This window comes from Pseudomonas sp. GW822-FHT06B12 (genome assembly GCF_058799675.1).
Genome location: NZ_JBXALR010000008.1, coordinates 1 through 230686 on the forward strand (window position 1 = coordinate 1; position 230686 = coordinate 230686).

201 protein-coding genes, 1 tRNA gene and 5 pseudogenes (1 of these 207 cut by a window edge) are annotated in these 230686 nt (G+C 58.2%); 96 read left to right on the forward strand and 111 right to left on the reverse strand.

Annotation, left to right across the window (positions count from 1 at the left end; all coding sequences use genetic code 11):
* Nucleotides 1-102: 102 nt before the first annotated feature.
* From AC1RKH_RS18380 to AC1RKH_RS18395, 4 genes are all read right to left on the reverse strand, one after another.
* Entirely contained in the window at nucleotides 103-444 is a 342-nt protein-coding gene (locus tag AC1RKH_RS18380) for a nuclear transport factor 2 family protein (RefSeq protein WP_145016865.1), read from the reverse strand.
* A gap of 51 nt (nucleotides 445-495) precedes the next feature.
* A complete protein-coding gene (locus AC1RKH_RS18385; RefSeq protein ID WP_123424910.1) occupies nucleotides 496-1212 on the reverse strand; it encodes a helix-turn-helix transcriptional regulator in 717 nt (238 codons plus the stop codon).
* A gap of 169 nt (nucleotides 1213-1381) precedes the next feature.
* Nucleotides 1382-2341 (reverse strand): agmatinase, encoded by a 960-nt coding sequence (gene speB, locus AC1RKH_RS18390; protein WP_493064542.1) that lies wholly within the window; start codon nucleotides 2339-2341, stop codon nucleotides 1382-1384.
* A 13-nt stretch (nucleotides 2342-2354) separates the two neighbouring features.
* Entirely contained in the window at nucleotides 2355-3446 is a 1092-nt protein-coding gene (locus AC1RKH_RS18395; RefSeq protein WP_493064543.1) for a polyamine ABC transporter substrate-binding protein, read from the reverse strand.
* A gap of 101 nt (nucleotides 3447-3547) precedes the next feature.
* Here AC1RKH_RS18395 and AC1RKH_RS18400 point away from each other — a divergent pair, with 101 nt between their 5' ends.
* From AC1RKH_RS18400 to AC1RKH_RS18410, 3 genes are all read left to right on the forward strand, one after another.
* Nucleotides 3548-4456, forward strand: coding sequence for a LysR family transcriptional regulator (locus AC1RKH_RS18400; RefSeq protein ID WP_493064544.1), 909 nt, complete (start codon nucleotides 3548-3550; stop codon nucleotides 4454-4456).
* A gap of 332 nt (nucleotides 4457-4788) precedes the next feature.
* Nucleotides 4789-5154, forward strand: coding sequence for a DUF6124 family protein (locus AC1RKH_RS18405; RefSeq protein ID WP_401120431.1), 366 nt, complete (start codon nucleotides 4789-4791; stop codon nucleotides 5152-5154).
* A gap of 455 nt (nucleotides 5155-5609) precedes the next feature.
* On the forward strand, nucleotides 5610-7328 hold the full coding sequence (locus AC1RKH_RS18410; protein WP_493061774.1) for a hydrogenase maturation protein: 1719 nt from the start codon (nucleotides 5610-5612) through the stop codon (nucleotides 7326-7328).
* A gap of 17 nt (nucleotides 7329-7345) precedes the next feature.
* Here the strand turns inward: AC1RKH_RS18410 and AC1RKH_RS18415 are convergent, their stop codons facing one another.
* On the reverse strand, nucleotides 7346-9970 hold the full coding sequence (locus AC1RKH_RS18415) for an MGH1-like glycoside hydrolase domain-containing protein (protein ID WP_493061773.1): 2625 nt from the start codon (nucleotides 9968-9970) through the stop codon (nucleotides 7346-7348).
* A 140-nt stretch (nucleotides 9971-10110) separates the two neighbouring features.
* Here AC1RKH_RS18415 and AC1RKH_RS18420 point away from each other — a divergent pair, with 140 nt between their 5' ends.
* Both AC1RKH_RS18420 and AC1RKH_RS18425 read left to right on the forward strand, forming a co-directional pair.
* On the forward strand, nucleotides 10111-10974 hold the full coding sequence (locus AC1RKH_RS18420) for a LysR family transcriptional regulator (protein ID WP_493061772.1): 864 nt from the start codon (nucleotides 10111-10113) through the stop codon (nucleotides 10972-10974).
* Nucleotides 10975-11086: 112 nt separating this feature from the next.
* Nucleotides 11087-12241, forward strand: a complete 1155-nt coding sequence (locus tag AC1RKH_RS18425) for a sterol desaturase/SRPBCC family protein (RefSeq protein ID WP_493061771.1) — start codon at nucleotides 11087-11089, stop codon at nucleotides 12239-12241.
* A 64-nt stretch (nucleotides 12242-12305) separates the two neighbouring features.
* Here AC1RKH_RS18425 and AC1RKH_RS18430 read toward each other — a convergent pair whose 3' ends face one another.
* The 8 genes and pseudogenes from AC1RKH_RS18430 to AC1RKH_RS18465 form a co-directional block, all read right to left on the reverse strand.
* Nucleotides 12306-12545 carry an HP1242/YdcH family protein gene (locus AC1RKH_RS18430; RefSeq protein WP_123425937.1) on the reverse strand — a complete coding sequence of 80 codons (240 nt, stop codon included), beginning with the start codon at nucleotides 12543-12545 and terminating at the stop codon, nucleotides 12306-12308.
* Nucleotides 12546-12703: 158 nt separating this feature from the next.
* Nucleotides 12704-14422, reverse strand: a complete 1719-nt coding sequence (locus tag AC1RKH_RS18435; protein ID WP_493061770.1) for an ATP-binding protein — start codon at nucleotides 14420-14422, stop codon at nucleotides 12704-12706.
* Between the two features lie 250 nt (nucleotides 14423-14672).
* Nucleotides 14673-14830 (reverse strand): annotated as a pseudogene (locus AC1RKH_RS18440) (CsgG/HfaB family protein); the annotation flags it as partial.
* A 203-nt stretch (nucleotides 14831-15033) separates the two neighbouring features.
* A complete protein-coding gene (locus tag AC1RKH_RS18445; RefSeq protein ID WP_493061769.1) occupies nucleotides 15034-18132 on the reverse strand; it encodes an error-prone DNA polymerase in 3099 nt (1032 codons plus the stop codon).
* On the reverse strand, nucleotides 18108-19523 hold the full coding sequence (locus AC1RKH_RS18450) for a Y-family DNA polymerase (RefSeq protein ID WP_493061768.1): 1416 nt from the start codon (nucleotides 19521-19523) through the stop codon (nucleotides 18108-18110). Before AC1RKH_RS18450 ends, AC1RKH_RS18445 begins: the two co-directional genes overlap by 25 nt.
* 7 nt (nucleotides 19524-19530) lie before the next feature.
* Nucleotides 19531-20148: a translesion DNA synthesis-associated protein ImuA gene (gene imuA, locus AC1RKH_RS18455; RefSeq protein ID WP_493061767.1), complete on the reverse strand. Its 618-nt coding sequence runs from the start codon at nucleotides 20146-20148 to the stop codon at nucleotides 19531-19533.
* Entirely contained in the window at nucleotides 20148-20765 is a 618-nt protein-coding gene (gene lexA / locus AC1RKH_RS18460; protein WP_493061766.1) for a transcriptional repressor LexA, read from the reverse strand. Before lexA (AC1RKH_RS18460) ends, imuA begins: the two co-directional genes overlap by 1 nt.
* A gap of 47 nt (nucleotides 20766-20812) precedes the next feature.
* Nucleotides 20813-21730: a LysR family transcriptional regulator gene (locus AC1RKH_RS18465; protein ID WP_493061765.1), complete on the reverse strand. Its 918-nt coding sequence runs from the start codon at nucleotides 21728-21730 to the stop codon at nucleotides 20813-20815.
* Between the two features lie 104 nt (nucleotides 21731-21834).
* On the opposite strand from AC1RKH_RS18465, the gene AC1RKH_RS18470 reads away from it, so the two are divergent.
* The gene (locus AC1RKH_RS18470) at nucleotides 21835-23580 is read left to right on the forward strand and encodes an amidohydrolase (RefSeq protein ID WP_493061764.1); all 1746 of its coding nucleotides are present in this window, start codon (nucleotides 21835-21837) and stop codon (nucleotides 23578-23580) included.
* 101 nt (nucleotides 23581-23681) lie between these two features.
* On the forward strand, nucleotides 23682-24419 hold the full coding sequence (locus AC1RKH_RS18475; protein WP_493061763.1) for a TorF family putative porin: 738 nt from the start codon (nucleotides 23682-23684) through the stop codon (nucleotides 24417-24419).
* An 81-nt stretch (nucleotides 24420-24500) separates the two neighbouring features.
* Here the strand turns inward: AC1RKH_RS18475 and AC1RKH_RS18480 are convergent, their stop codons facing one another.
* The 11 genes from AC1RKH_RS18480 to AC1RKH_RS18530 all read right to left on the reverse strand — a co-directional run bounded on the left by AC1RKH_RS18480 (nucleotide 24501) and on the right by AC1RKH_RS18530 (nucleotide 41276).
* Nucleotides 24501-25388 carry a Dyp-type peroxidase gene (locus AC1RKH_RS18480; RefSeq protein ID WP_493061762.1) on the reverse strand — a complete coding sequence of 296 codons (888 nt, stop codon included), beginning with the start codon at nucleotides 25386-25388 and terminating at the stop codon, nucleotides 24501-24503.
* A 168-nt stretch (nucleotides 25389-25556) separates the two neighbouring features.
* A complete protein-coding gene (locus AC1RKH_RS18485) occupies nucleotides 25557-31511 on the reverse strand; it encodes an SPM autocatalytic domain-containing protein (protein ID WP_493061761.1) in 5955 nt (1984 codons plus the stop codon).
* A gap of 632 nt (nucleotides 31512-32143) precedes the next feature.
* Complete coding sequence (locus AC1RKH_RS18490) at nucleotides 32144-32713, reverse strand: hypothetical protein (protein WP_493061760.1); 570 nt, start codon at nucleotides 32711-32713, stop codon at nucleotides 32144-32146.
* Between the two features lie 162 nt (nucleotides 32714-32875).
* Nucleotides 32876-33472 carry a hypothetical protein gene (locus AC1RKH_RS18495; RefSeq protein WP_493061759.1) on the reverse strand — a complete coding sequence of 199 codons (597 nt, stop codon included), beginning with the start codon at nucleotides 33470-33472 and terminating at the stop codon, nucleotides 32876-32878.
* Nucleotides 33473-33569: 97 nt separating this feature from the next.
* On the reverse strand, nucleotides 33570-34205 hold the full coding sequence (locus AC1RKH_RS18500; RefSeq protein WP_493061758.1) for a hypothetical protein: 636 nt from the start codon (nucleotides 34203-34205) through the stop codon (nucleotides 33570-33572).
* A 166-nt stretch (nucleotides 34206-34371) separates the two neighbouring features.
* Nucleotides 34372-34983 carry a hypothetical protein gene (locus AC1RKH_RS18505; protein ID WP_493061757.1) on the reverse strand — a complete coding sequence of 204 codons (612 nt, stop codon included), beginning with the start codon at nucleotides 34981-34983 and terminating at the stop codon, nucleotides 34372-34374.
* Nucleotides 34984-35063: 80 nt separating this feature from the next.
* Nucleotides 35064-35540, reverse strand: a complete 477-nt coding sequence (locus tag AC1RKH_RS18510; protein WP_493061756.1) for a hypothetical protein — start codon at nucleotides 35538-35540, stop codon at nucleotides 35064-35066.
* Nucleotides 35541-35548: 8 nt separating this feature from the next.
* A complete protein-coding gene (locus AC1RKH_RS18515) occupies nucleotides 35549-35998 on the reverse strand; it encodes a hypothetical protein (protein ID WP_493061755.1) in 450 nt (149 codons plus the stop codon).
* A gap of 82 nt (nucleotides 35999-36080) precedes the next feature.
* Nucleotides 36081-37496 carry an HlyD family type I secretion periplasmic adaptor subunit gene (locus AC1RKH_RS18520; protein ID WP_493061754.1) on the reverse strand — a complete coding sequence of 472 codons (1416 nt, stop codon included), beginning with the start codon at nucleotides 37494-37496 and terminating at the stop codon, nucleotides 36081-36083.
* Nucleotides 37497-37591: 95 nt separating this feature from the next.
* Entirely contained in the window at nucleotides 37592-39730 is a 2139-nt protein-coding gene (locus AC1RKH_RS18525; protein WP_493061753.1) for a type I secretion system permease/ATPase, read from the reverse strand.
* A gap of 133 nt (nucleotides 39731-39863) precedes the next feature.
* The gene (locus tag AC1RKH_RS18530; protein WP_493061752.1) at nucleotides 39864-41276 is read right to left on the reverse strand and encodes a TolC family outer membrane protein; all 1413 of its coding nucleotides are present in this window, start codon (nucleotides 41274-41276) and stop codon (nucleotides 39864-39866) included.
* A gap of 206 nt (nucleotides 41277-41482) precedes the next feature.
* Here AC1RKH_RS18530 and AC1RKH_RS18535 point away from each other — a divergent pair, with 206 nt between their 5' ends.
* Nucleotides 41483-43108 carry an NADP-dependent glyceraldehyde-3-phosphate dehydrogenase gene (locus tag AC1RKH_RS18535; protein WP_493061751.1) on the forward strand — a complete coding sequence of 542 codons (1626 nt, stop codon included), beginning with the start codon at nucleotides 41483-41485 and terminating at the stop codon, nucleotides 43106-43108.
* A gap of 30 nt (nucleotides 43109-43138) precedes the next feature.
* Nucleotides 43139-44218, forward strand: a complete 1080-nt coding sequence (locus tag AC1RKH_RS18540) for an FUSC family protein (RefSeq protein ID WP_493061750.1) — start codon at nucleotides 43139-43141, stop codon at nucleotides 44216-44218.
* Between the two features lie 7 nt (nucleotides 44219-44225).
* Here AC1RKH_RS18540 and AC1RKH_RS18545 read toward each other — a convergent pair whose 3' ends face one another.
* Entirely contained in the window at nucleotides 44226-45119 is an 894-nt protein-coding gene (locus AC1RKH_RS18545) for a DMT family transporter (protein WP_493061749.1), read from the reverse strand.
* Nucleotides 45120-45252: 133 nt separating this feature from the next.
* On the opposite strand from AC1RKH_RS18545, the gene AC1RKH_RS18550 reads away from it, so the two are divergent.
* Nucleotides 45253-45690, forward strand: a complete 438-nt coding sequence (locus tag AC1RKH_RS18550) for an Lrp/AsnC family transcriptional regulator (protein ID WP_019690796.1) — start codon at nucleotides 45253-45255, stop codon at nucleotides 45688-45690.
* Nucleotides 45691-45747: 57 nt separating this feature from the next.
* Nucleotides 45748-46077: a YceK/YidQ family lipoprotein gene (locus AC1RKH_RS18555; protein WP_493061748.1), complete on the forward strand. Its 330-nt coding sequence runs from the start codon at nucleotides 45748-45750 to the stop codon at nucleotides 46075-46077.
* 64 nt (nucleotides 46078-46141) lie between these two features.
* Here the strand turns inward: AC1RKH_RS18555 and AC1RKH_RS18560 are convergent, their stop codons facing one another.
* Nucleotides 46142-46813 (reverse strand): Bax inhibitor-1/YccA family protein, encoded by a 672-nt coding sequence (locus AC1RKH_RS18560; protein WP_123425923.1) that lies wholly within the window; start codon nucleotides 46811-46813, stop codon nucleotides 46142-46144.
* Nucleotides 46814-46937: 124 nt separating this feature from the next.
* Here AC1RKH_RS18560 and AC1RKH_RS18565 point away from each other — a divergent pair.
* A tRNA-Ser gene (locus AC1RKH_RS18565) sits at nucleotides 46938-47025 on the forward strand.
* Between the two features lie 236 nt (nucleotides 47026-47261).
* On the opposite strand, the gene AC1RKH_RS18570 is transcribed toward AC1RKH_RS18565, so the two are convergent.
* On the reverse strand, nucleotides 47262-47834 hold the full coding sequence (locus AC1RKH_RS18570) for a TetR/AcrR family transcriptional regulator (protein WP_185015398.1): 573 nt from the start codon (nucleotides 47832-47834) through the stop codon (nucleotides 47262-47264).
* 149 nt (nucleotides 47835-47983) lie between these two features.
* Between AC1RKH_RS18570 and AC1RKH_RS18575 the strand changes: the two genes are divergently transcribed.
* The 4 genes from AC1RKH_RS18575 (at nucleotide 47984) to AC1RKH_RS18590 (ending at nucleotide 51909) form a co-directional block, all read left to right on the forward strand.
* Nucleotides 47984-49084, forward strand: coding sequence for an alkene reductase (locus AC1RKH_RS18575; RefSeq protein WP_493061747.1), 1101 nt, complete (start codon nucleotides 47984-47986; stop codon nucleotides 49082-49084).
* 39 nt (nucleotides 49085-49123) lie between these two features.
* On the forward strand, nucleotides 49124-49912 hold the full coding sequence (locus AC1RKH_RS18580) for an SDR family NAD(P)-dependent oxidoreductase (protein ID WP_493061746.1): 789 nt from the start codon (nucleotides 49124-49126) through the stop codon (nucleotides 49910-49912).
* An 82-nt stretch (nucleotides 49913-49994) separates the two neighbouring features.
* Entirely contained in the window at nucleotides 49995-50864 is an 870-nt protein-coding gene (locus tag AC1RKH_RS18585; RefSeq protein WP_493061745.1) for an alpha/beta fold hydrolase, read from the forward strand.
* A gap of 46 nt (nucleotides 50865-50910) precedes the next feature.
* Nucleotides 50911-51909, forward strand: coding sequence for an NADP-dependent oxidoreductase (locus AC1RKH_RS18590; protein ID WP_493061871.1), 999 nt, complete (start codon nucleotides 50911-50913; stop codon nucleotides 51907-51909).
* Between the two features lie 579 nt (nucleotides 51910-52488).
* Here the strand turns inward: AC1RKH_RS18590 and AC1RKH_RS18595 are convergent.
* Nucleotides 52489-53376: a LysR family transcriptional regulator gene (locus AC1RKH_RS18595; RefSeq protein ID WP_493061744.1), complete on the reverse strand. Its 888-nt coding sequence runs from the start codon at nucleotides 53374-53376 to the stop codon at nucleotides 52489-52491.
* A gap of 134 nt (nucleotides 53377-53510) precedes the next feature.
* On the opposite strand from AC1RKH_RS18595, the gene AC1RKH_RS18600 reads away from it, so the two are divergent.
* The 7 genes from AC1RKH_RS18600 (at nucleotide 53511) to AC1RKH_RS18630 (ending at nucleotide 58857) form a co-directional block, all read left to right on the forward strand.
* Nucleotides 53511-54257, forward strand: a complete 747-nt coding sequence (locus tag AC1RKH_RS18600) for an SDR family oxidoreductase (RefSeq protein ID WP_493061743.1) — start codon at nucleotides 53511-53513, stop codon at nucleotides 54255-54257.
* 69 nt (nucleotides 54258-54326) lie between these two features.
* Nucleotides 54327-55013 carry a glutathione S-transferase family protein gene (locus AC1RKH_RS18605; RefSeq protein WP_493061742.1) on the forward strand — a complete coding sequence of 229 codons (687 nt, stop codon included), beginning with the start codon at nucleotides 54327-54329 and terminating at the stop codon, nucleotides 55011-55013.
* A gap of 808 nt (nucleotides 55014-55821) precedes the next feature.
* The gene (locus AC1RKH_RS18610) at nucleotides 55822-56508 is read left to right on the forward strand and encodes a hypothetical protein (protein ID WP_493061741.1); all 687 of its coding nucleotides are present in this window, start codon (nucleotides 55822-55824) and stop codon (nucleotides 56506-56508) included.
* A 21-nt stretch (nucleotides 56509-56529) separates the two neighbouring features.
* Nucleotides 56530-57027, forward strand: a complete 498-nt coding sequence (locus tag AC1RKH_RS18615; RefSeq protein ID WP_493061740.1) for a PAAR domain-containing protein — start codon at nucleotides 56530-56532, stop codon at nucleotides 57025-57027.
* A 133-nt stretch (nucleotides 57028-57160) separates the two neighbouring features.
* Nucleotides 57161-57784, forward strand: coding sequence for a lysozyme family protein (locus AC1RKH_RS18620; RefSeq protein WP_493061739.1), 624 nt, complete (start codon nucleotides 57161-57163; stop codon nucleotides 57782-57784).
* Nucleotides 57781-58125: a hypothetical protein gene (locus AC1RKH_RS18625; protein WP_493061738.1), complete on the forward strand. Its 345-nt coding sequence runs from the start codon at nucleotides 57781-57783 to the stop codon at nucleotides 58123-58125. Before AC1RKH_RS18620 ends, AC1RKH_RS18625 begins: the two co-directional genes overlap by 4 nt.
* Nucleotides 58126-58443: 318 nt before the next feature.
* Nucleotides 58444-58857, forward strand: a complete 414-nt coding sequence (locus AC1RKH_RS18630; RefSeq protein ID WP_493061737.1) for a hypothetical protein — start codon at nucleotides 58444-58446, stop codon at nucleotides 58855-58857.
* A gap of 74 nt (nucleotides 58858-58931) precedes the next feature.
* Here AC1RKH_RS18630 and AC1RKH_RS18635 read toward each other — a convergent pair.
* Together AC1RKH_RS18635 and AC1RKH_RS18640 are read right to left on the reverse strand one after the other, a co-directional pair.
* Nucleotides 58932-59239: pseudogene (locus AC1RKH_RS18635) on the reverse strand (lysis system spanin subunit); the annotation flags it as partial.
* The gene (locus AC1RKH_RS18640; RefSeq protein ID WP_493061880.1) at nucleotides 59191-59478 is read right to left on the reverse strand and encodes a hypothetical protein; all 288 of its coding nucleotides are present in this window, start codon (nucleotides 59476-59478) and stop codon (nucleotides 59191-59193) included. The pseudogene AC1RKH_RS18635 and the gene AC1RKH_RS18640, both read right to left, overlap by 49 nt.
* Nucleotides 59479-59617: 139 nt before the next feature.
* Here AC1RKH_RS18640 and AC1RKH_RS18645 point away from each other — a divergent pair, with 139 nt between their 5' ends.
* From AC1RKH_RS18645 to AC1RKH_RS18670, 6 genes are all read left to right on the forward strand, one after another.
* Nucleotides 59618-59899 carry a DUF3761 domain-containing protein gene (locus AC1RKH_RS18645; RefSeq protein ID WP_493061736.1) on the forward strand — a complete coding sequence of 94 codons (282 nt, stop codon included), beginning with the start codon at nucleotides 59618-59620 and terminating at the stop codon, nucleotides 59897-59899.
* A 61-nt stretch (nucleotides 59900-59960) separates the two neighbouring features.
* Complete coding sequence (locus AC1RKH_RS18650; protein WP_493061735.1) at nucleotides 59961-60389, forward strand: hypothetical protein; 429 nt, start codon at nucleotides 59961-59963, stop codon at nucleotides 60387-60389.
* Between the two features lie 593 nt (nucleotides 60390-60982).
* Complete coding sequence (locus AC1RKH_RS18655) at nucleotides 60983-61669, forward strand: phytanoyl-CoA dioxygenase family protein (RefSeq protein ID WP_493061734.1); 687 nt, start codon at nucleotides 60983-60985, stop codon at nucleotides 61667-61669.
* A 571-nt stretch (nucleotides 61670-62240) separates the two neighbouring features.
* The gene (locus tag AC1RKH_RS18660) at nucleotides 62241-62915 is read left to right on the forward strand and encodes a DUF3313 domain-containing protein (protein ID WP_493061733.1); all 675 of its coding nucleotides are present in this window, start codon (nucleotides 62241-62243) and stop codon (nucleotides 62913-62915) included.
* Between the two features lie 182 nt (nucleotides 62916-63097).
* Nucleotides 63098-63811 carry an SOS response-associated peptidase family protein gene (locus AC1RKH_RS18665; RefSeq protein WP_493061732.1) on the forward strand — a complete coding sequence of 238 codons (714 nt, stop codon included), beginning with the start codon at nucleotides 63098-63100 and terminating at the stop codon, nucleotides 63809-63811.
* A gap of 93 nt (nucleotides 63812-63904) precedes the next feature.
* Nucleotides 63905-64105, forward strand: coding sequence for a hypothetical protein (locus AC1RKH_RS18670; RefSeq protein WP_123426096.1), 201 nt, complete (start codon nucleotides 63905-63907; stop codon nucleotides 64103-64105).
* Between the two features lie 81 nt (nucleotides 64106-64186).
* On the opposite strand, the gene AC1RKH_RS18675 is transcribed toward AC1RKH_RS18670, so the two are convergent.
* The 3 genes from AC1RKH_RS18675 to AC1RKH_RS18685 form a co-directional block, all read right to left on the reverse strand.
* Nucleotides 64187-64378, reverse strand: coding sequence for an SPOR domain-containing protein (locus tag AC1RKH_RS18675; protein WP_123425912.1), 192 nt, complete (start codon nucleotides 64376-64378; stop codon nucleotides 64187-64189).
* Between the two features lie 215 nt (nucleotides 64379-64593).
* On the reverse strand, nucleotides 64594-65187 hold the full coding sequence (locus tag AC1RKH_RS18680) for an NUDIX domain-containing protein (RefSeq protein WP_493061731.1): 594 nt from the start codon (nucleotides 65185-65187) through the stop codon (nucleotides 64594-64596).
* 145 nt (nucleotides 65188-65332) lie between these two features.
* Nucleotides 65333-65968, reverse strand: a complete 636-nt coding sequence (locus AC1RKH_RS18685; protein WP_493061730.1) for a lytic polysaccharide monooxygenase auxiliary activity family 9 protein — start codon at nucleotides 65966-65968, stop codon at nucleotides 65333-65335.
* Between the two features lie 312 nt (nucleotides 65969-66280).
* Between AC1RKH_RS18685 and AC1RKH_RS18690 the strand changes: the two genes are divergently transcribed.
* Nucleotides 66281-66724, forward strand: a complete 444-nt coding sequence (locus AC1RKH_RS18690; protein WP_493061729.1) for a GNAT family N-acetyltransferase — start codon at nucleotides 66281-66283, stop codon at nucleotides 66722-66724.
* Nucleotides 66725-66736: 12 nt separating this feature from the next.
* Here the strand turns inward: AC1RKH_RS18690 and AC1RKH_RS18695 are convergent, their stop codons facing one another.
* Nucleotides 66737-67075 (reverse strand): hypothetical protein, encoded by a 339-nt coding sequence (locus AC1RKH_RS18695; RefSeq protein WP_493061728.1) that lies wholly within the window; start codon nucleotides 67073-67075, stop codon nucleotides 66737-66739.
* A gap of 211 nt (nucleotides 67076-67286) precedes the next feature.
* Between AC1RKH_RS18695 and AC1RKH_RS18700 the strand changes: the two genes are divergently transcribed.
* The 9 genes from AC1RKH_RS18700 to AC1RKH_RS18740 all read left to right on the forward strand — a co-directional run bounded on the left by AC1RKH_RS18700 (nucleotide 67287) and on the right by AC1RKH_RS18740 (nucleotide 72175).
* Entirely contained in the window at nucleotides 67287-67535 is a 249-nt protein-coding gene (locus AC1RKH_RS18700; protein ID WP_123425907.1) for a hypothetical protein, read from the forward strand.
* 59 nt (nucleotides 67536-67594) lie between these two features.
* A complete protein-coding gene (locus tag AC1RKH_RS18705) occupies nucleotides 67595-67924 on the forward strand; it encodes a DUF6388 family protein (protein ID WP_493061727.1) in 330 nt (109 codons plus the stop codon).
* A 3-nt stretch (nucleotides 67925-67927) separates the two neighbouring features.
* Nucleotides 67928-68632, forward strand: a complete 705-nt coding sequence (locus AC1RKH_RS18710; RefSeq protein WP_493061726.1) for a YoaK family protein — start codon at nucleotides 67928-67930, stop codon at nucleotides 68630-68632.
* A 65-nt stretch (nucleotides 68633-68697) separates the two neighbouring features.
* Nucleotides 68698-69090, forward strand: a complete 393-nt coding sequence (gene tusD, locus AC1RKH_RS18715) for a sulfurtransferase complex subunit TusD (protein WP_493061725.1) — start codon at nucleotides 68698-68700, stop codon at nucleotides 69088-69090.
* A gap of 3 nt (nucleotides 69091-69093) precedes the next feature.
* Nucleotides 69094-69456, forward strand: coding sequence for a sulfurtransferase complex subunit TusC (tusC, locus tag AC1RKH_RS18720; protein ID WP_493061724.1), 363 nt, complete (start codon nucleotides 69094-69096; stop codon nucleotides 69454-69456).
* Entirely contained in the window at nucleotides 69456-69755 is a 300-nt protein-coding gene (gene tusB, locus AC1RKH_RS18725; protein WP_493061723.1) for a sulfurtransferase complex subunit TusB, read from the forward strand. Before tusC ends, tusB begins: the two co-directional genes overlap by 1 nt.
* Nucleotides 69752-70087, forward strand: coding sequence for a TusE/DsrC/DsvC family sulfur relay protein (locus tag AC1RKH_RS18730; protein WP_493061722.1), 336 nt, complete (start codon nucleotides 69752-69754; stop codon nucleotides 70085-70087). Before tusB ends, AC1RKH_RS18730 begins: the two co-directional genes overlap by 4 nt.
* Entirely contained in the window at nucleotides 70084-71085 is a 1002-nt protein-coding gene (locus AC1RKH_RS18735; protein WP_493061721.1) for a glycosyl transferase family protein, read from the forward strand. The genes AC1RKH_RS18730 and AC1RKH_RS18735 overlap by 4 nt, the downstream gene beginning before the upstream one ends.
* 88 nt (nucleotides 71086-71173) lie before the next feature.
* On the forward strand, nucleotides 71174-72175 hold the full coding sequence (locus AC1RKH_RS18740) for a glutathione S-transferase family protein (RefSeq protein WP_493061720.1): 1002 nt from the start codon (nucleotides 71174-71176) through the stop codon (nucleotides 72173-72175).
* A gap of 134 nt (nucleotides 72176-72309) precedes the next feature.
* On the opposite strand, the gene cysG is transcribed toward AC1RKH_RS18740, so the two are convergent.
* The 6 genes from cysG to ftsK form a co-directional block, all read right to left on the reverse strand.
* Nucleotides 72310-73704: a siroheme synthase CysG gene (gene cysG / locus AC1RKH_RS18745; RefSeq protein ID WP_123425899.1), complete on the reverse strand. Its 1395-nt coding sequence runs from the start codon at nucleotides 73702-73704 to the stop codon at nucleotides 72310-72312.
* On the reverse strand, nucleotides 73705-74985 hold the full coding sequence (gene serS / locus AC1RKH_RS18750; RefSeq protein ID WP_493061719.1) for a serine--tRNA ligase: 1281 nt from the start codon (nucleotides 74983-74985) through the stop codon (nucleotides 73705-73707).
* A gap of 16 nt (nucleotides 74986-75001) precedes the next feature.
* Nucleotides 75002-75376: a fluoride efflux transporter CrcB gene (gene crcB / locus AC1RKH_RS18755; RefSeq protein ID WP_123425897.1), complete on the reverse strand. Its 375-nt coding sequence runs from the start codon at nucleotides 75374-75376 to the stop codon at nucleotides 75002-75004.
* Nucleotides 75376-76698 carry a replication-associated recombination protein A gene (locus AC1RKH_RS18760; RefSeq protein ID WP_123425896.1) on the reverse strand — a complete coding sequence of 441 codons (1323 nt, stop codon included), beginning with the start codon at nucleotides 76696-76698 and terminating at the stop codon, nucleotides 75376-75378. The genes crcB and AC1RKH_RS18760 overlap by 1 nt, the downstream gene beginning before the upstream one ends.
* 174 nt (nucleotides 76699-76872) lie before the next feature.
* Complete coding sequence (lolA, locus tag AC1RKH_RS18765; protein ID WP_123425895.1) at nucleotides 76873-77496, reverse strand: outer membrane lipoprotein periplasmic chaperone LolA; 624 nt, start codon at nucleotides 77494-77496, stop codon at nucleotides 76873-76875.
* Between the two features lie 58 nt (nucleotides 77497-77554).
* Complete coding sequence (ftsK, locus tag AC1RKH_RS18770) at nucleotides 77555-79960, reverse strand: DNA translocase FtsK (protein ID WP_493061718.1); 2406 nt, start codon at nucleotides 79958-79960, stop codon at nucleotides 77555-77557.
* Between the two features lie 319 nt (nucleotides 79961-80279).
* On the opposite strand from ftsK, the gene trxB reads away from it, so the two are divergent.
* The 4 genes from trxB to infA all read left to right on the forward strand — a co-directional run bounded on the left by trxB (nucleotide 80280) and on the right by infA (nucleotide 83060).
* On the forward strand, nucleotides 80280-81230 hold the full coding sequence (gene trxB / locus AC1RKH_RS18775) for a thioredoxin-disulfide reductase (RefSeq protein WP_493061717.1): 951 nt from the start codon (nucleotides 80280-80282) through the stop codon (nucleotides 81228-81230).
* Between the two features lie 64 nt (nucleotides 81231-81294).
* Complete coding sequence (gene aat / locus AC1RKH_RS18780; protein WP_123425892.1) at nucleotides 81295-81975, forward strand: leucyl/phenylalanyl-tRNA--protein transferase; 681 nt, start codon at nucleotides 81295-81297, stop codon at nucleotides 81973-81975.
* Nucleotides 81976-82033: 58 nt separating this feature from the next.
* Nucleotides 82034-82741, forward strand: a complete 708-nt coding sequence (locus AC1RKH_RS18785; RefSeq protein WP_123425891.1) for an arginyltransferase — start codon at nucleotides 82034-82036, stop codon at nucleotides 82739-82741.
* Nucleotides 82742-82841: 100 nt separating this feature from the next.
* Nucleotides 82842-83060: a translation initiation factor IF-1 gene (gene infA, locus AC1RKH_RS18790; protein ID WP_002553999.1), complete on the forward strand. Its 219-nt coding sequence runs from the start codon at nucleotides 82842-82844 to the stop codon at nucleotides 83058-83060.
* A 365-nt stretch (nucleotides 83061-83425) separates the two neighbouring features.
* Here infA and AC1RKH_RS18795 read toward each other — a convergent pair whose 3' ends face one another.
* The 3 genes from AC1RKH_RS18795 to clpS all read right to left on the reverse strand — a co-directional run bounded on the left by AC1RKH_RS18795 (nucleotide 83426) and on the right by clpS (nucleotide 86701).
* Nucleotides 83426-83548 (reverse strand): hypothetical protein, encoded by a 123-nt coding sequence (locus AC1RKH_RS18795; RefSeq protein ID WP_493061716.1) that lies wholly within the window; start codon nucleotides 83546-83548, stop codon nucleotides 83426-83428.
* 490 nt (nucleotides 83549-84038) lie between these two features.
* Complete coding sequence (gene clpA, locus AC1RKH_RS18800; RefSeq protein ID WP_054597844.1) at nucleotides 84039-86309, reverse strand: ATP-dependent Clp protease ATP-binding subunit ClpA; 2271 nt, start codon at nucleotides 86307-86309, stop codon at nucleotides 84039-84041.
* 29 nt (nucleotides 86310-86338) lie between these two features.
* Complete coding sequence (clpS, locus tag AC1RKH_RS18805; protein WP_015094394.1) at nucleotides 86339-86701, reverse strand: ATP-dependent Clp protease adapter ClpS; 363 nt, start codon at nucleotides 86699-86701, stop codon at nucleotides 86339-86341.
* Between the two features lie 223 nt (nucleotides 86702-86924).
* Between clpS and cspD the strand changes: the two genes are divergently transcribed.
* Nucleotides 86925-87188: a cold shock domain-containing protein CspD gene (cspD, locus tag AC1RKH_RS18810; RefSeq protein ID WP_123426095.1), complete on the forward strand. Its 264-nt coding sequence runs from the start codon at nucleotides 86925-86927 to the stop codon at nucleotides 87186-87188.
* Nucleotides 87189-87288: 100 nt separating this feature from the next.
* On the opposite strand, the gene icd is transcribed toward cspD, so the two are convergent.
* Entirely contained in the window at nucleotides 87289-88545 is a 1257-nt protein-coding gene (icd, locus tag AC1RKH_RS18815) for an NADP-dependent isocitrate dehydrogenase (protein ID WP_071550691.1), read from the reverse strand.
* Between the two features lie 492 nt (nucleotides 88546-89037).
* Between icd and AC1RKH_RS18820 the strand changes: the two genes are divergently transcribed.
* From AC1RKH_RS18820 to nuoN, 22 genes are all read left to right on the forward strand, one after another.
* On the forward strand, nucleotides 89038-91263 hold the full coding sequence (locus tag AC1RKH_RS18820) for an NADP-dependent isocitrate dehydrogenase (protein WP_493061715.1): 2226 nt from the start codon (nucleotides 89038-89040) through the stop codon (nucleotides 91261-91263).
* A gap of 214 nt (nucleotides 91264-91477) precedes the next feature.
* The gene (locus tag AC1RKH_RS18825) at nucleotides 91478-91924 is read left to right on the forward strand and encodes an NUDIX hydrolase (RefSeq protein ID WP_493061714.1); all 447 of its coding nucleotides are present in this window, start codon (nucleotides 91478-91480) and stop codon (nucleotides 91922-91924) included.
* A 59-nt stretch (nucleotides 91925-91983) separates the two neighbouring features.
* Entirely contained in the window at nucleotides 91984-93117 is a 1134-nt protein-coding gene (gene mnmA / locus AC1RKH_RS18830) for a tRNA 2-thiouridine(34) synthase MnmA (RefSeq protein WP_493061713.1), read from the forward strand.
* Complete coding sequence (gene hflD, locus AC1RKH_RS18835; RefSeq protein ID WP_123425887.1) at nucleotides 93114-93737, forward strand: high frequency lysogenization protein HflD; 624 nt, start codon at nucleotides 93114-93116, stop codon at nucleotides 93735-93737. The genes mnmA and hflD overlap by 4 nt, the downstream gene beginning before the upstream one ends.
* 127 nt (nucleotides 93738-93864) lie before the next feature.
* Complete coding sequence (purB, locus tag AC1RKH_RS18840; protein WP_493061712.1) at nucleotides 93865-95235, forward strand: adenylosuccinate lyase; 1371 nt, start codon at nucleotides 93865-93867, stop codon at nucleotides 95233-95235.
* Nucleotides 95236-95320: 85 nt separating this feature from the next.
* Nucleotides 95321-96487 carry a ribosomal protein uL16 3-hydroxylase gene (locus AC1RKH_RS18845; protein ID WP_071550697.1) on the forward strand — a complete coding sequence of 389 codons (1167 nt, stop codon included), beginning with the start codon at nucleotides 95321-95323 and terminating at the stop codon, nucleotides 96485-96487.
* Nucleotides 96480-96905: a GNAT family N-acetyltransferase gene (locus AC1RKH_RS18850; protein WP_123425885.1), complete on the forward strand. Its 426-nt coding sequence runs from the start codon at nucleotides 96480-96482 to the stop codon at nucleotides 96903-96905. The genes AC1RKH_RS18845 and AC1RKH_RS18850 overlap by 8 nt, the downstream gene beginning before the upstream one ends.
* Before the next feature lie 244 nt (nucleotides 96906-97149).
* A complete protein-coding gene (locus tag AC1RKH_RS18855) occupies nucleotides 97150-97947 on the forward strand; it encodes a secretin N-terminal domain-containing protein (RefSeq protein ID WP_493061711.1) in 798 nt (265 codons plus the stop codon).
* Between the two features lie 512 nt (nucleotides 97948-98459).
* The gene (gene aceA / locus AC1RKH_RS18860) at nucleotides 98460-99785 is read left to right on the forward strand and encodes an isocitrate lyase (RefSeq protein WP_019689825.1); all 1326 of its coding nucleotides are present in this window, start codon (nucleotides 98460-98462) and stop codon (nucleotides 99783-99785) included.
* Nucleotides 99786-100424: 639 nt separating this feature from the next.
* Nucleotides 100425-100838, forward strand: a complete 414-nt coding sequence (locus AC1RKH_RS18865) for an NADH-quinone oxidoreductase subunit A (protein WP_095079282.1) — start codon at nucleotides 100425-100427, stop codon at nucleotides 100836-100838.
* 10 nt (nucleotides 100839-100848) lie between these two features.
* The gene (locus tag AC1RKH_RS18870; RefSeq protein WP_008014893.1) at nucleotides 100849-101523 is read left to right on the forward strand and encodes a NuoB/complex I 20 kDa subunit family protein; all 675 of its coding nucleotides are present in this window, start codon (nucleotides 100849-100851) and stop codon (nucleotides 101521-101523) included.
* Nucleotides 101524-101596: 73 nt separating this feature from the next.
* Complete coding sequence (nuoC, locus tag AC1RKH_RS18875; protein ID WP_123426094.1) at nucleotides 101597-103381, forward strand: NADH-quinone oxidoreductase subunit C/D; 1785 nt, start codon at nucleotides 101597-101599, stop codon at nucleotides 103379-103381.
* A 2-nt stretch (nucleotides 103382-103383) separates the two neighbouring features.
* Nucleotides 103384-103881: an NADH-quinone oxidoreductase subunit NuoE gene (gene nuoE, locus AC1RKH_RS18880; protein WP_007970445.1), complete on the forward strand. Its 498-nt coding sequence runs from the start codon at nucleotides 103384-103386 to the stop codon at nucleotides 103879-103881.
* Entirely contained in the window at nucleotides 103878-105236 is a 1359-nt protein-coding gene (gene nuoF / locus AC1RKH_RS18885; RefSeq protein WP_123425882.1) for an NADH-quinone oxidoreductase subunit NuoF, read from the forward strand. Before nuoE ends, nuoF begins: the two co-directional genes overlap by 4 nt.
* A 136-nt stretch (nucleotides 105237-105372) precedes the next feature.
* Nucleotides 105373-108087 carry an NADH-quinone oxidoreductase subunit NuoG gene (gene nuoG, locus AC1RKH_RS18890; protein ID WP_493061710.1) on the forward strand — a complete coding sequence of 905 codons (2715 nt, stop codon included), beginning with the start codon at nucleotides 105373-105375 and terminating at the stop codon, nucleotides 108085-108087.
* A complete protein-coding gene (gene nuoH / locus AC1RKH_RS18895; RefSeq protein WP_123425880.1) occupies nucleotides 108084-109091 on the forward strand; it encodes an NADH-quinone oxidoreductase subunit NuoH in 1008 nt (335 codons plus the stop codon). Before nuoG ends, nuoH begins: the two co-directional genes overlap by 4 nt.
* Before the next feature lie 12 nt (nucleotides 109092-109103).
* Entirely contained in the window at nucleotides 109104-109649 is a 546-nt protein-coding gene (gene nuoI, locus AC1RKH_RS18900; RefSeq protein WP_218192018.1) for an NADH-quinone oxidoreductase subunit NuoI, read from the forward strand.
* Between the two features lie 9 nt (nucleotides 109650-109658).
* Nucleotides 109659-110159, forward strand: coding sequence for an NADH-quinone oxidoreductase subunit J (nuoJ, locus tag AC1RKH_RS18905; protein WP_123425879.1), 501 nt, complete (start codon nucleotides 109659-109661; stop codon nucleotides 110157-110159).
* 4 nt (nucleotides 110160-110163) lie between these two features.
* Nucleotides 110164-110472: an NADH-quinone oxidoreductase subunit NuoK gene (nuoK, locus tag AC1RKH_RS18910; RefSeq protein ID WP_007905077.1), complete on the forward strand. Its 309-nt coding sequence runs from the start codon at nucleotides 110164-110166 to the stop codon at nucleotides 110470-110472.
* A complete protein-coding gene (gene nuoL, locus AC1RKH_RS18915) occupies nucleotides 110469-112322 on the forward strand; it encodes an NADH-quinone oxidoreductase subunit L (RefSeq protein WP_493061709.1) in 1854 nt (617 codons plus the stop codon). Before nuoK ends, nuoL begins: the two co-directional genes overlap by 4 nt.
* 39 nt (nucleotides 112323-112361) lie before the next feature.
* Nucleotides 112362-113894 carry an NADH-quinone oxidoreductase subunit M gene (nuoM, locus tag AC1RKH_RS18920; RefSeq protein WP_123425877.1) on the forward strand — a complete coding sequence of 511 codons (1533 nt, stop codon included), beginning with the start codon at nucleotides 112362-112364 and terminating at the stop codon, nucleotides 113892-113894.
* 7 nt (nucleotides 113895-113901) lie between these two features.
* Nucleotides 113902-115365, forward strand: a complete 1464-nt coding sequence (gene nuoN, locus AC1RKH_RS18925; RefSeq protein ID WP_493061708.1) for an NADH-quinone oxidoreductase subunit NuoN — start codon at nucleotides 113902-113904, stop codon at nucleotides 115363-115365.
* A 275-nt stretch (nucleotides 115366-115640) separates the two neighbouring features.
* Here the strand turns inward: nuoN and cysS are convergent, their stop codons facing one another.
* Complete coding sequence (cysS, locus tag AC1RKH_RS18930; RefSeq protein ID WP_123425875.1) at nucleotides 115641-117023, reverse strand: cysteine--tRNA ligase; 1383 nt, start codon at nucleotides 117021-117023, stop codon at nucleotides 115641-115643.
* Nucleotides 117024-117043: 20 nt separating this feature from the next.
* Nucleotides 117044-118741: a glutamine--tRNA ligase/YqeY domain fusion protein gene (locus AC1RKH_RS18935; RefSeq protein WP_493061707.1), complete on the reverse strand. Its 1698-nt coding sequence runs from the start codon at nucleotides 118739-118741 to the stop codon at nucleotides 117044-117046.
* A 262-nt stretch (nucleotides 118742-119003) separates the two neighbouring features.
* On the opposite strand from AC1RKH_RS18935, the gene AC1RKH_RS18940 reads away from it, so the two are divergent.
* Together AC1RKH_RS18940 and lpxH are read left to right on the forward strand one after the other, a co-directional pair.
* Nucleotides 119004-119507 (forward strand): peptidylprolyl isomerase, encoded by a 504-nt coding sequence (locus tag AC1RKH_RS18940; protein ID WP_123425873.1) that lies wholly within the window; start codon nucleotides 119004-119006, stop codon nucleotides 119505-119507.
* Nucleotides 119504-120256 carry a UDP-2,3-diacylglucosamine diphosphatase gene (lpxH, locus tag AC1RKH_RS18945; protein ID WP_493061706.1) on the forward strand — a complete coding sequence of 251 codons (753 nt, stop codon included), beginning with the start codon at nucleotides 119504-119506 and terminating at the stop codon, nucleotides 120254-120256. Before AC1RKH_RS18940 ends, lpxH begins: the two co-directional genes overlap by 4 nt.
* 127 nt (nucleotides 120257-120383) lie before the next feature.
* Here lpxH and AC1RKH_RS18950 read toward each other — a convergent pair whose 3' ends face one another.
* The 7 genes from AC1RKH_RS18950 to AC1RKH_RS18980 form a co-directional block, all read right to left on the reverse strand.
* Nucleotides 120384-121913 (reverse strand): DHA2 family efflux MFS transporter permease subunit, encoded by a 1530-nt coding sequence (locus tag AC1RKH_RS18950; RefSeq protein WP_123425871.1) that lies wholly within the window; start codon nucleotides 121911-121913, stop codon nucleotides 120384-120386.
* 64 nt (nucleotides 121914-121977) lie between these two features.
* Entirely contained in the window at nucleotides 121978-123180 is a 1203-nt protein-coding gene (locus tag AC1RKH_RS18955) for an HlyD family secretion protein (RefSeq protein WP_493061705.1), read from the reverse strand.
* 15 nt (nucleotides 123181-123195) lie between these two features.
* Nucleotides 123196-124671 carry an efflux transporter outer membrane subunit gene (locus AC1RKH_RS18960; protein WP_493061704.1) on the reverse strand — a complete coding sequence of 492 codons (1476 nt, stop codon included), beginning with the start codon at nucleotides 124669-124671 and terminating at the stop codon, nucleotides 123196-123198.
* Complete coding sequence (locus AC1RKH_RS18965; RefSeq protein ID WP_123425868.1) at nucleotides 124668-125141, reverse strand: MarR family winged helix-turn-helix transcriptional regulator; 474 nt, start codon at nucleotides 125139-125141, stop codon at nucleotides 124668-124670. Before AC1RKH_RS18965 ends, AC1RKH_RS18960 begins: the two co-directional genes overlap by 4 nt.
* A gap of 249 nt (nucleotides 125142-125390) precedes the next feature.
* Nucleotides 125391-129062 carry a translocation/assembly module TamB domain-containing protein gene (locus AC1RKH_RS18970; protein WP_493061703.1) on the reverse strand — a complete coding sequence of 1224 codons (3672 nt, stop codon included), beginning with the start codon at nucleotides 129060-129062 and terminating at the stop codon, nucleotides 125391-125393.
* Nucleotides 129059-130786: an autotransporter assembly complex protein TamA gene (locus AC1RKH_RS18975; RefSeq protein ID WP_493061702.1), complete on the reverse strand. Its 1728-nt coding sequence runs from the start codon at nucleotides 130784-130786 to the stop codon at nucleotides 129059-129061. Before AC1RKH_RS18975 ends, AC1RKH_RS18970 begins: the two co-directional genes overlap by 4 nt.
* 65 nt (nucleotides 130787-130851) lie before the next feature.
* The gene (locus AC1RKH_RS18980; protein WP_493061701.1) at nucleotides 130852-131502 is read right to left on the reverse strand and encodes a GNAT family N-acetyltransferase; all 651 of its coding nucleotides are present in this window, start codon (nucleotides 131500-131502) and stop codon (nucleotides 130852-130854) included.
* A 175-nt stretch (nucleotides 131503-131677) separates the two neighbouring features.
* Between AC1RKH_RS18980 and xthA the strand changes: the two genes are divergently transcribed.
* The gene (gene xthA, locus AC1RKH_RS18985) at nucleotides 131678-132490 is read left to right on the forward strand and encodes an exodeoxyribonuclease III (protein ID WP_493061700.1); all 813 of its coding nucleotides are present in this window, start codon (nucleotides 131678-131680) and stop codon (nucleotides 132488-132490) included.
* Between the two features lie 62 nt (nucleotides 132491-132552).
* On the opposite strand, the gene AC1RKH_RS18990 is transcribed toward xthA, so the two are convergent.
* The 3 genes from AC1RKH_RS18990 to AC1RKH_RS19000 form a co-directional block, all read right to left on the reverse strand.
* Nucleotides 132553-133797 carry a lipoprotein-releasing ABC transporter permease subunit gene (locus AC1RKH_RS18990; RefSeq protein ID WP_493061699.1) on the reverse strand — a complete coding sequence of 415 codons (1245 nt, stop codon included), beginning with the start codon at nucleotides 133795-133797 and terminating at the stop codon, nucleotides 132553-132555.
* A 66-nt stretch (nucleotides 133798-133863) separates the two neighbouring features.
* Nucleotides 133864-134547: a lipoprotein-releasing ABC transporter ATP-binding protein LolD gene (lolD, locus tag AC1RKH_RS18995; protein ID WP_167368529.1), complete on the reverse strand. Its 684-nt coding sequence runs from the start codon at nucleotides 134545-134547 to the stop codon at nucleotides 133864-133866.
* 7 nt (nucleotides 134548-134554) lie between these two features.
* The gene (locus AC1RKH_RS19000) at nucleotides 134555-135805 is read right to left on the reverse strand and encodes a lipoprotein-releasing ABC transporter permease subunit (RefSeq protein WP_493061698.1); all 1251 of its coding nucleotides are present in this window, start codon (nucleotides 135803-135805) and stop codon (nucleotides 134555-134557) included.
* Between the two features lie 94 nt (nucleotides 135806-135899).
* Between AC1RKH_RS19000 and AC1RKH_RS19005 the strand changes: the two genes are divergently transcribed.
* Nucleotides 135900-136484: a PilZ domain-containing protein gene (locus AC1RKH_RS19005; protein ID WP_123425861.1), complete on the forward strand. Its 585-nt coding sequence runs from the start codon at nucleotides 135900-135902 to the stop codon at nucleotides 136482-136484.
* A 13-nt stretch (nucleotides 136485-136497) separates the two neighbouring features.
* Nucleotides 136498-137220, forward strand: a complete 723-nt coding sequence (locus tag AC1RKH_RS19010; protein ID WP_123425860.1) for a glycerophosphodiester phosphodiesterase — start codon at nucleotides 136498-136500, stop codon at nucleotides 137218-137220.
* A 42-nt stretch (nucleotides 137221-137262) separates the two neighbouring features.
* Here AC1RKH_RS19010 and sthA read toward each other — a convergent pair whose 3' ends face one another.
* Together sthA and AC1RKH_RS19020 are read right to left on the reverse strand one after the other, a co-directional pair.
* A complete protein-coding gene (gene sthA / locus AC1RKH_RS19015; protein WP_123425859.1) occupies nucleotides 137263-138657 on the reverse strand; it encodes a Si-specific NAD(P)(+) transhydrogenase in 1395 nt (464 codons plus the stop codon).
* A gap of 210 nt (nucleotides 138658-138867) precedes the next feature.
* A complete protein-coding gene (locus AC1RKH_RS19020; protein ID WP_493061870.1) occupies nucleotides 138868-139848 on the reverse strand; it encodes an FAD:protein FMN transferase in 981 nt (326 codons plus the stop codon).
* A 408-nt stretch (nucleotides 139849-140256) separates the two neighbouring features.
* Between AC1RKH_RS19020 and AC1RKH_RS19025 the strand changes: the two genes are divergently transcribed.
* Nucleotides 140257-141558 carry an MFS transporter gene (locus AC1RKH_RS19025; RefSeq protein ID WP_493061697.1) on the forward strand — a complete coding sequence of 434 codons (1302 nt, stop codon included), beginning with the start codon at nucleotides 140257-140259 and terminating at the stop codon, nucleotides 141556-141558.
* Nucleotides 141559-141679: 121 nt separating this feature from the next.
* Here AC1RKH_RS19025 and AC1RKH_RS19030 read toward each other — a convergent pair whose 3' ends face one another.
* The 6 genes from AC1RKH_RS19030 to AC1RKH_RS19055 all read right to left on the reverse strand — a co-directional run bounded on the left by AC1RKH_RS19030 (nucleotide 141680) and on the right by AC1RKH_RS19055 (nucleotide 151326).
* Nucleotides 141680-143119 carry an efflux transporter outer membrane subunit gene (locus AC1RKH_RS19030; RefSeq protein ID WP_493061696.1) on the reverse strand — a complete coding sequence of 480 codons (1440 nt, stop codon included), beginning with the start codon at nucleotides 143117-143119 and terminating at the stop codon, nucleotides 141680-141682.
* Nucleotides 143120-143128: 9 nt separating this feature from the next.
* The gene (locus tag AC1RKH_RS19035) at nucleotides 143129-145279 is read right to left on the reverse strand and encodes a glycosyltransferase family 2 protein (protein ID WP_493061695.1); all 2151 of its coding nucleotides are present in this window, start codon (nucleotides 145277-145279) and stop codon (nucleotides 143129-143131) included.
* Nucleotide 145280: 1 nt separating this feature from the next.
* Nucleotides 145281-146546: a hypothetical protein gene (locus AC1RKH_RS19040; protein WP_493061694.1), complete on the reverse strand. Its 1266-nt coding sequence runs from the start codon at nucleotides 146544-146546 to the stop codon at nucleotides 145281-145283.
* Complete coding sequence (locus AC1RKH_RS19045; protein WP_123425854.1) at nucleotides 146543-147754, reverse strand: HlyD family secretion protein; 1212 nt, start codon at nucleotides 147752-147754, stop codon at nucleotides 146543-146545. The genes AC1RKH_RS19040 and AC1RKH_RS19045 overlap by 4 nt, the downstream gene beginning before the upstream one ends.
* A gap of 772 nt (nucleotides 147755-148526) precedes the next feature.
* Nucleotides 148527-149693 carry a class C beta-lactamase gene (gene ampC, locus AC1RKH_RS19050; RefSeq protein WP_493061693.1) on the reverse strand — a complete coding sequence of 389 codons (1167 nt, stop codon included), beginning with the start codon at nucleotides 149691-149693 and terminating at the stop codon, nucleotides 148527-148529.
* 169 nt (nucleotides 149694-149862) lie between these two features.
* On the reverse strand, nucleotides 149863-151326 hold the full coding sequence (locus AC1RKH_RS19055; RefSeq protein WP_493061692.1) for a glyceraldehyde-3-phosphate dehydrogenase: 1464 nt from the start codon (nucleotides 151324-151326) through the stop codon (nucleotides 149863-149865).
* A gap of 168 nt (nucleotides 151327-151494) precedes the next feature.
* On the opposite strand from AC1RKH_RS19055, the gene mfd reads away from it, so the two are divergent.
* From mfd to AC1RKH_RS19070, 3 genes are read left to right on the forward strand one after another with little or no spacing between them, the layout of a single operon-like run.
* Nucleotides 151495-154944, forward strand: coding sequence for a transcription-repair coupling factor (mfd, locus tag AC1RKH_RS19060; protein ID WP_123426093.1), 3450 nt, complete (start codon nucleotides 151495-151497; stop codon nucleotides 154942-154944).
* A gap of 10 nt (nucleotides 154945-154954) precedes the next feature.
* Nucleotides 154955-155521 (forward strand): CsiV family protein, encoded by a 567-nt coding sequence (locus tag AC1RKH_RS19065; RefSeq protein ID WP_493061691.1) that lies wholly within the window; start codon nucleotides 154955-154957, stop codon nucleotides 155519-155521.
* Nucleotides 155522-155532: 11 nt separating this feature from the next.
* A complete protein-coding gene (locus AC1RKH_RS19070; protein WP_493061690.1) occupies nucleotides 155533-158223 on the forward strand; it encodes a DEAD/DEAH box helicase in 2691 nt (896 codons plus the stop codon).
* 137 nt (nucleotides 158224-158360) lie between these two features.
* Here AC1RKH_RS19070 and AC1RKH_RS19075 read toward each other — a convergent pair whose 3' ends face one another.
* The 3 genes from AC1RKH_RS19075 to AC1RKH_RS19085 all read right to left on the reverse strand — a co-directional run bounded on the left by AC1RKH_RS19075 (nucleotide 158361) and on the right by AC1RKH_RS19085 (nucleotide 161026).
* Nucleotides 158361-159098, reverse strand: a complete 738-nt coding sequence (locus AC1RKH_RS19075) for an S-methyl-5'-thioinosine phosphorylase (protein ID WP_493061689.1) — start codon at nucleotides 159096-159098, stop codon at nucleotides 158361-158363.
* A 12-nt stretch (nucleotides 159099-159110) separates the two neighbouring features.
* A complete protein-coding gene (nagZ, locus tag AC1RKH_RS19080; RefSeq protein ID WP_493061688.1) occupies nucleotides 159111-160121 on the reverse strand; it encodes a beta-N-acetylhexosaminidase in 1011 nt (336 codons plus the stop codon).
* Nucleotides 160122-160318: 197 nt separating this feature from the next.
* The gene (locus AC1RKH_RS19085) at nucleotides 160319-161026 is read right to left on the reverse strand and encodes a TetR/AcrR family transcriptional regulator (RefSeq protein ID WP_493061687.1); all 708 of its coding nucleotides are present in this window, start codon (nucleotides 161024-161026) and stop codon (nucleotides 160319-160321) included.
* A 252-nt stretch (nucleotides 161027-161278) separates the two neighbouring features.
* On the opposite strand from AC1RKH_RS19085, the gene lexA (AC1RKH_RS19090) reads away from it, so the two are divergent.
* The gene (lexA, locus tag AC1RKH_RS19090; RefSeq protein ID WP_019692743.1) at nucleotides 161279-161887 is read left to right on the forward strand and encodes a transcriptional repressor LexA; all 609 of its coding nucleotides are present in this window, start codon (nucleotides 161279-161281) and stop codon (nucleotides 161885-161887) included.
* Nucleotides 161888-161897: 10 nt separating this feature from the next.
* Complete coding sequence (gene sulA / locus AC1RKH_RS19095) at nucleotides 161898-162371, forward strand: SOS-induced cell division inhibitor SulA (RefSeq protein ID WP_493061686.1); 474 nt, start codon at nucleotides 161898-161900, stop codon at nucleotides 162369-162371.
* Between the two features lie 106 nt (nucleotides 162372-162477).
* On the opposite strand, the gene AC1RKH_RS19100 is transcribed toward sulA, so the two are convergent.
* From AC1RKH_RS19100 to AC1RKH_RS19130, 7 genes are all read right to left on the reverse strand, one after another.
* Nucleotides 162478-162711 (reverse strand): hypothetical protein, encoded by a 234-nt coding sequence (locus AC1RKH_RS19100; protein ID WP_123426092.1) that lies wholly within the window; start codon nucleotides 162709-162711, stop codon nucleotides 162478-162480.
* Between the two features lie 151 nt (nucleotides 162712-162862).
* Entirely contained in the window at nucleotides 162863-163384 is a 522-nt protein-coding gene (locus AC1RKH_RS19105) for a DUF6586 family protein (protein ID WP_493061685.1), read from the reverse strand.
* A gap of 142 nt (nucleotides 163385-163526) precedes the next feature.
* The gene (gene topA / locus AC1RKH_RS19110; RefSeq protein ID WP_493061684.1) at nucleotides 163527-166148 is read right to left on the reverse strand and encodes a type I DNA topoisomerase; all 2622 of its coding nucleotides are present in this window, start codon (nucleotides 166146-166148) and stop codon (nucleotides 163527-163529) included.
* A gap of 114 nt (nucleotides 166149-166262) precedes the next feature.
* Nucleotides 166263-166499 carry a DUF1653 domain-containing protein gene (locus AC1RKH_RS19115; RefSeq protein ID WP_019692748.1) on the reverse strand — a complete coding sequence of 79 codons (237 nt, stop codon included), beginning with the start codon at nucleotides 166497-166499 and terminating at the stop codon, nucleotides 166263-166265.
* A 99-nt stretch (nucleotides 166500-166598) separates the two neighbouring features.
* On the reverse strand, nucleotides 166599-167774 hold the full coding sequence (gene fadA, locus AC1RKH_RS19120) for an acetyl-CoA C-acyltransferase FadA (protein ID WP_493061683.1): 1176 nt from the start codon (nucleotides 167772-167774) through the stop codon (nucleotides 166599-166601).
* 30 nt (nucleotides 167775-167804) lie between these two features.
* Nucleotides 167805-169952 carry a fatty acid oxidation complex subunit alpha FadB gene (gene fadB / locus AC1RKH_RS19125; RefSeq protein ID WP_493061682.1) on the reverse strand — a complete coding sequence of 716 codons (2148 nt, stop codon included), beginning with the start codon at nucleotides 169950-169952 and terminating at the stop codon, nucleotides 167805-167807.
* Nucleotides 169953-170580: 628 nt separating this feature from the next.
* Nucleotides 170581-171018 (reverse strand): hypothetical protein, encoded by a 438-nt coding sequence (locus AC1RKH_RS19130; protein WP_493061681.1) that lies wholly within the window; start codon nucleotides 171016-171018, stop codon nucleotides 170581-170583.
* Between the two features lie 104 nt (nucleotides 171019-171122).
* Between AC1RKH_RS19130 and AC1RKH_RS19135 the strand changes: the two genes are divergently transcribed.
* Nucleotides 171123-171560, forward strand: a complete 438-nt coding sequence (locus tag AC1RKH_RS19135) for a universal stress protein (RefSeq protein ID WP_262117248.1) — start codon at nucleotides 171123-171125, stop codon at nucleotides 171558-171560.
* Between the two features lie 195 nt (nucleotides 171561-171755).
* Here AC1RKH_RS19135 and AC1RKH_RS19140 read toward each other — a convergent pair whose 3' ends face one another.
* Nucleotides 171756-173672, reverse strand: coding sequence for an ATP-binding cassette domain-containing protein (locus AC1RKH_RS19140; RefSeq protein ID WP_493061680.1), 1917 nt, complete (start codon nucleotides 173670-173672; stop codon nucleotides 171756-171758).
* A gap of 480 nt (nucleotides 173673-174152) precedes the next feature.
* Here AC1RKH_RS19140 and AC1RKH_RS19145 point away from each other — a divergent pair, with 480 nt between their 5' ends.
* The gene (locus AC1RKH_RS19145; RefSeq protein WP_123425837.1) at nucleotides 174153-176081 is read left to right on the forward strand and encodes a transglycosylase SLT domain-containing protein; all 1929 of its coding nucleotides are present in this window, start codon (nucleotides 174153-174155) and stop codon (nucleotides 176079-176081) included.
* Between the two features lie 103 nt (nucleotides 176082-176184).
* Here the strand turns inward: AC1RKH_RS19145 and AC1RKH_RS19150 are convergent, their stop codons facing one another.
* On the reverse strand, nucleotides 176185-177978 hold the full coding sequence (locus tag AC1RKH_RS19150) for an ABC transporter transmembrane domain-containing protein (RefSeq protein ID WP_493061679.1): 1794 nt from the start codon (nucleotides 177976-177978) through the stop codon (nucleotides 176185-176187).
* 259 nt (nucleotides 177979-178237) lie between these two features.
* On the opposite strand from AC1RKH_RS19150, the gene AC1RKH_RS19155 reads away from it, so the two are divergent.
* The gene (locus AC1RKH_RS19155) at nucleotides 178238-178417 is read left to right on the forward strand and encodes a PA1571 family protein (RefSeq protein ID WP_123425836.1); all 180 of its coding nucleotides are present in this window, start codon (nucleotides 178238-178240) and stop codon (nucleotides 178415-178417) included.
* A gap of 73 nt (nucleotides 178418-178490) precedes the next feature.
* Here the strand turns inward: AC1RKH_RS19155 and AC1RKH_RS19160 are convergent, their stop codons facing one another.
* A complete protein-coding gene (locus AC1RKH_RS19160) occupies nucleotides 178491-179621 on the reverse strand; it encodes a 2,5-dihydroxypyridine 5,6-dioxygenase NicX family protein (RefSeq protein ID WP_493061678.1) in 1131 nt (376 codons plus the stop codon).
* Nucleotides 179622-180756: 1135 nt separating this feature from the next.
* Here AC1RKH_RS19160 and AC1RKH_RS19165 point away from each other — a divergent pair.
* From AC1RKH_RS19165 to AC1RKH_RS19190, 6 genes are all read left to right on the forward strand, one after another.
* Nucleotides 180757-181485, forward strand: a complete 729-nt coding sequence (locus AC1RKH_RS19165) for a winged helix-turn-helix domain-containing protein (RefSeq protein ID WP_493061677.1) — start codon at nucleotides 180757-180759, stop codon at nucleotides 181483-181485.
* Between the two features lie 12 nt (nucleotides 181486-181497).
* Nucleotides 181498-182253: an EAL domain-containing protein gene (locus AC1RKH_RS19170; protein WP_493061676.1), complete on the forward strand. Its 756-nt coding sequence runs from the start codon at nucleotides 181498-181500 to the stop codon at nucleotides 182251-182253.
* Between the two features lie 39 nt (nucleotides 182254-182292).
* The gene (locus tag AC1RKH_RS19175) at nucleotides 182293-182961 is read left to right on the forward strand and encodes a winged helix-turn-helix domain-containing protein (RefSeq protein WP_493061675.1); all 669 of its coding nucleotides are present in this window, start codon (nucleotides 182293-182295) and stop codon (nucleotides 182959-182961) included.
* Nucleotides 182962-183477: 516 nt separating this feature from the next.
* Nucleotides 183478-184872: an undecaprenyl-phosphate glucose phosphotransferase gene (locus tag AC1RKH_RS19180; protein WP_493061674.1), complete on the forward strand. Its 1395-nt coding sequence runs from the start codon at nucleotides 183478-183480 to the stop codon at nucleotides 184870-184872.
* 138 nt (nucleotides 184873-185010) lie between these two features.
* On the forward strand, nucleotides 185011-185217 hold the full coding sequence (locus AC1RKH_RS19185; RefSeq protein WP_123425831.1) for a twin-arginine translocation signal domain-containing protein: 207 nt from the start codon (nucleotides 185011-185013) through the stop codon (nucleotides 185215-185217).
* Nucleotides 185218-185246: 29 nt separating this feature from the next.
* Nucleotides 185247-186989, forward strand: coding sequence for a hypothetical protein (locus tag AC1RKH_RS19190; RefSeq protein ID WP_493061673.1), 1743 nt, complete (start codon nucleotides 185247-185249; stop codon nucleotides 186987-186989).
* Between the two features lie 60 nt (nucleotides 186990-187049).
* Here AC1RKH_RS19190 and AC1RKH_RS19195 read toward each other — a convergent pair whose 3' ends face one another.
* The 18 genes from AC1RKH_RS19195 to AC1RKH_RS19280 all read right to left on the reverse strand — a co-directional run bounded on the left by AC1RKH_RS19195 (nucleotide 187050) and on the right by AC1RKH_RS19280 (nucleotide 206173).
* Nucleotides 187050-187409, reverse strand: coding sequence for a VanZ family protein (locus tag AC1RKH_RS19195; protein ID WP_123425830.1), 360 nt, complete (start codon nucleotides 187407-187409; stop codon nucleotides 187050-187052).
* Complete coding sequence (locus tag AC1RKH_RS19200) at nucleotides 187406-189496, reverse strand: YjbH domain-containing protein (protein ID WP_493061672.1); 2091 nt, start codon at nucleotides 189494-189496, stop codon at nucleotides 187406-187408. Before AC1RKH_RS19200 ends, AC1RKH_RS19195 begins: the two co-directional genes overlap by 4 nt.
* On the reverse strand, nucleotides 189493-190260 hold the full coding sequence (locus AC1RKH_RS19205; RefSeq protein WP_493061671.1) for a capsule biosynthesis GfcC family protein: 768 nt from the start codon (nucleotides 190258-190260) through the stop codon (nucleotides 189493-189495). Before AC1RKH_RS19205 ends, AC1RKH_RS19200 begins: the two co-directional genes overlap by 4 nt.
* Complete coding sequence (locus AC1RKH_RS19210; protein WP_493061670.1) at nucleotides 190257-190916, reverse strand: YjbF family lipoprotein; 660 nt, start codon at nucleotides 190914-190916, stop codon at nucleotides 190257-190259. Before AC1RKH_RS19210 ends, AC1RKH_RS19205 begins: the two co-directional genes overlap by 4 nt.
* Nucleotides 190917-190930: 14 nt before the next feature.
* A complete protein-coding gene (locus AC1RKH_RS19215; RefSeq protein ID WP_493061669.1) occupies nucleotides 190931-192043 on the reverse strand; it encodes a polysaccharide biosynthesis/export family protein in 1113 nt (370 codons plus the stop codon).
* A gap of 87 nt (nucleotides 192044-192130) precedes the next feature.
* Nucleotides 192131-192436 (reverse strand): hypothetical protein, encoded by a 306-nt coding sequence (locus tag AC1RKH_RS19220; RefSeq protein ID WP_493061668.1) that lies wholly within the window; start codon nucleotides 192434-192436, stop codon nucleotides 192131-192133.
* 456 nt (nucleotides 192437-192892) lie between these two features.
* Nucleotides 192893-193786, reverse strand: a complete 894-nt coding sequence (rfbD, locus tag AC1RKH_RS19225; protein WP_493061667.1) for a dTDP-4-dehydrorhamnose reductase — start codon at nucleotides 193784-193786, stop codon at nucleotides 192893-192895.
* Nucleotides 193787-193788: 2 nt separating this feature from the next.
* Nucleotides 193789-194328 (reverse strand): dTDP-4-dehydrorhamnose 3,5-epimerase, encoded by a 540-nt coding sequence (gene rfbC, locus AC1RKH_RS19230; RefSeq protein ID WP_493061666.1) that lies wholly within the window; start codon nucleotides 194326-194328, stop codon nucleotides 193789-193791.
* Nucleotides 194325-195203 carry a glucose-1-phosphate thymidylyltransferase RfbA gene (rfbA, locus tag AC1RKH_RS19235; RefSeq protein ID WP_493061665.1) on the reverse strand — a complete coding sequence of 293 codons (879 nt, stop codon included), beginning with the start codon at nucleotides 195201-195203 and terminating at the stop codon, nucleotides 194325-194327. The genes rfbC and rfbA overlap by 4 nt, the downstream gene beginning before the upstream one ends.
* 52 nt (nucleotides 195204-195255) lie before the next feature.
* On the reverse strand, nucleotides 195256-196326 hold the full coding sequence (gene rfbB / locus AC1RKH_RS19240; RefSeq protein WP_123425822.1) for a dTDP-glucose 4,6-dehydratase: 1071 nt from the start codon (nucleotides 196324-196326) through the stop codon (nucleotides 195256-195258).
* 10 nt (nucleotides 196327-196336) lie between these two features.
* Entirely contained in the window at nucleotides 196337-197452 is a 1116-nt protein-coding gene (locus AC1RKH_RS19245) for a DUF1972 domain-containing protein (RefSeq protein WP_493061664.1), read from the reverse strand.
* The gene (locus AC1RKH_RS19250) at nucleotides 197442-198536 is read right to left on the reverse strand and encodes a glycosyltransferase family 4 protein (protein ID WP_493061663.1); all 1095 of its coding nucleotides are present in this window, start codon (nucleotides 198534-198536) and stop codon (nucleotides 197442-197444) included. Before AC1RKH_RS19250 ends, AC1RKH_RS19245 begins: the two co-directional genes overlap by 11 nt.
* 2 nt (nucleotides 198537-198538) lie before the next feature.
* Complete coding sequence (locus AC1RKH_RS19255) at nucleotides 198539-199822, reverse strand: O-antigen ligase family protein (protein ID WP_259740265.1); 1284 nt, start codon at nucleotides 199820-199822, stop codon at nucleotides 198539-198541.
* Nucleotides 199822-200955, reverse strand: a complete 1134-nt coding sequence (locus tag AC1RKH_RS19260) for a polysaccharide pyruvyl transferase family protein (protein WP_493061662.1) — start codon at nucleotides 200953-200955, stop codon at nucleotides 199822-199824. Before AC1RKH_RS19260 ends, AC1RKH_RS19255 begins: the two co-directional genes overlap by 1 nt.
* Before the next feature lie 33 nt (nucleotides 200956-200988).
* Nucleotides 200989-201972, reverse strand: a complete 984-nt coding sequence (locus AC1RKH_RS19265) for a nitroreductase family protein (protein WP_123426086.1) — start codon at nucleotides 201970-201972, stop codon at nucleotides 200989-200991.
* Between the two features lie 60 nt (nucleotides 201973-202032).
* Entirely contained in the window at nucleotides 202033-203322 is a 1290-nt protein-coding gene (locus AC1RKH_RS19270; protein WP_493061661.1) for an oligosaccharide flippase family protein, read from the reverse strand.
* 202 nt (nucleotides 203323-203524) lie between these two features.
* Nucleotides 203525-205753 carry a polysaccharide biosynthesis tyrosine autokinase gene (locus tag AC1RKH_RS19275; RefSeq protein WP_493061660.1) on the reverse strand — a complete coding sequence of 743 codons (2229 nt, stop codon included), beginning with the start codon at nucleotides 205751-205753 and terminating at the stop codon, nucleotides 203525-203527.
* A 45-nt stretch (nucleotides 205754-205798) separates the two neighbouring features.
* Nucleotides 205799-206173 (reverse strand): arsenate reductase/protein-tyrosine-phosphatase family protein, encoded by a 375-nt coding sequence (locus tag AC1RKH_RS19280; protein WP_475847826.1) that lies wholly within the window; start codon nucleotides 206171-206173, stop codon nucleotides 205799-205801.
* Between the two features lie 632 nt (nucleotides 206174-206805).
* On the opposite strand from AC1RKH_RS19280, the gene AC1RKH_RS19285 reads away from it, so the two are divergent.
* From AC1RKH_RS19285 to AC1RKH_RS19305, 5 genes are all read left to right on the forward strand, one after another.
* Nucleotides 206806-207237 carry a phosphomannomutase gene (locus AC1RKH_RS19285; RefSeq protein WP_493061659.1) on the forward strand — a complete coding sequence of 144 codons (432 nt, stop codon included), beginning with the start codon at nucleotides 206806-206808 and terminating at the stop codon, nucleotides 207235-207237.
* On the forward strand, nucleotides 207234-207740 hold the full coding sequence (gene rfaH, locus AC1RKH_RS19290) for a transcription/translation regulatory transformer protein RfaH (protein WP_493061658.1): 507 nt from the start codon (nucleotides 207234-207236) through the stop codon (nucleotides 207738-207740). Before AC1RKH_RS19285 ends, rfaH begins: the two co-directional genes overlap by 4 nt.
* Nucleotides 207741-207868: 128 nt before the next feature.
* Nucleotides 207869-209089, forward strand: a complete 1221-nt coding sequence (locus tag AC1RKH_RS19295; RefSeq protein WP_493061657.1) for a helix-turn-helix domain-containing protein — start codon at nucleotides 207869-207871, stop codon at nucleotides 209087-209089.
* A 35-nt stretch (nucleotides 209090-209124) separates the two neighbouring features.
* Complete coding sequence (locus AC1RKH_RS19300) at nucleotides 209125-209754, forward strand: Vgb family protein (protein ID WP_123425812.1); 630 nt, start codon at nucleotides 209125-209127, stop codon at nucleotides 209752-209754.
* A gap of 117 nt (nucleotides 209755-209871) precedes the next feature.
* Entirely contained in the window at nucleotides 209872-210204 is a 333-nt protein-coding gene (locus AC1RKH_RS19305; protein WP_493061656.1) for a DUF2388 domain-containing protein, read from the forward strand.
* Between the two features lie 30 nt (nucleotides 210205-210234).
* Here AC1RKH_RS19305 and AC1RKH_RS19310 read toward each other — a convergent pair whose 3' ends face one another.
* The 8 genes from AC1RKH_RS19310 to AC1RKH_RS19345 all read right to left on the reverse strand — a co-directional run bounded on the left by AC1RKH_RS19310 (nucleotide 210235) and on the right by AC1RKH_RS19345 (nucleotide 216341).
* Nucleotides 210235-210855, reverse strand: coding sequence for a LysE family translocator (locus AC1RKH_RS19310; protein WP_054596689.1), 621 nt, complete (start codon nucleotides 210853-210855; stop codon nucleotides 210235-210237).
* Nucleotides 210856-210898: 43 nt separating this feature from the next.
* On the reverse strand, nucleotides 210899-211852 hold the full coding sequence (locus AC1RKH_RS19315) for an ornithine cyclodeaminase family protein (protein ID WP_493061655.1): 954 nt from the start codon (nucleotides 211850-211852) through the stop codon (nucleotides 210899-210901).
* A 3-nt stretch (nucleotides 211853-211855) separates the two neighbouring features.
* The gene (locus AC1RKH_RS19320) at nucleotides 211856-212425 is read right to left on the reverse strand and encodes a carboxymuconolactone decarboxylase family protein (protein ID WP_493061654.1); all 570 of its coding nucleotides are present in this window, start codon (nucleotides 212423-212425) and stop codon (nucleotides 211856-211858) included.
* Nucleotides 212426-212499: 74 nt separating this feature from the next.
* Nucleotides 212500-213120, reverse strand: coding sequence for a bacilysin biosynthesis protein BacA (locus tag AC1RKH_RS19325; RefSeq protein ID WP_123425808.1), 621 nt, complete (start codon nucleotides 213118-213120; stop codon nucleotides 212500-212502).
* 21 nt (nucleotides 213121-213141) lie between these two features.
* Nucleotides 213142-214107, reverse strand: a complete 966-nt coding sequence (locus AC1RKH_RS19330) for a branched-chain amino acid transaminase (protein WP_493061653.1) — start codon at nucleotides 214105-214107, stop codon at nucleotides 213142-213144.
* Between the two features lie 2 nt (nucleotides 214108-214109).
* Complete coding sequence (locus tag AC1RKH_RS19335; protein ID WP_493061652.1) at nucleotides 214110-215510, reverse strand: phenylacetate--CoA ligase family protein; 1401 nt, start codon at nucleotides 215508-215510, stop codon at nucleotides 214110-214112.
* 13 nt (nucleotides 215511-215523) lie between these two features.
* Nucleotides 215524-215946 carry a DUF2000 domain-containing protein gene (locus AC1RKH_RS19340; RefSeq protein WP_123425805.1) on the reverse strand — a complete coding sequence of 141 codons (423 nt, stop codon included), beginning with the start codon at nucleotides 215944-215946 and terminating at the stop codon, nucleotides 215524-215526.
* A 17-nt stretch (nucleotides 215947-215963) separates the two neighbouring features.
* Complete coding sequence (locus AC1RKH_RS19345) at nucleotides 215964-216341, reverse strand: Dabb family protein (protein WP_493061651.1); 378 nt, start codon at nucleotides 216339-216341, stop codon at nucleotides 215964-215966.
* A gap of 229 nt (nucleotides 216342-216570) precedes the next feature.
* On the opposite strand from AC1RKH_RS19345, the gene AC1RKH_RS19350 reads away from it, so the two are divergent.
* Both AC1RKH_RS19350 and AC1RKH_RS19355 read left to right on the forward strand, forming a co-directional pair.
* Complete coding sequence (locus tag AC1RKH_RS19350) at nucleotides 216571-217056, forward strand: Lrp/AsnC family transcriptional regulator (protein ID WP_019691061.1); 486 nt, start codon at nucleotides 216571-216573, stop codon at nucleotides 217054-217056.
* 166 nt (nucleotides 217057-217222) lie between these two features.
* Nucleotides 217223-217572 (forward strand): annotated as a pseudogene (locus AC1RKH_RS19355) (site-specific integrase); the annotation flags it as partial.
* Nucleotides 217573-217689: 117 nt separating this feature from the next.
* Here AC1RKH_RS19355 and AC1RKH_RS19360 read toward each other — a convergent pair.
* From AC1RKH_RS19360 to AC1RKH_RS19375, 4 genes are all read right to left on the reverse strand, one after another.
* The gene (locus tag AC1RKH_RS19360) at nucleotides 217690-218541 is read right to left on the reverse strand and encodes an SDR family oxidoreductase (RefSeq protein ID WP_493061650.1); all 852 of its coding nucleotides are present in this window, start codon (nucleotides 218539-218541) and stop codon (nucleotides 217690-217692) included.
* Nucleotides 218542-218696: 155 nt separating this feature from the next.
* The gene (gene fabF / locus AC1RKH_RS19365) at nucleotides 218697-219995 is read right to left on the reverse strand and encodes a beta-ketoacyl-ACP synthase II (RefSeq protein ID WP_493061649.1); all 1299 of its coding nucleotides are present in this window, start codon (nucleotides 219993-219995) and stop codon (nucleotides 218697-218699) included.
* 46 nt (nucleotides 219996-220041) lie between these two features.
* Entirely contained in the window at nucleotides 220042-223191 is a 3150-nt protein-coding gene (locus tag AC1RKH_RS19370) for an efflux RND transporter permease subunit (protein WP_493061648.1), read from the reverse strand.
* Nucleotides 223188-224297 carry an efflux RND transporter periplasmic adaptor subunit gene (locus tag AC1RKH_RS19375; protein WP_493061647.1) on the reverse strand — a complete coding sequence of 370 codons (1110 nt, stop codon included), beginning with the start codon at nucleotides 224295-224297 and terminating at the stop codon, nucleotides 223188-223190. The genes AC1RKH_RS19370 and AC1RKH_RS19375 overlap by 4 nt, the downstream gene beginning before the upstream one ends.
* Before the next feature lie 218 nt (nucleotides 224298-224515).
* Here AC1RKH_RS19375 and AC1RKH_RS19380 point away from each other — a divergent pair.
* Both AC1RKH_RS19380 and AC1RKH_RS19385 read left to right on the forward strand, forming a co-directional pair.
* Nucleotides 224516-225963, forward strand: a pseudogene (locus AC1RKH_RS19380) (efflux transporter outer membrane subunit).
* A 167-nt stretch (nucleotides 225964-226130) separates the two neighbouring features.
* Complete coding sequence (locus AC1RKH_RS19385; protein WP_493061646.1) at nucleotides 226131-226916, forward strand: SDR family NAD(P)-dependent oxidoreductase; 786 nt, start codon at nucleotides 226131-226133, stop codon at nucleotides 226914-226916.
* Nucleotides 226917-227026: 110 nt separating this feature from the next.
* On the opposite strand, the gene AC1RKH_RS19390 is transcribed toward AC1RKH_RS19385, so the two are convergent.
* Both AC1RKH_RS19390 and AC1RKH_RS19395 read right to left on the reverse strand, forming a co-directional pair.
* Nucleotides 227027-228298 (reverse strand): OmpP1/FadL family transporter, encoded by a 1272-nt coding sequence (locus tag AC1RKH_RS19390; RefSeq protein WP_493061645.1) that lies wholly within the window; start codon nucleotides 228296-228298, stop codon nucleotides 227027-227029.
* Between the two features lie 196 nt (nucleotides 228299-228494).
* Nucleotides 228495-229115, reverse strand: a complete 621-nt coding sequence (locus tag AC1RKH_RS19395; RefSeq protein WP_493061644.1) for a TetR/AcrR family transcriptional regulator — start codon at nucleotides 229113-229115, stop codon at nucleotides 228495-228497.
* A 264-nt stretch (nucleotides 229116-229379) separates the two neighbouring features.
* On the opposite strand from AC1RKH_RS19395, the pseudogene AC1RKH_RS19400 reads away from it, so the two are divergent.
* Nucleotides 229380-229887: pseudogene (locus tag AC1RKH_RS19400) on the forward strand (Arm DNA-binding domain-containing protein); the annotation flags it as partial.
* Here the strand turns inward: AC1RKH_RS19400 and AC1RKH_RS19405 are convergent.
* Together AC1RKH_RS19405 and AC1RKH_RS19410 are read right to left on the reverse strand one after the other, a co-directional pair.
* Nucleotides 229774-230109, reverse strand: a complete 336-nt coding sequence (locus tag AC1RKH_RS19405) for a nuclear transport factor 2 family protein (RefSeq protein WP_493061879.1) — start codon at nucleotides 230107-230109, stop codon at nucleotides 229774-229776. The pseudogene AC1RKH_RS19400 and the gene AC1RKH_RS19405 sit on opposite strands and share 114 nt — an antisense overlap.
* 62 nt (nucleotides 230110-230171) lie before the next feature.
* Nucleotides 230172-230686, reverse strand: partial view of an NADPH-dependent F420 reductase gene (locus AC1RKH_RS19410; RefSeq protein WP_493061643.1) — the 3' portion only. Its footprint extends 106 nt past the window's final position; only the last 515 of its 621 coding nucleotides appear in the window; the start codon falls outside the window, past its right edge; its stop codon occupies nucleotides 230172-230174.

Here is a 230686-nt window from a genome sequence, read left to right on the forward strand (position 1 = left end):
TCCCGCGTGGGAATGCAGCCCGTGACGCTCTGCGTCACTGGACGCGGAGCGTCCCCAGAGGCATTCCCACGCAGAGCGTGGGAACGATCAGCGGAGGTGTGGTTAGAGGGAGATATCCAACCGGGCGATTTTGCCTTGCTCGTTCAGGCGAAACACATAGCGCAACTCCAGCGGGCTGCCGGGGAACGTGCCGGAAATCAGGTTGCTGACCAGCACTTTGCCGGTGCGCTGCTGCACGTCCAGTACTTCGACCCGAGGCTGGTAACGTCGAGCGGTGTCTTCCATCCATTGCGCGATGGCGTGCGTGCCGACTTGATGGGCGCCCTCATCGAAAACGTTGGCATCCTCGGCGAAAAAACTGGCGACCGCCGAACTGTCACGGGCATTGGCGGCAGCGATATAGGCGGCAATGGCAGGTGCGAGTGAAACGGCTGGGTTCGACATGGTGCGGCTCCTTGTTGGTTGATTCTGGAGCCATTTTAAAGCAGTGCTGTGTCAATTCTTGTCAGGAGTGAAACGCCCCGCTTCATCCAGTTGCATCGCCTTGCGCCAGGCCCGCAACAGGTCACTGCGACGCCCCGGATAGCGTTCACCCAGCTCTCGGGCGGCGGCAATCCGGTCGGTACGAAAGGTTCGAAAAGCCTCGCGCAACTCGCACCAGGCAACAATCACGCGCGCCTCATTCATAAAACCCAGCGCCAACGGCCAGATCAGCCGCTGGCTAGGGGTTTTGTTCACGTCTGCGTAATCGATATGCAACTTGGCTTGCGCACGAATCGCCTGGCGGAACACGTTCAATTCCACAGCATTTTGCGGATAGCCATAGCCCGGCGGCCCCGGCAAGACCGTCGGGTTGCGCAAGGCCTCCTGGGCGTCCGGCGCCAACACGGCGGCAATCTTCGCCAACGCATCGGCGGCGGCTTTGCTCAACACCTCATCGCCACGCTGATCGACATAACGCAAACCCAGCACCACCGCCTCGGTCTCGTCGGCATTGAGCATCAGCGGTGGCAGAAACAAGCCGCTGCGCAGCACATAACCGATGCCCGCTTCGCCAAAGATCGGCGCGCCGAGAGCCGTCAGTTCGGCGATATCGCGGTACAGCGTGCGCTCGGAGATTTCCAGTTCGCTGGCCAATGTCGCCGCCGTCACCGGACGACTTTTACCGCGCAGCACTTGCAACAGGGTCAACAAACGACTGGTACGCGACACGATCAGCATGCTCTGAGGAATGAAGGTCGACGAAGCTTAGCAGAGGCCACTGTCAGAAACTGTCAGCAGTACCCCCTGTGGGAGCGAGCCTGCTCGCGATAGCGGTGTGACAGTAAACATTGATGCCGAATGTAAAACCGTCATCGCGAGCAGGCTCGCTCCCACAGGGTTATTGATCGACCTTATGTTTAGCCGCGTACAAACACAGCATCTCCATCCCCAACGTCGCGGCCGCCAGTGAGGTAATGTCCGCGCTGTCATATGCCGGCGCGACTTCCACCACATCCATGCCCACCACGTTGATCCCGCGCAGCCCGCCGAGAATTTCCAGCGCTTGCACCGTGCTCAAGCCTCCGCACACCGGTGTGCCGGTGCCCGGCGCGAAGGCTGGGTCGAGGCAGTCGATGTCAAAGGTCAGGTACACCGGGTTATCGCCGACCCGAGCCCGAATCGCCTCAATGATCGCGTCGCAGCCGCGCCGATGCACTTGCCGGGCGTCCAGCACTTCAAAGCCCTGATGATCGTTGTTGGTGGTGCGCAAGCCGATCTGCACCGAGCGCGATGGATCGACCAGACCTTCCTTGGCCGCGTGCCAGAACATCGTGCCGTGGTCGATGCGCTTGCCGTCTTCGTCCGGCCAGGTGTCGCTGTGGGCATCAAAATGAATCAGCGACAAGGCGCCGTGTTTGCGGGCGTGAGCCTTGAGCAACGGATAACTGATGAAATGGTCGCCGCCGAAGGTCAGCATCGCGCAGCCAGCCGTGAGGATTTTCTCGGCGTGGGCTTCGATGCTGTCCGGTACCGACTGCGGCGTACCGGAGTCGAAGGCGCAATCGCCATAGTCAATCACCGCCAGATGATCGAACGGGTCAAACGTCCAGGGCCAGTGACGCTCCCAGGCAATACCGGTCGACGCGGCGCGAATCCCGCGTGGCCCGAAGCGTGCACCGGGACGGTTGCTGGTGGCGGTGTCGAACGGCACGCCACTGACCACCACATCCACACCGCGCAGGTCTCGGCTGTAACGGCGCCGCATGAAGCTGGTGATACCGGCGTAGGTGCTTTCGGCGGCAGTCCCGTAAAGACTGTCGCGGGTCATGGCCTGGTCGTTTTGATCGGCGATTTCCATGAGGTATTCCTTGTTATTGACGGGTACGGAAAGTGGTCCAGAGATGGGTGCGCTGACGCATGTCCTTGAGGCTCATGCTGCGGTCGGCATACAACCGGCCACGCACATCGGCGGGCGGATAGATGTCCGGATCGTTGCGTACGGCAGCATCGACCAAGGGCGTGGCAGCCTGGTTGGCGGTAGCGAAAAACAGCGTGTTGGTCAGCGCCGCGACGGATTCGGGGCGCAGCATGAATTCGATAAAGGCCCGCGCGGCTTCCGGGTGTGGCGCGTCCTTGGGAATCGCCAGGTTGTCCTGCCAGACCAGCGTGCCTTGTGTAGGAATCCGATAGGCGACTTCGAAGGTTTTGTTGGCCTTGCGAGCCTGATCGGCAGCCATGCTGGCGTCACCGTTGTAGGTCAGCGCGAGGCAAACGCTGCCGTTGGCCAAATCGTTGATCTGCCGGCCGGTTGCGACGTACAGCACTGAAGGCTGCAACTGATGCAACAAGGCTTCGGCAGCGGCCAGATCATTCTTGTCAGTGCTGTAGGGATCTTTACCGAGGTAATGCAGCGCCAGACCGATCACCTCCTGCGGCGAATCGAGAATTGCGATGCCGCAATCCTTCAGCTTGCTGGCGTATTCGGGTTTGAACAACAGATCGAGGCTGTTAAGCGGCACACCCGGCAAGCGTTTCTCCACCGCCTCGACGTTCATTCCGAGCCCTAGAGTGCCCCAGGTATACGGCACGCCGTAGCGGTTACCGGGGTCGACCGCCGCAAGTTTGCCCAACAGGTCCGGATCAAGGTTGGCGTAACCCTTGAGCTGGTCGTGGGGAATTTCCTTCAACGCCCCGGCCGCCAGCCCACGAGCCAACACGCTGGAAGATGGCACCACCACGTCATAACCACTGCCGCCGGTGAGCAACTTGGTTTCCAGGACTTCCGGTGTGTCAAAGGTGTCGTAGCGCACATGGATGCCGGTTTCCTGCTCGAAGCGTTGCAGGGTTTCAGGCGCCACGTAATCGGCCCAACTGTAAAGATTGATGACCTTTTCTTCGGCCTGCGCCGACATGGCCGCAGCCAACACCAACGCGGGAAACGCAAACCTGAGAGCCGTAACCATGACAAGCACCTGAGCGATTGAAGTGCTTGCAGCTTGCAGTGGAAGATACATTGGAAAAATATTAAGTTTATTATCCTGACTTTAACCGTGAGTAATGTTTGATGCTCGGTCAACTGCATGATCTGGACCTGCACCTGCTGCGCCTGTTCGTCAGCGTCGTTGAATGCGGCGGCTTCAGCGCGGCCCAAGGCGAGCTTGGCCTGAGCCAGTCAAGCATCAGCCAGCAAATGGCCAAGCTGGAAACCCGCCTCGGCTATCGGCTGTGCAGTCGCGGCAAAGGTGGATTCAAGCTGACACCCAAGGGCGAGCAGCTTTTGCTGGCGACTCGCGGGCTGTTCGAGTCCATCGAAGCGTTCCGCCATCAATCCAACGGCGTGGCCGGGCGATTGATCGGCGAGGTGCGCCTGGGACTGTCCGAAGCCCTCGATCAGTCCGTGTTGCAACAGGTGGCCGAGGCGATTCGACGCTTTCGTGAACGCGATGAATCGGTGCGTATCGAGCTGATCAGCGCGATGCCAGCGGAAATGGAACGGCTGTTACTGCAACAACGGCTGGACCTGGCGGTCGGCTACTTCTCCCAGGTGCAAAGCGCCTTCGACTACCGCCCGATGTTCAGCGAAACCCAGCATTTATATTGCGCAGCCGGGCATCCGTTGTTCAGCAACGACGCCCCGGATGAAGAGGCATTGCGTAACACGGACCGGGTCGATCACCCCTATCGTTTCCTGCGCAGTGACGAGCCGCTGCACAGCACACTCAGCTCGGCGCGCTCGGAACAGGTCGAAGGCACCCTCGCCTTCATTCTTTCCGGTAAGCATGTTGGCTACCTGCCCGACCATTTCGCCCGCTCGTGGGAAGACAAAGGCTTGCTTAAAGCGGTTGGCCAGCCGGCGTTGAGTTTCGACGTGACCTTCCATCTGGCCCGGCACCGTGCACAGGTGCCGGGGGATGCGCAGCTGGCGTTTGAAGAGGATTTGCTGGCGGCGTTTAATGTGTCGGCCAACGGATAAACCACAGGCTACAACACCTTGCGTCACGGCCTACACCTGCGCCAGAATCCGCCGGCTTGTGCGCTTTGGTCCTCGCCTCTATCGTTTCCGTGTCGCTGATTATCAGCGATCGGGTTTGGTAGCCCGAGTTCGGCTAAGGCGCACAGCGCCGACATTTCCACTCAGTGGGCGGTTTCATTTTGCCTGTTGTTTGTTATGGCGGCTGTGCGCAGGGTGCCTTCGGGCACGCCGGTTGCCTTAGTCCCGGTCTACCAACCTGTGTTCAGTCGCCACCCTATTTGTTTGGTAGCAATGGGTGCGACTCCCCTCGACTTAGACTTAGGAGTTTCACCATGTTCAAAGCCACACCGAATCCCCCTGAAACCGATCCGGTTTCCCCCTACGCCTCCCTCGACTCAAAAGAACTCCACGCCGCCGCGCACCGTGCGCTCGATCATTACCTGGTGTTGCCAGAGACCAAGGCATTGCTAGCCGACCGACGTCCAGGCTGCATTTTCGTCATCGCCCCCGACGTCGACTCTGAAACCCTATTGGCCCACGCCTGCGAAACCCTCGCCTCGGCCAATGTCATGGCCAGCGATCTGGCGTTCGACCTCGAAGGCCCCAAACGCAATACCGCACTGGCGATTCAGCAGATGATTTCCCTGGCCGAGTTGGCCGTGAATCGCGCACTGGATCACCTCGATCCACCGGAGTAGCGGCCAACGCCGTGGGGCTCTTGTGGGAGCGAGCTTGCTCCGGGCGGCGATCCGACGATGACGGTTTTACATTCGGCATCAATGGTTACTGTCACACCGCTATCGCGAGCAAGCTCGCTCCCACATTTGATCTTTGCTGTTTCGAACTTTGTGTTCACTTAACTGACTGGCATTAGGGCAGGCCACCTCGCCAGCCCTTGAGCTGTGCGCGCAAAACACACAAAACCCGCCACCTTTTCACAAGGCTGGCGGGTTTGTCGTTTCAGGTCAGACAAAGTCGAAGCGGTTTACCAACAGCAATAAACAACTCGTCGACTGATGAGCGATTTGCAGACACAAGATTGATCTCGATCAGGTAACCCTCGTAACACAGCCTCTACCCTTGCGCTTCCATCAAAGGCCAGGGACGGCTCAATGGGAGCCTCCGGCCGCGCATCCTCAGGGAAGAGTTATTCATGCGGTCATTGAAGATCATTTTGTTGTCATCGGCGTTCAACGGTTTGACCCAACGCGCCTGGCTGGATTTGCGCCAGTCGGGTCATGAGCCCAGTGTGGTGCTGTTCACCGACGAAGCCTCGGTGTGTCGGCAGATCGAGGAGTCGTCGGCCGATCTGGTGATCTGCCCGTTTCTCAAGGATCGGGTTCCGCAACGGCTCTGGAGCAACCCGGAACGCCCGGTGGTGATCATTCACCCGGGCATCGTCGGCGACCGTGGCGCCAGTGCGCTGGATTGGGCCATCACCCAGCAGGTCAGCCGCTGGGGTGTTACCGCCTTGCAGGCGGTCGAAGAAATGGATGCAGGGCCGATCTGGTCGACCTATGAATTCAACATGCCCGCCGATGTGCGCAAATCCGAGCTGTACAACGGCCCGGTGAGTGACGCGGCAATCCATTGCATTCGCGATGTGGTGGAAAAATTCGCCAGCGATTTCGTCCCGATACCACTCGATTACACGCAGCCCAACGTCATCGGACGCCTGAAGCCCAACATGAAACAGGCCGACCGAACCTTCAGCTGGCACGATTGTGCGCGGTTCATCAAACGCAGCATTGACGCCGCCGACGGCCAGCCCGGTGTGTTGGCAAGTCTGGCCGGCGGGCAGTATTACCTGTACGACGCCCATCTGGATGCACGCAGCGGCACGCCGGGGGAAATCCTTGCCGTGCAAGACGATGCTGTACTGGTCGCGACCGGCGATCACAGCCTGTGGGTCGGCTCGCTCAAGCGCAAGGCTCAGCCCGGGGAGGAAACGTTCAAGTTGCCAGCGCGGCATGTGCTGGCCGGGCAACTCGATGAAGTTCCGGTACTGGACGGCTCGATCGCCAACCAGCCGTTCAACGAGGCCACCTATCAACCGATTCGTTATCGGGAGTCGGGCCACGTCGGTGAACTGACCTTCGAGTTCTACAACGGCGCCATGAGCACTGAACAGTGTCAGCGATTGGTCGAGGCGCTGCGCTGGGCCAAGGCCCGTGACACTCGAGTGCTGCTGATCAAGGGCGGTCGCGGGAGCTTTTCCAATGGCGTGCACCTCAATGTCATTCAGGCAGCCAAGGTGCCGGGGCTGGAAGCCTGGGCCAATATTCAGGCGATCGACGATGTCTGCCAGGAACTGCTGACCGCCCGGCAACTGGTGGTCAGCGGTCTGACCGGCGGCGCCGGAGCCGGCGGCGTGATGCTGGCGCTGGCCGCCGATATAGTGTTCGCCCGAGCCGGTGTGGTGCTCAATCCGCATTACAAAACCATGGGCCTGTATGGCTCCGAGTACTGGACCTACAGCCTGCCCCGCGCAGTGGGCAGCGAAGTTGCGCATAAGCTCACCGAAGAATGCTTGCCGATCAGCGCGTTTCAGGCCTGGCAATTGGGGATGATTCAGGACATCGGCCCGCGCTGCCCGCGCGAGTTCAGCCAATGGCTACTGCAACAGGCCAACAGCGCGTTGACCGATGAAAAGTACGCGGCGTTACGAGCGCGCAAAGCCAGCATGGACCTTCAGCAGATCGAACACTGTCGTGAGGTCGAGCTGGCACAGATGCAACTGGACATGGTGCACAACCGCCAACAGTTCGCCGAGAAGTGCCGTAACTTCGTGTTCAAGCGCAAAACCTGCCAGACCCCGCAGCGCTTGATTGCGCCGTGGGCATTGGAGCGTGAGGCGACGCTGATCGCTTGATTACCCCCCTACAATAATTACAACAACAATGCCACCAGCGCGCTCCAACCGGTTTGATGGGACGCGCCAAGGCCACGGCCGGTTTCGCCGTGGAAGTACTCATGAAACAGCACCAGGTCACGGCTCAACGGGTCGGCCTGGAGCTGCGCGAAGCCGGCCATCGACGGTCGGCTACCGTTTTCATCCCGCAGAAACAGCCGAGTCAGGCGCTGACTCAAGCTGTCGGCCACCTCGGCAAGCGACGCCAGATAACCTGAACCACTGGGGTATTCGACCGAAAAGTTTTCGTCGTAGTACCGATGAAACTCACGCAACGACTCAATCAGCATGTAGTTGATCGGCATCCACAACGGCCCGCGCCAGTTGGAATTACCACCGTACAGCCGCGAACCGGATTCCGCCGGCTCATAGTGGGCACACAGTTTATTACCGTTGATCTGCATGCCAAAGGGATGTTCGGCAAAGGCTTTGGACAAGGAGCGAACGCCGAATTCGGAGAGAAACTCAGCCTCATCGAGCATGCGTTTGAGCAGGTCCTTGGTGCGCTCGCCACGCAACAGCGCAAGCAGCATACGATTGCCTTCTCCGGGTTCGGTCCAGCGTGAAACCAGACTCGCCAGATCCGGCCGGTGGTGCATGAACCCCAATAATCGTTCACGCAAACCCGGCAACCCTTCGTGCTCGTGCTGTTCCAGCACCTGCACCGCAAACAGCGGCATCAAGCCGACGATGGAGCGCAGTCGCAGCGGTTCGTTGACCCCGTCGGGACGGTGCAGAACGTCGTAGAAAAACTGATCCTGCTCATCCCACAAACCTTCATCGGCATAGTCCACCCGGTTGATGGCGCCAGCGATGTAGAGGAAGTGCTCGAAGAACTTCACTGCGATGTCGACGTACACCGGATTGCGCTTGGCCAGTTCCAGGGCGATGCGCATCAAGTCCAGCGCATACGCCGCAACCCACGCCGTGCCGTCGGCCTGATCCAGTTGAAAACCGGGCGGTAACACGGCCGAACGATCGAACAGCGCAATGTTGTCCAGCCCCAGAAACCCGCCCTGGAACAGGTTGCGACCTTCGGCATCCTTGCGGTTGACCCACCAGGAAAAATTCAGCAGCAGCTTGTGGAAGATCCGCTCGAGAAAATCCATATCGCCGACACCGGTCAAGGCCTTGTCACGCTGATACACCCGCCAACTGGCCCAGGCATGCACCGGCGGGTTGGCATCGTCGAAACGCCACTCGTAGGCCGGCAACTGGCCGTTGGGGTGCATGAAGCGGTCTTTGACCAACAGCAGCAGTTGATGCTTGGCAAAACCTGGATCGATCAGCGCATAAGCAACGGCCTGAAAACCCAGGTCCCACGAGGCGTACCAAGGATATTCCCAGGTGTCGGGCATGGAAACGATGTCGGCGTTCGACAAATGCCGCCAATGAGTGTTGCGGATATGCAGCCGCCCGGGCGGTGGCGACGGTTGACCGGGGTCGCCGTCGAGCCATCGATTGACGTCAAAGTAATACAGCTGCTTGGACCAGAGCAGCCCGGCCAGCGCCTGACGCTGAACGTTACGCGCGTCTGGATCGGGCATCCGGGCTTGCAGCACGGCGTAATAGTCATCGGCTTCAGAGCGGCGACGCTCGAACAGGGCCTTGGCGTTGACCTTGGGCGCGCGAACCGGAGCGAAACGCAGGTAGACGCTTTTGCTCGCCAGCCCGTCCAGTTCCAGAACGAAATGCGCGGCCACCCGAGTGCCCGAATCACGACGGATAGCAGCAGCGGCGCCGTCCACCAGATAATCGTTGATGCCATCCTTGAACGGGCCGTTGGCTGGCGTACCATCGAGTTTCGGATGATTGGTCTGGTTGTCGCAGAACAGCCACTCGCACCCCGCCTCGCCCCAGGCGCTGAGTTGCCGGTCCGCCAACATCGGGTGCTGCGCCATGACCGAGTCGCCGGTCAGCGTCAGGCTGGGCATGTGCCTGTCACCGCCCCAACTCCAGGTGTTGCGCGCCCACACCTGCGGCAGTACTCGCAGACGCGCCGGCTGATCCGAACGGTTGTGCACGGTGACCCGCATCAACAGGTCGTCCGGGCTGCACTTGGCGTATTCCACCGTCACATCAAAGTAGCGATCGTCGTCAAACACGCCGGTATCAAGGATTTCATACTCGCCATCGTCCAGCCCGCGACGAGCGTTCTCGGCCACCAGGTCGGCATAGGGAAACGCCCGCTGCGGGTACTTGTAGAGCATGCGCATGTAGGCATGGCTCGGTACCCCGTCGACGTAGAAATACAGCTCTTTGACGTCCTCGCCGTGATTGCCTTCGGCATTGTTCAGGCCAAACAGACGTTCCTTGAGAATCGGATCGCGTTCGTTCCACAGCCCCAACCCGATGCACCAGTGCTGGGCTCGGTCGCAGAACCCCGCCAACCCGTCCTCGCCCCAACGATAAGCCCGGCTGCGGGCATGCTCATGCGGAAAATACCTCCAGGCGTCGCCATCGGCGCTGTAATCCTCGCGCACCGTGCCCCACTGCCGCTCACTCAAGTACGGCCCCCACTCGCGCCAGCGCTCAGCCTCATCACCCGCCAAACGTTGGCCTTCGACGGTGTCGAGCATGTTCGCGGCCGACTTTGCTGTCATGGGAACGTCCGTTGTTATTGGGGTCTTTTGCAGTGTAGAGCGAGGACTCGCGCCGATGCACGCCGCATCCGTAGCATTCAGCTCGAGTTCAGGCTGACGCTTGCTCTACACTGCTGGGCTCTTTACGTCAGCGACTGCTTATGGACATCGATCTCGCCCGTACCTTTCTGGAAATCGTTCGCTGCGGCAGTCTTGCGGCCGCCGCCGAAAAGCTCCACGTCACCCAGACCGCGATCACCGCGCGGGTGCAGAAGCTCGAAAGCCAACTCGCCAGCACCCTGTTCGTGCGCAACCGCGCCGGTGCTCGCCTGACTGCGGACGGCGAAGCCTTCGTGGTCTACGCCAATCAGTTGGTGCAAACCTGGGAAGCGGCGCGTCGGGATCTACCGTTACCGGAAGGCTACCGCAATGTGCTGCACATCGGCGGCGAGGTCAGTTTGTGCAACCCGTTGATGCTCAGTTGGGCCCGTGAATTGCGCGAGAAGATCCCCAGCCATGCGTTGCGCACGGAAATCCGCGACGGCGAAAACCTGCTGCGTCAGCTGGAAATGGGCGTGCTGGATGCCGCGCTGGTATTTCAACCCGAGTACTGGCCACGGCTGCAAGTGGAGCAACTGCTGGAGGAAAAACTCATCCAGGTGCGCCTGCCGTCCAGGCCCGAGCCCTATGTCTATATCGACTGGGGCAAGGAGTTTCGCCGCCAGCACGACGCGGCGCTGCCGGACAAGGCCAAAGCCGCGTTGAGCTTCAACCTCGGCCCTCTCGCGCTGCAATACATCCTGCAAAACGGTGGCGCCGGTTATTTCCGCACTCGGGTGGTCCAGACCTACCTCGACAGCGGTGTGCTGGAACGGGTACCCAAAGCCCCGGAATTCAGCTACCCGACGTATCTGGTGTACTCGCGGGATCGCGACTCGACGGTGCTGCAACAGGCGTTCGAGTTGTTACGAGAACTGGTCAAGACCGACAGCGACTGGTCGCAACGCTGGAACCCCTTGATCTAAACAACATTCACGGCCGTTCGGCGTGAATACCCACCCATTCCCAACATCCATTGGCCAGATAATTTCGCCGCGACTAGTCTTGCTTTTATAACAACGACAACAGGTGATCGCGGTGAGGCAAACCACGCAGGCGTTTCGTGCACGCTATCGAGCTGACATTCATCGGCTCTACAACCCGTGGCTGCACGGTGGTTTTGTACTGGCCTTCGGGGTGCTGGGTATCACGCTGTTCTGGAGCACCGTGCATCAGGTGCAACCGCTGGAATGGCTGGCGGTGCCGCTGACGTTGCTGTTTTTCAATTTCGCGGTCTACCTCGTGCACCGGCATCTGGGCCATCACAAAAGGACCTTTGCGCGGCTGTTCTACGCCCGGCACGCCGGCGATCACCACAGTTTTTTCACCCCCAACCACATGACCTACGACACGGTGCGCGACTGGCGGGTGATTCTGTTTCCGGCCTGGCTGATCGTGCTGCACAGCCTGGTAATCACCCTGCCCGCCTGGTGGCTGCTCCAACACCTCAATGGCAACGTCGCCGGGCTGTTCGCAGGCTGCATGATCCTCGGCTACCTGACCTACGAGGTGTTTCACGCCTGCGAACATCTGCCGCCGAGCAATCCCTTCACCCGACTGCCGTGGATTCGCCAGATGCGCCGTCTGCACGAACTGCATCATCGTCGCGAGCTGATGCAGGAGCGCAATTTCAATATCGTTTTGCCGCTGATGGACTACCTTTTCGGCACGCTGTACTGGGAAGACGAACCCGATCATTCGCACCTTCAAACGAGGCGAGCGCCGATGACCCGCATGCAGCACCAGATCGACATCGCGCGCGACCCAATCGCCGTGCTCGCCTACGCCAGCACCGCGATGCATTGGCCCGAGTGGCACCCTTCATCGCTGAAAGTCGACGGCCAACAAGGGCCGCTGCACGCGGGGTCACGTTTTGTAGAGGAGATTCATGCTGGCGGGCGTGCCGGGCATTTGAGCTGGGAGGTCAACGAATACCTGCCGGGCCGCCGCTGGAGCGCTCGGGCTCAGGGTGATCATGGCCTGGAACTGCTGGTGACGTATGAATGCGCCAGCGAGGGTGATGGCACACGCTTCGTTCGCACCCTGGAATATCGCTTCAGCGGATGGCGGATGCGCCTGGCCAATCAACTGTTGCTCAAGCGGCGTATCGAACACGAATCGGCGGCCTCGATGCTGGCGCTGCGCGATATGGCGCAACGGACGATCCCGGCCCAGACGGGGGTAGTCGCCTGATTAGCGTTACAACCATTAGATCAGGCTGCCGAACAGGGGGCGACACTGCGCCCCCATACGTTGGTCACGTTCTGGCAGTACCGTTCAAACTCCGGGATATTTCGTCTTTGATCGAAAGGCGCTTTTCCTTGAGCTTCCTCACTTCGTCATCTGCCAGAGCCTGGGCTTCTGCCTTCAGGACCAGCTTGTCGATATCCGAATATTTATCCAGCAGCGCGTTCAGGTGGGGATCATTGGCACGCTTTTGCTGAATGACTTCCTTTGAGCAGCTCAGGTCCTGATACAGGTCATGGTTCACCGGCATGGAACACCTCCGTTTGTTGATCGGTGGCGAACGCCTTTGCACGCGCTCGCCAGTTATCAGAATGGCCTCGCTCGGCGGTTGCTGTCGACTATCAATCAGACCAGCGGTGCCCGCTGGTCGGACGTGCCTTTATCGCTACCGACAGCAAACTGTAACCGTCAGCCGCCAAGGACGTTTCGAATCATCGCCATGAGCGTATCCGGGCTATAAGGCTTGCTCAGCAAATGGGTATCGGGGCTGAGCTGATGGTTGTGCGAAATGATGTCGCGGGTGTGGCCCGAAGTGAAGAGCACCGCCACCGGCGGCGTCTGGACCTTGGCCCAGGACGCCAGGTCCGAGCTTTTGATCAGCCCGGGCATGACCACGTCGGTGAAGATCAGGTCCACCGCCACCCCCTCCAGCAACATTTGCATGGCGCAGTCGCCATTGGCCGCGATCAACACCTGGTAGCCCGATTGCTGCAGAAACTCGACCGCCGCGCTGCGCACTTCTTCGTTGTCCTCAACCACTAGAATAGTCTCGTGCCCGCCGCTGTGTTGAGCGCCGCGTGTCGGCAACTCGCGGGTTGCCGGCCGCTCAGTGCGAGGGAAATACATCTGAACCCGCGTGCCCTGCCCCCTGCGGCTGGCAATGTCGATATGGCCGCCGCTCTGCTTGACGAAACCAAACACCATGCTCAATCCCAGGCCCGTGCCATGCCCGTCAGCCTTGGTGGTAAAAAACGGTTCGAAGGCCTGTTTGAGCGTCGCAACATCCATGCCCTCGCCTGTGTCGACCACCGACAGGCGCACGTAATCACCGGTGCTGATGCCCTTGCCCACGCAAAATGCGCGATCCAGCACAACGTTTGCGCCACTGATAATGATCGTCCCTTCACCCTGCAGGGCGTCTCGCGCATTGATCGCCAGGTTCAGCAACGCGTTTTCCAGTTGATTGCGATCGACGTGAATGCACCAGGGATCGTTCGGCAATTGCACGTCGATGTGAATGGTTTCGCCCAACGCCCGTTGTAGCAGCTCCCCCAGACCTTCAAAGATGTGCCGGGGGTTATAGACTGCCGGGGACAACGGCTGGCGGCGGGCAAAAGCGAGCAATTGCGCCGACAGCGTGGCGCCGCGCTCGACCGCAGCAATCGCCGCACTGACCCGGCGCTGCACGTTCGGGTTATCGCGTTCATGGCGCGCCAGCAGGTGCAGGTTGCCGGCGATCACTTGCAACAGGTTGTTGAAGTCATGGGCAACGCCACCGGTCAGCCCGCCAATCGCTTCAAGCTTCTGCGACTGACGCAATTGCTCTTCGGCGGCCAGTCGCGCCTCGACTTCATCCGCGACCCGTTGCTCCAGGTTCTCGTTATCGGCGCGGTAGGCCGCTTCGGCTTGTTGGCGCAGGCGCTCGGACGTTACGTGAGCGGTGGTTTCGACAACAACCGCCATAACCCCGGCAGGCACCCCGTCGTCACCGGCCACCGGACTGTAATAGAGGTCCATGAACACGGCTTCGGGTTTACCGTTGCGCAACAGATCCAGCTCTTTGTTGCGATAAGACAAAGTGCCACCGGCCAGGCACGTATCAAGCACACCGCGGTTGAATTCGGCGACTTCCGGCCAGCCGAGTTCAACCGGCGAACCCAGCAGATAGGGATGGCGGCCGCCAGCAAACACCGAGTAAGCGTCGTTGTAAATCATGTAACCGGGTCGACCCCAGAGGATCACCAACGGCACGGGTGAAGCCAGCAGCAACTGCACCGTGCTGCGCAGACTCTTTGACCAGGTATCGATGCGGCCAAGCTCGGTGAGGGTCCAGTCGAACGCGCGGATACGCCCGGCCATTTCACCGCTCCAGCCGCGACACCCATGGCTTTCAGATAGAAACTGCATCGGCTGACTCGGTGCGCAAAACGCAAAAGTGGAACAACGGGTCGACGCAGGAGGGCCAACGCTCAAAGGTTGAGAGCGCGACCGACGCTGATGGTTTCATTGTTGTATAACTCATTCAGATTGCCAGCACCTGGCAACCTGAATGCGCTACACCTCCACGGTTGTTGCAAGCGTGGACAGATTTTATATAGCCGGCGTAGCAGGTCTACAAGATCAGTCGGTGCCGTACTTCGGCGAACGCGGTCCGTACGAACTTGCCGACCGCCATTGGCACTCGAACACCGGAATAGGCATGACTGGCGTTTCCAACTTTTCTACCGGCAATGCCCGAGAGCTTTCGGTCGCACACCCGGCGATTGCACCCAATACGGCAATCGCTGCCCCTGACACCGCCATTCGAGAGATCATTCTCACTGTGCATTCCTTCTGAAAAACGGTTTATCCCGGCATGGCCGTGCCCAGCCACTGCTGGGCGCGGTGGCGAAAAGCGGTGGGGATTCGAATCGACAATCGACGTGCGGGACGTCGGCGGGCGGCATTACGCCAAAGTGCCATCACTGAAGACAGTGTTTAAATTTTTTGGGCGTCAGTTTCTTGAATGATCATGGCGACTAGTGAAAATCCCGGCTATGCACGCTGATGCCGTTGAGCAACGGACTCAGGTCACTCAAGCGTCCGGCGATCAGGTGCCGGACTTCGCCGACTTTTTCCCAGCGCCCGTCGACCTTGAGCAGTTGCGAGCCAATCAGTGCTTTGCGTTGACGCTCGGCGAGGTCGCGCCAGACCACGACATTGATGTTGCCGAACTCGTCTTCAAGGGTCACGAAAGTCACACCACTGGCCGTGCCCGGGCGTTGGCGGCCGGTGACCAGGCCGGCGATGCTGACGTTGCGCCCATGTTCGACTTCAAGCAGTTCCCGTGAGCTTCGGCAACGTCGGGCACGTAACTCATCGCGCAACAATGCCAGCGGATGCGGGCCGAGTGTGGTGCCAACACAGCTGTAGTCGGCTTGCAGGTCTTCGCTCACGGTCGGCTTGGGCAACACCACGCAAGGCTCTTCCTGGCTCGGTAACCCGGCGAACAATCCAAGTTGTTTCTGTACCCCCGCCACCTCCCAGCGTGCGCGATGGCGATCACCGGCCAGCCTGCGCAAGGCTCCGGCATCGGCCAGTTGCTCTTGCGCACGAGCATCGAGTCGGGCGCGCTCGCCAAGGTCGGCGATGTCGATGAATTCGCCTCGCAAACGCGCCGTTTCGATACGCCGGGCGTCGTCTTCACGAAAGCCCTTGATCATGCGCAACCCCAAGCGAATCGCCGGTTGCTCGCCGTCAGTCGGCTCCAGGCTGCAATCCCAGTCGCTGGCGGCCACGTCCACCGGGCGGATCTGCAAATGATGCCGGCGAGCGTCCTGGAGAATCTGGTCCGGACTGTAGAAACCCATCGGCCAGCTGTTGATCAGCGCACAGGCGAACGCCGCCGGTTCATGGCATTTCAACCAGCAACTGGCGTAGGTCAGCAAGGCGAAACTGGCGGCGTGGGATTCGGGAAAACCGTAGCTGCCAAAGCCCTTGATCTGCTCGAAGATCTGCGCGGCGAATTCCTCCGTGTAACCGTTTTTCAGCATGCCTTCACGAAGGCGTTTCTGGTGCGGTTCAAGGCCGCCATGGCGCTTCCAGGCCGCCATGGAACGGCGCAACTGATCAGCCTCGCCGGGGCTGTAGTCGGCGGCCACAATCGCAATCTGCATGACCTGCTCCTGAAACAACGGCACACCGAGGGTGCGCTTGAGCACGGCCTCCAGCTTCACCGAGGGGTAGGTTTCAGGTTCTTCCTTGTTACGTCGCCGCAGGTACGGGTGCACCATCCCGCCCTGGATCGGGCCGGGACGGACGATGGCTACCTCGATCACCAGGTCATAAAAGTTTTGGGGTTTGAGCCGGGGCAACATCGACATCTGCGCCCGGGACTCGATCTGGAACACCCCGATGGTGTCGGCGCGGCTGATCATCTCGTAGGTTTGCCGGTCCTCGGACGGTATGTTGGCCAGGCTCAGGTCCCGCCCGCGATGGTCGCGCAGCAAGTCGAAGCAGCGACGAATGGCGCTGAGCATGCCGAGGGCGAGAATGTCGACCTTGAGCAGGCCGACCATGTCCAGGTCGTCCTTGTCCCACTGGATGATCGTGCGCTCGGCCATGGCCGCATTTTCCACCGGCACCAGGCTGTCCAGCGGCTGCTCGGAAATCACGAAACCGCCCGGATGCTGGGACAGATGTCGGGGGAAGCCGATCAACTGCCGGGTCAGGCTCAGCACCTGGCGCAGCACCGGGCTGTCCGGGTCGAAGCCACCTTCACGCAAACGCTCCAGCGGCGGTACATCGTCGCTCCAATGGCCGCAACAATCGGCCAGCGCGTTGACCTGATCCGGCGGCAAACCAAGGGCCTTGGCCACGTCGCGAATCGCGCCGGCACCGTGGTAAGTGCTGACCACCGCCGTCAACGCGGCCCGGGTCCGGCCGTAACGCTGGAACACGTACTGCAAGACTTCTTCGCGGCGCTCATGCTCGAAGTCGACGTCGATATCCGGCGGCTCGTTGCGCTCTTTGGAGAGGAAGCGCTCGAACAGCATGCTCGTCCGGCTCGGGTCGATTTCGGTGATGCCCAAGGCGTAACACACCGCCGAGTTGGCGGCCGAACCACGCCCCTGACACAGAATGCGCTGGCTGCGGGCGAAGCTGACGATGTCTTCGACGGTGAGGAAGTAACTCTCGTAACCGAGCTCGGCGATCAGCTTCAGTTCCTTTTCGATCAGCGCCATGACCGTGCTGTCCGGCCCCTCAGGCCAACGTCTGCTCAGGCCCTGTTCGGTCAACCGGCGTAGCCAGGAAGTCGGGGTCTGCCCTTCGGGCACCAGTTCACGCGGGTATTGGTAGCGCAACTGACCGAGATCGAAGGTGCAGCGTCGGGCAATGCTCAGCGTTTCTTCAAGCAACGACTCTGGATACAGCTCGCGCAACGCCTCAAGGCTGCGCAAGTGTCGCTCGCCATTGGGATGCAAACGCTGCCCGGCGTCGGCGACCCGCACATGCAGACGAATCGCCGTCATGGTGTCCTGCAACGCGCGGCGGCCACGGGCGTGCATGTGCACATCACCGCTGGCCACCGCCGGAATCTGCAAGCGGGCAGCCAGGGCCTGCAAATCGGCCAGACGCCGGACGTCGTTCTGCCCGCAGTGCAACTCAATCGCCAACCACAGCCGCTCGCCGAAAATACCTTTAAGCCAGGCGCCGTGTTCCAGCGCATCGACCGTATCCGGCACCCACAACGCCAGCAGCCCGGGCAATGGCTCGCTGAAGTCTTCACGCAGCACCCGGTACTGACCCTTTTCCGTGCGCCGCCGGGCGTGGGTGATCAGCCGACACAGGGCCTGATAACCCTCAAGGTTTTCCACCAACAGCACCAGCTTCGGGCCATTCTCGATGCGCATTTCACTGCCGATGATCAGCGGCAACTCCAGCGCCTTGGCCGCTTGCCAGGCACGGACGATACCGGCCAGGGTGCACTCGTCGGTGATCGCCAAGGCCTGGTAACCCTGGCGTTTGGCCCGTTCGAACAGCTCGCGGGCACTCGATGCACCCCGTTGGAAACTGAAGTTCGACAGGCAGTGCAGCTCGGCATAGTCGGCGCTCATGCGAACCAGCCTTGCAGCCACAGCGGCCCGGCCTCGCCCACCGCACGATAAGCCCAGGCCTTCGAGCCTGCGCGGGTTTCGATCAGGTAGTAATCGCGGCGCACATCAGCGCCATCCCACCAACCGGACTCGATGCGCTCCGGCCCCATGAGGATGCGCGCCGTGCCTTCATGCACGGGCAGCGGTTCGGGCAGCAACCAGCCGGGACGTTGCACATCAGCCAGCACCGGACAGACCTGACTCTGCGCACTCGGCTGCCATGCACGCTCCGGTCGATGGTCGGCCTGAAAACCCAGCCCCTGCACCGCCTCGTCCCCCAGCCGTGCACGCAGGCGTTCGCGCAGTTGCTCCCAGGGCAAGGATTGCTGCGGTCGCTCGTCGAACAGCTCCCGGCGCTGCGGGACGAAGCTCGGCAAGTCCTGCGCCGACAGACGAAAACCGCGCACCGGCGCCTCGACCTGCACCTGTTCCAGCCGACCCCGAGCCAGTTCGAAGAGCATCGCCGGATCGCGCTCGGCGCTCAGCAGGCCGACCTTGATCAGCGTATCCGGCAACCCGGCGTGTTCCAGGTGCAGGTCAAAGCGCTGCACGCCGCTGTCCCGGCCACACAAAAACGCCGAAAGATCGCCGGTCAGCCGGCGTAAGGGGAACAGCAATGCCTGATGGGATTGCACATCGAAATTCAGCTCGATCCGCACGTCGAAACGATCCGGCGGCAGATAAAACCCCAAGGCCAGCGGCCGTTCGCCCAATAAGGTATCGAGGTGCTTGAGCACTTGCGCTTCGAAGCGTCGGGCCAGGGTTTGACGCGGCAGCGCCTGAACCTGGCTCAAGGTGCGCAAGCCCATGCGCGACAGTGCAGTGGCGACCGTTTGCTCAAGTCCGATCCGCTCGATGGGCATCTGCCCGAGCAATTGCCGCAGTGTTTCATTGTCCGGCACCGCCAGACCGTCGTAGGCATTGGCCAGGATCCGGGCGGCCAGCGGATTGGGTGCCGCGACCAGTCGATGGCGAAAACCCAGCGCCGTGAGTTCTGCGCGTAACCGCGCCTCGAACTGCGGCCAGGGCCCGAACAACCCCAGGCTCGACTCGATTTCAAACAGCACGGCACGCGGGTAATGCACGCTGACCTGGGAGCTGAAGCGATAGGCCCAGGCGGCGAGAAACTGTTGCCAATGCTCGATTTCGGCCACGTCATAGTCGGTGCTGGCAAAGGCTTTGCTCAAGGCCTGGGCGGCAGCCATCGACTGGCCCGGGCGCAACCCCAGTGCCCGCGCCGGCTCATTGACCGCCTGCAACACCCGCCGCTGCGCCGGCCCGCTCAGCAGCGCCAGCGGTTCATCAGGATCGCTGCGCTGACGCAACACCGCGTCCAGCGCCAGCTGCGGGAAAAGGATACAGACCCAGCGCATGCCAACCTCACTGCCCCGTGGCGAAGGCAATCGGCGCCGAACGGGCCAGTCCGCCACGGCACTTGAGCACTCTTAACTGCGCAGGCCTCGAATCGATGGCGATGCGCAGGGCCGCCGGCGAAGGGTTGAGGGCGTCCTTGATCGAGCGATAGGCAAACGCCAGGGTCTGCCCGGTTTCCGCCGCCACCTGCAAACGGCGCAAGGCGCGGTCATCCGCCTGTTGCGGCCAGCACAGCACCGCCCCGCAACTGCCCGAACGCAGGCATTGTTCCGCCGCCCACAGCGCCTCACGGTCACTGGCCTGGATGATCGACAACTGGCGCAGATCCACTCCGGCGTTCTGCCAGGCCTGGGGATACGGCACATGCGGCGGCGCCACCAGCACCACTCGCTCACCGGCGGTCGTCAGCCGGGCCAGGGCCGGCCATACCAATTGCAACTCGCCCACGCCCTGCCCGGCGATAAGGATTTCCGTCAGCGCCGCTTCCGGCCAGCCGCCAGTGGGCAAGGCCGCGTCCAGTGCTGCATGCCCGGTCGGTTGTGGGCTGACGCTGGGTGGCGCAGGCCGGCCTTTCCAGACCTGGCCGCCATTGAACAGCGTATCCAGCGCAACGACGGCGCCCATCACCCTTGCCTCACCAGACCACAGAACACCCCTTCAATCGCCAGATCCTGATCGGCGGTGACCACAATGGGGCTGTAAGCCGGGTTGCGCGGCAGCAACCGCACGCTGTCCCCTGCCCGCTCAAAGCGTTTGATGGTGACCTCACCCTCAAGCCGCGCGACGACGATCTGGCCGTTCTGCACCTCGGTACTGCGGCGCACGCCCACCAGATCACCGTCGAGGATGCCGTCGCCGATCATCGAGTCGCCCTGAACCCGCAGCAGGTAGTCGGGCGTACGCGAGAACATTGCCGGATCCAGCCACAAGCGGCTGTGAACCTCGGCATCGACGCCCATCGGCGCACCGGCAGCCACCCGCCCGAGTACCGGGATGTCCAGCAACTCGGGGTGACGCGGCTGATTGAGCAAGCGAATACCACGGGCCTGATGCGGATTGACCTCGATGAAGCCGGCCTCGGTCAGCGCCACTACGTGCTTGCGCGCCACGCTGCGCGAGGCAAAACCGAACGCCTCGCTGATTTCAGCGAGGCTCGGTGGCTGACCTTGCTGCGCGATGCGCTCGCGAATAAAGGTCAGGATGGCGGTACGGCGGGGAGTCAAAGTCGTCATGGAGTACATTTGTACTCCTCTCGACTTTTCCTGACAAGAACCGCCAGTCGTAACGCTTAGCCCAGGCCGCGCTGCCGCAGAAAAGCCGAAATGAAATCGATGAACGCGACCACCTTGGCGGTGGCCCGGCGATGACTGGGATACACCGCCAGGATGTACGAACCGAATGCGTCCGGATCAATCTCGTAGTCAGCCATCAACCGCACCAGCCGACCCTCCGCCAGATACGGCGCAGCACTCCATAGCGGTGTGTGCAGCAATCCGCGTCCTGCCAGCGCACCGGCCAACAGCAAGTCGTAATTGTCACTTTTCAGGCGCGGCCGCGACGGCTGGGGCAAGCTGAGCCGTTGACCGTCGCGCTTGACCCACCAGAATTCACGGCTCAGGTCCGCATGTCGATAGAGCAGCCAGTGATGCTGATCGAGGGTCTGCGGCGTCACCGGGACCGGGTTGCGCGCCAGATATTCCGGGCTGGCACAAAGGGCCAGGCGATTGTCGCCAACGACTCGGGCGATCTGTCCGGGCAGGTCGTCATGACCTTCACGCAATGCCAGGTCGTAGCCGCTTTCGAGCAGATCGACGAACTCGTCGCACAGGTCGATGTGCAAGCTGATTTGCGGGTACTCATCGAGAAAGCCTGAGCATGCTTCGTCGAGAAACGCCCGACCGAAGGCCAGCGGCGCGGTGATTTTCAGCGTGCCCTGCAAACCATGCTGCAGCTGCAGGATCTCTTCGCTGACCTCTTGCAGACGTTGCAACACCTGGCGCGCGGTCTCCAGATAAAGCCGCCCGCTCTCGGTCAACAACGTGCGACGGGTGCTGCGCTCGAACAAGCGCGCACCCAGTTCATCCTCCAGATGGCTGACCGCTTTGGTCAGCGCTGACGGGGTTTTGCCCAGTTGCTGCGCGGCACGGCTGAAACTGCCGTGTTCCGCCGTCGCGACAAACATTTTCAAGGCACTGAGCTTGTCCATGGTTTTTCCATTCAGGCAAAAGGGTTTTGCTGGTTTCAGGCGTTCTACCCAGCGCGCCAAGCCACTAGTCTCGCTTCCAGACGAATAAAAACAAGGCACCCCGCATGAATAGATTGATCCCGACACTCCTGAGCTGCGCCGTGGCTTTTGCCTCGATGGAAGCGATGGCCGCCGCCGACCTGGTATTGATCAACGGCAAGATCTTCACCGCCAACCACGCCCATCCCAAAGTCCAGGCCCTGGCGGTGCAAGACGGCAAAGTGCTGCAGGTTGGCAGCGACGCGCAGATCAAGGCGTTGATCGAGCCCTCGACCCGCGTCATTGACCTGGCGGGCAAAACCCTGATGCCCGGCCTGATCGACAGCCACTCACACGCGATCTTCGGCGGCCTCGAACTGGCCTCGGCCAATATGGAAGATGAGCAAGTCAGCCTCGACGAACTGGAACAACGCCTGCGCGGCTGGCGTGACGACGGTAAGGCCAGGCACGGTGATGTGCTGAGTGTGGCCGGTATGAGTTCAACCTATTGGGCCCAGGCCGAGGCCTTTGCCCAGCGCTTCAATCAGGGTGAATGGGCGCAGGTACCCGTCGTGTTCATCGGCAGCGATCACCACACGGCCTGGGCCAATAACGTGATGCTCATGCGTGCCGGGATCGATGTCGCACTGATCAACAACCTGCCCGCTGCCGAGCGCGACACCATCGGCCGCCTGGCAAATGGCGCGCCCAACGGATTTCTGGTGGATGCGGGTTGGGACCGGGTCGCTTCGGTCATGCCCAAAGCGAGTCCGGCGGACCTGTTGCGCGCCGCCCAGGCTGCGCTGCGGTTCAACAACAGCCTGGGTATCACCGCCTGGATGGACCCGGCTGCCAACGCCGCGCCGGGGGAACCGGTGTTCGCCCTCAAGCCCACGGAAAAAACCGTTGGCGTCTTGCCGGTGTACAAGGCGTTGTCTGAAACCGGGGCAATGAGCGCGCACGTCGCCGCGCTGTTGGTGGCCAATCCGCGGAGCCGCCCGGCTGACCTCGACACGCTGGACATTGTGCGCAAGCAGTTCCAGGGCATCCCGAACCTGAGCCTGCCCGGCATCAAGATCTTCGCCGATGGCGTACTGGAATTCCCGGCACAGAGCGCGGCGCTGATCGATCCCTACAACAACTCGCACAAACAGGGCGAACTGCTGATCGATCCGGCGCATTTCGGTGAGCTGGTCAGTGCCGCCGACCAGCGTGGCTGGCTGGTGCACATTCACGCCATTGGCGACCGCGCGGTACGTGAGTCGTTGAACGGCATCGAACAGGCACGCAAGGACCGACAAAGCGGCGTGACCCACTCCATCACCCACCTGCAACTGGTCAATCCCAAGGAGTTCACCCGTTTCAAGCCACTGAACGTGATCGCTTCGATGCAACTGCTCTGGGCCTCCGCCGACGAGTACACCCTGGACATGATCAAGCCGTACGTCAGCGCGCTCGCCTTCCGCTATCAGTACCCGGCGCACTCGTTGCTCAAGCAAGGCGCAACGATTGCCGGTGCGAGTGACTGGCCGGTGTCATCACCGAACCCGTTCAACGCGATGGCCCAGGCCATCACCCGCGTGGGGCCAAAAGGTGTGTTGAACGCCGCCGAGGGCATCGACCGCGAGACCATGTTCTACGCCTACACCCTCAACGCCGCCCGGACCATTGGCCTGGAACAACAGATCGGTTCGCTCCAGCCCGGCAAGCAGGCGGACTTCATCATCGTCGACCGTGATGTGTTCAAGGTCGATGAAAAAGCCCTGCACGACACTCGAGTCCTGAGCACCTGGTTCGCCGGCCGCGAAGTCTACGCCCCCGCCGCACAGTAAAAAAAGACCGTCCGCACTGCCCGGCCCCGCGCTTGCCGCGAGGGTTCGGGCGGCGCTTTGCCTGCACCTGCCCATAACAACCACAATAACGGGACCGTCACATGAACCGCTTCGCCCTCCTCGCCCTTGGCTGTTTTTCCCTTGCACCGCTGACCAGCCACGCGGTGGCGATCAACGATGAGTTGGCCGTGCAACTGGACCTGACCCTGGCCAGCGATTACCGCAGCCGCGGTATTTCGCAAACCAAGAATGACCCCGCCGCGCAGTTCGGTGCGACCTTGCAGCACATCAGCGGCCTGTACCTGGGGGCCTGGACCTCGAACGTCGATTTCGGCTTTGGTCTCAAGACACGTCAGGAGGTCGAGTACTACGCCGGCTGGCTCTGGCAGATCACTGAACCGGTGAGCCTGGACCTGGGTTACATCAAGTACGCCTACCCCAACGAAAGCCAGTTCAACCAGAGCGAGGTCTACGCCATTCTCAACGCCTACGGTTTCATACTCGGCAATTACTACTCCGCCGACGCCCCCGGTGAAGACAGCAAGCAAAGTACGCTCTACAACTACCTGGGATACGAAACGACCTTGCCACTGGAAACGGGCCTGAAGCTGCGCTACGGAAGGATGGACTTCAAGGATGGTGTTTTCTGGTCGCAGGACGGCAACAGCAGCGAGGCCTACCATGAATGGGAAGCCAAACTGACCCATAAATTTTTCGGCCTGACCTGGGGCCTGAGCTACATCGACACCGACCTGTCGGACAGCCAGTGTGCAAGCAACTACGGATTTACCGACACCTGCAGCGCCACCTGGGTGGCGAGTGTCAGTACCTCGTTCTGAAGTCTTTTATGAGCAGTGCCTGACCTGATTTATCTCAGGTCAGTTGCCGCCAGCAACCTGCGGGGCGGCCAATGTCCGGCTTCAGCCGATATTCAGCGCACGCAAATCCAGCCGATCATTCTTGAGCGGCGGGCACCAGTAGTAGCCGCCGGTGATCGGCCGGCTCATGCGGTACAGACCGTCAACGATGCCGTCTTCCAGGCCACTCATGCGGCGCAGTTGGGCTTCGAAGGCGTTGAAGGAATGTCCGAAGGCCAGGAACATCAGGCCGGCACGATCACCTTCGATCCACGGCATCAAGCGACGCACGATGAAGGCTTCGGGGGTGAAGCTTTCCTGGGCGGTGCGTTTGACGTGAGCGGAAATCGGCGCGTCGTCGAGTTCTTCGTTGTCGCTCTTGCGACGGCCAATGATGTTGTCCTGCTCATGGGACGGCAGCGCATTAAAACCGTTGAGATCATGCTGCCACTGCTGGATCGCGGCGAAACTGCCACCCACCGGACTGTCCTCACCCTCAGCCACCAGCGCTGCGGCAACGGCGGCTTCGTCGTGGGGGTTTTCGGTGCCGTCTTCATAGCCCGTCAGGTCGTGGCCACTCATGTGACGGAAGGCTTCGTTCATCTGCACCAGGCGCAACGCTGGAGCCAGCGCGACTTCCAGGGCACGGCTGCGGTTGAGCAACTCGCCGCGATCCTCACCGTGCAGCCAGCACCACAGCGCGTGCTGGGTCGAAGGGTTATCGACGCCAACGCCGATCATCGCCGGGAACGGTCGAAGCCCCGCTACTTTCACGCCCAGTGCATTGACCAGCGACTTGCCAAAACCGACCACCGCCGACTTGCCGTCCACCAGTTGCATCAGGTTGTCGAGCGCAGCCGGCAGAGCCTCGGCGGATTCGAGAGCGAAAAACAAATGACGCGCCTGAGGCGGAACGGGGGTGGCAAGGATGCCCGGCTGGTAGTAACTCATGAGAACTCCTCTGGAAAGGAGCGAAGTTTAACCGGCACACAGCGATTTGTGTGCGTTGAAAAAGCGCGTCCGTAGGAGCTGCTATAGGTGTTCGGGCTCAAACGGCCTAACGGCCGAAGGCCCGCGATGAGTATCGCGGGCCGTGTTACCGAGTTAACGCGGGGTTATTTACATCCAGTTGGCCGCCAGCACAGGCTGCAACACCTGCTGCTCGGCGGCACCGAAGGTCATGCTCGCCGGTGCCGCCGGCGCGAACGCCGCCATGGCCTGGACCAGGTGCTCGACATCATTGTCCATCAACCGATGGCGGTCCCCGGCCATGATGTCGCGTGGACGCTCAGGAGTACTGGCATACCAGTTATGCAGCGTGACCTCCTGCTTGCTGCCGATGACAGAGATCTGCAGGTCCTGGCCTTTGTGCTGGAACCACAGATGATCGGGGTTGATGTCCTTGCCGAACACCAGATCGCCACTCGCGCCGCTGAACTCGATGTCATTGACCCCGTGCCCGACTTCAACCGTCGGCATGTTGCCGCTGACCACCACCTTATTATTGCCATCCCCCAGTTTTACCGTGGAGAAAGACCCGGAGTCGGTAATGATGTTGTTGCCGTGGCCAACCGTGAGTTTGTCGACATTGCCGGTCACCACGTTATTGCCGTTGCCCAGGGTGATATTGCCCCGACGGCCCGTCACATTGACCTTGTTGTCGCCGTTGCCAGCAAGCACTTTGGCATTGGAGGCCTCGACGTTGATGGTCTTGCTCTCGTCGCCAAGCGTGACATCGGCGAAGAAGCCCTGGACCGTCATGACGTTGGGGTCGCTAGCCACAGGTGCCGGGGCATCTGTCGAAGAGGTTGCCCCGCTGATTCTGTCCCGGATCGCCGCAAGCGCAGCGTTCGAGTCGTCGGTTATCTTGCGAGCGTTATCGACAGTCAGCCGGGGATCTTGCACACCCACAACGTCTGGAACGGTAATCGGTCGATGAGAGAAATCGATCGCCGGAATGTCCGGAATGACAATCGGCCGCGGGCTCGGAATATCAATCGGGGTACGCCCGCCCACCTCACGCCCGACCGGACCGATGTCCGGCAACTTCGACGGTTCCAGCGAACCGACACCGCGCTCGGCGAGAATCTGCTCAATGGTTTTGCGTTCAGGGACCGTCGTCGCACCGCGATTCGCATCACGCTCGGCAAGGATCTGCTCGACGGTTTTATGCTCCGGCACTTTCGGGTTCAGATCAACGCCGCGCTCGGCAAGGATCTGATCGATGGTCTTGGTCTCCGGCAACTTGAAGTCTGGAATCGTGACTGAAGGTCGCAGGACCGGGTCGGGAACGACAATGGTCGGATGCAGATCAATCGGCGGCAGCGGCCCGACCACCACAGGTTTGTCGACACCAGGGCGATCGATAATCGGCGTCAATGTACCCGGCACGGTGACGGTTGGCGGCACGACCACGGGCGGCACCGGTCCGACTGGCTGCACCACAACCGGAGCATGATCGGCAAAAAGGAAGTCCGAGGCACTGACCTGTGCCACATCCAATGCATCCAGATACAACAGCGTGGTGTTCGAATCGCTGCGCGTCACGTACACACCATGAATCTGCGTCAGGCCATTGAAGGTGGCGCGGTTCTGGTGTTCGACGGTCAACTGGCTGAAATCGGTGACGCCGGTCTGACGCAGGTCGATCTTGTCGACGCCATGCCGGAACCCGCGCAAGGCGTTGCTGTAATCCTTGGCGCCGGGTTGAGCCGCCACCACAAACACATCCGACGTCGCGCTGTCATGGCTGTAGATCGTGCCGTTCAGCGAGGCCACGGTTTTGCCCTGAGCGTCGCTGCTGTACATCACGCCTTTACCGCCACCGTTGAGCACCACGGTGCCCAGGCCTTCTTGCGGCTTGACCGCTTGAGCATCGCTGTTGACGTAAGCCGTCGGGGCGACAAAGGTGTCCTGGAATTTGAAGTTCGCTGCGGTGATGCCAGCGAGTGCCTGATTTTTCAGGACGATGCTCTGGCCCTTGCCCAGGTCGACCTTGACGTCCGTGCCCTGCTGCGTCAGCACCAGATCCGCGAACTTCTTTCCGGCGAAGCCCACCAGATCAACGATTTCGCCACGAGCGGCCTCGAAGTTGCTGATGGTATCGCTGCCCGCATCGCGTCGATGGACCACAAAGAAGTCCTTGCCCGCACCGCCCGTCAACGTGTTGTTGCCACGCCCGCCGTCGAGCAAGGCATCGGCCGCACCGGCGACCAGTGTGTCGTTGCCATCGCCGGTGACGATGTTCTGAATGGCCGACGGATTTTTCACCGTCAACGCCGCGCCGCCGATGCTGGCAACACCGGTCAGCAGGTTGACCGAGGTGTCCCCCGAGACGGCTGCCGCATTGAGGGTATTGCGCCCACCCACCACGCCATTGACGGCATCATCGAGCACCGAACGATTGGCGTTCGCGGCCACCGACTTGATGTATTCATCGGTATAGAAATAGGTGTCGTCCGGGCTGGTCTTGCTGCCATACAAACGCAGCGACCAGCTGTTGAGCGTAACCGGCAGACCGGAGGCCGAATCAGTTACCTGCAACGTCCAGTTGCCAGCCGAGCGTTCGCCGAAGTCATGGGTCGTCATGAAGGTGTACTTGAACGCCCCGGACTGCGTGCTGCCAACGTCGGTTGCACTGGCCCCCGGCATGCCGTCCGGGACTTTGCCCTGACGGTTGAGCAACACGCTTTGTGTGCCATCCGGGGAAATCAGTTTGAGGGTCAAATCGCCGAGGCGGCCGACCTGAGCATCAAAGTCGATTTCGACGTGCTCAACATTCAAACCGGCATTCATCGCGATGGACGATGTCAGTGTCGCGCCCGCCGCCAAAGGTTTGCCGAGCGCACCGCTCGATGCACTGTAGACGTGCTCGTTGGCGCCGGTACTCTGGGTCATCCAGGCCTCGGACAAGCGTACGGCGGCGCGAGCATCGACTTCACCAAAACCGTAATCGTTGCTGGTGTGCATGCCTCCGCCGTTCCAGCCGTGGGCAGCGTTATCGCTCCATTGGGTGGACGGGTCATTGATCTTGCGCGCCGACAACGCCAGGATCTGCTGCACATCCCGATAACCCAGGTTCGGGTTGGCCTGGAGCATCAGCGCAACGATGCCGGAGACAATCGGTGCGGCAAAACTGGTGCCTTGCATGCTGGTGTAATCGTTGCCGAAGGTGGAACCGCGTTCGGTTTCCAGCATGTGGCTGGTGGACACGACATTGCTGCCCGGTGCCGACACCAGCAGGCTGGCGCCCGGATTGGAAAACGGCGACGAACCAATCTGCAAGGTCGACAGATCACCCTGTGCGTTGATCGCGCCGACTTCGACCGAGAAGCGATTGTTGTTGGTCAGCGAACCCTGGGCATTGCCGCCAGTCGCTCGGCTGTTGCCGCCCGCCGCCACAATGATCGTACCCAAACCGCCGCGACCGTTACTCGCCGCGTACTGCGCATTCATGCTCAGCGCCGTGGCCGTCGTGAAGTTGCCGTCCTGATAGCTGCTGAGGGCGAAGTCAGAGGTGAAACCCCAGCTGTTGTTGGCAATGTCAAAACTGACCATATACCCCAACCCGGCCAGATCGGCGCCGCTGTTGGCCAGGTAATAACCGCCTAACGTTGCGTCGTAGGCCACGCCCACGCCACCTGCGCCATTCTTGGCCGCGACCATGACGCCCGCGACCATCGTCGCGTGGTTGGACACCAGCCCCGGCAAAGTGCCGCTCGCCTGTTGAGTCTGCAACCAGGTTTTGTCGACGTTCGGCGCCAGATCCGGGTGGGCGATATCAAAGATCTCAGGCGCCGTGGCGAACTGGCCACCCGGCTCGAACTGACCGATGCGCACGCCCTTGCCGGTATAGTCCTTCCACACCGGCAGCACGTTGGTGTCGCTCAAGTACCACTCCTGAGCCGCCAGTGGATCGAGCGGCACTTCAGGGGTCAGCAAAGTGACACCGGCACGCATTGGCGCGGTCTGCCCACTACCGAGGTCCACCACCGACGCCGACAGATTGCCGGCCGCATCAGCGACGCCGTATTTGAAACTGATCAGGCCGGTGTAATGCGCGTCCGGGTTGAACAGCACATCACCCTGGGCCGTGAGGCTGACCGTGCCGCCCACCGCGTCACCGACATTGGCGATACGCAGCGCGCCCTGGCTGTTGAGGTGTTGATCGTTGGCCAACAGGCTCTCTGCAGAAATCAGGTGGGTCTGCGTACGATCGAAGACCTTGCCGTCCTTGTCATGGGTCAGCACATCCGCCACCGGCATGGCGTTGGGGGTTTGCAGGTCGACGGCGGAAATGTCCGAGAAGTTGAGCTTCTGGATGTTTTTCAGGGTCACCGTGCCGTCACGACCGGCGACCTTGTCGGCCACTTCATAGCCGCTGTCGGTGCGGGTGATCCGGTAGTCGCCATGGTTGCCGTGCAGCGTCACCAGGTTGATCCCGCCGTCGCCATCGATCGTCGCATTGCCGTGGCCGACTTCGATCACATCGTTACCGGCGCCGCCGTAGATTTTATCGGCACCGCCACCGGCGTGAATGATGCTGCCGGCTTCGGAGGCGTAAATGGTGTCGCCCTGTGGCCCGGCGTAGATCACCGCTTTGCCACTGCCGCCGATGATAGTGTTGTGGCCGGTGCCGCCAACCAGAACGTCGTTGCCCGCGCCGCCGACCAGGGTCGAATTGCCGGAGCCGCCCTTGATGAAGGCGCTGCCAGTGCCACCGCTCATGATGACGTCGTTACCGCCGCCACCTTCGGCGATGGTCAAACCGGCGTGGGCCATGTTCAACACCACGCCTTTGTCACCGACGATGATCGCCGTGTCGTGACCGCCATTGCCGTGAATATTGACCGGATTGTCAGAAGCACTGATGACAAAGACGTCATCGCCTGCTCCGCCGACATAGGTGTTGCTGCCGGCACCGCCCACCAGCCAACCGCCAGCAGGTGCGGCGATCAAGGTGTCATCGCCGCTGCCGCCGTACAGATTGCTCACGCCCAGTTGCGTCGCGTCCAGGGTTTCACTCGTGGTGCTCTGGCTGGCATACGCAGTGGTGGTGATGCCTTTGGTGGTAGAGGTCACCCGTGTGCCGGTGCCCTGCGTACTCACAGTGTTGCTGACCGGATCGCCAAGGAAATCGACCGCCAGCGCTTCCTGATTCTTGCCATTGATGGTGAACGAACCGGTGGCGAGCACCTTGTTGCCGTCACGAATTTCAGCACTGGTAGAAGCAGCACGCACGTTGATCTGGGTAATGCCCAGCTCGGCCAGCGTCTTCAGTTCACCGGCATCGACTTTTGCATCGTGGGTGCCATCGACCCAGACCCGCAGCTTGCTCCAGATCGGGTCTTTCTGATCGATCACGCCGTCCTTGTTCGCGTCCTCGCTGGCCAACGCCGCGAAACCGTCCTTGAACTTCGTCTCGCCCGCCGCGCCGTTGACGCCGGCCCTGCCGCCGTAATACTCGGAGAACATCTGGCTGACGTCCTTGATCTGGCCGCTGCCATCGTCGATCACCAGCATCCCGGTACTGCGATCCGCCCAACCGCTGCGCTTGAGCGTGCCACTGTGGTCGGTATCGAACAGCACACCGTCGCGGATATCAGTCATGTGCACGCCATTACCGGTCAAATCCAGCAACAGCGGGTCAACGTAAGTGTTGAACGTGGACATGGCCGACAAACCGTTCAGGGTCACGGCATTGCGCAAGCTGAAATCCGGTTTGCTGCTGTTTGGGGCCTGGTAGAAGCTCGACAGATAGGTGTTAGGCCGAGCGTTGGGGTCAAGCTGCATTTCACCGGGACGAATGCCTCCCGAGGCGAGGCTGGCCATTTGGGTGGAGGTGAAATCGGTTTTGTTGAGAATGCCGCCGACGGCGAAAACGTTGTGAGTCGCGGCGTTTTGAATGAAGCCATTGGCAACGTCTTGCTGGGCTTTGCTTTCGCCCTGGATGTGTTGTTGGGGTTGAGGGGAAGGATTGATGTTGATATTAACCAAGTCCTTGCCAGGTGTTGCTTCTACCACCTTATCTTTCTCATACAGCTTATAACGATTATCCGCTATAAAGCTGCTCATTTCCCGCCACAACTTCCACGTAGGACTAACGTCCAGCGCAGAGTCTCTATTTATGACTCGCTCAATCCCTGCCATGTTTGAAATCATGGAACTTATTACGTTTTGCGTAAACTCTGTTGTTGTCTTACCCGCAATCTGAATAAAATCACGCCCCATACCTAAGGGAGGTGGAAGTATATCAGCCAGCGCACCGGGCCATTGCCATGCCTTCAGCTTCAGCGCGTCCTCCATACCGTTCGATTCTAAATCGGTGATAATATCAGCTGACTTTACACCACCCCCCTTCAGCACGTTATTTATTGTTTCGGAAGCCAACTTATCAGAGGCGACCTGAAACGCCTCATTACTCAATGGGCGACCTGTTTTGGCTACAGAGTACTGTATCGACCCACGAACAATATCGTCCAAAAAGTTGCTTCGATCATTCGAGTTGATTGCCTTTGCCGTCACCAACCAATTAGCAACCGCCACCAAGTCACCAAGGTCACTTTCCCTGCCAGCGCTTGCTACCTCGCCAGCAACGATGCCGTGCATATATTCATATGCAGCGGGGTAGTCTTTATTATCCGACAGCCGCTGCAACTCTTTTAGCTGAGCATCATTAAATTTTACCAGTGCCACACACAATCTCCTTATTCTGCTATTACCTTACCAAGGACACTCAGGACAAAATCATCCACAGCCCTGACATCCGTAAGTTCCTTTGGGTATTGATAGAAAACCCACAGTCCGGATTTGTATATTCGATTTGCCCGAACCGTATACGTAAAGTCCGAGACATACACCGACACACCATCTCCCCCTGTAAATTTTCTTTCTTGAAAACCACCAACCTCATAAGTTTCAACCCCATCAACCACCAAAATAGGTCTTTTCCCACTAAGGTGCCTATTGGCGTCAAACCCCTCCATGGATATGTTTTCCATATAAAAAAACACTGGAAACTTTCTTTCCTGCCCATCAGCATCTACAACTTCCATCCCTGGATACTCGACTGTAAATCGAATACTGCTTCTACCCTTATAGATGACGCGCCGACACTCCTCCTGAGTCATGTTAAATCGGTAGAGTCCCCCATATATCTTGCCACTTACAAACTCACACCCCGTGAAACCACCACCATCTTGCAATGAGAAAATTCTCATATAAGGGTTATCTTTCGGCTCTGGAATCAAGCAATACAGAAACAACAATAAAGCCACTACACTACCGAGCCAATACAAGCACCGCCTTGATATTTTACCCACGCCTATCCCTCTCAAAAAAACAACACCTCCACCTCGGTCTTCCCACACACAAAGCAATAAAGTTGGCAGATTTATTTTCCGAAATAAGATCCATTCCTGAAAACAAATCTGTCCCCTCTAGCTGTGCTTAAGAAAGCTCACCACAAATTTATCCATCAACTTTACATCTTCATACATACGCGCATACTGATAAGACACCCTTAGATCTTTAAACAAACGCTTAGCCAGCCAATAATGTTCATGATCAGTAGCAAATACAGTCTCGCCCTCACCTCCGTCAAATGCTCGAGTAGCAAGCCCGCCATAGTCGTAATATTTAACACCTTCAATTGTCTTCGAAGGTTCCACCCCTTCTAAAAATGCGCCCTCCCAAAAAGAGGAACGTAAAATCGGGAACATTCGAATCGTGATGACGGACTTGTCTATTCTCGGCTTTACGACTTTCATACTGGGATAATCAATGGAAACAGTGAGAACATCACCGCCACCGTAATCAACCAACCGACATTCTTCAGGAGGCATATGAAACCGAAATACCGCCCCTGACTGTTTGCCATCTGAAAACTCACAACCAGAAAAAACATCGCCATTCGACAATGAATAAATTTTCATGTATGGATTATCTTTTTTCTCTGGGATCAAGCAATATAAAAATAGCAAGACAGCCACTCCAGCGCTCACCCAATACAAACACCGTCGCGCCAGTTTACTCACGCCGCACTCCCTGAACAAAGAAAGCAATTTCCAACAAAGGGGACACCCATTAGCTTTTTTGAGATCAAATCTCTAATTCACTTATGCGCCAAGAAACTCACGGACACCGCACCGGTTGCATCATGAGTCCGCAACGCCACTTGCCGACTGAATAACGCCGCCCCCCGAATTGAAAACTCAATATGCACCCACGATTGGAAGACCAGACAATATCGGGAGAACTCCGATGATCCGAGAAAGTATCGAAAGGACTTGAAAACACCCGATACCGTTTATCTTTTTGAGCTTGCGCAACGCTCACGGCATTATTGAACACCACGATCTCATCCACGCAGGAAGAGTCCACGACGCCCCCACTTATATAATAAAAATGCGCTGCCTTATATTGACCATCAGGAGAAACATAGACATTGACACCTGGCTCATCTGCCTCACTGCCGGCAGCGCCCATCAACGTAATCAGTGCATAACGGGCAATGGCTAAAAAACCTACGAATGCCAATAGCGATCTAATGACCACCCATAAATTTTTCGCGCTAAAAATCTTCATCATCTGCCCAAGCCCTCCTGAAATAAAATCGTCTATCACTGACAAACTGATAAATACCGCATCCAGCATCCCGTAAAAAACCCAAACAGCGCAAAATTCGTCAATACGTACAATCGGGCAAAATAAACGAGAAACCTTTTCTTCCTTTCCGACAGATAGAGCCCAACGAAAATATTCAAACAAATTAACGTTTTAAGATCTGGATAGATCTCCGTAAAAAACGTATCCGGCGTTCTCATAGCGAACTTCATCATCAAAAAAATGCAACCCCCAAAGACGACCGCAATTAAAGAATATTTATTATAAAAGGACCGCTGTTCCGCATTTAATAACTCCACAGACGGCCTCCTTACTCAGCCATTACCTTATCGAGAACATCCAAGACAAATTCATCCACTGCCCTCACATCCGTAAGCTCTCTTGGGTACTGATAGAAAACCCACAACCCTGCCTTATATATTCGGTTCGCTCGAGACGTATTCACAAAATCCGAAACATACACAGGCACACCATCCACGCCTGTAAATTTCCGCTCCAAAAAACCACCAACCTTATAACTTTCAATCCCGTCAACCACCAAAACAGGCTCTTTCCCAGCAACATGCCTATTGGCGTAAAATCCGTCCATGGAGATGTGCTCCATATAAAAAAATACGGGCGCTTTGTTCCCCTTCCAACCGTCACGCACAACCTTCATGCGCGGATAATCGACAGCAAATTGAATACTGCCTGTATCGTAGGTCACAAGCCGACACTCTTCCGGTGTCATATTGAACCTGAAGAAGCTCCCATTTTTCCCGTCACCTGAAAACTCACACCTCGTAAAACCACCACCATCCTGCGGCGAGTAAATTTTCATATACGGGTTATCTTTCGGCTCTGGAATCAGGCAATACAGGAACAGCAAAATAGCCGCTCCTGTACCGAGCCAATACAAACACCGTCGTGCCAGTTTATTCACGCCAAACGCCCTCAATAAAGAGAGCGATTTCACTCTCCCTTGTAACCGCCACAACCAATCCCATAGCTCCCAACCAACGTCTAGCGATAGGCCGAAAACTTGATCTGTATATTCCCCGACGCATCCAAACCCCGCAGATCCACGTTGCGACTGAATACCCGTGCCCCCCCGATCGCAAAACCGACCTGAAGATCATTATCGGAATCCCAGTGTATTTTTGGGGAACTTTCATGACCTATGAAAGTATCACACTCGGCCGAATAGACTTGATAGTTATCATTTTTAACGACATCACTTACATCCAGCAGACTATTAAAAACAACAACATAATCCAGACAAAATGAGTCTATCGCCCCCCTTCCCGAGCGGACGACGTGTGCAGTACTGTATCTTCCATTCGGAGACGGATACACCGTGACATTTACCTCATCATCGGCATCAGGAATCTGCTCTATCAACGCAATAACGGTATACTTTAAAATAGCCAGAAAGCCGACAACCGCCAATATAAATTTTAGCCAACGAACAATTCTCAACTCCTCCTCCTTGCCATTCATAACGCTCCTTATTGATGCGCATAAAACTCAACACGCACCCCACCTGTTTCATCCATGCCTTTCATCACAACTTTGCGAACGTCGAACTCCGACTCTCCCAAGGCAAACTCCACACGAACTTTACTATCGAGCACCCACTCTAATTTCGGGGAATTACCTCCATCAGAAAACGAAGCACAGAGAGCAGAGTAAACCTGATATTTTTTTTCTTTTATCGCAGTGCGCATATCCAGAACACTGTTAAATATAACGATCTCGTCATAGCAATAAGGCGCAAGTCCGCCTCCACCTGAATAACTAACCAACACCGCTACGACCCCTCCACTTGGAGAGGGATACAATTTTATATAAGGTTCATCTGACGAAGCCGGAATCAGAAAAATCAGAAAAAGTACTAAATGCCAGGCGACCCATCCAACCCCAAGGCAAAAAAAACTAAATTTTATTAACTTGCCCATGTCTACGCCTCTCAAAAAAACCACAAAGCAACCAGCCAACTTCCCAGAGTTAGGTCCACCCTCAAAAACAAACTTACTCCCCCTACCGCTCTCTCAAACTCTCATCCACATGCTGTTGCAACGGACTCAGGAAGTACTCAATCACCCGCCGCTGATCAGTCTTCACTTCTGCCGTTATCGACATCCCCGGTGACAGTGCCACTCGTTGTCCGTTGACCATCAGGTGATCGGTGTTGAGACGAATACGGCTGCTGTAGATCAACCCGCGTTTTTCATCTTCGATGGCGTCGTTCGAGACGCTGAGCACTTCGCCGTCGACGGTGCCGTATTTGGTGAAGGTGAAGGTTTCGACCTTGACCGTGACCGGTTGGCCGGCGCGGACGAAACCGACGTCCTTGTTTTCCAGCATTGCTTCCACTTCGACTGGCTGATCCGCCGGGACAATGACCATCAACGGCTGGGCCGGTGTGACCACGCCACCGACGGTGTGAATGGCCAATTGTTGAACGGTGCCGTCCACCGGGGCTTTGAGGCTGGTCAGGGTTTCCTGATAGCGGGCCTTGGCCAGTTCCTGAACCAGGCTCGCGGCTTTTTGGTTGGCCTCTTGTTGCAGGTCGAGCATGGCGCGACGATTCTGCGCAACGACGCCCTCGCGTCGACGCCGTGCCTCGCCCTGGGCGGCGGTGGATTGCAGGACGCTGGCTTGCTGCACGCTCAACTGACGTTGCAAGTCGAGTCGGGCCTGCTCCTTTTCCAGGTATTCATGACGCGCCACGTACTGTTGCGCCAACAGCCGCTGGTAGTCCTCGGCCAATTGCGTGGCGATCGGCACGGTTTGTCGAAGGCTCGCCACTTGCGCCTGGGCAGACTGGATTTCAGCGCTGCGTTGAAGGATCTCGGCGTCTACCAATTCCAGATTGCTGCGGTATTCCTGATACTGACCTTGTAACCAGCGCTGGGCGCTGAGCACTTGTTCCGGGTTGGCATTGGCAATCGCCCCGATCAGCGATGCCGGTGGCTTTTGCTGGTTGATCGCATCGAGCATCGCGGCACTGCGGGCGCTGTCGATTCGTGCGCCCAGCAGATCACTTTGAATGCGTCTGACGTCAGCATCCGCTGCGGTCGGATCGAGCTCGACCAGTAACTCGCCGACTTTCACCGCCTGACCGTCGTTGACGTGGATCGCCCTGACCACTGCCGTTTCGCTGGATTGAATCAGCTTGGTCTTGCCGTTCGGCACGATCTTGCCCGGCGCCACCGCGACCACTTCGATCTTGCCGATGCAGGCCCAGAGCAGCGCCAACACGGCAAAACCCATAATGCTCCAGAGAAAAATTCTCGGCGCCGGATGCACCGGCGTGTCCTGCAACTCCAGCGCCGCTGGCAGAAACTGCGCCTCATGGGTTAGTCGACGCGGGCTGTCCATGCTTTTGCGCTGGCGCCAGGAGTGTCGCCAGGCATGACGATAGCGCTGCAATAACGAAGGGTGTGCGCTCATGGGAAATCTATCCTTGAATCCGGAATACAGTGAATGCCGCCGCGCCTGATGCAGGGCGCGGTCGACAAACCAGTGACAGGCGATCGAGGGGCTATTCAGCCCTGCTGCATGCGGTGCAGACGCGAGTAGTGGCCGGCCTGATGAGCCAGCAATTCGGCGTGGCTGCCCTGTTCGACGATTTGCCCGCGATCGACCACCAGAATGCGATTGGCGTCGCGCACTGCGGACAGTCGGTGGGCAATGATGATGACCGTGCGACCGGCGCAGATGCTTTGCATGTTCTGCTGGATGATCCGCTCGGACTCGTAGTCCAGCGCACTGGTGGCCTCATCGAAGATCAGAATCCGCGGATTGCCGATCAACGCACGAGCAATGGCGACCCGTTGTCGCTGACCGCCGGAAAGCGAAGTGCCGTGTTCACCCACCATGGTGTCGTAACCTTCGGGCAATTCCAGAATGAACTCGTGGGCTCCGGCCATGCTGGCGGCATGCATGACCGCTTCGAGAGGAGCACCCGGATCGGTCAAGGCGATGTTTTCGCGGATACTGCGGTTGAACAGCATGTTGTCCTGCAACACCACACCGATTTGCCGCCGCAGCGATGAAACGTCGGCCAGCGCCAGGTCCATGCCATCGACCAGCACCCGGCCTCGCTCCGGCACATACAAGCGCTGGAGCAGACGCGTCAGGGTACTTTTGCCGGAGCCGGAACGCCCCACCACGCCAATCACCTCACCGGCCGCGATCTGCAGGCTGATCCCGCGCAGGACTTCGGAGCCATCGGCGCGATAGCGAAAATGCACCTGGTCGAACTCGATCTGCCCCTTGAGTGGCGGCAACGCGCTGCGGGTGGCCTGGGACAGTTCGGTACGGGTGTTGAGGATATCGCCCAGACGCTGCACCGAAACACCGGTTTGTTGGAAGCTGGTCCACAACTGCGCCAGGCGCATGATCGGGCCGCTGACACGTCCGGCAAGCATGTTGAACGCGATCAGTTCACCCACTGAAAGCTGGCCGTCGATCACCAATCGAGCCCCCAGCCAGAGAGTCGCCACGGTGACCAGTTTGCCGATCAGCGACACACTTTCATTGGCGAGGGTGGACAAGGTCTGGGTCTTGAAACCGGCAGCGACATAAGCCGCCATCTGGTTGTCCCACTTGCGAATCGCCTGAGGCTCGACGGCCATGGATTTCACGGTGTCGATGCCGTTCACGGTTTCCACCAGGAACGCCTGGTTTTCCGCGCCACGGGTAAAACTGTCCTGCAACCTGGCGCGCAGCAGTGGCGTGACAAACACCGAGACCAGCACATACAAGGGCAACGACAGCAGCACGATCAGGGTCAGCCAACCGCTGTAGTAAAACATCACCAGAATGAACACCAGGGAGAACAGCACATCCAGCAGCAAGGTAATCGCATTGCCGGTCAGGAAGCTGCGGATGTTCTCCAGCTCACGCACTCGGGCCACCGAATCACCGACCCGTCGCGCCTGAAAATACGCCAGCGGCAGGTTGATCAAATGCCGGAACAACCGCGAACCCAGCTCCACGTCGATACGACTCGCGGTATGTGCGAACACATAGCTGCGCAGGCCGCTCAACGCCGACTCGAACAGCATGATGCCCAACAAACCGGCGGCGATGACATCGAGTGTGGTCAACCCGTGATGCACCAGCACTTTGTCCATGACCACCTGGAAAAACAAAGGCGTCACCAACGCAAAAAGCTGCAGGGCGAATGACACCAGCAACACTTCGCCCAACAATTTTCGGTACTTGACGATGGCGGGAATAAACCAGGTGAAATCGAAACGCGAGGTTTCGCCAGGCAGACCGGCCTCGGAACGCACCAGCACCAGCTCGCCGGTCCAGCGCGCCGCCAACGCCTCGAAGGTGATGACTTCGGGGCGATCCGAACGCGGGTCCTGGATCAGGGCTTTGCCTTGATCCAGCTTGGCAATGATGAAAAACGTCCCGTCGCCATTGGCCGCAATCGCCGGCAAAGGCGTACGGTCCAGCCGCGCGATGGTGGTGTTGACCGATTTGGCTTTGAGTCCCAGTTTGCGGGCAGCGAGCAGCAGTTCGCGTTGGGTGAACAGCTGGTTCGCCGGGGCGAATTCGTGGGTCAGTTGTTCGGCGGACGCTGCCACCGTATGAAAACGGGCCAGCATGACCAGACACACGAGACCGGTATCTGGCGTGGGCGACTCGGCGCCCCTTCCTTGATCACTCATAAGCTTCCATGCGCGCCGCAGTGCGGCAATAAATTCGTAAACCTTTCAACAGGTTGTAACAATTTTGAAACATTAGACATCAATACGCCATCATTTCCTGAGATTTATTTCACTCAGCTGTATGAAATGATGGTCAGAGCGCCTTGCGCTCCTGCATCGGCAGGAAATCCCGATCCGCGTCGTAGTCCTTGGTCAGGTACATCGCCAGGTCGCTCAGGTCGGTTGGACTTAACGTCCCCGCCGCCTGCTTGAGCTTGAGCGTATCGATGATGTAGTCGTAACGGGCGTTGTTGTATTCACGCACGGCGCTGTACAACTGGCGCTGGGCATTGAGCACGTCAGCGGTATTACGCGAGCCCAGATCGCGGCCGACCTGATTGGCCTGGACCGAGGCCTGGCTGGAGCGAATCGTCTGACGCCGGGCAATCACCTGCTCGATATCGGAATGGACGGCGCGATAGAAATTGCGGGTGTTCTGCACCACTTCACGCCGCCGGTCTTCACGCTCATCCTCGCTCTGGGCCAGGCGCTCTGTCGCTTCGCGCACTTGCGAGCGGGTCATGCCGCCGGCGAACAACGGAACGTTCAGCTCCAGTCCGATGCTGCCTTGGGTGACATCGCCCCGGTAGCCATTACGCCCGAAGTCGGTCGGGTTGCTATAGCCGAAGCTGTCGTTGTCGCCCTTGCGCCAGGACGCCACCGCATCGACGGTCGGTGCATAGCCGGCCTTGCGTTGGCGATTGGTTTGCTCGGCAGCAATCACGGCGTAACTACTGGCCTGTAACGCAAGATTCTGACGTACCGCCTGACTCACCCACGTATTGGCATCGCTGGGTGTCGGCAGCTCCACGGGCAGCTGATGTTGAATCCCTTCGATCGCCGAATACTCCTGGCGAGTCAAACGCGCCAGACCTTCAAAAGCATCATCGACCTTGCGCTCGGCCAGTTTTCGATTGGCCCCTGCGTTGTCGTAAGCAGCCTGGGCATCGAGCACGTCGGTGATGCTCGATGCACCATTCTCCAGGCGAGCTTGAGCCTGTTGCTGTTGACGCTTGAGCGCCGCTTCCTCGGCTTTGGAGGCGGCCAACAGATCCAGTGCGCGCAAGGTTTCGAAGTAAGTCTGTGCCGTCGTCAGAACCAGTCCCTGCTCTTTCGCACCCAGCTCAAGTTCAGCCTGTGCTGTACTGGCGTGGGCGGCCTCGAGCTGAAACCAGCGATCGGCACGAAACAGCGGCTGATTCAGATTGGCCTGAAACACCGATGTGCTGCGGGTACGTGTCAGGCCCGGCTCATCTCGTTGCAGCCGGACAGACTCCACCGTGCTCCCCGCATTGAGCGTGGGCAGTAATCCGGCGCGGGCTTGCGGGACACTTTCGCGTCGAGCCTGGTAATCATGTCGCGCCGCTGACAGCTGAGCATCGTGCTCAACGGCCTGTCGATAAACACTCAGTAAATCGGCACGTTGCGGACTTGCGTCGGCCATCAGCGGGGTCGTCGCTACCGCAAGAATCAAAAGCGGCGTAAAAAAACGCGTGGAATGAGTCATAACAATCCATGTTGCAATCTGATAAAACGATTCAGCTATGCTGATGAGGGCGCGCATCCTACGCCGAGCCCAAGGCAGCAACAAGGATGATTTGTAGCCACTGGCCATCATTCTTGGAAAAGACACTGCTGACAGGTCTTGACCTCATGGCAGTGTCTGGCGATAAAAACCTTATCCGCATCACCCAATCCAGACGGGGTAGCGACATGACCACAGCAAACATCCTCGGCAACTTGTTCCCGACCGCCGCCGACATCCCGGAAAAATACCGACTGGGCGATCCGGTCGAGCAACGCGAATATCTCGTCGATGGCGTCCTGAAGATCTGGAACGGCCCCTTGGCGGTGGTTCGCAGCCCGGTCTACCTGGCCAGTGATAACGCTGATGAACAAGTCATTCTCGGCAGCACACCGCTGCTCGACGCCGACACCGCGCTGACGGCCCTCGACGCTGCCGTCCGCGCCTATGACCGTGGTCAGGGCAACTGGCCAACGATGCGGGTGGCCGAACGGATTCAGCATGTCGAAGCGTTCCTTACCCGCATGCGCGAGCAACGCGAGGCGGTGGTCAAGCTGCTGATGTGGGAGATCGGCAAGAACCTCAAGGATTCGGAAAAAGAGTTCGACCGCACCTGCGATTACATCGTCGACACCATCAACGCCCTCAAGGAACTCGACCGTCGCTCCAGCCGTTTTGAACTGGAGCAGGACACGCTCGGCCAGATCCGCCGCGTACCGCTGGGCGTCGCCTTGTGCATGGGGCCTTACAACTACCCGTTGAACGAGACCTTCACCACGCTGATTCCGGCGCTGATCATGGGCAACACGGTGGTGTTCAAACCGGCCAAACTCGGCGTCCTGTTGATTCGCCCGTTGCTGGAAGCCTTCCGCGACAGCTTCCCGGCCGGGGTGATCAACGTGATCTATGGCAGCGGCCGCGAGACCGTCAGCGCGCTGATGGCCAGCGGCAAGATCGATATTTTTGCCTTCATCGGCACCAACAAGGCCGCCAGCGACCTGAAAAAACTTCACCCGAAACCGCACCGTTTGCGCGCCGCTTTAGGGCTGGATGCGAAGAACCCCGGCATCGTGCTGCCCGAGGTTGATCTGGACAATGCGGTCAACGAAGCCGTCACCGGTTCGCTGTCGTTCAATGGCCAGCGCTGCACCGCGCTGAAGATCCTCTTCGTCCACGAACAGGTGGTCGACCGTTTTATCGAGAAATTCAACCATAAGCTGGCCTCTCTCAAACCGGGCATGCCGTGGGAAAGCGGTGTGTCGCTAACCCCGCTGCCAGAGTCAGGCAAGGTCGATTACCTGCACGGGCTGGTGGACGATGCCGTGAGCAAAGGCGCCAAAGTGGTGAACGAGAATGGCGGCCAGGCACGTGGTTCGTTCTTCTATCCGGCGGTGCTGTACCCGGTGACCACCGACATGCGCGTCTATCGTGAAGAGCAGTTCGGCCCGGTGGTGCCTATCGTGCCTTATCGTGACCTGGACACGGTGATCGACTACGTCCTCGAGTCAGACTTCGGTCAGCAATTGAGCCTGTTCGGCACCAATCCCGCCGAGGTTGGGCGGCTGGTGGATATCTTTGCCAATCAGGTCGGGCGGATCAACATCAACGCCCAGTGCCAGCGCGGCCCGGATACCTTCCCGTTCAACGGGCGCAAGAATTCGGCCGAAGGCACGCTGTCGGTGCACGATGCGCTGCGGACATTTTCGATCCGTACGCTGGTCGCCACCAAGTTTCAGGAGAGCAACAAGGAACTGATCAGCGACATCATCCGCGGACGGGAGTCGAGTTTCCTGACCACCGACTATATTTTCTAGAGCGCACACCGAGGATACCCCGCGAACCCGATGACAGCCCTTCGATCATCCCGACTGCCACCGTTGCTGCGCCGGCTGCTACGTCCGCTACTGGACCCGTACCGGCGTTATCGCAACGCGAAACTGATCCACGCCGTGCGGGTGTCGCTGGGGCTGTTGGCGACGATTCTGCTGACCACCGGGATTAACCTGCCCCATGGTGAATGGGCGTCGGTGACCATGTTGGTAGTGATCGGCGGATTGCAGCACCACGGCAACATCGGCAAGAAAGCCGCCGAGCGTGCGTATGGCACGCTGATCGGCGCTGGCGTGGGCTTGCTGCTGGTGGCGCAGCAGGCCTGGCTCGGCCTGCCATGGCTGACCTACTTCGGCATGTCGGTGGTCTGCGGGTTCTTCTCTTACCACGCAATTGGCAAGGGCGGTTACACCGCGCTGTTGTCGGCGATCACCGTATTCATCGTCGCGGGTCATGGTGATAATCCGGTAACCGACGGGCTCTGGCGCACGGTCGATATCCTCATCGGGATCGTCCTGGCCCTGGCCTTTTCCTTCGCGCTGCCGCTGTACGCGGTCTACTCCTGGCGCTACAAACTCGCCAGTGCGTTACGCGATTGCGCGAGCATTTACAGCCGGATCATCAGTGGCCAATCGGTCACCGACGACCACTACCTGAAGATGCTGGGACGCCTCAGCGGCATGATGGTGCAACTGCGCTCGCTGATGCCTTCAGTGTCCAAGGAAGTGCGAATCTCCATGACCGAGCTCGACGCCCTCCAGCGCAATTTGCGGATGTGCATCAGCACTTTGGAAATCCTCGCCAACACCCGCCCCGAAGCAAGCGACGAACAGGCCATGGCACAAATGCAACTGGCACTGAAAGCCGAGCACCGGCAGGTTCGCGTTTTACTGATTGGCATGGCCCGGGCGCTGCAATCCGGTACTACACAACGCCTGGAGCGCACGACCGATGAAACCGCACCGCAGACCGCCATGGGCACCCCGGTCTACAGCGCGCTCGACGGTTACCGATTACTGACCCGACAACTGACCGCCAACCTGAATGACATGCGCCAGCGCTTGGTGAAGACCGCGCCGCGCTGGAAAATCTGAACGTCGGTCACTGCGTCGCGACTTTACGAACGCCATTGCCCCAACCTTGTTGCATACCGGCGGCGGCCAGCAGAATCGCGATCACACCGACCCATTGCAACAGTTCGAGGCGATGGCCGAAGGCGAACCAGTCAACGAAAATCGCCGCAATTGGGTAAATGAACGACAGTGCGCCGGTCAGTGCCGTCGGCAGTTTCTGAATCGCACCGTAAAGCAGCACATACATCACACCGGTGTGCACGATGCCCAGGGTCAGCAAACTGGCCCAGGCACTGGGTTGTTGCGGCAACGCAGAAAAATTCGCCCAGGGCGCAAGCAACAGCACGCCGGTGCAGACCTGAACCAGCGCGATCAAGTGCGGTGGCGTGCCTGTCAGGCGTTTGATGATCAGCGCGGCAAAGGCATAAAGCAGTGCGGCGCCCAAGGCCAGTGCAATCCCCAGCAGGTATTCACCGCCCCCCGCGCCCTGCTCGCCATGCGCACTGACGATTGCCAGCATCCCGAGAAACGAGACACCCAGCCAAAAGAGCTTTTGTGCGGTGATTTTCTCACCCAGAAACAACGCCGCCAGCCCAACCAGCATGAACGGTTGCACGTTGTAGACCGCCGTGCCAATGGCAATCGAAGCTCGGGAATAGGAGGCAAACAACAGCACCCAGTTACCGACAATCGCAACCCCGCTGAGCACCGCCAGCAAGAATGTGCTGCGGCTCAAAATGCCCGGGCGCAGGAAGCCGAACACTGCGCAAATCAGCAGCAAGGTCGCAGCGCCGAACACACAGCGCCAGAACACTACGTCCAGCACGGGCTGGCCGGAGACCAGCACGAACCATCCGATGGTCCCGGAAATAAGCATGGCGGCAGTCATTTCCAACGTACCACGGCGCAGTGTTGTATCCATGATCAGGCTCCTCGATATGAGCCCAAAGTATGCCAATCCACCGCCGCGCTACTCCAGAGTCAAATGCAGGCTAAACTGCCAGTTCACCTTTTTTATCAAGGCAGATTCAAGCATTTGCCTAATGGGGGTTTGCATGACTGACGACATTGACCAACTGCTGATCGCAGCCCTCATGGAAGACTCCCGACGCTCGCTCAAGGCCCTGGCACAAATCAGCGGCCTGTCATCGCCCAGCGTCGCCGAGCGCCTGCGCCGGCTTGAAGAGCGTGGTGTGCTCAAGGGCTACACCGTCGACATCGATCCCAAATGCTTCGGTTATCAACTGCAGGCCATCGTCCGTATCCGCCCGCTGCCCGGTCAGTTGCAGAATGTCGAACGGCAGATACAGGCCATTCCCGAGTTCACCGAATGCGACAAGGTCACCGGCGATGACTGCTTCATCGCGCGCCTGCACGTGCGGTCGATGGAACAACTGGACACCCTGCTCGACCGCCTCAACAGCTATGCCGAGACCAACACCGCAATCGTCAAGAAGACCCCGGTGAAACGGCGGTTGCCGCCGATGGCGTGAGTGCTGTTTTGTTCCGAACCACGTAGATTGAGGGTTTTCCGGCGAAGGATTGGCGGTATGAAAACTCAGGCACTATTGTTGGCGGCGCTGATGCTCGCCGGGTGCGGCACCATTCAAACGGTTGCGCGCCCTGACGCTGTGGCCATAAAGAGCCTCAAGAAACAGAAAAGCTACTGCGGCGCCGTCCCCCGAATCTACAGCGGCGTGGCCTACGATTTCTGCACACTGAATGCTCCACTGCATTCAGGCATCGATGAACAGGACCACAAAAACGCTACGCCCGTCGTCCTGATCGACGCACTCATTTCCGGCGCACTCGACACCCTGCTGTTGCCCTACACCGTTTACCGACAACAGGCCGACGGCAGCATCATCGTCACCGAGTGAGCCCTGCCCGAATGCCAGACAACAAAAAACCCGCCGTAGCGGGTTTTTTGCTCAAGGCTGGCGATCAGTCATCGCGGCTCATGATGCCAAACAGCTGCAACAAGCTGATGAACAGGTTGTAGATCGATACATACAGGCTGATGGTCGCCATGATGTAGTTACGCTCGCCGCCATGAATGATGGCGCTGGTCTGGAACAGAATGCAGACCGAAGAAAACAGCACGAAGCCCGCGCTGATCGCCAGTTGCAGACCGCTGATCTTGAAGAACATGCCCGCCAGCGTCGCGCCCAGCAGGACGAAGAAACCAGCGGTGATGAAACCACCGAGAAAGCTCATGTCCTTGCGGGTGATCAGCACATAGGCCGACAGACCGCCGAATACCAGCGCAGTCATCGCAAAGGCCGAGCTGACCACTTCAGCGCCGCCTTGCATGCCCAGGTAACGGTTGAGAATCGGGCCCAGCAGGAACCCCATGAAACCGGTCAGCGCAAACGCCGACACCAGGCCCCACGCCGAGTCACGGAGCTTGTTGGTCAGGAAAAACAGACCGTAGAAGCCGATCAGCACCACAAACACGTTCGGGTAGCCGACACGCATCTGCTGAGCGACGAACGCCATCACACCGCTGAATGCGAGCGTAAGGGCGAGTAAGCCATAAGTGTTGCGCAGGACGCGGCTAACCTCTAGCTGCTCAGCCTGCACGCTGTTATTAACTGCGTAATCCTGTTCGCGCATGGCGACACTCCTGTAGGTTTGAAACGTTCAGTCGCAAAGATCATAACAGACGCTCTGTAACAAGCTATGCAGAGAGTTTGACAGTGTGTTTCATTCAGGTATTATGGCGCCCGCAACGCAATACGGAGGTGTGGCCGAGTGGTTTAAGGCAACGGTCTTGAAAACCGTCGACTGTAACAGGTCCATGAGTTCGAATCCCATCGCCTCCGCCATATTTGTACGTTAGAGCCCTGATTATTCAGGGCTTTTTCGTTTCTGGGGTTTGAGATTTCTGCGTCGACCTTTCCGGATCGTTTCCGCATCTTTTTGGTCATTTCCGCAACCCTCTCATTTCGCAACACAACCCATCCCGCTCGAAACAAACGAGTCAAAAAGTTTGTAGCGTGTTTTTATTGCACAGATAGCCAGCTCGCGCTTTGCATTAATCTCCGCTCAACATAGGTTCAACTTAATCGACCGGCAACGAAGCCAACATTTCCGCGCGGCACACCTCAAGAATTTCGTCCGCCAGGGCGGAATCATCCGGGCAGGCACGCGACAGGATAATCGCGCCGACGGCCCGCGACAGCAGGTCGATCATCTTCTTTCGCCCCTCACCCGCCTCGGCATCAGGCCCTGTAGGGTATTTCTCGCCCAGAGTTTGCAGGGTGTGTTCAATGCCCTCGGCAAACGTTGCTTTCACCTCATCCGACTGGCGCGCCGCGTCGCCGCCCAACGCGGCCATGGTGCAACCGTCGCCACGCCCGTCGCGATGCTCTCTGTTCACATAGACGTTGATGAAGCCCGCAACATCCAGCGCTTGGGCGCCTGTCAGCGATTTGGCCAGACTGCACGCCGAAGCTTCGGCCATCAGATCGGCCTTAGACCCGAAGTGCTTGTAGAAGCCGCCATGGGTGAAACCGGCAGCCGCCATGAGGTCCGCCACACCGACGCCGTCAAAGCCGCGCTCACGGAACAGCTCTGAGGCTGTTTCAACAATGTGCTCTCGATTGGCCTGCGCCTGGGCCTTGGTCACTCTCACGTGCAATACCTCGTGTTCAGCGGGAAATCCTGCGTCCAATGATACATAGATGTTACCCATAATCAAAACCGTTGACAGTTTAGATTTCGATCATCATCCTAATTGCAGGCACCACCGATCACCATCAACGGGCACGGAAGATTCATCAGATGACCAAGCAGACTCTGTTCACCCCTTACATGCTAGGCAGCCTCACGCTGTCGAACCGCGTCGCTCTCGCGCCGCTGACACGCAACCGCGCCGGCCAAGGTTTCGTCCCCAGCGAATTGGCGGCGACCTACTACAGCCAACGCGCCAGCGCCGGTCTGCTGATCAGCGAAGCCACGCAGATTTCCCGACAGGGCCAGGGTTATCAGAACACTCCCGGGATCTATACCCAGGCGCAGATCGACGGCTGGCGTGCAGTCACCGATGCTGTGCATGCCAAGGGCGGAAAAATCTTCCTGCAACTGTGGCATGTCGGCCGCGTCTCCCACGTTGATCTGCAAGAAAACGGCGCAGCACCGGTGGCACCTTCCGCACTGCGCGCCGCCACCAAAGTGTTCGTCAACAACCGCTTTGAAGACGTCTCCGAGCCGCGCGCACTGGACATCAGCGAACTGCCGGGGATCGTTGCCGACTTCCGCCAGGCGGCGGCTAACGCTATCGCCGCCGGGTTCGATGGCGTCGAAATTCACGGTGCCAACGGCTATTTGCTCGATCAATTCCTCAAGGACAACGCCAATCTGCGCACCGATGTTTACGGCGGATCGATTGAAAATCGTGCACGTCTGTTGCTCGAAGTGACGGCAGCGGTGATAGATGAAATCGGTGCGGACCGCACCGGCGTGCGTCTGTCGCCGGTGTCACCAGCCAATGGCGTATCCAGCAGCGATCCGCAGGCGCAATTCGACTACGTCGCCGAGCAACTCGACGCCCTCGGCGTGGTTTATCTGCATGTCGTCGAAGGCGCGACCGGTGGCCCGCGTGACGTGGCGGCCTTCGATTTCGCTGCCCTGCGCCAGCGCTTCAAAAACACCTATATCGCCAATAACGGCTATGACCTGGACCTGGCGACTTCGAAGCTCGCTGAAGACCAGGCCGACTTGATCGCCTTCGGTCGCCCGTTCATTGGCAACCCGGATCTGGTGGAACGCCTGAAACGTGGCGCGCCGTTGTCCGCGTTCAATCCCGCCACCCTCTATGGCGGCGGTGCGGCAGGCTACATCGACTACCCGACACTGGCTGACTCGAGCGTCAGCGCAAGCTGAGCGCGTTCTGTTTCTCACATTCTGAAAGAGAGATAACCCATGAGCACTCGCCCTACTGTTCTGATCACTGGCGCCTCCACCGGCATTGGCGCGGTCTACGCCGAGCGCTTCGCGCAACGCGGTCACGATCTGGTCCTGGTCGCCCGCGATCAGGCGCGCCTCGACGCACTGGCTGTGCGCTTGCGCAACGAACACGACGTCGCCGTCGATGTGATCCCGGCGGACCTGACCCAACCCGGCGATTTAACCACCGTTGAAAACCGCCTGCGCGACGACGCCCGCATCGGCATCCTCGTCAATAACGCCGGCGCCGCGTTGTCCGGCAACTTCGTCGATCAAAGTACCGACAAAGTGGCGCAACTGGTCGCCCTCAACACCACCGCGCTGGTGCGCCTCGCCAGCGCCATCGCTCCACGCCTGGCCAAGGCCGGCAACGGTGCGATTATCAACATCGGTTCGGTGGTGGGCCTGGCGCCGGAGTTCGGCATGACGGTCTACGGTGCGACCAAGGCCTTTGTCCTGTTCCTGTCCCAGGGCCTGAGCCTGGAACTGTCGCCTCAGGGCGTCTACGTGCAAGCGGTGCTGCCCGCCGCCACCCGCACGGAAATCTGGGATCGCTCCGGCGTCGACATCAACACCTTGAGCGAAATCATGGAGGTAGGCGATCTGGTGGATGCCGCCCTCGTCGGTTTCGATCGTCGTGAACCGGTGACCATCCCGCCGTTGCACGAGGCGCAGCGCTGGCATGACCTGCAGGGCGCACGTCAGGGCCTGCTGGGGCAAATCCGTCAGTCTGCGGTTGCCCAGCGCTACCAGACCCCACAGTGATCTTTAGGTAGCGAGCACTCGCGGCAGATTCGATGCAGGCCCAAGTCACTGCATCGAATCCGACCCGCTGTCCGGAGCAGCAATGAATTCAATTCAGACAAATCCCCTTTCCGCTTCGCCAACGTTGTTCATCAATGCGGCGAACCAGTCGATCACGGTCAACGGCACTCCCTTCGCCTATCGCGACATCGGCCCGCGCGTCGGCGCGCCCCTCGTACTGTTCAACCACTGGGGCGCGGTGTTGGACAACTTTGACCCAGCGATCATCGATGGTCTGGCGCAAACCCGTCGCGTCATTACCACCGACTATCGCGGCATCGGCGGCTCGGGTGGAACCGCGCCACTGACCGTCGGCGAGATGGCTGACGACGCCATCCAGCTGATCCAGGCGCTGGGGCTGGAAACCGTTGATGTGCTGGGTTTCTCCCTCGGCGGCTTCGTCGCTCAGGACCTCGCCCTGAAGGCGCCTGATCGGGTGCGGCGGCTGATTCTGACCGGCACCGGACCGGCCGGTGGCGAGGGTATCGACAAGGTCGGCGCAGTGTCGTGGCCATTGATCCTCAAAGGTTTGCTGACCCTGCGCGATCCCAAGTTCTACCTGTTCTTCACCTCGACAGCCAATGGCCGTCGATCCGCCTCGCAGTATTTGCAGCGCCTGCGAGCACGCAAACACAATCGCGATAAGGGCCCGACGCCCCGCGCTTTCCTGCGGCAGTTGAAAGCCATCACCGCGTGGGGCCAACAGGCGCTGCAAGACCTCGAACGCTTGCGCATGCCGACGCTGATCGTCAACGGCGACACCGACATCATGGTGCCCAGCGTCAACTCGCTTGAGCTGGCCAAGCGAATCCCCAGCGCAGAACTGGTGATGTATGAGGATGCCGGTCACGGCGGCATTTTCCAGCACCACGCTGATTTTGTGGCCAAAGCTCAGGCGTTCCTCGATGCCTGACCACGCGCCGACTACCCTCCTGATAACCGACAAGAGCCGCACCCCGATGAAAGCCTTTCTGATTGACCGCTATGGCAAGCAACCCGGACGCCTCGGCGAAGTGCCCGCGCCCGCAGTGGGTGCTCACGATGTGTTGATCGAGGTCCATGCCAGCAGCGTCAACGTGCTGGACTCGAAGATCAGCAGCGGCGAATTCAAGCTGATCCTGCCCTACGCGTTTCCGCTGGTATTGGGCAATGACCTGGCGGGCGTGGTGAGAGAAGTCGGTTCGAAGGTGACACGCTTCCAACCAGGTGACGAGGTGTACGCCCGCCCGCCGGAAACGCGGATCGGCACCTTCGCTGAGTTGATCGCGGTGAACGAAAACGCGATCGCCCTGAAACCGGCCACTACCAGCATGGCGCAAGCCGCGTCCCTGCCCTTGGTAGCACTCACCGCCTGGCAGGTTCTGGTGAAAACCGCTCGCCTGCAAAAGGGCCAGAAGGTGCTGATTCACGCCGGCTCCGGTGGCGTCGGCACGGTGGCCATCCAGCTCGCCAAACACCTAGGTGCCTTTGTCGCGACCACCACCAGCACCGCAAATGTCGAATGGGTCAAGGCGCTGGGGGCTGACGTGGTCATCGACTACAAAAAGCAGAACTTCGAGAGTGTCCTGCACGGCTACGACGTGGTGTTGAACAGCCTCGGCGCCGATGTTCTGGAGAAATCACTCAAGGTGCTCAAGCCCGGTGGTCAACTGATTTCCATCTCTGGGCCACCCACCGCGCAATTCGCAAAGGAGCAAGGTTTGTCCTGGCCGTTGCAGCAGGTCATGCGCCTTTTGAGCCTGGGTATTCGGCGCAAGGCACGCAAGCAGGACGTCAGCTACACGTTTGTGTTCATGCGTGCCAACGGCGCGCAGTTGCAGCACATCACCGCGCTGGTCGAGGCCGGCATTATCAAACCGGTGCTTGACCGTGTCTTCACCTTTGATTCAACGGCAGAGGCACTGAAATACGTCGAACAGGGACGCGCCAAGGGCAAAGTCGTTATTTCGATCAAATGACTACGCTGCCTTTCGATGAGTCGATTGACGAGCCTGAGCAACGTTCAGCGAACACGCATTCTTCATCCGTGCTGCCCGAAGTGAATGCATCAGCGTTTCAGAAACAGGAAGCGCAGCAAACAGACGCGCTGCCTGTTACGCCACCAGTGATCCTCTGGCGTCGTTTGATGCTTGAGCAGTAGAGACTGGTTGCATAAAAGTAGCCCAAGCGTGGATAGCTTCGAATATCGCTAACGCCACTTAGTTGTTTGTGATGGGAAGGAGTGGAGTGAATGATTCTAGCCGGAAGGGGAAAGTCGGAAACTGCTGCTTTCGGCCAGAAGCGGTCGGTGATCCAAATAAATAAATCTGCCCCCGTTTTCTTAACCGCATGAGATGAGCGTTGCACCTTTGATTTAGAGATGTATCGAATCGGCGTTGGCAATAAATCAGGACACTTTTGAGAGGCAAGCCCTGCAGTCCGGTGTGACTACTTAAAGCCCCGTTGACGAGCAAGAATGGTGAGTGTGCAGCGATTTTCGCCCAAGGGGCCGCCATGCTGATGGTTCTCCGTTCGCACCCTGGCCGTGGGCTAGGAGGCTATTTAGGGCGCTCATGGAATGCAGCAAAAACATCCGCCATAAAATCCATGAAAACGATGGCTCGCTGGGGCAGCAGCCGATTCGCTAAGTATACGACTTGGATCGGGACGGGTGGCGCCACGTATTCGTTAAGCAGCAATTGAAGATTGCCACTTCTCAGCCCTTCCTCATAAAGCCATTGAGGCCCCTGCGCGATTCCCAATCCTGCATTGACGTACTCACGTATCGCCTCAGGCGAGTTGACACGCAGTCGTCCGGAGATCGGGACATCAGTATCCTTAAACCGCCAGTTGGTTCCAGTGGATAGGAGGGTATAAATGAGGCAGTCGTGTTCCTTCAGGTCATCAGGCGAAGAGGGAGAGCCACGTTTCTCTAGGTACGCACGGCTGGCAACGCACACACGCTCGAACCACGCTAGTGGCCGGGCTCGCATTGCACTGTCCTCCAGGTGCCCAATACGAATCGCGAGTTCTGCCCCCTCGTCGACTAAATTGACGTAGCGATCATTGATTTGAAGATCGAGCGACAGTTCGGGATAGCGCCCTAGAAAGCTCGCGACGTGCGGTACGATGAAGGTGTGAGCCAATGCGGTCGGGCAAGCGACGCGCAGTAACCCAGACGGCGCTACGTTCCCTCTCAGTGAGGACTCTGACTGTTCCACTGAGTCCAGAATACGCCGCGCATCTGCGTAGTACCGTTCACCCTCGGGCGTGAGCATCAGCTTTCGTGTGGATCGGTGAAGCAGCCTGGTTTGCAAATGGTCTTCAAGAGCAGCGACGTAACGACTGACGTTCGGTTGCCCTAGTCCTAGATCACGTCCCGCAGCAGAAAAACTACCTGTCTCGACAGCGCGTACAAAACAGCTCATCAGTAACAACCGGTCCATCACGCCCCTTTTCATGCAGATTTTGCATGAGATCTATTCTATTTTCCCATCTTATCAGCGCGCTGGCATGAATACATAGTTGCTCTCAGAAGGTCAGTCGTCCGGCTGGCCGCCCCAAAAGAGAGGAAATTTACATGTCCCGTTTACAAGGCAAGCGTACGCTCATCACTGGCGGCACAAGTGGCATTGGTCTGGAGACCGCCAAGCAATTCCTCGCAGAAGGCGCTCGGGTGATCGTCACTGGTGTTAATCCTGAGTCCATGGCAAACGCCCAAGCTGTCTTAGGCAGCGAGGTTCTGGTGTTACGAGCCGACTCCGCCAGTGTCACAGCCCAGAAGGAGCTGGCGCAGGCTGTTCAGTCTCATTACGGGCAGCTCGACGTTGCCTTCCTCAATGCTGGCGTATCCGTCTGGATGCCAATCGAAGACTGGAACGAGGAGATGTTTGACCGCTCCTTTGACATCAATGTCAAAGGCCCTTACTTCCTCCTGCAAGCACTGCTGCCGGTCTTCTCCAACCCTGCATCGGTGGTTCTTAACACCTCGGTCAGTGCGCACCTGGGCGCCGCGCGTTCATCCATTTACGCCGCAACAAAGGCTGCCTTTCTGAACATGTCGAAAACGCTCTCTAGCGAGCTTCTACCGCGTGGTGTTCGAGTAAATGCGGTCAGCCCTGGTCCGATCGACACGCCGCTGTACGACAAGGCGGGTATCCCCGATGCCTACCGCGAGCAGGTCAACAAAGATATTGCTGCGACTATCCCATTTGGCCGTTTCGGTACGCCTGAAGAAGTAGCTAAGGCGGTTCTGTATCTGGCGTCGGACGAGTCTCGTTGGACGGTCGGAACGGAAATTATTGTTGATGGTGGGCGCTCGCTTTAATGGGCTAGTCACAACTTCGCTTCTATACAGCCCGCTTCCCGCTCGGAAGCGGGTGTTGTCGAAATAACAGTGGGTATTCAAATGTCGCAATCACGGCTCACGCTTGTTAGCCACGGGCTTTGTCCGTTTGTTCAGCGAGTAGCAATTTTACTCTTCGAAAAAGAGGCTCCATTTCAACGGGTTGATGTGGATTTGAAGGACAGGCCCAACTGGTTTCTGGTCATGTCGCCAACGGGCAGAGTCCCGCTTCTAATGGTGCAAAAAGGCGATGAGGAAGCGACTGTACTTTTCGAGAGCGTGGCTATCTGTGAATACATCGAACAGGTGTATCCGGAGCCCGCTTTGCACCCGAAAGATGCAATTTCCCGTGCTCAACACCGTGCTTGGATCGAATTTGCCACTGGTATGCTTGCTGATGCATGGGGATATTTGAACGCAACGGATCAGCAGACAGCGCTTGGTAAGTCTTCAGCGCTGAGGGGAAAGCTGGAGAGACTTGGCGGTGAAAAGATGGAGGGGCCGTACTTCGCTGGCGAGACGTTCAGTATGGTGGATATTGCTGTAGCCACAGTTTTTCGCTACTTCGACATACTGGGATTCGAACCAAGTCATTCATTGTTTGATGGACTTGGTCGCATTGCCGAGTGGCGTCATGCACTGGCCAATCGCGCTAGCGTTCAGGCTGCTGTCGCCGAGGATTATGCAGACCGGTTACGCAAACATCTGCTGGAGGTGAAGGCCATTTTAGTCAGATGAGTCATAAATATCAGTCCAGTGTCTCGTATGGCGGGACTTAGCCTGGTGCGACCGTGGAGCTGGGTCTCCTTTGCGAATTTGCAGGAGGCCCGCTTTCCTATTCTTCAGGAAAGCATATGCGTTTGGGCAGTTTCATTTTACTAGCCTGACTTGGGCGGTTGATCAGATGAAAGTCGCTTTTCATCAAGCGCAGTCTCTCGGTTGCAGATATGAAATTTAGGGCGATCATGAGCCCACCCAGAACACCAAATACCGGCCAAATTCGTTTCCGCAAATAATTACCTCCCCCTTGATTTCAGAGGCCTCCAGAGCATTAACGAACACTGCCTAGCGGAAACGAATACAGCCTAAGGCATTGAAATATATGGATTAATCTTCGGACTTGAAAACCGTCGACTGTAACAGGTCCATGAGTTCGAATCCCATCGCCTCCGCCATATTTGTACGTTAGAGCCCTGATTATTCAGGGCTTTTTCGTTTCTGGGGTTTGGGCTCAAAAGCACTTCTGACGATGTGTTCCATAACTATTCTGGAAGCGTTCCAGAACTAACGCTGTTTTTACCCCTCCTCCGGCGTCCTGCCGACCGAACACAATCACACCTCCCCCGCACCACCGCGGATGAACCTGCGTCACGAATGGGTCAACCACACCAGACGCTCCGCGCCAGACTCGAACGCCAAGGCGATACGGCCCACGCAATCGGCGGTCATTGACTGGCCGTCAACCTAAATATTGTAAATATTGTTGAGCGCGACTTCTGCCTGGGGCATTCTTCGCGACGCACATTTACATGGACGGTAATATTTGATGCGCCCTGCACCTATGGATGTGCCCATCCCGTGCGCCTGCACACTCGATACCTCGCTTCATCCCAGCGGCCTAAAAACCTCATTACGCCTTTATGGGCTAGTTCGCATCGTCGGTTTCGGCGACATACCTGCGAGCACGCCGGTTGAAATTCTTTGCGCGGCGTCCGGCGAAGGCAAGGCGATTCGGGCCTTTGTTTCAAGGCTGGACGCTGAGTTGGTTGCCAGGTCAATGCCTGACTCAGGCTATCGTGTCGTACCGCTGGCACAATTTGACCCCACTGGATTTATCCAGCAACACCAGGGTTGGCTGACCGTCCACATCACCTGTGGTTTTTCCTCGCAGCGCGACACGTTACGACTTGCAGATGGTGACTTGCCAAGCTTGGGCTGGTTTATTTATGCCCAGACAGGCCCCTGGAGTCCGGGGCGCTTTATCCATTGGGGCGAAGAAGTCGCCGAGATATTGCTCAGTGCCTACCGCAGCGTTGGTATGCCCAATTACAACGCCTGGCTCAACCAGCTTGATAGCTATTCCACACAGGCCATGGACAACTGCGTCGAAATCGCCTGGCAGGCGTTGCTGGCCTGCCGTCCCATGCGCGAAAACCACCGAGCACTGTTCAACCCTATGGATGAGTGCTGGCGCTTTTCCGACTCGCCCATCGACCGCTATTACCCCATTTGAAACCTTGAAAAGGAACTTCCCATGAGTGGCAAACCTGCTGCCCGAGTGACAGACCTCACCAATTGCCCGCTTCCGGGGCATGGCACAAATCCTATTGTCAGCGGCTCCCCCAATGTGAACTTCGATGGCCTTGCCGCCGCTCGAATGACCGATAAGTCCGCATGTGGTAGCCCGATCACGGGTGGCGTCAGCGCTACGGTTTTCATCAATGGGCTGAATGCCGCTACTCAAGGCAGTACCGGTGGCCACGGCAACGTAGTTATGGGTGGATCCGGCACGGTCATTATTGGCGACACCTTCGTACCAGCCCCTTTCAGCGGCCTGCTGCCGATGCCAGTGCACTTCAGCGACAAGTTCAGACTGGTTGACCAAAACTCGGGCGAGCCTCTACCCAATCTTGATTACGCCATCCAACGCGCTGACGGCAGCATGGAACATGGTGTAAGTGATCCGATGGGATATACGCATATAGTGAGTTCGCACCTGCCCGAAACAATCAAACTGTTTCTTGAGGACTAAGGCATGACAGCAGATGCCCTTGATACAGCCGATTGCACACACTCCTCCCCAGACCAAAGAAAAAGTTTCATTATTTCTGTTTTCCCAGAGGGGCAGACAGAGAGCGTCAAAATCTATATTGGCGACTTTCATCATGGCTGAAGTGCTTAGCAAGAATGGCAGAAAAATGTCTCCCGTCGCCACAAGAGCGGTGACGCCCGTCAAAGACTCCACCCCAAAAACTGTATCGCTGGACGCCAAGCAACAGGTAAGACGGGCCGAGAATGAGGAGTATTTGAAGAATAAGAACGTGAAGGCATTTTTGGATACCATTGCCGAATCCGAAGGCGGTAACTACCACGCGAAATTTGGTTATGGCTGGGCACCGGGTTTTAAAACTGGAAAATGGACTTTTAGTGATGAGTCCACCCATCCGGGGGCAGGTTACGGCGGATCAACTACGGCATCAGGCAGGTATCAAATTACGATAAATACATGGAAGTTACAGTCTGTTTCAGCAATGGGCTTATCTGACTTCACACCGCATACACAGGACTTGACTGCAGTCGAAATTCTCCGTTCTGTGCGTGCGATCGATTCACTCGTAAATGGCGACATTAAAGATGCAATACGCAAAGCATCTGGACAATGGGAATCTTTACCGATGGGCCCCGGCATGGCTAATCGCCCGCTGAAGGGACATCCATCCGGTCAACCGTATATGCCGTATGACGATGTCTTAACCACTTACGAGAGATTTGGCGGAGCGACAAAATGAAACTACACCCTATTGCTTGCATTCTGCTTTGTTGCGTTAGCATTCTTGCGAACGCAACAGATGTGCCTATTAAAAAAGGAATGTCATTCTTAAATGCACGAAAAGCATTGATTAAACATGGCTGGAAGCCAAGTTTACCGAATGAGATGCAGCCGGTTGGCACTGCAGTAATACTTAAAAACATGGGTATTAGCGAAGTCGAAAGATGCACCCAAGGGGTGCAATATTGCGAGTTCAATTACAAGAAAAACAAGGAGTGCCTAGGCATTACTACCACTGGCGAAGAAGTAAAAGATCTGATAATTGATGCTTGGGATTTCAAGTGCCCTGAGAAGTATTAGGGAGGGGATAGTTACACCAACATCAGCCAGCTATTCTTCGGACCTTGCTAGGGGGGAAGTTGGTCTGTAATTCAGCCTGAAAAAATAAGCTGTTGGCTCGCTCACACCAGAGAACTGTCATCATCGAGCGCGGTGGTAAATCTGAAGGTGTGTGCGAGCGGCGGTGCTTGTATCAGTAGGCCGTTTCTGTCGGGGACTACCGGGTTGTGCAATCTGACAGGCGAGCCAGCGGTTAAAGGCGAACCATTATCCGCCGCAGCCTTATGCCGAGTATTCAGAGTTTTTGGCGAGCTACAAATCGGCTGGAGGGACTGTCAAATGAAGTTTTCAACCCTCGCGCTCGTCGCACTTTATTGCATCGGCACTAGCGCAGCGTTTGCGGATGGCTCGCAGGCGACAAACGACAGGCGCGGGCCGGCAGGCATCGCCGTCGGTGAGCCCTTGGTCGCCGCCAGGGTCAAGCTCATCAAACAAGGATGGAAGCCGACGCGGATGCATACCACCGACGGCTATGAATATAGTGGCGTGGAGCGTGAGCTGGCTGCACACAAGTACTACGAGGTCGATGTCTGCTCTTTTGATAGCTCGCGTTGCATCTTGTTCTACACAAAGAACGGTGTTTGCCTGCGTGTAGACACTATCGGGGAGCAATTCAATGACATGACGGTTACGCGATGGGCCGATGAGTGTCCTGACTCGCCTCCGAAACCAAGCGGGGGCGGCACGGAATAGCGACCGACCATCTTGAATGGGGGGTGACATTTGCCAGAACCTCGCCCCACGCCGAAAATTGCGGTCATTCAGCCTCAGCGCAAGACTTCCCTCACATACGCTTGGCACGCCGCCAGCGCAATCAGTCCCCGATCACCGGAATCGGTGATTCCGATAATTCGTTGAGCATGCGCCGGGGCAAGTCTGGCGCGCGCTCCTCCATGAACCACGGCGCCGGTAACGGCTGGCACTGCGCAACCACTGGCTGAATCCGCTGCGTGATGAGGACTGACAGCCGTAGATCGGAAGTAGCAAGGTGATCGCGCAGGCGAGCCTGGTCTTTTTGAGCGTGGGTCAATCCAGGGGGAAAACTTTCTCGAATGACGCGTAATTGAAGCGCCAGCCAGCCATATGCCCAGCGGAGCCGGGGTTTCTGGCGCATCGAACAAACGCAGCGAGCCGACGCCTTAAATTATCTGACTCGCCAATGGTCAGTACTCCGTTCTCATCAATACCCACTGCCCGGTGGATGACCCTATCAGTGCAGATGATGTAGGCCCCAGGTGACGCGGGGGCGTTATTGTAATGCTCGGTGAGCTTTAGCCACTCGGGCTCCCAGCCCTGCCAGTTCTTGACGCTCATCGATTGCCCCCATTTCTGATAGCATAACAACATCATGACCGGTGCGAGTCCCCAGCAACGCCTCTGTCTTTCAACCAGAAACGACAAAGCCTAGCGCTAGGCTAGACTCTTCCTACACACACCAAGGATTGGTCACCAGATGAAACTAGCCTTCCTGGCTCTTACCGCTTGCTTGATCTTTCAGCCTGCTTTCGCAAGGTCTGATACAGATCCTCGAACAGTAACTCCTGACGAATCGCAACTGGTCGAGCATGGCTCGTACAAAAATAGTGACGGAAAAACCGTACACAGCCCTGCCCATACGAAATCAAATCGTGCCCCTGGGGGCGCAACCGCCAAGTGTCGCGACAATTCCTACAGTTTTAGCCAGCACCGACGCGGTACGTGCTCGCGTCATGGTGGCGTGATGGCTTGGTTGTAGAAACAAAAAAGCCCAGCGGCCTTTCCGCACCTTTCACTCTCTTTTACAAAGGTCGCAAGGAATGGGATCAGCAGAAAAAAGTACTCCACAGCCCAGTCGTATCTCGATATCAGTAATAGGCATTGCGCTGGGCCTGGCCATTGCTGTCTGGATAACCCGAAAAGATGAATACTTCTGGGGTAATTTCGCGGCCTATTGGTTACCGCAAGCTGCAGTTCTTGGTGTGGCTCTGCTATTCAAGGCATCGCGAGAAACGCTAGGTGGAATGGCAATAGCCATGGCTTTGTATTTGTACCTTTTCGACATCTGGGCCACAGAGGCCATGGCTTGGCTTTTTTACCTCTTTAGCTTCCCAGGCGCGCTCATCGGAGCATTACTCGCCATCGTTACCCCATCACGGAAGCCGTTTGAGACGTTGATCGCCTTTGGCTGGGTGGCCCTTGGCATAGTGCTGAATCTAGCAATTTTTTTCGCAAGCATGGTCCCTTAAAGCGTCGCGTGCAGACAGAAACGAAAAAGCCCAGGACGAGAGTTAGGCTTATCACACTCGTTTGAGTCGGTAAATTAACTGTCGCGCCTCACGCCAATTGTCAGGAACCGAAGCCCCTCATCACTCATTGCTTTCATACGGTGAATGCCAATGTCAGTTTGGTCCGGTATACCATGCTGCGATTCTTGCCACTCTTCTTTGACTCATGCATCGCTTCATCGGCTTCGTTCAAGGCCAGATCAACGCCGTCGCATGAGATGCTAATGCCGACGCTGGCTCCGATACCCTGCCCAATGAGGTATTGAGGCGATCGTGACCAAATTTGTCATTGACCTCCGTGAACCCGCCCAGGTCAATGAACAGGGTTGCGAACCCAGTTCGACCTGCCAGTTCATTGTCACTTACCACCTGTCACAGCGGACCGGCATAGCCAAAAACGGCCAGTCACCCAAAGTAAATACTCAACACCGTTCGCTCTGCTTACTAGACTCGCAAAAGCTACGCTTAACCATTGGCCGATTATTGCCCAATGTTGTTGTCTAGCTCCGGGGCGTTCTGCAAGACGCGTTGGTGGTAAGGGAATTGAGGACGCTATGACTGACCGCGAGCAACTCCATCGAGATGGCTATGCGCTGCTCCGTCGAGCGATCCCGGCCGAGTGGCTGGGCGACCTTCGTGCCGTATTCGATGCGGGCGTGAAGCCGGCGGACCAATGGCCAGTGCCGCGTGGCATGGATTGGCGCCATTCGCTGTTGGACTCTGATTCGAAGGTTCAGGCTGTGTGTCGTCTGCCGGAGGTGCTGGCGGTGGTGGGTGAGTTGATCGCAGAACGGTTCTTCCTCTCGCAGGTGGAGGGTCGCGAGCCCCTTGCCGGTGGCGGTCATCAGCAGCTGCACCGCGACCTGTCGGCCCAACGGCCAGGCGACATAGTGAATGCCCTGGCTTATTTCGACGATTATGGCTCCGAGAACGGCGCGACACGTATCGTCCCCGGCAGCCATCGCCCTGAGCAGGGAGAGCCGCCATTCGACTTCAATGACGAGTCCCGGTCTGTGCAGCTTTCTGGCTCCGCTGGTGACATCCTGGTGTTTGATGTCGATTTAGTGCATGCGGGCAGTCTGAACTCAATCGGCGCACGCCGTCGCTCTATCCTGATTAGTTACTTTTCGGAGCCTCTATACGCATCACACCTGGAAACAGTGAGCCTGCGAAGTATTCGGATGGACACGACCGATCGGTTCGATCCCTCGGATTTTGCCTTCGAGGGCTATATAGCCTAACCAGGCTGATATTGCAGTGGTCAACTAATACCAAACACCTCGATAGTTGGGGAATGAATCTATCGAGGTGTCCGGGGAAATCGGACCACTGCAGTAGAGACCGAGCATCCGACCTTCTTGGCATACGCTGCTGGTTTGTCGACTGTTGGATACCCGCTCACCCAAAGAGTCTCCAATGGGAACATCTTTTCGAAGGAAGCGAAGCTGAAACGCCAGCCAGACATATATTTCAATTGGGTAACATTTCTACTGCATAGAAATAAGCTGGACATACTCCAGCAAAGGACGCAGGGCACTCTATGCAGGCCACCTCATAAGGAATCCAGTGTGCAGGTATTAGCCCTATGCCCCGTCACTGCCGTCAACTCGATGCGGTTGCGCCGTGCTCGCCTGTATTTAATTGATTGCAGCCCCCCTTCCAGACTCATTACCGGTCAGTAGCGACAGGCAGAAAACGGCCATATCCGGGCAGTTCGATAGCGCCTGGATTCAAGCTGTGACCGGCAATATGACCTGGCGTTTCTGGCGCCCTGCAACCGAATAGAAAGTCTTAACCCATGGAGTAAACAATATGAGTCTGTCCAAAAAATTGCTTGTCGGCATTGCCTTGACCAGCCTGCTGCTCGGCGGTTGCACCTCAAGAATCACGGAGAAGGAACAGTACTCAGGGTTTCTTCCCAACTACAACAACCTGCAGGAAGTCACCACACCCAGCGGCGAGAAAGCCATGCGTTGGGTGACCTCGTCCTGGAACCCGAACGCCTATGACACGGTGGCCTTCAAACGACTGGAACTGTACCCGGTGCCCAAGCCCAATGAGCGAGTCAACCGCCAGACTCTGGATCAGTTGCAAGCCTACGTGACCGATAACGCCAAGAGCGTACTGAGCCAGAAGTACCGTGTGGTACCGAACGTTCAGTCGGCCCCTGCCGGTTCGCGAGTGCTGGTAGTGCGCGCCGCGATCACTGGCGTCACCGCGTCCAACGAAGGCATGAAATGGTATGAAGTACTGCCGGTCACGGCCGCGATAGGCGCGACTCAGGCGGCCACCGGTCACCGCGACCAGGACACCGAGCTGTACATCGAAGCCGAGATGATCGATGCGAGCAACGGCCAGACCGTGGCCAAAGTCGTGCGCAAGGTCATGGGTGAGCAGGTGAAAAATGCAAGCCAACCGGTAACCGCCAACGACTTCAAAGCGGCGATCAAAAAGCTGAACAGCGATATGCAGGCATTCATCAAATAGCAATGAAGTGTCAGCCAGCTTCCCCGGAAATCCGGAGTCTGATAATGACTCCGGATTTTTATGCCCGTCATACAGGATTTGAGCGCTGTTCCAGAGTTCGCCGAAACATCCAGTTTCCGGCATAGATCCACCTTCCCGGACACGACTCGACTAAGCTGAAATCTCCACCGGAGGATTTTCCAATGTGTGGACGACTTTCACAGTACCGAGGCATCCACGACTTCGTCGCGGCGCTGAGCATGCCCAATGCTCTGCTCAACACTGTGGGCGACCAGCCTTTGGGTCTGTACAACGTAGCCCCCTCGACGCAGGTCGCTCTGTTTCACCTCGAAGGCGAAACCTTGCACGCTGACCGGGTGCGCTGGGGCTGGCGACCGCACGGTTCGAAAGATCACTCCGTCCCCATCAATACCCGGGTTGAGAAAGTCGCACACGGCTCCTTCTTCCGGGCAATCTGGCCACACCGCGCCATTGTGCCTATCGACAACTGGTTCGAGTGGGTCTATGAAGGCGGCCCGAATAAACAGCCCTACCTTATCCGGCGCCGGGATCAGGCCCCCATTCTGTGTGCTGCCATTGGCCAGTACCCCGCGGGGGGACGAGAGCCGAAGGAGGACGATGGTTTTGTGATTTTCACCGCAGACAGTTCCGGTGGCCTGGTTGATCTACATGATCGGCGACCGGTGGTTCTGTCGCCGGAGTTGGCCCGAGAGTGGCTCAACCTCGCAATGCCAAAGGAAAGCGCCGAGCAGATGGTGTTGCATCAGGGTGAGCCGAGCGAAACCTTCGAGTGGTTCAAAGTCGACATGGCCGTGGGTAATGTGAGGAACCAGAGACCTGAACTCATCACGCCGATCGGTAAAATCATTAGCGGCGATCACAAGGGCAACAAGTGATAGCGACTGGCAACACCCAGGTTTCTCGACTAGGATTTTCGCGACATGGAAACACGCCGCGCTGTTAGCGAGCACTTGGTCTGGGAGACGAAAATGAACCCGATTCGAATTGCCGAGCGGACCTATCGCACTTGGTCCAGCCCTATCCTGCTTGAGCTCAAAGAAAGAGAAGATCAGCTTGAACCTTCAGCCCGCCAGGCACTTGAAAATGTAATGGTGGAGAGAAGGCTTTTGAACACCGGCAACCCTGCCGGCAAGGATCGACGCAAACCTGAGTCGACCGATAACTCCTGACGAAAGAGCCCGCAACAAGCGGGCTCCTTTTTGTTTGCGGCTGCTGGAGAAAAGGTAGACAGACATCTCCAGATAATCACCTCACTGTGTGTGGGAAACGGGTTTCACTCTGGTTTTACGGGCGGGCAACGACGCCGCGTAGGCCAGCGCTTCTTCTCGGGTGCCAAAGGACCCGAGCCGGTCATTACGAGTACAGACCTTCCAGAGACCACTGTTGACGCTGACCACTTGATAACCGTTCATGTGCATTTTGCTAAGCAGCGGAACGCTCATAGTCACCTCCATTCACGAGAGATAATCCCGGACCTAACTTACACCCGGTTTAGAGTTCTGTGGGCTTAACAGGTCGAGCGGTCGAGCGGATAAAGCATGAAACATCTTTCACGGTGATTTCAGCCCTTAGCGCTTATATTCCCCGCCGCTCATTCAAGAAACATTCGGCCCGCACCCTCCCGCGGGCTTTTTTTTGCCTTTCAGAAGAGCCTGGTCTAAACCGCCGCAAAAATGTCCTTCATCGCCGCGTACTGCAGCAGCATGATGGTTTTCCCGTCGACGATCTGCCCACTGTAAAACGCCTCAAGTGCCTCATCGAACTTCAGTTCCAGCACCTCAAGGTCTTCAGCTTCCGCCTCCAGCCCACCCCCCGATCCGACGCGTGAAGCAGCATCATATTCAGCTATAAAGAAATGCAGTTTCTCGGTCACCGACCCCGGGCTCATGTAAGCCTCGAATACTTTCTGCACATCATGAACGCGATAGCCCGTTTCCTCCTCCGCTTCGGCGCGAATGCGCTCCTGCGGTGAGGCGCCTTCCAGCAGGCCCGCAGCCACTTCAACCAGCAAGCCGTCATGACCGTTGACGAAGACCGGCAACCTGAACTGGCGTGTCAGCACGATGGTTTTTTGCGCGCGGTTGAACAGCAGAATAGCTGCACCATTGCCACGGTCGTAGACCTCACGGGTTTGTCGCTGCCAAACGCCATTGTTGCGCAGGTAATCGAAGGTGATTTTCTTCAGCAGGTACCAGTCGTCGGACAACACCTGGGACTCGATGATGTTGACGCGCTCGGCCGTGTTCGACATGACAATCCATCCTGTTTGTTGTCAGAAGGCGCCATGTTATTCCACCAGTCGAGGGCTGTGACGGCACGCAAGAAAAAAAGCCCGGCAGCGCTACCGGGCTTTCGGCTCCAATCCTTTAGAGCCTGTTCACGCTACGAACGAAGCCTTACTTGAAGTCCACGTCGAAGGCTTGATAGAACGCATTGCCGGTGTTGGCGACAATCCATAGCAGCACAATGACGTGATGACCTTTCTTGCCCGCGGGCAGCTTCACTTCATGTTCGACTTTGGCTTTGAGTTCGCTGCTGTGTGAGTAGTAAGGCACCTGCGTGTAGAAGTCTTCAGCAAACGGTTTGGCCTCGAGTTGCGCACGGCTGATACGCTGTTTCGGGTCCCAGCCATCCTTGGTGATAAACCAGCTGTAACCGCGAGTGGTGTGAGGTGCCGTGTACTGCCAGGTGACATGGAAGGTCTGACCCGGGTTCACGTTGAGCAGTGGCCAGGTGAAAGGACGATTGAGCTTATTGCTCATTTCCTCGTTGGTGTAGTTGATGCAATCACGAGCATCAGCCTTGCCACCACTGAGAATGAAACCATCAGCCGGTGGTGCAACGCTGGCGCTGTCCGTCTCGTACGGTGCGGGGAATGGCCCGGCGGTCAATGAAGGGAAGTTCTTTCCGCCTTCCATTTCGTTGACCTGCCAACCCTCCAGGAGGCCGACTTCAATAGCGACAGAGCCGCGGCTGGCCGGGGTAGTCACACGACCGTGTTTGAGTTGCGGTTGAGTTTGTGGCTTGTTCATATTTTTCACTCCGTTGATTTAAGAACGTTCCTTCCTGAGGAACGCTTTCAACCTAACCGAATGACGGATGAAGTCCACGGCCGGTTTTTCCGTATTTCAGGAGTGTTGCCAAGCGGGACCCAACAAATACTGGCTATCCATACAGTTAAATATATAAACCCCTACGTCTGGACTGGCAAAAGGACTACAACACGAACCCGCAATCAGAACGATTCGCCTCAGGACCGTTACACGCCACAGGCATTCACTTGGAGAACAGCACGCGGTAATCTCGGCATCGATTGCCCCCAAACCGTTACAAGGACGTCACGAATGAAACTGCGCATCGAGCTATCGCAAAACCCTCTACCCGAAGAACGCCAGGCGATTATCAACCCCTTGCGTGCCTATAACATCGCCCATGCCGGCGAAGGTCATTACCAGGAAATCGCCCTGCTGGTTCGTGATGAACAGAGCAACGAGATCCTCGGCGGGCTCTACGCAAAACTGTTTTACCAATGGATGTTCATCGACCTGCTGTCAGTGCCCGAGCAGGCACGCGGTCAGGGCACCGGCTCACGGCTGATGCAAATGGCCGAGGAGCTGGCGCGGGAGAAGAACTGCATCGGGATCTACCTCGACACCTTCGAATTCCAGGCACCGGAGTTTTACAAGAAGTTGGGGTTTACCGAAGTTGGGCAGATAGCCGACTATCCGCTGGGCAGTAAGCGCTTCTTTTTTCAGAAACGCCTCACGGCCACCGAGCAAAATAGCTAAGCCATCACTGACTCACAAACAGGTGGCCAGTGCTGCCAGTCGGCGCTTGGCAACCCAGTTGTCCTGAGTGGCGTAGTACTTCAATGCGCCGCCTTGCACATCGATGAAGGATTCGGCCGAGCGGGTGTAAACGGTGAAGCCGCCGATTTCGCCGGGTTGCAGGTAGCCACTGGCGTCGACACCGAACACCGCCTCGTCCTGCCAGGCAAACTGCACGCACTGGGCGACGACCAGATCAGGCTTGTTCGAGGCGAGCGTCTTGTAGGGGTTCTGGGAGCGCGCTTCTTTCATCGTCGATCCCGCACACCCTGCCAGCAACACGCCAGCCAGTGCCACCATCAAAATACGCATTGAGTTTCCTTATTTGCAAAACGCTGACTGTATCACCGCAAGCGGCTGTCCCGAAGTGCCAGACTGAGCTGTTCCACATGCCCCGTCCTCGGCGCCGCTCTGCTTTACTTCATGCTTTACTTTATATTGATCGCGACAGGCCGCGCCGATTCGCGCACCCTGTCGCGCCATAATTGGCGCCTCGCGCCTCGCAACTTCTTCTGGAAAGCCCATGACCCCCAATGCCGAGTTCTACAAACCTTCCACCGACTACGCCGACAAACTGATCAGCCAGATCGGCCAGACCCCGTCGTGGATCGCCAAACGCATCGGCGTGACCGACAAGCGCATTCGTTACATCCTCGATGGCGAAAGAACCGTCAAAGGCGAAACCACGCCGATCCAGATGACCTACACCGAGCAGTTTGCTCTGGAGTGCCTGGCGGCGGAGGCCAAAGCCAACAAGAAAAAGATCTCCTGATCCGCGTCAAGGCAAACGCCATCAAGAAGCTCATACTTTCTCTTTGACAAGGATGGTCCATGGCCCCCATCGAATCGCAACACGAACTGGCGCTGCAACGGTTTCTCAATGCGCGACCGGTGTTACGCGAAGAACTCGATCACCTGAACCCTCTGGCCGCCCAAGCCAAAGGCGAAACCATGGAGCAGTATCGCAACGAGCGATTGCATGAAGCCTACGAAGCAGAGGCCGAGCGTCTGGGCCTGTTTGCCTGGGAGCTGACGTTGCAATTGACCGCCGCCACTGTTGAGGACTATGAAGCCCAACGGCTGGAGGTACACAAGGAAGTGGCGCAAATGGCCGGCATGGACTGGGAGGAATATCGCAAACTGCATGGTCTTGAGAACTGACGAATGCTGCCATCTTCACCTAATCGCGCCCATACACCCGGCCTGTTGCACGTGCAGAAATGGCGCGGGCGGATCGGTATGTTGCTGGTCGCAAGCCTCTCGGTGCTGGCCGGCATGACCGACGCCATCGGCTTCATGGCCACCGGCGACTTTGTCTCATTCATGAGCGGCAACACCACTCGCCTGGCGGTGGCGATCAGCGACGGTGATCTGCTCCTGACCGTGCGCTTGCTGGTGCTGGTCGCCATGTTCATCGTCGGCAACGCATTGGGCATTGTGGTCAGTCGCATGGGCGGTCGACGCGCCCTGCCATTGATGCTGAGCATCGCCACCCTGCTGTGCGCCGCGGCTGCGTGGCCATTCGAGGCTAAATACCCGGCGTTGCTGGCGGCGATCATCGCCATGGGGATGCTCAATGCCGCTGTCGAACAGGTCAATGGCTTTCCGGTCGGGCTGACCTATGTCACCGGCGCCCTGTCGCGCTTCGGTCGTGGTCTGGGACGCTGGTTGCTCGGCGAACGCCGGAATGGCTGGCGGGTGCAGTTGATCCCCTGGACCGGCATGTTTGCCGGGGCCGTTCTGGGTGCGGTGCTCGAACACCATCTCGGCCTGCAAGCCTTGTACGCCAGTGGCCTGCTGGCCGGCGTACTCGGGGTTGTTTCGCTGAAGATTCCACGGCGCTGGCAGCTGGGCTACATGCCTCGCTGAATCGCCCTTCGCCGCACCGCCGATAAAGCTTTATCATGGCCGCAGATTTGTTGTCAGAGTTCGCCATGAAGTTCGCCATTGCGCTGTTTTCCGCCGCACACGCGCCCTCCTCGCGCCGCGCCCTGCTGTTTGCTCAGGCAGCGCTGGCTGGAGGGCACGAGATCGTGCGGCTGTTTTTCTATCAGGACGGCGTTTACAACGCGTCGAGCAACGTCGTCACGCCACAGGATGAGCAGGACCTGGCGCTGCAATGGCGCAACTTCGTCAGCGAGCACCAACTCGACGGCGTGGTGTGCATTGCCGCAGCCTTGCGCCGTGGCGTGCTGGATGAAGCAGAAGCCCAGCGTTATCAGCGGACGGCGATCAATGTCAGCGCACCGTGGGAATTGTCCGGGCTCGGGCAGTTGCATGATGCGGTGCAAGACGCCGATCGCCTGATCTGTTTTGGAGGGCCATGAACCATGCCTAAATCCTTGCTGATTATCAGCCGGCAGGCGCCCTGGTCTGGCCCAAGCGCCCGTGAAGCGCTGGATATCGTACTCGCCGGCGGTGCCTTCGATTTGCCGATCGGCCTGCTGTTTCTCGATGACGGCGTGTTCCAGCTGGCCACCCGGCAGAACGCCAAAGCCGTGCAACAAAAAGACCTCAGCGCCAACCTGCAGGCGCTTGGGTTGTTTGGTATAGAAGACGTGTATGTGTGTGGCGACAGCGCAACGGCTCGCGGCCTGGTGCCGACGGCCTTAAGCCTCGACCCGTTGCACGTGCTGGCTGCTGAGCAAATCTCGGCTGTTATTGACCGTTATGACCAAGTGATCACCCTCTGATGTCGACTTTGCATGTGTTGTCTCACTCGCCGTTTACCGATAACCGGCTGACCAGTTGCCTGCGCCTGCTCGGCGCGAGCGATGCGGTTCTGCTCAGCGGCGATGCGGTTTACGCCTTGCAACCCGGCACTGCGCCATTCAGCGCGTTGGAAACACGGCGCGATGCCTTGCGTCTGTTCGTCCTCGACGAAGACGTTCAGGCCCGCGGATTGCAAGTGCCTGACTGGGTCAAAAGCGTCGACTATCCGGCCTTCGTCGAACTGTCGATTCACTACGATAAGGTCAACAGCTGGTTATGAACTCGCTCACCGTAGGTGCACGTCGCATCGACCTGGACAAGGATGGTTACCTGGTTGATCTAGGTGACTGGTCCGCCGAAGTCGCCGCCGCCCTGGCCGCCACCGAAGAACTTGAGCTGAGCCCCGAACACTGGGAAATCCTTGAGCTGCTGCGTGGCTTCTATCAAGAGTTCCAGCTGTCGCCGGCAACCCGCCCGCTGATCAAATACACCGCGCTGAAGCTGGGCCCGGACAAGGGCAACAGCCTGCACCTGAACCGCTTGTTCAAAGGCACTCCCGCCAAACTTGCCGCCAAGCTGGCGGGCCTGCCCAAACCGACGAATTGTCTATGACCGATTTCGCCCCACTGATCACTGAAACACCTGCCGAACACCCTTTCGCGCAGTTCGTGCGGATTCTCGGCAAAGGCAAACGCGGTGCCCGCAGCCTGACCCGCGAAGAGGCCCGTGAGGCCATGGGCATGCTGCTTGACGACAAGGTCGAGGACACTCAACTCGGTGCCTTCCTGATGCTGTTGCGGCACAAGGAAGAAAGCCCTGAAGAACTGGCAGGCTTCACCGAAGCCTTGCGCGAACGGCTGAACGCGCCAGCGTTGGGCGTCGATCTGGACTGGCCGACCTACGCCGGCAAGAAACGTCACTTGCCGTGGTACCTGCTGGCCGCCAAGTGCCTGGCGCAAAACGGTGTGCGGATCCTGATGCACGGCGGTGGTGCGCATACCGCCGGGCGTCTGTACAGCGAGCAACTGCTCGAGCAATTGCAGATCCCGTTGTGCCGTAACTGGCAACAAGTGGGCTCCGCGCTTGAGCAAGGCAATCTGGCGTTCATCCCGCTGGGCGACTGGGCGCCACAACTGCAACGGATGATCGACCTGCGCAACACCCTCGGCCTGCGTTCGCCGATCCACTCGCTGGCACGGATTCTCAATCCGTTGGGCGCGCGCTGTGGCCTGCAAAGCATCTTCCACCCTGGCTACCAGGGCGTGCACCGCGACGCCAGCGGCTTGCTCGGCGATAACACGATCGTGATCAAGGGTGACGGTGGTGAAATCGAGATCAACCCGGACGCCGACAGTCACCTGTACGGCACCACCGGCGGTGAGAGCTGGGACGAGGAATGGCCGCAGCTGTCGGCGCAACGCCACGTCAAACCAGCAACCCTCGATCCTGAACACTTGAAAGCCGTTTGGCGCGGCGATGTGGTCGACAGCTATCCGCAAATGGCGCTGATTTCGACCATGGCCCTGGCCTTGCGCGGTCTCGGTACGCCGCGTGATGAAGCCTTCGTCAAAGCTCAGCAGTTCTGGGACGCTCGCGATAAATCGATTTAACCGATCATTAACGCCCAACCTTTGCGCTTTTTGTTCGAACTCATCCGAATAGACTGAACTCCAACGTTTAACGACTTTGGAGTTCGAGATGGGTTTGCTGATTGAAGGGCACTGGCGTGATCAGTGGTACGAAAGCAGCAAGGACGGCACGTTCCAGCGCGAACAAGCGCAGCGCCGCAACTGGCTGACCGCCGACGGCAAACCCGGCCCCAGCGGCGAAGGCGGCTTCCCCGCACAAGCCGGTCGCTATCACCTCTACGTCTCGCTCGCCTGCCCTTGGGCGCATCGCACGCTGATCCTGCGCAAGCTCAAAGGCCTGGAAAGCCTGATCGATGTGTCGGTGGTCAGCTGGCTGATGCTGGAGAACGGCTGGACCTTCGACAAGGCCTTCGGCTCCACTGGCGACAAACTCGATCACTTAGACTTCATGCACCAGCGCTACACCGCGGATGCCGCCAACTACACCGGCCGCGTAACGGTGCCAGTGCTGTGGGATAACCTGCAAAAACGCATCGTCAGCAACGAATCGGCGGAAATCATCCGCATGTTCAACAGCGCCTTCGACGGTCTGACCGGCAACGGCCTGGACTTCTACCCGCAACCCTTGCGCGCTGAAATCGATGAGCTGAATGCGCGGATTTATCCGGCGGTGAACAACGGCGTGTATCGCGCAGGGTTTGCCACGTCGCAAACGGCCTATGAAGAAGCGTTTGATGAGCTGTTCTGCGAACTCGACTGGCTGGAACACCGACTGGGCGAGAAGCGCTATCTGGCCGGTGAGTACCTGACTGAGGCGGACATTCGCCTGTTCACCACGCTGATTCGCTTCGACGCGGTGTATTACAGCCACTTCAAATGCAACCTGCGGCGGATCGCCGATTACCCGAACCTGTCGAACTGGCTACGCGAGGTGTATCAGTGGCCGAGGATCAGCGAAACCGTGGATTTTGCCCACATCAAAGGGCATTACTACGCCAGCCATCGCACGATCAATCCGACTGGCATTGTGCCGAAGGGGCCGGCGCAAGACTTCACCACCGCGCATGATCGGGGACGGTTGAGCGGGAAAGGGGTTTGGCACAAGGCCTGAGGTTTATGCAGGTTTTGAGGGCCTCATCGCGAGCAAGCTCGCTCCCACATTTGATCTGTGTTTGGCCATGAATCTGTGGCTAAACACGGCCCAGTGTGGGAGCGAGCTTGCTCGCGATGGAGGCGACGCGGTTCTCAGACTTGAGACTGGGCGCCTTCAAACCACGCGAGTTTCTCGCGAAGCTGCACCACTTCTCCCACGATTACCAATGTCGGTGCATGAACCTCATGCTCTGCCACCAGCTGTGGAAGGTCGGCCAGCGTGCCTGTGAAGACGCGCTGATTAGGCGTCGTGCCCTGCTGAATCAACGCCGCCGGCGTATCCGCCGAGCGACCATGCTTGATCAGTTGCTCGCAGATGATCGGCAACCCCACCAGCCCCATGTAAAACACCAGGGTTTGCGCTGGCGCGACCAGATCGCTCCACGGCAGATCCGAGGTACCGTCCTTCAGGTGGCCGGTGATAAAGCGCACCGACTGCGCGTAATCACGGTGGGTCAGCGGAATCCCGGCGTAGGCCGCGCAACCGCTGGCAGCGGTAATGCCCGGCACGACCTGGAACGGGATGCCGTGGGCCGCCAGCTCTTCGATCTCTTCGCCACCACGGCCGAAGATGAACGGATCACCGCCCTTCAACCGCACCACACGCTTGCCCTGCTTGGCCAGGTCGACCAATTGCTGGTTGATCTGGTCCTGAGGCACCGCGTGATCAGCACGTCGCTTGCCGACATAAATCCGCTCGGCATCACGACGGCACAGCTCAAGAATCGCCGGCGCCACCAGACGGTCATATAGCACCACATCGGCTTGCTGCATCAGTCGCAAGGCGCGGAAGGTCAGCAAATCGGGGTCACCCGGCCCTGCGCCTACCAGATACACCTCACCCGGAGCATTGGGGGATTCGCCGTTGATTTTCGCCAGCAACAAGCGCTCGGCTTCAGCGCCCTGCCCGGCCAGTTGACGATCAGCGATCGGCCCCTGGAAAACCTCTTCCCAGAATGCCCGGCGCTGCTGCACGTCCGGGAACAGACCTTTGACCTGATGGCGAAAACGCGCCGCCAACCCGGCCAGTTGGCCGTAGGTCGAGGGAATCCAGGTTTCCAGTTTGGCGCGGATCAACCGCGCCAGCACCGGCGCATCGCCGCCGCTGGAAACCGCAATCACCAACGGCGAACGGTCGACGATCGCTGGGAAAATCACGCTGCACAAGGCCGGCGCGTCCACCACGTTGACCGGCACGCAGCGCCGATGAGCATCCTGGGAGACTTGCGCATTCAGCGGTTCATCGTCGGTGGCGGCAATGATCAACCCGCAACCGTCGAGGTCCGACTCACGATAGCCGCGCAACACCAGCTCGCCGCCACTGTTCTGCACCAGTTCGCGTAGCTGGGTTTCGATCTCGGGTGCAACGACCCGCAGCAGCGCACCGGCATCGGCCAGCAGACGGGATTTGCGCAAGGCAATCTCCCCTCCACCGACGACCAACACACGACTGCCGCGCAGGTTGTGAAACAGCGGCAGAAATTCCATTTAGCCGATGACCTCGAGGCCGCCCATGTACGGCTTGAGCACGGCCGGCACGCGGATCGAACCGTCGGCCTGCTGATAGTTCTCCAGCACCGCCACCAGGGTACGACCGACCGCCAGGCCGGAACCGTTCAGGGTGTGAACCAGCTCAGGCTTGCCGGTTTCCGGGTTACGGAAACGCGCTTGCATGCGACGGGCCTGGAAATCGCCGCAGTTGGAGCACGACGAAATTTCACGGTATTTGTCCTGGCTCGGAATCCACACTTCCAGGTCGTAGGTCTTGACCGCGCTGAAGCCCATGTCGCCGGTGCACAGTGCGATGGTGCGGTAAGGCAGTTCCAGCAGTTGCAAGACTTTCTCGGCGTTGGCGGTCAGGCCTTCCAGCGCTTCCATCGAAGTCGATGGTTCAACGATCTGGACCATTTCGACCTTGTCGAACTGGTGCTGACGAATCATCCCGCGCGTGTCACGACCCGATGCACCGGCTTCACTGCGGAAGCACGGCGTGTGAGCCACGAACTTGATCGGCAGCAGTTTCGGGTCAATGATTTCGCCAGCCACGATGTTGGTCAGCGACACTTCAGCGGTCGGAATCAGGTACAGATCGGCTTCGCCTTCGCGGCTGATCTTGAACAGGTCTTCCTCGAACTTCGGCAGTTGACCGGTGCCCTGCAAGGCCGGCGCCTGAACCAGATAAGGCGTGTAGGCCTCTTCGTAGCCGTGCTCGCTGGTGTGCAGGTTGATCATGAACTGCGCGAGGGCGCGGTGCAGACGAGCGATCGGCCCGCGCAGCAAGGCGAAACGGGCGCCAGACAGCTTGGCGGCGGTTTCAAAGTCCAGCCAGCCGAACTTCTCGCCCAGCGCAACGTGGTCCTTGATTTCGAAATCGAAGGCGGTCGGCGTGCCCCAGCGGCGCACTTCGACGTTGCCGTCTTCGTCGGAACCAATCGGCACCGACTCGTGTGGCAGGTTAGGAATGCCCAGCACAATTGAGTCCAGCTCGGTCTGGATCGCGTCCAGCTCGAACTTGCCAACACCGAGCTCGTTCGCCATGCGCTCGACATCCGCCATCAACGGCGCGATGTCTTCACCGCGCTGTTTGGCCTGACCGATGGATTTGGAGCGCGCATTACGTTCGGCCTGCAGTGCTTCGGTGCGGGTCTGGACGGTCTTGCGCTGTTCTTCCAGCGCTTCGATGCGCGCAACATCCAAGGCATAGCCACGGGATGCCAGGCGGTCCGCTACGTCCTGAAGGTTGCTACGTAACAGTTTGGAATCGAGCATGTCGGTCTCTCGTTTATCAAAGTTTGGTCAAGGATAGGCCAGCCCAGGTTGCGAGCAGCCCGCCGAATACACTGATGGCCAGATAACCGAAGGCTATCGGTGCCTGCCCGCTTTCCAGCAAGCGCAGCGTATCCAGTGAAAAGGATGAAAAGGTCGTCAGACCGCCTACAAAACCGACGATCAGGCCAGCGCGAATTTCAATCGGCACTTCGGGGCGCATCAGAAACAGCCCGTAAAGCAAACCGATGATCAGACAGCCCACCAGATTGACGGCCAGGGTCGCCGCATAAAAATGCCGCGGCCAATTGGCGTTGACCCAATTGCCGGCTGCGAAACGCAGTAATGTACCAGCGATGCCGGCCACGGACACCGCAAGAATAGTTCGAATCACTACTTTCTCCGCTGTTTCGGGCTAAGACGGTCGAGTTGTGCAAGGTGATTGAGCTTCTCGCCAATCTTCAACTCCAGACCACGCGGAACCGGTCGGTAGAACGACTGCGGTTCCAGCTCTTCCGGGAAATAGTCTTCACCGGCGGCGTAAGCGTCCGGCTCATCGTGGGCATAACGGTATTCGTCGCCATAACCGAGCTGCTTCATCAACTTGGTCGGGGCGTTGCGCAAATGCAGCGGGACTTCCAGCGAGCCGTGCTCGGCAGCGCTGCGCATGGCAGCTTTGAAGCCCATGTAAACGGCGTTGCTTTTCGGCGCACAGGCCAGATAGGTAATCGCCTGCGCGACCGCCAACTCGCCCTCGGGACTGCCGAGCCGCTCCTGCACATCCCACGCGGCCAGGCACAGGCTCAAGGCGCGCGGGTCGGCATTGCCGATGTCTTCGCTGGCCATGCGCACCACGCGCCGGGCCAGGTACAACGGATCGCAGCCACCGTCGAGCATGCGCGCGAACCAGTACAGCGCACCGTCCGGGTTGGAACCGCGCACCGATTTGTGCAACGCGGATATCTGGTCGTAAAACGCTTCGCCGCCCTTGTCGAACCGTCGCCGGGTGTCGCCAAGCAGGCTTTGCAGCAGCTCGACGCCGATTTCCGTGCCGTCTTCGGCCAGGTCGGAAGCGTTTTCCAACAGGTTCAACAAACGTCGGCCGTCACCGTCAGCAGCGCTGAGCAGCATCTTGAAACCGTCATCGCCAAGGCTCAGCTGACGCTTGCCCAGGCCGCGCTCTTCGGTCAACGCTCGCTGTACCAGTTTGTGCAGTGCGGTTTCGTCGAGGCTCTTGAGCACGTAAACACGCGCACGGGACAACAGTGCGTTGTTCAGTTCAAAGGACGGGTTTTCGGTGGTCGCACCGATGAAAATCAGCGTGCCGTCTTCGACGTACGGCAGAAAGGCATCTTGTTGAGACTTGTTGAAACGATGGACTTCGTCGACGAACAGAATGGTTCGACGGCCATATTGTCCGGCCTGCTGCTTGGCGACTTCCACCGCCTGACGGATTTCCTTGACCCCGGCCAGCACCGCCGAGACGGTTTCGAAGTGCGCATCCGAGACTTCCGCCAGCAGCCGCGCCAGGGTGGTTTTACCCACGCCCGGTGGCCCCCAGAAAATCATCGAGTGCAAGGCACCCTGCTCCAGCGCCTCGCGCAGCGGCTTGCCGCGAGCCAACAGGTGTTCCTGACCGACATACTCGTCCAGATTGGCGGCCCGTAAACGGGCGGCCAAGGGCTGAGCTATCGGAGCACTGCGAAACAGGTCCATCACTACTTATGAAACCTCTACTGGGTCCTGATGCCGATCAGTTAAGAATCTGGGCGACGCAGTCCTTGTGGGAGCGAGCTTGCTCGCGATGGCGGTATGACATTCAACATCCATATTGACTGATACGACGCCATCGCGAGCAAGCTCGCTCCCACAGGTTTTGCGTCCTGCAGTTTATTCCTGGATCACATCGGCACCCTTGGGGATGACGAACTTGAACTTGGAGGCCGGAATCGGCTCGTTGGCCTTGACCCCGGTGAACAGGATATTCGTGCGCTGGCCGACGCTGTCGATCATCTGCATGTCATTGACCATGCCGTTGCGGAACGACAGACGCAGGCTGTCGAACAGCGTGTCTTTGGTCTTGGGCTTGAGCGTGAAGTCGATCACGCCGCCGGCTTCCTTGGATGTGATGGCGAAGCTCTGGCTGATTTTCGACACATCACCGGACAGCAGCAGGGCCGGAGTCTGGGTCAGGCGCTGATCGAGGTTCTTGATGGTGACTTGTTGCAGATCAGGGTCCCACAGGGAGACCTTCTTGCCATCCGAAACCATAAGCTGCTCTTGTGGCGCATCGGTGTGCCAGTAGAACAGGCCCGGACGCTGCAACGACATCTCGCCAGCGGTTTCCTGCAACTGAGTGCCGCTGCCGTCGAGGGTCAGCTGAGAGAAACGTGCGGTCAGTGTCTGCGACTTTTCGAGCAGTTGGGTAAGACGCGCCACGTCCTTGTCATCGGCGTGGGCCGAGAGCGTGGTTAAAGCCAGTACCGGCAGCAGCAACATGCGGATAAGACGCATGGGAGTCCTCTTTGATATTCGTTTGAATGGCGTGCCGCGTGTTATCACGCGGCACCGGTCAGTCACGCATTGGGCCTGGTGCAAGCACTTCGCGCGAGCCGTTGGTATTCATGGAGGTCACGACCCCGGCCATTTCCATGGCCTCGATCATGCGCGCAGCGCGGTTATAGCCAATCTTCAGCTTGCGCTGAACCGCAGAGATCGAGGCGCGGCGGCTTTCCAGCACGAACTGCACCGCTTCGTCGTAAAGCGCGTCGGTTTCGCTGTCATCGTCGCCACCGCCGCTGCCGCCTTCGAAGCCGCTGCCCGCCTCTTCGACACCGTTGAGGATGTCATCGTTGTACTCCGGTGCGCCGCGCAGTTTCCAGGCTTCAACTACCCGGTGAACTTCATCGTCGGAAACAAACGCGCCGTGAACCCGAATCGGCAAACTGGTGCCCGGCGGCATGTAGAGCATGTCACCGTGACCCAGCAATTGCTCGGCGCCACCCTGGTCAATGATGGTTCGCGAGTCGATCTTGCTCGATACCTGGAACGCCATACGGGTCGGAATGTTGGCCTTGATCAGACCGGTGATCACATCCACCGACGGACGCTGGGTTGCAAGGATCAAGTGAATACCGGCCGCACGGGCTTTCTGGGCGATCCGGGCGATCAGTTCTTCAACCTTCTTGCCGACGATCATCATCATGTCGGCGAATTCGTCGACCACCACCACGATGGTCGGCAACTTGGTCAACAGCGGCGCTTCGTCGTGGATGCTTTCGCGGTTGTACAACGGATCTGTCAGCGGTGTACCCGCCTCCTGCGCCTCTCTGACCTTCTGGTTGAAGCCCGACAGGTTACGCACGCCCATCTTCGCCATCAGCTTGTAGCGACGCTCCATCTCGGCCACGCTCCAGCGCAGCGCGTTGGCGGCGTCCTTCATGTCGGTGACCACCGGGCACAGCAGGTGCGGAATGCCTTCGTAGATCGACAACTCAAGCATTTTCGGGTCGATCATGATCAGCTTGGCGTCTTCCGGGCCCGACTTGAACAGAATCGACAGAATCATTGCGTTCACGCCCACCGACTTACCGGAACCGGTGGTACCGGCCACCAACAGGTGAGGCATTTTTGCCAGGTCGACGATGATCGGCTTACCGCCGATGTCGTGGCCCAGGGCCAAGGTGACCGGGGACTTGGCGTCATCGTATTCCGGCGTCGACAACACTTCGGAGAAGCGCACGATCTGCCGGTCTTCGTTGGGAATCTCGATGCCGACCGTGGTCTTGCCGGGAATCACTTCCACCACCCGCACACTGGTCACTGCCAGCGAACGCGCAAGGTCTTTGGCCAGGTTGGAAATACGACTGACTTTTACCCCGGCCGCCGGTTGAATCTCGTAACGGGTAATCACCGGGCCCGGGTGTATCGAATCCACCGAGACTTCAACGCCGAATTCCTTGAGTTTGATTTCCAGCAAGTGGCCGACCGCTGCCAGCGATTCAGGCGAATAGTTGAGCTGTTTCTTTTCTGCCGGGTCGAGAATCGAGATCGGCGGCAAGGTGCCCTCCACCGCACTGTCAACGAACAGCGGCGCCTGTTTCTCTTTCTCGACACGCTTGCTTGGAGGCGGCGCTTTGGCAGGCGCCGGGGCAATCACCGGCGGGACCTGCTTCTCGCGCTCGGACATGTGCTTGCTCAGGGCCTGCTCGCGCTCGATCAGGCGCTCCTTGACCTTGGCTTGCTCGCGTTTATCGGTCACGGTCGGCGCCACGACGTCGTGCACCCGATCGTCGACTTCACGCAGTTGAGCGACCAATTGCTTGCGCTCGGTGCGCGCCGCCCACCAGCGATTGGCGGCGCCCTGAAACAGCTCGAACAGGTCGAGGGTGATCTTGCCGGTGACGTCCATCACCTTGAACCACGAAAGGTCGGTGAACACGGTCAGGCCAAACAGGAACAGTGCGATGAACATCAGGGTGCTGCCCTGGATATTCAGCGCGTTCTTCGCCAGATCGCCGAGGCTTTCGCCCAGCGCACCACCGGCGCCGGCCGGCAAACCGGTTGGCGCATGGAAATGGATATGCGCCAGGGCCGCGCCCGACAGCACCAGAAACACCAGGCCGATCAGGCGCCAGGAAAACAGCCAGCCACTCCACTGCCACGGCTCGTGGCGTTGACGGAATATCTGGTAGGTCTTGATCGCCAGCAACAGCGGGAAGATGTAAGCGAAATAACCCAGCACCATGAACAGAATATCAGCGCTGTACGAGCCGGCCGGCCCGCCGAAGTTCTGTACATCGTCGATTTTGCTGTTATGGCTCCAGCCCGGATCGTCCTTGCCATAGGTCAGCAAGGCCATCATCAGGAACAGGCACAAGGCACCGATGGCGATCAGTGCACCTTCCTTGAGCCGGTAGTGCAAATGCTGACGCCAGAGTGGAACTACTGTTTTAGGTGCTGCGGTGGATTTCTTCAAAACGCGTCTTTTCCTGCGCCTGTAGCGCGTCCAACTGTTGATTGACTACAAAAACTGCCCAATCCGGGCAGGTAACAAAGTTAACGAACGCAACAGAGACTACTTTTAACACTCCGACATCGAAATCTAAATCCGTAGGAGCTGCCGAAGGCTGCGATCTTTTATTTCGGAACATCCCGATACAGATCGGCATTGTACGGGTTTGCCCGCACGATGCCACGCTAGAGCAGCTAAGGTGTAGCATAGCCAAAAGTATGTTGCGCGCGCTTCAATTTGAGCATGCATTCTCTTTTGTGACAAAGGCTTATGAGGTGTTTTTATGAGCGAAGCCAAGCATTCACGCCTGATCATTCTGGGTTCCGGCCCTGCCGGTTACAGCGCTGCCGTTTATGCCGCTCGTGCCAACCTCAAGCCGACCGTTATCACGGGCCTGCAAGCCGGCGGTCAGTTGACCACCACCGTTGAAGTCGACAACTGGCCAGGCGATGTCGAAGGACTGACCGGCCCGGTGTTGATGGAGCGCATGCAAAAACACGCAGAGCGTTTCGACACAGAGATCGTCTACGACCACATTCACACCGCAGAGTTGCAGCAACGGCCGTTCAGACTCACTGGCGACAGCGGCACTTACACCTGCGACGCACTGATTATCGCGACCGGCGCCTCGGCGCAATACCTGGGATTGCCCTCTGAAGAAACCTTCGCCGGCAAAGGCGTGTCTGCCTGCGCCACCTGCGATGGTTTTTTCTACCGCAATCAGGTGGTCGCGGTGATTGGCGGCGGCAACACCGCCGTTGAAGAAGCGCTGTACCTGGGCAACATCGCCAAGGAGGTCCACCTGATCCATCGCCGCGACAAGCTGCGCTCAGAGAAGATTCTTCAGGACAAACTGTTCGAACGCGCCAAAAACGGCAATATCCGTCTGCACTGGAACCAGAACCTTGACGAGGTTCTCGGCGATGCCAGCGGCGTGATCGGCGCACGCCTGCGCGACAGCCTGACCGGCGAGATGAAAGATCTGGAGCTGACTGGCGTGTTCATTGCCATTGGCCACAAGCCCAACACCGACCTGTTCCAGGGCCAGCTGGAGATGCATAACGGCTACCTACGCGTCCGGGGCGGCAGCGAAGGCAATGCCACCGCCACCGAGATCACAGGTGTGTTTGCCGCCGGCGACGTAGCCGACCATGTCTACCGCCAGGCGGTGACTTCCGCCGGTGCCGGTTGCATGGCAGCACTGGACGCTGAAAAATACCTCGACGACAACTGACAAGACATTCATTGCGGCGGGCCCCAACCTGCCGCTGCCCTCCCCTTCTGCAAGCCCGGATGCCATGCTGACCTGGTTACAACGCGACTCCCTGAACTTCCCGCCGCTGGAAAAAGCCATGCGTGACCCTAACGGCTTGCTTGCCGCTGGCGGCGACCTTAGTGCTGATCGGCTGATCCGGGCTTATCGCCACGGCTGCTTCCCGTGGTTCTCGGAGGGTCAGCCGATCCTCTGGTGGTCACCCGATCCACGCACCGTATTGTTTCCCGACGAACTGCATATTTCTCGCAGCCTTGGCAAACTGCTGCGGCAAAAACGCTACGAGGTGACCTTCGACCAGGACTTCGCCGCCGTCATCAACGCCTGCGCCGCGCCACGGGAGTACGCCGACGGCACCTGGATCACCGACGCTATGCAAGCCGCCTATACGGAGCTGCATGCTCGTGGGTACGCCCATTCGGTTGAAGTCTGGGATCAAGGGGTGCTGGTGGGCGGGCTCTATGGCTTGGCAATGGGTCAGCTGTTTTTTGGTGAGTCGATGTTCAGCCGCGCCGACAATGCCTCCAAGTTCGGCTTCGCCACACTGGTCAATCACCTGAAGGACGCCGGTTTTGTGCTGATCGACTGCCAGATGCCGACCGATCATCTGCACAGCCTGGGTGCCCGGGCGATCCCTCGTCGCGAGTTTGCTGGTTATCTTCAGCAACATCTTGACCAACCCAGCCGTGCCACATGGGTTTGCTGAGCGACTTTTGCAGCCGTGGCTTACACTTAATTGAACAGCTATTCCCGAGGGTTGATTCATGACCGAGTTGGCGCGCCTCAAGTTTTATGCCACTCAACCCCACTCTTGCAGCTATCTGCCCGATGAACAGGCCACTACGCTGTTCCTCGACCCTAGCCAGCCCATGGATGTGCATGTCTATGCAGACCTGTCGGAAATGGGTTTTCGTCGCAGTGGCGATCACCTGTACCGGCCGCATTGCCAAAATTGCAATGCGTGTGTGCCTGCGCGCATTCCCGTTGCGCAATTTTCGCCTAACCGTCAGCAGAAACGTATTTTCAAACGCAATGCCGACCTGCAGGTTCGCCCCGCCAAACCGGGTTACAGCGAAGAATATTTCGACCTTTACCAGCGCTATATCGAACAGCGTCACGCCGATGGCGACATGTACCCCCCCAGCCGCGATCAATTTTCGACCTTTCTGGTCCGCGATCTGCCGTTTTCGCGATTCTATGAGTTCCGCCTCGAAGGTCGCCTGCTGGCGATCGCCGTGACCGACCTGCTGCCCAACGGTTTGTCGGCGGTTTACACCTTCTATGAGCCCGAAGAAGATCGTCGCAGCCTGGGGCGTTACGCGATTCTCTGGCAAATCAACGAAGCCCGGCGCCTGGGGCTGGATGCGGTCTACCTCGGATACTGGATCAAAAACTGCAAAAAAATGAACTACAAGACCCAGTATCGCCCCATCGAGCTGCTGATTAATCAACGCTGGGTGGTTCTAAACTAGAAGCCCTTGGCTTAAACCCCATTTTTCGGGCACAATGCACGCCGCTTTTGCCTGGCGCAGTTGCACCGGGCCATTCATTGGATACCGAGGGCTTTACTGCATGTCGAAAGAAGACAGCTTCGAAATGGAAGGCACTGTCGTCGACACCCTGCCCAACACCATGTTTCGTGTGGAGTTGGAAAATGGGCACGTCGTAACCGCGCATATTTCCGGCAAGATGCGCAAGAATTACATTCGTATTCTTACCGGTGACAAAGTGCGCGTCGAGCTGACGCCCTATGACTTGAGCAAAGGGCGGATCACTTACCGCGCTCGTTAATCAAGTCAATACAAAACGCCCGGCTCTGCCGGGCGTTTTTGTTTGTCTGCGATTTGATGGCGTCTTTTTGTTTTGGGTGTATATCCGTTGCTGCGGTAACGGCGGCTTAGGGTTTCGCTCTTACAGCGACTCACTTTTCCAGACGCCGAAAAGTAAGCAAAAGGCTTCGCCCCGGCGTACGGCCCCTCGCCAGGGCTCGGTGTTCCCTCGCTACGGTGCCCATCAGGGGGCATCGCCTACGGTCTGCTTCGCTACGACCTCCTCTCGATGTGTTCGACTTCGTCGAACGGCGCTACGCGCCTACCCCCTGATGAACACCTACACTCGGCCTGCCGAAGGGGCGAGAGATCAGAAGCAGATCAACATCAAAAGCCAAAGCCAAAGCCAAAGCCAAAGCCAAAGCCAAAGCCAAAGCCAAAACCAAAACCAAAACCAAAGCGTTCCGTAGCCCCAATATAATTCGAGTACACCCACCAGAAACCGGTCAACAGTCAGGCCGCCATCGCGGGCAAGCCTTGCTCCTACAGTTATTTGATCACCCCCAACGCTCTGCGTAACATCCAAAGCCAAACACGCCCCAACCACTCAGGCCGACCGGTAGGTCGCTGTGTTATTGCTGTTGATCTTGATCCACCCGCCCCCTCGGGAGGCCGAGTGGAGGTGTTCATCAGGAGGTTGGCGCGTAGCGCCGTACGGCGCAGCCGGACACATCGAGAGGAGGTCGTCGCGAAGCAGACCGTAGGCGATGCCTCCTGATGAATGCCGGAGCGAGGGAACGCCGAGCTTTAGCGAGGTGCCGTACGCTCGGGGCGAGCGTTTTTTTGCTTACTTTTTTTAGGCGCTTGTAAAAAAAGTGAGTCGCCGTAAGGGCGAAACCGCCAGCAGCCCTAACCGCAGCAACGGATATACACCCCCAAACCGCAGACAGCAAAAAGGCGCCAACAGGCGCCTTTCGCTTTAAAGCAACAGCAACAACCGTCAGGCCATTTCCGCAGTGGTCTCGAAGTCAAAGGTCAACTCGCCATCCTTGATGTCGATGTGTACCACACCGCCATGCTCGGCCAGTTCGCCAAAGAGAATCTCCTCCGCCAGCGGACGCTTGATCTTGTCCTGGATCAAACGCGCCATTGGCCGCGCCCCCATGGTCGCATCGTAACCACCCGCCGCCAGCCAACTGCGCGCAGCGTCGGTGACCTCGAGCAGAACACGCTTGTCTTCCAGTTGCGCCTGCAGTTCGGTAAGGAACTTGTCCACCACGCTTTTGATGACCTCATGGCTGAGGCGACCAAACTGGATAATGGTGTCCAGACGGTTACGGAATTCCGGCGTGAAGCTCTTCTTGATCACTTCCATCGCGTCGGACGAGTGATCCTGATGCGTGAAGCCGATAGAAGCCCGAGCTGCGGTTTCGGCACCGGCGTTGGTCGTCATGATGACGATCACATTACGGAAATCCGCCTTGCGCCCGTTGTTATCGGTGAGCGTACCGTGGTCCATGACCTGCAACAGCAGGTTGAAGACTTCCGGATGCGCCTTCTCGATTTCATCGAGCAACAGCACGCAGTGAGGCTGCTTGGTGATCGCTTCAGTCAGCAGGCCGCCCTGGTCGAATCCGACGTAGCCTGGAGGTGCACCGATCAAACGCGAAACGGTGTGGCGCTCCATGTATTCGGACATGTCGAAGCGAACCAGCTCGATTCCCAGCGCCTTGGCCAGTTGCCGAGCCGCTTCGGTTTTACCGACACCGGTAGGGCCGGCAAACAGGAACGAACCGACAGGCTTGTCAGGCGACTTCAGGCCGGCACGGGAGAGCTTGATCGCGGTCGACAAGGAATCGATCGCCGCATCCTGGCCAAACACCGTCAACTTCAGATCGCGTTCAAGGTTACGCAGCAGCTCTTTGTCGGAGCTGGTGACGTGTTTTGGCGGAATCCGCGCGATCTTCGCCACGATGTCCTCGACCTGAGGCACCTCGATGCGTTTCACACGCTTCTCGATTGGCTGCAGACGTTGATAGGCGCCCGCCTCGTCGATGACGTCGATGGCCTTGTCCGGCATGTGCCGATCATTGATGTAGCGTGATGCCAGTTCGGCAGCGGCACGCAGGGCTTCATCACTGTATTCGATGTTGTGATGGAGTTCGAAACGCCCCTTGAGACCGCGCAGAATACCAATGGTGTCTTCGACCGAAGGCTCCGACACGTCGACCTTCTGGAAGCGCCGAGCCAGGGCACGGTCTTTCTCGAAGATTCCACGGAATTCCTGGAACGTGGTCGAACCGATGCAACGGATATCACCCGACGACAGCAGCGGCTTGAGCAGGTTCGAAGCATCCATGACACCACCGGACGCAGCGCCCGCACCAATAATGGTGTGGATCTCGTCGATGAACAGGATCGCCTGTGGACGTTTTTTCAGCTCATTGAGCAACGCCTTGAAGCGTTTCTCGAAATCGCCGCGGTACTTGGTCCCAGCGAGCAACGCGCCCAGATCGAGCGAATAAACCACACTGTTGGCCAACAGATCAGGCACCTGATTGTCGACAATGCGCTTGGCCAGACCTTCGGCAATCGCGGTTTTACCCACGCCTGCCTCGCCAACCAGCAACGGATTGTTTTTACGCCGGCGCGCCAGAATCTGCGCGACACGCTCAACTTCCATTTCACGCCCTACCAACGGGTCGATACGGCCCTGGCGTGCAAGTTCGTTGAGGTTGCTGGCATAAGCATCCAGAGGATTGCCAGAAGAAGAAGACTCACCGCCCTCGTCGTCCTGCATATCTTGCTCACCTTCAGAGTGTTCGCCATGCCCTGGCACTTTCGAAATGCCATGAGCGATGTAATTGACGACATCTATGCGTGCAACGCTCTGCTGTTTCAGCAGGAACACTGCTTGACTCTCTTGCTCACTGAAGATTGCGACCAGCACGTTGGCGCCAGTCACTTCGCGTTTGCCCGAGCTCTGTACATGAAAGACAGCACGTTGCAGTACACGCTGGAAGCCCAGGGTTGGCTGGGTTTCGCGATCCTCGTCATGAAGGGGGATCAAAGGCGTGGTGGAGTCGATGAACTCCTGCAGGTCATGCTTGAGTTTGTCGAGGTTTGCGCCGCAGGCACGCAAAACGGTGGCGGCAGCCTCATTATCCAATAGAGCCAACAGGAGGTGTTCGACGGTCATGAACTCATGACGTTTCGAACGCGCCTCCTTGAAGGCGAGATTGAGGGTGACTTCGAGCTCGCGGTTTAACATAGCTTCACCTCATACCCAAGTGGTCGGCGTTAACCGTCCTTCTCGATTTCACAGAGTAGCGGATGCTGGCTTTCCCTGGCGTACTGGTTGACCTGCATGGCCTTGGTCTCGGCGATGTCGCGGGTAAACACTCCACATACTGCCCGTCCTTCTGTGTGAACGGCCAGCATGACCTTGGTCGCCAGCTCGCGATTCAGGTTAAAAAACACCTCGAGCACTTCGACGACGAAATCCATCGGTGTGTAGTCATCATTGAACAAAACCACCTTGTACATCGGCGGCGCCTGTAACGCAGGCTTAGCCTCCTGTACAGCAATGCCTGCTGAATCGTCGTCGTGTAAATCAGGGCGATCCTGATTGAATGTTAGTCGAATCTGGCTGATTGCATGCATGGAAAGAAAGGTTCGTTAGTTGAGCTGAATACAGTGGTGGGGGCGGCCCCAGAGCTTTTCAACTCCGACTGCTTGGTCACCTTGACTATCGGCAAATCAGTGTTACAACCAATAGAGCCCACAGTGGGTAAAAAAGGTCCGCGGCGTCAACCCCATTTCAGGGTTGATGCGGATTAACTGGATGATACTCCAGTGATGGAGTCTGTTGCAGAGGGATATGAGCATGGCTAGCGGTAAGGTCAAATGGTTCAACAATGCCAAGGGATATGGCTTCATCAACGAGGATGGCAAGGAAGAAGATCTCTTTGCCCACTACTCGGCCATTAAAATGGACGGTTACAAGACCTTGAAAGCAGGCCAACCCGTGAGCTTCGAGATCATCCAGGGTCCCAAAGGTCTGCACGCGATCAACATCGACTCAGCTACAGTAAAGGCCAATGCGCCCGCGCCGGCAATGACCGTCCAGCACGAGCCTGCGTTGAGCTGACACCACCAAACTTCCAGACATAAAAAAACCGGCCGACTCAATCATTTGAGTCGGCCGGTTTTTTATTTAACGCATAGTGGCCTGTGTGGCCACTGGTCGCTTACATGTGCGAGATCAGCGCATCGCCGAACGCGGAAGAAGACAGCAATTTGGCGCCTTCCATCAGACGTTCGAAGTCGTAGGTCACGGTCTTGGCCGAGATGGCGCCGTTGGTGCCTTTGATGATCAGGTCGGCCGCTTCGGTCCAGCCCATGTGGCGCAGCATCATTTCAGCCGACAGAATCAGCGAACCCGGGTTTACCTGGTCCTTGCCGGCGTACTTCGGTGCAGTACCGTGGGTGGCTTCGAACATCGCCACGGTGTCGGACAGGTTGGCACCTGGCGCTATACCGATACCACCCACTTCAGCCGCCAGGGCGTCGGACAGGTAGTCGCCGTTGAGGTTCAGGGTCGCGATCACATCGTATTCAGCCGGGCGCAACAGGATCTGCTGGAGCATGGCGTCGGCGATGGCATCCTTGACGATAACGTTCTTGCCGGTTTTCGGGTTCTTGAACTGCATCCACGGGCCGCCGTCGAGCAGGGTTGCGCCGAATTCTTCGGCCGCCACTTCGTAGGCCCACTCCTTGAAGGCACCTTCGGTGAACTTCATGATGTTGCCTTTGTGGACGATGGTCAGCGAATCGCGATCATTGTCGACAACGTATTGCAGAGCCTTGCGGGCCAGACGCTTGGTGCCTTCCAGGGAAACCGGCTTGACGCCGATACCGCAGTTCTGGTCGAAACGGATCTTGGTGACGCCCATTTCTTCTTTAAGGAACTTGATGACCTTGGTCGCTTCCGGCGAACCGGCCTTCCACTCGATACCGGCGTAGATGTCTTCCGAGTTCTCGCGGAAGATCGTCATGTCGACGTCGCCAGGTTTTTTGACCGGGCTAGGCACGCCTTCGAACCAGCGCACAGGACGCAGGCACACATAAAGGTCGAGTTGCTGACGCAGAGCAACGTTGAGGGAACGGATACCGCCACCGACCGGCGTGGTCAGCGGGCCCTTGATGGAAACCACGTAATCCTTGACTGCATCCAGAGTTTCCTGAGGCAGCCAGGTGTCCTGATCGTAAACCTGAGTCGCTTTTTCCCCGGCGTAGACTTCCATCCAGGAAATTTTGCGCTCGCCGCCGTAAGCCTTCTTAACAGCAGCATCGACAACCTTGATCATGACCGGGCTGATATCAACGCCAATACCATCACCTTCAATGAAAGGGATGATCGGGTTGTTAGGAACATTGAGAGAATGGTCTGCATTGACGGTGATTTTGTCGCCGACTGCTGGAACCTGAATCTTCTTGTATCCCATGCTGAACTCCATTGTTTGGATTGAACATCTGGCTTCGTCCGAGCGTACCCCAGTTAAATCGGCACGCAAACCCTATGTTCCATCCATCTGCCGCAAAGCTGCGCAGTTCGCGACGTACAAGTCTGAAAGCAAAGGGAAAAGCGCCAAACTCAAGCACGGTGCAAGACTCTACGCCCCACACCCCCCTGCGACCTTTAGACCAATGGACGACATAGGTTGCATATGAACCATCGGCAGATTGCCAGCTACCTATGTATAATGCCGCCGCTGACCACAGGGTCACGACGGCTGAGCGCTCTATTGCGAGACTTTCCGCCCGATAAGCCGAGCTGTTATCGCAGCCCGACCGCTTGACGCTCTACTGATGCACCCAACATCACCGCGAAGAAACCTCGACATTCGGCTCATGGATGACTTTGAACGAACGCGCTTACCCGGCGCCCCTCGAGTTTCTGCGCACGCTTTAGCAAAGAAGAGAGAGTTAATCCGAATATGCCCACCCGCTCGAAGATCATCTATACCTTCACCGACGAAGCCCCAGCCCTCGCCACCTATTCACTGTTGCCTATCGTAGAGGCCTTCACCGCCTCCGCTGATATCGCCGTGGAAACTCGCGATATCTCTCTTGCAGGGCGCATTCTGGCCAGCTTCCCCGAGCAATTGGGTGACAAAGCCGTAGCCGACCACCTCGCCGAACTGGGCGCCCTGGCCGTCACGCCGGAAGCGAACATTATCAAGCTGCCGAACATCAGCGCTTCGGTTCCGCAACTGCAGGCCGCGATCAAAGAACTGCAAGCCCAGGGCTATGCACTGCCGGACTACCCGGAAACCGTGACCAGCGACGCTGACAAGGACGCCAAGTCCCGTTACGACAAGATCAAGGGCAGCGCGGTAAACCCGGTTCTGCGTGAAGGCAACTCGGATCGTCGCGCACCGCTGTCGGTCAAGAACTACGCTCGCAAGCACCCGCACAAAATGGGCGCCTGGGCAAAAGACTCCAAGTCTCACGTCGCTCACATGAGCACCGGCGATTTCTACGGCAGCGAAAAAGCCGCCCTGATCGACGCCGCTGACGCCGTCAAAATCGAACTGATCGCTCGGGATGGCAGCACCACTGTCCTGAAAGAAAAAACCACCGTACAAGCCGGTGAGATCCTCGATTGCGCCGTACTGAGCAAAAATGCCCTGCGCAGCTTCATCTCCGCCGAAATCGAAGACGCCAAGCAAAAAGGCGTGCTGCTGTCGGTTCACCTGAAAGCCACCATGATGAAGGTCTCCGACCCGATCATGTTCGGCCAGATCGTTGCCGAGTTCTATAAAGACGCCCTGGCCAAGCACGCTGACGTGCTGGCACAGATCGGCTTCAACCTGAACAACGGCATCGGCGACCTGTACGCCCGCATCAAGGCTTTGCCTGCCGAGCAGCAAGCCCAGATCGAAGCCGATATCCAGGCGGTCTACGCCGCTCGTCCGTCGCTGGCAATGGTCAACTCCGACAAAGGCATCACCAACCTGCACGTGCCGAGCGACGTCATCGTCGACGCCTCGATGCCGGCCATGATCCGTGACTCCGGCAAGATGTGGGGCACCGATGGCCAGTTGCACGACACCAAGGCGGTGATCCCGGATCGCTGCTACGCGACCATCTACCAGGCGGTGATCGAAGACTGCAAGCTGCACGGCGCTTTCGATCCAACCACCATGGGCAGCGTGCCAAACGTTGGCCTGATGGCGAAAAAAGCCGAAGAGTACGGCTCCCACGACAAGACCTTCCAGATCAAGGCTGACGGCGTGGTTCGCGTTTCCGACAGCGCTGGTCGCACCCTGCTGGAGCAGTCGGTTGAAGCCGGCGACATCTTCCGCATGTGCCAGACCAAAGACGCGCCGATCCAGGACTGGGTCAAACTGGCCGTCAACCGTGCTCGCGCAAGTGCAACGCCAGCGATCTTCTGGCTCGACCCAATGCGCGCTCACGACGGCGTAGTGATCGAGAAAGTTCAGGCTTACCTGAAGGATCACGACACGTCCGGCCTAGATATCCGCATCATGTCGCCTGTCGACGCGATGGCCTTCACCCTGGCCCGTACTCGCGAAGGCCTCGACACCATCTCGGTGACCGGTAACGTACTGCGCGACTACCTGACCGACCTGTTCCCGATCATGGAACTGGGCACCAGCGCCAAGATGCTGTCGATCGTTCCGCTGATGAACGGCGGTGGTCTGTTCGAAACCGGCGCCGGCGGTTCGGCGCCGAAGCACGTTCAGCAGTTGCTGGAAGAAAACTTCCTGCGCTGGGATTCCCTCGGCGAGTTCCTGGCCCTGGCCGCCTCCCTTGAGCATCTGGGTGTTACTTACAACAACCCTAAAGCGCTAGTGCTGGCCAAGACCCTGGATCAGGCCACCGGCCAGTTCCTGGACAACAACAAGTCGCCATCGCGCAAAGTCGGCAACATCGACAACCGCGGCAGCCACTTCTACCTGGCGCTGTACTGGGCTCAGGCCCTGGCTGCCCAGACTGAAGACGCAGCGCTGCAAGCGCAGTTCAGCCAACTGGCGAAAACCCTGACCGAGAACGAGGCGACCATCGTTGCCGAGCTCAACGCCGTTCAGGGCAAGCCAGTGGACATCGGCGGTTACTACCACGCAGACGCCGAGCTGATCAGCAAGGCCATGCGCCCAAGCAATACCTTCAACGCGGCGATTGCTGCGCTGGTTTAAGGTTGTAAGGGAACATCACAAGCCCCGGCCTCGTGCCGGGGTTTGTGTTTGTGGCCTTTGTACATTTTTATCTGCGGAACCCGGACCAATGTGGGAGCGAGCTTGCTCGCGATTGCGGTTTATCATTCAACATTGATATTGACTGACTTACAGCTATCGCGAGCAAGCTCGCTCCCACACTGACTTCCATCAACCCATACACCGAGAATCACCCATGGATTGGCTACCCCACATCACCGTCGCCACCATCGTCGAAGACAATGGCCGCTTCCTGATGGTCGAAGAACTCAAGGGCGGACGCGCGGTACTCAATCAACCGGCAGGCCACCTGGACCCAAATGAAACCCTGACCGAAGCCGCCATTCGTGAAACCCTAGAAGAAACCGGCTGGGACGTCGAAGCCACTGGCGTGGTGGGGATCTACCTCTATACTGCCCCGAGCAACGGCGTGACTTACCAGCGCGTGTGTTTTGCCGCCAAAGCCTTGAAACACCACCCCGACTATCAACTCGACGACGGCATCGTCGGCGCAAAATGGCTGACCCGCGACGAACTCCTGGCGCAACGCGATCACTGGCGCAGCGAGCTGATTATTCGCTGTATCGACGATTATCTGAGCGGTAAACTCTTTAGTCTCGAACTGATCCGCCCTTCTCTTTAGCCTTGCAGGCTCGGGCCTGATAGAATCGCGTCCTTTTTCAAGACACTCATTAAATCCCTATGCGTGATCCAGCCCCTTCTGACACACAAAAGAAGCGCGTCATTGTCGGCATGTCCGGCGGCGTGGACTCTTCCGTTTCCGCCCTACTGCTGATCGAGCAGGGTTATCAGGTGGAAGGCCTGTTCATGAAGAACTGGGAAGAGGACGACGGAACGGAATACTGCACCGCCATGGACGACCTGGCCGACGCCCAGGCCGTGTGCGACAAGATTGGTATCAAGCTGCACACCGCCAACTTCGCCGCCGAGTACTGGGACAACGTGTTCGAGCACTTCCTGGCCGAATACAAGGCCGGCCGCACGCCGAACCCGGACATCCTGTGCAACCGTGAAATCAAGTTCAAGGCGTTCCTCGACTACGCCATGATGCTCGGCGCCGACCTGATCGCCACCGGCCATTACGTGCGCCGCCGCGACATCGACGGCCGTACCGAATTGCTCAAAGGCCTGGACCCGAACAAGGACCAGAGCTATTTCCTGCACGCCGTAGGTGGCGAACAGATCGCCAAGACCCTGTTCCCGGTCGGCGAACTGGAAAAACCCGAAGTTCGCGCGATTGCCGAGAAACACGACCTGGCCACTGCGAAGAAGAAAGACTCCACCGGTATCTGCTTTATCGGCGAACGACGCTTCAGCGACTTCCTCAAGCAATACCTGCCGGCGCAGCCAGGCGAAATCAAAACCACCGAAGGTGAAGTGATCGGCCGCCACCATGGCCTGATGTACCACACCATCGGTCAGCGTCAGGGCCTGGGCATCGGCGGTTTGAAAGACGCCGGCGACGAGCCGTGGTACGTGCTGATCAAAGACCTGGAACACAACGAGCTGATCGTTGGCCAGGGCAATGACCACCCCTACCTGTTCTCGCGCGCGCTGCTCGCCTCGGACATCTATTGGGTCAACCCGGTCGACCTGAGTTCGCCACGCAGACTCACGGCGAAAGTCCGCTATCGCCAGAGCGACCAGCCTTGCACCCTGGAAAAAACCGCCAACGGCTACCGCGCCACCTTCGATGACCCGCAGCGCGCGGTCACCCCAGGTCAATCGGTGGTGTTTTACGACGGTGAAATCTGCCTCGGTGGCGGCGTCATCGAAGTCGCCGAACCCTGGAGCAGCAAGGATTCGCGCGCATGAGCCCGACTCAGGAACAACTGACGGCGCTCGGCGGCGTGTTTCTCGCTGCCGTTCTGGTCGACAAGATCGCCAAGACTGGCCAGGTCACTGAAGCCGGCCTGACCTGCATGCTCGGCAGCTTGTTGATCATCGACCCCAAGGACACGCTGGAAGTCTATGGCGGTGACGATATCAATCTGCGCGAAGGCTATCGCGCATTGATCGGCGCCCTCGAACGCGACCCGAGCACCTTGCAGCGCGAGCCACTGCGCTATGCACTGTCGATGCTCGGCCTTGAGCGACAACTGGCCAAACGCGGCGACATGCTCGAAGTGATCGGCAAGCGCTTGCCGCAGATTCAGTCCCAGGTCGAGCATTTCGGCCCGGCCCACGAAAACGTGATCGCCGCCTGTGGCGCGCTGTATCAGGACACCTTGAGCAACCTGCGCCAACGTATTCAGGTGCACGGCGACATGCGCAACCTGCAACAGCCGAGCAACGCCTCGAAGATCCGCGCCCTGTTGCTGGCCGGCATCCGTTCGGCACGCCTGTGGCGGCAGTTGGGCGGTCATCGCTGGCAGTTGGTGATCAGCCGCCGCAAACTGCTCAAAGAGCTTTATCCGCTGATGCGCAGCAGCTGAACTGCGCCCGTAATACTGTTTTTTAGCCTGTAACGCGTAAGACGCTGGTCAGTTGGCAACGGACCTGCGGATTTTTTCATGTATGATACGCGCCCCATTTCGTTGCCCGACTGTCCGAGAACACCCCATGCAGCTCTCTTCGCTCACTGCGGTTTCCCCTGTTGACGGCCGCTACGCCGGCAAAACCCAGGCCCTGCGCCCAATTTTCAGCGAATACGGTCTGATCCGTGCTCGCGTCCTGGTTGAGGTCCGCTGGCTCCAGCGCCTGGCCGCTCACCCTGCCATCAGCGAAGTGCCGGCGTTCTCCGCCGAAGCCAATGCGGTGCTGAACACCCTGGCGGAAAACTTCTCTCTGGAGCACGCCGAGCGTGTCAAAGAGATCGAGCGCACCACCAACCACGACGTTAAAGCCATTGAGTACCTGCTCAAGGAACAGGCTGCCAAGCTGCCTGAACTGGCCAACGTCAGTGAGTTCATCCACTTTGCCTGCACCAGCGAGGACATCAACAACCTGTCCCACGCGCTGATGCTGCGTGAAGGCCGTGATGACGTGATGCTGCCGCTGATGCGCCAGACCGCCGAGGCTATCCGTGAGCTGGCAATCCGCTTCGCCGACGTGCCGATGCTATCGCGCACCCACGGTCAGCCGGCGTCGCCGACTACCTTGGGTAAAGAACTGGCGAACGTGGTTTACCGTCTGGAGCGTCAGATCGCTCAAGTCGCTGCCGTACCGCTGCTGGGCAAGATCAACGGCGCCGTCGGCAACTACAACGCACACATTTCGGCCTACCCGGAAATCGACTGGGAAGCCAACGCCCGCGCCTTCATCGAAGACGAACTGGGCCTGGGCTTCAACCCGTACACCACGCAGATCGAACCGCACGACTATATCGCCGAGCTGTTCGACGCAATCGCGCGCTTCAACACCATCCTGATCGACTTCGATCGCGATATCTGGGGCTACATCTCCCTGGGCTACTTCAAGCAGCGCACCATTGCCGGCGAAATCGGTTCCTCGACCATGCCGCACAAGGTCAACCCGATCGACTTCGAAAACTCCGAAGGCAACCTGGGTATCGCCAACGCACTGTTCCAGCACCTGGCGAGCAAACTGCCGATTTCCCGCTGGCAGCGCGACCTGACCGACTCCACCGTACTGCGCAACCTCGGTGTCGGCTTCGCCCACAGCGTGATCGCGTACGAAGCAAGTCTCAAGGGAATCAGCAAGTTAGAGCTCAATGCTCAGAAGATTGCTGCAGACCTGGACGCGTGCTGGGAAGTCCTGGCCGAGCCGATTCAGACCGTGATGCGTCGCTACAACATTGAAAACCCGTACGAAAAGCTGAAAGAACTGACTCGCGGCAAGGGTATCAGCCCTGAAGCGCTGCAGACTTTCATCGATGCGCTGGACATGCCTGCCGAAGCAAAGGCCGAGTTGAAAAAGCTCACCCCGGCCAACTACATCGGCAACGCCGTGGCGCAAGCCAAACGCATCTGATCGACCGCTTGACCCTTTGAGACGCCCGGCAGCGCCGGGCGTTTTTATTCCCGTCTGAAAAGTGCTTTTTTTCAATAGGTTACACATGAATCCTGATATTCCTCTTCAACTTCTGGGCGGCATCACGGCACGGGAATTCCTGCGCGACTACTGGCAGAAAAAACCGTTGCTGATCCGCCAGGCGATCCCTGATTTCGAAAGCCCGATCGACGCCGACGAACTGGCCGGTCTGGCGCTGGAAGAAGAAGTCGAATCGCGCCTGGTCATCGAGCACGGCGAGCGTCCTTGGGAACTGCGCCGCGGCCCGTTCGCCGAAGACGAATTCAGCAAGCTGCCAGAGCGTGAGTGGACCCTGCTGGTGCAGGCTGTCGACCAGTTCGTGCCGGAAGTCAGCGAACTGCTGGAGCACTTCCGCTTCCTGCCGAGCTGGCGCATCGACGACGTGATGATCAGCTTCGCCGCCCCCGGTGGCAGCGTCGGTCCGCACTTCGATAACTACGACGTGTTCCTGCTGCAAGGCCACGGCAAGCGCAACTGGAAAATCGGCCAGATGTGCGATTCCGACAGCCCGCTGCTGCAACATGCCGACCTGCGCATCCTCGCCGACTTCGAAGCCACCGACGAGTGGACCCTTGAACCGGGCGACATGCTTTACCTGCCGCCGCGCCTGGCCCACTGCGGCGTGGCCGTCGACGACTGCATGACCTACTCGGTCGGCTTCCGCGCGCCAAGCGCCGCCGAAGTGCTGACCCACTTCACCGACTTCCTCAGCCAGTTCCTGCCTGATGAAGAGCGCTACACCGATGCCGACGCACAGCCAGCGATCGACCCACACCAGATCCAGCATGACGCACTCGACCGCCTGAAAAGCCTGCTGGCCGAGCACATGAGCGACGAGCGCCTGCTGCTGACCTGGTTTGGCCAGTTCATGACCGAGCCGCGCTACCCGGAACTGGTGGTGGGTCCGGAGCTGGAAGAAGACGACCTGCTGAGCAGCCTTGAGCAAGGCGCCGTACTGATTCGTAACCCAAGCGCACGCCTGGCCTGGTCCGAAGTCGACGACGATCTGCTGCTGTTCGCCAGCGGCCAGAGCCGCTACCTGCCGGGCAAGCTGCGCGAACTGCTGAAAATGATTTGCGCCGCCGATGCGCTGCACGTCGACAACCTTGGCCAATGGCTGAGCGATGAAGATGGCCGCAACCTCCTGTGCGAACTGGTCAAGCAAGGTAGCCTGGGATTTGCCGATGAATAAAATTCGCGTACGTGTCGCAGACTGGCAAAAGGATATCGCCGAGATCCGGCGCATTCGTGAAGCGGTGTTCATCGCCGAGCAATCCGTTCCGCCTGAACTGGAATGGGATGCCGACGACGCGAGCGCCGTGCATTTCCTCGCCTTCGAAGGCGACTTTCCGATTGGCACCGCCCGCCTGCTGCCCGATGGTCACATCGGCCGGGTGTCGGTGCTCAAGGACTGGCGCGGCCTGAAAGTCGGCGACAAGCTGATGCAAGCAGTGATCGGTGAAGCCGAGAAGCGCGGGCTCAAGCAGCAAATGCTGAGTGCTCAGGTTCAGGCGACAGCGTTCTATGAGCGTTTGGGCTTCAGCATTGTCAGTGAGGAGTTTCTGGAAGCAGGGATTCCGCATGTGGACATGGTGCGTCATTCGGCTTGAGACCTAGGCGCGACCATCGCGAGCAGGCTCGCTCCCACATTAGATTTGTGAGCTGCCACAGACTGCAGCAACACCATCAATCCACTGTGGGAGCGAGCTTGCTCGCGATGGCAATTTTAGGAACACCACAAAAACGCCTCGCTATCCTCAGATAGCGGGGCGTTTTGCTGTCTAGAATTCAACTTGCCCCACCGCAGGCCGACAAACTGGCAATATCAAGCCTTTGATCGCGGAGATAACGGACATGTCCCTACGCACCCTGCTCACCACGCTGCTGCTGACCTGCAGTTTTTCGGTCATCGCCGCTACCGAGGTGGTGCAGCTCAACAATCGCACCAGCGCCGACCTGCTGCCGGTTGCGCAGAATTTTATCGGCAGGGATGGCAAGGTCAGCGCCTATGGCAACCAACTGATCGTCAACGCCGAACCCGACAAGATCGACGAACTCAAGGCCCTGATCGCACAGCTCGACACCGTGCCAAAACGCCTGCTGATCACCGTCGACACCAACGAAAACAACCAGCAAAACAACGCCGATCAGCAGACACAGATCATCACCTACAGCACCGACAGCCGCGAAGGCGGCATCCAGCAGGTCCAGACCAGCGAAGGCACACCGGCTCTGATCCAGGTCGGCCAGAGCGTGCCGCTGACCACCACCCAGACCGATGCCTACGCTGCACTGCCAAACCAGAGCAACACCTCCGGCCAGCCGCAAAACCTGCCCAACAACTACGCCCACCTGCAAAACCAGACCCAATACCGCAATGTCACCCAGGGCTTCTACGTCACCGCCAGCGTCACCGGCGACATCGTTCACCTGGCAATCAGTACCAACCGTGACCGCATGAGCCAGGAACGTCCCGATGTAGTGAACGTGCAAAGTACCGACACAACCGTCAGCGGTCGCCTGGGCGAGTGGATCACTCTGGCCGGCGTCAACCGCCAGACGCAAGCCGACAAACAGCGCCTGAGCCGCAGCTACTCGACTCAGGGCCGGGATGACATGACCTTGCGAGTGAAAGTCGACGCCCTGGACTAACACACCGAAAACTGACTGATTAGTCGTATTAGACCAAAGATGTAGTGCTTGAAAAAAAGCACTACAAAATGTTTGACGAGCCAAAAAAGCAAAGGCATGATGGCCTCGCTCCCGCTAATCAGAGGCCCCGGCAAGGGCCTTCGAATCGCGCTCTAACCTTACCGACCTGAGCCGATTCGTGTCTGTACCGCCCACAAGGTGTGTTTGACGAGGTTGCGACTGGAACGAAGTTGTCCCGAGGGACGGAAGCGTAATAGGTAGCCCGGCAACACACTGATGATCGTATAAAGGCCCACGACGCCCGAATGCGCCCGCCAGTTCGCCCTTACCTGCTCAGCTTTCATCCTCGAGCCCATCGTTCATCCCGTCGCCTTCCCCGCCAGACCCGACTTGACCGCCTAAGCTTCTGGTCAGCGAGCAGCCATCTACGCCCCATTTGAATGTGCGTATTGGCAACTGGAATTTTCCACCAAGAACCACTTTCCACAAAAGACGCGACGAGGTTTATCTCCATGGCACTGACACGCGAACAGCAAATTGCAGCCCTTGAAAAAGACTGGGCTGAAAACCCGCGCTGGAAAGGCGTGACACGCACTTACTCCGCTGCTGACGTCGTCCGTCTGCGTGGCTCGGTTCAACCTGAGCACACCTTTGCAAAAATGGGCGCCGAGAAGCTCTGGAACCTGGTAACCCAGGGTGCCAAGCCTGCCTTCCGCCCCGAGAAAGATTTCGTCAACTGCATGGGCGCCCTGACCGGCGGCCAGGCTGTGCAACAAGTCAAAGCCGGTATCCAGGCGATCTACCTGTCGGGCTGGCAGGTCGCTGCAGACAACAACTCTGCAGAATCGATGTACCCGGACCAGTCGCTGTACCCGGTCGACTCCGTACCGACCGTGGTCAAGCGCATCAACAACTCGTTCCGTCGTGCTGACCAGATCCAGTGGAAAGCCGGCAAGAACCCGGGCGACGAAGGTTACATCGACTACTTCGCACCGATCGTTGCCGACGCTGAAGCCGGTTTCGGTGGCGTTCTGAACGCCTACGAACTGATGAAGAGCATGATCGAAGCAGGCGCTGCCGGCGTTCACTTCGAAGACCAACTGGCGTCCGTGAAAAAATGCGGCCACATGGGCGGCAAGGTACTGGTTCCTACCCAGGAAGCCGTACAGAAGCTGACCGCTGCCCGTCTGGCGGCTGACGTTGCCGGTACTCCGACCATCATCCTGGCTCGTACCGACGCTAACGCGGCTGACCTGCTGACTTCCGACTGCGACCCGTACGACCAGCCATTCGTGACTGGCGAGCGCACCCAGGAAGGCTTCTACAAAGTTCGCGCCGGCCTCGACCAGGCTATCGCTCGCGGCCTGGCCTACGCGCCGTATGCCGACCTGATATGGTGCGAAACCGCCAAGCCGGATCTGGACGAAGCCCGTCGCTTCGCTGAAGCGATCAAAAAGGAATACCCGGACCAACTGCTGTCGTACAACTGCTCGCCTTCCTTCAACTGGAAGAAAAACCTGGACGACGCGACCATCGCCAAGTTCCAGCGCGAACTGTCCGCCATGGGTTACAAGCACCAGTTCATCACCCTGGCCGGCATTCACAACATGTGGCACAGCATGTTCAACCTGGCGCACGACTACGCCCGCAACGACATGACTGCCTACGTGAAGCTGCAAGAGCAGGAATTCGCTGACGCCGCCAAGGGTTACACCTTCGTGGCTCACCAGCAGGAAGTGGGCACCGGCTACTTCGACGACATGACCACCGTGATTCAGGGCGGCTCGTCTTCGGTTACCGCGCTGACCGGCTCCACCGAAGAAGAACAGTTCCACTGATCTGATTCGAACGAGCAAACGGCCCTTCCGGACCGAATAGAAAGCTAACCGGAATGCCGCACATCTAACGCCCCGACTGGTTCGGGGCGTTTTTTTGCGCGCGATTTGAAAGGAACCACCGAACCCTGTGGGAGCGAGCTTGCTCGCGATAGCGGAATGTCAGGTAGCACAGTATCGAATGGAAGGCCGCCATCGCGAGCAAGCTCGCTCCCACAATGGACGAAGGCGGGCAAAAGAAAACATTGATCCAGAGCGGTATTTCGATCGGCAAAACAGGGTAAAACGACCCCGCGCGTTACTTGCAGTAGCAGGGATGTAAGCGCAACTTTCCAGCCACTACCCCGAATAACGGTTTAAAAACCACTGCAAATAATATTGATTATCATTTAGCGACAAACATGTTCGTTGCAACACACACAAAACATTATTGACAAAACCCCGGCTAATGCCCGCAACGCATGGGCTGCGGGGTTTTGGAGGTGCGCTATGTCCTTATTCTTATAAATAATTTCGCCACAGAAAATTTACTTGCTCGGTGTTTAGCCATAAAATCACCGCGATTGATTGCTGCGACATATCGTCACTGCTTTGTTTCTTTTCAAGCTCAGAGACCTTTGCTCTCTGTTAAGGATTACCAGCATGCCCGAAGCGACAGGACTCATGGCCCACAACTGGGGCTTTGCCATTTTCCTTCTGGGTGTCGGCGGCCTTTGCGCCTTCATGCTCGGCGTCTCCAGCCTCCTCGGGTCAAAAGCCTGGGGCCGCAGCAAAAACGAACCGTTCGAGTCCGGCATGCTACCTACCGGTGGCGCCCGCTTGCGGCTCTCAGCCAAATTCTATCTGGTCGCGATGCTTTTCGTGATCTTCGATATCGAAGCCCTATTTCTCTTTGCCTGGTCTGTGTCCGTCCGCGAAAGCGGCTGGACCGGATTCGTCGAAGCTCTCGTTTTCATAGCAATTCTGTTGGCAGGTCTTGTCTACCTATTTCGAGTGGGCGCCCTTGATTGGGCTCCGGCAGCTCGTCGTAAGCGGCAGGCGAAGCTGAAACAATGAGGCTTTGGCAATGCAATACAATCTCACCAGGATCGACCCGGATGCTCCTAACGAGCAGTACCCGATCGGCAAGCGGGAAACCGTTTCCGATCCGTTAGAAGATCAAGTCCACAAAAACATTTTCATGGGCAAGCTCGAAGACGTGCTTAACGGCACGATCAACTGGGGGCGCAAGAACTCCCTGTGGCCGTATAACTTCGGTCTTTCGTGCTGCTACGTGGAAATGACCACCGCCTTCACGGCGCCCCACGACATCGCGCGCTTTGGTGCCGAGGTTATCCGGGCATCGCCGCGCCAGGCGGATTTCATGGTTATTGCCGGAACCTGCTTCATCAAGATGGCGCCGATCATTCAGCGTCTCTACGAGCAGATGCTCGAGCCGAAGTGGGTTATCTCCATGGGTTCGTGCGCCAACTCCGGTGGCATGTACGACATCTACTCCGTCGTTCAAGGGGTGGACAAGTTCCTGCCCGTGGACGTCTACGTGCCTGGCTGCCCGCCCCGCCCTGAAGCTTTTCTGCAAGGCTTGATGCTGTTGCAGGAGTCGATTGGCCAGGAGCGTCGCCCACTTTCCTGGGTCGTTGGTGATCAAGGCGTTTATCGCGCCGAGATGCCATCGCAAAAGGAACAGCGCCGCGAACAGCGTATTCAGGTAACCAACCTGCGCAGCCCCGACGAAGTCTGATCCAGATCTGTTCCTGCAAAGAAACGAGAAACTGGCTTCATTCTTTACGTTGACCGAAAGCGATAAAAAAACCATGACTACAGGCAGTGCTCTGTACATCCCGCCTTACAAGGCAGACGACCAGGATGTGGTCGTCGAATTGAACAACCGTTTTGGCCCTGAGGCGTTCAGCGCCCAGGCCACCCGCACCGGCATGCCGGTGCTTTGGGTTGCCCGTGCCAAACTCGTCGAAGTCCTGACCTTCCTGCGCAACCTGCCCAAGCCGTACGTCATGCTCTATGACCTGCATGGCGTGGACGAGCGTCTGCGCACCAAGCGCCAGGGTTTGCCGAGCGGTGCCGATTTCACTGTGTTCTATCACTTGATGTCGATCGAACGTAATAGTGACGTAATGATCAAGGTCGCGTTGTCCGAAAGCGACCTCAGCTTGCCGACCGTGACCGGTATCTGGCCAAACGCCAACTGGTACGAGCGTGAAGTGTGGGACATGTACGGCATCAACTTTGCCGGCCACCCGCACCTGACCCGCATCATGATGCCACCGACCTGGGAAGGTCACCCGCTGCGCAAGGACTTCCCGGCCCGTGCCACCGAGTTCGACCCGTTCAGCCTGACCCTGGCCAAGCAACAGCTTGAGGAAGAAGCCGCGCGCTTCAAACCTGAAGACTGGGGCATGAAGCGTTCCGGTCCGAACGAGGACTACATGTTCCTCAACCTGGGTCCCAACCACCCTTCGGCTCACGGTGCGTTCCGCATCATCCTGCAACTGGACGGCGAAGAGATCGTCGACTGCGTGCCGGACGTCGGTTACCACCACCGTGGTGCCGAGAAGATGGCCGAGCGTCAATCCTGGCACAGCTTCATCCCGTACACCGACCGTATCGACTACCTCGGCGGCGTGATGAACAACCTGCCGTACGTGCTCTCGGTCGAGAAGCTGGCCGGCATCAAGGTGCCAGAGAAGGTCGACGTCATCCGCATCATGATGGCCGAGTTCTTCCGGATCACCAGCCACCTGCTGTTCCTGGGGACGTACATCCAGGACGTCGGCGCCATGACTCCGGTGTTCTTCACCTTCACCGACCGCCAGAAGGCGTACACGGTGATCGAAGCCATCACCGGTTTCCGTCTGCACCCGGCCTGGTACCGCATCGGTGGTGTCGCTCACGACCTGCCACGCGGCTGGCAAAAACTGGTCAAAGACTTCGTCGAGTGGATGCCAAAGCGTCTGGACGAATACCAGAAAGCCGCACTGGACAACAGCATCCTGCGTGGCCGGACCATCGGCGTCGCCGCCTACAACACCAAAGAGGCCCTGGAATGGGGCGTCACCGGTGCAGGCTTGCGTTCGACCGGTTGCGATTTCGACCTGCGTAAAGCCCGTCCATACTCCGGCTACGAGAACTTCGAATTCGAAGTGCCGCTGGCCGCCAATGGCGATGCCTACGATCGTTGCATCGTGCGCGTTGAAGAAATGCGCCAGAGCATCAAGATCATCGACCAGTGCCTGCGCAACATGCCGGAAGGCCCGTACAAGGCGGATCACCCGCTGACCACGCCGCCGCCCAAAGAGCGCACGCTGCAGCACATCGAGACCTTGATCACGCACTTCCTGCAAGTTTCGTGGGGCCCGGTCATGCCGGCCAACGAATCCTTCCAGATGATCGAAGCGACCAAGGGCATCAACAGTTATTACCTGACGAGCGATGGCGGCACCATGAGCTACCGCACCCGGATTCGCACCCCAAGCTTCCCGCATCTGCAACAGATCCCTTCGGTGATCAAAGGCAGCATGGTCGCGGACTTGATCGCGTACCTGGGTAGTATCGATTTCGTTATGGCCGACGTGGACCGCTAAGCATGAACAGCACGCTTATCCAGACAGACCGTTTCGCCTTGAGCGAAACCGAGCGCTCGGCCATCGAGCACGAGCTGCATCACTACGAAGACCCGCGCGCGGCGTCGATCGAAGCCTTGAAGATCGTCCAGAAGGAACGTGGCTGGGTGCCTGACGGCGCGCTCTACGCCATCGGCGAGATCCTCGGCATCCCGGCCAGCGACGTTGAAGGCGTGGCGACGTTCTATAGCCAGATCTTCCGTCAGCCAGTCGGCCGTCACATTATTCGCGTCTGCGACAGCATGGTCTGCTACATCGGTGGTCACGAGTCGGTGGTCAGCGAAATCCAGAGCAAGCTGGGCATCGGCCTGGGTCAAACCACCGCCGACGGTCGTTTCACCCTGCTGCCGGTCTGCTGCCTCGGCAACTGCGACAAGGCGCCGGCGTTGATGATCGACGACGACACATTCGGCGACGTGCAGCCTGCTGGCGTTGCCAAATTGCTCGAGGGCTACGTATGACCCTGACTTCCTTCGGCCCTGCCAACCGCATCAAGCGCAGCGCAGAGACCCATCCGCTGACCTGGCGCCTGCGTGACGATGGCGAGGCAGTCTGGCTCGACGAGTACCAGGCCAAGAACGGCTACGCGGCAGCGCGCAAAGCCTTCGCCGACATGGCCCAGGACGATATCGTCCAGACCGTGAAAGATTCCGGTCTCAAGGGTCGCGGCGGCGCAGGCTTCCCCACGGGCGTGAAGTGGGGCCTGATGCCCAAAGACGAATCCATCAACATCCGCTACCTGCTGTGCAACGCGGACGAGATGGAACCCAACACCTGGAAAGACCGCATGCTGATGGAGCAACTGCCCCATCTGCTGATCGAAGGCATGCTGATCAGTGCTCGCGCGCTGAAAACCTACCGTGGCTACATCTTCCTGCGTGGCGAATACACCACCGCCGCCAAGCACCTGAACCGTGCCGTGGAAGAAGCCAAGGCAGCAGGCCTGTTGGGCAAGAACATCCTGGGCAGCGGCTTCGATTTCGAGCTGTTCGTCCACACTGGCGCCGGGCGTTATATCTGCGGTGAAGAAACCGCACTGATCAACTCCCTGGAAGGCCGCCGCGCCAACCCGCGCTCCAAGCCGCCCTTCCCTGCCGCCGTAGGCGTCTGGGGCAAGCCGACCTGCGTGAACAACGTAGAAACCCTGTGCAACGTGCCGGCGATTATTGCCGACGGCGTGGACTGGTACAAATCGTTGGCGCGCGAAGGCAGTGAAGACATGGGCACCAAGCTCATGGGCTTCTCTGGCAAGGTCAAGAACCCGGGCCTGTGGGAATTGCCATTCGGCGTCACCGGTCGCGAGCTGTTCGAAGACTACGCTGGTGGCATGCGCGACGGTTACACGCTCAAGTGCTGGCAGCCAGGCGGCGCCGGTACCGGTTTCCTGCTGCCGGAACACCTGGACGCACAAATGTACGCCGGCGGCATCGCCAAAGTGGGCACCCGTATGGGTACCGGCCTGGCCATGGCGGTGGATGACAGCGTCAACATGGTGTCCCTGCTGCGCAACATGGAAGAGTTCTTCTCCCGTGAATCGTGCGGTTTCTGCACCCCGTGCCGTGACGGTTTGCCGTGGAGCGTCAAGCTCCTGCGCGCCATCGAAAACGGTGAAGGGCAAGCCGGCGACATCGAGACCCTGCTGGGTCTGGTCGGCTTCCTCGGCCCAGGCAAGACCTTCTGTGCTCACGCACCGGGCGCCGTGGAGCCATTGGGCAGCGCAATCAAATACTTCCGTCCAGAGTTCGAAGCCGGCATCGCGCCTATCAGCAGCGTTGCCGTCCCGCCTCTGGCAAAGCCGATCCTGGTCGGCGCTTAACGCTTTAAAAAGGCGAACGGTCCGTGCCGTTCGCCTTTCGTCCGATGACGCCTTTTCAGGCTGTTTGGATTTGGACGGATAACAAGATTCCATTAGCCACGCCCGCTGACACCGGGCCAACGAAGAACTTTGAACCATGGCCACTATCCACGTAGACGGCAAAGAGCTCGAAGTCGATGGGGCAGACAACCTGTTACAGGCATGTCTGTCGCTAGGCCTCGATATCCCTTATTTCTGCTGGCACCCCGCCCTCGGCAGCGTTGGCGCTTGCCGCCAGTGCGCCGTCAAGCAGTACACCGACGAGAACGACAAGCGTGGTCGTATCGTCATGTCCTGCATGACCCCTGCGACCGACGGCAGCTGGATCTCCATCGATGACGAAGAAGCCAAAGTGTTTCGCGCAAGCGTCGTCGAATGGCTGATGACCAACCACCCGCACGACTGCCCCGTGTGCGAGGAAGGCGGTCACTGCCACCTGCAAGACATGACGGTAATGACCGGCCACAACGAGCGCCGTTACCGCTTCACCAAGCGTACCCACCAGAACCAGCAACTGGGCCCGTTCATTTCCCACGAAATGAACCGCTGCATCGCCTGCTATCGCTGCGTACGTTTCTATAAAGACTACGCCGGCGGTACCGACCTCGGTGTATTCGGCGCCCACGACAACGTGTACTTCGGTCGCGTTGAAGACGGCACCCTCGAAAGCGAGTTCTCCGGCAACCTCACCGAGGTCTGCCCGACCGGTGTGTTCACCGACAAGACTCACTCCGAGCGCTACAACCGCAAGTGGGACATGCAGTTCTCGCCGAGCATCTGCCATGGCTGCTCCAGCGGTTGCAACATCAGCCCGGGTGAGCGTTACGGCGAACTGCGTCGCATCGAAAACCGTTTCAACGGTTCGGTAAACCAGTACTTCCTGTGCGACCGTGGCCGTTTCGGCTATGGCTACGTCAACCGCGAAGATCGCCCACGTCAGCCATTGCTGGCCAACGGCGCGAAGCTGAGCCTGGACGAAGCGCTGGATAAAGCCGCTGATCTGCTGCGCGGTCGCAACATCGTCGGTATCGGTTCGCCGCGTGCCAGCCTTGAAAGCAACTACGCGCTGCGCGAACTGGTCGGTGCCGAGCACTTCTATTCGGGTATCGAAGCTTCCGAGCTTGAGCGTATTCGTTTGGTCATGCAGGTGCTGAAAGACAGCCCGCTGCCGATTCCGAACATGCGCGACGTCGAAGACCACGATGCGATTTTCGTCCTCGGTGAAGACCTGACGCAGACCGCTGCGCGTATGGCCCTGGCCCTGCGTCAATCGGTCAAAGGCAAAGCCGAAGACATGGCCGACGCGATGCGCGTTCAGCCTTGGCTCGACGCCGCGGTGAAAAACATCGGTCAGCACGCGCTGAACCCGCTGTTTATCGCCAGCCTGGCTGAAACCAAGCTCGACGACGTGGCTGAAGAATGCGTTCACGCCGCTCCGGACGACCTGGCACGTATCGGTTTCGCCGTGGCTCACGCCCTCGACGCCAGCGCTCCAGCCGTTGAAGGCCTGGACAGCGAAGCCCTCGAACTGGCTCAGCGGATCGCCAACGCCCTGCTGGCGGCCAAGCGTCCGCTGATCATCGCCGGCACTTCGCTGGGCTCCAAAGCCTTGATCGAAGCGGCGGCGAACATCGCCAAAGCCCTGAAACTGCGCGAGAAGAACGGTTCCATCAGCCTGATCGTGCCAGAGGCCAACAGCCTCGGCCTGGCCATGCTCGGTGGCGAATCGGTCGACGCAGCCCTGCAAGCGGTGATCTCTGGTCGTGCCGACGCCATCGTGGTGCTGGAAAACGATCTGTACACCCGTACCGACAAAGCCAAGGTCGATGCCGCCCTGACCGCCGCTAAAGTGGTGATCGTTGCCGACCATCAAAAAACCGCTACCAGCGATCGCGCGCACCTGGTTCTGCCAGCCGCCAGCTTCGCTGAAGGCGACGGTACGCTGGTCAGCCAGGAAGGTCGCGCCCAGCGCTTCTTCCAGGTCTTCGACCCGACTTACCTCGATGCAAGCATCCTGGTTCACGAAGGCTGGCGCTGGCTGCATGCCCTGCGCGCTACCCTGCTGAACCAGCCGATCGACTGGACCCAACTGGACCACGTCACGGCTGCCTGCGCTTCGAGCACTCCGCAACTGGCCGCTATCGTCAACGCCGCGCCGTCTGCTTCGTTCCGGATCAAAGGCCTGAAACTGGCCCGCGAACCGCTGCGTTACAGCGGCCGAACCGCCATGCGCGCCGACATCAGCGTGCACGAGCCGCGTACTTCCCAGGACAACGACACTGCGTTCTCGTTCTCCATGGAAGGTTACTCGGGCTCCGTCGAACCACGTCAGCAAGTGCCATTTGCCTGGTCGCCAGGCTGGAACTCGCCGCAAGCCTGGAACAAGTTCCAGGATGAAGTCGGTGGTCACCTGCGCGCCGGTGATCCGGGTGCTCGCCTGATCGAAAGCCAGGGTGATTCGCTGAACTGGTTCGCCAGTGTTCCGCGTGCATTCAACCCGGCTCAAGGCACCTGGCAGGTTGTGCCGTTCTACCACCTGTTCGGCAGCGAAGAGAATTCTTCGAAAGCCGCTCCGGTCCAGGAACGCATTCCAGCCGCTTACGTATCGCTGGCCAAGTCCGAAGCCGATCGTCTGGGCGTCAATGACGGTGCCATGCTGAGTTTGAACGTTGCCGGCCAGACCTTGCGTCTGCCGCTGCGCATCAATGAAGAGCTGGGTGCCGGTCTGGTAGCGTTGCCTGCGGGTATCGCCGGCATTCCACCGGCAATCTTTGGCAAATCCGTTGACGGTCTGCAGGAGGCAGCTCAATGACCTTGTTCACTCCTGAAGTGATCGACATCATCATCGCGGTCCTCAAGGCCATCGTGATCCTGCTCGCCGTGGTGGTTTGCGGCGCGCTGTTGAGCTGGGTCGAGCGTCGTTTGCTCGCCCTCTGGCAGGACCGTTACGGTCCGAACCGCGTCGGCCCGTTCGGCGCGTTCCAGATCGCGGCCGACATGATCAAGATGTTCTTCAAGGAAGACTGGACGCCGCCGTTCGCCGACAAGGTGATCTTCACCCTGGCGCCGGTCGTGGCCATGAGCGCCTTGCTGATTGCCTTCGCGATCATCCCGATCACCCCGACCTGGGGCGTGGCGGACCTGAACATCGGCATCCTGTTCTTCTTCGCCATGGCCGGTCTGTCGGTCTACGCGGTGTTGTTCGCCGGCTGGTCGAGTAACAACAAGTTCGCCCTGCTGGGCAGCTTGCGGGCCTCGGCACAAACCGTGTCGTACGAAGTGTTCATGGGCCTGTCGTTGATGGGCATCGTGATCCAGGTCGGCTCGTTCAACATGCGCGACATCGTCGATTATCAAGCCCAGCACCTGTGGTTCATCATTCCGCAGATCTTCGGTTTCCTGACCTTCTTCATTGCTGGCGTCGCCGTGACTCACCGTCACCCGTTCGACCAGCCGGAAGCGGAGCAGGAACTGGCCGACGGTTACCACATTGAATACGCCGGCATGAAATGGGGCATGTTCTTCGTCGGCGAGTACATCGGCATCGTGTTGATTTCGGCGCTGCTGGTGACCTTGTTCTTCGGTGGCTGGCACGGTCCGTTCGGCATTCTGCCGCAGATCCCGTTCATCTGGTTCGCACTGAAAACCGCGTTCTTCATCATGTTCTTCATCCTGCTGCGCGCCTCGATTCCACGCCCACGGTATGACCAAGTGATGGACTTCAGCTGGAAGTTCTGCCTGCCGCTGACCCTCGTCAACATGCTGGTGACCGCTGCGATCGTGTTGCTCAACACGCCCGCCGTCGCGGCTCAGTGAGGATAGAGAATCATGAAGTATATTTTTGACATCGTGCATGGCTTCTTCACCCAGCTTCGCAGCCTGGTGATGATTTTCGGCCATGCCTTTCGCAAGCGCGACACGCTGCAATATCCGGAAGAGGCGGTGTACCTGCCGCCGCGCTTTCGTGGGCGTATCGTCCTGACCCGCGACCCCGACGGTGAAGAGCGTTGTGTAGCCTGCAACCTGTGCGCCGTGGCATGCCCGGTCGGTTGCATCTCGCTGCAGAAAGCTGAAACCGAAGACGGCCGCTGGTACCCGGAATTTTTCCGTATCAACTTCTCGCGCTGCATTTTCTGCGGCCTCTGCGAGGAAGCCTGCCCGACCACCGCGATCCAGCTGACACCGGATTTCGAAATGGCCGAGTTCAAGCGTCAGGACCTGGTTTACGAGAAAGAAGATCTTTTGATCTCCGGCCCCGGCAAAAACCCTGACTACAACTTCTATCGTGTTGCAGGTATGGCCATTGCCGGTAAGCCGAAAGGCGCTGCGCAAAATGAAGCCGAACCGATCAACGTGAAGAGCTTGCTGCCTTAAGGAAGAAAGATGGAATTCGCTTTCTATTTCGCGTCCGGAGTTGCCGTTGTGTCCACGCTTCGCGTGATCACCAACACCAACCCAGTGCACGCCCTGCTCTACCTGATTATTTCGCTGCTCGCCGTGGCGATGACCTTTTTCAGCCTCGGTGCTCCATTCGCCGGTGTTCTGGAAGTGATCGCCTACGCCGGCGCCATCATGGTGCTGTTCGTGTTCGTGGTGATGATGCTGAATCTGGGCCCCGCCTCGATTCAGCAAGAGCGCGTCTGGCTGAAGCCCGGTATCTGGGCGGGTCCGGTGGTACTGGCTGCGCTGCTGCTGGCTGAACTGCTGTATGTGCTATTCAGCCATTCCAGCGGCACCGGCCTCGGCCACACCACCGTAGACGCCAAGGCCGTGGGCATCAGCCTGTTCGGTCCTTATCTGCTGGTGGTCGAACTCGCCTCGATGCTGCTGCTCGCCGCAGCCGTCACGGCGTTCCACTTGGGCCGCAACGAGGCGAAGGAGTAACTTTATGCCTGCTATCCCTCTCGAGCATGGCCTGGCGGTTGCCGGCATCCTGTTCTGCCTCGGTCTGGTTGGCCTGATGGTCCGCCGCAACATCCTTTTCGTGCTGATGAGCCTGGAGGTCATGATGAATGCCTCCGCACTGGCTTTCATCGTTGCCGGTAGCCGTTGGGGCCAGCCGGATGGACAGATCATGTTCATCCTGGTGATCAGCCTGGCAGCCGCCGAGGCCAGTATTGGCCTGGCGATTCTGTTGCAGCTGTATCGCCGCTTCCACACTCTCGATATCGACGCTGCCAGCGAGATGCGCGGATGAACCTTCTCTATCTGACTTTCGTATTCCCCCTGATCGGTTTCCTGCTGCTGTCGTTCTCACGCGGCCGTCTCTCGGAAAACCTCTCCGCCTTGATTGGCGTCGGTTCCATTGGCCTCTCGGCCATTGTTGCCACTTACGTGATCTGGCAGTTCAACGTCGCGCCGCCTGAAGGCGGTCACGTCACCCAGGTGTTGTGGCAGTGGATGTCGGTAGGCGATTTCAAGCCGAACTTCGCCCTGTACCTGGACGGTCTGTCCGTGACCATGCTCGGCGTGGTCGTCGGCGTGGGCTTCCTGATCCACCTGTTCGCGTCCTGGTACATGCGCGGTGAAGACGGTTACTCGCGCTTCTTCGCCTACACCAACCTGTTTATCGCCAGCATGCTGTTCCTGGTGCTGGGCGATAACCTGTTGTTCCTGTACTTCGGCTGGGAAGGCGTGGGCCTGTGCAGCTACCTGTTGATCGGTTTCTACTACAGCAACCGCAACAACGGTAACGCCGCACTCAAAGCCTTCATCGTTACCCGTGTCGGTGACGTGTTCATGGCCATCGGCCTGTTCATCCTGTTCCAACAGCTGGGCACGCTGAACATTCAAGAGCTGCTGGTCAAAGCGCCTGAGCACTTCAAGACCGGCGACTTCTGGATCGTCATGGCGACCCTGATGCTGCTGGGCGGCGCTGTCGGTAAATCCGCGCAACTGCCGCTGCAAACCTGGCTGGCGGACGCGATGGCCGGCCCTACCCCGGTTTCGGCACTGATCCACGCCGCAACCATGGTGACCGCTGGCGTCTACCTGATCGCCCGTACGCACGGTCTGTTTGCCTTGGCGCCAGACATCCTGCACCTGGTCGGCATCGTCGGCGGTGTGACCCTGGTCCTCGCCGGTTTCGCAGCCCTGGTCCAAACCGACATCAAACGTATCCTCGCCTACTCGACCATGAGCCAGATCGGCTACATGTTCCTGGCGCTGGGCGTGGGTGCCTGGGAAGGCGCGATCTTCCACCTGATGACTCACGCGTTCTTCAAGGCCCTGCTGTTCCTTGCTTCCGGCTCGGTGATCGTTGCCTGCCACCACGAACAGAACATCTTCAAGATGGGCGGTCTGTGGAAGAAACTGCCACTGGCCTATGCCAGCTTCATCGTCGGCGGTGCGGCCCTCGCGGCCCTGCCACTGGTGACCGCGGGTTTCTACTCGAAAGACGAAATCCTCTGGGAAGCCTTCGCCAGCGGTAACCACGGTCTGCTGTACGCAGGTCTGGTTGGTGCCTTCATGACGTCGCTGTACACCTTCCGCCTGATCTTCATCGCGTTCCATGGTGAAGTGAAGACCGAAGCCCACGCCGGTCACGGCATTGCTCACTGGTTGCCACTGTCGGTGCTGATCGTGCTGTCGACCGCCATTGGCGCGATGATCGTTCCGCCACTGCACGGCGTGCTGCCGGAAAGCGTTGGCCATGCCGGCGGCGAAGCCAAGCACAGCCTGGAACTCGCCTCGGGCGCTATCGCCCTGTCGGGTATCCTGCTGGCCGCGCTGCTGTTCCTTGGCAAGCGTCGCTTCGTCACCGCCATCGCCAACAGCGGCATCGGTCGTCTGCTGACTGCCTGGTGGTTCGCCGCCTGGGGCTTCGACTGGATCTACGACAAACTGTTCGTCAAGCCGTACCTGGCGATGAGCCACATGCTGCGCAAAGACCCGTTCGACCAAACCATCGGTTTGATCCCGCGTATGGCCAAAGGGGGTCACAACTCCCTGAGCCGTACCGAAACAGGTCAACTGCGTTGGTACGCCGCCTCGATGGCTGCTGGTGCCGTGCTGGTTATCGGCGCTGTCGTGCTGGTAGCGGTCTGATATGAACCTTGCGAACTTGCGAAAGGAAACGAGCCCGTCATGATTCTGCCATGGCTAATCCTGATCCCCTTCATCGGCGGCCTGCTGTGCTGGATGGGTGAGCGCTTCGGCGCTACCCTCCCCCGCTGGATTGCGCTGTTGACCATGACCCTGGAACTCGCTCTCGGCCTCTGGCTGTGGGCCCACGGTAACTATTCATTTGCTCCGGCGCCTGGCGCCGACCCGACTTGGGCGCTTGAGTTCAAGCATGTCTGGATCGAACGCTTCGGCATCAACGTGCACCTGGCCCTCGACGGCCTGTCGCTGTTGATGATCATGCTGACCGGTCTGCTGGGTGTCCTCTCGGTACTCTGCTCATGGAAAGAAATCCAGCGTCACGTTGGCTTCTTCCACCTGAACCTGATGTGGATCCTGGGCGGTGTCGTCGGCGTGTTCCTGGCCCTCGACCTGTTCATGTTCTTCTTCTTCTGGGAAATGATGCTGGTGCCGATGTACTTCCTCATCGCGCTCTGGGGTCACAGTTCTTCGGACGGCAAGAAAACCCGGATCTACGCGGCGACCAAGTTCTTCATCTTCACTCAGGCCAGCGGCCTGATCATGTTGGTGGCGATCCTGGGTCTGGTACTGGTCAACTTCAACAGCACGGGCGTGATTACCTTCAACTACGCCGACCTGTTGAAAACCAAGATGTCGCTGACCACCGAGTACGTCCTGATGCTCGGCTTCTTCATCGCCTTCGCGGTGAAGCTGCCGGTAGTGCCGTTCCACTCCTGGTTGCCGGATGCTCACGCACAGGCACCGACCGCGGGTTCCGTTGACCTGGCCGGTATTCTGCTGAAGACCGCTGCGTACGGTCTGCTGCGTTTCGCCCTGCCGTTGTTCCCGAACGCGTCGGCCGAGTTCGCGCCGTTCGCCATGGCCCTGGGTCTGGTCGGGATCTTCTACGGTGCGTTCCTGGCGTTCGCCCAGACCGACATCAAGCGTCTGGTCGCCTACTCCAGCGTTTCGCACATGGGCTTCGTGCTGATCGGCATCTACTCCGGTAGCCAGTTGGCGCTGCAAGGCGCAGTGATCCAGATGCTCGCGCACGGCCTGTCGGCAGCGGCACTCTTTATCCTCTGCGGCCAGCTCTACGAGCGCACCCACACTCGCGACATGCGTGAAATGGGTGGCCTGTGGTCGAAGATCGCCTACCTGCCAGCCGTCAGCCTATTCTTCGCTGCGGCCTCGCTGGGCTTGCCGGTAACCGGTAACTTCGTCGGTGAGTTCCTGATCCTGATCGGCACCTTCGCCAGCGCGCCATGGGTCACCGTGATCGCGACCGCAGGCCTGGTGTTCGGTTCGGTCTACTCGCTGATCATGATCCACCGTGCCTACTTCGGCCCGTCCAAATCGGACGCCGTGCTGCACGGCATGGATACTCGCGAACTGATCATGGTGGTTGGACTGGCGGCACTGCTGATTTACATCGGCGTCTACCCGCAACCGTTCCTCGATACCTCTGCCGCGACGATGCATGGCGTGCAGCAATGGTTCGGTACCGCCTTCACTCAACTCGCTTCGGCCCGGTAAGAGCGCTATGGACTTTACGATTCAACACTTTATCGCGCTTGCGCCATTGTTGATCACCAGCGCCACGATCATCGTGGTGATGCTGGCGATCGCCTGGCGTCGCAACCACTCACAGACCTTCCTGCTGTCGGTAGCGGGTCTGAACCTGGCCTTGCTGTCGATCCTGCCAGCCCTGAAAGTCGCGCCTCTGGCCGTGACTCCATTGCTGCAGATCGACAGCTTTGCCTGTCTGTACATGGCGTTGATCCTGGTCGCCACCCTCGCTTGCGTCACCCTCGCCCACGCCTACCTCGGCGATGGCGGCACGGGTTACCCGGGCAACCGTGAAGAACTGTACCTGCTGATCCTGATGGCCGCCGCCGGTGGCCTGGTTCTGGTCAGTGCGCAGCACCTGGCCGGGTTGTTCGTCGGTCTGGAACTGCTCTCGGTGCCGGTCTACGGGCTGGTGGCCTATGCCTTCTTCAACAAGCGTTCACTGGAAGCCGGCATCAAGTACATGGTGCTGTCGGCAGCCGGTTCCGCGTTCCTGTTGTTCGGCATGGCCCTGCTCTACGCCGAAGCCGGCACCCTGAGCTTCAGCGGCATCGGCCAGGCCCTTGCGGCCACCGGCCTGCCAAGCCCGCTGGCGCAAATGGGTCTGGGCATGATGCTGATCGGCCTGGCATTCAAGCTGTCGCTGGTACCGTTCCACCTCTGGACTCCGGACGTCTACGAAGGTGCTCCGGCACCGGTTGCAGCGTTCCTGGCGACCGCCTCGAAAGTTGCCGTGTTCGCGGTGATGGTGCGTCTGTTCCAGATCTCGCCAGTGGCCAACAGCGGTGTGTTGAGCACCGTGCTGACCGTGATCGCGATTGCCTCGATCCTGTTCGGTAACCTGTTGGCGCTGACCCAGAGCAACCTCAAGCGTCTGCTGGGTTACTCGTCCATCGCGCACTTCGGTTACCTGTTGATCGCCCTGGTGGCGAGCAAGGGCCTGGCCATGGAAGCCATCGGTGTGTACCTGGTCACCTACGTGATCACCAGCCTCGGCGCTTTCGGCGTGATCACCCTGATGTCCTCGCCGTACAAAGGTCGTGATGCAGACGCGCTGTACGAGTACCGCGGCCTGTTCTGGCGTCGTCCGTACCTGACCGCTGTACTGACCGTGATGATGTTGTCCCTGGCCGGTATCCCGCTGACCGCAGGCTTTATCGGCAAGTTCTACATCATCGCGACTGGCGTCGAGTCTCACCAATGGTGGCTGGTCGCTTCCCTGGTACTGGGCAGCGCCATCGGCGTCTTCTACTACCTGCGCGTCATGGTCACCCTGTACCTGATCGAGCCAAACCTGCGTCGCGTCGACGCCCAGCTGCACTGGGAACAAAAGGCAGGCGGCGTCATGCTCCTGGCCATCGCAGTGCTGGCGTTCTTCCTCGGTCTGTACCCACAGCCGCTGCTGGCACTGGTTCAGCAGACTGGCCTGGCGGGTTGATCGCTTAAGCAACACGCAGCAGAAAACACAAACGGCACCTTCGGGTGCCGTTTTTGCGTTTGGGCTGGAGAAATCTGGTATCTGGGATGGCCCCATCGCGAGCAAGCTCGCTCCCACAGTTAATCACAGGCATGCACAAATAGTGTGCTGACAGTAGATCCCCTGTGGGAGCGAGCTTGCTCGCGATGGCGTCAGCCCAGACGCTGCTGCACTTGTGCCCTGCTCATAAACAAAAACCCGCACAAGGCGGGTATTGTTTTTAGCTCAAGCAGGCTTTAGTCAGCCAGACGCCAGGTCGTGCCGCCCTTGCCGTCTTCCAGCACCACGCCCATGGCGGTGAGCTGGTCGCGGATGCGGTCCGATTCGGCCCAGTCCTTGTTGGCACGGGCTGTCAGGCGAGCCTGAATCAGTGCATCGACTTCTGCCGCATCGACCCGGCCTTCAGCGCCGGCTTGCAGGAAGTCATCGGCTTCGAGCTGCAACACGCCGAGCACGCTGGCCAGTTCTTTCAGACGAGCCGCCAGACCTGCCGCCGCATTAAGATCGCTCTCACGCAGGCGGTTGATCTCGCGCACCATCTCGAACAACACCGCGCAAGCTTCCGGCGTGCCGAAGTCGTCGTTCATCACCTGGGTGAAACGCTCGACAAAGGCTTCGCCACCGGCGGCCGGAACCGTCGGCAGGCCTTTCAATGCGTGGTAGAAACGCTCCAGAGCGCCTTTGGCGTCCTTGAGGTTGTCTTCCGAGTAGTTGATCGCGCTGCGGTAATGGCTCGACACCAGCAGGTAACGCACGACTTCCGGGTGGTACTTGTCGAGCACATCGCGAATGGTGAAGAAGTTGTTCAGGGACTTGGACATCTTCTCGCCATTGATGCGAATCATCCCGCAGTGCATCCACGCGTTGGCGTAGGTCTTGCCGGTAGCCGCTTCGCTCTGGGCGATTTCGTTTTCATGGTGCGGGAACTCGAGGTCGCTGCCGCCGCCATGAATATCGAAGGTCTCACCGAGGCAGCAGGTCGACATCACCGAGCACTCGATGTGCCAGCCCGGACGCCCGGCGCCCCATGGCGATTCCCAGCTCGGCTCGCCCGGTTTGGCGGCTTTCCACAGCACGAAGTCCAGTGGGTCCTGTTTCGACTCGTCGACTTCGATCCGGGCGCCGATGCGCAGGTCTTCGATTTTCTTGCGCGACAGCTTGCCGTAACCCATGAACTTGGCGACGCGGTAGTACACGTCGCCGTTACCCGGTGCGTAGGCATAACCCTTGTCGATCAGGGTCTGGATCATCGCGTGCATGCCGGCGATGTGGCCGGTGGCGCGCGGTTCCATGTCCGGTTTGAGGATGTTCAGGCGCGACTCGTCTTCGTGCATTGCCGCGATCATGCGCTCGGTCAACGCTTCGAACGACTCGCCGTTTTCACGGGCGCGATTGATGATCTTGTCGTCGATGTCGGTGATATTGCGCACGTAGGTCAGGTCATAACCGCTGAACCGCAACCAGCGGGTCACCAGGTCGAACGCGACCATGCTGCGGCCGTGGCCCAGGTGGCAGTAGTCGTACACGGTCATCCCGCAGACGTACATGCGCACCTTGTTGCCATCCAGCGGCTTGAAGACTTCTTTGCTCTTGGTGAGCGTGTTGTAGATCGTAAGCACGATTGTTCCTTGGCTCTAAATCACTGGCCCCACGAATCACGCAGGGTCACGGTGCGGTTGAATACCGGGTGACCGGGTTTCGAGTCCTTGATATCCGCGACGAAGTAACCTTCGCGCTCGAACTGGAAACGGTCTTCCGGCTGTGCATTGCCCAACGAAGGCTCAGCACGACAACCGGTAAGCACCTGCAGCGAATCAGGGTTGATGTTGTCCAGGAAACCGGCGCTGTCTTCGGCCTTCTCAGGGTTCGGCGAACGGAACAGTCGATCGTACAGACGCACTTCACACTCGACGCTGGCCGCCGCCGGCACCCAGTGAATCACGCCTTTGACCTTGCGGCCTTCAGGGTTCTTGCCGAGGGTTTCCGGGTCGTACGAGCAACGCAGTTCGACGATGTTGCCATCGGCGTCCTTGATCGCTTCGTCGGCGCGGATCACGTAGCTGCCACGCAGACGCACTTCACCGGCTGGCTCCAGGCGCTTGTAGCCCTTTGGCGGCTCTTCCATGAAGTCTTCACGGTCGATGTAGATCTCACGGGCGAATGGCAGAACCCGCACGCCCATGTCTTCTTTCGGGTGACACGCCAGTTCGAGGTTCTCGACCTGACCTTCCGGGTAGTTGGTGATCACGACTTTCAGCGGACGCAGCACGCACATGGCGCGTGGCGCGCTATGGTCGAGGTCGTCACGGATGCTGAATTCGAGCATGCCGAAATCGACGACGCCGTCGGAACGGTTGGTGCCGATCATTTCGCAGAAATTGCGGATCGATTTAGGCGTGTAGCCACGGCGGCGGAAGCCCGACAGCGTGGACATGCGTGGGTCGTCCCAGCCATTGACGTGTTTTTCATCGACCAGTTGCTTGAGCTTGCGCTTGCTGGTGATGGTGTAGTTCAGGTTCAGGCGGCTGAATTCGTACTGGCGCGGGTGCGCCGGTACTGGCAGCGCGTCCAGGAACCAGTCGTACAGCGGACGGTGGCTTTCGAACTCCAGGGTGCAGATCGAGTGGGTGATGCCTTCGATGGCGTCCGACTGACCGTGGGTGAAGTCATAGTTGGGGTAGATGCACCACTTGTCACCGGTCTGGTGGTGATGCGCGTGACGGATGCGGTACATGATCGGATCGCGCAGGTTCATGTTCGGCGAGGCCATGTCGATCTTGGCCCGCAGCACGCGTGCGCCGTCCTGGAATTCGCCGGCCTTCATGCGGGCGAACCAATCCAGGTTTTCTTCCACGGAGCGGTCACGGAACGGGCTGTTCTTGCCCGGCTCGGTCAGGCTGCCACGGTATTCCTTGGCCTGCTCGGGGCTCAGGTCATCGACGTAGGCCTTGCCGGCCTTGATCAGTTCGACGGCCCAGTCGTGCAACTGGTCGAAATACTGCGAGGCGTAGCGCACTTCACCGGACCATTCGAAGCCCAGCCATTTGATGTCGCTTTCGATCGCGTCGATGTATTCCTGGTCTTCCTTGGCCGGGTTGGTGTCGTCGAAACGCAGGTGCGTCACGCCACCGAACTCCTGGGCCAGCCCGAAGTTCACACAGATCGACTTGGCGTGACCGATGTGCAGGTAGCCGTTGGGCTCAGGCGGGAAACGGGTGACGATCTGCGTGTGCTTACCCGAGTCCAGGTCCGCCTGGATGATCGGGCGCAGGAAATTGACCGGCACGGCAGGGCCAGTCTTGGAATTCGAGGTAGGGTCGACAGTGGGCTTGCTCATAGGATCCTTGAACGTACATGTGCGTGGCCGGAACAAAGGCCTGACAAAACAAAGCCGCTATCATAGCCGATGCGGTCAAGCGCCTGACAGAGCAGGCCCCAAAACTGCTGCTTTTAATCCACCGGATATGAAAAACAGCCTCGAAATTCGCAGCCATCACGCTAAACTGCGCACCTTGGCGTTTTTTTGCCAAACAGGTACGGGCTCGCACGCGTCTTGCAGCGCCCCGAAAGCCACGAATTCCTTGAATAGAGTACCCATCATGACTCAAGTCAAACTGACCACCAACCACGGCGACATCGTCCTGGAACTGAACGCCGAGAAAGCCCCGATCACCGTGGCCAACTTCATCGAATACGTTAAAGCCGGTCACTATGAAAACACCGTTTTCCACCGTGTCATCGGCAACTTCATGATCCAGGGCGGCGGTTTCGAGCCAGGCATGAAGGAAAAGAAAGACAAGCGCCCAAGCATCCAGAACGAAGCCGACAACGGTCTTTCCAACGACAAGTACACCGTCGCCATGGCGCGCACCATGGAGCCGCATTCGGCTTCCGCGCAGTTCTTCATCAACGTCGCCGACAACAGTTTCCTCAACCACAGCGGCAAGAACGTTCAGGGCTGGGGTTATGCCGTGTTCGGTAAAGTGACCGCCGGCACCGACGTCGTCGACAAGATCAAAGGTGTTTCGACCACCATGAAGTCCGGCCACCAGGACGTACCAGCAGAAGACGTGATCATCGAGAAAGCCGAGATCATTGAGTGATATTGCTGATTTCAGATTTACATCTGGAAGAGGAGCGCCCGGACATTACCCGGGCGTTTCTGGATTTGCTCGCCACCCGCGCCCGCGCAGCGCAAGCGCTATACATTCTCGGCGACTTTTTCGAGGTGTGGATTGGCGACGACGCCATGACCCCCTTCCAACGCTCCATCTGCCAGGCCCTGCGCGAACTTAGCGACAGCGGCACGGCGATATTTCTGATGCACGGCAATCGCGACTTCCTGCTCGGCAAGGCCTTCTGCAAAGCAGCCGGCTGTACCCTGCTCAAAGACCCGAGTGTCGTGCAGATCCATGGTGAGCCGGTGCTGTTGATGCACGGCGACAGTCTGTGTACCCGTGACGAAAGCTATATGAAACTGCGCCGCTACCTGCGCAACCCCATCAGCTTGTTCGTGCTGCGCCATCTGCCATTGCGCACCCGCCAAAAACTGGCGCGTAAGCTGCGCAGCGAAAGCCGTGCGCAAACCCGGATGAAAGCCAATGACATCGTCGATGTGACCCCCGAGGAAATCCCGCGGATCATGCAGCAGTACGGGGTGAAAACCCTGGTCCACGGCCACACCCACCGCCCCGCCATCCACAAATTGCAGATTGGCGAGCAGGCGGCCAAACGCATTGTGCTGGGGGATTGGGATCGTCAGGGTTGGGCGTTGCAGGTGGATGAGCAGGGGTTTGCGCTTGCTCCATTTGATTTTGCCCCGCCACCGCAGCTGGCAGCGCCCGCTAACTGACAGCAAAACACAAAACCCTGTGGGAGCGAGCTTGCTCGCGATAGCGGATTCATATTCAACATCTTTGTTGACTGATCCACCGCCATCGCGAGCAAGCTCGCTCCCACATTGGCCGCGTTTCGCTACATCAATGTCCGGCCGCCTCCGGCCCCGCCTTCGCCGCAAACGGCGGCTTGGCCAGCCACACCAGCAGAATCAAGCCCATGAAGCCCCAGCCCAACAGCGTGAAGTAATCCACGGTGGAGAGCATGTACGCCTGACTGGTCAGCACGTGATCGAGCTGCGCATACGCCGGATTCCCCGCCCCCCCCAACGTATTCAACGTGTCGCGGGTTGCCGGATCGAAGGTGCTGAGGCTTTCGCTCAGGTAAGCGTGATGCTGATCGGCGCGACGGATCCAGATCCAGGTGGTCAGCGATGCCGCGAAGCTGCCGCCCAAGGTCCGCAGGAACGTCGCCAGGCCTGCACCATCGGCGATCTGATGCGGTGGCAGGTCCGACATCAGAATGCTCAGGGTCGGCATGAAGAACAGCGCCACGCCAATCCCCATAAACAGCTGCACCAGTGCCACGTGCTGGAAGTCCACCTCATTGGTGAACCCGGCGCGCATGAAGCAGCTCAAGCCAATCGCCAGGAACGCCAGCCCGGCCAGCAGCCGCAGGTCGAACTTGTGCGCGTACTTGCCGACAAACGGCGACATCAGCACCGGCAGAATACCGATCGGCGCCACCGCCAGCCCGGCCCAGGTTGCGGTGTAGCCCATCTGGGTCTGCAGCCACTGCGGCAGAATCAGGTTGATGCCAAAGAACCCGGCGTAACCCAGGACCAACACGATGGTGCCGATCCGGAAGTTGCGATGGGCGAACAGCCGCAGGTTGACCACCGGGTGCTTGTCGGTCATTTCCCAGATCACGAACACTGCCAGCGCGATCGCTGAAATAGCCGCACCAATGATGATGAAATTCGACTCGAACCAGTCCAGGTCATTGCCCTTGTCGAGGATGATCTGCAACGCGCCGACACCAATGATCAATGTGATCAGGCCGACGTAATCCATAGGTTGGTAACTCGTCACCACCGGCCGCGCCTTGAGTTGCTGGCGCACGACCATTACCGCGAAAATCCCGATGGGCACGTTGATAAAGAAGATCCACGGCCAGCTATAACTGTCGGTAATCCAGCCGCCGAGAATCGGACCGGCTATCGGCGCCACCACCGTGACCATCGCCAGCAACGCCAAGGCCATGCCGCGCCTGGCTGGCGGATAGACCGCGATCAGCAAGGTCTGGGTCATCGGATACAAGGGACCTGCCACCAGCCCTTGAAGCACGCGAAAGCCGATCAACTCGGGCATCGAGGTGGAGATACCGCAGAGAAACGACGCCAGCACGAACAAAATCGTGGCCCAGAGAAACAGCTTCACCTCGCCGAAGCGCCGGCTCAGCCAGCCCGTCAATGGCAATGCAATCGCGTTGCTCACGGCGAACGAAGTGATGACCCAGGTGCCCTGCTCCGAACTCACGCCCAGGTTGCCGGAAATAGTCGGCAAGGCCACGTTGGCGATGGTGGTGTCGAGCACTTGCATGAAGGTCGCCAGCGACAGGCCAATGGTGCTGAGCACCAGGCTGGGCGGCTTGAAAGACGCATTATTGCTCATCGCGAATCCTTTGAAACGAGACAGTCGCTGCGACCGTTACGGCCGCAGCTGACGGATTGGCGAATCAGCGTTGAGCGGTTTTGCTCGCCACTGAACTGTTGTCGTGGATCAGGCGGGTGATCATCGCGTCGGCATCAGCCAACTGACGGTCATAGACGTTGGTGCTGAACGAGGCCTTTTGCGGCGGCTGTTGCGCCAGCACCGGACCGCTCTGGTCGCGCAGGTTGACGTTGACCATCGTCGACAGGCCAACCCGCAATGGGTGCTCGGCCAGTTGCTCGGCGTTGATGTGAATCCGCACCGGCACCCGCTGAACGATCTTGATCCAGTTACCCGTGGCGTTTTGCGCCGGCAGCAAGGCAAACGCGCTGCCGGTCCCGGCGCCGAGGCTGTCGATGGTGCCGTTGTATTTCACTGCGCTGCCGTAGAGATCGGCTTCGATGTCCACCGGCTGACCGATGCGCATGTCACTCAGTTGGGTTTCCTTGAAGTTGGCGTCGATCCACAGTTGATCCAAAGGGATTACCGCCATCAGCGCAGTGCCCGGCTGAACCCGCTGGCCAAGCTGCACAGTGCGCTTGGCCACATAACCGGTGACCGGTGCAATCAGCGTGCTGCGGGCGTTGGTCAGGTAAGCCTGGCGCACTTGCGCGGCGGCAGCCTGCACATCCGGGTGGGACGACACCACGGTGTCATCGACCAGTGCATTGGTAGTGTTAAGTTGCTGTTGGGCGTTGGCCAGGGCGTTTTGTGCCGAGGTCAGGTCATCCCGAGCGTGGGACAGTTCTTCCTGCGAGATCGCCCCGCCGGCCGCCAGATTCTTCCGGCGATTGAAGTTGTCCTGAGCCTTTTGCACTTCGGCTTTCTGCGCGTTGACCTGAGCTTTCATGCCGTCGACGTTGCTGTACAGGCCGCGCACCTGACGCACGGTGCGGGCCAGATTGGCCTGGGCACTTTGCAGTCCGACTTGCGCGTCGTTCGGGTCGAAGTTGACCAGCACCTGGCCTTCGTGAACCAGATCGCCGTCATCGGCACCGATGCTGACAACCGTGCCGGTAACCAGCGGCGTGATTTCCACCACGTTGCCATTGACGTAGGCATCGTCGGTGCTTTCGCTCCAACGTCCGTAGAGCTCGTGCCAGCCCCAGACACCGAGGCCGCCAAGAATCACCAGGATCGTCAGCACCAGCAGCATAAATTTACGTTTGCCTGGATTGCCCGTGTCTTGGGCGCTTTCAGGGGTTGAGTTGGTTTCGACAGTGGCCATGACAAGTACCTTGAATTATTGATTCAGCGTGGCAGGCGCTGGGGATGGAGTGGCCGCGGCCAGGGTGTCGGCTTGAAACCCGCCGCCCAGTGCCTGCATCAATTGAATCGACAGATCGATCTGCTCGGCATTCAGGTTCGCCAACTGACGCTGGGTCTGGAGCAATTGCTGCTCGATGCTGAGCACATCCAGGTAGTTACCGATCCCGGATCCGTAACGCTGGACCACCGTGTTGTAAGAATCCTGGGCAATGTCGGTGGCGTGTTGCTGCGCGCCGATCTGCCGCCCAATGTCACGCAACTGGGAAATCGTGTCGCTGACATCCCCCAACGCTTTCACCAGCGTCTTGTTGTACTGCGCGACAGCGAGGTCATAGTCGGCGTCCCGCGCATCGAGGTTGGCGCGCAAGCGGCCGCCATCGAAGATCGGTAACGACACGGTGGGCATAATGTTGAAAAAGCGGCTCGCCGAGCCAAACATCGCGTCACCCAACAACGACTCGGTACCGGCGGCCGCGCTCAGGTTGAGATTCGGGTAGAACTTGGTTTTACCGGCATCGATATTTTTGCTCGCTGCCTCGACTCGCCAGCGTGCGGCGATCAGGTCCGGGCGACGACCGAGCAACTCGGCCGGCAGCGTCGATGGCAACGCCACGGCGCTGGCCTGAAGGACTTTCGGCCGGGCAATTTCATTGCCGCGATCCGGGCCTTTTCCAAGCAACACGGCCAGAGCGATTTTCGCGCTCTGAAGGGTCTTTTCGGCGTCGATCAACGTGGCTTCGGAACTGGCTTCCAGGCTTTCGGTTTGCTGATACTGGTATTGGCTGTCGATGCCGGAGCTCAGCCGACGCTTGCTCAGATCGAGCATTTGCCGAGTGCGCTTGAGGTCATCATTAGCCAGGTCATTGACGATATGAGCCTGGCCCAGGTTGCTGTAGGCGCGGGCAACATCGGCCGACAAGGTCAGTTGCGCGGCTTGCTGATCGACTTCGGCAGCACGGGCCTGGCCCAGCGCCGCTTCCCAGGTGGCACGCTGGCCGCCCCAGAGGTCGAAGGTGTAATTGAAGCTGGCGCCGATACTGCGCACCGTGGAGTAAGTGCCACCCACGCCGGTCGGATCCTTGTCGCGAGCCAACCGCGAGCGGCTGACGCTGGCGCTGGCATCGAGCGTCGGCATCCGCGCGGCGTCGGCAGCATAGGCGGCAGCGCTGGCCTGGTGGGCGCGAGCGTCGGCGATCTGCATGTCCGGACTGTCGTGCAGGGCTTCACGGATCAGACCGTCGAGCTGTGGGTCGCCGAGGTTTTTCCACCAATCGCTTTTCGGCCAGGCCGCCGGCGAAAGCGTGACGCCGTTGAGGGATTGCCCGGCCTTGAGGGTTTTCGCATCAAGGCTCACGCCCTGAGTGTTCAGGCCGCTGTAGCTGGCACACCCGGCCAGGCTCATGGCCACCAGCATCAGGCTGAGGCCGGTACGCAAGGTTTGACTGCTCATTTGTCACCTACCCGCAGCAAAGTGATCGAGTCACCGGCCGCCAGCAAAATTTTCTTCAGGATCTGCTCCAGGGTTTTCAACTCTTCCGGAGTGATGGCGCCTGCCAGTTCGTTCATCGCCTCGGCACCGATATGCGGCAGACGGTCGGCCAGCGTCTGGCCCTCCTCGGTCAGCACCAGTTGCACCTGACGTCGGTCGCCTTCGGAGCGTTGGCGGACGAGAAATCCCTTCTGTTCCAGACGATCGAGCATGCGAGTCATCGAACCGCTGTCCAGCGACAGATGCCGACATAGCTCGGCCGGCGTGTCGACGCCGAACTGGGCCATGATGATCAGCACCTTGAACTGCGCGGCAGTGATGCCGTGAGGTTCCATGTGCGTGTCGATGATCCGGTCCTTGAGCAGCGCGGCGCGCCCGAGCAAGAGACCGAGGTGGCAATTCTGGAATTCGTCTGGAGTGAAATGCTTCATCTGACCACCCGTTAGCTGCCTAGGCAGGGAATGTATGTCCAGATGTTACTGCCTAGGCAGCGAATGTCAACGTAATAGTTAGGAGGCTTGGTAATTAGCTGATAAATGGCACAGTAGATCGTTCCCATGCTCCGCGTGGGAATCCCGCCATGGACGCTCTGCGTCCGCTTTGAAAGTGACGCGGAGCGTCACGGGATGCATTCCCACGCGGAGCATGGGAACGATCACTCAGAAGGAAGGACGGGAGGGTTAGAAATCCCGCTTGTAGAAGATATCCAGCGAACTGGCGACGCCGCTGGCGGCTTCCAGGTAGACCATTTTGCTCAGTTTGTAGCGCAGCGCGATGGTGTTTGCCGGTTCGAATACGCCGACCCCATAACGCAAACTGAGTTTTTCGGAGAGGTTGCCGCTGGCCACCACACTGGTGGTGGTGCCGCTGCCGTGAGTGTCGAGCTGGAAGTCCTGAATGCCCAAATCCTTGGCCAAACTGCCGGTCAGATCGGAACTGCCCATCAAGCCCAGCCCCAGCGCAGCTTGAGCGAGCATGTTGTTGTCTTCGCCATTGCTGCTCAGCGGACGTCCGAGCACCAGATAGGACAGTGCCTGCTCCTGGCTCATCGCCGGTTCCGAGAAGATCTGCGTGGTCGGCTGCTCGGCGCTGCCGCTCAGGCGAACACCGGCGATCACGTCGTCCGTCTGGCGCACTGCTTCGATGTCCAGATATGGCTGATCGATGGGGCCGGCAAACAACAGCCGCGCACGCCGTACCGTCAGGCGCTGGCCATAGGCGCGATAACGGCCATCGTTGAGCCAGAGCTCGCCACGAGTATCCATGTTGTCACCGATGTGTACCTGGCCTTGCAGGTTCGCCGTCAGACCGAAACCGGCAAAGCTGAGCTTGTCCTCGCCCACCACCACATCGATGTCCATCGCCATGGCCATCGGCGGTTTGCCCTCTTCAGTCTGGTGGCCGACGATCACCGTGTCATCGGAGACCTTGACCGTCGACGGCGGCAACTCACGCACGGTGATCTCACCCTTGGGCACATGCACCTTGCCGACAATCGCCAGTTTGTCGTTGTTGATCGAGATTTTCAGGTCCGGCGCTACTTCCAGCGCAGCGTACGGCTCGACCGTGACCGGCAGTTGAGTACCTTTAAGACTCAGATCCACCACCAACGCCTGGCCCCAGGCAACATGCCCACTCAAGCTACCCTGCCCGGCCTTGCCACTTTTCCAGCCGCCGTTGAGCTGCACGCTTTCGCCGGCAATCTGCGCCTGAAGCTGCAACGCCTCGAAACGCGTTGGCAGTTGTGGCCCGGAGATTTCACCGTCGCTGAGGGTCAGGTTGCCATTGACCTGCGGCGCCAGCAGCCCGCCAGACAAACTACCGCTGCCATTCAAGCGTCCGGTCAGTTTCTCGACCATCGGCACGAATGGTCGCGCCACCGACAGGTCCAGACCGCTCAGACGGAACGAGCCGTTCAGCGGTTTGCTCTTGGATAATGGATTGATCTGCGCCTGAACCATCAGTTCGCCCAACTTGCCACCGACGAAGTCGAGCTGCGTGTCGATGCGTTTCGGGTTCAGGGTGCTGGTCAGTTTCAGCGTCTGATAAGGGAAATCCAGCCACTGATCCTTTTCCTCCATCCGCAGCGTACCGCCGCTGGCATCGACCATGATCTGGCCTTTCGGGCCGCTGGCCGGCAGGTCGAGTTGCACATCGGCGTTGAGCTTGCCGTGCCAGGCGAAGTCTTTCGGCAACCATTGCGCGAGACTGTCAATCGGGAACTGCTTGAGGTGGTAACGCAGTTTCGGCTCGGGCATCAGTCGCTGGTCTTCACCGCACAGGCTGGCCGGCCCGGACATCCAGCAATGGGCGCCAAAGGTCAGCTTGCCATCGGCCAGACGTTCGATTTTTGCCGGACTTTGCAGCTTCCAGTCCTGACCGCCGGCCTGTATATCGCCACTGGCCAAGCGTCCGCGCCAATTGCCTTTATCCAGATTACCGTCGAGTCCCAGCGCCAGCTTCAGCAACGGACCTTGCAGATCCAGTTGCAGCTTCTGGCTTTTGATGTCGCCCTGACCGCTGGCAGTCAGCGTGCCCAGTTGAGTGTCGCCGGCCTGAATGCCGCTGCCCTTGAGGTCGATCTTTGCTCGCTGCGCGCTGTCGAGGTTGGCGTCGAGATTCAGGCTTTGCAGGCGATTATCGTTGAACGCCAACTGCATGCCTTGCAGGCTGAGTTTGCCTTGCGGTGCCTTGAGGTTGCCAGCAACGTCGACCCTACCGTTGAGCTGACCACGCAACTGCGGCCAGAGCTGGCCGAGACGCGGTGCCTTGATGTCGATCTGGCCGGCGAGTTTCTGTTGCAGGCTGCCGCTGCCGTCAATGCGGTTGTCGCCGAGACGGATGTGCAGCGCGCTCAGGCTCCAGCGCTCGCCCGCACCGTCGGCCTTGGCTTGCAGGACCGCCGGCTGACCGCGCAGTTTGCCCTTGAGGTCGAGGTCAGCGTTGAGGCTCAGTTGTTGGTTTTTCATCTCACCCTTGCTGCGCAAAGGACCGGCCAGGGTTCCCGGCAGCTCCGCCAGCCAATACGCCGGGTTGATCGCCGACAGGTCCAGCGCGGTGTCCCAGGCGACGCCATCGGCGAACTGCAGGTTCAAATACCCTTCGGCCTTGCCCTGCCCGGCAGCCAGTTTGAATTCTGGCAGGAAGATTTTCGTCAGGTCGCCGCTGAACGGGCTGCTCAAGCTGAACGCTCCGGCCGGGCCATCCAGCGCCGCCTTGAAGTTGCCCAGATAGTTGCCGTCACGGTACGACACCTCACCATTGAAGCTGCGCAGCGCCACCTGAGGTTCGTCGATCAACGGGTACAGCCGATGCCACGGGAAGTCCAGCCAATCGATTTTCGCCTCGGCACTCAAGCCCTCGGACCAATCGAGTTGCCCGCTCAGTTTCAGGTTTTGCGTGTCGCTGGCGCTCAGATCAAGCCCGGCGATCTGCGCGCCCTTGGCGTCAACCTTGCCTTGCAGCAGCAATGCGACCGGGCCTTGCTCGGCAGGCAATGTCGCCTTGCCGAGCAATTGGTAACCGTTTTTCAGATCACCGTTGCCGGTCAGTTCCAACTGATTGAGCTGCAAGGTGTCCGGCAAGTCGGCGCTGGCCTTGAAGCCATCGGCGGTAATCCGCACCTTGGCCGGCAGGTTCTCCACCAGCGGTTGCAGCTCACCCGTCAGTTGGCCTTGCAGATAGCCGCTGCTGTCAGCCTTGAGGTTCAGGGTTTTCAGCAAGTCGCCGTCGATCTTCAGCGCCAGCGCCCAGGGTGTTTTACCCGGCGCCGGCAGCGTCAGCTGGCCTTCGGCACTGAGCGGCCAGTTGCCGGTCGGTTGCAACAGCCCGGACAAATCCAGGCTGAGGTCATCGCGTTGCAGGTGTACGGAGTCGATCTGTAAGCCCTTGGCAGTCCAGTGCGCGGCCAGTTGCAGGTCTTTTAGCTGCTCGCTGCCGTTGAGCAACAGGCTGCCGATCTGCACCTCACCCAACTGGATTGCCACCGGTAGCTTCAACTCAGGCAGGCTGATCGGCCCGCTGCTGGCTTCGCTGCTCGGGGCAAACTGCAGAATCACCTGCTGAACCTTCAATTGTTCGATGCACAGGGTCATGCGCAGCAGGCACAGTGGCGACCAGGCGAGCACTGGCTTACTCAGTTCAACCCGACTGCCCGCTTGCTGCCAGAGCAGATGATCGGCACTCCACTGGCCGCCCAGGCGACCCTGGAAGTTCTCCACGGTCAAACCCGGCACCTGGCCCAGCGCCCAACGGCTGCCGGTTTGCGTTCCGAGCAAGGCACCGACTGTCAGCACCAGCAACACCACCAGCGAGAGCATCGCCAGCAGCGCTATTTTCAAACCACGCTTCACAGCTCAGGCCCCATGGAAAAGTGCAAACGAATACCACCGGGTTCATCCAGCGCATGGGCCAGGTCGAGGCGGATCGGCCCGACTGGCGAGACCCAGCGCACGCCAACGCCGACCCCGGTCTTGAGGCTCGGCAGCTCCAGCGTGTTAAACGAGTTGCCCTGATCGACAAAGGTTGCGATCCGCCATTTTTCGGCGATGGAATATTGATACTCGACACTGCCCGCCACCATGTAACGCCCACCCACGCGATCGCCAGCGGAGTTTACCGGGGACAGGCTCTGATAGTCGTAACCGCGAACGCTCTGATCGCCACCGGCGAAGAAGCGCAATGACGGTGGAATGGTTCGATAGCCATTGGTGGCACTACCACCGAACTGCGCGCGAGCGAGGAACCGATGGTTGTCCCACACCGTGGTGATGCCTTTGATCAATGCGGTGCCATACACCACGTTGGTGTCCGAACCCAACCCTTCCTTGGCCACCTTGCTCTCGAATTGCAGGCGATAACCGTTGTGCGGGTCGATGCGGTTGTCGCTGCGCAAATAGGAATAACTGATGCCGGGCATCAGCAAGGTACTCAGGCCCGAATCGTCGCCGAGGCGGTATTCCTCACGCTGCCATTTCAACGAAATCACCCGCTGCCAGCCGCTGGGCAACTTGCTGTGCCATTCAGGGCCCAGGGTCAGCAACTTGCTCAAGCTGTCGGTATTGGCCAGCTCTTCATATTGATAACCACCGGCAAAGCGCAGTTTGTCGGTCAGCGGCGGATCCAGTGGCACGTCGTACCAGAGGCCGACGTTCTGCCGTGGCGCCGAGACTTCCGCTTCCCAGCCATAACTGTGGCCTTGCGCATTGACCCAGTGCCGGGTCCAGTTGGCCTTGGCCCGTGGCCCGACGTCGGTGGAAAACCCCAAGCCCAGGCCCATGGTGCGCGGCTTGCGCGTGTCGAGTTTGACCGCTACCGGAATCACGTCGTTGGCCGCAGCGGTCGGTGCCGCATCCACCCGCACCGCGTCGAAATAACCGCTCGTTTGCAACGCCTGATTGAGTTCGGCGATCAGTTCGGAGTCATACGGGGCGCCGCTCTTGAACGGCACCATGCGTTGCAGCAGGTCTTCGTCGAATGGGGTATCGCCAGTAAAACTGACCTTGCCCAAGGCATAACGCGGGCCGCTGTCGTAAATCAGCTCGATGTCCGCGACACCGGCACGCGGGTCGACCAACAACTTCTGGCTGGTAAAGCGCCCACTGAAAAAGCCGAAGCGCGAAGCCTGATTCTGGATCAGCCGCTTGGCGTCTTCGTAATGGCCGTGATTGAGTACAGCCCCGGATTTGAGCAGATCGCTCTTGGGCACACGAAAGGATTTGAGGGCGGCAGCCGGACCATCGACACGAATGGTCACGTTGCGCAAACGCACCGGCTCGCCGGGGTCGACGTTCAACACCAACCGTGGCGACTTGCCGTTTTTGACTTCGCTTTCTATATGGGGCTGGTAATAACCCAAGGCCTGGGCGGCCTTGCGTGCCTGCTCTTCGGCGCCACGACGAAAGCGCAACAGGGCTTCTTCATCGCGATCGCCGAGGCTGCCGATATAGCCCTCTATATTGGCCTTCAGTTCATCGTTGGACGGTTTGATCCTGACGTCCAATTCACTTTGCGCCAGGGCCGCTACGCTGCTGAACAGCACGAGCAAGCCACTGGTAATTCTTCCTGGAAACTTCATAGGCGCGGATGCTATCACGAGCGTGGGAGCGTGATAGAGCGAACAATCTGAACAATAGTTCGACCTCAACCTGTTGCGCTATGTAACACCTGAGGATTGGCGTGGAAAAACACGTGTTCGAGAACCGGCCCTACAGCCACCTCACCAATCTCCTCATAACCCTGACGTTTATAGAACTCCAGATAACGCGGATTTCCCGTGTCGAGTACCACCCCTTGGGAATGCTCATCGACGGCGCACCAGTTATGCACGGCTTCGAGCAACTGCTCGCCAAAGTGCTGGCCCTGAAACTCCGGATGAATCCCCAGCAACGGCAGAACATGCACCGAGTCCGATGGCAGGCACGCCGCCACCGCCGCGTGATACTCCAGATAACGTCGGGTGCAACGCAATCCGGTGCTGAGCACCATCCGCAAGCGCCAGGCCCAACTCTCGGTGATGCCCAGGCGACGTTGCGGCGGCGCGATCAGCGCAATGCCGATCAGCCGGTCATTGACCAGCAGACCGATCGCCGGCAATTCCTGCACAAAATGCTGTTCGACCAGTTCGCGTACCGTGGCCCGGATCCGGTGCTCGTAGCCAGGGCGCTCGGCTTCGAACAGGAACTTGAAGGTCGGCTCATGTCGATAGGCGTGGTACAGCAAGGAGCGTGCTTCGTGCGAATAGCCACTGTCGAGCCTATGAACATCGGCAATCGTGGTAGAGGTTTCAGGCATGACGGCTTATCTCCCCTGGGCGAGACTCAAATGGCCCCGTTCTTATAAGTACGAACCCGCTACAGCGGTGATCGTTCCCACACTAAAGGACATTAGCAGTGCATCTGACCTACCGCCACGCTGGCCCCCGTCCTGCATGTCAGCTAGCATCGCAGTTTTGCCAGGACTGCCGACCATGAAGATCGTCTCGTTCAACATCAATGGCCTGCGCGCCCGCCCCCATCAGCTCGCGGCACTGATCGAGAAGCACCAGCCGGACGTCATCGGTTTGCAGGAAACCAAGGTGCACGACGACCAGTTCCCGCTCGCCGAGGTTCAGGCGCTGGGCTATCACGTGTATTACCACGGCCAAAAAGGTCATTACGGCGTCGCCCTGCTGTCACGTCAGGAGCCACTCGCGCTGCACAAAGGCTTTGCCAGCGATGAAGAAGACGCCCAGCGCCGCTTCATCTGGGGCACATTCGCCGATGCCAACGGCGTGCCGGTGACCATCATGAACGGCTATTTCCCACAAGGTGAAAACCGCGACCATCCGACCAAGTTCCCGGCCAAGGAGCGCTTCTACAACGATTTGCAGACGCTGCTCGAAAGCCAATTTCGCAATGACCAGCCGCTGGTGGTAATGGGCGATGTGAACATTTCCCCGGAAGATTGCGACATCGGCATCGGCCCGGACAACATGAAGCGCTGGCTGAAAACCGGCAAATGCAGCTTCTTGCCGGAAGAGCGCGAGTGGATGGCCCGTTTGAAGAACTGGGGCCTGGTGGACAGTTTCCGGCACCTGAACCCGGACGTAACGGATCGCTTCAGCTGGTTCGACTACCGCAGCCGCGGCTTTGAAGACGAGCCCAAGCGCGGCCTGCGCATCGACTTGATCATGGCGTCCCAAGGGTTATTGCCACGGGTCAAGGCGGCCGGGGTCGACTACGAACTGCGCGGCATGGACAAACCCTCGGACCATGCGCCGATCTGGCTTGAACTGAGCTGAGAGATGTAGATCCCGGTGCAGACGCGGGCAAACCCGCGTCTGCGCACAGGGCGCGTTGACGATTACGAATAGCGCAACGCGGTCGCCGGCTCGATCTTCGCTGCGCGCCAGGCCGGGTATACCGTGGCCAGGAAGCTCATAATGAAGCCCGCCGAGCAGATCAGCAGCACATCACCGCCCTGCAGCTCCGATGGCAAGTTGCTGACGAAGTACACGTCGGAACTGAAGATATGCTGCCCGGTCACCCGCTCCAGCCAGCCCACCAGCTCACTCACGTTCAACGCGGCGATCACCCCGAGGACGCCGCCAATCAGCGTGCCGACGATGCCGATCACCGTACCCTGAACCATGAAGATCGCCATGATCTGCCGAGGCGTGGCGCCGATGGTCCGCAGGATCGCGATGTCGGCACCCTTGTCGTTCACCACCATGATCAAGGTGGCGATGATGTTGAACGCAGCGACCGCCACGATCATCAGCAGCAACAGGCCGATCATGGTTTTTTCCATTTTCATGGCGCTGAACAGACTGCCCTGAGTGTGGGTCCAATCGTCGGCCTTGAAGTCGGCGCCCAGGCCACCAGCAATGTCTGACGAGACCTTGGGTGCGGCGTACAGGTCTTTCACCGCCAGGCGCACGCTTTGCACCTGATTCGGTTCCCAATGCTGCATTTGCGCCGCATCGGCGACATGAATCAGCGCCATCGAGCCGTCCAGCTCTGCGCCGACCTTGAACACCCCGACCACGTTCAGCCGCTGCATGCGCGGCGTGATGCCGCCCGGTGCGGTGCTGACTTCCGGCACGATCAGGGTGATCTTGTCGCCGACGTTCAAGCGGAAACGCCGTGCAGTGATTTCACCGACCACCACCCCGAACTCGCCCGGCTTCAGGTCCTCCAGGCGCCCCTGCACAATGTGCTGGGCGACGATGGACACCTTGCCTTCCTGCGCCGGATCAACGCCGCTGATCTGGATCGGCTGCATCGAACCCTTGTACGACAGCATGCCTTCCATCTCGGTGAACGGCACGGCGGCCGTCACTTCAGGGTTCTTCATGGCGGCGGCCGCAACGGGTTGCCAATCGTCGATCGGCTTGACGCCAACGATGGTCGCGTGGGGCACCATGCCGAGGATGCGCGAGCTCATTTCGCGCTGGAAGCCGTTCATCACCGACAACACCACGATCATCGCCAGCACGCCCAGGGCGAGGCCGATCATCGAGGTCATCGAGATAAACGAAACAAAGCGATTGCGGCGCTTGGCGCGGGTATAGCGCGTGCCGATAAAGATCGATAACGGTCTGAACATTCGCTGGGGCACCGTATAAAAATAAAAGACCCGACACGCTTTTCAGTCGTGCCGGGTTTCGGCCAATCAGATGGGCGTCAGGCGACCTTCCTGCAGGTGCAGGACGCGATCCATCTGGCGAGCCAGGTTCATGTCGTGAGTCACCACCAGGAACGCGGTGCGCATCGAGGTGCTGAGTTCCAGCATCAAATCCTGAATGCCCTGGGCGGTGTGGGAGTCGAGGTTGCCGGTCGGCTCATCGAGCATCACCAGCCCTGGCTTGTTCACCAGCGCCCGGGCGATGGCCACGCGCTGACGTTCGCCACCGGACAGTTCGGCTGGTTTGTGTTCCAGACGATGGCCCAGCCCTACCCGCTCCAGCAAGGCCGTGGCGCGCTGACGGGCTTCCGGGATCGCGGTGCGGCCGATCAACAGCGGCATGCAGACGTTTTCCAGCGCGGTGAACTCGGGCAACAAGTGGTGGAACTGATAAACGAAGCCCAGCGAGCGGTTACGCAACAAGCCGCGGGCCTTTTCGTTGAGTGCCGACAGCTCTTCACCGGCCAGCCAGACGCTGCCCTTGGTCGGCGTATCGAGGCCGCCGAGCAGGTTGAGCAAGGTACTCTTGCCGGAACCGGAGGTACCGACAATCGCCACGCGCTCACCCGGATGCAGCTCCAGCTGCAAACCGGACAACACCACCACCGACTCCGGGCCTTCCTCGTAGGATTTACCCAGATCGCGGCAACTCAAGACTGCTTTAGTACTCATACCCAAATCACTCATAACGTAGCGCCTCCGCAGGCTGGGTGCGCGCAGCACGCCAGGCTGGATACAGGGTGGCGAGGAAACTCAGGACCAACGCCGCGCCGCAGACCATCAATACGTCTTCAGCCATCAGTTGCGACGGCAGGTAGTCGATGAAGTACACATCGGCGTTAAGGAATTTGTGCCCGATCAGGCCTTCGAGGACGGAAATCGCGGCGCTGACATTCAGCGCGGCGAACATCCCGACCACCGCACCGATTGCCGTGCCGACCACGCCGATCACCGTGCCCTGGACCATGAAGATCGCCATGATCTGACCCGGCGTGGAACCGAGGGTCCGCAGGATCGCGATGTCGCCCTTCTTGTCGTTCACCACCATCACCAGCGTGGAAATGATGTTGAACGCGGCCACTGCAACGATCAGCAACAACAGCAGTCCGATCATGGCTTTTTCCATGCGGATCGCCTGATACAGATTGCCGTGGGTGCGGGTCCAGTCGCGGGCGTAGTAATGGTCTCCGTCCAGGTTTTGGGCGATGTTCCATGCAGTGCGAGGCGCCTGGAACAAATCGTCGAACTTCAACCGCAAGCCCTGGACCTGGTCCGGCTTCCAGCGATGCAGACGCGCCAGATCATCAAGATTGGTCAGGCCCAGATAGCCGTCCAGTTCACCGGCGCCGACATGGAAGATGCCGACCACGGTGAAGCGCTTCATCCGCGGGAACATCCCGGCCGGGGTCACAGTGACCTCCGGGGCGACGAAAGTCAGCTTGTCGCCAAGCCCGACGCCGAGCTTGGTCGCAGCCTTGTCACCGATCACGATGCCGAAGCTGCCCGGCGACAAGTCGTCGAGTTTGCCCTGCGTCATGAAGTTGTCGATGATCGAGACTTTGCGCTCCTGAGCCGGGTCGACGGCATTAAGCAGGACTTTCTGCACCTGACCGTTGTTGGTCAGCAAACCCTGCATCTGGGTGAACGGCGCAACCGCCACCACCTGCGGGTTCTGCTGGACCTTGGCGGCCAGGCTTTGCCAGTCGCTGATAGGCTCACCGGACTCGATGGTCGCGTGGGGCACCATGCCCAGCACGCGGGTGCGCATCTCATGATCGAAGCCGTTCATTACCGATAGCACCACGATCATCACGACCACGCCAAGGGCGAGTCCGATCATCGAGGTCAGGGAAATGAACGACACAAAATGATTGCGACGCTTTGCACGGGTATAACGCGTGCCGATAAATACGAAGAGAGGTCTGAACATGTCGGGGCTTGTTCGGAGGGAAAAGGAACGTCCTTGTGGCGGGGGTCGATAACCAGCTTTACACTCAGACCACCGCCGCTACCATGGGTTCGCCATGTCGACATTAGATGAAGAAGATCGCCGCGAATACTACCGTATCGAGGACACGATCGCACTGGAAATTCGGCCCCTGTCTGCCCCCGAAGCCGCAGGCCAGGAAGTGTTGCAGGATGCTTCCCCGCTGTTCAACCTGCTCAGCGAACTGCACCTGAGCGAATTCGAGTCGCAGCACTTGTTGCGCCAGATCAGTGAGCGGGATCGAAACACCGCCAACTATCTGAAGGTAATGAACAAGCGCATCGACCTGCTGAGCCAGGTCGTGGCACAAACCGTGCTCGGCAAGTTCGGCGAACCGCAGCACGTGGTGCTGTCGGAAGGCGGTATCGAGTTCGAGCACCACGTCGCCTACCCGGCCGGTAGCCATGTGGCGATCAAGCTGTTGCTGATGCCGCAAGCGCTGGGCCTGCTGTTGCGAGCCAAGATCACTCACTGTGAACCGGAAAGCTTCGGCACCTTTGCAATCGGCACCGAGTTCGAAGCCCTGACCGATGCGCAACGACAGCTGTTGGCCCGCTATATCTTGCAGAGACAGGCCCATGATCGACGTCTTGCACGCGAGCAAAACGAATCAGGCAATTAATTAAGGAAGAACCGTGACCCTAATCTACGGCCACCGCGGCGCCAAAGGCGAAGCACCGGAAAACACCCTGACCAGTTTCCAGCAATGCCTCAAGCACGGCGTACGCCGATGCGAACTGGACCTGCACCTGTCCATGGACGGTGAGTTGATGGTCATCCACGACCCGACACTCAAGCGCACCACCGAGCGGCGCGGCAAGGTGGTCGAGCATTCGGCGGCGGAGCTTGCGACCTATGACGCACGCAAGGGCGGCCCGGGCTGGATCAAGCCCTGCCCGATTCCTACGCTGGAAGAACTGTTCGAAAAGTGCGATTTCGAGCACTGGCAACTCGAAGTCAAAAGTGCTTCACGCACCCGTGCCGCGACCACCGTGCTGGCGATTCGCGAAATGGCGCAACGTTTCGGCCTGCTGGACAAGGTCACCATCACCTCGAGCTCGCGCGAAGTGCTGAAAGCCGCAGTGGATCTGGTTCCGGATGTGTCCCGTGGACTGGTCGCCGAATACGCCTGGCTCGACCCGCTGAAGGTCGCGCAGGGTTATGGCTGTGAGATCCTGGCGCTGAACTGGACCCTGTGTACGCCGGAACGCCTGCAGAAGGCGCAGCGTCAAGGGCTGCATGTGTCGGTATGGACAGTCAACGAACCTGCGCTGATGCGCAGGCTCGCTGATTTCGGCGTTGACAGCCTGATTACAGACTTTCCCGGTTTGGCCAGCGCCACGCTCGAGAATTGCTGAAATCGGTCTCCCCGGCCGGCTCAGGCCACCGGCCGGAGCCGCTCAAAAAAGCCGGTTGAGGCCGTCGTAGGCCGCTACCCGATAGGCTTCGGCCATGGTCGGGTAGTTGAACGTGGTGTTGACGAAGTACTTCAACGTGTTCAGTTCGCCCGGCTGGTTCATGATCGCCTGACCGATGTGAACGATCTCCGACGCCTGATAACCGAAGCAGTGAACGCCGAGCACTTCCAGCGTTTCGCGATGGAACAGGATCTTCAGCATGCCTTGCGGCTCACCGGCGATCTGCGCACGCGCCATGCTCTTGAAGAACGCCTTGCCGACTTCGTACGGCACTTTGGCCTGGGTCAGCTCTTGCTCGTTCTTGCCGATCGAGCTGATCTCCGGAATGGTGTAGATCCCGGTCGGTACGTCATTGACGAAGCGCCAGCTGCCATTGTCGACAATGCTGCCAGCCGCCGAACGCCCTTGGTCGTGAGCGGCACTGGCCAGGCTCGGCCAGCCGATCACGTCGCCTGCACCGTAGATGTTCTGTATGCAGGTGCGATAGTTCTCGTCGACTTCAATCTGGCCACGGCTGTTGACCTTCACGCCGATGTTCTCAAGACCCAATGCATCGGTGTTGCCGGTACGGCCGTTGCACCAGAGCAAGGCGTCGGCCTTGATCTTCTTGCCGGACTTGAGGTGCAGGATCACCCCGTTGTCCACGCCTTCAACACGATCGTAATCTTCGTTGTGGCGCACGGTGATGTTGTTGTTGCTGAAGTGGTAGCTCAACGCCTGGGAGATTTCCGAGTCGAGGAAGCTCAGCAGTTGACCGCGGTTGTCCACCAGCTCTACCAGCACGCCCAGACCACTGAAGATCGAAGCGTATTCGCAACCAATCACGCCGGCGCCGTAAACGATGAGTTTGCGCGGGGTGTGGCCGAGGCTGAGGATAGTGTCGCTATCGTAGATACGCGGGTGGTGGAAATCGATGTCGGCCGGGCGATACGGACGCGAACCGGTGGCGATGATGATGTGCTTGGCCACCAGTTTTTCGACCACGCCGTTGGCGCAGACCACTTCGATGGTTTGCTCGTCAGCGAAGCTGCCAGTGCCGAAGAACACGTCAACCCGATTGCGCGCGTAGTAACCGGTGCGCGAGGCGACTTGTTTGGAAATGACTTTTTCTGCGCTTTTCAGCACGTCCGGGAACGAGAACCAGCGCGGCTCACCAATGGCCCGGAACATCGGGTTGGTGTTGAACTGCATGATCTGCCGGACCGAGTGACGCAAGGCCTTGGACGGGATGGTGCCCAGGTGGGTGCAGTTGCCGCCGACCTGGCGACGACTATCGACCATCGCCACTTTGCGCCCTGCTTTGGCGGCGTTCATTGCCGCGCCTTCTCCCGCCGGGCCGGAACCCAGCACCACCACGTCGTAGTTGTAGACAGCCATGCGTACTCCTCAGAACAGGCCGCGGCGCCCCGTTGGCACCTGCGGCTAAATCATGCCGGCCTTGCGGCATGAAGGAACAATTTGGGGTCAGTCGAGAACCCGGACACAGTCTATAGAAGCGTCAACGCCGCGCACATTAACCCTTGGTCGCGTCGTAGGCTAGTTTTGCCTGCACTACAGCACCAGCAATTGATGCCAATGACGCCGTATTCACTTGGTTTTTTCGGCGTTCAGACGATCAAAAGCCTGACTGGTTCGCGTGACAAAGCCTGTATCGGTTCGAATCACAAAAAATGCACCGATGTCATGTTTCTCGGCGTAATCCCAACCACGCTCGGGGCCGAGAATCAGCAACAGCGACGATAAGCCATCGGCCATCAGCGTCGAAGGATGAATCACCGTGACGGACGCCAGGGTATGGGTGATCGGTGCACCGGTTAGGGCATCGAACGTGTGGGAATAGCGCCGGCCATCCTGCATGAAATAATTGCGGTAGTCGCCTGAGGTCGAAACACCGTTGCCGTTCAGCACAATCACCCGTTCGACAACCTGCTGGTCATCGCGCGGCTCCTCCAGCGCAATCTTCCAGGGCGTACCGTCGAGTTTCTTGCCGACGGCCTTGAGCTCGCCCGTGGCATCGGCGATGAAGCTGTCGATGCCCATTTCCTGCAACTTCGCAGCGATCCTGTCGATGGCGTACCCGGCGCCAATGCTGCCGAAGTCAACCTCGACCGGCGCGTCTTTGCACAACTGATCGCCTTCAATCCGCAGATGAGCATAACCGACGCGTTGTCGGGCCAGAGCCAAGGCCTCGGCGCTCGGGACTTTTTCATCGCGCGATTGTGGGCCAAACCCCCAAAGGTTCAGCAGCGGCTCCACCGTCAGGTCGTAGGAACCGTCGCTCGCCTCTGACAGTTGCTCGCCAACCTTGACCAACTGCAAGACCGGCGCCGGCATTGGCTGACAGCTATTGGCCGGCAAACCGTTGAAGCGCTCAATGTCGGAGTCACTGCGGTAGGTCGACATCTGCCGGTCGATCTCGGCCAGAATCAACTCGACCTGCTTCTGCACCTCGACCGGCCCGGGAGTACCCGGATGGCGGACGTATTTGATCGAATAAGTACTGCCCATGGTCGGGCCGCCAAAGCTTTCCATCGAGTCGCCATTGCCGCACCCCGACAGAACCCCCATCAATACCGCCAGACCAGCCAGCCGCCCGCTCAACACATTCACGCTCCCCCAATGCCCCCTGACAGAACGCCAAGGCTGTCCATTATGCGATAGAAGTGTGGGAGCGAGCTTGCTCGCGAAGAACGATAACGCGGTTTACCTGATAAACCGCAGCGCCCCCTTCGCGAGCAAGCTCGCTCCCACATGATCGGCGTTGCCCGCCTCATCGTTTTAATTCGTTCAAGTCCGTGAATCACACCGGCTAATGGCTATAACGTTTAAGCAGCACGCTAACTATTGGTTGCCTACCGTTCTTGTTACACATATCGTTACAAAACTGTTCGCGGCACCGGCACAGACCATACCCGGCAGTGAGGATGTTTCAAGACCAGGGATTTCTAACAAGACAGCCAAAGTGAGTAAGATCAAATGGCCTCGACTACGGGCAAAGGCAAAGCGATATTTCGCGTTGTCAGCGGCAACTTCCTAGAGATGTTCGACTTCATGGTCTACGGCTTCTATGCCACGGCCATCGCCAAAACCTTCTTCCCCGCCGACAGCGCTTTCGCTTCCTTGATGTTGTCGCTGGCGACCTTCGGTGCCGGCTTCCTGATGCGCCCACTGGGGGCGATTTTTCTCGGTGCCTACATCGACCGTCACGGCCGTCGCAAAGGCCTGATCATCACTCTCGCGCTGATGGCTGCCGGTACAGTGCTGATTGCCTGTGTGCCGGGTTATGCGACCCTTGGCGTCGCTGCGCCGCTGATCGTACTGTTCGGCCGCTTGCTGCAAGGCTTCTCGGCCGGCGTGGAACTGGGCGGTGTGTCGGTTTACCTGGCAGAAATCTCGACGCCTGGCCGTAAGGGCTTTTTTGTCAGCTGGCAGTCCGCCAGCCAACAAGCCGCCGTCGTATTTGCCGGTTTGCTGGGCGTAGGCCTCAACCACTGGCTGAGCCCTGAGCAAATGGGTGATTGGGGCTGGCGCGTACCGTTCCTGGTCGGCTGCATGATCGTTCCGGCGATTTTCATCATTCGTCGTTCGCTGGAAGAAACCCCTGAGTTCCAGGCGCGTAAACATCGCCCTTCCCTGCAGGAAATCGTCCGTTCGATTGGTCAGAACTTCGGTATCGTGCTGGCCGGCATGGCGCTGGTGGTGATGACCACCGTGTCGTTCTACCTGATCACCGCATACACCCCGACGTTCGGTAAAGCCGAACTGCATCTGTCGGACTTCGACGCGTTGCTGGTGACGGTGTGCATTGGTCTGTCGAACTTCTTCTGGTTGCCGGTAATGGGTGCGCTGTCCGACAAGATCGGTCGTAAACCGCTGCTGCTGGCGGCGACCATTCTGGCGATCCTGACCGCCTACCCGGCGCTGTCCTGGCTGGTAGCCAACCCGAGCTTTAGCCATCTGCTGATCGTCGAGTTGTGGCTGTCGTTCCTGTATGGCTCGTACAACGGCGCAATGGTCGTGGCCCTGACCGAAATCATGCCGATTGAAGTCCGCACCACCGGTTTCTCCCTGGCCTACAGCCTGGCGACCGCGACCTTCGGCGGCTTCACCCCGGCGGCCTGTACCTACCTGATCCACGTGCTGGACAACAAGGCTGCACCGGGCATCTGGTTGAGCGGCGCTGCGGTGCTTGGCCTGATCGCAACGCTGGTGCTGTTCCGTGGCAACCGGCATGAATTGCGCACCGCGCAGGCGGCTGTAGTCGGCGGCGCCCGCTAAATCGCCATCGCGAGCAAGCTCGCTCCCACAGGTTCAGCGGTGTTTACACAATCGTGATCACACCGCAATTCCAATGTGGGAGCGAGCTTGCTCGCGATGAGGCCAGCGCAAACACCCCACATCATCGATTCGCCATTTTCACAGACTGACTCCACCCCCCGCCCAGCGCCTTGTACAAGTCCACCTGATTGATCTCCCGCGCCAGCTCCAATTGCGCGAGCTTCTGCTGCGCGTCGAATAACGAACGCTGCGCATCCATCGTCGAGAAGTAGCTATCCATCCCCGCCTCGAAGCGCAATCGGGATTGTCGGTAGGCTTCCTGATAATCCCCCACCAGACGCTTCTGAGACTCGACCTGGGTGAGCATTTCCTGACGGGCGTTGAGGGCATTGGCAGCTTCGCGGAAAGCGTTCTGCACCGTGGCTTCGTACGCCGCCGCCTGCCCGTTGAACCGCGCATGGCTGGCGTCCACCTGCGCCTTTCGCGCACCGCCGTCGATCAGGGTCAACGACCCCGCCAGAGCCACCGACCAGAACTCGGCCGGCGCACTCAACAATCGCGAAAAATCACCGGTCAGGCCGCCTACCGCCGAGGTCAGCGAAAAGGTCGGGAAGTAAGCGCTACGAGCTGCGCCAATGTCCGCGTTGGTCGCTCGCAACAAGGCTTCGGCCGCCATGATGTCGGGCCGCCGCGCAATCAGTGACGACGGCAACCCGGCGGGCACATCGGCGGTTGCCAACTGCTCACCCAGCACGCCAGTGGGCAACAACCCAACCGGCACCGGCTGCCCGACCAACACCTGCAGCGCATTCATGTTCTGCGCCACCTGCATGCGGTACGTATTGATCTGAACCGCCGCCGTGTTGGTCTGCGCATCCGCCTGGTGAACATCGATTCGTGCACTGGAACCCAGGTTGTAGCTCTTGCGCAACAACTCACCGTAGTGGTCCTGGGACTTGTAGGTGTTTTGTGCGAGGTCGAGCAGATTCTGATTGGCCTTGAGGCTAAGCCAGGTGCTGGCCACTTCACCGATCAACGCCAGGCGAGCCGTCTGATAGTCCGCTTCGGTCGCCTCGAAGCGTGCGCCTGCGGCGTTTCGCTGACTGCGGATGCGCCCGAACAGGTCCAACTCGTAAGACGTGAAGCCACCGCTGGCCTGAAAGGTGTTGGACGTGCTGCCTGAACTGACGCCGCCTCCCTGCGTCCTGACCTGTGACGGAAACTTGCTGCGGCCGGCGTAGGTGTTGAGTCCGATGGAGGGAAACAGCCCGGATTCGGCACCGGCGTACCCTGCCCTCGCCTCCTCGACGCCCGCCTCGAACTGACGCAGGCTGCGATTGTTCTTCAACGCCAGGTCGATCAACTGGCGCAGTCGGTCATCGAGCACGAAGCCGTGCCAATCCTTGTCGAACGCCTGCTTGGCGCTGCAACAGTCACTGGCCGAACTGGCTGGCCATTGCTGATCGATCGGCGCCTCCGGTTTCTCGTATTTGGGTTCCAGAGAACAACCGCCGAGCAATAACAGCGACACGAAACATGAGGTGGATAAGCGTCTGTTCATGAGGCGCACCTACAAACGTTGGCCGAGCAAGGCTCGTAACGGAGTGAGAAGGAAAGCCCAAAGACCTGAGCGGGTAGTGCTGATTTGCGGCAGTGGTTGCTGACGCGAACGGAGGCTGATCGGGCGTAAACCAGGCAGTGAGCTGTAGGACGGCGCCTTGACCGGCCGCCGCGAACGCGGTGCCGTGCGCTTCTCGCCGAGCAACGAACGCCGCAACAAGGTGCCGAAAGCCAGGCCTGGTTCAGCCTTGCCGACCACGTTGACCGGCGCGTCACTGAACAGCCGCGCGATCAGCCGGCGCCGAAGCGTTTCGTCAAGGTCGACGAACCTCAAGCCTAAACGGTCCTCGCCGTGATGACGCATGACCTCGATATCCAGCCAGCCGAGCTTATTGATCCACACCTGCCCCCGCAGCCCGGGCTTGATCAATGACGCAACAGCACAGGAAATGGAGGCGCCACTCAGCGAAATATCCACCAGTTGGCCCGCCAGGGTTTTGCCGGCGAAGCGCAACCCACTGGGTTTATCGAAAGGAAAGCGCTCTTCGCCGTGCAAGCGCGGCCGGTCAACACACGCCACCAGGGTGGCCAGGTTGTAGATCAGCGCGACCACCGTCCAGCACAGGTTGAACAGCATATTGCCGTCGAACGCAGCCGCGTTACTGATGGTGATGTAAGCGCCGATCTGCGAGAACAGTGTCAGCGCAAAAAAGAATCCGAACAGTTTCCAGTGGACCGTTGTGCGTGAACGATCCAGGCCCTTTGCCGTGACCTTGAAGGGTCGCCCGAACGGCCGGACCATGGCGCTGATGATCGTCGCCGTCACCGCCAGTGAGGCGACGATTTGGGTGACCTCGGTAAAAATCGGCAAGGTTCGCCGGTCAGTGACCCACGTCCCGTAGCCCCAGAATGCAATCAACGCCGGCATACCGAAGGCCATGAAATCCGCCGGATGGGCGTAGAACCCGGCAATACCGAAATACCAATACAACACCGGCGACACCAGCATCATCAGGATGAATGGCTTGGAGAACCAGTGCATCAAGCCATGCACAAAGTGCAGCCGTTCATTGAGTGAGTAGCCACGACCGCGCAAGGGGCCCTCTTTGAGCAGCGCGACCTGGATCGTCCCCAGGCACCAGCGCCCACGCTGATTGATGTACTCGGTCAACCCCTCGGCGGACAAACCGATCGACAGTCGCTCATTCAACCAGCGGGTGACGTAGCCTTTTTGCTGCAGACGGAGGCTGGTGTAGATGTCTTCGCAGACCGAACCCGTCGGAAAGCCACCCATTTCAGTGATCAGATCACGCCGCACGACAAACGAAGTGCCCACGCAAAACGCGGTATCCCAACCATCCTTGGCCGGCTGGTAGACGTCGAAGAACACTCGCTGCTCATCGACCCAGCAGTTGGATGAACCGAGGTTGTGCTGAATCGGATCGGGGTTGTAGTAGAACTGCGGCGTCTGCACCAGGCCGACCTTGGGATCTTCGAACAATCCCAGGGTGCGCATCAGGATCGGCTGCTGCGGGGCGAAGTCGGCGTCGAGCACCAGTATGTACGGCGCATTGCTGCTGGCCGCCGACAGACGCAGGCCGTTGTTCAGGTTACCGGCCTTGGCGTGGGAATTGTCGGGACGTCGAGCATACTGCACGCCGACCTCGGCGCAGTAGTCGCGCAACCAGTCGCGGCGAGTGTCGTCCAGCACCCAGATGGTCACGTTGGGGTAGTCGATCGCCTGGGCGGCGATGATGGTTTTTTCCAGGATCTCGAGGCCTTCGTTGTAGGTGGCAATGAACACATCCACCGCCGGCACCGAGTGGCCCAGAGCGCGCAAGCGTTGCTCCCCGGCATCGGCACTGGCGTGGTGATCCGAGCGACAGAGCAGGACGATGATCGAAAATAGCGTGTAGCCGATCGCCAGCATTTCGAAGAACAGGAACGTGTAAGCCCAGACCGTGGCAAACCCGGAGTGTCCATCGGGCAAGGTGTCGCGAATCCGCCAGGCCACGTAATTGATCAACAACAGCGCGGTCAAGGCTCCGAAACCGGCACGTGCCATCCATTGATCACGGTGCGTCAGGCTGGCGAACAAAATCACCGCGACCACGGTCCAGAAATTGATTTGCACAAGTTGCAGCGTGTCCAGTGCCTGCATGTCAGTCAGCCTCTTGAAAACCGGTAAAGGGGTTGATGCCGGTGGCAGCGATCGCAGCCCAAGCTGTAGCGCCCAAGTGAGGCAGGTGGTAATAGAAAAAGTCGTTGGTTGTTGAGTCCGGGCCGATGGCCAACCCGGTACTGATACGCGGGGCGGGTGTTGCAAACAGCCAGCCATTGCCGGCCTGTTGGGCCAGCAACACATTCCACAGCGGCTGCGCCTTTTCCTTCATACCGCTCAAGCCCGCCACGGCGGCGGTTTGCGCGGTGCCCTCGGTCCATAAACCGTCCGGGTCGCGGTTGAAGCCATACCCGGCACCCGAGCGGTGCGCCTGATCGACAAACGTGAAGACGCGCCGCCAGTCCGCCGGAGGATCACTCAAGGCGATCAGGGGCCAGATCTGTGCATCCAGTCCCGAACGCTGGCGATCCGAGGTTCGACCATCCTTCCCGGTACCGATCAGAAAGCGCCCTTCCCCCGCATCCCACTGACTCGACACGAATTGCCGGGCAATCTGCGCCTGATGCGCCGAGCCCGGGTCGGGTGCAACCGTGTTGAGTGCAGCCCAGGCCGCCGCCAGGTCGACGTTGTGTTCGGTGGACTTCCAGGTCTGCTGGATCTGCTTGGGGAAATACCCGTAGTAACCGCCGCTGAAACCCGCCGGAGCCTGTCCGTCATAAGTGTTTTTCCCGGACCACTGCAACACTCTGCGAGCGGCCTCCAGATAAGAGGAATCACCGCTCTGGCGCAACGCCTCCAATAACGCCAACGCGGCCCAGGCCTGATTACCGGTGGCACTGCTGACCTGATAGGCGTCCTGATTCCAGGCATTGCGCTCGATGCTCCAATAACCTGGCAGGCGCATCGACGACGAACCCACCGGGCCTGCCGCGTAGGCATTGCGCAAGCGTCCATCCTGATATTCCGGGTCATGAGTCGTGGCGAAAGCCAGTGCATCGGCAATCCGTCGCGCCGACTCGGCTTTGCCGCAGGCAAACAAGGCGATGCTGGCCAAGGCGTTGTCGTAGGTGAACGCAACCCCGCGTAACGCCTGGATTGGCGCCGGCTGACCATCCAGCGGCGGGTAGCTGGCCAGCAACACCGGCCCCGCCGCTTGCGATTGCACCGCATGATCCAGCGCTGCACACGTCATCGCCGCCAATTGCGGCTTGGCCGGCGTCGCCAGCGCAGATCCCCCGCCGCTCATCAGCATCACCCCGATCAGGCCCGGCAGCCACGGCCATTGCACAACGTTGCGCGGACTCATGAGTGAGACACCTCGGCGCTGGCCCACAGCCCTGGATTGCAGGTCATGGCGCGCTGACTGTCGGTGAGGTCAGCGGCAAAAGTACCGACGACGTACACCGAGTTCTGCTCGGCATACGGGAAAGGAACGCTGTAGCTGTTAGGGCGAATATCCTTAGTGCTGGATAACAACTGCACGACATTGGCCTTGAGTGGTTCGTCCAGGCCATGGATTCTCACCGTCAGGACACTGTCGTGATCAATCTTGCTGGCCATGCGTTCGGGAAACACTGCGACGACATAGCTTTCCTGGCAGTTGGTGGCGCGCAGCAAGGTCGACCCGGCTTGCACCACCGTCCCTTGGGGCGCCAACAGCTCTTGAACCGTACCGGACGAATACGCCGTGACCTCATAGCCAGCCGTCAACTTGACCCGATTCTGTTCGGTTTCGATCAGGTGGTTGAGATTGTCGAGTTCGCGTTGATAGGTCTCGCGGTTGCGGGCCTGATTTTCCAGGCTCAGTTTCAGGGTGGTCATCTGCGCGCTGAGGTCGAACATGCGCAACTGATCAGGGTCAAGGTAGACCTGCTTATTGGCGGCATTGACATCACCGTCATTGATTTGCAGCTGTGAACGGACAGACTCTGCCGCGCCTTGTAACGAGGCCAACTTGGCTTTCGAGGAGGCGACCACCGCGCCACTGACTGCCCCTTGAACGAACAACTCAAGGTTGCGGTCGACGGTTTCCTGCGCGTCCGTCAATCGGGCGCTGGCGGCACTGCTCTCGGCCTTCAGCGCACGTTGCGCATAGAGCTGACGAGTATGAAACGCCGATTGATAGCGCTGACTGGTTTTCTCCAACTCGTCGTAATACTGCTGGTCGTGCTCGGCCTGGCTGGCCGATGATGATAGCTCCTGCTCCAGGGTCAAACGCCGGGTTTGCAGGGTCAACAATGTCTCCTGGTTAGCCCGCGGGTTTTCAACCACCGCAATCTTCTGGCCCTGGGCGAAGGTCGAGCCGGGTTTGACCTCAAGTGAATTCACCACCCCCTCGATGGGTGTCGTCAGCAGAATGACCGGCGCATTCAAAATTGCCCGTGTCGCCGATGTCGACACCAGCGGCATCAGCAACGTCGAGAGCAACAGCCAGATGATAAATACCAGGACACCCAAGCCCACCAGACGCGGCAACAGGGACCATGAAAAAAACCTTGAGCGTTCTTCTGCCATGTTTAATTCTCCCAATAAGCCATGAATACACACGGCTATATGTCAGCACTGCGCAGCCGTCATGCCCGATTAGAACGTAACCGCAAAACACATTAAGCAGGATCAACGAAAGCGGATCATCAACTCCCCGGACAGCAATAAAGCCCGCACGGTTTATTTAGATTCAGTGTGATGTGAGCAGGAATAAGTTCCCTGTCTTTTTGGAGTATTAGTTGCCATCATGACGCACATTAAAACGCCACCATCTTTAAAATAGCACTGCCAAAGTTGTGCCAAAGTTTTGAAAATTACCGTGAGTACTTGCCCGACAATACAGGCCATTTGCTGTCACCCAGCCCCGATCGGTGCCGGAACTGTCAGGGGGAGACACTAATTTCAGCACTAGTCGCTGTCAAGCATCGACCCATTCAATAAAATGGCGTCAATTATTGAACGCACCCTGTATTGGATCCATATAAAGCAAGTAACAACACTCCCCCATTGCAACTGCTTATTTTATTTGAGGATTTTTTTATTATTGAATTTTTATAGCCGTGACCTGTCGGGATTTACAGTGTTCTGATTTGGCACACATCAAGAACAAAACGATATAACTACATCGCACCGACCGGACATAGCAGATGACACATGAACACTTCCAATTTAATAGATGATGTCTAATGGCTCCTTATAATGAACCACTGCACATGAAAACGCCCCGACAAGTCAGGGCGCTTTCATGTGCAGCCAGGGCTTAGCGCAGCAACGCTGGCGGGGTCACACCGGCCGCCACTCAGTTCTCTGCCAGTTCACTCAGGATTCGATGCGCCAGGCGCACCCGGGGTTCGTTGGGGTAGCTCTTGTTGGCCAGCACCACAATGCCAAACTTCTTCTCGGGGACGAAGGCCACATAAGCAGAGAACCCGCCGGTCGCCCCCGTCTTGTTGACCCAGACCGCCTCTTGTGGTGCCAGTGGCGGATTCAATGCCGTGACGACATGACTGTCGTAAATCATCTTGTCGGCGTTGCCTTCAACCAATGCACTCAGTTGTACCGGGTAGTCGTACTGCTCCCAGATCAGGTCTTGAGTCATCGGACCTACCTGGAAATAACCCTTGTGCGTCTCCAACAAGGCGCGCCCGAGTTTTGCTTCGACCTTCGCGACGCCCAGATTGGCCTCGACAAAGCGAATCAGGTCCGTGGAGCTGGTTTTTACCGAGTAGGCCTCGTCACCCAGCACACCGGAATTCAACCTGACCGGGGCATCCTGCTTGTTGTAACCCTGAGCATAGAGCGACAGCTTGCTCGCCGGGATGTTGATGAAGCTATTAGGCATACCGAGTGCCGGGAAGAGTCGCTGTTCCAGCGCCACCGCGAACGGCATCTTCATGCTGATTGCGGTAATCATGCCCAACGCCCCGATGCTGGGATTGGCATAGGTTCTTTGGGCTCCCGGCGCATACGTCGGCTGCCACGCCTTGAAGTAGTCCATCAGTTGTTGGTTGTTCTGTACCTGATCAGGCACCTGCAGGGGGAAGCCGCCTGCGGTATGGGTCGCCAGGTTGATCAGTGTCACTTTATCGAACGGGCTGCCCGCGAGTTCGGGCAGGTACTTGCCCGGGTGGTCAGTGAGTGAAAGCTGACCGTTGACCTCGGCGTAGGTCGCCAGGGTGACCGTGAAGGTTTTACTGATCGAGCCGATTTCAAACAGTGTGTCGCTCGTGACCTTCTGCTGTGTTTCCTTTGAGGCCACGCCGAAATTATAGAACTGCTGCTTGCCATTCGCGGTCACCGCAATGGCCAGGCCGGGAATGTTGTACTGCTGCATGACCTTCTGAGCGGCATCTTGCACGATGCTGTCGATATCCGACCGCTGGGCATTCGCCATGGCGAGGTTGCCGAAAGAGACGGTGCTGGCCAGCAATAGCAATGCTGCGCAAGGCTTTGCGATAAAACGCATACAAGTGGTCCTCAGGTCTTTTTGATCGCGGGCAAACCTATCACTTTGATGCGACGGCTCCGGAAGCGATTTATCACAAAATATTTCGCCGACTCCGTAGGCCAGCCAGGCAAGCCACACAAACAAAAACGCCCCGACAAGTCGGGGCGTTTTCAGGTGCGGCTAAGGCTTAGCGCGGGAATGCTGGCGGGTTTACACCGGCCATGTCTTCCATCACACGAACCACCTGGCAGCTGTAACCGAATTCGTTGTCGTACCAAACGTACAGAACAACGCGGTTGTCTTGGCTGATGGTCGCTTCAGCGTCCACTACGCCGGCGTGGCGCGAGCCAACGAAGTCGGTGGAAACCACTTCCTGCGAGTTGACGAAGTCGATTTGCTTATGCAGATCGGAGTGCAGCGCCATGTAGCGCAGGTACTCGTTCATCTCTTCACGGGTGGCGGCTTTCTCAAGGTTCAGGTTGAGAATGGCCATCGACACGTTCGGCGTTGGAACACGGATCGCGTTACCGGTCAGCTTGCCGGCCAGCTCGGGCAGGGCCTTGGCAGCAGCGGTAGCAGCACCGGTCTCGGTGATTACCATGTTCAGCGCGGCGCTACGACCACGGCGATCGCCTTTGTGGAAGTTGTCAATCAGGTTCTGGTCGTTGGTGTACGAGTGAACCGTTTCAACGTGACCGTTGATGATGCCGAACTTGTCGTTAACAGCCTTGAGCACCGGCACGATGGCGTTGGTGGTGCAAGAGGCTGCGGAAACGATCTTGTCGTCAGCGGTGATTTCGCCGTGGTTGATACCGTGAACGATGTTCTTCAGCTTGCCTTTGCCAGGTGCGGTCAGAACAACGCGGTCGATACCCGGGCAGGCCAGGTGCTGGCCCAGGCCGTCGGCGTCACGCCAAACACCGGTGTTGTCCACCAACAGAGCGTCTTTAATGCCGTACTGGGTGTAGTCCACTTCAGTCGGGTTCTTCGCGTAGATAACCTGGATCAGGTTGCCGTTGGCGGTGATGGTGCTGTTGGCTTCGTCGATGGTGATGGTGCCGTTGAACGGACCATGAACCGAATCGCGACGCAGCAGGCTGGCGCGTTTGATCAGGTCGTTTTCAGCGCCTTTGCGCACAACGATGGCGCGCAGACGCAGGCCGTCGCCACCGCCGGTTTTTTCAATCAGGATGCGCGCCAGCAGACGGCCGATACGACCGAAGCCGTACAGTACAACGTCAGTGCCTTTGCGTGCGGAAGCGTTCTGCTGGCCTACAACATCGGCCAGTTCTTCACGGACGAACTGCTCGGCAGTACGACCTTTGCCTTCGGTCTTGAATTTGACCGCCAGCTTGCCCAGGTCTACCGAAGCAGCGCCGAGCTTGAGCTCGCTCATCGCTTTGAGCAGCGGGAATGTTTCGTGAACGGACAGTTCGGCGTCATCGGACTGACGATGGCGAGCAAAGCGGTGAGCTTTGAGAATCGCGATGACAGACTGGTTGATCAGGCTGCGGCCATAGATCGAACTCACCACGTTGTTATTGCGGTAGAGCTGACCGATAAGCGGAATCATCGCTTCTGCGAGTGCTTCACGGTCGATCCATTCACCAAGACACTGGTCGGGCTTCTGAGTCACGGGAACCTTCCACATGTAGGGGCTGAAAAAAGGGGCTACATTATGCCGCCGAGTCGTCTGCGGAGCAATGCACGCCTATCGCAACATGGTTTTCCTTTCGTCGGCGGTAGTCTGCAACTGACAGCCGGCACCTTCGCCCGCTACAATTACCGACTTTGTCGCAACGCTGGAGCTCAACCTTCCGTGCCCGTTCTGCGTCTACCGCTTCTCCCTGCCGCGGCAGGTAAACAGCACTGGGGCAACCTGCCCGGTGCAGCCCTGAGCCTGGCCATCGCCGAGGCCGCCAGCGCTGCCAAGCGCTTTACCCTGCTACTGACCGCCGACAGCCAAAGTGCCGAACGGCTGGAACAGGAGCTGAGTTTCTTCGCCCCCGATTTGCCGGTGCTGCATTTCCCGGACTGGGAAACCCTGCCTTACGACCTGTTCTCGCCGCACCAGGACATTATATCGCAGCGCATCGCCAGCCTGTATCGCCTGCCTGAGCTGAGCCATGGCGTTTTGGTAGTGCCGATCACCACCGCCCTACATCGCCTGGCACCGACCAAATTCCTGCTCGGCAGCAGCCTGGTGCTGGACATCGGCCAGAAACTCGATGTCGAGCAAATGCGCACGCGGCTGGAGGCCAGCGGCTACCGCTGCGTCGACACGGTGTATGAGCACGGCGAATTTGCGGTGCGCGGTGCGCTGATCGACCTGTTCCCGATGGGCAGCAAACTGCCCTACCGCATCGACCTGTTCGATGACGAAATCGAGACCCTGCGCACCTTCGACCCGGAAAACCAGCGTTCCATCGACAAGGTCGAATCGGTCCGGCTGCTGCCCGCCAAAGAATTCCCGCTGCAAAAAGAGGCCGTGACCCGCTTCAAGGCACGCTTTCGTGAGCGCTTCGATGTCGATTTCCGTCGCTGCCCGATCTTCCAGGACCTGAGCAGCGGGATTACACCGGCCGGTATCGAGTACTACCTGCCGCTGTTCTTCGATGAAACCTCGACGCTGTTCGACTACCTGCCGCAGGACACCCAGGTGTTTTCCCTGCCGGGCATCGAACAGGCGGCGGAGAATTTCTGGAACGACGTGCGCAACCGCTACGAAGAGCGCCGCGTCGATCCATCCCGGCCATTGTTGCCGCCAGCCGAACTGTTCCTGCCGGTGGAAGACTGCTTCGCACGCCTCAAGAGTTGGCCACGGGTGGTTGCCAGCCAGCAAGACGTCGAAACCGGAGTCGGCCGCGAACGCTTCCCGGCTACACCGTTGCCGAACCTGGCCATCGAAGCCAAGGCCAACCAGCCGCTGGAAGCACTGTCGAACTTCCTCGATGGGTTTCCCGGTCGCGTGCTGTTTACCGCCGAGTCGGCCGGTCGCCGTGAAGTGCTGCTGGAACTGCTCGAACGCCTGAAGCTGCGGCCGAAAACCGTCGACAGCTGGCCGGATTTCGTCGCCAGCAAAGAACGCCTGGCGATCACCATCGCACCGTTGGACGAAGGCCTGCTGCTGGACGATCCGGTGCTGGCACTGATCGCCGAAAGTCCGTTGTTCGGCCAGCGTGTGATGCAGCGTCGTCGTCGCGAGAAACGCGCCGACGCCAATAACGATGCGGTGATCAAAAACCTCACCGAACTGCGCGAAGGCGCACCCGTGGTGCATATCGATCACGGCGTTGGCCGTTATTTGGGCCTCGCGACTCTGGAGATCGAAAACCAGGCCGCCGAGTTCCTGACCCTCGAATACGCCGAAGGCGCCAAGCTTTATGTGCCGGTGGCCAACCTGCATTTGATCGCCCGCTACACCGGCAGCGACGATGCACTGGCGCCGTTGCACCGCCTCGGTTCCGAGACCTGGCAGAAAGCCAAACGCAAAGCTGCCGAACAGGTACGCGACGTCGCCGTCGAACTGCTCGACATCTATGCTCGCCGCGCGGCCCGTGAAGGTTATGCCTTCGCTGACCCGAAAGCCGATTACGCAACCTTCAGCGCCGGCTTCCCGTTCGAAGAAACCCCGGACCAGCAAACCACCATCGACGCGGTACGCGAAGACATGCTCGCGCCAAGACCGATGGATCGACTGGTCTGCGGCGACGTCGGCTTCGGCAAGACCGAAGTGGCGATGCGTGCGGCATTCATTGCCGTGCACGGTGGACGTCAGGTGGCGATCCTGGTGCCAACCACCCTGCTCGCCCAGCAGCACTACAACAGCTTCCGCGACCGCTTCGCCGACTGGCCAGTGACCGTGGAAGTGATGAGCCGCTTCAAGTCGACCAAGGAAGTGAATGCCGCGGTCGCCGATCTCGCCGAAGGCAAGATCGACATCGTCATCGGCACGCACAAGCTGCTGCAAGATGACGTCAAGATCAAAAACCTCGGGTTGGTGATCATCGACGAAGAACACCGTTTTGGTGTTCGTCAGAAGGAACAGCTCAAGGCTCTGCGCAGCGAAGTCGACATCCTGACGCTGACCGCCACGCCGATTCCGCGCACGCTGAACATGGCGGTGTCAGGCATGCGCGATCTGTCGATCATCGCCACGCCGCCGGCGCGACGTTTGTCGGTGCGTACCTTCGTCATGGAACAGAACAAGAGCACGGTCAAAGAGGCCCTGCTCCGAGAGTTGTTGCGTGGCGGTCAGGTCTATTACCTGCACAACGATGTGAAAACCATCGAGAAATGTGCCGCCGATCTCGCTGAACTGGTGCCGGAAGCACGGATCGGTATCGGTCACGGGCAGATGCGCGAGCGCGAGCTCGAACAGGTGATGAGCGACTTCTACCACAAGCGCTTCAACGTGCTGATCGCCTCGACCATCATCGAGACCGGCATCGACGTGCCGAGCGCGAACACCATCATCATCGAGCGTGCCGACAAGTTCGGCCTGGCGCAGTTGCACCAGCTGCGTGGCCGCGTCGGTCGCAGTCACCACCAGGCTTACGCCTACCTGCTGACACCGCCGCGCCAACAGATCACGCCAGACGCGGAAAAACGTCTGGAAGCGATCGCCAACACCCAGGACCTCGGCGCAGGCTTCGTGCTTGCCACCAACGACCTGGAAATCCGCGGTGCCGGCGAATTGCTGGGCGACGGTCAGAGCGGGCAGATCCAGGCCGTCGGTTTCACCCTGTACATGGAAATGCTCGAGCGCGCGGTGAAATCCATCCGCAAGGGCGAGCAGCCAAACCTCGATCAACCGCTGGGTGGCGGTCCGGAGATCAACCTGCGCTTGCCGGCGCTGATCCCGGAAGACTACCTGCCGGACGTCCATGCACGACTGATCCTCTACAAACGCATCGCTTCGGCGACCGACGAGGATGGCCTCAAAGACCTGCAAGTAGAGATGATCGACCGCTTCGGCCTGCTGCCGGAACCGACCAAGAACCTGGTGCGCATGACCTTGCTGAAACTGCAGGCCGAGCAACTGGGGATCAAGAAAGTCGACGGTGGCCCGCAAGGCGGTCGTATCGAGTTCGGCGCGCAAACGCCGGTCGATCCGCTGGTGCTGATCAAGCTGATCCAGGGCCAACCCAACCGTTACAAATTCGAAGGCGCCACGATGTTCAAATTCATGGTGCCGATGGAACGCCCGGAAGAGCGCTTCAATACATTGGAGGCACTGTTTGAGCGCCTCACTCCAAAAACTGCTTGAAGGACGCCGCATGCGCCTGTTTCGCTCATTGACCCTGTTGTTGACCCTCGTCGCCCCGACAGCGTTTGCCGACAGCCTGTATCAGGTTGAAATGATCCTGGTCCGCCAGAACGCCGTACCGGCCAATGTCAGCCGCGCCGCGCCCGAGGATTGGGCTGCCGGCGCGCGGCCGGTAAACCCCGACAGCCTGCGTACTCCAAGCCTTAACGCCGAGGCGCAGAAGCTGCGCGCAAGTAGCGATTACACGGTGCTGCTGCACAAGGCCTGGCAACAGAATCTCGGTGAGGCCGAGAGCAAAGTCTCGATCAGCGACGGTAAGGAACAGTTTGGTCAGTTCCCGATCGAAGGCACGCTGAACCTGAAACTCGGCCGCTTCACCGACGTCGACGCGAACTTCTGGGTCAACCAATTCAACGCCAATGGCCTGGTCACCGCCAGCGAACGCCTGAAGCAGCAAAGCCACACTAAAAACGGCCAGCTCAACTACCTCGACAACGGCCACCTGGCCCTGCTGATCAAGATCACTTCGCTGACTGCACCTGCGCGTCCGCCAGTCCCTGACGTTCTCCCGGACTGATTGAAGTCCCTATGCCCCCGAGCCTGAGCAAACCCCTGGCCCCTTCCTGGGTCAGCCGATTCAAGGAACAAAGCCTGGAGCGTGGCCGCCGCTACGCACTGGAAAACCGCGCCAGGATCGTCGAGGCCGGCGACAGCACCATCACCGCCAGTTGCGAAGGCTCTGGCGGCAATGTTTACCGTCAGACCATTACGCTGCGCGAATCCGCCAAAGGCACTCTGTTGTTGGTCGATGCAACGTGCAGTTGCCCGGTGCGCGTTAACTGCAAGCATTGCGCTGCGGTGCTGCTGAAAGTCCAGGAAACCCTTGAGTACCCGGCCGCTACCAAAGATGCCGAGCTACTGGAAAAGCTTCAGGCGGTTCTGGAAAATCGCACGCCCGCACCGCTGCCGCAACAATTGGTGGACAACGTGCAACCGGTGCCGCGCCTGTGGCTGGCGAGCATCGAGTTCAGCGCCTTCGAACCGCGCAACGGTAAAATGCAGCGCTACATCCAGCACCGTGCCGCGTTGTCCTTCAGCTATCTGGATGAATACGTCAGCGGGCAGAAAAATGCCGACATCCTGATCCGACAGGAACAGCAAACTTTACGGATCAAACGCCAGCCGGACGTCGAAAAAGCCTACCGCGAACAGTTGCGAATCCTCGGCTTCAAAGTCGCGACGAGGCAAAGCAAAGCCTTGCCGGAAAGTGCCGGCGAACTCTATGAGATGGTCAACGACAGCGCATGGCTGACCTTTACCCTCAATGAGCTGCCCAAGTTGCGCGCCCAAGGCTGGGAACTGCAGATTGACGAAGACTTCGGCTTTGACCTGACAGCGGTCGATGACTGGTACGCCACGGTCGAAGAGGCGCCGGAACGCGACTGGTTTGATCTGGAACTGGGGATTATCGTCAATGGCGAGCGCCTCAGCCTGCTGCCGATCCTGCTGAACCTGATGCGCTCGCATACCGAGATTCTCAACCCGGAACGCCTGGCCAGACGCCGCGACGACGAGTTGATTCTGGTGAACATCCCGCACCGTCCGAACTCCGAATACGGCCCGTTGCAGGTCGCGCTGCCGTTCGGTCGTTTGAAGCCGGTGCTGGCGACCCTCGGCGAGTTCTACTTGCAAGAGCCCGGCGAAACCCGATTGCGCCTGAGCAGCGCCGACGCCACCCGCCTGAATCCGCTGGAAGATATGCCCTTGCTCTGGGAAGGTGGCGAGCACATTCGCACCTTCGCCCAGCGCCTGCGCGACATCAAGGACTACACCACCGAGGCGCCCGAAGGCCTGAATGCCACATTGCGGCCTTATCAGCTTGAAGGTTTGAGCTGGATGCAATCGCTGCGGCAACTGGAAGTCGGCGGCATCCTTGCGGACGACATGGGCTTGGGCAAAACCCTACAGACCCTGGCGCATGTGCTGACCGAGAAAAACGCCGGACGCCTCGACCGGCCGTGCATGGTGGTGATGCCCACCAGCCTGATTCCCAACTGGCTCGATGAAGCGGCGCACTTTGCTCCACAGCTCAAAGTACTGGCGCTGTATGGCGCCGGCCGTAAAAAACACTTCGAGCATCTGGCCGAATACGATCTGATCCTCACCACCTATGCGCTGCTGCCCAAGGATGTCGAACGTCTGGCAGTGCAGCCATTGCACGTACTGGTGCTCGACGAAGCGCAATACATCAAGAACCCCAACAGCAAGGCCGCTCATGCGGCGCGAGAGCTCAACGCCCGCCAGCGCCTGTGCCTGAGCGGCACACCGCTGGAAAATCACCTGGGTGAGCTGTGGTCGCTGTTTCACTTCCTGCTGCCCGGCTGGCTGGGCGACGTGAAAAGCTTTAATCGCGATTACCGCGTGCCGATCGAGAAACGCGCCAGCGACGTACGACTGCAACACCTGAACGGTCGGATCAAACCATTTCTGCTGCGCCGAACCAAGGAACAGGTCGCCACCGAACTGCCGCCGAAAACCGAGATCATCCATTGGGTCGAGCTCAACGAGGCGCAGCGCGACGTTTACGAAACCATGCGCCTGGCCATGGACAAGAAAGTCCGCGACGAGATCACCCGCAAAGGCGTGGCTCGCAGCCAGATCATTATTCTTGAAGCGCTGCTCAAGCTGCGTCAGGTGTGCTGCGATCTGCGCCTGGTCAATGAGGCTGCCCTGCCCACGCGCGGCAGCACCTCGGGCAAGCTCGACAGCCTGATGGAAATGCTTGAAGAGCTGTTCGAAGAAGGCCGCAAAATCCTGCTGTTTTCACAGTTCACCTCGATGCTGTCGCTGATCGAAGCCGAGCTGGATAAACGCGGCATCGCTTACGCACTGCTGACCGGGCAAACCCGCGATCGACGCACACCCGTGAAAGATTTCCAGAGCGGAAAGCGTCAGATTTTTCTGATCAGCCTGAAAGCCGGTGGCGTTGGCCTGAACCTGACGGAAGCCGATACGGTGATTCACTACGATCCGTGGTGGAACCCGGCGACGGAAAACCAGGCCACCGACCGGGCTTACCGAATCGGCCAGGAGAAGCCGGTGTTCGTCTACAAGATGATTGCTCGCGGCACCGTCGAGGAGAAAATCCAACATTTGCAGAAGGAAAAATCCGACCTGGCGGCCGGCGTACTGGACGGGCGTACGACCGGGGACTGGAAGCTGCAGAACGACGATATCGAGGCGTTGTTTGCGCCGTTGCCGGACAAGTCGAAAATTTAGCGGCGACTGCAAGATCGCCATCGCGAGCAAGCTCGCTCCCACACTGGACCGAGTTCTGACGCAAGACTCTCGGCATACACTGATCTAATGTGGGAGCGAGCTTGCTCGCGATGGGGTCGACTCGACATTACTGGTACTCAGCCCGCCAACACCCGTGCCAATGTCGATTTCACCTTGCCCATCCCGTCATGCAGCGCCTGTTCGATCTCGGCCATGGTAATCACTGCCGTCGATTTGCCCGCCGCCGGGTTCACCACCAGCGCCAGACACGCGTAATCCAGTTCCAGCTCACGGGCCAATGCGGCTTCCGGCATGCCGGTCATGCCGACGATATCGCAACCGTCACGCTCCAGACGGGCGATCTCGGCAACCGTTTCCAGACGCGGCCCCTGCGTGCAGGCATACACACCATGACTGCTGTAAGCACAGCCTTCAGCCGCCAACGCGGCAATCAGTTGCTCGCGCAATGGCTCACTGTAGGGATAGCTGAAGTCGATGTGGGTGACCTGCTCCAGGTCATCGGCAAAATAAGTGTGCTGGCGACCGCTGGTGTAGTCGATCAACTGATGGGGCACACAAAAATGTCCGGTGCCCATGGCGGCATGAATCCCACCGACCGCGTTGACCGCCAGAATGGCCTGCGCGCCCGCCTGCTTCAGCGCCCACAGGTTGGCCCGGTAATTCACCTGATGCGGCGGAAAACGGTGCGGATGGCCGTGACGAGCGAGGAACAGCACTTCACGCCCGGCGTACTCACCGATCTGGATTTCGGCCGACGGCGTACCATACGGCGTGTCCAGGGCCAGTGACTGGCGAATGCTCAAACCTTCGAGCTGGGTCAGACCGGTGCCACCGATTATCGCGTAAACCGTCATTGCAAAAAGTCCTTAATCAATCAGTTGGGCATCTTTGAGCGCGCCAAGGGCGGTAAGCCAACGCGGATCCTGTCGATAATCAGTGCTGGCGAACGACTGGCTACGCATCCGCGCGATGCGTGCAGACGGTTTGACCTTCAAGCGCTGAGCCGCGCTCAGGGCCAGTTCGGCGGCCGCACGATCATTGCACACCAGGCCCATGTCACAACCGGCAGAAAGCGCCGCTTCGATCCGGCTGGCAGCGTCGCCGACCACATGGGCACCGGCCATCGACAGATCATCACTGAAGATCACCCCGTCAAACTGCAACTCGCCGCGCAGGATGTCCTGCAACCAGCGGCGCGAAAAGCCGGCCGGCTGCGAGTCAACGTGCGGATAGATCACGTGAGCGGGCATCACGGCCGCCAGCTGCTTGCTCAAGCGCGCGAACGGTACGAGGTCCTTGGCGCGGATTTCATCGAGACTGCGCTCGTCATTTGGAATGGCGACGTGCGAATCCGCCTCCGCCCAGCCGTGGCCAGGGAAGTGCTTGCCGGTAGCCGCCATGCCTGCGCTGTTCATGCCGCGAATGAACGCCCCTGCCAGCAAGGCTGCGCGCTCTGGATTGCCTTCGAACGAACGGGTACCGACCACGGCGCTGCGCTGATAATCGAGATCCAGCACCGGAGCGAAGCTCAGGTCGAGGCCGACGGCCAGCACTTCGGTCGCCATGATCCAGCCACACTGCTCGGCCAGGTATTCGGCATTTGGGTTGTCAGCAATCGCCCGCATCGCTGGCAGACGCACGAAACCCTGACGCAGGCGCTGCACCCGGCCGCCTTCCTGGTCCACCGCCAACAGCAGGTCGGGACGCACCGCGCGGATCGACGCACTCAACTCGCGAACCTGACGAGGATGCTCGATGTTGCGCGCAAAAATGATCAGGCCGCCCACTTCGGGCTGACGCAACAGTTGGCGATCTTCGGCCGTCAGCCAGGTACCGGCGACGTCCACCATCAACGAGCCTTGCAGGCCAGCAGTCATAGAAATTCCTTGATAACGAAAAGCGCACGCGGCGCATCTTTGAAGAGCCCGGACCGATGCAGACACACGACTTCGCCGCCAAGAGCTATGCCCGGCGGGATGTGGTCGGTAAAAGTGAAATCGAGCGGGTCTGAAACGAGAGTCGGCATGGGCGGCTAGCTTAGCGGATGTAAGCTGCCGCGCCCACCCGTGTGCGGTTAAACCTTGGCGGCCACGGGTGCCGATTTGCTGCGAGGACGCAACTGGGCGCTCGCCATGGCATCGTCGGTGACGCCGGTTTCGGCGCGCATGCCAGCGGCCAGGAACGGCACCATCAGACGCATCACCTGCTCGATCGAGGTGTTCACCCCGAAATCGGTCTCGGCGATCGCGCGCAAGGCCTTGATCCCCGACATGCTGAACGCCGCGGCACCGAGCATGAAGTGCACCCGCCAGAACAGCTCGATAGGCGGAATACGCGGCGCGGCATCATTGACCAGCATCATGTAACGACGGAACACCTTGCCGTACATGTCTTCCAGGTAACGACGCAAGTGCCCCTGGCTCTGGCTGAACGCCAATCCCAACAGGCGCATGAAGATCGACAGGTCATTGCCGCTGCGTGGCTGCACCACGAGGGCTTGTTCGACGAGTATTTCCAGCAGTTCTTCGAGGCTCGGCTTGTTGTCCGGTCTGGCCTGACGGCGCTCCAGCTCGCGATCGAGGCTGCTGCAGAAAGGCCCGAGAAAACGCGAGAAGACCGCTTGAATCAACGCCTTCTTTGAGCCGAAATGATAGTTCACCGCCGCCAGATTGACCCCAGCCTTGCTGGTGATCAGCCGCAATGAAGTTTCGGCAAAACCTTTTTCCGCGAACAACTGCTCGGCAGCATCGAGAATGCGTTCAACGGTTTCCGACTGGGCCATGGCTACTCCGCCTGACAAACACTTGTTTGAAACATACGTTTCAGCCTGTGCATTGTCAAGCCTGCCAGTTCGTTTTGCGAACGGTCGGTCAGCTATTTAACCATACAAGTCGGGAGCTGTAGCCAGTCCTACAGACAGCGAGCTGACGATCTGCAAACCGACCGTCCAGCGGCCGGGTAAAAAAGGAGGATTGCCAAGATCACTTCACTGTATATAATCCCAGTCACTGTATAAAAAGACAGAGCGATCGACATGCTAAAACTGACGCCACGCCAAGCTGAGATTCTGGCTTTTATCAAACGTTGCCTCGAAGACAACGGCTATCCGCCGACCCGCGCAGAAATCGCCCTGGAGCTAGGCTTCAAGTCGCCTAACGCGGCTGAAGAACACCTCAAGGCACTGGCGCGCAAAGGCGCGATCGAAATGACGCCCGGCGCCTCGCGCGGCATTCGCATCCCGGGCTTTGAAGCCAAAGCCGATGAATCCACTCTGCCGATCATTGGTCGGGTTGCTGCTGGCGCTCCGATTCTCGCTCAACAGCACATCGAAGAATCCTGCAACATCAATCCTTCCTTCTTCCATCCACGCGCCGACTATTTGTTGCGCGTTCACGGCATGAGCATGAAGGACGTGGGGATTTTCGACGGCGACCTGCTCGCCGTGCATACCACCCGTGAAGCCCGTAACGGCCAGATCGTGGTTGCACGGATCGGCGACGAAGTAACCGTCAAACGCTTCAAGCGCGACGGCAGCAAGGTCTGGTTGATTGCCGAAAACCCCGAGTTTGCCCCGATCGAAGTGAACCTGAAAGATCAGGACCTGGTGATTGAAGGCTTGAGTGTCGGCGTCATTCGCCGCTAAAGGAGGCGTTATGCAGTTCCCTCACACACCACAGCACGCACAACTTCCGCTGTTCGAAGCGTTCATGGCTCAGCCGCTGGCGCCGATTCTCAAAGACGTGGTCGAGTCGCCCTGGAGCGCCGAACCTGAAGCGTTCAGTGAGCTGTCATTGCGTGGTGCGGCCGGAAACTGCCTGAACCTTCTCGCCCCTATCCTCAGGGAACTGAGTCAGGATCAGGACGCTCGCTGGCTGACGTTGATTGCACCCCCCGCCAGCCTGACTCAAGCCTGGCTGCGAGATGCCGGCCTGAACCGCGAACGCATTCTGCTGTTGCAACCGCGAGGAACTCAAAGTGCTCAGCAACTGACTTGCGAAGCCTTGCGCCTGGGTCGTAGCCATACCGTTGTGAGCTGGCTGAACCCGCTGAACTCCAGCGCACGGCAACAGTTGATCAGCGCCGCCCGTACCGGGGATGCGCAAAGTCTGAATATTCGACTGGGTTAAGTGACACGCACTGTGCGCTTGAAAAGCGCAGGGCTTCTCCAGGACAGAGAAGCCAATCTGTAACTTTGATATGAAAAGATGCCCTACGAAAAGCCGACAAACGGAATCAATGAAGAATCCGCGGCCCTTCTTCTTTGTCGAATTCGCCTTCAACCAAGCGCCCAGCCATCTGCACACCCACGCTCAACATCGCCTTGGCGACTTCAACGTGCTGGCCTTGCAGGAACGCCTTGGCGTCTTCAGAGAAGTCCAAAGTCACCAGAGAACCCTCGTCCTCAGCTCTGCGCAGCTCAATACGGCCGTCTGGCAGCTCGACAATTTCTAGAAAGGACGTTGGCATAAAGGTCTGTTCTCCACGAAAGGCGGGGATTATATAGTCATCAGCGCAGCTTCGCTCGGGATCTTGACCGGCTGCACGCCTCCGAACTCGATTGCTGGAGATCATCCCTGACCCATCGGCACCCATGAACACGCAGCGTTCAGAGCAAGACTCAACACTCGTTCAGGCCTTCACGAAACCGAATGGCCAGGCTTTTAAGGTTCTGACGCCAGCTCTCAAGCTCCTCTCTGCTCAGCTCAGCCTCGGGCTCATCATCAAGACTCACCGCAACGATCAGCGGCTGTGTCACATCACCCTTGGGCTTGTGCGGCACGCGTGGTGGCTGAAACAGCGCGGCATGGGCAGCCAGAAGCTTTGCCAGCCAGGTTTCAGGGTTGTGCGCCAACTCGACCATTTCCGCCATCTCCGGAATAGCGATGGTTTCGAGCACTTCACGGGTCAGCAGCAATTCTGCTCGCGGCGCATTGGCCTGAGGCAAGCGGTAGAAACCGGCGATCTCATGACACAGGCCCAGCAGCGCGCCGTACAAATGAAACAACGCTGACTCGCGCCCTGCCTGGATCAGCGCCGGGGAGTTCATCGCCCGCCCCTCTTCCGCTCGGGCCAGTGCCTCAAGCGACAGACCGGCGAAGTAAATTTTCTGATTGGTACGGGTATAGAGCTCAAAGGCCATGACGGCAGTCTCCACAACGAAATAAGACGCGTGATGCAGGTCTGACAGTGTCAAGGATCAGACGAGTCCACTGCAAGCCCAAAACAAAGGCCGCATGAAAACCCGAGGGTTCGCATGCGGCCTTTTGCATCGCATTGCCCGGTTACTTGGCTACGCGCTTGTCTTCAACCACCCACTTGCCACCGTCATAGAACGCCTTCCAACCGGTAGGCTTGCCTTCGACTTCGGTCTGCACGTACTGCTCCTTGGTCTTGCGGCTGTAACGGATCACCGCCGGGAGACCATCCGGATCTTTCTTCGGCGCTTCGCACAGGAAGTGGTACTTCGGATCGATCTCATCCTTGTGCGGCACAATCTCGATCACCAGCGGAGCACGGGTCTCGCGGTTTTTCGGGAACTGGCTCGCCGCCAGGAACAGACCGGAAGCACCGTCACGCAGAATGTAGGTGTCGTTGACCTTCTCGCACTTGAGTTCGGGCATCTTCACCGGATCCATCTTCGGCGGCGCCGCGTCACCGCTTTTGAGCAGTTTGCGGGTGTTCTTGCAGGTCGCGTTGGTGCAACCGAAGAACTTGCCGAAACGGCCCGTCTTCAACTGCATTTCGCTGCCGCACTTGTCGCATTCCAAACTCGGACCTTCGTAGCCCTTGATGCGATAGCTGCCTTCTTCGATCTCGTAGCCGGCGCAATCCGGGTTGTTACCGCAGATGTGCAGCTTGCGCTTCTCATCCAGCAGGTAAGCGTCCATCGCGGTGCTGCAGATCGGGCAACGATGCTTGCCACGCAACACCAAAGACTCCGACTCTCCCTCGTCGTCCGCAGCGATTTCATCGCCCGGCACCAGGTTGACGGTGGCCTTGCAGCGTTCTTTTGGCGGCAGGCTGTAACCCGAGCAACCGAGGAACACACCGGTCGAGGCAGTACGAATTTGCATCGGACGACCGCACGTGAGACACGGAATGTCGGTCATGACCGGCTGGTTGGCGCGCATGCCGTTTTCCGCGCTCTCGGCTACTTCGAGTTTCTTCTTGAAGTCGCCGTAGAACTCGTCGAGCACGTTTTTCCAGTCACGTTCGCCCTGGGCGACGTCATCGAGGTTCTCTTCCATGCCGGCGGTGAAGCCGTAGTCCATCAGGTTCGAGAAGCTTTCGGACAGGCGCTCGGTGACGATGTCACCCATCTTTTCCGAGTAGAAACGACGGTTGTGCAGCGCGACATAGCCGCGGTCCTGGATGGTTGAAATGATCGCCGCGTAGGTCGAAGGACGACCGATACCGCGTTTTTCCATCTCTTTAACCAGGCTCGCTTCCGAGTAACGCGCAGGCGGCTTGGTGAAGTGCTGGCTCGGATCAAGCTTGATCAGCTTCAGTACATCGCCCTGCGCCATGTCCGGCAGCACATCGTCATCGCCAGGCTTGGCCATTTGCGGCATGACGCGGGTGTAACCGTCGAACTTCAGGATGCGGCCCTTGGCACGCAGTTCGAAGCCGCTAGCTGCGACGCTGACGGTGGTCGACAGGTATTTCGCCGGCAGCATCTGGCAAGCGACGAATTGGCGCCAGATCAGCTCGTAGAGACGCTCAGCGTCACGTTCCATGCCAGACAGCTTGCTTGGATCGGTATTCACGTCAGAAGGACGAATCGCTTCGTGAGCCTCTTGCGCGCCTTCCTTGCTGCTGTAGACGTTCGGTGTTTCCGGCAGATACTTGCTGCCGAACTCGCCTTCAATATAAGTACGCGCCATCGCCACGGCATCGGCCGAGAGGTTGGTCGAGTCGGTACGCATATAAGTGATGTAGCCAGCTTCGTACAAACGCTGGGCCATCATCATGGTTTTCTTCACGCCAAAGCCCAGGCGATTGCTGGCAGCCTGTTGCAGCGTGGAGGTGATGAACGGCGCCGACGGCTTGCTGCTGGTCGGTTTGTCTTCGCGTTTGGCGATGGTGTAGCTGGAAGACTTGAGCTTCTCCAGCGCGGCCATGGCCTGGGCTTCGTTGAGCGGCTTGAAGGCTTCGCCGTTTTCACGGGCCACTTCAAAACGCACATTGGCGCCCTTGGCAGTGCCGAGGTCAGCGTGGACTTCCCAGTACTCTTCCGGGTTGAACGCGCGAATCTCGCGCTCACGCTCCACCACCAGCTTCACGGCTACCGATTGCACGCGACCGGCGGACAGACCGCGAGCGATCTTGGACCACAGCAGCGGCGAAACCATGTAACCCACCACGCGGTCGAGGAAGCGACGCGCCTGCTGAGCGTTGACCCGATCGATGTCCAGCTCGCCTGGCTGTGAGAAGGCTTCCTGAATCGCCTTCTTGGTGATTTCGTTGAACACCACGCGCTTGTAGCGGCTGTCGTCACCACCGATGGCTTCGCGCAGGTGCCAGGCAATGGCTTCCCCCTCGCGATCCAAGTCGGTTGCGAGATAGATGGTGTCAGCATCCTTGGCGAGCCGGCGCAGCTCTTCGATGACCTTTTCCTTGCCTGGGAGGATCTCGTACTTGGCTTTCCAGCCATGATCGGGATCGACACCCATGCGCGAGACCAGCTGCTTGCGCGCCTTTTCTTTTGGCGACAGCACCGGCGCTTCACCAGCAGCAGCCTTGCCACGCTTGGCGGCAGGCTCTTTGCTGGCGCTAGCCGAACCGCTGGTGGGCAGGTCTCGGATATGGCCGATACTCGACTTCACCACGTATTGGTTACCCAGATACTTGTTGATGGTCTTGGCCTTAGCCGGGGATTCCACAATGACCAGCGATTTGCCCATGGATCAGAAAATTCCTGAATTCTAGAAGTGAAAGGCGGTTGGCGCCTGACGCGGCACCGCTATATATAGTGGCAACAAGGTGAGGTCAAGCGCAGGGTTCTGCGCGCTCTCAGCTTATGGCCTTGAAAAAAGGCTCGGTTCGGCTTGCACCAAAGCAAAGCGCGGGACCTGTTCGCCGTCAACTTCGACCGACTCCAGGAACATGCTCAAGGGACGCACCCAAAAGCCGTAATCGCCATACAGGGCTTGGTAGAAGACCACTTCCTCTTCGGTCTCGGAGTGCCGCGCAACACTGAATACGCGGTACTGCGGACCTTTGTAATGCTGGTAGAGCCCTGGTTGTATCGGCATGGTCTGGCCCTCACTCAAATCTCTTGAAATAAAAAATAAAAAAAACTTCAGAAAAACAAAAACCGGGGCACATGGCCCCGGCTTCCGTCGACGAATCGCTTAAACGCGTTCGAAGACGGTGGCAATGCCCTGGCCGAGGCCAATGCACATGGTCGATACACCGAAAGTGCCGCCATTCTGCTTCATTACATTGAGCAGGGTGCCGGAGATACGTGCACCGGAGCAACCGAACGGGTGGCCCAGGGCGATCGCGCCGCCGTGCAGGTTAACCTTCTCGTTCATCTTGTCGAGCACTTTCAAATCTTTCAGCACTGGCAGGGCCTGTGCAGCGAAAGCTTCGTTGAGTTCGAGGAAGTCGATATCGGCAATTCCCAGACCTGCACGCTTCAGTGCTTTCTGTGTCGCCGGTACTGGACCATAGCCCATGATCGCCGGGTCCACACCCGCCACTGCCATCGAACGGATCACCGCCATTGGCTGGATGCCCAGGTCCTGTGCACGCTGTGCCGACATCACGATCATGCACGAAGCACCATCGGTGATCTGCGACGACGTACCGGCTGTCACGGTGCCGCCCTTGGGATTGAACGCCGGCTTCAACGCCGCCAGGCTTTCCAGGGTGGTTTCCGGACGGATGGTTTCGTCGTAGTCGAACAGCTTCAGGAAACCGTTCTCGTCGTAACCCTGCATCGGGATGATTTCGTCTTTGAACTTGCCTTCCACCGTCGCTTTATGGGCGAGTTGGTGGGAGCGCACGCCGAAGGCATCCTGCTGCTCACGGGTAATGCCGTGCATCTTGCCGAGCATTTCCGCAGTCAAACCCATCATGCCCGAGGCTTTCGCCGCGTACAGCGACATGTGCGGGTTCGGATCGACACCGTGCATCATGCTGACGTGACCCATATGCTCGACGCCGCCAACCACGAATACGTCACCGTTACCGGTCATGATCGCTTGCGCTGCGGTGTGCAGTGCACTCATCGACGAGCCACACAGACGGCTGACGGTCTGACCTGCAGCGGTGTGCGGGATCTGAGTCATCAGGGACGCCATGCGGGCGATGTTCCAGCCCTGCTCCAGGGTCTGGTTCACACAGCCCCAGATCACGTCTTCGACTTCACTCGGGTCGACCTTGACGTTGCGTTCCAGCAATTTGCTGATCAGGTGCGCCGACATGTCTTCAGCGCGGGTGTTGCGGTGCATGCCGCCCTTGGAGCGGCCCATCGGAGTACGACCGAAGTCGACAATCACGACGTCTCTAGGATTCAAGCTCATATAATTTCACTCTCGCTCTAGTGTGGGCGCTTAACCGAAGAAGCTCTGGCCGTTTTCGGCCATCTCGCGCAGCTTCGCGGTCGGGTGGTACAGCGCGCCCAAATCAGCGTACTGGTCAGCCAGGGTAACGAACTCTGCAACACCGATCGAGTCGATGTAGCGCAGTGCGCCGCCACGGAATGGAGGGAAACCAATACCGTAGACCAGACCCATGTCGGCTTCGGCAGCGGTTTCAACGATGCCGTCTTCCAGGCAACGCACGGTTTCCAGGCACAGCGGGATCATCATCCAGTTGATGATGTCTTCGTCGGTCACTTCACGCTGTTCGAAAACGATTGGCTTGAGCACTTCGAGCACCGACGGATCGGCTACTTTCTTCTGCTTGCCGCGCTTGTCGGTCTCGTAGGCGTAGAAGCCCTTGCCGTTCTTCTGGCCCAGGCGCTTGGCTTCGTAGAGCACGTCAACGGCCGAACGACGGTCGTCTTTCATGCGATCCGGGAAACCTTCAGCCATCACGTCACGACCGTGGTGGCCGGTGTCGATACCGACCACGTCCATCAGGTACGCCGGGCCCATTGGCCAGCCGAATTTTTCCATGATCTTGTCGATACGGACGAAGTCCACACCGGCGCTGACCAACTTGGCGAAACCACCGAAGTACGGGAACAGTACACGATTGACCAAAAAGCCCGGGCAGTCGTTGACGACGATCGGGTTCTTGCCCATTTTCTTGGCGTAGGCAACAGTCGTGGCAACGGCCAGCTCGCTGGACTTCTCGCCACGGATGACTTCAACCAGCGGCATCATGTGCACCGGGTTGAAGAAGTGCATGCCGACGAAGTTTTCCGGACGCTTGAGGGCTTTGGCCAACAGGCTGATGGAAATGGTCGAGGTGTTCGAAGCGAGGATAGTGTCCTCTTTGACCTTGTCTTCGACTTCGGCCAATACCGCTTGCTTGACCTTGGGGTTCTCGACAACCGCTTCGACGACCAGGTCGACGTGGCCGAAATCACCGTAGGACAGGGTTGGACGAATGCCATTGAGCACTTCGGCCATTTTGGCAGCGGTCATGCGACCTTTATCAACGCGGCCAACCAGCAGTTTCGCGGCTTCAGCCAGGCCCTGCTCGATACCGTGCTCGTTGATGTCCTTCATCAGGATCGGCGTGCCTTTGGACGCCGACTGATAAGCAATACCGCCACCCATGATACCGGCGCCGAGTACGGCAGCCTGTTTCACGTCTTTGGCGATTTCGTCGTAGGCCTTGGCCTTTTTCTTCAGCTCCTGATCGTTCAGGAACAGACCGATCAAGCTCTGCGCGGCAGAGGTCTTGGCCAGTTTGACGAAACCGGTAGCTTCAACCTCCAGAGCCTTGTCACGACCGAAGTTCGCGGCTTTCTGGATAGTCTTGATCGCTTCGACCGGTGCCGGGTAGTTCGGACCAGCTTGACCGGCCACGAAACCTTTGGCGGTTTCGAAAGCCATCATTTGTTCGATGGCGTTCAGCTTGAGCTTTTCCAGCTTCGGCTGACGCTTGGCCTTGTAATCGAACTCGCCGGAAATGGCGCGCTTGATCAGCTCCAGGGCTGCTTCCTGCAGCTTCTCTGGAGCCACGACCGCATCGACTGCGCCGACTTTCAGCGCGTCTTCCGGACGGTTTTCCTTACCGGCGGCAATCCACTCGATGGCGTTGTCGGCACCGATGATGCGCGGCAGGCGAACAGTACCGCCGAAGCCTGGGTAGATGCCCAGTTTGACTTCCGGCAGACCGATCTTGGCCTTGGTGGACATGACGCGGTAGTCCGCCGCCAGGCACATTTCCAGACCGCCGCCCAAAGCAATGCCGTTGATCGCGGCTACGGTCGGGACATTGAGGTCTTCGAAATCGCTGAAAATCTTGTTGGCTTCGAGGTTGCCAGCAACAAGCTCTGCATCCGGCAGCTTGAAGTTGTCGACGAATTCGGTGATGTCGGCGCCGACGATGAAAACGTCCTTGCCACTGCTGACGATCACACCCTTGACCGACGCATCTGCCTTGATGGCGTCTACGGCCGAACGCAGTTCGTTCAGGGTTAGACGGTTGAACTTGTTGACGGACTCACCCTTGAGGTCGAATTTCAATTCGACGATGCCACTTTCAAGAGCCTTAACCGTGATGGCTTTACCTTCGTAAATCATCAACTGATCTCCACGATATGGAAGCTGAACAGTACACGTCGGACGCTGACGTTCTGGCTCGGCATGGACGTTACCGTCGATGCTAACGCCATTCCACCAGGCACACCCGCCAACGCGATAGTCGGGATTCTGTAGGAGCTGTCTGTAATACAAACGCTCAATTCATACGCCCGTTTGATTTGGGTACGCCACCTTCACGGAATTTCCGACAATTGTCAATCGCCCAAAATGCGGGTTGTAACTCGACTTTGCGGTCATATCCGTACCACGAAGACCTGCAACACACGGATGCATGTGCAGCCATTCATAGAATCAATATTTAGAAACGTCGCCCTAATTAGCTGCGCAACTGGAAATACACAGCTACGCTGGCGGGGACGATAAACGGAAAACAGAGGCGCTTATGGCGAACGCCAAGCGCAAGATCAGCGCCACGCCTCGGATAGCGTGACGATTCAGCGAATTTCCGGCCTGCCTGGCCAACTCCAGCCCGATGAAGATGTCGGGCTTTTTATTGCCTGAGTTTATGTGTGCATGTAGGAGCTGCCGAAGGCTGCGATCTTTTGATCCTGGCAGTCTTGAAGATCAAAAGATCGCAGCCTTCGGCAGCTCTACGGGGGATTGCGTTTCAGGCTAATGCCTTCAGCACTGCATCGATTTCATTCAAAACACTGGCCTCGCCCCGCTCCCCCCAATACAAAGTGATCATTTGCTTGTCGGCCTCAACCTTGTAGACGTTGGCCGGCAACTTCCGGAAATGAATCAGCAACGACTCATCCTGACAAACTTCCCGCCATTGATTGACCCACACGCCCGGTGCACTTTGCCAATAGATCCAGCACGCCGGCTGATTACCACGTCGCGGCCGATGGTATTGCGCACACGGGCTGGGAGGCTCTGGTTCCAGCCAATGCGGCCACTCCTGCGGCGCCAGTTGCATGGCCAGGCCGATACGTCGCGCCTCCATGCGCAAGGCCATCTGCCCACCCTGTTTACGCGAAGGCCGCAGCCATGCCAGCGGACTCAGCACCACCGCGAGGATTGACACCACTATCCAGACCGTCATATCTGTACTCCCGATTCTTGATGGGCAGATTGATCCATGCCGGAACCAATCCGCTTGAAACCAGCCATACTTACCGTTATCGCAATCCTCAGGAGGAGCACCTCATGCCCTACCACCATATTCTGGTCGCCGTAGATCTAACCGAAGAGTGCGATCCTGTGATTCACCGTGCTCGCGAGATATCGGTCGGCAGCGGTGCCAAATTGTCCCTGGTTCACATTGTCGAACCGATGGCCATGGCCTTTGGTGGTGACGTGCCGATGGATCTGTCGCAGTTGCAGCAGCAGCAATTTGATCAGGCCAAGGAGCGCCTTGAGCGCCTGATCAACAAGTATCCTGAACTCTCCAAAGAAAACAGCCACCTGACCTATGGCCAACCACGCCAGGAAATCCATCATATGGCCAAGGAACAGGAGTGCGACCTGATCGTCGTCGGTAGCCATGGCCGCCACGGCCTCGCACTGCTGCTGGGCTCCACCGCCAATGACGTGCTGCATGGTGCGCCTTGCGATGTACTGGCAGTGCGCCTGATCAAAAGCTAAACCCCGTGCCCCTGTGGGAGCGAGCTTGCTCGCGATGGCGGCTTGTCAGTCAACATTGATTTCGACCGACAGGGCCTCATCGCGAGCAAGCTCGCTCCCACAATGAATTTATTTCGGTCTGCAGACCGTGTTCCATATGAAAAGCCCGACGTTCAGTGATGAACGTCGGGCTTTTTTACATCAGCAGCGGATCAATCAGGCATCCAGCTCGGCCCAGCGCTCGACCAATACGTCGAGTTCCGCTTGCAGTTGCTCAAGCTGTGCGATGACCTTGGCGGTTTCGGCAGCCGGACGCTGATAGAAACCGGCATCGGCCATTTCGGTTTGCACCGCGGCGATCTGCTGTTCCTTGGCGTCGATATCGCCCGGCAGCGCTTCCAGTTCACGCTGCAGCTTGTAGCTGAGCTTTTTCTTGGCCACTGGCGCTTCTTGAGCAGCCACTGGCGCAGGCGCCGCAGTGACAACCGCTGAGCTCAGGTCGGCCTTGCCGGACTTGCTCTCGGTCACGCCCAACAGACGCGGCGAACCGCCTTGACGCAGCCAGTCCTGATAACCACCGACGTATTCACGAACCTTGCCTTCACCTTCGAAGACCAGGGTGCTGGTGACCACGTTGTCGAGGAATGCCCGGTCGTGGCTGACCATCAGCACGGTGCCGTTGAAGGTCAGCAAGACCTCTTCCAGCAGCTCGAGAGTTTCCACGTCGAGGTCGTTGGTCGGTTCGTCGAGTACCAGCAGGTTAGCCGGCTTGCTGAACAACTTGGCCAGCAACAGACGCGCACGCTCACCACCGGACAACGCCTTGACCGGCGTGCGAGCACGCTGCGGGCTGAACAGGAAGTCGCCGAGGTAGCTCAGTACGTGACGGCTCTGACCGTCGATATCGATGAAGTCGCGACCTTCGGCGACGTTGTCGATCACGGTTTTTTCCAGATCCAGCTGATGGCGCAACTGATCGAAATAGGCCACGTCGATTCGAGTGCCCTCCTCGACTTTACCGCTGGTTGGCTGCAAGCCACTGAGCATCAGCTTCAGCAACGTGGTTTTGCCAGTACCGTTGGCGCCCAGCAGACCGATACGGTCGCCGCGCTGCAGGACCATGGAGAAATCCTTGATCAGGAATGGGCCGTCCGGGTGAGCGAAGCTGACGTTATCGAGAACCATCACCTGCTTGCCGGACTTGTCGGCCGTTTCCAGCTGAATGTTGGCCTTGCCGGTGCGCTCACGACGCTCGCTACGCTCGACGCGCAGGGCTTTCAGGGCACGCACGCGGCCTTCGTTACGGGTGCGGCGGGCCTTGATACCCTGGCGGATCCAGACTTCTTCCTGGGCCAGACGCTTGTCGAACAGCGCGTTAGCGGTTTCTTCGGCCGCCAGCGTGGCTTCCTTGTGAACGAGGAAACTGGCGTAGTCGCCGTTCCAGTCGATCAGGCCACCGCGATCCAGTTCCAGGATGCGGGTTGCCAGGTTTTGCAGGAACGAACGGTCGTGCGTAATGAACAGCACAGCGCCCTGAAAATCCTTCAAGGCCTCTTCGAGCCAGGCAATCGCACCGATGTCCAGGTGGTTGGTCGGCTCGTCGAGCAGCAGCAGATCCGGCTCGGAAACCAGAGCCTGGGCCAGCAAGACGCGGCGACGCCAGCCGCCGGACAATTCGGCGAGGGTTTTGTCAGCCGGCAACTGCAAGCGGCTCAAGGTACTGTCGACCAATTGCTGCAAACGCCAGCCATCGCGGGCTTCGAGGTCGTGCTGGACGTGCATCAGCTTGTCCAGATCGGCTTCGGTAACGCAGTTCTGACTCAGGTGGTGATACTGCGCGAGCAATTCGCCCACACCGTCCAGGCCTTCGGCAACCACGTCGAATACTGTCCGCTCGTCGGCCACCGGCAGTTCTTGCGGCAATTCGCCAATCTTGAGGCCAGGTGCGCGCCAGACTGAGCCGTCATCAGGCTTCTGATCGCCCTTGACCAGCTTCATCATGCTGGATTTGCCAGTGCCGTTGCGGCCGATGATACACACCCGCTCACCACGGGCGATCTGCCAGGACACCTTGTCCAACAACGGCATAGCGCCGAAAGCAAGGGACACATCGCTGAATTTGAGCAGGGTCATGAGCTTCTCCAAAAACCGGGCGCGCATTCTACCTGACTTGCGACGTCAGAAGGCTGGCATTTTCAATGTCGAAGCGCTAGGGGGCGTTCTCAATCAGTTTCCCCGCCGCGTTGTCGCCTTAAAGCGGGCCAGGCAAGGCGCAGGCCGCTGGGAATGGCGCTCCCTTTCCAAGGCCTGCAACGCAGCCTGGCCCGCTTTAAGGCACAACCCGAAGGGCCGGGCCTGCTGTTGCGCAGGGCTGCGTTGCTCGAAGCTTATTTGGAATGACCAAACCACGCTTCTCGCGCCTTGCCCTGCACAACAGCAGACCCGGCGCGGTGGGGAAACTGATTGAGAACGCCCCCCAAGCACAACAATTGTTGCGAACTTGTGCCAACGAGCCGGCAAAGCTTTCACCGGTTGCTGGCAAAAGGCTAAGCTACAGGCAATCAGTGCTGGCACCTGCTGGCACTTGTCATGATTTCTCTGCCCGGATGTCTCATGCGCAGTCGCATTTTCAGCTTGTTATCCTGTTTGCTTCTTTCTGCCACTGCCGTCCAATCCGCCCAGGCGGTGGACCTGTTCACCCAGCGCCAGTATTACGATGAGGCCAAGCGCGCCTTGGCCAAGGGTGATACGGGCCCGTATTTTCGCTACAGCCAGGCCCTTAGCGACTATCCGCTGGAGCCTTACCTCGCCTACGACGAATTGACCGCCCGCCTGAAAACCGCGAGCAACGACGAAATCGAAAGATTCCTCGCCGAGCACGGCGACCTACCGCAAGCCAACTGGATGAAGTTGCGCTGGTTGCGCTGGTTGGCTGATCGCGGCGACTGGTCGACCTTCGTCAAGTACTACGACCCCAAGCTCAATTTCACTGAACTGGACTGCCTCAACGCGCAATATCAGATCGGTCACAACCTCAAGTCCGAAGGTTACGCCAACGCTGAAAAGCTCTGGCTGACCGGCAAATCCCAGCCTGAAACCTGCGATTCATTGTTTGCGCAATGGGCCGCCGAGGGCCAATTGACCGAACAAAAACGCTGGGAGCGCGTCAAACTGGCCGCTCACGCACGCAACTATGCGTTGGCCAACAGCCTGATCAATAACATGACTACCCTGGCACCCCGCGGGCGCTTATTGGTTGAGGTCGCGCAGCGACCTGAAATGCTCGACCAGCCTTCACGCTTCACCCCGGCCGATGAAGCCATGTCCGACATTGTCAGCCTTGGCCTGCGCCGCTTCGCGCGCCAGGACCCGGACCGGGCGATGGCTCTGCTCGACAGTTACGCCAGCAGCATGCATTTTTCCCGCGATGAAAAAGTCGCTATCGCCCGTGAAATTGGCCTGACTCTGGCCCGGCGCTTCGACAGCCGCGCCCTTGATGTAATGACCAAATACGACCCGGAGCTGCGCGATAACACCGTTTCCGAGTGGCGCTTGCGCTTGCTGCTGCGCCTGGCGCGCTGGGACGACGCGTATCAGTTGACACGCCGCTTGCCGCAGGATCTGGCCACCACCAACCGTTGGCGCTACTGGCAGGCCCGCAGCCTGGAACTGGCCCAGCCACAGAACCCGGAAGCGCAAACCCTGTACAAGAGCCTCGCGCGTGAGCGTGACTTCTATGGATTCCTTGCCGCTGACCGCTCGCAATCGCCTTATTCGCTGGTCAACAAACCACTGGTGTTGAGTCAGGCACTGATCAACAAGGTTCGCAACACGCCGGGCGTACGTCGGGCGCTGGAGCTCCATGCTCGCGGGCAGATCGTCGACGGGCGCCGCGAGTGGTACTACGTCAGCCGCCATTTCAGCCGTGACGAAATGGTTGCCCAGGCGAAACTGGCCTATGACCTGAAGTGGTATTTCCCGGCGATCCGCACCATCAGCCAGGCGCAATACTGGGACGACCTGGACATTCGCTTCCCGATGGCTCACCGCGAAACCCTGGTACGTGAAGCCAAGGTCCGTGGCCTGCATTCGAGCTGGGTGTTCGCCATTACCCGTCAGGAAAGCGCGTTCATGGACGACGCCCGCTCCGGCGTCGGCGCCAGCGGCTTGATGCAACTGATGCCTGGCACCGCCAAGGAAACCGCGCGCAAGTTCAGCATTCCGCTGGCCTCGCCGCAGCAAGTGCTGGACCCGGACAAAAACATCGAGCTCGGTGCGGCCTACCTGAGTCAGGTCCACAGCCAGTTCAGCGGCAACCGGGTCCTCGCTACCGCCGCCTACAATGCTGGTCCCAGCCGTGTTCGCCAGTGGCTAAGCGGTGCCAACCACCTGAGCTTCGATGTCTGGGTGGAAAGCATCCCGTTCGACGAAACCCGCCAATACGTACAGAACGTGCTGTCCTACTCGGTGATCTACGGCCAGAAGCTCAACTCGCCGCAGCCGCTGGTGGATTGGCATGAGCGGTATTTCGACGATTTGTAAGCGGTAATGCCGGTTATGTAGGAGCTGCCGAAGGCTGCGATCTTTTTGTTGAAGCATCAAAGCAAGATCAAAAGATCGCAGCCTTCGGCAGCTCCTACAGTGGTCATTCAGCCCCGAAAAGATCGCCGCCTTCGGCAGCGCCTACAAACTGCAACGCCGCCAGCCGCGCATACAGCGCATTGCTGGCAATCAGCTCGTGGTGCGTGCCAATCGCTACCAGTTTTCCCTGATCCATCACCGCGATCCGATCAGCGTTCTTTACTGTGGCCAGGCGATGGGCGATGACCAGCGTGGTGCGGTTTTTCATCAGGCTGGGCAGCGCCTGCTGGATCAAGTGTTCGCTCTGCGCGTCGAGGGCACTGGTGGCTTCATCCAACAGCAGGATCGGCGCATCCACCAACAACGCTCGGGCAATGGCCAGGCGCTGGCGCTGACCGCCGGAAAGACCAAGGCCGCCGTCACCAAGATGAGTCTGGTAGCCATCGGGCATTTTTTCGATGAAATCGTGAGCATAGGCAATCTTCGCCGCTTCCTGGACCTGGGCCAAGGTCGCCGAGGGTTTGCCATAGCGGATGTTCTCTTCGATGCTGCCAAAGAACAGCGCCGGATTTTGCGAGACCAGTGCGAAGCAACGACGCAAATCCATAGGATCAAGTTGAGTCAGCGGCACGCCATCCAGCAGGATGCGGCCAGCTATCGGATCGTAGAAACGCAGCAACAGGTCATAAACCGTCGACTTGCCAGCCCCCGAAGGCCCGACCAGCGCGAGGGTTTCGCCCGCCTTGACCGCGAGACTCAAACCATCGATAGCGTAGCTTTCGGGCCGTGAGGGGTAGGAAAAACGCAGATCTTCGAGCAGCAAATCGCCACGCACTCGATCAGGCAATGTCACCTGCCCCGAGACCGGTGGCTGGATGATGTTTTCCGAACGCAGCAACTCGGCAATCCGCTCAGCCGCACCGGCCGCCCGCTGCAGCTCACCAATGACTTCGCTCAAGGTGCCGAAAGCGCTGCCGACGATCAGGCTGTAGAACACGAACGCCGCCAGTTCGCCCGCGGAAATACGCCCGGCCATCACGTCCATGCCGCCGACCCAGAGCATCACCGCGACCGCCCCCAGCACCAGCATGATTACCAGGGTAATCAACCAGGCGCGCTGGACGATACGCTTTCGCGCGGTATCGAAAGCCTCTTCCACGGTGACTGCGAAACGCTGTTCGTCCTGCACCTGATGGTTGTAGGCCTGCACGGTTTTGATCTGACCGAGGGACTCCGCCACATAGCTGCCGATGTCGGCGATACGGTCCTGACTCAAACGCGACAGGCGGCGCACCCGGCGACCGAAGATCAGAATCGGCGCGATCACCAACGGTAGCGCCACCACCACGATGCTGGTGAGCTTGGGATTAGTGATAAACAGCAACACGATCCCGCCGATCACCATCAGCAAGTTGCGCAAAAACAGCGACAGCGACGAACCGATTACCGATTGCAGCAGCGTGGTGTCGGCGGTCAGGCGCGACTGGATCTCCGAGCTGCGATTGTTCTCATAGAACCCTGGGTGCAGGTAAATCAAGTGATTGAACACCTGCTGACGGATGTCCGCCACGCAGCGCTCACCGATCCACGACACCAGATAAAAACGCATAAAGGTGCCGATCGCCAGACCGAACACCAGCAACATGAACACGCCAATGGACTGATTGAGCAACTGCGGTGACTGGGTCATGAAGCCCTGATCCACCAACAGGCGAATGCCCTGCCCCATGGACAAGGTGATGCCGGCAGTGACGATCAGCGCCAGCAAGGCACCGAGCGCCTGCCAACGGTACGGCGCGACAAAACGACTGGCCAGGCGAAGCGCACGGCGGTGACGAGCAGAAAGCATGAGGATCATCCGAAAGCGAAAACTGAAGGGATCAATCCAGTCAAGCCTACACCGGTCGATCCGCCGCAACCCTGTAAATCACAATGAGTCAGGTTAAATATGACCGCCGACAATAGAGCCTAGATGTTATTGGTCTAAAGTCCGGCTAGAAGTCCAAGGCTATTTCTGGTGGACTGGTATGGCCGCCTTGTCACCCTGTAGGGAGCTGTCACAGCTTGGTCATTTGGTGGTTTTAGAGTAAGCGCACAACCTGATGAGGAGACAGGCCATGTCCTTGCAACATAGCAGCGACGACAAGATTCAAGTGATCCGCACCCAGCCCCACCAGTCTCTGGGCTGCGCCATTATTGACGCCCAAGGGCGCGAAGTACCGATCACTGAAGATATGATCCAGAGTGCGTGCCGCGAACTGGAACAACGGTTGGTCAAGCCTGCCAAGCAAGACTGATGCATAGCCTTACGTCTTCCGAACCGGCCGTCTGGCCGGTTTTTTTATGCTAGCTATACGCCGCCTCATAACGTCAGGCGCTGGTCAGCCTCAAACCGTCACATGTCATCACGCCGCAGCAGTCCTCCAGGATTCCATCGTCATCCGGCTGAAAGGCATCTTCGTCCCTAGGGCTGACAGGGTGGGGATTGATGGAGGGCAGCAGTTTTGCCAGATCGAGCGGAACCGGGTCATCGTCGAACCAGACCGACCCACCACGGGCGATCAGATCCAGATGCAGGCGGCAGTCATAGCCCACCCGTTCGGGATCCTGATTGTGCTGACCAAACCCGATGTGAACACCAGGGCAGCGTTCATTGATGTGCGAATTCAGCTTCAGGCTGGCCGTGATGCCAATGTTGGTACCGAGTCCCAATTCGCCCACATTCCGAACGCACAATTGACTGAAGCACTCATCCAGAAAGCGCTGAACCGACTGGTTCTGGCATGCCCAATGTACCGCGCGTCGTTCATTTATCTCCACCGTCACCGGGTGATCCTGCAACCGGGCATCTTGAGAAGTGAGAGCATTGACGTTGAACGCGAAGTCAGCGACGAGAACACCGTCAACGGAAGCGGGAAAAGTGGCCACTTCGCCCGCTGGCAGCACCACGGTACCTCCTGGACGAGCGCTGCCGCGATTACTGACCCAGCGATACTGATTGTTATCCAGCACGATCCGCAAATCTGTTCCACCAGGCGATGTGATCCTCATTCGGTTCGACACCAGCGCACGCTCCAGGATCGCGGTGTTGCGCGCTGACAGTGTGTCGGGACCCACCTGCAATGCAGTCGAGAAAAGTGCCTCGCATGCATTGATGATCCGAAACACCAAGCGACGCGAACGCTCGTAAGGGGCCAATGCGATGCGCAGCTTTTCATGATGGGACAACGTGTCCCGTTCCAATGTAATCACGACGATACGCCCGCGGAATGAACTCGGTGATGGCATTGCACTCAAGAGCCGCTCCTGGAAGCCCATGTCGCGCAGAGGCTGCATCCAGACCCGACAAAAAGCGATTTGCCGGCATTCCAACGCGACACTTATCCAAGCCGCCTGCTCTTCACTATCGCTGGCGTAAATCACCATCACCCGGTCATCGGGTCTTACTTTTACGTAGTCATCCAACAGCCTTTGCACACCCCGCCAAGCCTCAGTGTTCATCTATCACCTCCAGAATGCGTGTGCCCATGAACAGCGCATGACCCGCCCCCCCCAATAGAGCCGGGCCACACTGAGCTTCATTGGTTTTGATCTTTACTCCTCGTAGCCCAGGTAATTTCCCAGGGCGGTCCGTCCTCTCGATTCGTGTAACGCAGCACGCTTGTTACCTGGCGACTGGACTCCTGCCTTACCTGAGCGGTAGTCCGATCCAACAACTGTTGCACAGCCTCAGTGAGCTCAAGCATCTCGTTCTCCTGTGATTACCCGTGCCTGCTGAATGCAGACAATTTGACTGTAGGTACAGGAGAAAATAGTGCGCATAGGATGCGGCCCTACATCGCGAAGGCAATCAGTGTGTTTTGCGTAGGAAATATCAACCAGCCCTACCGGGTGCACCCAAAGCCTGACAGGTGCCGGACACACATCCCTGTGCGGGAGAGCCCCTCCTTGGTGAGCAGGGAAATCCAGCGGTCTCAAGCAAAATATCGCTCTTTCGCAGGCGTTGCTTGTGGCAGCAGCTCAAACAATAAGCCCAACGAAACTAATGGCTCTTTAATATCAACTCTTAGTGATTTTATTCCACAACCAGACAGAACAACTGCAAGTTCACAGACTTGGCTTTTGACATAAAATGTTACAAACATAATAGAAGTCAATTAATATAGACCCCCACCCACTCGCTCTAAAAAGAGGCGAGACTTGCATTGAACGCCTCCGAGCGTGCACCAGCATCGGCCATAGAGCTCCGTGGAACATCCTTATAAGTCAACTCCAACACTCAGAAATGTGTACCCCTTCTCAATTCATACGCAAACTTTTCAGTAGTGCCTCTCTCTGTAGCCTGATCCGAGAGATCAGTCACACCGCCCTATTGCCCAGCTAGTGCGACATTGGGAAATGTCAACCGAAGAGCCTAATCCGAGTGAAAGCGGCACATCAACTAAGTCTGATATGACAAAAACAACTGGAATGGCGCCCCAGCAGTTGCCTATGCCATTGAATTAACTGAAGCCACTAGCGATGGAGTGGTCCGCTTGGGCGTCTGTTCACGACCGGGAAATGTTATAAAACGTCAGATAACATCAGAATTTTGTGTATTAAGATTGCAACGCCAGCACATATAGGTAATTTCACGATGAACACCGAGAGCACGATCAAAAACAATCAGAGGGGTATTCTCGCTATTGGGCGCACCTGGCGTTCGACAGAGAAACTAAAACAGCTGTTTGTGCCAAACTTTACACATATTTACACACTGGACCATCCGCCCACCCTGTCACTTGATATCGACACTCAAACTCTCGATGCAATTCTGATAGAAATTGAAAGTCCATCGACGCTCAATGACAGCCTGAAACTGATTAAAAAATTACGTATAGAACATGTAAAGCCGGCCATTGTTGTCGCCATCAATTATCGCTCTCCGCACACAAAAGTTGAATGTTACCTGGCTGGCGCCGATCACTGTATCAATGTACCTAACGACCAGAATGAAAAGACAAAACTAATTTCAACATTGCTCAGAAGCCCTGAATGGCAGCCCACGGCCAAGTTGACGCTGGATAATACGTGCCTACACTTATATGACGACGAACACAAACTGGATCTCGCCTACCAGGAAATGAAAGCTCTGGATGCACTGATCAACGCAGCCGGTAATATCTTGCACCATGATTGCTTGGCCGACTCCATGGGATTGAATATAAAGCTCTACGATTCACGGGTCCTGGAAAAATCCATAAGCCGGCTTCGAAACAAAATAAAAAAGAACTTTGGCATTAACATAATTCACAGTGTTCGCGGTTATGGCTACCGACTACTTCGAGGGGTCGTATCTGTAAAACAAACAAATTTTCACTCTTAAAGGGACTGAGTCATGGCGTCAAGCAGGCAGCACATAGCACAAGAAAGCTTCGCTTTGATTTTCTTCAGACAATCGATTCTCAAACGAAACGATGAACTGTTCGGCAGTGAAATATATGCCAAGGCGACACAACAGGATATTCCCCTGGGCCAGGGGTATCAGCCATTGCATCCCGATCATCCACTGACGATCTATCGCGAAATACTGACACGGATCCAGCTGAATGCCATTTCACAAATCGAGGCCATGCCATGCCCTTCCGTCAATACTCCAAACAAGCTGTTCGTGACCATGAATCAGTCCTCTTTATTGGACAAGGCACTCATCAAGGAAATGCACAACGCTCAAGCGACACTCAAAGAGCATGAGAAACAGCTGATCCCCAGCCTCAACAGCAGCTCGTTTAGCTCGCTCAACTTAAAGGAAAAAAGAACCATTATCAATCACATCCATTTATTAAAAGACAATGGGATCGAGATCGCTTTTGATGGTTATGACTTAAGCGATAACAGCGCCGAAAAGCTGATCAGCCTGGCATTGTTTGATTATATAAAAGTGGATCTGACCCGCTCCAACTTTGACATCATGGTCGAAAACAGTCAGGACTTTTTCAACAGGTCCTACGACTGCCTGAGCCGTATGATCCATGACAGCAAGATCAAGTTCATCGCGGACCGAGTCGAGCACAAAGCGCTACACACGCTGGCCCGCAGCATGCCTTTCGACTTTTTCCAGGGGCGATACTACTCACCGACCGAGGTTATTTAAGCTCTCAAAAGCTTCACTATTCCAGGAAGGAACCTAATGATGAATACGCCAAATAACAACTTTTTAATCTTCACCCGAGACCAACTGGCACGACAAGCAATAGAGTCGCTTCTTGCACAACGCCTGTGTTTAGCTTTTGAAATCGAGTCCGGTAAACTCAGCAGCGAGCGAATCAGAAAGAATCGCTTCACGCACATCCTGCTCGATCAGGCGGACATATCGCTGAGTGATGTCAGCTTTATCCGCAAGAATCAAAAAGATGCGGAAATCATACTCATAACGCCCAACGCGGAGCCTTCGGAACTCCATCACTTCTCGCACTTCGGGATCGATGGCTTTCTCAAGAAGCCGGTGGCCGACGAGGAGTTCATCTCGGCAGTAAGCCGGGTTAAAGAGCCACAAGCCAATCCTGAGATCTGGTGGTTTAGCGCGGAAGAGCGAACCCTGGTCAAAGAAAATATAACGATCCCATTGACGGGTACCGAATCGTTGATGCTCACACAACTGGTTATCAGCGATCGTCGGGTACTCAGCAAGACAGATCTGATTCTAGGTATTGATAAGGACCCGGAACGCTACAGCGGTCTTGAGATGTGTTTGAGCAGACTGCAAAAAAAGTTCAAGGACGCCGCCAACGGAGAGCGTCTTGTTCGTTCGGTGAGAAACCGCGGTTATTGCCTGGCCCAAAGGATAAGAGTCGCTTATTGAGCGAGTTCGCAAAAACAATAACAATAAATGCGACTCCCAGCCCCGATCAGATACACAGACATCACTTAACAGCCTCCCCTCCTCGCGCGGCTGCTTCTGCCTCCCACCTTTCGTACATCATCCACGCCATAGTTCCTGTCCAGCATCCTCCCCTCGCCTCCTCCCCGGCAAGCACCTGCCGGAACGCTGTAATTATATAGACGACTTTGCCATGTACTCCAAACCAAAGAGCACGACCTTTTATAACAAAGCCCACGACAGTGCGACCGTTATAATTCGTCAGACACCCACAAAGATTAAGGTACTAGTATAAAAACCGGACACTGAGACAACCGTATCAGCTGACACCTCTATATAAAAAACAACCTCAATGGTCAGTCACCAGCCCACCGCTCCCGAACGCTAATAACAAAAACAACTTCGTATGAAATCGCGCCCGCCAAGCCTTTTCCCGTGACTGCCATTTATCAACCGTCAACTGATACATAACGTGGCGCACGCCCGAGGGATACCGCTATGGTACATAATCGTATTAATCGGAACAGCATAACTAAAGGACTTACCTTCTGGGGGCAATGGGCAATTGCCATAACGTCGGTCAGTGCATTGCTATTTGCGCTGGCGCTGTACCAGACCGGAGAAATCGACGCCCATTATCGTGTGCTGGCGGTTCTTACGTTTCTGGGTTCGGTCCCTTCCTACTCCCTGCTGCAGGTCTATCACAAGCGGCACGGTTACCTCACAGGCCTTGGACGCCTGCTGCTGGGTTGGCTGCTGACGCTGACCGGACTGACCAGTATCGGTTTTCTGAGCAAGACCAGCGAATTGTTCTCCCGGGAAATAGTCCTGATCTGGGCCGTGACCGGTTATTGCCTGCAGGCCTTGCTGTACCTGCCCCTGCATGGTTTTTCCAGGCACTACCATCGGCAATTGCACAGCCAATACAACACCCTGATCATCGGCACCGACCAACTGGCGGTGAAACTGGCAGACAAACTGGCGAAAACCGAATATCCGCCGCTGGTCGGTCTGATCAGCTCCAAACCCAACGAGCTGTCGACCAACGTCAGTACTCACAGGATCGTGGGCCAGTTGCAGGAGCTGCGCGAGCTGATTCGGGTTCACGATATCCGACGGCTGTACATCGCGCTGTCCTTGAGCGAAGCCAAACAGGTCGAAGCGCTTTACATCGATCTTCTCGACTCGAATGTGGATGTGGTCTGGGTTCCCGACCTGGGCAGCATGACCTTGCTCAATCACTCCGTCAGCGAGCTCGACGGCCTGCCCGCCATCCACCTCAATGAAAGCCCGCTAACCAGCTACCCTACGGCGGCGCTGAGCAAGACCCTGCTCGACAGAAGCCTGGCCGCCCTGGCGCTGATCGGCTTCAGCCCACTGCTGTTGGTGATTGCCGTCGCGGTGAAAATCTCTTCCCCGGGCCCGATTATCTTCAAACAGGAGCGGCATGGCTGGAACGGCAAGATCATCAAGGTCTGGAAATTCCGCTCCATGCGCCTGCACGACGACCACCAGGTCCAGCAGGCCGGCCGTCAAGACCCGCGCATTACCCCGATCGGACGTTTTATCCGACGCACTTCCATCGATGAACTGCCGCAGTTTTTCAATGTGCTGCAAGGCCATATGGCACTGGTCGGGCCTCGCCCACATGCGACCGCCCATAACGACTACTACACGGGCAAGATCCGCGCCTACATGGCCCGCCATCGGATCAAACCGGGCATTACCGGGCTGGCCCAGATCAGTGGCTGCCGTGGCGAAACCGAAACCCTCGACAAGATGCAGAAACGCGTGGAGATCGATCTCAACTACATCAACAACTGGTCGTTGTGGCTCGATATAAAGATCCTGATCAAGACGCCCTTCACGCTCTTTTCCAAGGATATCTACTAGCTGCTGCGACACTCGCGCCCGCCCATAGTCTGTCTATTCTTCAGTCTGTTGCGAACGGGGTTGCGATCCCCGCAGTCAGGTCACTGACTGCGCCGGAGCGCCCCGCCCATCCTGGCCCATCCCATTTCAGGTTGACTCATGCGCCCTATCACCCGACGCCAACTACTAGCCGCCACAGCCTGCGGGGCTGCAGGCCTGACGATTGGGCAGTTGGCGCTGCTGCAACCGAAAGAACCGGCGCCGCACGAGCACGATCTGGCCCCGCTTGAACGGGTCAACGCAGCGTGCGAGCAACTGTTCAACAGCATGCACATTGTGGCTCCCCTGAGCCTGGCGAACCTCTAATGTCGACCGATCCCACCCTGGAAACACTCATGGCCAATACCACGCTGATAGCCCAGGCTGCCCAGCGCTCGGATGCCGCCTCCCGGATACAGCACCGCTTCGTCCATGGCGGGGCTGATGAAAGCATTCCCACCGAGTCCGGCCCGCTGCCAACGCTGAGCAAATGGAAAGCCGATACCGATCAGGTGTTTGCCCAGGTAAAGGCGATGGCCGACTCGAATTCTCGCCGAGAGACCTCTGACCCCACCACTCGGGCGGATGGCAGCCCCTTGCAGAGCGGCGATGAATACTTCAACACCCAGGATGTGCTCAAGAAGGTCTATAACGGCACGGTGTGGTACGTCCCGAATGCCGATGGGCAGATGATCCAGAGGAACCTGGCCAACGCCGCCGACCCGGATACGGGTCCGAACATGGTGGGTTTTCTGCAATCGGGGACGGGCACGCAATCTCGCACCGTCGGCGATAAGCTCAGGGAACGTCACAGCCTGTTCGATTTCATGACAAAAGCAGAGCGAGACGATGTGACCTCCGGGGCCTCGCGGCTCAACCACACGGCAGCAATCAATCGAGCCTTTGCCTCGGGGTATGAAATCGAGCTGCCGGACGGGGTGCTCAATGCCGAGTACATCGATCTGGTGGACGGCACTCGTGCCATCGGCAAGGGGCATATCGCCGGTCGTCTGGGTACCGAAAGCTGGAACGGCACGGTAATCAGATCTCTGCCCTCCGCAGAACGGAAATTCATCCGGATGCCCGCGGGCAAGATCAGGGGGGTGTTGCTGGAAGGCTTTACCCTGGCTGGAGACTACGTGCATAACCCCTTGCAGGACGGCATCAGCCTGGAGGCAGTGGTTTCGGGCCGCGACGGCGGCTTGTGGGATTTCGAGCTGCGTCGCCTATTCATCAAAGATTTTGCCGGGGACGGTCTACGGCTGGTGGGGGGTTATAAGAATTATCAGGCCCCCATGCAGTTCGGCCATGTCGCTCATGTGCTCGTTCAGCGATCCGTGGCGACAGCACGGAGCCTGGTGCTGATGGGGCAGTGCGAACATATCGAATTCGACGAGTGTCGATTCGATGGCGCGTCTGGCCTGGGGCCTGTGGGCCTGGGTTCCTATATCGGCAGGTTCGATCCCGCCTATGACATCAGACCCAACAACATAACCTTCACCAACCCGAGCTTTCAGCACGCCGATGTCGGCATCGAAATCGATCGCTGCGAAAACATCGTGATGATTGCACCCTGGTTTGAAACGGTTAAAACCGCGATCGAGCAAAAGAACTCATCGGCCGGGCTGGAGCTGATCGCGCCACGCTTCGCCAATGTCGTCACCGGCCTGGATTGCGGCAAGAACTGCCAGGCATCGATCCGCTCCCCCATCGTCGCGGGGAGCATGTCGAATCTGGTGGTCGGCAGCAACCATGCCGGCGTCAGGCTCGATTCACCGTCCAAGGCTGGCGTCGGGAGCAGCGGTGTTCATTCCACTGTGTCGTTCAATGCCGGACGCCGCCTTGAGGTCAAGGCCCATGCCTTGGTCAACGTCGAGTTTGGCCCGGGGCTGACAATAGAAACGATCGACGGTTATCACATGCCGGGAGAAACCTTGACCCTGCTGGTCAGTTCCAACCCGGTGAGATTCGCTACCGGGGGAAACCTCGCCCTGGGCAGCCTGGGGCCTTATAAAGTGCTTGCCCCGGGCAGCACCATTACCTTCATTCGAACAGACGCACCCGGCGTCGCTCCCTGGCAATGCATAGGGCTGGTATGAGGTAGCAACTTCGCCCCGCCCACCCCATACCAGCAGACCGCCAAGCGCCTCAACACCTGTTCAACGCAACCAGCGCCAGGCGATCAGCAAGCCCGTCAGCACGCCAAAACTGTTTGCCAGCATGTCGTAGGGCGAAGCCGTGCGCAGCGGCATCAAACCTTGCGCACCCTCGATGAGCAAACCAGTGAGCAAACAGCCCAGGGCTATCCAGAGCAACTTCACTCGGGGAAAGGCCAGGCGGCAACTGCAGGCAAAGACCAGGAAGCCGAGCCAGTGATGAAGCTTATCCTCTTGGGCAAACAGCTCCGGGATCGGCTGAGAGCGCAAGCCCGCGGTCAGCAGAATCGCGGTCACCCCCACAAAGACCAGGCCCCGCAGCCAGAATGGCATCTCGGTCAAACGCGTTAGTCTCGCCATCATTCGGTAATTTTCTCGAAGTTGTTGTAGAACCGGTCGCTGTCACGCCCGTCGGTCATGGTCTGTAGCGAGTAGGCACGGCCCAGGCGCGCGCCGCCGTCCCGGGTCAGCGGAGCCCAGACGATATTGGCCCGGCGCATGGTCGAAGTACTCATCAACTCGTCGAACGGGATGGAAATATAGATCCCCTTGTCGAAGCTGCCCTCACCATATTGTTCTTTCGAGGCGGTGGTCAGGGTGACCCAGGCACCAAATTTCACTCCGTTATTGAACTCCCGCGACAAGTCGACGGTGGTACCCCAGTCCCGCGCCAGATAACGCCCGACACTGACCGCCGCTTGCAAGTCATTGGGCAGCTCGGTATAGCCGGTGACATGGCCCGTCACGGTCCGGTAATCACGCAGACCGAAGCCCTGATCAAAATCACGCTGACGCACGAAGTTCAGATCGGCGCCCACTGACCAGCGTTGTCCCATGGGTCGATACAGCACTTCGCTGCCGACCCCGGCAAACATGGATTCCAGGTAGCCGCCGTAGACCATCCCATACAAATCCTTGTCCAGCTGCACTGCATGGTTGAGCTGGAACGTCGGCATCGTCACATCGGAGGTGGTCAGGTATTTGCGCAGATCGGTCCGCACCCGGGGCAATCCACTCGGCGCGTCGTAAGTGAACTTGTCGTAGTTGTTCAACAGGTTGGCGCTGAGCAAGCCGTTCCACCAGGTATTGCGGGTAAAACGGTACTCCGCGTCGGCATCGGCGGTGAACTGATAGAGCAGTCCGTCGGGGCCGCCGATGTTCTGTTTGTAACCCAGGCCGAAGCCGTAGCTGAACGGATCCAGGGCCTGGGTGTAGAGCGTGGTTTCCCGGTGCGCAACCGCCGGATTGACTTCGGTTGAGCGGTGCAGATCTTTCAGCGACTGCTCGTTGTTCACTACCGCGCGGAACGTTTCCCGGGGCAGGCTGGTTTCCTCTATCGACATGTCATAACGCTGGTTCACCAAGGTGAACCAGTCGATATCCTGATTGACGCTGTTGTCGAGAATCCGGCTGGCCCGCCCCACGGCCTTGGCCGGGTAAAAGTAGCGGGACTGCTCGCCATACACCATCAGCTCCGAACCGCGCTGGGTGATACGCTTTACCTTGTAGCCGGCATTTTGCTGCAGCCGGTTGGAGACATTGGCCCAGTTGACCTGGTCGGCCGGGGTCGACGGCTCCCGTGCCGGCAGCGGCTCGGCGGGAGGGTCGTAGGTCTTGGCCGGCGCCTTGCGGCTGGCAAAATTGGTGTGCAGGGTGATGCCGAACATCGCAGTGTTGCCACGCTCCCAGCCGGCACTCAGATCGACGCTGTCGGCGAGCTTGTAGACCACGCCGATATTGATCGGCAGATCTTGCTTGATCGGGTTGTTCAATGGCTCGTTCCGGTAGTCGTTGCCCTCATACTCGACTTTCAGGCTCAGCGGTTCCCACGGTGTTTGATAGGCAATCCCGCCAAACAACGATGGGCGTCCCTTGAAATAAGCATTGGAGTTCACCCCACCTGCCCTGGCGACGGCTGCATCGCTCTGCGGCCGATCATTGAACTTGCTGCCAAGCACCGCCAGCGGGTTGCTGAAATCCCCCCGATTACCCAGATTGCCCCAGGCAATGCCGAGGCTGAAGTCCAGATTGTCATAACGCTTGTTGGCGACGAAATACTCACTGGAAAACAACCCGGTACCACCGATATCCCGGGCCCCGATTGCGATCTGCGGTGCCCAGTGACTTTCTTCCCAAAGCCGTGCCTTGACGTCGATGGCCTTGTCTTTGAAGCTCTGATTGCCACTAAACGCCTCGGGGCCGTATTTGCGGTTGGTGATCGCGGTGTAGCGAAACGAACTTTCCAGCCAATCGAACGGTTGCAGGGAAAAGCTATAGCGCGAGTAAGGGTCGGTACGACTGGCAGTGGCACTCAACTCCCCGGCGGGGGCCATGCGCGCGGTGGGTGTCTGTAACAGACCGACACCACCGAAATCGTTCTGGGTGTAACGCGGTTCGCCATGAACCAATCCGCAGGGCAAGAGCAATACAGCAGCAAAACGTAACTTCAAGGGGCCACCTCAGCCAGGGGTTGAGTGGCGAGAAACTCGGCCAGTTGTTGATTGAGCTCAGGGGTCGGCGAATCGGGATCGTCGTTCTTGATCGGCACCAGGATCCTGCTGCCGGGGGCCGGCACGACGCCCTCCTCGCGATTCCATGCCGCCACGCCCACGCGCCGCACCTGACCATCGGGCTGGATCAGCCACAGATAATCGCTCTCGGCATCGCTGAGGATGGCGCAGTGTTGGGCATAGATGCGGGCCTCCTGCATGGCGCTGTAGGGCACATGACAGGGCTGCGCGACGGCCCCCCAGACTTCCACGGTGGACGGCCGCGCGGGATAAATCAGCTGGTCGCCATCATCCAGCAGAGCGTTACGGGCGAACCCCACCTCCAGGGCGATCGGATCGAGTACCGCGACCTCGCGCCCGGTGGCCGGCAACCGTTCGATCTGCTCATACAGGCGCGCGCTCAAGGTCGCTCGCGTGCTCCTGTCATCGAGCAAGGCAACCCGCTGCAGCAGTTTCAGATCGAACAATACCCCGGCCTTCAACCGGGTCTGCTTGTCCACCAACGAGCGGTGCAGCCATGCCGCGCCCAGCCAGTAGCTTTCGGCGTTGGGTTGAGATGCGCTAATGACGTCCAGCAAACGGGCACCGGGTTTGACTTCAAACTGGCCGGAGCTGCGGACATCACCGCTGACGGTAACGGCCGCCTGGCCCACGCCCGGACCGATCAATAACAGGCCAAGCAACAAAAGGTTCGAACACTTCACCGGACAGCTCCCCGATCAGGGCGCAACTGCACAATTTTCAGGGACAGTTGCGGCGTCAGATGCTGCTCGCTGCGCATGATGAAACCGTCCTGAGGGTCGACCCAGTAGCGGTTGGTGGCGTGGAAATCCAGGGTGGGCGCATCCACCTGCTCATCGATCCGCAGCAAGGCGTAATCCTTGTCGAGAATTCTGATGTTCTCGATGTCGTGGGTGCTGAAGCGGCTGTTGATCGGGATGCCAACACGGGAACCGTCGTAGATATCGATCCAGCGAGTGCTGGCGTAGCCGTCGGGCAAGTGCTGAAGGCCGCGCTTGAAGGGCGATTCGCCGCTGAAGCGAGTGCCGTCCAGGGAAACGCCCAGCCCGACAGTGCGCACCACCAAACCGTTACGCAGCATCAGCACTTGTTTACCGGAAGCGACCCAAAACTCCAGGTCGCCACGTTGACGAGCCATGGCCATCACCCCCTCGTTGGTGGCGGTGGTGACCAGGATCTGCGGATAAGGCACGGCATCGACCTGAGCGCGGGTCAACTCGATGGAAGCGGGCCCCGTGGCAGACGCTTTAAGCGTGTCCCAGGAGGCCTGCATCAAAGGGTTGCACCCGCACAGCAGTAGCGCCATCGTCAGATAGGCGCTGATAGGCAAAATGTTCACTGCTTGATTGAGCCTTATCTGCTGTTAGCTTCGCTGAGGTTGTTGACGGAGCTGGCGCCGGTCCCGAGGACACTGGCCGTAGGCAGAAGTTGGCTGATCAGACGGTTCCAGCGCGTCACGCCGGCCGGGCCGACATAAACGATGTCTTGCGGCTGCAAGTCGAAACGGGTGGCCAGCACCAGGGCAGACGGTGATTCAGCATCGAGCTGGAAGACCTTGGCCGGCTCGGTTTCCAGATTGTCCGCGCCGCGAATCACATACACCGCATTGCCATTGGAGGTGGTCTGGTTCAAGCCCCCCACAGTGCCCAGGGCGTCGGTGAGGTTCATCGATTTGCTCTTGAAACTCAGCGCGCGGGGCTGATTGACCTCGCCCATGACATAGATCCGCTTGAGATCGTTATAAGGCAGATACAGCTGGTCGCCCCCCTTGAGGTAGACCCTGTGCAACTGCGAGTCCTGACGATTGAGGGTGTCCAGATCAAGCCGGTACTCACGCCCGTTGCGGGTCAGCGTCAGGCCCGACAGGTCTGCGTTCAGCGGATCCACCCCGGCAACCCCAATGGCCTCTACCACGCTCAGTGGGTTAGTGGTGATCGGCTGTTGACCGGCCCTTGCCACGGCGCCGGAAATCACCACCGTCTGGCTGGCGAAACGCAATACGCTGACGTCGACCTGGGGGCTTTCGACAAATTGCGACAGGCGCTCGGCGATAAAGGCTCGCAGCTCTTCGATGGTTTTACCGGCAGCCGGGACATTACCAATGTAGGGATAGAACAACGTGCCGTCTGGACGCACCAGTCGACCGTTGGCATCGATTTGCTGTTGCGGCCCCGACGGTGCCGTCAACTCGGGGTGATCCCAGACCGTGATAAACAATAAGTCATTGGCACCCACGCGATAACCGTCCGGCGAATAGGACAACAACTCCGAAGGCACCGACTCGCGAACACGTGCGGCGGTATCCATGGCAATCAATTTAGGCGTGATGGGAATAAGTTCCACCCGGCTACTCTCCGAAGAACCGTCACGAACCAATGGCCGGGTATCCATATGTTGGCCAGGCGAAAACATACAACCGTGCAAGCTAATACTTGCCAGCATTACAACAGAAAACCTACGGATCATAATGGCACTACGCTAGTCGAGGGCAAGTCTGAAACAAGATCACCCAGAAAGTTCTGAGTGATCTTGAGCAACACACTTCAGAGGGTATCAATGGGTGCCAGTCGTTCCGGTAGTACCCGTGGTGCCGGTAGTTCCGGGCGTTCCGCCATTGGAACTGCCACCCGAGTTTGCAGCGGCCACCGCCGCAGCGACAACAGCGGAGCCGACCAGCACACCTCCTCCGACTGTGACGCCACCGATCAATGGGGTACTCAACGAGAGGGGGGCTTCCGCAGCCACTTCTGGGGCCACCTCCGGGGTCGCAGCCACCGGGGCAGTCAAGGTCTGGGGTTCTGCCGCCAATGCTGCGGTGCTCATGACCGCCAGCAAGCCAACCGCAAGTAGTTTCTTCATATCAAACTCCTTCTCGACATCAACTCTTCATAAGATTTGATACTAAGTGGCCAGGAATGGAACAGCCGGTATATAAACTGTTCCCCTGGATTGAACGGGGCAGTTCATGCACATTGCCTCCTTTGGAGCATGTCATTTACAGGTGTTGCACGCTATAGACCGACAATCGACAGCCCCTGAGCCAAGCGTCTGCGCAGAACAGGTACTATTGACGACCTTCTACGACATTTAGCACTTTACGAGGCATTTTCAGCGCAAACTGGCGAGCAACAGCCATTCGCTCCTCAGGCCTATTGTTATTATTAGTCAGGATTCTCCCACCGCATTGACCTTGAGGGTTTTATCGCGATGGGAAGTTCCAGGTAAAACAGCGCCCATTAATAACATTCACTGTTAAATATAGACTGTTAATAACCATAAACTGAATGTCCGCCCACATAGCGGCAACGCGAATGTTCAGGCCTCGGAAGCTGTTTTTCCCAGTTGCTGCAGCACCTGTTGCAGCTCGCGCGCCCAGCTTTGAGGGGCCAATCCATGAGCGTGCTCAAGGGCTTGGCAATCCAGCACGGACCAGGCGGGTCGTTTGGCCGGAGTCGGATACTCGGCGGTGGTGATCGCCTTCAAGGTCGGGCGTTTTTCCAGTACACCCAGCGCCTGAGCCTGGTTGAAAATCTCATCGGCGAAGTCGTACCAAGTGCAGGCGGAAGCGCCGCTGTAGTGATACAGGCCCCACTTGAGTGCACCGTCGCGTTGAAAAATCTCTGCGAGGGCCCACAAGGTATCGGCAATACTGCCAGCGGAAGTCGGACAGCCACGTTGATCCGCCACCACCGCCAGCTCATCCCGATCGCGCCCAAGGCGCAGCATGGTTTTGACGAAGTTGTTGCCATGGGCACCAAAAACCCAACTGGTTCGCAGAATCACATGGCGCGAACAGTGTTGCTGCAGCGCCTGCTCGCCGGCCAGCTTGCTCACCCCATACACACCTGAGGGAGCAGTGACATCGCCGGGTTTGTAGGCACTGTCGCTGTCGCCACTGAACACATAGTCGGTGGAAATATGCAGCAGCGGAATACCAAGCTCTTCGGCCGCCAACGCCAGGTGCGCAACGCCGTCCCGGTTCACCCCGTAGGCCCGCTCGACCTCGCTCTCAGCCTTGTCCACCGCGGTATAGGCCGCCGCGTTGATCACCAACTGTGGCTTGATTCGCGCCAAAACCTCCTGGACCTGAGCCCGGTCGCTGATATCCAGATCGCCCGAGCCGCAGCCAATCACGCTGAACCCGGGCGGTACTCTTTGCAGCAACTCGCGCCCGACCTGCCCTTGCGCTCCGGTCACTAGAACCCGCATGGTCACTCCCCGCTCAACAGTGTGCGCAAGCGCGGATGGCGCTGGTCTTTTTCCGAGAGTTGAGGCGACTTCAAGGGCCAGGCAATGTTCAGGTCCGGATCATTCCAGAGAAGGCCGGCCTCATCCTCGGGGTAATACAGGTCAGTGCATTTGTATTGAAAATCGGCCGTATCGCTGAGCACACAGAAACCATGGGCATAACCTGGCGGGACCCACAACTGAAGATGATCATCGGCGGTCAACTCGATCCCCACATGCTCGCCGCACGTGGCAGACTCTGGGTTGATGTCCACTACCACGTCGTAAACCGCGCCACGGGTTACCCGAACCAACTTGCCCTGGGGCCGGGTCTGCTGAAAATGCAGACCACGCAGTACGCCATACTGGGAGCGCGAGTGATTGTCCTGCACGAAAGGCAACTCGATTCCAACATCGCGATAACGCTGCTGGTGATAACTCTCGAGAAAGAACCCACGAGCATCGCCGAACACCTTGGGCTCGATAATCAGTACGCCAGGCAACCGGGTTTTGATGACATTCATTTCGCAGGCTCCGTGGCCAGTACCTGCGCCAGATATTGACCGTAACCGGTTTTGTATAACGCAGTAGCTTGTTTATCCAGTTGCTCGGCCGACAACCACCCCTGGTGGTAGGCCACTTCCTCAAGACACGCCACTTTCAGTCCCTGGCGTGCTTCAATGGTCTGGACGAAATGCCCGGCCTCCATCAATGAATCATGAGTCCCGGTGTCCAGCCAGGCAAAACCACGCCCCAGCACGCTGACGTGCAGGTCCCCGCGTTGCAGATAAGCGTTGTTCACGTCAGTGATTTCAAGCTCGCCGCGAATCGAGGGCTTGACGTGTTTGGCGATGTTCACCACGTCGTTATCGTAGAAATACAAACCCGTGACTGCATAGTTGGACTTCGGACGTTTAGGCTTCTCCTCGATCGAAACCGCCTTACCCTCGCCGTCGAACTCGACAACACCAAAACGCTCGGGGTCGTTGACTCGATAACCAAACACGGTAGCGCCGGTCTGTCGTTCTGACGCTTCGCGCAACGCGGCGCTGAAACCGTAACCGTAGAAGATGTTGTCGCCGAGAATCAGCGCCACATTGCTGTCGCCGATAAAGCGCTCGCCGATCAGAAAGGCTTGCGCCAAGCCATCGGGGGAAGGCTGTTCGGCATAGCTGAGTTCAATACCGAAAGCGGATCCGTCACCCAACAAGCTCTGGAAGTTGGGCAAGTCCTGCGGGGTGGAAATAATCAATATCTCGCGAATGCCCGCGAGCATTAATACCGACAACGGATAATAAATCATCGGTTTGTCGTAGATCGGAAGCAGTTGTTTGGATACACCGCGGGTAATGGGATGCAAGCGGGTGCCGGAGCCTCCCGCGAGAATGATGCCTTTCATATGGGGGATTCCCTTCGAAGCCTGGTAAGAATAGAGGCAGTACTTGTCTGTTTCAGGCGGTTTGGCCAAGACGCTCCGGCCGGTACTGTCCGTTAAGTACCCGTTGCCACCATGCTTGATTGTGCAAGTACCACTGAACCGTTTTGCGTAGGCCGCTTTCAAAGGTTTCCTGTGGCCGCCAACCGAGTTCACGCTCGATCTTGTCCGCGTCGATGGCATAACGAAGATCGTGACCCGGTCGGTCCCCGACGAAGGTAATCAGCTCGCGATAGCGCTCGACGCCGGCGGGCTTGTCGGGAGCGAACTCTTCGAGCAGATCGCACAGGGCTTCCACGACTTCAATATTGGTTTTTTCATTGTGGCCACCGATGTTGTAGGTTTCACCAACCTTGCCTCGGCACACCACCTCGCAGAGCGCGCGCGCGTGATCTTCTACAAACAACCAGTCGCGGATCTGCAAACCGTCGCCATATACCGGCAGAGGCCTGCCGTGGATGGCGTTCAGAATCACATGGGGAATCAACTTCTCGGGGAAATGATAGGGACCGTAGTTATTCGAGCAATTGGTGACCAATACCGGCAGACCATACGTACGTTGCCAGGCCCGAACCAGGTGGTCCGAACTGGCCTTGGACGCCGAATAGGGTGAACTGGGCGCATAAGGCGTCGTTTCACTGAACAGGCTATCGGTGCCTTCCAGGTCGCCGTAGACCTCGTCCGTGGAGATATGGTGGAAGCGAAACGTTGGTTTTACCTGCGCCGACAACCCGTTCCAGTAACGCCGGGTCGCTTCGAGCAAGGTATAGGTCCCGACAATGTTGGTCTGGATAAAGTCGGCGGGACCGTCGATAGAACGATCGACGTGCGACTCCGCGGCGAGGTGCATCACCGCATCCGGTTGAAACGCACTGAATACTTGATCCAGTGCCTGAGCGTCACAAATATCGACGTTAAAGAAGTGATATCGCGGCGACTCGGCGACGCTGGCCAAGGACTCCAGATTGCCGGCATAAGTTAATTTATCGAGATTGGCCACTTCGTATCGAGTGTTTTCGATCAGGTGCCGAACGACGGCAGAGCCAATAAAGCCGGCTCCGCCCGTCAGGAGAATACGGATAGTCATAATCGTCTCTCTACCGACTGACGGGATACCAGTCAGTAAATAATTTTCCATACTGATGCAAGATTTGATTCCACGTGAAGCGCTCATGAAAACGCGTAAGACTGGCCGCTTTCATCTGCGCAAGCGTTGAATCGTCCGTAAGTAGTTGCTCAAACAAGGCAGCACAAGAGGCTTCATCCTTGAAGTACGCGGCACCGCTTTCCGTCACCCAGCGATTGAATGGGTTGTCATGGGCAATAACTGCACACCCCGCACCAAGCGCCTCGACCAACGATGGGTTGGTTCCACCGACACGATGCCCATGCAGGTAAAACCGACAATAAAAGCGCAGTGACTGTACGACTGCAGCCTCGTAGATCGCTCCGGGAAAGATGACCTCTGCGCTGGCCACGTCCATAACCTGTTTATGGTATGGATTATTATTGGGTTGAAAGTTGCCCAGAACGACAAGCCGGTGATTGCGAGGGGTGGAACTGAAGGCGCGAACCATCTCGAGGAACGAGTTTTCGGGTTCTGGTCGGGCGATGACCACCGAAAACTTGCCGGGCTCTATCGCATAAGTGGCCAATAAACTCGCGTCAGCACTCAGGACCCTATCGCCTCCATAGGGAATCATGGTGATCCTGGATTCGCAAACCCGTGTCGCAAGGTGCTGTTTTATCTTGGGGTGATCTGCAACAAGGTGATTACCCATCCAGCAACCGACACGTTCATTGAGCCAGAACCAGGTCTTGGCAATGGCTCCCCACTTGTCACGCCGCCATTCAATACCATCCATATTGATGATATTGGTCTGCCCTTTAATCCTTTGCAGCAAACTGAAGATGGCGGTGTTGTAACCCAGAGTCAGAAACAAACCCTTTTGCGATGTCGCATGACGCGTGGCTTTCCAATCAAAAAAAACCGTGCCCAGCGTCCCTTCCTGGGTAACCGGGATATGAATCCTGTTGACCCCATTCCAGATACTCTCAGTAATTCCTCCACAGCCCTCTTCCTGGCAGTAGACATACACCTGCCAGCCGTACGCCGTTAAATAAAGAGATAATTTTTCGGCGAAGGTTTCGAAGCCACCATGTTGAGCCGGAACACCTCTTATGCCCAGGATATAAATCTTTTTAGGTATCATGCTGCATCTCGTTGAATAAGGTTGAGAACTTACGCTCGAACACGTCCTGATTAAACTCCCGCGTACGGGCCAACGCACTATCGGATAACATCTTGTATTTTTCCGGATCCAGCGACATCTTGCATACCGCGCTGTAAAGTTCCTCAATATCGTATGAAGAGATTAAATAGCCTTCGATATCATTGCGTACCAATTCGGCGGGACCACCCACAGGAGGAACGATCACCGGCAAGCCATAGGACATGCCCTCGAGAATGGTCAAACCGAATGCTTCTATACAGTCATCCGGTCGGGTAAGGCTTAAAAGCAAATCGGCTCGCGAATAAAAACCTGACATATCCGTTTGGCGAGAATAAATCGCCAAATTATCCGGAATGTCGATACCGGAAAAATAACTATCGATTTCACTTCGATCGGCATTCAGTACCAGGGTGAAATTCAGGTGCTTGTCACCCTGACTACGCAGTGCAAGCGCCAGAAACTCCATGATGCCCTTGTAAGTCTTCAAGGAGCAGACCATCAAAGAGGTAAAACCCGCCTCTTCCTTGAGTCGACATGTGTGCTCAACCTTTGTATCCAGGGCATTATGAATAACCACTTGGGGAAGCTTGGCGAAACACTCCACCTGCATCAGATAGCTCGAAACAAACACAACCTTTTTACTGGTCTTTTCAATGACAAACCTGAGAAAGCGTTTCAGAATATTGGGCTTTATCGAGGTTTCATGCACATGATAATAAACCGGTATCCTCAACAACTTTCCCGCCAATGCCGCACCAAAAGGCATCATGGTATTGACATAAAACACCACGCCCTGCCTCTTGTATTTCAAGCATTGAATAAATAACAACCCTTGAGAGATTACATAATAGACAAGGGTCAGCAACTTATTCTCCGACCTTTTATAAAAAAGCCTGCTCTGCACATCGGCCACATCCGACAAAAAACCGTCACCATGGGCGCTGGTGATCACCTCGGTGGCTATATTGTTATTAGCCGCCACCTTGATCACTTGAGACAACACCTTGGGGCTTCCACTTCTGTCATTGAATAGATGAATGAAAACCAGCTTCTTTGAATTCATGTTTATGTTCTTTTGATGAGGGAACGACTGAGTGTTGAAAACCGCTCGGTAAGGGCCATGCACACCCAAAAAATGGCGATCGAATGCGCGGGAATGGTCTGACTTGAGAAGGCCATGGCGATAAAGAACGCGACCAGCGCTGCCCCCACTCTTACTTGATAGCGGTCGACACTTTGATCAATCGCCATCCTCCTGACCGCGGTCAAGCCACGTTTAATCACCAGAATGATGAACGAGAAGAAGACGATGAAGCCGAGGACGCCTGTGTCGTTAAGTATTGCCAGGGGCATATTGGATATCCAGGCACTGCGATGATTCTCCGAACCGACCAGCTCCGGTGCAAAGGAATACATTTCGCTAAAACTATAGATACCACTTCCGAACATGGGATTTTCCAGAATGGAATTCGCCGCCAATGCCCACATGACAAAACGCGTCTTGACCGAGTGGGTTCTACTGACCAGTTCATAATCGCCAAAAGAAGAGGCAATGAAATACGACAGGAGCGACATTACCGCCACCAAAAGGGTTGCCCCCAACAGGTACTTCACCAGGTCCCTGTTCTTGTACTTCCTCGGGTAGCTCAGCCCGTGATAAAGCCAGACGGAAATAATGTAGGAAACCCACGGTGCTCTTGAGAATGAAAAAAGCAGCGAAGTGTGCAAACCAATCACCAGGATCCACCACCATAATTTTCGGCGATAACCCAACGCCAGCACCGTCAGGGTAATAAGCGATACAAACACCCCGAACAGATTCGCCTCATAAATTGCGCCACGGATACGCGTCCCCCCGCTCCCCTCTTGCAGCCAGTGAATGGCCAGATCGGGAAGAGGAAACTTCAACAGTGAAAGCACATAAATCAACGATAAAAACGGACCTGAAAACCATGCCAAAAGCAGATAGGTCCTGGATTTGAATACCGTAAAGGGATTGGCCTTTAACCAGATCACCACGTAATAAAATGAAGCCGCCAGGAGTAAGCCGGCATACATTTTCAAGGACCAGGCCGCAACCGGACCGGAGGCTGATGAGTAGAAGGCCAGCACAATCCACAGGGTCAGGATGATCCCTGTCCTGGGCAGGCGCAGGGGAATATTCGAGCCGACCAACAGCAATACGACGATAAAAAAAATAGGGGCGGCCAGCACCCTTTCCAAGGTCAGGTTGTTACCGCCCAACGACCATTCAATATTGTTAAAAACCACTGTTATGCCGATGATGACAGCCAGTACATAACGCGGACTGATACTCGAGGAGTTCGAGCTAACGGAACCGTGGCTCATCATGAAATTTTAATTGGCTTTTTTTCAGTTTTGGTTGTAAGCGCCCCATCAAGATAACGCCAGGTCATCAACCTGAGTGCGTCCAGCTTTTCATGGCTGATTGTGAAGTTGATTGTTTTACCGACAACCGAGTCGACTTCACTCACGCTGCTCACCAGGCGATCGGCCAAATCAACTTTATCTAAAAGGCCTTTGATTCTATTCAACCCGGTTTCAGGCAGCGCCGTAACAAAGGGAATACCGAAGTTCAGAGCGAATGCGGTGCCATGGAACGAATTAGTGATCACAAAAGAGGCATTGGCGAACAGCGAAATATAATCAACAGGACTGGCATCCATTATATGCCTGTCGCTCTTGTAGCCAAGGAAAGGGTCCTGATCGATTGCCACGACTCGCATCCCTAATACAGCTTTTATTCTGTTTATCGTTGCTCTGACCAGCGCGTCTTTCTTCAGGGTATAAACAAGAATGTATTCATCATTGTTTCCCGCTGCTCTTCCGGAAAGCTGCAGGCTCTGCATCCACTCCTGCTTGTTCAGCATCAAGGTAGGGTCCAGGGTGTGATCAACCTGTTGATTGCCGAGCATGCTACGCAGCTTTCGCGCAGTGTCCTCTTCCCGGACGGAAATGCTGTCAAATGTCGACAATGCCTTTCTGACCTTGATCACCTCCTCATCGGAATAGTGATAGGAGCCCGCGCTTGAGGAAAACGAGACCTTCTTTTTCGCCCGCGAAAACGCCAGCATATAGTTAAGATCCAGACACCCCGTAATATTCGGGTTCCATATCTGGTCGCTGCCACAGACCACACAATCGAAGTCACTTGACAGGGTTTGAAGCGATTGCAAGTCCGGGCATACGGGGGTCAACTTATAATGGACCCGCATAAACTCCCTGAACTTCGCTATCAACCTCTTGCGGGGAATGATTCGAAAAAAATCCTTGCCTGCTCTAAGAAAGCTGCGCGGACTGTTGTCCACTCGAATCAGCTTCAAGGTGTTTTCCAGCTCTTTACTTTTATAATCAATAATCTTGACGTCGCCATACTTCGACAACACTTTCTGGCTGGCGAGCGCTTGGAGAGTCCCACCATAACTATTGGCGTGGTGTATCGTTATCAATGCAATTTTCAAGGTACTGAGTCCTTTGCGACCTGGGATGAGTACTTACTGACTGGACAGCTTGGTATACACTTCTGTTATGGGCCGACGCGAAGAAGCACACACCGTGTTCTGCTCATTCGGATAACCTATCGCCAACATCATAATCACCGAATGTTGCGGACTTATTTTGATCACTTTACGAAAATTGATATCCGCTTTCCCCGACTTGCTCCAATTCAAACAGCACGACGCAATACCTATTGAATGCAGGGCCAGGATCAACGACATGGAAAACATCCCGCCATCAATCCAGTGCTGGTAACGTTCTCGAGCGGAAACGAAGGCACGCAAGTCTGTGGTGATAATCAGCAAGTCTTTTATTTTGTGCCCGAAGCCACGGTTACCATCTTGAAAAGCCAGCGCTTGTTGTGCCAGTTCACCCTCCAGATGATAGACATGCCAAGACTGCATGTTGCACGCAGAAGGTGACTTCATGGCCATCTCCAGCGCTCTGCTTAATTCTTCCGCGCGTATTTCTGCGTCGGAGAACTCTCTAAGCGAGTACCTGGACAGGAAGAAATCTTCTGGGGCGATCAATCGCCCTTTATTGAACTCCGCCCTGGCGTAATTGAGCGCCCCGCTGTTGTCATGGAACGGAATGGCTTGCTTGCTGAGGCTCTCGACTTTGACGAGGCGTTTTATAAGCTCGGCGGTTTTTTCCGGTTGGTGAGCTTTTTCAGCTTCAGCAAACTTCTTTAATACAGTGATCGCCACCAGATCATGATAGCCCGTGACATTGAGCATGAATGACTGCTCCAACGCGTTGATAAGCGCATTGGCGCCTGCCCATCCAGATCCCGGCTTTCTGTTGGTAAAACTCAGGCTCTTTTCAAGGGTGTGATACACCTTGACCATGTAATAATTGCGGGCTTCGACCGAGCGGAGTGACGATCGCCATCCCGAATACCTGGCATACCGACTCAGGTCATATAGAAAGCCAAATCCTGCCATTACTGTCCGGGCATAGATTTTTACGGTATTAATCATGAGCATTCATCTCCCGATTGTCGGTAGTGATAAATAAATTAGGCATGGGCGTTTTACCTGCTATCGAGACCTGTTCTTGAACACCAGCCGTTGGGCACCATAAAAATACAATGACAACAGCAATAGATTACTGACAACGGTCGCTGCCGCAGCGCCATGCAGGTCAAACCGGGGAATTAATAAGAGATTAAGGAACACGTTGATGATCGCCACCAGCGCCATGTATTTAACTTTCACCTTCATGTGTTCCTGAGTCACCAACGTGGCACCCGGACTGAAGGCCAAAAAAATAACTGGCGCCGACAGGGAAAGAATCTTCAATACCGAGGACGCCTCTCGATAGGCTTCACCAAACAGCAAAGGGACTGCCCAGTCAGAGCAGACCAGAATCACCAGCATGGCCAAAGTACCGAGCAGCACCATCAGCCAGTTACCCTTTCGGTATACCTGATAAAACATCTCTGGGTCATGGTTGGCCCAGCGGTGCATCTTGGGCAGCAGGAACCTTTGATACATCACACCCGGCAGCAAATACACTGCCGTCATGATGGTAAAAGCGACGCTGTATATACCTGCCGCACTATTACTTGAGAGGTGTTTCAGCAAGATGATGTTGCTTTGGAAGTAAATCAGCTGCGAGAACACCGCGACACCGAATGGCCAACTGGCGCCGGCCACACTTAACAGGCTCGGTCTCACGGACGGAACCGTAAGCTCGGCGGTCAGTTCGTGTCCCTTCAGGGTCAACTTCCCATTTAGCATGTGCAGCAACTGGGGGATGCCCAGTAAAAAAAACACTACTGCAATGACCGAATAAAATACCGCGTAGTACTCCCTGGCTAAAGGCGTGGAGCTCATGACCACCGTGATGAAGACCATTGAGCACCGAAGAAAATTCGGTAAAAATTGCCAAAACGCCAAGTGCAGATATTTTTCTTCAAGTTGCAGCTTGCTGCTCACCAGTTCTACTGATAGCTGCCCGAGTATGCACAGGGAGAGAATCAACAGCAGGTTTTGCGTTAAACGTTCATTGCTGGAATACAGCGCCCACGCCGCGATGGAACACATAAGCAACAGGGTACTTAAGATGATGAACTGGAACGAAGGTTTCAACCAGCGTTTCGCCGCCCAGCCCTCCTGACCGAAAGCCTTGAGCCAATAGTGAGATATCCCGAAGCCCGCCAGGGGCGCGAGTAGAGTGATGGTCGTGAGGGCTGACGAAAAAGCACCGAAGTCATTACTGCCCAACTTCCTGGCCAGCAACACCTGAGTCAGAAAGGCAAACCCGGCGCCCGCCAGAGATCCTATCCAAAGGAGCGATATAGCCTTCAACGCTGTGGTTTTATTCATTGACCTATGTCATTCGCAATCACGCTACCGCCCCAGGATTTTTCGTCATATTCCTCAGGACGTGGTGTTTCTATGAAATGTTGGTTTGATCATGCCTGTAGGGCTATTGATCCGGCGCGGCAATAACAATAAAAACGTAAACTTCAATAGCAACAGTAGCGCTGTCAAACCCTGAACTTAAGAGACGGCCGCGCACTGCCCATCAGCTTTTGTCGGAAGCATAGGCATAGTGGTAATAACCATAATCACTGTAACCGTATTTATTGGAGGCCTTTTTCTCCACACCATTAAAGATCGCACCTTTAATCGCAATGCCGTTCTGGGAGAATCTGCGGACCGTCAACGCGATTTCCTTCGCCGGGTTCAGGCCATACCGCGCGACAATCAGATTGGTCCCGGCCAGACGCCCGACGATCGCTGCATCCGTCACAGCCAGCAGCGGTGGCGTATCAAGAATCACTAGATCGTATAACTCACTCGCCTGCTCCAATAGCGCACTGAAATTGGCGTGCATCAGTAACTCGGAGGGATTAGGCGGGATCTGGCCTCGCCCGACAAAATCAAAGCTTTCGATTTCAGTCTTACGGATTGCGGTGGCCAAATCGCAGCGCCGGGCCAGGACATCGGAGAGCCCGTTGTCCGAAGGAACGCCCAAGACTTTGTGCAAATAGCCCTTGCGCATATCGACATCGACCAGCAATACCCGCAGCCCGGTTTGCGCGATCACCACCGCCAGGTTGACTGACACGAATGTTTTGCCCACCTGAGGGCTGGGGCCGGAAATCATCAACCGGTTATTGTCCGCCTCGTGCATGGCAAAGTGCAGGCTGGTACGCAGGCTACGCAACGCCTCGACCGCCAGATCGGTGGGGTGACTGATCGCCAGCAATGAAGAACCTGCGCCGGAACGTCCACGTCCGCGCAAGATTTTGTCTTCTTCATCCTTCTGCAGGAGGCTGTAGGGAATCGATGCGTACACCGGCAAGCCAAGTTGCTCGATGGCTTCCGGGCTTTCCAGACCACGGTTCAGCGCCTTGCGCACCAACACCAGGGTTACCGCCAGGAATCCACCAAGAATCGTCGCAATCAATACAATCAAGGCTTTTTTAGGTTTGACCGGCTTGAGGAAATTGACGTCCGCGGTGTCAATCACGCGCACATTACCGACGGTCCCCGCCCGCATCACATCCAGCTCCTGGGATTTGTTCAGCAACTGGGTATAAATGGCCGTACCCACCTCTACATCCCGGGTAAGGCTGAGCAATTCCTGCTGGGTGGAGGGAAGACTTTCCACCTTTGTCGCCAGGCTTTTCTGCTTGCTGCTCAACTCACCGATCTGGGTCAACAAGGCGCGATAAGCGGGATGCTGGCGGGTGAACTTCCTGTCCATCTCGGCTTGCTGCAACTTCAACTCAGAGATGCTGGTATCCAGGCCGACAATCTGATCAAGAATGGCCTTGGTCTCGAGCGTGATATCCACGGACTTGCTACGAGTTTGGTATTGATTCAGGGCGTTCCCAGCTTTTTCCAGATCCTTTTTGACCAACGGAAGTTGCTCTTTTAGAAACGCCAGACTCTGCGCTGCCTCTGCCGACGTGCGCTCTACGTTTTTCCGTACATAGATATCGGCAATTTCATTGAGTATGTTGATCGCCTGATCCGGATTGGTGCTTTCCAATGCCAGACCAATCATGCCCGACTCTTTTCCGCGTTCGGAGACATCCAGTGCTTCTTGATAGTCGAGGATACTGGTCAGACGGGAATTACGAATAACTCTGAAACGGGTTCCAGGATTGGCGTGCAGTTCCTCTATTTCAAACCTGACGCCATTTTGCTCGAACAATTGCCCTGCCTGGCTGGCCGCCAGCAGTTTGTCATCTTCATCCACCAGGGTGTAATGACCCTGTTCACCCACCGTCAGGGTCAACTTCTTGCCCAGTTGCGAATCGGGAAGATCCAGCTTGAATATCTTCAGCGACTCCCCTCCCCAGGCAAAACTGTCCAACCCCAACCAGGCATCGGCTATTTCACCGGGGTTTTTATTCTTGAATCGGCGCGCCAGAAACTCGCCAATAACAGGGAAGTACATCGGCTGTATGACAATATCAAGTTTCAAGTTGTCAACGGTTTTGCCAATCACCGAGCGGGACTGAATCAACTCGATCTCGGTGGCCGAAGGAGACTCCTTGCCCAGCATGCTGCCGATATCCGAGAAGCCCAGCAAATCGTTCTTTTTCGCTTCAACCTGCAGTAGCGCGTTCGCCTGAAATACCGGCGTCGCCAGCACCGCATACGCCCCCCCTGCCACCATGCAGGCACCGGTAATCGCCGCAATCAGCCATTTATGGTCGATCAGTGTTCCAAACATACCGAGAAGATCAATCTCGTCATTGTCGTCTTCCCGCACATTGACTACTGGCGCTTGCTGCATAAGTCGGATTCTTTGCCTTTATTACGATTCAATGAGTAGAGGCCGTCAGCGTGCTAGACGCTGTGCCCATGCGTGTACGGCGTCTTCGATCAACGCATAAGCGTGCACAAAAGCAGGTTTGCCTTGACGGTAGGGGTCGCTGATTTCACGGTCGTCTTGCCATTTACCGAGCATCAACACCTTGCCTCGCGCTTCAGGGGCCAGTTCGAGCACGCCGCTGACATGCCGCCGCTCCATCACCAGAATCAGGTCGGCCTCGCTAACAGCCTGAGGCGTGAGCTGAACGGCCTGGTGCTCATCAAGCTGGCGCCCATGCTCCTCGAGCACCGCGCGCGCCATCGGCTCGATCGGCTTGCCTACCAAGGCAGCAAGACCGGCTGAGCTGACCTCGATATTGGAATGACCGAGCGCCCCACGCAGCAGATTTTCCGCGGTAGGGCTGCGGCAAATATTGCCGACACAAACAATCAAAACTCTTTTAAGCAAGATAACCTTCCCCGTCTTGTCAACCTATCGGCGGTGACATAGCACTTACCGAACATAAGAGTTTTAAATCACGGATGAACCTGGGCATTCATAATGTCCGGCAACGGCAGCATCAACATTGAAACATCAAGTGTGTATTTATTACCACGACACTTGAACAGCACTCAATTTTTTCTTCAGACAAAAAATAACACTTCACTTCTCGGCACGTTAAAAATAACAGCTCGCGAATTTATTCAGACAATTTCTAACCGTTGCGATTTTCCCGCGACCGATCAATTTAGATTACACCACTCGTAGCGAATGGCTAATGTATAGCCGTTCCGCCAATACAGTGCCGGATCGTTATCAGATGTCGGGTTATTAATTGTAAGGACGCTTCATGATTCGTAAATGTCTGTTCCCCGCTGCAGGTTATGAGCCCCGATTTCTGCCCGCCACCAAGGCCACAAACTTCTGTTTCGAGCACCTGCATCAAAACAACCTGTGACGGCTCTGAACCCGGACCAGAGTGCACTTCATCGAAACGGCCTCATGGTCCTCTTTACCCTATGGACGAAGCCTCTATGACTACGTTGAGCGGTTTCAAGGCAGATGACAGTCGCCATCCGTATGGCTCGGAACTTACAAACAACCTCGCGTACCTCGTCGTCCGCGCCTATGCGTCGGAACTGATATTCCCCCGCAAGCAGAAGGCGCCCGTGCTGCTGGTGGAACGCATCGGTGCCTTTCCGTCTTCCGGGGAGATCCGCCGTCAAATCAAGGATGGCACCGCCCTGCTGGCAAGCATCAAGAACCGCTACGCCGCCGAGGCCCTGGACATCAATGAAAGCGACGGACTGAGCCTGGTCTTTGCCGACTGGCGCTTCAGCTTGCGGTTCTCGGGCGATGACTGCGTGACTTGGTTGAATGTCGAAAGCCGCGGCGACATCTCGTTAATGCAGCGCAAAACCGCCGAGCTGCTGGAGCAGATCGACGCAGGGAAGGATCTCGAATGAACGCGAGTACAGAACACGCCGCCAAAGCCTGGTATCTGGTCCAGTGCAAACCCAAACAGGATGAGCGCGCCGAAGAACACCTGCAGCGCCAGGGCTATGCCTGTTTTCGCTCCAAGTACAGTCGTGAGCGCATTTTACGGGGGCAGCGACGGGTGATCAGCGAGTCGCTGTTTCCAGGCTATCTGTTTATTCAACTGAGCCTTCAGGACAGTTGGGGGCCGCTGCGTTCGACCCGAGGCGTGTCGCGAGTCGTCGGATTCGGCGGCCAGCCTCTGCCGATCCGTAATGCGTTGATCGACGAGCTTCAAGAACACAACAGCCAGGCCATCGTGAGCACCCTGTTAAAACAGGGTGAGACGGTACGCATCACTGAAGGTCCATTCACCGATCTCGAAGCGGTGTTCCTCGCCATGGATGGCGAGGAACGAGTGTTGCTGCTGATGAATTTCCTGCAGCGTGAACAGCGAATCAGCCTGCCTCTGGCAGGCGTCAGCAAGCTCTGAATGTCTGCCGATCATGTGTTTGTTCATCATCGTTGCTCCCTCTCGATACGACGGGCTGTTTGGTGGTCGTGAGATAGACTAATCAGCGGGCAGCGGACGGTGGGAGTGACAAGTGTGGCGCGATACTGATGGACTCGCTGATTACGGCCGCGGCGCGTGCGCTCGCTGCGGGTGATCCCCTCGGCGCACTGAACCGGATCGCCTTGCGCGACGATGCGCCTGCGCTCGCGCTTCGAGGGATCGCGATGGCGCAGCTCGGCGAGCTGGTTCGAGCGAAGGCTCTATTGCGAAGAGCGGGACGTGCCTTCGGTCCGAAAGAAGCCTTGGCCCGCGCGCGGTGTGTCGTCGCCGAGGCCGAGATCGCACTCGCCTCGCGCGACCTGAGCTGGCCTGCGAAGGTGCTCGAGGCAGCACGGGCGACGCTTGAGGAGCACGGCGACCGGGTGAACGCCGCTCATGCGCGGTATCTAGAGATCCGGCGCTTGCTGCTGATCGGACACCTCGACGAGGCCGAACATACGCTCGCCGAGCTCGACCCCACGCCTTTACCGCCTGCATCGAGGGCCGTCCACGAGTTGGTCGTTGCGGGGATCGCGATGCGCCGCCTCCAGTCGAAGACCGCGCGCGCGGCGCTCGCCAGGGCCGAGCATGCCGCACGCTACGCGGACATCCCGGCGCTGACAGCCGAGGTCGAAAGCGTATCCCTCACCCTCAACACACCAGCGGCGCGCCTGATTCAACGTGGCGAAGAACGACTTCTGCTGCTCGAGGAAGTTGAAGCGTTACTCGCGTCGGAAGCGCTCGTCGTGGACGCCTGCCGTCATGTCGTGCGTGACGCACACACGCTGGTCTCGCTCGCAAGACGCCCGGTGTTGTTCGAGCTTGCGCGGGTGCTGGGCGAAGCGTGGCCCGCCGACGTGCCGAGGGAAACGCTCATCGCCCGAGCCTTCCGATTGAAAGTCACTGATGAGTCGCATCGTGCGCGGTTACGCGTCGAAGTCGGGCGGCTTCGGGCAGCACTTCGAACATTGGCCGGCGTGACTGCGACGAAGCGCGGGTTTGTGCTGATGCCTAACGGCGCACCGGAGGTCGTCGTGCTGGCGCGGCCCGTCGAAGAGAAGCAGGCGGCGGTGCTCGCCTTCCTCGCTGATGGTGAGTCGTGGTCGAGCTCGGCCCTGGCGCTTGCACTTGGGGCCAGCCAGCGCACCGTGCAGCGGGCACTCGACTCACTGGCGGCATCTGGCAAGGTGCAATGGTTTGGTCACGGCCGAGCACGTCGCTGGATGACCCCGCCGGTGCCAGGTTTCGCGACGACTTTGTTACTCCCCGCTCCACTTCCAAGTGACTAGGATCACTCCACGACCAAACCACCAGGGTGGAAGACATGAAACACTCAACAGCCGAAATCATCCGTGAATATGGCCCCTTTCCGGGTATCGACCATGTGCATGGGGTCACCTACGACGGCCAGCAAGTCTGGTTTGCTTCTGGAGACAAGCTGAACGCGCTCGACCCGGCGAGCGGAAAAACGTTGCGCTCGATTGATGTCGCCGCGCATGCAGGAACGGCTTTCGATGGCCAGCACCTGTTTCAGATCGCCGAGGATCGTATCCAGAAAATCGACCCGAAAACCGGTCGTGTGCTCGCCACCATCCCGGCGCCCGGCGGCAGTGACTCAGGGCTCACGTGGGCCGAAGGGACGCTCTGGGTGGGCGAGTATCGGGACCGCAAGATTCATCAGATCGATCCCCAGACCGGGGCGATTCTGCGCACCATCGAGTCCAACCGCTTCGTCACCGGCGTCACCTGGGTCGACGGAGAACTCTGGCACGGCACCTGGGAAGGTGACGAAAGCGAATTGAGGCAAGTCGACCCGCGAACGGGTGAGGTCCTCGAGAGCCTGAAGATGCCATCTGGCGTCGGCGTATCAGGGCTCGAATCGGATGGCACCGATCAGTTCTTCTGCGGAGGCGGAAACAGCGGCAAGCTGAGAGTTGTTCGCCGACCTGGATAAGGTTTCGCGGTCGGCAGTCGCTCCGGGATCCCCAAAGGCATGGAACTCTTGGCTGACGCCATGCATCAAAAAAGATGTGGCAGGTCATTCAGGTTTCATGCTTTTGGAGGACACGTTATGCGCCGCATATTCCTTATCCCATTGCTATTGCTTTGTCTGCCCTTTGGTTCGGCCATGGCCCGGCGCCATGGTCCCGATATTGATGCGCGCGACGTTGCTACTTCGGCAGGTATTTCCGTGTCGCTGTACTCGACGTTCAAGGACGACAAAATCGTGACTCCCGCCCGCGATGACGCCTCCAGCTTCATTGCAAGTGGAGGCGCAATTCGCGGTGCTTATCTGGAGTCGACGTTGAAGCAGATCCGGCACGATCATCCAGACCTCAAGGCCAGTGACGAAGATCTGGCCTATATGTTGCTCACTCAAGATGAGCTGCCTGCAGGTCGCTAGAGGCGTCATCAGCCAAGGCCGCTGAGCGCCTCAACGAATCAGCATCGCCGCTGCAGCCGCCACCATGATCGCCGCCGCGCCGCGGAACAGCCGCTGTTGCGCTCGCAAGCTCGACAGCAGATGCCGGATGCGCACCGCGCCGACAATGAACAGCGCGCCAACGCCTAGCAGAACCAGAATGGTCAGTGGCACCAGCATCAGCCCCCAAGTCTGCAACGAGACCGTCTCAAGGTTGATCACCAGCGGCAACAATGCCAGATAGAAGGCGATGGTCTTCGGGTTGCCCAAGGTAATGGTCAGCCCGGATATCGCCGCCGACAGCAGCTCCTTTTTCTTCACCGGCTTGCCGACTTCGATAGCCTGATGGTTGGCGAACCAGAATTGCCAGGCCAGATAGCACAGGTACAGCGCCGCCGCCCAGCGCACCAACTGGAACAACGCATTGAAGTGCTCAGCGATCATTGCCAGGCCAAAGACGGCAAATGACAGGTAGGTCAGATCGCCGAGGATCAACCCGAACAGCAGACAAAAGCCTGACAACGCGCCACCGCTGACGCTCCGCGCCACCAGCGCCGCCATGCCGGGGCCGGGGATGGCGGCCGCGATGCCCAATGCTGCCGAATAGGTAAGTACTTGTGTCAAATCGAGCATGTCGTGCTCCTCAGGTTATTTATTATTGTCTTGCTCAACGGTTTCAACGGGATGAAGCAACCCACTGCCTGACCACTTCCCGGGAAAACACCAGGTCCTGCACCGCCAATCCAACCGACTTGAAAATTGTCACGCCCTGCTCATGGACCAACACGTCACTGGCGCAGAGAGAGCCGATCTCGGTGCCCACCTCCTGGCCCGGCAACAGGCCTTTGAGAACAGCCTTGATCACGCACTCGGACGCGGCAAAAACCGATCGGTTGCAATCCGTGAACAAAGCGCTGCCCTGGTACACGTCTTCATGCAACTCCTGGAAACCCGGAGCAGAGGAGCCAATTGCGTTGATATGGCAGCGCTCCGGCAGATCAGCACGGGCCAGAATGGGCTCGCGAGCGGCCGTGGTGGTACAGATGATGTCGCTGTCGTGCACCGCCTCGGCAGCCGTGGCGCAAATCGAGACTGGCAAATCACAGTGGCGCTCGCTCCAGGACGCAAACTCACGACACGCGGCCTCGTTACGCCCCCATATAGAGACTTGCCTCACCGGCCTGACGGCCCGCATTGCCAGCAGATGAGCCCGGGCTTGCAAGCCAGTTCCCAGAATGGCCACACGGCTGGCGTTGGGCGCCGCAAGCATGCGGGTCGCGTGTGCCGAAGCCGCAGCCGTGCGGATTTCAGTGATCGCCCCGGCATCTACCGCGACGACCGGGGATACTCCGGCCTCGTAATAGATCAACACGCTTCCCATATGAGAGGGACCGCGAACTTCAGCGCCCAACCTGACCACCACCGACTTCAAGCCGAACCCCTGATAGGGCCCGGACTTGATGTAAGCCGGCATGACCCCCATCAACTCGTTCTCGCCGCCCTTGACGATGGTGCGCAACGGCTGCTCCACCTGGCCTGAAGAGTGCAATCTGAAGGCTTCCTCGCTGAGCCGCAGGCAAAGTTCGAAACTCAACAGTTCTTTGACCGAATCGCTGTCCAGATGAAGCATCGCTCAAGCCTCGGCCGTCTGCTTGAACCCCTGAAAGGCAGCCCATTTGAAACGCTCATCGATTTCGGTGCCGGCAATACCGTTCAAAATTGTCGACATGTTTTTCTGTGAAACGCCAAGAATCACATCCAACATGTTTTGCTTGCTGAAGCCCGCCTGCAAGACAGCATCAATGGCCTGTTTGCTCAGGCAGCCGCGGCAATGAATCACTTCCAGGGTAAAACTGCGCAACGCCATCAGTCGCGCATTGAGGCGGGTTGGCTCATGAGCGATGGCGTCGACCACGTGCTCATCCACGCCCTTGGCCAAGGCAATGAAGGCGTGGGCCTGGACCGTATAGTCACAGCGGTTTTCTACACCGGTGGTCATCCACACCACGGCCTTTTCTTCTTCGTTCAACGAACTGTCGATAAACAGATCATGCGCTCGCTGGTAGGCACCCAGTAACGACGGTGACTCAGACATGTAGGCACTCTGATTGGGGATCCAGCCAAAGTTGTCGATGGAGCTCTGAAGTAGCGCTTTGCTTTTTTCCGGGGTCGAATCGATTGTGTGAAGCTTCAAGACAGGCATCATGACCTCAACGTGTAGTCGAAATAGTCCAAGGGTCACCCTGCCTCCGAACGGGATCAGGCAGGGTGTTGCAATCAACTGCAGTACAAACTGGCCTCAGTCGGCAGTGCGCTCGAGCGGGCAAGCGCGAAGACCGACCAGAGCATCCGGATCGGACGGGTACTCGAGATAAAATGCAAACCGTGGATGTTGGCCGCCACTTCCGTGGTCAGCGCCACATCGACCTCGCCCCTGGCCGCGGCTGCCGCGGCGGCGCTGGTGGAAAGTGCGAGGATCACCGAGTCGACCTCCAGGCCCTGAGGCAAGAGTTCCTTGATCAGGAGAATCGGCGCGGGATGGCTGGCGACTGTCAGCTTTGCGGTCGTTAACGGCCCCTTGCTCGCCAATCCATACAACGGCGTGTCGAACACGAAGGTCGCCACCAGACTTAACCGCGGGTCCATATAGAAGTTATGAATCTGCGGGTAGGCATTGGCCACGATCATCACTCTTGGGACGTGTTCGTCCATGCTGGAGCGCGCATGCTCGTAAGAGTCGCTGAGGTTGACCTGTACGCGTGAGCCTGGATATCGACGCCCTAACCATTCACTGAAAAAGCCGGCGGCCGCTTCACTGCTGGTCCCGCTGGGCCCCAAGGTGTGAATCATCACATCGCGCCAATCGCCAACACCCAAATTCAAGAATTTACTGTCCATAGTCATGACTCTCCAGAGCGATCAATTGGATACCGGGCTCAACCAATGGGTGTATTTACTATTCAGACCTCTTACCGTCTCCAGGTAGAGGCTCCTGATCGCAGCGCTTATTTCACCCACCCCGCTCTCTTGCAGCACGTAGTGATCGATTTGCGTCACGGGTACGATCTCGACGCCGGTACCGGCCAGGAAACACTCGTCGACTGAAAACAGCTCGGAAAACGAGATATCTCGCTCGACGACTTTCAACCCCAATTCTTCTCTGGCCAGGGTAATGACTGAATCACGGGTAATGCCCTCAAGAATATGGGCACTCAAAGGCGGCGTGATGAGACAACCGTCTTTCACGACGAAGACATTGGAGGTCGTCGACTCGGCAAGATTGCCGTGCACATTCAACATCAACGCATCGTCAAACCCGTTGCGTTGCGCCGACTCCATGGCCAACGCCGAATTGGCATAACTACCTGTGATTTTGGCCCGCGCGGGAAGCGAAACATCCGGAATGCGCCGCCAACTCGAGATGGCACAGCGAATACCGCCGGCAGGCATATAGGCGCCCATGGCCAGGGTATTGATCACCAGGCCAGTGCTGACCCCGGAAAGCTTCACGCCAAAGCCAACGCCAGGCATCAGCGCCTTCTTGTAGGCCAGGGGCCTGATATAGCTCTCGGTCGATGCCTCGTTACGCCGCAGTAAATCGAGGATGATTGCCTTCATCTCAGCGCGACGCGGCAGGTTTTCCAACTGCAGCAGCCTGGCCGAATTCTCCAGCCGTTTCAGGTGATCATCCAACCTGAAGACATTCAACTCGCCGCTACTGGCGACATAGGCGCGAATGCCCTCGAAGACCGCTGTGCCGTAATTGAATGCCTGGGTCGTTACCGGTATCAACGCTTCTGCTGCGGCTACAACCTGACCATCGAAGTACACCCAAGGATGCGGCTTGCGCTGGGACACCTCGGTATTGCCGGGCACGTCAGTCATGATCAAGCCCTCCGCGCGGCAATGTTCAATGCCGTTTCGCGCTCGTTGTTGTCGCTACCGCTGCGCTTGTCGTGGAGCCTGGCGGCTTTCCAGCTGACCATCGCCGCAGTGCCGGTAACGGCATCAGTGGGGCCAACGGCGATGTGGACACGGGCGCCAAGTCTGGCCGCCATGGAGCTGGCAACGGCCTCCAGGTCGTTGTGGAACCCGGTGTTCTGCTCCAACTCCAGGGTGACGCTCAACTGATCGACACCGCCCACGGTTTCCACCTGGATGTGATAATCCAGGCAGCCTGTGAGATGCTCGAATAGTGCAGCCTCGACGTCGTAGGCGCAGTGATTGTGGCCATTGATGACCAAAGTATCCCTGACCCGACCAATAGGAATGATCTGCCATTTGCCCCTGTCCATCACCTGAGCCCTGACCATATCCCCGGTGCGATAGCGAATCAGCGGTTTTTGCCCCTGATAAAGATGGGTGATGACCAATTCGCCGGTCATTCTCGCATTCACCGGCTCCAGCACTTGTCCCGTCAGGGGGTTGACCACCTCATAGACGACGTTCAAGGGAACCGTGCAGAGATTGCCATCCTTGTCGCAGGCGGCCAGGATCGACGACTCTTGCGAGGCATACATGCAGTTGTACACCGCACTGCCCCAAACATCGCCGATATTGCGCAGCAACGCAGGGGTGGTCAGTTCACCCAAGGTAAAAATCAGCTTTACGCCCAGATCCGAGGGGCGCTGGCCCTTTTTGATCAGATGCCGGGCCAGGCTGATGGCAACTGCCGGTGTACAGACCAAGGCGGTGATCTTCAGCTCCCTGATCAACGTGACCGCACGATCCAGCCCGACGACAGGCGATCGCGGCCACATTTTCACGACTGTGTGGCCAAGGCTGCGGCAGACGTCTTCAAACGTATCGCCGGTAGAGTGCAACTCCGTAGGCCCCATCACACCGACAATATGTTGCTGACCGTGGGCACGAAACAGCTCACTGTAACGAAGGATCAGGGGCGTGTTATTGAATATCGAATCATGTTCGTTGCGCGGACAGGGTGTCGACGCTCCGGTAGTCCCCGTGGTTTCGTAGTAGATCCAGGCTTTCTTCAATGGCGCCGACGCCATGCCATGGCCCGCCTCGCGCAAATCGTTCTTGGTGGTGAACGGCAACTTTCGGAACGCATTCCAGTCAAGTTTATCTATGGCACTGTCAGGTAACACAGACAATCTGTCCCGGTAAAAAGGCGAATACGCTTTGACATGACGGAGTATATTTTTAATACGCCCAAGCTGAATATCATTCAACTCCCCGACGGAGATACCATCACTCTCAAATACTGCATGTTGCTGATGAACCGTACGTGCCAACTCCAGAAGCTCAGGCTTGAATAAAGCGTACACTACAACCTCCTTGTCATTTGAACAGCGAAAGATTACCGGTCAACTTACTGATTTTTTTCTGTGGCCCGATCAAGCCGATGGCAACCAATTCTATGGCTGAACTATCGGCCTCGGAGATACGCGACTCATATTCCTGATACGTCTTGCAGGATTGCGCCAAGGCGCTGAATGGCATGGTGTGGATTTCGTCATCCGCCAGCGCTTTCTCTTGAAGTTCCCGCAGATACTCATTGGTGGCAAGCAGAATCGGCAACGGTGCGTAGATGACTCCAGGGTAATTGACGTTGTCGCGGCTTTGCATGTCAGGTCCGACCAGACCTTCTACCGAACGCCCCAGGCTGACGCCGATGACACTGACGGCATTCGCCGCGTGCCCCAGCCCCAGAGCCTTGTCGACTACAATTACGCATTTGTGAACGGCAGCATCGAAATTCATTGAATCCTCCACGACTATCAATAAGTCTTCAGTTTTTCGAGTGTTGTCACACCGAAGTCAGCCCAACCATTGAGCAGCCCAACGAACTTTGTAGTGTCACTACCGATATCAATATCCACTACCTGCCAATTGGCAATTTTTTGCCACTTCATCACACCCTGCTGATGGTTGGGGTGAGTGAGAAACGTAGAGAGTGTCTCTTGAGTTTCAAATAGCCCCATCACCACAAAGTCCATGGCCTGTTTGCGCGGACTTATATTCCTGCCGCAAGCCCAGCCCAATATTTCGGTGATATGAAGTGGGTGCTGGCGTGTCGATGCTTCTGCATCGATGACTTCGTCGTCGCACCATTGAAAGGGTTCATCAAACTTGAAAAAAACCAGATGAAGAATCATTTATCACCCTGGGATCGCGCCCTCCGGAAAAGGAAGCGACCTACTTTGGTTTATTTATTCAACGACGCGTCCGGCATCGGTTTGTGCGTAGAGGCTAAAGCGTGGCAACTCCAACATCAGAAGTTGAAAAAATCTTATCCCCTTTAGCAGGGGAAAAATTTTCTATTTTAATTGCTGGCCGGATGAGTTCTGGTAGGATCTACCTCTTTACCACAGGGACGCGGAATTTATGACCGATCAGACGCTAAATCTGACAGATGTCAAAATCCTTACAGCCTTGCAACAGGACGGCAGGATCACCAACCAGACCTTGGCCGACCATATCGGCATGTCTGCCTCGCCTTGCTGGCGCAGGGTTCGGCAGCTGGAAGAGCATCGCTATATTCAGGGTTACAGAGCGGTGCTGGACCGACGCAGGATCGGGTTGGGGGTCATGGTGTTCATACGGGTCAGCATCGACCATCACAGCGCAGCCGAGGCCAGGAAGTTCGAGCAGGAAGTGATGCAGCTGGAGGATGTGGTGGCGTGCTACAGCATCGGTGGCGACGCTGACTTCCTGTTGCAGGTAGTGGCGCGCGATCTCGACTCGTTCGCCGACTTTGCGATGTCAGTGATCCGGCAATTGCCTGGCATCAAGGAGATGCAGAGCATGTTCGTGCTCAAGGAGATCAAGCCTTTCGTGTCGTTCCCGGTCAAGCGTTCCCAAGAAGCCTGAGAAGACCTTTCAAGACGTCAGTCAGTGATGCACGGAGCGGTGAGGCTCCCTCCCAGAGCCTGCCGTTTTTTAGGGGTAAAAATGCAGAAAAATAAAAAGGGGTCGCGAGATAAAATCTCGCAACCCCTTGAATTATATGGTCGGGACGGAGTGATTCGAACACTCGACTGAACTGGTCGACATCTCCCCATTGATCCCTGCCAACTACGAAGCGGAAAGAAGCCGCATCCTTTCCCCGGCTGAGCTGTTGGAACTGCACAACAGCTTCCAGCAAATGACCGCCGATTACGGCGCTCTCCCCGCGGGCCAAAAATACGACGGCATTCGACCGCTAAAGAAAAAAACCCAGCTCGCGCTCTGGATTAGCCTGGGCACGCTATGCCGGATTGGTGAATTGCTCCAGGCCGAACGGAAAAATGTCGATCTGGAGCGGCAGACGTGGTTCCTCCCCAGCAAAACGTCAAAGGCACTCGCGGCAAGAAACAGGACCACCATGTCTTCCTCTCCCCCTTCGCAGGCTGACCGTAAGAATGAGACGTTTCAGATACTGCTTCATCGGCCCCCCTCAGTCGGATGTTTCTTCACCAATGCGCTTCCTTGACTGGTTTTAAACTGCTGCTTGCCGGCAGTTCGTCAGAGCGCCTTTAGCGCACGTTCGACGCTGAGAGCAAGCGGCGTGGTTGGCCTCCCGATAAGTTCAGCCAAGGCGCGCTCGTTCCCGTAGAGAGCCCCCAGGGAGGCGCTGACGTCATAGGAAGCCAATGCTGCGGCAAGACCCTTCGGCAAGCCAACACCTTGGAGCGCGGCGGCGTAGTCGGCTTCCGGGAGGTTGCGGTAAGGGATGTTCTTGCCGGTCTGCTTCGAGATTTCCGCCGCCAGATCAGCCAGCGTCCAAGAGGTATCGCCAACCAGTTCGTAGGTAGTGTTTTCATGGCCGTCAGCAGTCAACACCACTGCGGCGGCTTCGGCCAGATCCTCGCGTGTCGCTGACGAAATCCGGCCTTCGCCTGCACTACCAAACAGCGCGCCATTAGCCAGCGCCACACCAGCGAAACCTGTGTAGTTTTCTGTGTACCAACCATTGCGCAACAGCGTGTAGGAAAGTCCGGACGCCTTGAGGGTAGCCTCGGTTGCGCGGTGTTCGTCGGCAAGTGGCAGCACGGACGAGTCAGCGTGCAACACGCTGGTATAGACAATGCGCTTGACGCCGGCCCTCTTCGCCGCCGCAATGACGTTGGCGTGCTGCGCGGCGCGCTGACCGATTTCGCTGGAGGAGATCAACAGCAAGGTTTCCACTCCGGACAACGCCGCATCCAGCGTCTCGGTCTTGGAATAGTCGAATGCCCTTGCCGCAACGCCCAGCGCTTCTGCCTGTTCCGGCTTGCGCACCAGGGCAAGAATGCTGCTCGTCGCGGTTCGCTGCTTGAGATTCTCGATGACGATGCGGCCCAGTTGGCCGGTGGCTCCAGTAACGGCAATGCTCATGAGGTCACTCCTTGGTGAACGGAAGGGTTGAAGAAATAGCCATAATCGACTGTAGGATTCAGGGTGCGTTGCGGGCAACTTAGGCCTCTGGCCGCTACTCATCGATTGCCTCCTGGTAGCGCCAGGTTTGATGGATCTAGTCCGTCATTTGAGCGTCACACTTCAGACTCAGACTCCCAACGGCGAAACAGCACGCTGGCGTTAACACCGCCGAAACCGAACCCATTTGAGAGCGCATGCGTGATCGACAACTGCCGAGAGTTGAGTGCGACCAGATCAAGGCCGCCGGCCGCCTCATCGGGATGATCGAGATTCAACGTGGGCGGCACCACCTGGTCGCGAAGCGCTAGTACGGTGAACACAGCTTCAATGCCTCCAGCCGCTCCAAGCAGATGCCCGGTGGCGGACTTGGTCGAGCTGATCGCGACGCTAGAGTCGCTCCCGAATACCGAGCGAATCGCTGCCAGTTCGCCTTTGTCACCGACCTGCGTGGAGGTCGCATGTGCATTGATATGCTGCACCTCGGCAGGACTCACAGCCGCCTGGCGCAGTGCCTGTTCCATGGCGCGGCGTGCGCCGCTGCCGTCCTCCGGCCCCGCCGTCAAGTGATAGGCATCGGCACTGGTGCCGTAACCGACCAGTTCCGCCAGTGGCTTGGCTCCACGAGCCAACGCATGCTCCAATGACTCGATCACCAGTAACCCGGCACCTTCGGACATGACGAAGCCGTCACGGTCCCGATCAAAGGGACGTGAAGCCTGTTGTGGGTACTCGGCAAAGCCAGTTGATAGCGCGCGGGCCGCCGCAAAACAACCCAGGGTCACACGGTCTATCGCTGCTTCGGTACCGCCGCATATGGCGATATCCGCCTCACCACTTCTGATGATTCTGGCCGCATCGCCGATGGCTTGTACCCCAGCAGCACAGGCCGTTACCGGAGCGCCGAGCGGCCCTTTGAAACCGTGCCGAATGGATACGTGCCCGGCCGCCATGTTGGCGAGAAAAGACGGCGCAGTGAATGGCGACAATCGGCGAGGACCACGCGCATCGGTGGTGCGGACAGCGTCGGCAATCGCGCCAAAGCCACCCACGCCCGATGAAATGATCGTGGCGGTCCGCTCCTGGTCTGTGACTTCTGTCGGATGCCAGCCTGCCTGCTCCAGAGCTTCGTGCGCTGCCACAAGTGCAAACTCGATGAAGCGATCCATCTTCTTGCGATCCTTGGCCGAGATGATGCGCTCCGGGTCGTAACCCGCGATGGCATCATCTTCTAGAGACGGCACCTGGCCGCCTACTGCAACGCCCGTACCCTCAGTAATATCGTCAGGCAGGTTACGGATGCCAGAACGCCCAGCCAGCAGTCTCTTCCAGACTTCTTCTACTCCGCACCCCAGAGGCCCGACAATTCCGACGCCCGTGACCACGATTCGCTTTTGACCTTCGAGATTAATCATTGAACCCTCTTCATTTTTCAGTCGACGCCCACGCTATGGCCTATGGCTAAAGCTTTGTGGTGAGGTGAACGGCGAGAGGACGGGATGGTGTCCTATCCACCAGGCTTGCTTGCTTATTCGCTGTTTCGGTTTGACCCGTATTGTCAGGACGGATCTTGAACCAGATGGCGTACATCGCCGGCAGGAATACCAGCGTCATGATGGTGCCGACGAACGTGCCTCCGATCAGCGTGTAGGCCAGCGTCCCCCAGAAGACGGAATGGGTTAGCGGAATGAACGCCAGGATTGCCGCGAGTGCTGTCAGCAGTACCGGGCGGGCACGCTGTACCGTGGCTTCGAGCACTGCGTGAAACGGGTCCAAGCCTTCTTGGGCGTTGTGATGGATCTGCCCGATCAGAATCAGCGTGTTGCGCATCAAGATGCCCGACAGCGCGATCAGCCCGACCAGGGCGTTGATACCAAACGGCTGCTGGAAGATCAGTAGCGTCGGCACCACACCAATCAATCCCAGCGGCGAGGTGAAGAACACCATGATCATTGCCGAGATAGAACGCACCTGGACAATGATGATCAGCAGCGTCAGGGCAATCATGATCGGAAACAACGGCAAAATCGCTTTACCGGCCTTCCCCGATTCCTCGATCGCACCCGCCTGCTCGATCCGGTACCCGCCAGGCAGCTTGTCTACGATCGGCTGCAGCTCCTTCATGATCACGTTCGAGACGTCCGGTGGCTGCAAGCCTTCGGCAATGTCGCCGCGCACGGTGATAGTCGGCGTGCGGTCACGGCGCCTAAGGATCGGATCCTCCATACGCACATCCACCTCTCCGACCTGGGACAGAGGGATACGCTGACCCGCCGCGCCGACCAATGTGAAGCCTTCAATCCGAGCGGGATCGAGCCGGATATTCCCCGCGGCGCGACCAACCACCTGCACTGAACGAATGTCTTCACGAACCGCCGTGATCGGCACTCCGGCCAGCAGGAATTGCAACTGCTGGGCGACTGCACTGGATGTCAGTCCAACCGCCTGCAAGCGATCCTGATCCAAGTTGAAATGCAGCGTCGGCGTCAGAGGGCCCCAGTCGCTGTTGACCGTCCTCATCATCGGGCTGGCTTGCATGACATCTTGTACACGACCCGCAATCTCGCGAAGCTTCGTCGGGTCAGGCCCCATCACCCGGTAGGCCACCGGGAATGGCGAATACGGACCAAACACAATTTGAGATGCCCTGACTCGGGCCTCTGGGGCGAGGCCTGCAGCGACCGCTTCGCGAAGACGGAACTTGAGGGTTTCACGTGCCTCCTGACTGTCCGTCAGCACCACGATCTTGGCGAACGATGGATCGGGCAGTTCTGGCGCCATCGCCAGGAAGAAACGCGGCGCGCCCTGCCCAATATAGGCCGTGACGATTTTTGCCTCTTCCTGCTGTTGCAGCCAGGCCTCGACCTTTGCAGCAGTGGCACTGGTCTGCTCGATGGAGGTTCCGTAGGGCATTTGCACCTCGACCATCACCTCGGGACGGTCTGAGGTCGGGAAGAACTGCTTCTTCACCAGGCTCATGCCCAGAACTGCCACGAAAAACAGCGTGATAACTGTGCCAGCCACCAGCCATTTGCGAGCGATGACGCGTGTCAGAACCCGGCGGAAGCGGTTGTAACGGGGGGTGTTGTAGATAGCCGCATGCCCACCCTCGACCTTCTTGATGTCTGGCAACAACTTCACTCCCAGGTAAGGGGTGAAAGCCACCGCAACGACCCAGGAAGCGATCAGAGCAATGCCGACGATCCAGAACATGTTGCTGGTGTACTCGCCGGCAGTGGACTGGGCGAAACCGTTGGGCATGAAGCCAATCGCCGTTACCAGTGTACCGGAGAGCATTGGCGCGGCCGTATGACTCCAGGCATACGCGGAGGCTTTGATTCGGTCGTAGCCCTCTTCCATTTTCACCACCATCATTTCGATAGCAATGATCGCGTCGTCCACCAGCAGTCCCAGCGCCAGAATCAACGAGCCGAGGGTAATACGGTCAAAGTTCTTTCCGGTGGCCGCCATCACCACAAACACTATCGCCAGCGTCAACGGTACCGCCGCGGCGACCACGAGGCCTACCCGCCAGCCCATGCTGAGAAAGCAAACAAGCATCACCACAAGCAGCGCGACAAAAAATTTGACCATGAACTCGCCAACGGCCGAGTCAATGTTCACGGCTTGATCAGTGACCTTGGTCAGCGTCATGCCCAGCGGCATGCCTTCATTTATCTTCGTCGTCTCGGCGTCCAGCGCCTTGCCCAGGTCCAGGCCATTCCAACCCTCGCGCATTATGACCCCCAGCAACAAGGCCTCTTCGCCGTTATTGCGCACCAGGAAGGTGGCAGGGTCTTCGTAGCCTCGTTCAACCGTCGCCACGTCCGAGAGCCTCAACGTGCGCCCCTGAATCGCCAGGGGCGTGTCACGAATTTTCTCCAATTTATCGAAAGCACCATCCACCCGCAGGAAAACCTGCGGCCCGTTGGTTTCGATGGAACCGGCGGGTGTGAGCACGTTCTGGCTATTCAGCGCGGCGAAGATGTCCTGGGGAGAAACGCCCAAGGTGGCCAGTCGGTCATGGGAGAAGGACACAAAAATGCGCTCGGCTTGCTCACCGATGATGTTGACCTTCTTCACGCCCGGCACATGCAACAGTTGTTGGCGCAACGACTCAGCATCACGCACCAACAGTCGCTGCGGCTCGCCTTTGGCTTTCAAGGCGAACAGCGCAAACGTCACGTCCGAATACTCGTCGTTGACCAATGGCCCGATCACACCCGCCGGTAGCTTGGTGGCTTCGTCGTCGAGCTTTTTGCGCGCCTGATAAAACTCTTCCTGCACCTGTGAGGGTGGCGTTCGGTCCAACAACGACACCATGGTGAAAGCGAGACCGGGCCGCGTATAGGTTTCCGTGCGGTCGTACCATTTCAGTTCTTGCAGGCGTTTTTCAAGTGGCTCTGCTACCTGATTCTGCATCTCCTGCGCCGTGGCGCCCGGCCACGCGGTAATGACCGTCAACTGCTTGACCGTAAACGGAGGATCTTCCGCACGCCCCAGCTGGAAGAACGCCAGGGTGCCTGCAACGGCAATCAGGAAGATCAGAAACACCGTAATAGATCGCTCACGAACGGCGATCGCGGAAAGATTGAAGCGACCCTCGTTCATGGACGCCCCCCGGCAACTTTTTCGTCATCCTGTTGAGGCAATCTCACCTCTTCACCTTCGCGCAACAGATGTGCGCCTAACGCTACGATCTGCTCGCCGACTTTGAGGTCGCCCGCGACTCGCACTGTGTCGTCGCTCAAACCCAGGACTTGTACAGGTCGCCAGGCCACCTTCGCCGGTGTACCGGTGATGACCCACACGCCAGTGCCTTGGCCTGGGTCATAAACGGAAGCGATCGGTACTTGCAGCCCCTGCCCTTGCGTGACGCCTTCAGCGATCCGAAGCGTGACGGTCGAACCTATCGGTGCATTGGCCAGCGCGCCCTCAAGCACATACCGCGCTTCGAAGGTGCGTGTCATTCGGTCGGCCGAGTCAGACAGCAGCCTCAGCTTCGCTGTAACAGCGCCCGTGGTATTGCCATAAAGCGTTGCCTGCGCAGTGGATCCTGCTGCGGGGCGCAACGTCTCGGGCAGGTGCACGATGGCTTCGCGCTGCCCTGCCCGCGCCAGTCGAACCACGGGCTGTCCCGGGCTGACAACTTGTCCGGGCTCGGCGAGCGTCTCCACCACTACGCCGTCGGAATCCGCAAGCAGCACCGCATAACCAGAAGCGTTACGGGCAACGTCAGCCTGCGCTTCAGCGGCGCTAAGCTGCGCCTTTGCGGTATCCGCTGCGGCTTTGATCTGGTCGTAGGCCGATGCAGAAATAGCGCCTGCGGCAACCAGACTGCGGTATCGCGCCTCGTCATCTGCTGTCTGCTTGGCTCGGGCCCGAGCGGCTATGACCGACTCTTGCTGTGCTCGCGCCTGCAATCCCAGGTCGATTGGGTCGAGGCGCATGAGTGGCTGACCACGTTTAACGGTCTGACCGGTATCGACCAACCGCTCAAGGATCTTGCCCGAGACCCGAAAGCCCAGGTCGCCCTGCACACGGGCAGCCACCACGCCCGTGAAAGAACGTGAGGTGTCGGAGGAACCCTGAACCGTTCCAGGCCTTACCAGAGGAGCGTGCGTGCGCGGATCGTCAACGTTGGATGAGTCGCCACATGCCGTCAGGACGAGAGGCAACAAGCAAACGGCAATGGGGAAAGGTCGAAGCCGGCGCATAGGTTCCCTTACTTAAAAATAGGACGAGCACCAGATTCTCAGCCTAGTGACCACCTGTGTCAATAGTCACAACCCATGCAACATACAGCTTCTCAAGCTCAACACAGGAACCGCCGCTACCAAAGGATAAAACCAAAAATCCGCTCAAATCACCTCAATTGACAGGATGTGACTATTGCGTAATATGGTCACAAATATCCTCGATTGAAGGAATCTCAATGCCTCCCCTCCGTCCAATTGCTCTTTTGGTCATTGCCGGCTTATTTGCAGGTTGCGCGGTCGGTCCGAACTACCATCGTCCCGACGCTCCGCTTTCGGATCATTACTTGGGTCAGCCTTCTGTCGAACAGCGACCTGGAGCGAAGCCGACCAGCCTTGTAGCGTGGTGGGAAGGCTTTGGTGATCCAGTACTAACCGACTTCATCTCCAAGGCGCTTGAGCAGAACCTCGACCTGGCACAGGCGTCGGCGCGAGTCACACAGGCACGGGCCGGACTCGGTGCTGCAAATGCTGCTTTACTGCCCTCGGGAAACATCAGCGGCCAAGCCGCGCGTTCCTACCAGTCAATCGAGACCCCACTCGGCCAGGTGTTGAACTCAACGCCTGGCTATGATCGGTACGGAAGTTCCTACGAGGCCAACCTCGATGCCAGCTGGGAGGCAGATGTCTTTGGCGGATTGCGCCGCGGGCGCGAAGCTGCTCTTGCCGAGTACCAGGCTTGCGAGGCGGGTGTCGCTGCCACACGATTGGCCATCGCCGCGCAGACCGCTGATATCTACATCACTATCCGCGGATTGCAGACCCGGTTGGACATTGCGAACCGACAAGTCAAAACGCAGCAGGAGCTACTAGAGAAAGTCCAATTGCTCTACAGCAAGGGCCTCGCCGCCAACTATCAGGTTCGTCAGACTGAGGGGGCACTATCGCAGTACCGACCCTGCAGACCGGCCTGGATGCTGCCATGAATGCACTGGATGTCATGCTCGGCACGCCGCCAGGCACTCACCGCACGCAATTGGCAAATATGGGGAACATTCCTCTAGCGCCGCAGATAAAGGCCACAGGAACGCCGGCCGATCTGCTGCGCCGCAGGCCAGATCTCATTGTTGCTGAGCGCCATCTCGCAGCCTCAAACGCACGCATCGGGGAGGCGATTGCTGAGTACTACCCGAAATTCTCCCTTAGCGCATTGCTGGGCAGTGCCACGGCTGTATCCGCAGGCAACCTTTTTACCGGCGGCGCCAGCCAGTCGGCGGGCGTACTGGGACTACGCTGGAGACTCTTCGACTTCGGTCGCATAAACGCCCAAATCGACCAAGCCAAGGGACAGGAAGCCGAAACCCTGGCCGCTTACCGTCAGTCTGTGCTGCGCGCCACCGAGGATGTCGAGAACGCGTTCTCCTCACTGGTAAATCGGGAAGCTCAAGCAACCACCCTCACCGGGGGAGAGGCGTCTCTGACGCAAGCTCGCCAATCGTCGTTCATTGCCTATCAGAAAGGTACGGCCAGCCTGATCGATGTCCTTCATGCCGACGAGACGATGCTGCAGGCTTCCGATGCCCGAGCGCAAGCACGAACGGAATCGGCACGGGCGGCGGTCGCGGCATTCAAAGCGCTTGGTGGTGGCTGGCAACCTCCTGAAGCCCAGCCTGTAGCGACCCGATGACTTAACCAGATGACGCGGCACTTAATGCACGCCCCCTCCTCTTTCAGTTACTACCCAACCCGAGAGCGGGCTTCGCTCACCGACTGACGACCATTGGTCTCAGGCCGTTCTGTTGCTATGCGGTCAGCAGCCAATTGCTCTATAGAAACCAACCGGAGAACAGCGAAATGAAATCGAACGAGAATTCCTGGGTGCTCATCACAGGCGCATCAAGCGGATTTGGCGAGGAGTTTGCCCGGCAATACGCAGCGCAGGGAAAATCGCTAGTCCTGGTAGCAAGAAGGCTGAGTAAGCTCGAAGCACTATCGGCGGAGTTGCGCGAACGTTTCGGTGTTGATGTGATCGTCGAACAAGTAGACCTTTCCTCGATCCCGGCGATCATCGAACTGCATGAGCGACTCAGCGAACGCAATATAGTGATCGATGTGCTCATCAACAATGCGGGTCATGGATTGCAGGGGCCTTTCCTGGATCAGCCTCTGGACCACTCACTGACCATGATTGATCTGGATATCGCCAGCCTGACAGCCCTGACACACCTTTTCGCGGCCGACATGCGAGCCCGCAAACGTGGGCACATCCTGATGGTCGCAAGCTTGCTGTCCTTCCAGGGCGTGAAGAATTTCGCCGTTTACTCTGCCGCGAAAGCCTATGTTCTTCGCTTCTCTGATGCGCTTCATCGTGAACTGAAAAATGACGGCGTCGTCGTTACCGCACTTTGCCCTGGGATGTCAGATACCGGATTTGCAGAAAGCGCCAAACAACGGATCACACCGGCCTTAAAAATGGTGATGATGCAGCCTCAACCCGTCGTGCGTGCAGGAATCCGTGCACTGCAAGCCGGACGCATGAGTGTGGTGCCGGGTTTTGGCAACAAGGCCATTACTGTCTTGACGTGGGCCACGCCTCGTCGGTTTCATCAGAGCCTTATGGCACAGGTGATGGGAGTCTGAGGGGCGACAAAGAGGCCTTTTACCTCAGGGGAAAGGCCCGAGATATGTTCTTAAAGGTCGGGAGGCAACGCGTGCTCCCGACAGGACATTTATCGTGTAACAGCACTCAATTAGAAGCGGTAACTAACAGACGTACCGAGCCCGCTCGCACTGTTCTTATATTTGGCACTGTATGCACCTCTGGTCGGCGAGGTGTCGTTGACCTGCACGCTCTCTTCCCATAGGTAGGAATAAGCAACATCGATCGTGACATTGTCCACCGGCGTCCAGCCAGCACCGAAGCTGACAACCTTGCGGTCGCCCGTAGGAATGCGCGGTCCACGATTGGTGTTATTGGTCGGTGACTGATCGACCGAAAAGCCTGCGCGAAGTACCCATTGGTTGTTCAGTTGATATGCCGCACCGATAGCATGAGCCCACGTATCGTGCCAATTCTGTTCTTCGGTAATGGTGCCCAGCGCACCGCTCAACGCAGGAGGTAAACCTGTGTTCTCGATGGTTAACGCTTTGAAGCGACTCCAGCGAGTCCAGGTACTCCCCACGTATAGGGTCCAGTCGTTATTAAGATGATGAGTCACCGAGAAATCCACTGACTCCGGGGTATCCACATCCAGCGAAGCGTCATAACTGCGGCCGCTGACCCCCAACACGCTAAAGATGCCGTCAGTGACCTTGGTCTTGGCATCCAATTGATAACTGACCTTGGAATGGTAGGTCATGCCCAAACGGGTTCGGTCTGTAGCCTGCACCAAGATACCGGCGTTAAAACCCAGGGCAGTGTCGTCACCCGTGCTTTTGAGTTTTCCGTCATTGCGACCAGGGCTAAGCGGATTGGGCACCATACCGGAAATTTCACCACCGATACGGTTGATGGTCGGACCGAACCCGATCGAAACTTTGTCGTTGAAGGCATAGCTGACAGTGGGCTGGAACGTAAGGGTCGTGACTTCGCTTTTGTTGGCGTAGTAACGCCCGGCGAAACCGCTGCCATAGTCAGTCATCAGACCGAAAGGCACATAAAAACCTACACCGAACGCCCAATGCTCATCGATCGGTTTGACGTAGTAACCCATAGGCACGGTGGTGGTTGGCACCATGTCGCCGTCTTCCTGGCCGCCGAATGTACTGCGGGTGTGGCTTATGTCGGACTTGGCGAAAAGAGTCGCCGCCCCCACGCTGACCTGTTCTCTTTTCAAGCGAGACATGCCCGCAGGGTTACCGAAGACCGTACTCGCATCTTCAGCGGCGGAAGAACGACCGGCAAACCCGGACCCCATCCCACTGATGCTTTGTTCATTGAGAGCGAAGCCGCTTGCAAAAACGTTTGAGGATGCGAGCACGACAGCAAGGCCAAATGGGGACTTGAGCACTATTTTTTTCATTGTTTGGACTCTATGGGTATCACTGAGATGAAGCATTAGAAGCGATGGACCACCATATTTATTCATGTGACCATATCAGTCAATGGTCACACAGCAGATAAATAAAATGCCCTTCGACGGATGGAAGAAGGGCAAAGTGAAAAGCCGTTTGGGATCTGACGCGTACCGCCGTATGCGATAAACCTTTAGCCAAAGGTCAAGGCATGAGGCTACGCAAGATGAGATTGGAGGTAAGCGTGGGCGCCTCCTCGACGAAATCGAGGTTGTACTGCAGCAGCAAAGGGTTGACGAATGGCCGCAGCGCGAGATGTATCGCTTCTACTGTCTCGTCCAGCGGAGTCTTGCGTTCAAATTCGCCAATCTCTCGCCCCTCTCGCACGATTTGCAACACGAAGCGTTTGATCTGTGCGTCATAAACCTGCGAACTGGGCCAGCTTTCCGACGCCGCGAACGCTGCAATGTCATAGAGTTTTCGGTCGTTAAAAAACAGATTCACACCTGTGGCGATCACCGTTTTGACCAAACGTCGAAAGCGCTCCGTCGGCGACAGGCCTTCTACATTGATAGCCTGCTCCACAGCCGCGACGATTTCTGCCAGACAATTTGCGCAGATGGCTTCACCGATCGCCTGCTTGGAATCAAAAAATTTGTAGATGTAGGCCTTGGAAAACCCGATGGCCTTAGCCAGGTCGGAAACCGTGGTTTTGCCGTAGCCGTATTGACTGAAGTGTTCGTTGGCCGCTGCGACAATCTGGTCTCGAATGTCGTGATCGGCTGGGCCACGGGGGCTGGGCGAAGATATTGATGGCTGATTCATGGGAATAGCTTACTCACCCTATCGAGGACTTACAAATTGTGACCGATGGCATATATAGTCACAAATCGAACATTCGGAAACCACAGCCGATCAGATTTGAAACGGGATGACGTTTGAGTAATCCAGCATGGCGGATTAGCGTTCCACAAGTCGATCGCCGCTAACGCTAAGTAGCTCCATACCCTTCGCCTCGTGCTGGTGACGAAGCTCAGCCCAATCGACAAGAGCTGTTATAGCCGGGCCAAGTGCATGACCCAGTGTTTCATGGCCAAAATCACCATCAAAGAACTCGAGTCGCTGACTCCCAACGATGCCGGCCGCATCCTCCGGGAGGATGGCAATGGCAGGTCGAATCTCAGTCCGCAAGGACGGTGTGTCGGTCGGCTTTTTCTATCGCTATCGCTGGGACGATCAGAACAAAGAGTACGCCTGCGGGTCCTGGCCGCGCAAATCCCTGACGGACATCCGTAAAGCACGCAACCAGGCCCGTGCGCTCATCGATGAGCAGATCAATCCCAACGAGCAAAAGAAAACCGCCAAGGCAGAAGCACTCGGCAAGACCGCAGTGAGCAGCGTGTCCGAACACGATATTCGGGCGCTGATCCGAACGGTCGTCAGCCGCGGCGCTCACCGACAAGCCATCAGTTTCTTCGCCGACCTAACCCAGATGTTCAGCTGAGCCAGGAAGCGCCAGCCTTGGCGGGCCTTGTTGGTCGAGGGTGATCCAACTGAGCTGGTCGACATATCCCCCCTGATACCTGCCGACTACGAATTCGCGGGGCTCCATGAATGAAGTTTCCATCGTTTCGGATTGCGTCTGAAACAAATCCGCCAATCCCGCGTGTCCGCGGCGCGTGCCGGCCAGCGGCCAGTCCTCGCCTGAAATGATCCACTCGATATCTGCGGCAGACAACGCCAGCAGACCTTGTAAATCACCGCGGCCGATTGCTGCAAACGCATCCTTCACAATCTGGACATTCTCTTCTACGGTCATCGAAGCTCTCCGTTTCTCTCACATCTGATCGCGACGCTATGGACCTGACGGGTGTCGGCGATTCAGCCAATATCGACGTTCAAGGCGATGTCCCAAGTGCCGGCGCCATTTTTTGCAAGGCCGATCATCATCAGGCCGAGCGCCTCGAGCGTCTGGGCCATGTGCAGGCCGCCGACATCCAACGGACGCAGCCCGAGACTCTCGATGAACGTCGAGACGCGCGCCTTGGCCTCCGGATTGTCCGCGGCGATGAACGCGTCGAGGGGGCCTCCCTTGGCAAGGACGTGGCCGAAGAGGGTGTTGAATGCCTTCACGACATGCGCGCTGACGGGGGCGATCTTGGCGATCTCCTGCGCACCAGAACTGCCGGCGGGAGAGACAAGGCCCGTGAGGTCCGGAGAGGCCGTGTTGGTGATGTCGATGATCACCTTGCCGTCGAGCGCGTCCCCATACTCGGCCACCACCGACGCCGCACCGGTGTACGGCACGGCGAGGATGACGATGTCGCCGGCCGGCGCGGCCCCATAGGTTCCTGTGGTCGCTCCGGCTGCGAGCTTGTCGGCCAGCGCCTGCGCCT

What these genes read in the sequence shown, in the direction of transcription:
- AC1RKH_RS18380 (WP_145016865.1), bottom strand. Translation starts at nt 444, where the DNA reads ATGTCGAACCCAGCCGTTTCACTCGCACCTGCCATTGCCGCCTATATC.
- speB (WP_493064542.1), bottom strand. Translation starts at nt 2,341, where the DNA reads ATGGAAATCGCCGATCAAAACGACCAGGCCATGACCCGCGACAGTCTT.
- AC1RKH_RS18395 (WP_493064543.1), bottom strand. Translation starts at nt 3,446, where the DNA reads ATGGTTACGGCTCTCAGGTTTGCGTTTCCCGCGTTGGTGTTGGCTGCG.
- AC1RKH_RS18400 (WP_493064544.1), top strand. Translation starts at nt 3,548, where the DNA reads ATGCTCGGTCAACTGCATGATCTGGACCTGCACCTGCTGCGCCTGTTC.
- AC1RKH_RS18405 (WP_401120431.1), top strand. Translation starts at nt 4,789, where the DNA reads ATGTTCAAAGCCACACCGAATCCCCCTGAAACCGATCCGGTTTCCCCC.
- AC1RKH_RS18410 (WP_493061774.1), top strand. Translation starts at nt 5,610, where the DNA reads ATGCGGTCATTGAAGATCATTTTGTTGTCATCGGCGTTCAACGGTTTG.
- AC1RKH_RS18415 (WP_493061773.1), bottom strand. Translation starts at nt 9,970, where the DNA reads ATGACAGCAAAGTCGGCCGCGAACATGCTCGACACCGTCGAAGGCCAA.
- AC1RKH_RS18420 (WP_493061772.1), top strand. Translation starts at nt 10,111, where the DNA reads ATGGACATCGATCTCGCCCGTACCTTTCTGGAAATCGTTCGCTGCGGC.
- AC1RKH_RS18430 (WP_123425937.1), bottom strand. Translation starts at nt 12,545, where the DNA reads ATGCCGGTGAACCATGACCTGTATCAGGACCTGAGCTGCTCAAAGGAA.
- AC1RKH_RS18435 (WP_493061770.1), bottom strand. Translation starts at nt 14,422, where the DNA reads ATGCAGTTTCTATCTGAAAGCCATGGGTGTCGCGGCTGGAGCGGTGAA.
- AC1RKH_RS18450 (WP_493061768.1), bottom strand. Translation starts at nt 19,523, where the DNA reads ATGCGCTGGGTCTGTATCCTTTTCCCGCAGCTGGCGCTGGACGCGGTG.
- imuA (WP_493061767.1), bottom strand. Translation starts at nt 20,148, where the DNA reads ATGGGCGCCGTCGTTGCGCTGGATACGCTGTTCAATGGCGGCCAGGTC.
- lexA (WP_493061766.1), bottom strand. Translation starts at nt 20,765, where the DNA reads ATGTACTCCATGACGACTTTGACTCCCCGCCGTACCGCCATCCTGACC.
- AC1RKH_RS18465 (WP_493061765.1), bottom strand. Translation starts at nt 21,730, where the DNA reads ATGGACAAGCTCAGTGCCTTGAAAATGTTTGTCGCGACGGCGGAACAC.
- AC1RKH_RS18470 (WP_493061764.1), top strand. Translation starts at nt 21,835, where the DNA reads ATGAATAGATTGATCCCGACACTCCTGAGCTGCGCCGTGGCTTTTGCC.
- AC1RKH_RS18475 (WP_493061763.1), top strand. Translation starts at nt 23,682, where the DNA reads ATGAACCGCTTCGCCCTCCTCGCCCTTGGCTGTTTTTCCCTTGCACCG.
- AC1RKH_RS18480 (WP_493061762.1), bottom strand. Translation starts at nt 25,388, where the DNA reads ATGAGTTACTACCAGCCGGGCATCCTTGCCACCCCCGTTCCGCCTCAG.
- AC1RKH_RS18485 (WP_493061761.1), bottom strand. Translation starts at nt 31,511, where the DNA reads ATGAGCAGCTTTATAGCGGATAATCGTTATAAGCTGTATGAGAAAGAT.
- AC1RKH_RS18510 (WP_493061756.1), bottom strand. Translation starts at nt 35,540, where the DNA reads ATGAATGGCAAGGAGGAGGAGTTGAGAATTGTTCGTTGGCTAAAATTT.
- AC1RKH_RS18515 (WP_493061755.1), bottom strand. Translation starts at nt 35,998, where the DNA reads ATGGGCAAGTTAATAAAATTTAGTTTTTTTTGCCTTGGGGTTGGATGG.
- AC1RKH_RS18520 (WP_493061754.1), bottom strand. Translation starts at nt 37,496, where the DNA reads ATGAGCGCACACCCTTCGTTATTGCAGCGCTATCGTCATGCCTGGCGA.
- AC1RKH_RS18525 (WP_493061753.1), bottom strand. Translation starts at nt 39,730, where the DNA reads ATGAGTGATCAAGGAAGGGGCGCCGAGTCGCCCACGCCAGATACCGGT.
- AC1RKH_RS18530 (WP_493061752.1), bottom strand. Translation starts at nt 41,276, where the DNA reads ATGACTCATTCCACGCGTTTTTTTACGCCGCTTTTGATTCTTGCGGTA.
- AC1RKH_RS18535 (WP_493061751.1), top strand. Translation starts at nt 41,483, where the DNA reads ATGACCACAGCAAACATCCTCGGCAACTTGTTCCCGACCGCCGCCGAC.
- AC1RKH_RS18540 (WP_493061750.1), top strand. Translation starts at nt 43,139, where the DNA reads ATGACAGCCCTTCGATCATCCCGACTGCCACCGTTGCTGCGCCGGCTG.
- AC1RKH_RS18545 (WP_493061749.1), bottom strand. Translation starts at nt 45,119, where the DNA reads ATGGATACAACACTGCGCCGTGGTACGTTGGAAATGACTGCCGCCATG.
- AC1RKH_RS18550 (WP_019690796.1), top strand. Translation starts at nt 45,253, where the DNA reads ATGACTGACGACATTGACCAACTGCTGATCGCAGCCCTCATGGAAGAC.
- AC1RKH_RS18555 (WP_493061748.1), top strand. Translation starts at nt 45,748, where the DNA reads ATGAAAACTCAGGCACTATTGTTGGCGGCGCTGATGCTCGCCGGGTGC.
- AC1RKH_RS18560 (WP_123425923.1), bottom strand. Translation starts at nt 46,813, where the DNA reads ATGCGCGAACAGGATTACGCAGTTAATAACAGCGTGCAGGCTGAGCAG.
- AC1RKH_RS18575 (WP_493061747.1), top strand. Translation starts at nt 47,984, where the DNA reads ATGACCAAGCAGACTCTGTTCACCCCTTACATGCTAGGCAGCCTCACG.
- AC1RKH_RS18580 (WP_493061746.1), top strand. Translation starts at nt 49,124, where the DNA reads ATGAGCACTCGCCCTACTGTTCTGATCACTGGCGCCTCCACCGGCATT.
- AC1RKH_RS18585 (WP_493061745.1), top strand. Translation starts at nt 49,995, where the DNA reads ATGAATTCAATTCAGACAAATCCCCTTTCCGCTTCGCCAACGTTGTTC.
- AC1RKH_RS18590 (WP_493061871.1), top strand. Translation starts at nt 50,911, where the DNA reads ATGAAAGCCTTTCTGATTGACCGCTATGGCAAGCAACCCGGACGCCTC.
- AC1RKH_RS18595 (WP_493061744.1), bottom strand. Translation starts at nt 53,376, where the DNA reads ATGGACCGGTTGTTACTGATGAGCTGTTTTGTACGCGCTGTCGAGACA.
- AC1RKH_RS18600 (WP_493061743.1), top strand. Translation starts at nt 53,511, where the DNA reads ATGTCCCGTTTACAAGGCAAGCGTACGCTCATCACTGGCGGCACAAGT.
- AC1RKH_RS18610 (WP_493061741.1), top strand. Translation starts at nt 55,822, where the DNA reads ATGCGCCCTGCACCTATGGATGTGCCCATCCCGTGCGCCTGCACACTC.
- AC1RKH_RS18615 (WP_493061740.1), top strand. Translation starts at nt 56,530, where the DNA reads ATGAGTGGCAAACCTGCTGCCCGAGTGACAGACCTCACCAATTGCCCG.
- AC1RKH_RS18620 (WP_493061739.1), top strand. Translation starts at nt 57,161, where the DNA reads ATGGCTGAAGTGCTTAGCAAGAATGGCAGAAAAATGTCTCCCGTCGCC.
- AC1RKH_RS18625 (WP_493061738.1), top strand. Translation starts at nt 57,781, where the DNA reads ATGAAACTACACCCTATTGCTTGCATTCTGCTTTGTTGCGTTAGCATT.
- AC1RKH_RS18630 (WP_493061737.1), top strand. Translation starts at nt 58,444, where the DNA reads ATGAAGTTTTCAACCCTCGCGCTCGTCGCACTTTATTGCATCGGCACT.
- AC1RKH_RS18640 (WP_493061880.1), bottom strand. Translation starts at nt 59,478, where the DNA reads ATGAGCGTCAAGAACTGGCAGGGCTGGGAGCCCGAGTGGCTAAAGCTC.
- AC1RKH_RS18645 (WP_493061736.1), top strand. Translation starts at nt 59,618, where the DNA reads ATGAAACTAGCCTTCCTGGCTCTTACCGCTTGCTTGATCTTTCAGCCT.
- AC1RKH_RS18650 (WP_493061735.1), top strand. Translation starts at nt 59,961, where the DNA reads ATGGGATCAGCAGAAAAAAGTACTCCACAGCCCAGTCGTATCTCGATA.
- AC1RKH_RS18655 (WP_493061734.1), top strand. Translation starts at nt 60,983, where the DNA reads ATGACTGACCGCGAGCAACTCCATCGAGATGGCTATGCGCTGCTCCGT.
- AC1RKH_RS18660 (WP_493061733.1), top strand. Translation starts at nt 62,241, where the DNA reads ATGAGTCTGTCCAAAAAATTGCTTGTCGGCATTGCCTTGACCAGCCTG.
- AC1RKH_RS18665 (WP_493061732.1), top strand. Translation starts at nt 63,098, where the DNA reads ATGTGTGGACGACTTTCACAGTACCGAGGCATCCACGACTTCGTCGCG.
- AC1RKH_RS18670 (WP_123426096.1), top strand. Translation starts at nt 63,905, where the DNA reads ATGAACCCGATTCGAATTGCCGAGCGGACCTATCGCACTTGGTCCAGC.
- AC1RKH_RS18675 (WP_123425912.1), bottom strand. Translation starts at nt 64,378, where the DNA reads ATGAGCGTTCCGCTGCTTAGCAAAATGCACATGAACGGTTATCAAGTG.
- AC1RKH_RS18680 (WP_493061731.1), bottom strand. Translation starts at nt 65,187, where the DNA reads ATGTCGAACACGGCCGAGCGCGTCAACATCATCGAGTCCCAGGTGTTG.
- AC1RKH_RS18685 (WP_493061730.1), bottom strand. Translation starts at nt 65,968, where the DNA reads ATGAACAAGCCACAAACTCAACCGCAACTCAAACACGGTCGTGTGACT.
- AC1RKH_RS18690 (WP_493061729.1), top strand. Translation starts at nt 66,281, where the DNA reads ATGAAACTGCGCATCGAGCTATCGCAAAACCCTCTACCCGAAGAACGC.
- AC1RKH_RS18695 (WP_493061728.1), bottom strand. Translation starts at nt 67,075, where the DNA reads ATGCGTATTTTGATGGTGGCACTGGCTGGCGTGTTGCTGGCAGGGTGT.
- AC1RKH_RS18700 (WP_123425907.1), top strand. Translation starts at nt 67,287, where the DNA reads ATGACCCCCAATGCCGAGTTCTACAAACCTTCCACCGACTACGCCGAC.
- AC1RKH_RS18705 (WP_493061727.1), top strand. Translation starts at nt 67,595, where the DNA reads ATGGCCCCCATCGAATCGCAACACGAACTGGCGCTGCAACGGTTTCTC.
- AC1RKH_RS18710 (WP_493061726.1), top strand. Translation starts at nt 67,928, where the DNA reads ATGCTGCCATCTTCACCTAATCGCGCCCATACACCCGGCCTGTTGCAC.
- tusD (WP_493061725.1), top strand. Translation starts at nt 68,698, where the DNA reads ATGAAGTTCGCCATTGCGCTGTTTTCCGCCGCACACGCGCCCTCCTCG.
- tusC (WP_493061724.1), top strand. Translation starts at nt 69,094, where the DNA reads ATGCCTAAATCCTTGCTGATTATCAGCCGGCAGGCGCCCTGGTCTGGC.
- tusB (WP_493061723.1), top strand. Translation starts at nt 69,456, where the DNA reads ATGTCGACTTTGCATGTGTTGTCTCACTCGCCGTTTACCGATAACCGG.
- AC1RKH_RS18730 (WP_493061722.1), top strand. Translation starts at nt 69,752, where the DNA reads ATGAACTCGCTCACCGTAGGTGCACGTCGCATCGACCTGGACAAGGAT.
- AC1RKH_RS18735 (WP_493061721.1), top strand. Translation starts at nt 70,084, where the DNA reads ATGACCGATTTCGCCCCACTGATCACTGAAACACCTGCCGAACACCCT.
- AC1RKH_RS18740 (WP_493061720.1), top strand. Translation starts at nt 71,174, where the DNA reads ATGGGTTTGCTGATTGAAGGGCACTGGCGTGATCAGTGGTACGAAAGC.
- cysG (WP_123425899.1), bottom strand. Translation starts at nt 73,704, where the DNA reads ATGGAATTTCTGCCGCTGTTTCACAACCTGCGCGGCAGTCGTGTGTTG.
- serS (WP_493061719.1), bottom strand. Translation starts at nt 74,985, where the DNA reads ATGCTCGATTCCAAACTGTTACGTAGCAACCTTCAGGACGTAGCGGAC.
- AC1RKH_RS18760 (WP_123425896.1), bottom strand. Translation starts at nt 76,698, where the DNA reads ATGGACCTGTTTCGCAGTGCTCCGATAGCTCAGCCCTTGGCCGCCCGT.
- lolA (WP_123425895.1), bottom strand. Translation starts at nt 77,496, where the DNA reads ATGCGTCTTATCCGCATGTTGCTGCTGCCGGTACTGGCTTTAACCACG.
- trxB (WP_493061717.1), top strand. Translation starts at nt 80,280, where the DNA reads ATGAGCGAAGCCAAGCATTCACGCCTGATCATTCTGGGTTCCGGCCCT.
- aat (WP_123425892.1), top strand. Translation starts at nt 81,295, where the DNA reads ATGCTGACCTGGTTACAACGCGACTCCCTGAACTTCCCGCCGCTGGAA.
- AC1RKH_RS18785 (WP_123425891.1), top strand. Translation starts at nt 82,034, where the DNA reads ATGACCGAGTTGGCGCGCCTCAAGTTTTATGCCACTCAACCCCACTCT.
- infA (WP_002553999.1), top strand. Translation starts at nt 82,842, where the DNA reads ATGTCGAAAGAAGACAGCTTCGAAATGGAAGGCACTGTCGTCGACACC.
- clpA (WP_054597844.1), bottom strand. Translation starts at nt 86,309, where the DNA reads ATGTTAAACCGCGAGCTCGAAGTCACCCTCAATCTCGCCTTCAAGGAG.
- clpS (WP_015094394.1), bottom strand. Translation starts at nt 86,701, where the DNA reads ATGCATGCAATCAGCCAGATTCGACTAACATTCAATCAGGATCGCCCT.
- cspD (WP_123426095.1), top strand. Translation starts at nt 86,925, where the DNA reads ATGGCTAGCGGTAAGGTCAAATGGTTCAACAATGCCAAGGGATATGGC.
- icd (WP_071550691.1), bottom strand. Translation starts at nt 88,545, where the DNA reads ATGGGATACAAGAAGATTCAGGTTCCAGCAGTCGGCGACAAAATCACC.
- AC1RKH_RS18820 (WP_493061715.1), top strand. Translation starts at nt 89,038, where the DNA reads ATGCCCACCCGCTCGAAGATCATCTATACCTTCACCGACGAAGCCCCA.
- AC1RKH_RS18825 (WP_493061714.1), top strand. Translation starts at nt 91,478, where the DNA reads ATGGATTGGCTACCCCACATCACCGTCGCCACCATCGTCGAAGACAAT.
- mnmA (WP_493061713.1), top strand. Translation starts at nt 91,984, where the DNA reads ATGCGTGATCCAGCCCCTTCTGACACACAAAAGAAGCGCGTCATTGTC.
- hflD (WP_123425887.1), top strand. Translation starts at nt 93,114, where the DNA reads ATGAGCCCGACTCAGGAACAACTGACGGCGCTCGGCGGCGTGTTTCTC.
- purB (WP_493061712.1), top strand. Translation starts at nt 93,865, where the DNA reads ATGCAGCTCTCTTCGCTCACTGCGGTTTCCCCTGTTGACGGCCGCTAC.
- AC1RKH_RS18845 (WP_071550697.1), top strand. Translation starts at nt 95,321, where the DNA reads ATGAATCCTGATATTCCTCTTCAACTTCTGGGCGGCATCACGGCACGG.
- AC1RKH_RS18850 (WP_123425885.1), top strand. Translation starts at nt 96,480, where the DNA reads ATGAATAAAATTCGCGTACGTGTCGCAGACTGGCAAAAGGATATCGCC.
- AC1RKH_RS18855 (WP_493061711.1), top strand. Translation starts at nt 97,150, where the DNA reads ATGTCCCTACGCACCCTGCTCACCACGCTGCTGCTGACCTGCAGTTTT.
- aceA (WP_019689825.1), top strand. Translation starts at nt 98,460, where the DNA reads ATGGCACTGACACGCGAACAGCAAATTGCAGCCCTTGAAAAAGACTGG.
- AC1RKH_RS18865 (WP_095079282.1), top strand. Translation starts at nt 100,425, where the DNA reads ATGCCCGAAGCGACAGGACTCATGGCCCACAACTGGGGCTTTGCCATT.
- AC1RKH_RS18870 (WP_008014893.1), top strand. Translation starts at nt 100,849, where the DNA reads ATGCAATACAATCTCACCAGGATCGACCCGGATGCTCCTAACGAGCAG.
- nuoC (WP_123426094.1), top strand. Translation starts at nt 101,597, where the DNA reads ATGACTACAGGCAGTGCTCTGTACATCCCGCCTTACAAGGCAGACGAC.
- nuoE (WP_007970445.1), top strand. Translation starts at nt 103,384, where the DNA reads ATGAACAGCACGCTTATCCAGACAGACCGTTTCGCCTTGAGCGAAACC.
- nuoF (WP_123425882.1), top strand. Translation starts at nt 103,878, where the DNA reads ATGACCCTGACTTCCTTCGGCCCTGCCAACCGCATCAAGCGCAGCGCA.
- nuoG (WP_493061710.1), top strand. Translation starts at nt 105,373, where the DNA reads ATGGCCACTATCCACGTAGACGGCAAAGAGCTCGAAGTCGATGGGGCA.
- nuoH (WP_123425880.1), top strand. Translation starts at nt 108,084, where the DNA reads ATGACCTTGTTCACTCCTGAAGTGATCGACATCATCATCGCGGTCCTC.
- nuoI (WP_218192018.1), top strand. Translation starts at nt 109,104, where the DNA reads ATGAAGTATATTTTTGACATCGTGCATGGCTTCTTCACCCAGCTTCGC.
- nuoJ (WP_123425879.1), top strand. Translation starts at nt 109,659, where the DNA reads ATGGAATTCGCTTTCTATTTCGCGTCCGGAGTTGCCGTTGTGTCCACG.
- nuoK (WP_007905077.1), top strand. Translation starts at nt 110,164, where the DNA reads ATGCCTGCTATCCCTCTCGAGCATGGCCTGGCGGTTGCCGGCATCCTG.
- nuoL (WP_493061709.1), top strand. Translation starts at nt 110,469, where the DNA reads ATGAACCTTCTCTATCTGACTTTCGTATTCCCCCTGATCGGTTTCCTG.
- nuoM (WP_123425877.1), top strand. Translation starts at nt 112,362, where the DNA reads ATGATTCTGCCATGGCTAATCCTGATCCCCTTCATCGGCGGCCTGCTG.
- nuoN (WP_493061708.1), top strand. Translation starts at nt 113,902, where the DNA reads ATGGACTTTACGATTCAACACTTTATCGCGCTTGCGCCATTGTTGATC.
- AC1RKH_RS18935 (WP_493061707.1), bottom strand. Translation starts at nt 118,741, where the DNA reads ATGAGCAAGCCCACTGTCGACCCTACCTCGAATTCCAAGACTGGCCCT.
- AC1RKH_RS18940 (WP_123425873.1), top strand. Translation starts at nt 119,004, where the DNA reads ATGACTCAAGTCAAACTGACCACCAACCACGGCGACATCGTCCTGGAA.
- AC1RKH_RS18950 (WP_123425871.1), bottom strand. Translation starts at nt 121,913, where the DNA reads ATGAGCAATAATGCGTCTTTCAAGCCGCCCAGCCTGGTGCTCAGCACC.
- AC1RKH_RS18955 (WP_493061705.1), bottom strand. Translation starts at nt 123,180, where the DNA reads ATGGCCACTGTCGAAACCAACTCAACCCCTGAAAGCGCCCAAGACACG.
- AC1RKH_RS18960 (WP_493061704.1), bottom strand. Translation starts at nt 124,671, where the DNA reads ATGAGCAGTCAAACCTTGCGTACCGGCCTCAGCCTGATGCTGGTGGCC.
- AC1RKH_RS18965 (WP_123425868.1), bottom strand. Translation starts at nt 125,141, where the DNA reads ATGAAGCATTTCACTCCAGACGAATTCCAGAATTGCCACCTCGGTCTC.
- AC1RKH_RS18975 (WP_493061702.1), bottom strand. Translation starts at nt 130,786, where the DNA reads ATGAAGTTTCCAGGAAGAATTACCAGTGGCTTGCTCGTGCTGTTCAGC.
- AC1RKH_RS18980 (WP_493061701.1), bottom strand. Translation starts at nt 131,502, where the DNA reads ATGCCTGAAACCTCTACCACGATTGCCGATGTTCATAGGCTCGACAGT.
- xthA (WP_493061700.1), top strand. Translation starts at nt 131,678, where the DNA reads ATGAAGATCGTCTCGTTCAACATCAATGGCCTGCGCGCCCGCCCCCAT.
- AC1RKH_RS18990 (WP_493061699.1), bottom strand. Translation starts at nt 133,797, where the DNA reads ATGTTCAGACCGTTATCGATCTTTATCGGCACGCGCTATACCCGCGCC.
- lolD (WP_167368529.1), bottom strand. Translation starts at nt 134,547, where the DNA reads ATGAGTACTAAAGCAGTCTTGAGTTGCCGCGATCTGGGTAAATCCTAC.
- AC1RKH_RS19000 (WP_493061698.1), bottom strand. Translation starts at nt 135,805, where the DNA reads ATGTTCAGACCTCTCTTCGTATTTATCGGCACGCGTTATACCCGTGCA.
- AC1RKH_RS19005 (WP_123425861.1), top strand. Translation starts at nt 135,900, where the DNA reads ATGTCGACATTAGATGAAGAAGATCGCCGCGAATACTACCGTATCGAG.
- sthA (WP_123425859.1), bottom strand. Translation starts at nt 138,657, where the DNA reads ATGGCTGTCTACAACTACGACGTGGTGGTGCTGGGTTCCGGCCCGGCG.
- AC1RKH_RS19020 (WP_493061870.1), bottom strand. Translation starts at nt 139,848, where the DNA reads ATGGGGGTTCTGTCGGGGTGCGGCAATGGCGACTCGATGGAAAGCTTT.
- AC1RKH_RS19025 (WP_493061697.1), top strand. Translation starts at nt 140,257, where the DNA reads ATGGCCTCGACTACGGGCAAAGGCAAAGCGATATTTCGCGTTGTCAGC.
- AC1RKH_RS19030 (WP_493061696.1), bottom strand. Translation starts at nt 143,119, where the DNA reads ATGAACAGACGCTTATCCACCTCATGTTTCGTGTCGCTGTTATTGCTC.
- AC1RKH_RS19035 (WP_493061695.1), bottom strand. Translation starts at nt 145,279, where the DNA reads ATGCAGGCACTGGACACGCTGCAACTTGTGCAAATCAATTTCTGGACC.
- AC1RKH_RS19040 (WP_493061694.1), bottom strand. Translation starts at nt 146,546, where the DNA reads ATGAGTCCGCGCAACGTTGTGCAATGGCCGTGGCTGCCGGGCCTGATC.
- AC1RKH_RS19045 (WP_123425854.1), bottom strand. Translation starts at nt 147,754, where the DNA reads ATGGCAGAAGAACGCTCAAGGTTTTTTTCATGGTCCCTGTTGCCGCGT.
- ampC (WP_493061693.1), bottom strand. Translation starts at nt 149,693, where the DNA reads ATGCGTTTTATCGCAAAGCCTTGCGCAGCATTGCTATTGCTGGCCAGC.
- AC1RKH_RS19055 (WP_493061692.1), bottom strand. Translation starts at nt 151,326, where the DNA reads ATGTGGAAGGTTCCCGTGACTCAGAAGCCCGACCAGTGTCTTGGTGAA.
- AC1RKH_RS19065 (WP_493061691.1), top strand. Translation starts at nt 154,955, where the DNA reads ATGCGCCTGTTTCGCTCATTGACCCTGTTGTTGACCCTCGTCGCCCCG.
- AC1RKH_RS19070 (WP_493061690.1), top strand. Translation starts at nt 155,533, where the DNA reads ATGCCCCCGAGCCTGAGCAAACCCCTGGCCCCTTCCTGGGTCAGCCGA.
- AC1RKH_RS19075 (WP_493061689.1), bottom strand. Translation starts at nt 159,098, where the DNA reads ATGACGGTTTACGCGATAATCGGTGGCACCGGTCTGACCCAGCTCGAA.
- nagZ (WP_493061688.1), bottom strand. Translation starts at nt 160,121, where the DNA reads ATGACTGCTGGCCTGCAAGGCTCGTTGATGGTGGACGTCGCCGGTACC.
- AC1RKH_RS19085 (WP_493061687.1), bottom strand. Translation starts at nt 161,026, where the DNA reads ATGGCCCAGTCGGAAACCGTTGAACGCATTCTCGATGCTGCCGAGCAG.
- lexA (WP_019692743.1), top strand. Translation starts at nt 161,279, where the DNA reads ATGCTAAAACTGACGCCACGCCAAGCTGAGATTCTGGCTTTTATCAAA.
- sulA (WP_493061686.1), top strand. Translation starts at nt 161,898, where the DNA reads ATGCAGTTCCCTCACACACCACAGCACGCACAACTTCCGCTGTTCGAA.
- AC1RKH_RS19100 (WP_123426092.1), bottom strand. Translation starts at nt 162,711, where the DNA reads ATGCCAACGTCCTTTCTAGAAATTGTCGAGCTGCCAGACGGCCGTATT.
- AC1RKH_RS19105 (WP_493061685.1), bottom strand. Translation starts at nt 163,384, where the DNA reads ATGGCCTTTGAGCTCTATACCCGTACCAATCAGAAAATTTACTTCGCC.
- topA (WP_493061684.1), bottom strand. Translation starts at nt 166,148, where the DNA reads ATGGGCAAATCGCTGGTCATTGTGGAATCCCCGGCTAAGGCCAAGACC.
- AC1RKH_RS19115 (WP_019692748.1), bottom strand. Translation starts at nt 166,499, where the DNA reads ATGCCGATACAACCAGGGCTCTACCAGCATTACAAAGGTCCGCAGTAC.
- fadA (WP_493061683.1), bottom strand. Translation starts at nt 167,774, where the DNA reads ATGAGCTTGAATCCTAGAGACGTCGTGATTGTCGACTTCGGTCGTACT.
- fadB (WP_493061682.1), bottom strand. Translation starts at nt 169,952, where the DNA reads ATGATTTACGAAGGTAAAGCCATCACGGTTAAGGCTCTTGAAAGTGGC.
- AC1RKH_RS19130 (WP_493061681.1), bottom strand. Translation starts at nt 171,018, where the DNA reads ATGACGGTCTGGATAGTGGTGTCAATCCTCGCGGTGGTGCTGAGTCCG.
- AC1RKH_RS19135 (WP_262117248.1), top strand. Translation starts at nt 171,123, where the DNA reads ATGCCCTACCACCATATTCTGGTCGCCGTAGATCTAACCGAAGAGTGC.
- AC1RKH_RS19140 (WP_493061680.1), bottom strand. Translation starts at nt 173,672, where the DNA reads ATGACCCTGCTCAAATTCAGCGATGTGTCCCTTGCTTTCGGCGCTATG.
- AC1RKH_RS19145 (WP_123425837.1), top strand. Translation starts at nt 174,153, where the DNA reads ATGCGCAGTCGCATTTTCAGCTTGTTATCCTGTTTGCTTCTTTCTGCC.
- AC1RKH_RS19150 (WP_493061679.1), bottom strand. Translation starts at nt 177,978, where the DNA reads ATGATCCTCATGCTTTCTGCTCGTCACCGCCGTGCGCTTCGCCTGGCC.
- AC1RKH_RS19155 (WP_123425836.1), top strand. Translation starts at nt 178,238, where the DNA reads ATGTCCTTGCAACATAGCAGCGACGACAAGATTCAAGTGATCCGCACC.
- AC1RKH_RS19160 (WP_493061678.1), bottom strand. Translation starts at nt 179,621, where the DNA reads ATGAACACTGAGGCTTGGCGGGGTGTGCAAAGGCTGTTGGATGACTAC.
- AC1RKH_RS19165 (WP_493061677.1), top strand. Translation starts at nt 180,757, where the DNA reads ATGAACACCGAGAGCACGATCAAAAACAATCAGAGGGGTATTCTCGCT.
- AC1RKH_RS19170 (WP_493061676.1), top strand. Translation starts at nt 181,498, where the DNA reads ATGGCGTCAAGCAGGCAGCACATAGCACAAGAAAGCTTCGCTTTGATT.
- AC1RKH_RS19175 (WP_493061675.1), top strand. Translation starts at nt 182,293, where the DNA reads ATGAATACGCCAAATAACAACTTTTTAATCTTCACCCGAGACCAACTG.
- AC1RKH_RS19180 (WP_493061674.1), top strand. Translation starts at nt 183,478, where the DNA reads ATGGTACATAATCGTATTAATCGGAACAGCATAACTAAAGGACTTACC.
- AC1RKH_RS19185 (WP_123425831.1), top strand. Translation starts at nt 185,011, where the DNA reads ATGCGCCCTATCACCCGACGCCAACTACTAGCCGCCACAGCCTGCGGG.
- AC1RKH_RS19190 (WP_493061673.1), top strand. Translation starts at nt 185,247, where the DNA reads ATGGCCAATACCACGCTGATAGCCCAGGCTGCCCAGCGCTCGGATGCC.
- AC1RKH_RS19195 (WP_123425830.1), bottom strand. Translation starts at nt 187,409, where the DNA reads ATGATGGCGAGACTAACGCGTTTGACCGAGATGCCATTCTGGCTGCGG.
- AC1RKH_RS19215 (WP_493061669.1), bottom strand. Translation starts at nt 192,043, where the DNA reads ATGATCCGTAGGTTTTCTGTTGTAATGCTGGCAAGTATTAGCTTGCAC.
- AC1RKH_RS19220 (WP_493061668.1), bottom strand. Translation starts at nt 192,436, where the DNA reads ATGAAGAAACTACTTGCGGTTGGCTTGCTGGCGGTCATGAGCACCGCA.
- rfbD (WP_493061667.1), bottom strand. Translation starts at nt 193,786, where the DNA reads ATGCGGGTTCTAGTGACCGGAGCGCAAGGGCAGGTCGGGCGCGAGTTG.
- rfbC (WP_493061666.1), bottom strand. Translation starts at nt 194,328, where the DNA reads ATGAATGTCATCAAAACCCGGTTGCCTGGCGTACTGATTATCGAGCCC.
- rfbA (WP_493061665.1), bottom strand. Translation starts at nt 195,203, where the DNA reads ATGAAAGGCATCATTCTCGCGGGAGGCTCCGGCACCCGCTTGCATCCC.
- rfbB (WP_123425822.1), bottom strand. Translation starts at nt 196,326, where the DNA reads ATGACTATCCGTATTCTCCTGACGGGCGGAGCCGGCTTTATTGGCTCT.
- AC1RKH_RS19245 (WP_493061664.1), bottom strand. Translation starts at nt 197,452, where the DNA reads ATGATACCTAAAAAGATTTATATCCTGGGCATAAGAGGTGTTCCGGCT.
- AC1RKH_RS19250 (WP_493061663.1), bottom strand. Translation starts at nt 198,536, where the DNA reads ATGAATTCAAAGAAGCTGGTTTTCATTCATCTATTCAATGACAGAAGT.
- AC1RKH_RS19255 (WP_259740265.1), bottom strand. Translation starts at nt 199,822, where the DNA reads ATGAGCCACGGTTCCGTTAGCTCGAACTCCTCGAGTATCAGTCCGCGT.
- AC1RKH_RS19265 (WP_123426086.1), bottom strand. Translation starts at nt 201,972, where the DNA reads ATGATTAATACCGTAAAAATCTATGCCCGGACAGTAATGGCAGGATTT.
- AC1RKH_RS19270 (WP_493061661.1), bottom strand. Translation starts at nt 203,322, where the DNA reads ATGAATAAAACCACAGCGTTGAAGGCTATATCGCTCCTTTGGATAGGA.
- AC1RKH_RS19275 (WP_493061660.1), bottom strand. Translation starts at nt 205,753, where the DNA reads ATGCAGCAAGCGCCAGTAGTCAATGTGCGGGAAGACGACAATGACGAG.
- AC1RKH_RS19285 (WP_493061659.1), top strand. Translation starts at nt 206,806, where the DNA reads ATGACTACGTTGAGCGGTTTCAAGGCAGATGACAGTCGCCATCCGTAT.
- rfaH (WP_493061658.1), top strand. Translation starts at nt 207,234, where the DNA reads ATGAACGCGAGTACAGAACACGCCGCCAAAGCCTGGTATCTGGTCCAG.
- AC1RKH_RS19295 (WP_493061657.1), top strand. Translation starts at nt 207,869, where the DNA reads ATGGACTCGCTGATTACGGCCGCGGCGCGTGCGCTCGCTGCGGGTGAT.
- AC1RKH_RS19300 (WP_123425812.1), top strand. Translation starts at nt 209,125, where the DNA reads ATGAAACACTCAACAGCCGAAATCATCCGTGAATATGGCCCCTTTCCG.
- AC1RKH_RS19305 (WP_493061656.1), top strand. Translation starts at nt 209,872, where the DNA reads ATGCGCCGCATATTCCTTATCCCATTGCTATTGCTTTGTCTGCCCTTT.
- AC1RKH_RS19310 (WP_054596689.1), bottom strand. Translation starts at nt 210,855, where the DNA reads ATGCTCGATTTGACACAAGTACTTACCTATTCGGCAGCATTGGGCATC.
- AC1RKH_RS19315 (WP_493061655.1), bottom strand. Translation starts at nt 211,852, where the DNA reads ATGCTTCATCTGGACAGCGATTCGGTCAAAGAACTGTTGAGTTTCGAA.
- AC1RKH_RS19320 (WP_493061654.1), bottom strand. Translation starts at nt 212,425, where the DNA reads ATGCCTGTCTTGAAGCTTCACACAATCGATTCGACCCCGGAAAAAAGC.
- AC1RKH_RS19325 (WP_123425808.1), bottom strand. Translation starts at nt 213,120, where the DNA reads ATGGACAGTAAATTCTTGAATTTGGGTGTTGGCGATTGGCGCGATGTG.
- AC1RKH_RS19330 (WP_493061653.1), bottom strand. Translation starts at nt 214,107, where the DNA reads ATGACTGACGTGCCCGGCAATACCGAGGTGTCCCAGCGCAAGCCGCAT.
- AC1RKH_RS19340 (WP_123425805.1), bottom strand. Translation starts at nt 215,946, where the DNA reads ATGAATTTCGATGCTGCCGTTCACAAATGCGTAATTGTAGTCGACAAG.
- AC1RKH_RS19345 (WP_493061651.1), bottom strand. Translation starts at nt 216,341, where the DNA reads ATGATTCTTCATCTGGTTTTTTTCAAGTTTGATGAACCCTTTCAATGG.
- AC1RKH_RS19350 (WP_019691061.1), top strand. Translation starts at nt 216,571, where the DNA reads ATGACCGATCAGACGCTAAATCTGACAGATGTCAAAATCCTTACAGCC.
- AC1RKH_RS19360 (WP_493061650.1), bottom strand. Translation starts at nt 218,541, where the DNA reads ATGAGCATTGCCGTTACTGGAGCCACCGGCCAACTGGGCCGCATCGTC.
- fabF (WP_493061649.1), bottom strand. Translation starts at nt 219,995, where the DNA reads ATGATTAATCTCGAAGGTCAAAAGCGAATCGTGGTCACGGGCGTCGGA.
- AC1RKH_RS19370 (WP_493061648.1), bottom strand. Translation starts at nt 223,191, where the DNA reads ATGAACGAGGGTCGCTTCAATCTTTCCGCGATCGCCGTTCGTGAGCGA.
- AC1RKH_RS19375 (WP_493061647.1), bottom strand. Translation starts at nt 224,297, where the DNA reads ATGCGCCGGCTTCGACCTTTCCCCATTGCCGTTTGCTTGTTGCCTCTC.
- AC1RKH_RS19385 (WP_493061646.1), top strand. Translation starts at nt 226,131, where the DNA reads ATGAAATCGAACGAGAATTCCTGGGTGCTCATCACAGGCGCATCAAGC.
- AC1RKH_RS19390 (WP_493061645.1), bottom strand. Translation starts at nt 228,298, where the DNA reads ATGAAAAAAATAGTGCTCAAGTCCCCATTTGGCCTTGCTGTCGTGCTC.
- AC1RKH_RS19395 (WP_493061644.1), bottom strand. Translation starts at nt 229,115, where the DNA reads ATGAATCAGCCATCAATATCTTCGCCCAGCCCCCGTGGCCCAGCCGAT.
- AC1RKH_RS19405 (WP_493061879.1), bottom strand. Translation starts at nt 230,109, where the DNA reads ATGACCGTAGAAGAGAATGTCCAGATTGTGAAGGATGCGTTTGCAGCA.